Annotated in this window: 193 protein-coding genes, 3 tRNA genes, 1 other RNA gene and 1 riboswitch (1 of these 198 cut by a window edge); of the genes, 104 read left to right on the forward strand and 93 right to left on the reverse strand. The window is 61.3% G+C overall.

What is annotated here, in order from left to right:
• Positions 1 to 1,620, reverse strand: the 5' portion of a protein-coding gene (locus tag J4D99_RS07155; RefSeq protein ID WP_208131027.1) for a M13 family metallopeptidase. The gene continues 435 nt to the left of window position 1, outside the view; the window shows 1,620 of its 2,055 coding nt (coding positions 1-1,620); its start codon is at positions 1,618 to 1,620; the stop codon falls past the left edge of the window.
• A gap of 161 nt (positions 1,621 to 1,781) precedes the next feature.
• Between J4D99_RS07155 and xseA the strand changes: the two genes are divergently transcribed.
• On the forward strand, positions 1,782 to 3,158 hold the full coding sequence (gene xseA, locus J4D99_RS07160) for an exodeoxyribonuclease VII large subunit (protein WP_208131028.1): 1,377 nt from the start codon (positions 1,782 to 1,784) through the stop codon (positions 3,156 to 3,158).
• 47 nt (positions 3,159 to 3,205) lie between these two features.
• Entirely contained in the window at positions 3,206 to 3,514 is a 309-nt protein-coding gene (gene xseB, locus J4D99_RS07165) for an exodeoxyribonuclease VII small subunit (protein WP_309509556.1), read from the forward strand.
• Between the two features lie 139 nt (positions 3,515 to 3,653).
• On the opposite strand, the gene J4D99_RS07170 is transcribed toward xseB, so the two are convergent.
• From J4D99_RS07170 to J4D99_RS07180, 3 genes are all read right to left on the reverse strand, one after another.
• A complete protein-coding gene (locus J4D99_RS07170; RefSeq protein WP_208131029.1) occupies positions 3,654 to 4,193 on the reverse strand; it encodes a heme NO-binding domain-containing protein in 540 nt (179 codons plus the stop codon).
• Positions 4,194 to 4,325: 132 nt separating this feature from the next.
• Positions 4,326 to 5,219 carry an anti-sigma factor domain-containing protein gene (locus J4D99_RS07175; RefSeq protein ID WP_208131030.1) on the reverse strand — a complete coding sequence of 298 codons (894 nt, stop codon included), beginning with the start codon at positions 5,217 to 5,219 and terminating at the stop codon, positions 4,326 to 4,328.
• A gap of 14 nt (positions 5,220 to 5,233) precedes the next feature.
• Positions 5,234 to 5,794, reverse strand: coding sequence for an RNA polymerase sigma factor (locus J4D99_RS07180; RefSeq protein ID WP_309509555.1), 561 nt, complete (start codon positions 5,792 to 5,794; stop codon positions 5,234 to 5,236).
• Positions 5,795 to 6,006: 212 nt separating this feature from the next.
• Between J4D99_RS07180 and J4D99_RS07185 the strand changes: the two genes are divergently transcribed.
• Positions 6,007 to 7,404, forward strand: a complete 1,398-nt coding sequence (locus J4D99_RS07185) for an NAD-dependent succinate-semialdehyde dehydrogenase (RefSeq protein WP_208131031.1) — start codon at positions 6,007 to 6,009, stop codon at positions 7,402 to 7,404.
• An 8-nt stretch (positions 7,405 to 7,412) separates the two neighbouring features.
• Here J4D99_RS07185 and J4D99_RS07190 read toward each other — a convergent pair whose 3' ends face one another.
• From J4D99_RS07190 to J4D99_RS07200, 3 genes are all read right to left on the reverse strand, one after another.
• Positions 7,413 to 8,180: a YdcF family protein gene (locus J4D99_RS07190; RefSeq protein ID WP_208131032.1), complete on the reverse strand. Its 768-nt coding sequence runs from the start codon at positions 8,178 to 8,180 to the stop codon at positions 7,413 to 7,415.
• Positions 8,181 to 8,349: 169 nt separating this feature from the next.
• Positions 8,350 to 8,706, reverse strand: a complete 357-nt coding sequence (locus tag J4D99_RS07195; protein ID WP_208131033.1) for a thioredoxin family protein — start codon at positions 8,704 to 8,706, stop codon at positions 8,350 to 8,352.
• 77 nt (positions 8,707 to 8,783) lie between these two features.
• The gene (locus J4D99_RS07200; RefSeq protein ID WP_208131034.1) at positions 8,784 to 10,550 is read right to left on the reverse strand and encodes a DUF885 domain-containing protein; all 1,767 of its coding nucleotides are present in this window, start codon (positions 10,548 to 10,550) and stop codon (positions 8,784 to 8,786) included.
• A gap of 188 nt (positions 10,551 to 10,738) precedes the next feature.
• On the opposite strand from J4D99_RS07200, the gene J4D99_RS07205 reads away from it, so the two are divergent.
• The 3 genes from J4D99_RS07205 (at position 10,739) to J4D99_RS07215 (ending at position 14,869) form a co-directional block, all read left to right on the forward strand.
• Positions 10,739 to 12,049 (forward strand): hypothetical protein, encoded by a 1,311-nt coding sequence (locus J4D99_RS07205; RefSeq protein ID WP_208131035.1) that lies wholly within the window; start codon positions 10,739 to 10,741, stop codon positions 12,047 to 12,049.
• Between the two features lie 206 nt (positions 12,050 to 12,255).
• Positions 12,256 to 13,275, forward strand: a complete 1,020-nt coding sequence (locus tag J4D99_RS07210; RefSeq protein ID WP_208131036.1) for an aldo/keto reductase — start codon at positions 12,256 to 12,258, stop codon at positions 13,273 to 13,275.
• Between the two features lie 127 nt (positions 13,276 to 13,402).
• Positions 13,403 to 14,869 (forward strand): DNA/RNA non-specific endonuclease, encoded by a 1,467-nt coding sequence (locus J4D99_RS07215; RefSeq protein WP_236018561.1) that lies wholly within the window; start codon positions 13,403 to 13,405, stop codon positions 14,867 to 14,869.
• On the opposite strand, the gene J4D99_RS07220 is transcribed toward J4D99_RS07215, so the two are convergent.
• The 9 genes from J4D99_RS07220 to J4D99_RS07260 form a co-directional block, all read right to left on the reverse strand.
• Positions 14,866 to 15,708 carry an alpha/beta hydrolase gene (locus J4D99_RS07220; protein WP_208131037.1) on the reverse strand — a complete coding sequence of 281 codons (843 nt, stop codon included), beginning with the start codon at positions 15,706 to 15,708 and terminating at the stop codon, positions 14,866 to 14,868. The two genes, J4D99_RS07215 and J4D99_RS07220, sit on opposite strands and share 4 nt — an antisense overlap.
• Positions 15,709 to 15,809: 101 nt before the next feature.
• A complete protein-coding gene (locus J4D99_RS07225) occupies positions 15,810 to 17,453 on the reverse strand; it encodes a M28 family peptidase (protein WP_208131038.1) in 1,644 nt (547 codons plus the stop codon).
• Positions 17,454 to 17,595: 142 nt separating this feature from the next.
• A complete protein-coding gene (locus J4D99_RS22170; protein WP_208131039.1) occupies positions 17,596 to 18,444 on the reverse strand; it encodes a nuclease A inhibitor family protein in 849 nt (282 codons plus the stop codon).
• A 136-nt stretch (positions 18,445 to 18,580) separates the two neighbouring features.
• Complete coding sequence (greA, locus tag J4D99_RS07235) at positions 18,581 to 19,054, reverse strand: transcription elongation factor GreA (protein WP_208131040.1); 474 nt, start codon at positions 19,052 to 19,054, stop codon at positions 18,581 to 18,583.
• 182 nt (positions 19,055 to 19,236) lie between these two features.
• Positions 19,237 to 20,181 carry an NAD(P)-dependent oxidoreductase gene (locus J4D99_RS07240; RefSeq protein WP_208131041.1) on the reverse strand — a complete coding sequence of 315 codons (945 nt, stop codon included), beginning with the start codon at positions 20,179 to 20,181 and terminating at the stop codon, positions 19,237 to 19,239.
• Positions 20,182 to 20,193: 12 nt separating this feature from the next.
• Positions 20,194 to 20,799 carry a hypothetical protein gene (locus J4D99_RS07245; RefSeq protein ID WP_208131042.1) on the reverse strand — a complete coding sequence of 202 codons (606 nt, stop codon included), beginning with the start codon at positions 20,797 to 20,799 and terminating at the stop codon, positions 20,194 to 20,196.
• 26 nt (positions 20,800 to 20,825) lie between these two features.
• Positions 20,826 to 21,623, reverse strand: a complete 798-nt coding sequence (gene rsmA / locus J4D99_RS07250; RefSeq protein ID WP_208131043.1) for a 16S rRNA (adenine(1518)-N(6)/adenine(1519)-N(6))-dimethyltransferase RsmA — start codon at positions 21,621 to 21,623, stop codon at positions 20,826 to 20,828.
• 128 nt (positions 21,624 to 21,751) lie between these two features.
• Positions 21,752 to 22,348 carry a GNAT family N-acetyltransferase gene (locus tag J4D99_RS07255; RefSeq protein WP_208131044.1) on the reverse strand — a complete coding sequence of 199 codons (597 nt, stop codon included), beginning with the start codon at positions 22,346 to 22,348 and terminating at the stop codon, positions 21,752 to 21,754.
• A 45-nt stretch (positions 22,349 to 22,393) separates the two neighbouring features.
• Entirely contained in the window at positions 22,394 to 24,055 is a 1,662-nt protein-coding gene (locus tag J4D99_RS07260; protein WP_236018562.1) for a M1 family metallopeptidase, read from the reverse strand.
• Between the two features lie 121 nt (positions 24,056 to 24,176).
• Here J4D99_RS07260 and J4D99_RS07265 point away from each other — a divergent pair, with 121 nt between their 5' ends.
• The 12 genes from J4D99_RS07265 to J4D99_RS07315 all read left to right on the forward strand — a co-directional run bounded on the left by J4D99_RS07265 (position 24,177) and on the right by J4D99_RS07315 (position 34,650).
• Positions 24,177 to 25,640 carry a leucyl aminopeptidase family protein gene (locus tag J4D99_RS07265; protein WP_208131045.1) on the forward strand — a complete coding sequence of 488 codons (1,464 nt, stop codon included), beginning with the start codon at positions 24,177 to 24,179 and terminating at the stop codon, positions 25,638 to 25,640.
• A 2-nt stretch (positions 25,641 to 25,642) separates the two neighbouring features.
• Entirely contained in the window at positions 25,643 to 25,849 is a 207-nt protein-coding gene (locus J4D99_RS22310) for an Imm32 family immunity protein (protein WP_425556385.1), read from the forward strand.
• A 123-nt stretch (positions 25,850 to 25,972) separates the two neighbouring features.
• Positions 25,973 to 27,121 (forward strand): FAD-dependent monooxygenase, encoded by a 1,149-nt coding sequence (locus J4D99_RS07270; RefSeq protein WP_208131046.1) that lies wholly within the window; start codon positions 25,973 to 25,975, stop codon positions 27,119 to 27,121.
• Positions 27,122 to 27,353: 232 nt separating this feature from the next.
• A complete protein-coding gene (gene pdxA / locus J4D99_RS07275; protein WP_208131047.1) occupies positions 27,354 to 28,406 on the forward strand; it encodes a 4-hydroxythreonine-4-phosphate dehydrogenase PdxA in 1,053 nt (350 codons plus the stop codon).
• 107 nt (positions 28,407 to 28,513) lie between these two features.
• On the forward strand, positions 28,514 to 29,053 hold the full coding sequence (locus tag J4D99_RS07280) for a YceD family protein (RefSeq protein ID WP_208131048.1): 540 nt from the start codon (positions 28,514 to 28,516) through the stop codon (positions 29,051 to 29,053).
• A 59-nt stretch (positions 29,054 to 29,112) separates the two neighbouring features.
• Positions 29,113 to 29,346: a 50S ribosomal protein L32 gene (gene rpmF / locus J4D99_RS07285; protein WP_208131049.1), complete on the forward strand. Its 234-nt coding sequence runs from the start codon at positions 29,113 to 29,115 to the stop codon at positions 29,344 to 29,346.
• A 122-nt stretch (positions 29,347 to 29,468) separates the two neighbouring features.
• Complete coding sequence (gene plsX, locus J4D99_RS07290; RefSeq protein WP_208131050.1) at positions 29,469 to 30,410, forward strand: phosphate acyltransferase PlsX; 942 nt, start codon at positions 29,469 to 29,471, stop codon at positions 30,408 to 30,410.
• A 57-nt stretch (positions 30,411 to 30,467) separates the two neighbouring features.
• Entirely contained in the window at positions 30,468 to 31,460 is a 993-nt protein-coding gene (locus J4D99_RS07295) for a beta-ketoacyl-ACP synthase III (RefSeq protein WP_208131051.1), read from the forward strand.
• A gap of 104 nt (positions 31,461 to 31,564) precedes the next feature.
• Entirely contained in the window at positions 31,565 to 32,128 is a 564-nt protein-coding gene (efp, locus tag J4D99_RS07300; RefSeq protein ID WP_144850200.1) for an elongation factor P, read from the forward strand.
• A 140-nt stretch (positions 32,129 to 32,268) separates the two neighbouring features.
• Positions 32,269 to 32,757, forward strand: a complete 489-nt coding sequence (accB, locus tag J4D99_RS07305; RefSeq protein ID WP_208131212.1) for an acetyl-CoA carboxylase biotin carboxyl carrier protein — start codon at positions 32,269 to 32,271, stop codon at positions 32,755 to 32,757.
• A gap of 174 nt (positions 32,758 to 32,931) precedes the next feature.
• Entirely contained in the window at positions 32,932 to 34,275 is a 1,344-nt protein-coding gene (accC, locus tag J4D99_RS07310; protein ID WP_208131052.1) for an acetyl-CoA carboxylase biotin carboxylase subunit, read from the forward strand.
• A gap of 24 nt (positions 34,276 to 34,299) precedes the next feature.
• Entirely contained in the window at positions 34,300 to 34,650 is a 351-nt protein-coding gene (locus tag J4D99_RS07315; protein ID WP_208131053.1) for a hypothetical protein, read from the forward strand.
• Between the two features lie 63 nt (positions 34,651 to 34,713).
• Here the strand turns inward: J4D99_RS07315 and ffh are convergent, their stop codons facing one another.
• Positions 34,714 to 36,081, reverse strand: coding sequence for a signal recognition particle protein (gene ffh / locus J4D99_RS07320; protein ID WP_208131054.1), 1,368 nt, complete (start codon positions 36,079 to 36,081; stop codon positions 34,714 to 34,716).
• A 183-nt stretch (positions 36,082 to 36,264) separates the two neighbouring features.
• On the opposite strand from ffh, the gene J4D99_RS07325 reads away from it, so the two are divergent.
• Genes J4D99_RS07325 through J4D99_RS07350 form a run of 6 tightly spaced genes read left to right on the forward strand, consistent with a single transcriptional unit; the run spans position 36,265 to position 42,343 of the window.
• Entirely contained in the window at positions 36,265 to 37,602 is a 1,338-nt protein-coding gene (locus tag J4D99_RS07325) for a glycosyltransferase family 4 protein (RefSeq protein ID WP_309509553.1), read from the forward strand.
• Between the two features lie 54 nt (positions 37,603 to 37,656).
• Positions 37,657 to 38,679 (forward strand): UDP-N-acetylglucosamine 4,6-dehydratase (inverting), encoded by a 1,023-nt coding sequence (gene pseB, locus J4D99_RS07330; RefSeq protein WP_208131055.1) that lies wholly within the window; start codon positions 37,657 to 37,659, stop codon positions 38,677 to 38,679.
• A gap of 27 nt (positions 38,680 to 38,706) precedes the next feature.
• Positions 38,707 to 39,888 (forward strand): UDP-4-amino-4,6-dideoxy-N-acetyl-beta-L-altrosamine transaminase, encoded by a 1,182-nt coding sequence (gene pseC, locus J4D99_RS07335; protein WP_208131056.1) that lies wholly within the window; start codon positions 38,707 to 38,709, stop codon positions 39,886 to 39,888.
• Complete coding sequence (locus J4D99_RS07340) at positions 39,885 to 40,787, forward strand: aldo/keto reductase (RefSeq protein ID WP_208131057.1); 903 nt, start codon at positions 39,885 to 39,887, stop codon at positions 40,785 to 40,787. The genes pseC and J4D99_RS07340 overlap by 4 nt, the downstream gene beginning before the upstream one ends.
• Positions 40,769 to 41,575, forward strand: a complete 807-nt coding sequence (locus J4D99_RS07345; protein WP_236018563.1) for an SDR family oxidoreductase — start codon at positions 40,769 to 40,771, stop codon at positions 41,573 to 41,575. The genes J4D99_RS07340 and J4D99_RS07345 overlap by 19 nt, the downstream gene beginning before the upstream one ends.
• A 15-nt stretch (positions 41,576 to 41,590) precedes the next feature.
• Complete coding sequence (locus J4D99_RS07350; RefSeq protein WP_208131058.1) at positions 41,591 to 42,343, forward strand: cytidylyltransferase domain-containing protein; 753 nt, start codon at positions 41,591 to 41,593, stop codon at positions 42,341 to 42,343.
• Here the strand turns inward: J4D99_RS07350 and J4D99_RS07355 are convergent.
• Positions 42,340 to 43,962 (reverse strand): T9SS type B sorting domain-containing protein, encoded by a 1,623-nt coding sequence (locus J4D99_RS07355; RefSeq protein ID WP_208131059.1) that lies wholly within the window; start codon positions 43,960 to 43,962, stop codon positions 42,340 to 42,342. The two genes, J4D99_RS07350 and J4D99_RS07355, sit on opposite strands and share 4 nt — an antisense overlap.
• 874 nt (positions 43,963 to 44,836) lie before the next feature.
• Here J4D99_RS07355 and pseG point away from each other — a divergent pair.
• The 7 genes from pseG (at position 44,837) to J4D99_RS07390 (ending at position 53,317) form a co-directional block, all read left to right on the forward strand.
• On the forward strand, positions 44,837 to 46,345 hold the full coding sequence (gene pseG, locus J4D99_RS07360) for a UDP-2,4-diacetamido-2,4,6-trideoxy-beta-L-altropyranose hydrolase (RefSeq protein WP_208131060.1): 1,509 nt from the start codon (positions 44,837 to 44,839) through the stop codon (positions 46,343 to 46,345).
• A 9-nt stretch (positions 46,346 to 46,354) separates the two neighbouring features.
• Positions 46,355 to 47,404, forward strand: coding sequence for a pseudaminic acid synthase (gene pseI / locus J4D99_RS07365; RefSeq protein ID WP_208131061.1), 1,050 nt, complete (start codon positions 46,355 to 46,357; stop codon positions 47,402 to 47,404).
• Positions 47,405 to 47,445: 41 nt separating this feature from the next.
• Positions 47,446 to 48,384, forward strand: a complete 939-nt coding sequence (locus J4D99_RS07370; protein ID WP_208131062.1) for an acyltransferase — start codon at positions 47,446 to 47,448, stop codon at positions 48,382 to 48,384.
• Entirely contained in the window at positions 48,371 to 49,084 is a 714-nt protein-coding gene (locus tag J4D99_RS07375; protein WP_208131063.1) for a PIG-L deacetylase family protein, read from the forward strand. The genes J4D99_RS07370 and J4D99_RS07375 overlap by 14 nt, the downstream gene beginning before the upstream one ends.
• Before the next feature lie 67 nt (positions 49,085 to 49,151).
• Complete coding sequence (locus J4D99_RS07380; RefSeq protein ID WP_208131064.1) at positions 49,152 to 50,414, forward strand: glycosyltransferase family protein; 1,263 nt, start codon at positions 49,152 to 49,154, stop codon at positions 50,412 to 50,414.
• Between the two features lie 75 nt (positions 50,415 to 50,489).
• Entirely contained in the window at positions 50,490 to 51,812 is a 1,323-nt protein-coding gene (locus J4D99_RS07385) for a DUF7033 domain-containing protein (protein WP_208131065.1), read from the forward strand.
• Positions 51,813 to 51,841: 29 nt separating this feature from the next.
• Entirely contained in the window at positions 51,842 to 53,317 is a 1,476-nt protein-coding gene (locus J4D99_RS07390; RefSeq protein ID WP_208131066.1) for a polysaccharide biosynthesis C-terminal domain-containing protein, read from the forward strand.
• A 120-nt stretch (positions 53,318 to 53,437) separates the two neighbouring features.
• Here J4D99_RS07390 and J4D99_RS07395 read toward each other — a convergent pair whose 3' ends face one another.
• From J4D99_RS07395 to ffs, 11 genes are all read right to left on the reverse strand, one after another.
• Positions 53,438 to 54,898: an amino acid permease gene (locus J4D99_RS07395; RefSeq protein ID WP_208131067.1), complete on the reverse strand. Its 1,461-nt coding sequence runs from the start codon at positions 54,896 to 54,898 to the stop codon at positions 53,438 to 53,440.
• Between the two features lie 234 nt (positions 54,899 to 55,132).
• Positions 55,133 to 55,244, reverse strand: a riboswitch (SAM riboswitch).
• 64 nt (positions 55,245 to 55,308) lie between these two features.
• Positions 55,309 to 55,956, reverse strand: coding sequence for an HD domain-containing protein (locus tag J4D99_RS07400; protein ID WP_208131068.1), 648 nt, complete (start codon positions 55,954 to 55,956; stop codon positions 55,309 to 55,311).
• Positions 55,957 to 56,019: 63 nt separating this feature from the next.
• Positions 56,020 to 56,187: a hypothetical protein gene (locus tag J4D99_RS07405; RefSeq protein ID WP_208131069.1), complete on the reverse strand. Its 168-nt coding sequence runs from the start codon at positions 56,185 to 56,187 to the stop codon at positions 56,020 to 56,022.
• A gap of 7 nt (positions 56,188 to 56,194) precedes the next feature.
• Complete coding sequence (locus J4D99_RS07410; RefSeq protein ID WP_208131070.1) at positions 56,195 to 56,380, reverse strand: hypothetical protein; 186 nt, start codon at positions 56,378 to 56,380, stop codon at positions 56,195 to 56,197.
• A complete protein-coding gene (locus tag J4D99_RS07415; RefSeq protein WP_213019521.1) occupies positions 56,367 to 57,392 on the reverse strand; it encodes a Gfo/Idh/MocA family protein in 1,026 nt (341 codons plus the stop codon). The genes J4D99_RS07410 and J4D99_RS07415 overlap by 14 nt, the downstream gene beginning before the upstream one ends.
• A 9-nt stretch (positions 57,393 to 57,401) precedes the next feature.
• Positions 57,402 to 58,544: a DegT/DnrJ/EryC1/StrS family aminotransferase gene (locus J4D99_RS07420; protein WP_236018564.1), complete on the reverse strand. Its 1,143-nt coding sequence runs from the start codon at positions 58,542 to 58,544 to the stop codon at positions 57,402 to 57,404.
• Between the two features lie 52 nt (positions 58,545 to 58,596).
• On the reverse strand, positions 58,597 to 59,499 hold the full coding sequence (locus J4D99_RS07425; protein WP_208131071.1) for a glycosyltransferase family 2 protein: 903 nt from the start codon (positions 59,497 to 59,499) through the stop codon (positions 58,597 to 58,599).
• A 17-nt stretch (positions 59,500 to 59,516) separates the two neighbouring features.
• A complete protein-coding gene (locus J4D99_RS07430; RefSeq protein WP_208131072.1) occupies positions 59,517 to 60,194 on the reverse strand; it encodes a cell division ATP-binding protein FtsE in 678 nt (225 codons plus the stop codon).
• Between the two features lie 58 nt (positions 60,195 to 60,252).
• Complete coding sequence (locus J4D99_RS07435) at positions 60,253 to 60,456, reverse strand: fructose-6-phosphate aldolase (RefSeq protein WP_208131073.1); 204 nt, start codon at positions 60,454 to 60,456, stop codon at positions 60,253 to 60,255.
• A gap of 107 nt (positions 60,457 to 60,563) precedes the next feature.
• The gene (fsa, locus tag J4D99_RS07440) at positions 60,564 to 61,220 is read right to left on the reverse strand and encodes a fructose-6-phosphate aldolase (RefSeq protein ID WP_208131074.1); all 657 of its coding nucleotides are present in this window, start codon (positions 61,218 to 61,220) and stop codon (positions 60,564 to 60,566) included.
• 171 nt (positions 61,221 to 61,391) lie between these two features.
• Positions 61,392 to 61,488, reverse strand: an RNA gene (ffs, locus tag J4D99_RS07445) — signal recognition particle sRNA small type.
• Between the two features lie 186 nt (positions 61,489 to 61,674).
• Here ffs and guaA point away from each other — a divergent pair.
• The gene (guaA, locus tag J4D99_RS07450) at positions 61,675 to 63,222 is read left to right on the forward strand and encodes a glutamine-hydrolyzing GMP synthase (RefSeq protein WP_208131075.1); all 1,548 of its coding nucleotides are present in this window, start codon (positions 61,675 to 61,677) and stop codon (positions 63,220 to 63,222) included.
• A 187-nt stretch (positions 63,223 to 63,409) separates the two neighbouring features.
• On the forward strand, positions 63,410 to 64,135 hold the full coding sequence (locus J4D99_RS07455; RefSeq protein ID WP_208131076.1) for a type 1 glutamine amidotransferase: 726 nt from the start codon (positions 63,410 to 63,412) through the stop codon (positions 64,133 to 64,135).
• Between the two features lie 83 nt (positions 64,136 to 64,218).
• Here the strand turns inward: J4D99_RS07455 and dgt are convergent, their stop codons facing one another.
• On the reverse strand, positions 64,219 to 65,598 hold the full coding sequence (gene dgt / locus J4D99_RS07460; protein ID WP_236018565.1) for a dGTP triphosphohydrolase: 1,380 nt from the start codon (positions 65,596 to 65,598) through the stop codon (positions 64,219 to 64,221).
• A 168-nt stretch (positions 65,599 to 65,766) separates the two neighbouring features.
• On the opposite strand from dgt, the gene J4D99_RS07465 reads away from it, so the two are divergent.
• A complete protein-coding gene (locus tag J4D99_RS07465) occupies positions 65,767 to 67,308 on the forward strand; it encodes a glycosyltransferase family 39 protein (protein ID WP_208131078.1) in 1,542 nt (513 codons plus the stop codon).
• Positions 67,309 to 67,491: 183 nt separating this feature from the next.
• Here the strand turns inward: J4D99_RS07465 and J4D99_RS07470 are convergent, their stop codons facing one another.
• Positions 67,492 to 68,187 (reverse strand): DUF1361 domain-containing protein, encoded by a 696-nt coding sequence (locus J4D99_RS07470; protein WP_208131079.1) that lies wholly within the window; start codon positions 68,185 to 68,187, stop codon positions 67,492 to 67,494.
• Positions 68,188 to 68,321: 134 nt separating this feature from the next.
• On the opposite strand from J4D99_RS07470, the gene J4D99_RS07475 reads away from it, so the two are divergent.
• The 5 genes from J4D99_RS07475 (at position 68,322) to J4D99_RS07495 (ending at position 73,901) form a co-directional block, all read left to right on the forward strand.
• Positions 68,322 to 70,055, forward strand: coding sequence for an ABC transporter substrate-binding protein (locus tag J4D99_RS07475; protein WP_208131080.1), 1,734 nt, complete (start codon positions 68,322 to 68,324; stop codon positions 70,053 to 70,055).
• Between the two features lie 153 nt (positions 70,056 to 70,208).
• Positions 70,209 to 71,504 carry a glutamate-1-semialdehyde 2,1-aminomutase gene (gene hemL / locus J4D99_RS07480; protein WP_208131081.1) on the forward strand — a complete coding sequence of 432 codons (1,296 nt, stop codon included), beginning with the start codon at positions 70,209 to 70,211 and terminating at the stop codon, positions 71,502 to 71,504.
• A gap of 139 nt (positions 71,505 to 71,643) precedes the next feature.
• Positions 71,644 to 72,579, forward strand: coding sequence for a hypothetical protein (locus tag J4D99_RS07485; RefSeq protein WP_208131082.1), 936 nt, complete (start codon positions 71,644 to 71,646; stop codon positions 72,577 to 72,579).
• Between the two features lie 99 nt (positions 72,580 to 72,678).
• The gene (gene dcd / locus J4D99_RS07490; RefSeq protein WP_208131083.1) at positions 72,679 to 73,218 is read left to right on the forward strand and encodes a dCTP deaminase; all 540 of its coding nucleotides are present in this window, start codon (positions 72,679 to 72,681) and stop codon (positions 73,216 to 73,218) included.
• Positions 73,219 to 73,346: 128 nt separating this feature from the next.
• The gene (locus J4D99_RS07495) at positions 73,347 to 73,901 is read left to right on the forward strand and encodes a DUF4890 domain-containing protein (RefSeq protein WP_208131084.1); all 555 of its coding nucleotides are present in this window, start codon (positions 73,347 to 73,349) and stop codon (positions 73,899 to 73,901) included.
• A gap of 176 nt (positions 73,902 to 74,077) precedes the next feature.
• Here J4D99_RS07495 and J4D99_RS07500 read toward each other — a convergent pair whose 3' ends face one another.
• From J4D99_RS07500 to J4D99_RS07525, 6 genes are all read right to left on the reverse strand, one after another.
• Complete coding sequence (locus tag J4D99_RS07500) at positions 74,078 to 76,894, reverse strand: S9 family peptidase (RefSeq protein ID WP_208131085.1); 2,817 nt, start codon at positions 76,892 to 76,894, stop codon at positions 74,078 to 74,080.
• A gap of 168 nt (positions 76,895 to 77,062) precedes the next feature.
• A complete protein-coding gene (gene gldC, locus J4D99_RS07505) occupies positions 77,063 to 77,401 on the reverse strand; it encodes a gliding motility protein GldC (protein WP_208131086.1) in 339 nt (112 codons plus the stop codon).
• Between the two features lie 154 nt (positions 77,402 to 77,555).
• Positions 77,556 to 78,680, reverse strand: a complete 1,125-nt coding sequence (gene dnaN / locus J4D99_RS07510) for a DNA polymerase III subunit beta (RefSeq protein WP_208131087.1) — start codon at positions 78,678 to 78,680, stop codon at positions 77,556 to 77,558.
• Positions 78,681 to 78,804: 124 nt separating this feature from the next.
• Positions 78,805 to 79,353 carry a hypothetical protein gene (locus J4D99_RS07515; protein WP_208131088.1) on the reverse strand — a complete coding sequence of 183 codons (549 nt, stop codon included), beginning with the start codon at positions 79,351 to 79,353 and terminating at the stop codon, positions 78,805 to 78,807.
• A gap of 78 nt (positions 79,354 to 79,431) precedes the next feature.
• Positions 79,432 to 80,532, reverse strand: coding sequence for a redox-regulated ATPase YchF (gene ychF / locus J4D99_RS07520; protein WP_208131089.1), 1,101 nt, complete (start codon positions 80,530 to 80,532; stop codon positions 79,432 to 79,434).
• Between the two features lie 164 nt (positions 80,533 to 80,696).
• Positions 80,697 to 81,104, reverse strand: a complete 408-nt coding sequence (locus J4D99_RS07525; protein WP_208131090.1) for a DUF3276 family protein — start codon at positions 81,102 to 81,104, stop codon at positions 80,697 to 80,699.
• A 281-nt stretch (positions 81,105 to 81,385) separates the two neighbouring features.
• Here J4D99_RS07525 and J4D99_RS07530 point away from each other — a divergent pair, with 281 nt between their 5' ends.
• The 3 genes from J4D99_RS07530 (at position 81,386) to J4D99_RS07540 (ending at position 83,212) form a co-directional block, all read left to right on the forward strand.
• Entirely contained in the window at positions 81,386 to 82,324 is a 939-nt protein-coding gene (locus J4D99_RS07530; RefSeq protein ID WP_208131091.1) for a DUF58 domain-containing protein, read from the forward strand.
• A gap of 116 nt (positions 82,325 to 82,440) precedes the next feature.
• Positions 82,441 to 82,683, forward strand: coding sequence for a hypothetical protein (locus J4D99_RS07535; RefSeq protein WP_208131092.1), 243 nt, complete (start codon positions 82,441 to 82,443; stop codon positions 82,681 to 82,683).
• A gap of 70 nt (positions 82,684 to 82,753) precedes the next feature.
• Positions 82,754 to 83,212: a hypothetical protein gene (locus tag J4D99_RS07540; RefSeq protein ID WP_208131093.1), complete on the forward strand. Its 459-nt coding sequence runs from the start codon at positions 82,754 to 82,756 to the stop codon at positions 83,210 to 83,212.
• A gap of 142 nt (positions 83,213 to 83,354) precedes the next feature.
• Here J4D99_RS07540 and J4D99_RS07545 read toward each other — a convergent pair whose 3' ends face one another.
• Positions 83,355 to 84,116 (reverse strand): SDR family oxidoreductase, encoded by a 762-nt coding sequence (locus tag J4D99_RS07545; protein ID WP_208131094.1) that lies wholly within the window; start codon positions 84,114 to 84,116, stop codon positions 83,355 to 83,357.
• A gap of 77 nt (positions 84,117 to 84,193) precedes the next feature.
• Positions 84,194 to 84,613: a helix-turn-helix domain-containing protein gene (locus tag J4D99_RS07550; protein WP_208131095.1), complete on the reverse strand. Its 420-nt coding sequence runs from the start codon at positions 84,611 to 84,613 to the stop codon at positions 84,194 to 84,196.
• Between the two features lie 124 nt (positions 84,614 to 84,737).
• Here J4D99_RS07550 and J4D99_RS07555 point away from each other — a divergent pair, with 124 nt between their 5' ends.
• On the forward strand, positions 84,738 to 85,301 hold the full coding sequence (locus tag J4D99_RS07555) for a DUF1572 family protein (RefSeq protein WP_208131096.1): 564 nt from the start codon (positions 84,738 to 84,740) through the stop codon (positions 85,299 to 85,301).
• Positions 85,302 to 85,420: 119 nt separating this feature from the next.
• On the forward strand, positions 85,421 to 85,627 hold the full coding sequence (locus tag J4D99_RS07560) for a hypothetical protein (protein ID WP_208131097.1): 207 nt from the start codon (positions 85,421 to 85,423) through the stop codon (positions 85,625 to 85,627).
• A 91-nt stretch (positions 85,628 to 85,718) separates the two neighbouring features.
• On the opposite strand, the gene J4D99_RS07565 is transcribed toward J4D99_RS07560, so the two are convergent.
• The 4 genes from J4D99_RS07565 to J4D99_RS07580 all read right to left on the reverse strand — a co-directional run bounded on the left by J4D99_RS07565 (position 85,719) and on the right by J4D99_RS07580 (position 89,915).
• The gene (locus tag J4D99_RS07565) at positions 85,719 to 86,690 is read right to left on the reverse strand and encodes a deoxyhypusine synthase family protein (RefSeq protein WP_144844969.1); all 972 of its coding nucleotides are present in this window, start codon (positions 86,688 to 86,690) and stop codon (positions 85,719 to 85,721) included.
• 114 nt (positions 86,691 to 86,804) lie between these two features.
• Positions 86,805 to 87,344: an ATP-dependent protease subunit HslV gene (gene hslV / locus J4D99_RS07570; protein WP_208131098.1), complete on the reverse strand. Its 540-nt coding sequence runs from the start codon at positions 87,342 to 87,344 to the stop codon at positions 86,805 to 86,807.
• A gap of 130 nt (positions 87,345 to 87,474) precedes the next feature.
• On the reverse strand, positions 87,475 to 89,175 hold the full coding sequence (locus J4D99_RS07575; protein WP_208131099.1) for a pyruvate dehydrogenase complex dihydrolipoamide acetyltransferase: 1,701 nt from the start codon (positions 89,173 to 89,175) through the stop codon (positions 87,475 to 87,477).
• An 86-nt stretch (positions 89,176 to 89,261) separates the two neighbouring features.
• On the reverse strand, positions 89,262 to 89,915 hold the full coding sequence (locus tag J4D99_RS07580; protein WP_213019522.1) for a histidine phosphatase family protein: 654 nt from the start codon (positions 89,913 to 89,915) through the stop codon (positions 89,262 to 89,264).
• A gap of 167 nt (positions 89,916 to 90,082) precedes the next feature.
• Here J4D99_RS07580 and J4D99_RS07585 point away from each other — a divergent pair, with 167 nt between their 5' ends.
• The 6 genes from J4D99_RS07585 to J4D99_RS07610 all read left to right on the forward strand — a co-directional run bounded on the left by J4D99_RS07585 (position 90,083) and on the right by J4D99_RS07610 (position 97,275).
• Entirely contained in the window at positions 90,083 to 90,517 is a 435-nt protein-coding gene (locus tag J4D99_RS07585; protein ID WP_208131100.1) for a hotdog fold thioesterase, read from the forward strand.
• On the forward strand, positions 90,517 to 91,749 hold the full coding sequence (locus tag J4D99_RS07590; RefSeq protein ID WP_208131101.1) for a chorismate-binding protein: 1,233 nt from the start codon (positions 90,517 to 90,519) through the stop codon (positions 91,747 to 91,749). Before J4D99_RS07585 ends, J4D99_RS07590 begins: the two co-directional genes overlap by 1 nt.
• Positions 91,750 to 91,915: 166 nt before the next feature.
• Complete coding sequence (locus J4D99_RS07595) at positions 91,916 to 94,054, forward strand: M28 family peptidase (protein WP_208131102.1); 2,139 nt, start codon at positions 91,916 to 91,918, stop codon at positions 94,052 to 94,054.
• Between the two features lie 8 nt (positions 94,055 to 94,062).
• A complete protein-coding gene (gene menD, locus J4D99_RS07600; protein ID WP_208131103.1) occupies positions 94,063 to 95,880 on the forward strand; it encodes a 2-succinyl-5-enolpyruvyl-6-hydroxy-3-cyclohexene-1-carboxylic-acid synthase in 1,818 nt (605 codons plus the stop codon).
• Positions 95,881 to 95,909: 29 nt separating this feature from the next.
• A complete protein-coding gene (gene menB, locus J4D99_RS07605) occupies positions 95,910 to 96,734 on the forward strand; it encodes a 1,4-dihydroxy-2-naphthoyl-CoA synthase (RefSeq protein ID WP_208131104.1) in 825 nt (274 codons plus the stop codon).
• Between the two features lie 265 nt (positions 96,735 to 96,999).
• Entirely contained in the window at positions 97,000 to 97,275 is a 276-nt protein-coding gene (locus J4D99_RS07610; RefSeq protein ID WP_208131105.1) for a hypothetical protein, read from the forward strand.
• Between the two features lie 41 nt (positions 97,276 to 97,316).
• Here the strand turns inward: J4D99_RS07610 and J4D99_RS07615 are convergent, their stop codons facing one another.
• Complete coding sequence (locus tag J4D99_RS07615) at positions 97,317 to 97,508, reverse strand: hypothetical protein (RefSeq protein WP_208131106.1); 192 nt, start codon at positions 97,506 to 97,508, stop codon at positions 97,317 to 97,319.
• A 129-nt stretch (positions 97,509 to 97,637) separates the two neighbouring features.
• On the opposite strand from J4D99_RS07615, the gene J4D99_RS07620 reads away from it, so the two are divergent.
• From J4D99_RS07620 to J4D99_RS07630, 3 genes are all read left to right on the forward strand, one after another.
• Positions 97,638 to 98,987, forward strand: coding sequence for an alpha-amylase family glycosyl hydrolase (locus tag J4D99_RS07620; protein WP_208131107.1), 1,350 nt, complete (start codon positions 97,638 to 97,640; stop codon positions 98,985 to 98,987).
• 94 nt (positions 98,988 to 99,081) lie between these two features.
• Positions 99,082 to 100,197 carry an AMP-binding protein gene (locus tag J4D99_RS07625; protein ID WP_208131108.1) on the forward strand — a complete coding sequence of 372 codons (1,116 nt, stop codon included), beginning with the start codon at positions 99,082 to 99,084 and terminating at the stop codon, positions 100,195 to 100,197.
• 31 nt (positions 100,198 to 100,228) lie between these two features.
• Positions 100,229 to 101,092 (forward strand): DUF481 domain-containing protein, encoded by an 864-nt coding sequence (locus tag J4D99_RS07630; RefSeq protein ID WP_208131109.1) that lies wholly within the window; start codon positions 100,229 to 100,231, stop codon positions 101,090 to 101,092.
• Positions 101,093 to 101,096: 4 nt separating this feature from the next.
• Here J4D99_RS07630 and J4D99_RS07635 read toward each other — a convergent pair whose 3' ends face one another.
• The 3 genes from J4D99_RS07635 to J4D99_RS21790 all read right to left on the reverse strand — a co-directional run bounded on the left by J4D99_RS07635 (position 101,097) and on the right by J4D99_RS21790 (position 104,985).
• Entirely contained in the window at positions 101,097 to 101,801 is a 705-nt protein-coding gene (locus J4D99_RS07635) for a hypothetical protein (RefSeq protein ID WP_208131110.1), read from the reverse strand.
• A gap of 168 nt (positions 101,802 to 101,969) precedes the next feature.
• Positions 101,970 to 103,508: a TlpA family protein disulfide reductase gene (locus J4D99_RS07640; protein WP_208131111.1), complete on the reverse strand. Its 1,539-nt coding sequence runs from the start codon at positions 103,506 to 103,508 to the stop codon at positions 101,970 to 101,972.
• A 58-nt stretch (positions 103,509 to 103,566) separates the two neighbouring features.
• Entirely contained in the window at positions 103,567 to 104,985 is a 1,419-nt protein-coding gene (locus tag J4D99_RS21790) for a TlpA family protein disulfide reductase (protein ID WP_236018566.1), read from the reverse strand.
• Between the two features lie 186 nt (positions 104,986 to 105,171).
• On the opposite strand from J4D99_RS21790, the gene J4D99_RS07650 reads away from it, so the two are divergent.
• The 5 genes from J4D99_RS07650 to J4D99_RS07670 are packed head-to-tail and all read left to right on the forward strand — an operon-like array spanning position 105,172 to position 108,606.
• Positions 105,172 to 105,651, forward strand: a complete 480-nt coding sequence (locus tag J4D99_RS07650; protein ID WP_208131112.1) for an ABA4-like family protein — start codon at positions 105,172 to 105,174, stop codon at positions 105,649 to 105,651.
• Positions 105,629 to 106,492 (forward strand): hypothetical protein, encoded by an 864-nt coding sequence (locus J4D99_RS07655; protein WP_208131113.1) that lies wholly within the window; start codon positions 105,629 to 105,631, stop codon positions 106,490 to 106,492. Before J4D99_RS07650 ends, J4D99_RS07655 begins: the two co-directional genes overlap by 23 nt.
• Before the next feature lie 30 nt (positions 106,493 to 106,522).
• Positions 106,523 to 107,533 carry a sensor histidine kinase gene (locus tag J4D99_RS07660; protein WP_208131114.1) on the forward strand — a complete coding sequence of 337 codons (1,011 nt, stop codon included), beginning with the start codon at positions 106,523 to 106,525 and terminating at the stop codon, positions 107,531 to 107,533.
• Between the two features lie 15 nt (positions 107,534 to 107,548).
• Positions 107,549 to 108,379 carry a LytR/AlgR family response regulator transcription factor gene (locus tag J4D99_RS07665; protein WP_236018567.1) on the forward strand — a complete coding sequence of 277 codons (831 nt, stop codon included), beginning with the start codon at positions 107,549 to 107,551 and terminating at the stop codon, positions 108,377 to 108,379.
• Between the two features lie 56 nt (positions 108,380 to 108,435).
• The gene (locus J4D99_RS07670) at positions 108,436 to 108,606 is read left to right on the forward strand and encodes a hypothetical protein (RefSeq protein WP_208131115.1); all 171 of its coding nucleotides are present in this window, start codon (positions 108,436 to 108,438) and stop codon (positions 108,604 to 108,606) included.
• Between the two features lie 2 nt (positions 108,607 to 108,608).
• Here J4D99_RS07670 and J4D99_RS07675 read toward each other — a convergent pair whose 3' ends face one another.
• The 4 genes from J4D99_RS07675 to J4D99_RS07690 all read right to left on the reverse strand — a co-directional run bounded on the left by J4D99_RS07675 (position 108,609) and on the right by J4D99_RS07690 (position 111,931).
• Positions 108,609 to 109,463: a LytR/AlgR family response regulator transcription factor gene (locus J4D99_RS07675; RefSeq protein WP_208131116.1), complete on the reverse strand. Its 855-nt coding sequence runs from the start codon at positions 109,461 to 109,463 to the stop codon at positions 108,609 to 108,611.
• Positions 109,464 to 109,493: 30 nt separating this feature from the next.
• Positions 109,494 to 109,982, reverse strand: a complete 489-nt coding sequence (locus J4D99_RS07680) for a hypothetical protein (protein ID WP_208131117.1) — start codon at positions 109,980 to 109,982, stop codon at positions 109,494 to 109,496.
• A gap of 36 nt (positions 109,983 to 110,018) precedes the next feature.
• Entirely contained in the window at positions 110,019 to 111,155 is a 1,137-nt protein-coding gene (locus J4D99_RS07685; RefSeq protein WP_208131118.1) for a sensor histidine kinase, read from the reverse strand.
• Positions 111,156 to 111,238: 83 nt separating this feature from the next.
• Entirely contained in the window at positions 111,239 to 111,931 is a 693-nt protein-coding gene (locus J4D99_RS07690; protein ID WP_208131119.1) for a hypothetical protein, read from the reverse strand.
• Positions 111,932 to 112,011: 80 nt separating this feature from the next.
• Here J4D99_RS07690 and J4D99_RS07695 point away from each other — a divergent pair, with 80 nt between their 5' ends.
• On the forward strand, positions 112,012 to 112,362 hold the full coding sequence (locus J4D99_RS07695) for a hypothetical protein (protein WP_208131120.1): 351 nt from the start codon (positions 112,012 to 112,014) through the stop codon (positions 112,360 to 112,362).
• A gap of 154 nt (positions 112,363 to 112,516) precedes the next feature.
• On the opposite strand, the gene J4D99_RS07700 is transcribed toward J4D99_RS07695, so the two are convergent.
• Positions 112,517 to 114,754, reverse strand: coding sequence for a TonB-dependent receptor (locus tag J4D99_RS07700; RefSeq protein WP_208131121.1), 2,238 nt, complete (start codon positions 114,752 to 114,754; stop codon positions 112,517 to 112,519).
• 203 nt (positions 114,755 to 114,957) lie between these two features.
• Between J4D99_RS07700 and J4D99_RS07705 the strand changes: the two genes are divergently transcribed.
• The gene (locus tag J4D99_RS07705) at positions 114,958 to 116,244 is read left to right on the forward strand and encodes a PAS domain-containing protein (protein WP_208131122.1); all 1,287 of its coding nucleotides are present in this window, start codon (positions 114,958 to 114,960) and stop codon (positions 116,242 to 116,244) included.
• A gap of 208 nt (positions 116,245 to 116,452) precedes the next feature.
• Entirely contained in the window at positions 116,453 to 116,803 is a 351-nt protein-coding gene (locus J4D99_RS07710) for a hypothetical protein (RefSeq protein ID WP_208131123.1), read from the forward strand.
• An 80-nt stretch (positions 116,804 to 116,883) separates the two neighbouring features.
• On the opposite strand, the gene J4D99_RS07715 is transcribed toward J4D99_RS07710, so the two are convergent.
• Positions 116,884 to 117,132, reverse strand: coding sequence for a hypothetical protein (locus J4D99_RS07715; RefSeq protein WP_208131124.1), 249 nt, complete (start codon positions 117,130 to 117,132; stop codon positions 116,884 to 116,886).
• A gap of 83 nt (positions 117,133 to 117,215) precedes the next feature.
• Between J4D99_RS07715 and J4D99_RS07720 the strand changes: the two genes are divergently transcribed.
• The 3 genes from J4D99_RS07720 to J4D99_RS07730 all read left to right on the forward strand — a co-directional run bounded on the left by J4D99_RS07720 (position 117,216) and on the right by J4D99_RS07730 (position 121,705).
• Positions 117,216 to 118,559, forward strand: a complete 1,344-nt coding sequence (locus J4D99_RS07720) for a YfcC family protein (RefSeq protein WP_208131125.1) — start codon at positions 117,216 to 117,218, stop codon at positions 118,557 to 118,559.
• A 501-nt stretch (positions 118,560 to 119,060) separates the two neighbouring features.
• Positions 119,061 to 121,046, forward strand: coding sequence for a T9SS type A sorting domain-containing protein (locus tag J4D99_RS07725; RefSeq protein ID WP_208131126.1), 1,986 nt, complete (start codon positions 119,061 to 119,063; stop codon positions 121,044 to 121,046).
• A 125-nt stretch (positions 121,047 to 121,171) separates the two neighbouring features.
• Positions 121,172 to 121,705 carry a YfiT family bacillithiol transferase gene (locus J4D99_RS07730; protein ID WP_208131127.1) on the forward strand — a complete coding sequence of 178 codons (534 nt, stop codon included), beginning with the start codon at positions 121,172 to 121,174 and terminating at the stop codon, positions 121,703 to 121,705.
• Between the two features lie 73 nt (positions 121,706 to 121,778).
• On the opposite strand, the gene J4D99_RS07735 is transcribed toward J4D99_RS07730, so the two are convergent.
• Entirely contained in the window at positions 121,779 to 122,645 is an 867-nt protein-coding gene (locus tag J4D99_RS07735; protein WP_208131128.1) for a tetratricopeptide repeat protein, read from the reverse strand.
• Between the two features lie 203 nt (positions 122,646 to 122,848).
• Between J4D99_RS07735 and lpdA the strand changes: the two genes are divergently transcribed.
• Together lpdA and J4D99_RS07745 are read left to right on the forward strand one after the other, a co-directional pair.
• Entirely contained in the window at positions 122,849 to 124,243 is a 1,395-nt protein-coding gene (gene lpdA / locus J4D99_RS07740) for a dihydrolipoyl dehydrogenase (protein ID WP_208131129.1), read from the forward strand.
• A gap of 98 nt (positions 124,244 to 124,341) precedes the next feature.
• On the forward strand, positions 124,342 to 125,064 hold the full coding sequence (locus J4D99_RS07745; protein ID WP_208131130.1) for a hypothetical protein: 723 nt from the start codon (positions 124,342 to 124,344) through the stop codon (positions 125,062 to 125,064).
• A 95-nt stretch (positions 125,065 to 125,159) separates the two neighbouring features.
• Here the strand turns inward: J4D99_RS07745 and J4D99_RS07750 are convergent, their stop codons facing one another.
• Together J4D99_RS07750 and J4D99_RS07755 are read right to left on the reverse strand one after the other, a co-directional pair.
• On the reverse strand, positions 125,160 to 125,807 hold the full coding sequence (locus J4D99_RS07750) for a YceI family protein (protein WP_208131131.1): 648 nt from the start codon (positions 125,805 to 125,807) through the stop codon (positions 125,160 to 125,162).
• A 68-nt stretch (positions 125,808 to 125,875) separates the two neighbouring features.
• Positions 125,876 to 126,334 carry a MarR family transcriptional regulator gene (locus J4D99_RS07755; RefSeq protein WP_208131132.1) on the reverse strand — a complete coding sequence of 153 codons (459 nt, stop codon included), beginning with the start codon at positions 126,332 to 126,334 and terminating at the stop codon, positions 125,876 to 125,878.
• A 142-nt stretch (positions 126,335 to 126,476) separates the two neighbouring features.
• Between J4D99_RS07755 and J4D99_RS07760 the strand changes: the two genes are divergently transcribed.
• A complete protein-coding gene (locus tag J4D99_RS07760) occupies positions 126,477 to 127,046 on the forward strand; it encodes a DUF6799 domain-containing protein (protein WP_208131133.1) in 570 nt (189 codons plus the stop codon).
• A gap of 35 nt (positions 127,047 to 127,081) precedes the next feature.
• On the opposite strand, the gene J4D99_RS07765 is transcribed toward J4D99_RS07760, so the two are convergent.
• Complete coding sequence (locus tag J4D99_RS07765) at positions 127,082 to 128,107, reverse strand: enolase C-terminal domain-like protein (RefSeq protein ID WP_208131134.1); 1,026 nt, start codon at positions 128,105 to 128,107, stop codon at positions 127,082 to 127,084.
• A 157-nt stretch (positions 128,108 to 128,264) separates the two neighbouring features.
• Here J4D99_RS07765 and J4D99_RS07770 point away from each other — a divergent pair, with 157 nt between their 5' ends.
• The 5 genes from J4D99_RS07770 to J4D99_RS07790 all read left to right on the forward strand — a co-directional run bounded on the left by J4D99_RS07770 (position 128,265) and on the right by J4D99_RS07790 (position 137,228).
• Positions 128,265 to 129,728 carry a dicarboxylate/amino acid:cation symporter gene (locus J4D99_RS07770; protein ID WP_208131135.1) on the forward strand — a complete coding sequence of 488 codons (1,464 nt, stop codon included), beginning with the start codon at positions 128,265 to 128,267 and terminating at the stop codon, positions 129,726 to 129,728.
• Positions 129,729 to 129,929: 201 nt separating this feature from the next.
• Positions 129,930 to 130,586, forward strand: a complete 657-nt coding sequence (locus J4D99_RS07775; RefSeq protein WP_208131136.1) for a hypothetical protein — start codon at positions 129,930 to 129,932, stop codon at positions 130,584 to 130,586.
• A 95-nt stretch (positions 130,587 to 130,681) separates the two neighbouring features.
• On the forward strand, positions 130,682 to 131,347 hold the full coding sequence (locus J4D99_RS07780; protein WP_208131137.1) for a hypothetical protein: 666 nt from the start codon (positions 130,682 to 130,684) through the stop codon (positions 131,345 to 131,347).
• Positions 131,348 to 131,438: 91 nt separating this feature from the next.
• Positions 131,439 to 133,829: a GAF domain-containing protein gene (locus tag J4D99_RS07785; protein ID WP_208131138.1), complete on the forward strand. Its 2,391-nt coding sequence runs from the start codon at positions 131,439 to 131,441 to the stop codon at positions 133,827 to 133,829.
• A gap of 438 nt (positions 133,830 to 134,267) precedes the next feature.
• Positions 134,268 to 137,228 carry a heparinase II/III domain-containing protein gene (locus tag J4D99_RS07790; RefSeq protein ID WP_208131139.1) on the forward strand — a complete coding sequence of 987 codons (2,961 nt, stop codon included), beginning with the start codon at positions 134,268 to 134,270 and terminating at the stop codon, positions 137,226 to 137,228.
• 5 nt (positions 137,229 to 137,233) lie between these two features.
• Here the strand turns inward: J4D99_RS07790 and J4D99_RS07795 are convergent, their stop codons facing one another.
• Both J4D99_RS07795 and J4D99_RS07800 read right to left on the reverse strand, forming a co-directional pair.
• Positions 137,234 to 137,965: a phosphatase PAP2 family protein gene (locus J4D99_RS07795; protein WP_208131140.1), complete on the reverse strand. Its 732-nt coding sequence runs from the start codon at positions 137,963 to 137,965 to the stop codon at positions 137,234 to 137,236.
• Positions 137,966 to 138,103: 138 nt separating this feature from the next.
• A tRNA-Leu gene (locus J4D99_RS07800) sits at positions 138,104 to 138,185 on the reverse strand.
• 237 nt (positions 138,186 to 138,422) lie between these two features.
• On the opposite strand from J4D99_RS07800, the gene J4D99_RS07805 reads away from it, so the two are divergent.
• Positions 138,423 to 139,124 (forward strand): class I SAM-dependent methyltransferase, encoded by a 702-nt coding sequence (locus J4D99_RS07805; RefSeq protein ID WP_208131141.1) that lies wholly within the window; start codon positions 138,423 to 138,425, stop codon positions 139,122 to 139,124.
• Positions 139,125 to 139,224: 100 nt separating this feature from the next.
• A complete protein-coding gene (locus J4D99_RS07810; protein ID WP_208131142.1) occupies positions 139,225 to 141,495 on the forward strand; it encodes a M61 family metallopeptidase in 2,271 nt (756 codons plus the stop codon).
• Positions 141,496 to 141,575: 80 nt separating this feature from the next.
• Here the strand turns inward: J4D99_RS07810 and J4D99_RS22315 are convergent, their stop codons facing one another.
• Together J4D99_RS22315 and J4D99_RS22320 are read right to left on the reverse strand one after the other, a co-directional pair.
• Positions 141,576 to 142,043 carry a Bax inhibitor-1/YccA family protein gene (locus J4D99_RS22315; protein WP_503104893.1) on the reverse strand — a complete coding sequence of 156 codons (468 nt, stop codon included), beginning with the start codon at positions 142,041 to 142,043 and terminating at the stop codon, positions 141,576 to 141,578.
• Positions 141,986 to 142,309 (reverse strand): hypothetical protein, encoded by a 324-nt coding sequence (locus J4D99_RS22320; RefSeq protein ID WP_503104894.1) that lies wholly within the window; start codon positions 142,307 to 142,309, stop codon positions 141,986 to 141,988. The genes J4D99_RS22315 and J4D99_RS22320 overlap by 58 nt, the downstream gene beginning before the upstream one ends.
• A 120-nt stretch (positions 142,310 to 142,429) precedes the next feature.
• Between J4D99_RS22320 and J4D99_RS07820 the strand changes: the two genes are divergently transcribed.
• The 5 genes from J4D99_RS07820 to J4D99_RS07840 all read left to right on the forward strand — a co-directional run bounded on the left by J4D99_RS07820 (position 142,430) and on the right by J4D99_RS07840 (position 148,280).
• Positions 142,430 to 143,443, forward strand: a complete 1,014-nt coding sequence (locus J4D99_RS07820) for an MBL fold metallo-hydrolase (protein ID WP_208131143.1) — start codon at positions 142,430 to 142,432, stop codon at positions 143,441 to 143,443.
• Between the two features lie 110 nt (positions 143,444 to 143,553).
• Positions 143,554 to 145,056: a sodium:solute symporter gene (locus tag J4D99_RS07825; RefSeq protein ID WP_208131144.1), complete on the forward strand. Its 1,503-nt coding sequence runs from the start codon at positions 143,554 to 143,556 to the stop codon at positions 145,054 to 145,056.
• A 69-nt stretch (positions 145,057 to 145,125) separates the two neighbouring features.
• Positions 145,126 to 145,632, forward strand: a complete 507-nt coding sequence (locus tag J4D99_RS07830; RefSeq protein WP_208131145.1) for an energy transducer TonB — start codon at positions 145,126 to 145,128, stop codon at positions 145,630 to 145,632.
• 161 nt (positions 145,633 to 145,793) lie between these two features.
• Positions 145,794 to 147,638, forward strand: coding sequence for an ABC transporter ATP-binding protein (locus J4D99_RS07835; protein ID WP_208131146.1), 1,845 nt, complete (start codon positions 145,794 to 145,796; stop codon positions 147,636 to 147,638).
• 12 nt (positions 147,639 to 147,650) lie between these two features.
• Positions 147,651 to 148,280, forward strand: coding sequence for a hypothetical protein (locus J4D99_RS07840; RefSeq protein WP_208131147.1), 630 nt, complete (start codon positions 147,651 to 147,653; stop codon positions 148,278 to 148,280).
• A 19-nt stretch (positions 148,281 to 148,299) separates the two neighbouring features.
• Here J4D99_RS07840 and J4D99_RS07845 read toward each other — a convergent pair whose 3' ends face one another.
• The 3 genes from J4D99_RS07845 to J4D99_RS07855 all read right to left on the reverse strand — a co-directional run bounded on the left by J4D99_RS07845 (position 148,300) and on the right by J4D99_RS07855 (position 152,283).
• Positions 148,300 to 149,787: an NCS1 family nucleobase:cation symporter-1 gene (locus tag J4D99_RS07845; RefSeq protein ID WP_208131148.1), complete on the reverse strand. Its 1,488-nt coding sequence runs from the start codon at positions 149,785 to 149,787 to the stop codon at positions 148,300 to 148,302.
• Between the two features lie 162 nt (positions 149,788 to 149,949).
• Positions 149,950 to 150,588, reverse strand: a complete 639-nt coding sequence (locus tag J4D99_RS07850) for a zinc ribbon domain-containing protein (protein ID WP_208131149.1) — start codon at positions 150,586 to 150,588, stop codon at positions 149,950 to 149,952.
• Positions 150,589 to 150,777: 189 nt separating this feature from the next.
• A complete protein-coding gene (locus J4D99_RS07855; protein WP_208131150.1) occupies positions 150,778 to 152,283 on the reverse strand; it encodes a GH3 auxin-responsive promoter family protein in 1,506 nt (501 codons plus the stop codon).
• Positions 152,284 to 152,517: 234 nt separating this feature from the next.
• Between J4D99_RS07855 and J4D99_RS07860 the strand changes: the two genes are divergently transcribed.
• The 3 genes from J4D99_RS07860 to J4D99_RS07870 all read left to right on the forward strand — a co-directional run bounded on the left by J4D99_RS07860 (position 152,518) and on the right by J4D99_RS07870 (position 155,380).
• On the forward strand, positions 152,518 to 152,949 hold the full coding sequence (locus J4D99_RS07860; protein ID WP_208131151.1) for an OsmC family peroxiredoxin: 432 nt from the start codon (positions 152,518 to 152,520) through the stop codon (positions 152,947 to 152,949).
• 87 nt (positions 152,950 to 153,036) lie between these two features.
• Positions 153,037 to 153,525, forward strand: a complete 489-nt coding sequence (locus tag J4D99_RS07865) for a hypothetical protein (RefSeq protein ID WP_208131152.1) — start codon at positions 153,037 to 153,039, stop codon at positions 153,523 to 153,525.
• 118 nt (positions 153,526 to 153,643) lie between these two features.
• Complete coding sequence (locus J4D99_RS07870) at positions 153,644 to 155,380, forward strand: phospho-sugar mutase (RefSeq protein ID WP_208131153.1); 1,737 nt, start codon at positions 153,644 to 153,646, stop codon at positions 155,378 to 155,380.
• 96 nt (positions 155,381 to 155,476) lie between these two features.
• Here J4D99_RS07870 and J4D99_RS07875 read toward each other — a convergent pair whose 3' ends face one another.
• Positions 155,477 to 156,283 carry an XRE family transcriptional regulator gene (locus J4D99_RS07875; RefSeq protein ID WP_208131154.1) on the reverse strand — a complete coding sequence of 269 codons (807 nt, stop codon included), beginning with the start codon at positions 156,281 to 156,283 and terminating at the stop codon, positions 155,477 to 155,479.
• A gap of 410 nt (positions 156,284 to 156,693) precedes the next feature.
• On the reverse strand, positions 156,694 to 158,934 hold the full coding sequence (gene recQ, locus J4D99_RS07880) for a DNA helicase RecQ (protein ID WP_208131155.1): 2,241 nt from the start codon (positions 158,932 to 158,934) through the stop codon (positions 156,694 to 156,696).
• Between the two features lie 351 nt (positions 158,935 to 159,285).
• Here recQ and J4D99_RS07885 point away from each other — a divergent pair, with 351 nt between their 5' ends.
• Positions 159,286 to 160,791 carry an alpha-L-arabinofuranosidase family protein gene (locus J4D99_RS07885; protein ID WP_208131156.1) on the forward strand — a complete coding sequence of 502 codons (1,506 nt, stop codon included), beginning with the start codon at positions 159,286 to 159,288 and terminating at the stop codon, positions 160,789 to 160,791.
• 122 nt (positions 160,792 to 160,913) lie between these two features.
• Here J4D99_RS07885 and J4D99_RS07890 read toward each other — a convergent pair whose 3' ends face one another.
• Together J4D99_RS07890 and J4D99_RS07895 are read right to left on the reverse strand one after the other, a co-directional pair.
• Positions 160,914 to 162,074 carry an alpha/beta hydrolase gene (locus J4D99_RS07890; RefSeq protein ID WP_208131157.1) on the reverse strand — a complete coding sequence of 387 codons (1,161 nt, stop codon included), beginning with the start codon at positions 162,072 to 162,074 and terminating at the stop codon, positions 160,914 to 160,916.
• 162 nt (positions 162,075 to 162,236) lie between these two features.
• Positions 162,237 to 163,400 carry a THUMP domain-containing class I SAM-dependent RNA methyltransferase gene (locus tag J4D99_RS07895; protein WP_208131158.1) on the reverse strand — a complete coding sequence of 388 codons (1,164 nt, stop codon included), beginning with the start codon at positions 163,398 to 163,400 and terminating at the stop codon, positions 162,237 to 162,239.
• A 65-nt stretch (positions 163,401 to 163,465) separates the two neighbouring features.
• Here J4D99_RS07895 and J4D99_RS07900 point away from each other — a divergent pair, with 65 nt between their 5' ends.
• The 4 genes from J4D99_RS07900 (at position 163,466) to J4D99_RS07915 (ending at position 167,063) form a co-directional block, all read left to right on the forward strand.
• Entirely contained in the window at positions 163,466 to 164,266 is an 801-nt protein-coding gene (locus J4D99_RS07900; protein WP_208131159.1) for a hypothetical protein, read from the forward strand.
• Positions 164,267 to 164,439: 173 nt separating this feature from the next.
• The gene (locus tag J4D99_RS07905; RefSeq protein ID WP_208131160.1) at positions 164,440 to 164,937 is read left to right on the forward strand and encodes a hypothetical protein; all 498 of its coding nucleotides are present in this window, start codon (positions 164,440 to 164,442) and stop codon (positions 164,935 to 164,937) included.
• 62 nt (positions 164,938 to 164,999) lie between these two features.
• Positions 165,000 to 166,397: a sugar MFS transporter gene (locus J4D99_RS07910; RefSeq protein WP_208131161.1), complete on the forward strand. Its 1,398-nt coding sequence runs from the start codon at positions 165,000 to 165,002 to the stop codon at positions 166,395 to 166,397.
• Between the two features lie 123 nt (positions 166,398 to 166,520).
• Complete coding sequence (locus J4D99_RS07915; RefSeq protein ID WP_208131162.1) at positions 166,521 to 167,063, forward strand: hypothetical protein; 543 nt, start codon at positions 166,521 to 166,523, stop codon at positions 167,061 to 167,063.
• Between the two features lie 69 nt (positions 167,064 to 167,132).
• Here the strand turns inward: J4D99_RS07915 and J4D99_RS07920 are convergent, their stop codons facing one another.
• Positions 167,133 to 167,690 (reverse strand): dihydrofolate reductase family protein, encoded by a 558-nt coding sequence (locus tag J4D99_RS07920; RefSeq protein ID WP_208131163.1) that lies wholly within the window; start codon positions 167,688 to 167,690, stop codon positions 167,133 to 167,135.
• A 160-nt stretch (positions 167,691 to 167,850) separates the two neighbouring features.
• Positions 167,851 to 168,393: an RNA 2'-phosphotransferase gene (locus J4D99_RS07925; protein ID WP_208131164.1), complete on the reverse strand. Its 543-nt coding sequence runs from the start codon at positions 168,391 to 168,393 to the stop codon at positions 167,851 to 167,853.
• On the opposite strand from J4D99_RS07925, the gene murB reads away from it, so the two are divergent.
• From murB to J4D99_RS07950, 5 genes are all read left to right on the forward strand, one after another.
• Complete coding sequence (gene murB / locus J4D99_RS07930; RefSeq protein WP_309509636.1) at positions 168,379 to 169,536, forward strand: UDP-N-acetylmuramate dehydrogenase; 1,158 nt, start codon at positions 168,379 to 168,381, stop codon at positions 169,534 to 169,536. The two genes, J4D99_RS07925 and murB, sit on opposite strands and share 15 nt — an antisense overlap.
• A gap of 358 nt (positions 169,537 to 169,894) precedes the next feature.
• A complete protein-coding gene (locus tag J4D99_RS07935; protein ID WP_208131165.1) occupies positions 169,895 to 170,467 on the forward strand; it encodes a biliverdin-producing heme oxygenase in 573 nt (190 codons plus the stop codon).
• Complete coding sequence (locus J4D99_RS07940) at positions 170,464 to 172,773, forward strand: ATP-binding protein (RefSeq protein ID WP_208131166.1); 2,310 nt, start codon at positions 170,464 to 170,466, stop codon at positions 172,771 to 172,773. Before J4D99_RS07935 ends, J4D99_RS07940 begins: the two co-directional genes overlap by 4 nt.
• 13 nt (positions 172,774 to 172,786) lie before the next feature.
• Positions 172,787 to 173,233 carry a response regulator gene (locus tag J4D99_RS07945; protein ID WP_208131167.1) on the forward strand — a complete coding sequence of 149 codons (447 nt, stop codon included), beginning with the start codon at positions 172,787 to 172,789 and terminating at the stop codon, positions 173,231 to 173,233.
• 10 nt (positions 173,234 to 173,243) lie between these two features.
• Complete coding sequence (locus J4D99_RS07950; protein ID WP_208131168.1) at positions 173,244 to 174,449, forward strand: response regulator; 1,206 nt, start codon at positions 173,244 to 173,246, stop codon at positions 174,447 to 174,449.
• 65 nt (positions 174,450 to 174,514) lie between these two features.
• Here the strand turns inward: J4D99_RS07950 and J4D99_RS07955 are convergent, their stop codons facing one another.
• Complete coding sequence (locus tag J4D99_RS07955; RefSeq protein WP_208131169.1) at positions 174,515 to 175,771, reverse strand: hypothetical protein; 1,257 nt, start codon at positions 175,769 to 175,771, stop codon at positions 174,515 to 174,517.
• A 229-nt stretch (positions 175,772 to 176,000) separates the two neighbouring features.
• On the opposite strand from J4D99_RS07955, the gene J4D99_RS07960 reads away from it, so the two are divergent.
• Positions 176,001 to 177,146: a putative sensor domain DACNV-containing protein gene (locus tag J4D99_RS07960; RefSeq protein ID WP_208131170.1), complete on the forward strand. Its 1,146-nt coding sequence runs from the start codon at positions 176,001 to 176,003 to the stop codon at positions 177,144 to 177,146.
• 12 nt (positions 177,147 to 177,158) lie between these two features.
• On the opposite strand, the gene J4D99_RS07965 is transcribed toward J4D99_RS07960, so the two are convergent.
• The 6 genes from J4D99_RS07965 to J4D99_RS07990 form a co-directional block, all read right to left on the reverse strand.
• Entirely contained in the window at positions 177,159 to 177,578 is a 420-nt protein-coding gene (locus J4D99_RS07965) for a SpoIIAA family protein (protein ID WP_208131171.1), read from the reverse strand.
• A gap of 73 nt (positions 177,579 to 177,651) precedes the next feature.
• Positions 177,652 to 178,797: an alginate lyase family protein gene (locus J4D99_RS07970; protein WP_208131172.1), complete on the reverse strand. Its 1,146-nt coding sequence runs from the start codon at positions 178,795 to 178,797 to the stop codon at positions 177,652 to 177,654.
• 134 nt (positions 178,798 to 178,931) lie between these two features.
• The gene (locus tag J4D99_RS07975; RefSeq protein ID WP_208131173.1) at positions 178,932 to 181,370 is read right to left on the reverse strand and encodes an endonuclease MutS2; all 2,439 of its coding nucleotides are present in this window, start codon (positions 181,368 to 181,370) and stop codon (positions 178,932 to 178,934) included.
• 78 nt (positions 181,371 to 181,448) lie between these two features.
• A complete protein-coding gene (locus tag J4D99_RS07980; protein ID WP_208131174.1) occupies positions 181,449 to 182,102 on the reverse strand; it encodes a hypothetical protein in 654 nt (217 codons plus the stop codon).
• 75 nt (positions 182,103 to 182,177) lie between these two features.
• Complete coding sequence (locus J4D99_RS07985; RefSeq protein WP_208131175.1) at positions 182,178 to 182,933, reverse strand: TIGR02757 family protein; 756 nt, start codon at positions 182,931 to 182,933, stop codon at positions 182,178 to 182,180.
• 149 nt (positions 182,934 to 183,082) lie between these two features.
• Complete coding sequence (locus J4D99_RS07990; protein WP_208131176.1) at positions 183,083 to 184,030, reverse strand: LysM peptidoglycan-binding domain-containing protein; 948 nt, start codon at positions 184,028 to 184,030, stop codon at positions 183,083 to 183,085.
• Positions 184,031 to 184,229: 199 nt separating this feature from the next.
• On the opposite strand from J4D99_RS07990, the gene kdsB reads away from it, so the two are divergent.
• Complete coding sequence (gene kdsB, locus J4D99_RS07995) at positions 184,230 to 184,982, forward strand: 3-deoxy-manno-octulosonate cytidylyltransferase (RefSeq protein ID WP_208131177.1); 753 nt, start codon at positions 184,230 to 184,232, stop codon at positions 184,980 to 184,982.
• Between the two features lie 12 nt (positions 184,983 to 184,994).
• On the opposite strand, the gene J4D99_RS08000 is transcribed toward kdsB, so the two are convergent.
• The 3 genes from J4D99_RS08000 to J4D99_RS08010 form a co-directional block, all read right to left on the reverse strand.
• On the reverse strand, positions 184,995 to 185,714 hold the full coding sequence (locus tag J4D99_RS08000; RefSeq protein ID WP_208131178.1) for a TonB family protein: 720 nt from the start codon (positions 185,712 to 185,714) through the stop codon (positions 184,995 to 184,997).
• Positions 185,715 to 185,831: 117 nt separating this feature from the next.
• The gene (locus J4D99_RS08005; RefSeq protein WP_208131179.1) at positions 185,832 to 186,245 is read right to left on the reverse strand and encodes a DUF1622 domain-containing protein; all 414 of its coding nucleotides are present in this window, start codon (positions 186,243 to 186,245) and stop codon (positions 185,832 to 185,834) included.
• 10 nt (positions 186,246 to 186,255) lie between these two features.
• Positions 186,256 to 186,780, reverse strand: a complete 525-nt coding sequence (locus J4D99_RS08010; protein ID WP_208131180.1) for an HPP family protein — start codon at positions 186,778 to 186,780, stop codon at positions 186,256 to 186,258.
• A gap of 18 nt (positions 186,781 to 186,798) precedes the next feature.
• On the opposite strand from J4D99_RS08010, the gene J4D99_RS08015 reads away from it, so the two are divergent.
• Positions 186,799 to 187,125, forward strand: a complete 327-nt coding sequence (locus J4D99_RS08015; protein ID WP_208131181.1) for a hypothetical protein — start codon at positions 186,799 to 186,801, stop codon at positions 187,123 to 187,125.
• Here J4D99_RS08015 and J4D99_RS08020 read toward each other — a convergent pair whose 3' ends face one another.
• Positions 187,126 to 188,544 (reverse strand): CCA tRNA nucleotidyltransferase, encoded by a 1,419-nt coding sequence (locus J4D99_RS08020; RefSeq protein WP_208131182.1) that lies wholly within the window; start codon positions 188,542 to 188,544, stop codon positions 187,126 to 187,128. It abuts the gene before it with no gap.
• A gap of 226 nt (positions 188,545 to 188,770) precedes the next feature.
• Between J4D99_RS08020 and J4D99_RS08025 the strand changes: the two genes are divergently transcribed.
• On the forward strand, positions 188,771 to 190,027 hold the full coding sequence (locus J4D99_RS08025) for a glycoside hydrolase family 28 protein (protein WP_208131183.1): 1,257 nt from the start codon (positions 188,771 to 188,773) through the stop codon (positions 190,025 to 190,027).
• Positions 190,028 to 190,036: 9 nt separating this feature from the next.
• Here J4D99_RS08025 and J4D99_RS08030 read toward each other — a convergent pair whose 3' ends face one another.
• Together J4D99_RS08030 and mce are read right to left on the reverse strand one after the other, a co-directional pair.
• Positions 190,037 to 190,609, reverse strand: coding sequence for an L-threonylcarbamoyladenylate synthase (locus J4D99_RS08030; protein WP_208131184.1), 573 nt, complete (start codon positions 190,607 to 190,609; stop codon positions 190,037 to 190,039).
• Between the two features lie 265 nt (positions 190,610 to 190,874).
• Positions 190,875 to 191,288 carry a methylmalonyl-CoA epimerase gene (gene mce, locus J4D99_RS08035; RefSeq protein WP_208131185.1) on the reverse strand — a complete coding sequence of 138 codons (414 nt, stop codon included), beginning with the start codon at positions 191,286 to 191,288 and terminating at the stop codon, positions 190,875 to 190,877.
• A 191-nt stretch (positions 191,289 to 191,479) separates the two neighbouring features.
• Here mce and J4D99_RS08040 point away from each other — a divergent pair, with 191 nt between their 5' ends.
• From J4D99_RS08040 to J4D99_RS08055, 4 genes are all read left to right on the forward strand, one after another.
• Complete coding sequence (locus J4D99_RS08040) at positions 191,480 to 192,694, forward strand: IscS subfamily cysteine desulfurase (protein ID WP_208131186.1); 1,215 nt, start codon at positions 191,480 to 191,482, stop codon at positions 192,692 to 192,694.
• A gap of 102 nt (positions 192,695 to 192,796) precedes the next feature.
• Positions 192,797 to 193,213 carry a Fe-S cluster assembly scaffold IscU gene (gene iscU, locus J4D99_RS08045; protein WP_157565727.1) on the forward strand — a complete coding sequence of 139 codons (417 nt, stop codon included), beginning with the start codon at positions 192,797 to 192,799 and terminating at the stop codon, positions 193,211 to 193,213.
• A 159-nt stretch (positions 193,214 to 193,372) separates the two neighbouring features.
• Positions 193,373 to 193,699, forward strand: coding sequence for a HesB/IscA family protein (locus J4D99_RS08050; protein WP_068335803.1), 327 nt, complete (start codon positions 193,373 to 193,375; stop codon positions 193,697 to 193,699).
• Between the two features lie 131 nt (positions 193,700 to 193,830).
• Positions 193,831 to 196,827, forward strand: coding sequence for a PAS domain-containing protein (locus J4D99_RS08055; RefSeq protein WP_208131187.1), 2,997 nt, complete (start codon positions 193,831 to 193,833; stop codon positions 196,825 to 196,827).
• Between the two features lie 25 nt (positions 196,828 to 196,852).
• On the opposite strand, the gene murI is transcribed toward J4D99_RS08055, so the two are convergent.
• On the reverse strand, positions 196,853 to 197,683 hold the full coding sequence (murI, locus tag J4D99_RS08060) for a glutamate racemase (RefSeq protein ID WP_208131188.1): 831 nt from the start codon (positions 197,681 to 197,683) through the stop codon (positions 196,853 to 196,855).
• A 121-nt stretch (positions 197,684 to 197,804) separates the two neighbouring features.
• Here murI and J4D99_RS08065 point away from each other — a divergent pair, with 121 nt between their 5' ends.
• A complete protein-coding gene (locus tag J4D99_RS08065) occupies positions 197,805 to 198,038 on the forward strand; it encodes a hypothetical protein (RefSeq protein ID WP_208131189.1) in 234 nt (77 codons plus the stop codon).
• Between the two features lie 19 nt (positions 198,039 to 198,057).
• Here J4D99_RS08065 and J4D99_RS08070 read toward each other — a convergent pair whose 3' ends face one another.
• Positions 198,058 to 198,585 carry a GNAT family N-acetyltransferase gene (locus J4D99_RS08070; RefSeq protein ID WP_208131190.1) on the reverse strand — a complete coding sequence of 176 codons (528 nt, stop codon included), beginning with the start codon at positions 198,583 to 198,585 and terminating at the stop codon, positions 198,058 to 198,060.
• Complete coding sequence (locus J4D99_RS08075; RefSeq protein WP_208131191.1) at positions 198,585 to 199,262, reverse strand: arylesterase; 678 nt, start codon at positions 199,260 to 199,262, stop codon at positions 198,585 to 198,587. Before J4D99_RS08075 ends, J4D99_RS08070 begins: the two co-directional genes overlap by 1 nt.
• A 175-nt stretch (positions 199,263 to 199,437) precedes the next feature.
• On the opposite strand from J4D99_RS08075, the gene J4D99_RS08080 reads away from it, so the two are divergent.
• From J4D99_RS08080 to J4D99_RS08090, 3 genes are all read left to right on the forward strand, one after another.
• Positions 199,438 to 200,121, forward strand: coding sequence for an ABC transporter ATP-binding protein (locus J4D99_RS08080; RefSeq protein ID WP_208131192.1), 684 nt, complete (start codon positions 199,438 to 199,440; stop codon positions 200,119 to 200,121).
• 63 nt (positions 200,122 to 200,184) lie between these two features.
• A complete protein-coding gene (locus tag J4D99_RS08085) occupies positions 200,185 to 202,719 on the forward strand; it encodes an ABC transporter permease (RefSeq protein WP_208131193.1) in 2,535 nt (844 codons plus the stop codon).
• Positions 202,720 to 202,825: 106 nt separating this feature from the next.
• Positions 202,826 to 203,827, forward strand: coding sequence for a bifunctional heptose 7-phosphate kinase/heptose 1-phosphate adenyltransferase (locus J4D99_RS08090; protein ID WP_208131194.1), 1,002 nt, complete (start codon positions 202,826 to 202,828; stop codon positions 203,825 to 203,827).
• 21 nt (positions 203,828 to 203,848) lie between these two features.
• Here J4D99_RS08090 and J4D99_RS08095 read toward each other — a convergent pair whose 3' ends face one another.
• The 7 genes from J4D99_RS08095 to J4D99_RS08125 all read right to left on the reverse strand — a co-directional run bounded on the left by J4D99_RS08095 (position 203,849) and on the right by J4D99_RS08125 (position 207,604).
• Positions 203,849 to 204,403, reverse strand: a complete 555-nt coding sequence (locus J4D99_RS08095) for a sugar O-acetyltransferase (RefSeq protein ID WP_208131195.1) — start codon at positions 204,401 to 204,403, stop codon at positions 203,849 to 203,851.
• 17 nt (positions 204,404 to 204,420) lie between these two features.
• Complete coding sequence (locus tag J4D99_RS08100; protein ID WP_208131196.1) at positions 204,421 to 204,633, reverse strand: hypothetical protein; 213 nt, start codon at positions 204,631 to 204,633, stop codon at positions 204,421 to 204,423.
• A gap of 2 nt (positions 204,634 to 204,635) precedes the next feature.
• Positions 204,636 to 204,845 (reverse strand): zinc ribbon domain-containing protein YjdM, encoded by a 210-nt coding sequence (locus J4D99_RS08105; protein ID WP_208131197.1) that lies wholly within the window; start codon positions 204,843 to 204,845, stop codon positions 204,636 to 204,638.
• A 12-nt stretch (positions 204,846 to 204,857) separates the two neighbouring features.
• Positions 204,858 to 205,886, reverse strand: coding sequence for a uroporphyrinogen decarboxylase (hemE, locus tag J4D99_RS08110; protein ID WP_208131198.1), 1,029 nt, complete (start codon positions 205,884 to 205,886; stop codon positions 204,858 to 204,860).
• Positions 205,887 to 206,853: 967 nt separating this feature from the next.
• Positions 206,854 to 207,054, reverse strand: coding sequence for a hypothetical protein (locus J4D99_RS08115; protein ID WP_208131199.1), 201 nt, complete (start codon positions 207,052 to 207,054; stop codon positions 206,854 to 206,856).
• Positions 207,055 to 207,398: 344 nt separating this feature from the next.
• Positions 207,399 to 207,474 (reverse strand) — tRNA-Lys (locus J4D99_RS08120).
• Between the two features lie 54 nt (positions 207,475 to 207,528).
• Positions 207,529 to 207,604 (reverse strand) — tRNA-Lys (locus tag J4D99_RS08125).
• Positions 207,605 to 207,607: the final 3 nt, after the last annotated feature.

The raw sequence follows: 207,607 nt of genomic DNA on the forward strand, positions 1-207,607 counted from the left end.
CAGGTTGCCCTTGGCGTCGTACTGCCGGCCCTGGTCGTCGAAGCCGTGGGTCATTTCGTGGCCGATTACGGCCCCGATGCCGCCGTAGTTCACCGCGTCATCGGCTTTGGGGTCATAGAAGGGCGGCTGCAGGATACCAGCCGGGAACACAATCTCGTTCATCGGCGGGTTGTAGTAGGCGTTCACCGTGGGCGGCGTCATGCCCCACTCGGTGCGGTCAATCGGCTTGCCAAACTTGCTCAGGTTGTCTTGGTTGGCCCAGGTGCGGGCGGCCAGCACATCCTGCAAGTAGCTCTGGCGGTTAATGCTCAGCTTGGAATAGTCTTTCCACTTGTCGGGGTAGCCGATTTTCACCGCGAAAGCATTCAGCTTCTCAATGGCCTGCTTCTTGGTGGCCGCGCTCATCCAGTCGGTGGCCATGATGCGCTCGGCGTAGGCTTTGCGCAGGTTCTCAATCATTTCCTTGGCGCGGGCCTTGGCAGCGGGCGAGAAGGCCTTATCTACGTACAATTGGCCGAAAGCCTCCCCTAGCGCGCCGTCGGTGGCGCGCAGCATGCGCTTCCAGCGGGGCTGCTGCTGCTTGGCGCCGCTCAACACCTGCGAGAAACGGAAGGCATCATCGCCAAACGCCTTGGGCAGGGCGCTCGTCACGCTGTTTACCAGGTGAAAGCGCAGGTACTGCTGCTGGTCGGCAATGGGCTCGGCGGCCAGCATCGTGCTCACTTCCTTCAGGAAAGCGGGCTGGCCCACAATCACTTCCTTCGCCGCGCCGAGGCCGATTTCCTTCAGCATCAGCGGCAGGTTCAGGTTCGGAAACTCCTTGCTGGCCTGGGCCACGGTCATCTTGTTGTAGTTGGCCTGCGGGTCGCGCAGGTCTACGGGGCTCTTGCTAGCCTTGGCCAAGCGCGTTTCGATGCGCATCACCGTGGCGGCGTGGGCAGTGGCCTGCGCCTCCGTGTCGCCGAGGCGCTTGAAGGTGCTGACCAGGTAGGTATTGTAGGCAGCGCGGATGCTTTTCGAGCGCGCGTCGTCCTTCAGGTAATAGTCGCGGTTGGGCAGCGTAAGGCCCCCCTGGCCGAACTGCACCGCGTACTGGGTGCTGATTTTCTCGTCCTGGCCCACGTACGAGCCAAACCACACGTTGCCGGCCTGCGCCTTGGGGTCGGCCAGAAATTTCTGCATCTCGGGCAGCGTCTTGATGGCCGAGATGCGGTCGAGGTAGGGCTTGAGGTAAGTCAGACCCGCCTTTTCGATGGCCACGGTGTCCATGGCGGCGGCGTAGAAATCACCTACTTTCTGCGCATTCGAGCCCTTGGGCGCGGTGGCCGACTTGCGGGCCAGGTCTTCCAGAATAGCCTTTTGGGTGGCGTTGTTGTGGTCGGCCAGCTCGTTAAAGCTACCCCAACGGCTTTCGGCAGCCGGCACGGGGTTGTTCTTCAACCAGTTGCCCGAGGCGTAGCGGTAGAAGTCGTCACAGGGGCTCACCGTCTTGTCGATGTTGGCGGGGTTGATGCCCACGCCCTGCTGGGTGGTTTGTGCCAATGCCGGGCTAGCGGTGGCCAGGCCCAACGCGGCCACGGCCAAGGCCGCGCCCCGCTGGTAACGGGAAGTTTTAGACATGAAAAATGAAAAGTGGATGGGGTTGGCAGTTCAGGGTTAAGGTGCGCAAGTTAAGCGCCGGTTCCCAACGTGGCACCACTAGTAGCACTATCGCGGGCCAGGAAAGTACTTTTACAGTTCGCTTACTAGTCAGCCGGCTTATCCTGGCTGTTTTCGACCCTATGCCCCTTTACAACCGCCGTGCCGCTAGCCCCCCGGCCGAGCCCGCCGCCCCGCTTAGCCTGGGCGCGCTGCTGGCGCAGGTGCGCGCCGCGCTGCACCACCGCTTCCCAGACAGCTACTGGGTGGTAGCCGAGGTGGCCGAAATGACCCGCCCGCGCCACGTGGGCGGCCATTGCTACCTCACCCTCACCGAGCCCGCCACCGGCGCCGAGGCGTTGGGTTTCACGGCGCAGGCGCGGGCCACGCTCTGGGGCAGCCGCTACGCCCAGCTAGCCCCCGCTTTTGCCGAGGCCACCGGCCAGGAGCTGCGCCCCGGCCTGCGCCTGCTGCTGCGCGTGAAAGTAACGTTTCACGAGCAGTATGGCTTTTCGCTCGATGTACTGGCCCTCGACCCCAGCTATACCGTGGGCGAGCTGGCCCGCCAGCGGCTGGCCACCCTCCGGCGCTTGCAGGAAAAAGACCTGCTTGAGCGCCAGCAGGCGCTTGCGCTGCCACTAGGCCCCCAGCGACTGGCAGTTATCTCCTCCCCCACCGCCGCGGGCTTCCAAGACTTTGTGCGTCAGCTCGAAGAGGCGCCGTATGATTTTGCGCTTACGCTCTTTCCGGCCCTTATGCAGGGCGAAGACGCACCGGCCAGCATCCGGGAGGCGCTCGACCAGGTGCGGGCGCGCCGGGGCCAGTTTGAAGTTGTCATCCTTATCAGAGGTGGTGGCTCGAAAACCGACTTGCTTGCCTTTGATGAATATGGGCTGGCGGCGGCCGTGGCCTCGTTTCCGCTGCCCGTGCTCACCGGCATCGGCCACGAGCGCGACGAGGCGGTGGTAGACCTTGTAGCGTACCGCGCCCTCAAAACGCCCACCGCCGTGGCGGCTTTTCTGGTAGACCGGCTAGCCCGCCTCGAAAGCCTGCTGCTCGACTTGGCCGAGCGCGTGGCCGACCGCAGCCGCCAGCACCTGGCCAGCCACCACCAGCACCTACAGCGCCTGGCCGACCACTCGCGCGAGGCGGCCCGCCAGCAGCTACAGCTAGCCCAGGCGACCCTCGCTCAGCGCGGCCGCCAGGCCGTTCAGGCGCCGCGCCAGCACCTGCGCCAGCTAGGCCAGCACCTCGAAAGCTACCGCTACACGCTGCCGCAGGCGGCGCGGCGCGCCCTCGGCCACGAGGCGCAAGGCCTGCGCCACCGCTCGCGCACGGTGCTGCGCCGCTTCGTGCGCCACCACCAGCACAAGCGCGAGCAATTACTAAAATATCAATTTGTGGTGCAGCGAGGTTTTGACGTTAAAATTCAACATGCAGCATTGAGAATTGCTGCAACAGAAACTGCGCTACTACGCCGCGAAAATCAACAACTACGCCAGCTGTTATACTTAATTTAGTAGTACCACTAACAGAGAATTTACTCGCAATCTTTAATTTAAAAAACGTGACTTACAACGAAGCCATTCAGGAATTAGAAACTATTCTCCGAAGTCTCGAAACTGACCAAGTGGATGTGGATGACCTCACGGCCCGCGCCGAGCGCTCCGCCGAATTAATTCGGCTGTGCCGCCACAAATTGCGCCACGCCGAGGCCTCGCTCGACCGTGTATTTGACTCGCTTGATGAGGAAGAGGAAGAATTTGACGCAGAAGAGGATGAGGAAGTAAATGGGGAAGAAGACACGGACGAAGAAGAGCCTGACGAGTATCAATCAGGTGGGCCGGGCCGACCGATTCAACCACGCTTATTTTAATAAAAAGGGTCCGCTGCAATAATGCAGCGGACCCTTTTTATTAATGCTATTAAGAAAATTGGCTGGTTGTCGGTGAATACGCCAGAAAAGCCTGTTTAATGTATTCATCCGACTTTCTAAAAAGCTCCATTAATTATTTTTAATTGCGCCGCACATGAATTTGCACGCGCTCACCATCCTCACTGGTTGTGGGCAGCACGTCAATGAGGTCGGCTTCGTCATAGTAAACCGCTAGCCCTCGCACGATGCCTACGGCCAGCCCACCCATGCGGCGCGGCGACACGTAATTAATTACCACCTCATTTTCATTCAACCGCTTCACGTCCAACACGGGCGGCGAATTCTCGGGGTGCTCGCGGCGCACCTGCCCGTGCATGCTATGTTCGGTGTTTTCGAGCATTTCGAGAGTGCGCCAATCGGGGTTAATGTATTTCTGGTACATATACATCAGGTCGGGCACGAGGTATTCGCCAAATTTCTCGTGCAATTCGCCGGCCGGAATGCCCGTCATCTCCGCAGCATGGCCGACGAGGGCATAAATGTGCTCATCAGGATACACTTCCTTGTGGCTAAAATCGCCCGATTCGAGACCCGACAGCTGCACCAACTTCACCCACGTGCTGTGGTCATATTGCGTTTGAACGTAGCGCTTGAGGAGCGTAAAGATGGTGCCGTGCATAGAGTAAGCTAACGTGTATGGCGAGTAAAACGCCTGGGCTAGCCAAAAGTTAAGTTGCAGGGGCAAATAAAAAAGCGCCCACCGGCCACTAGGGCACGGCGGGCGCTTTGGCTTAAACACCTTGTCAACTACTTACATATTACCGATTACCGTCATGGTATCGAGGGTAGGGCCGGCGCTGCCGCCAGTGGGCTCCACGGTCATGGCAAAGGCCTGGGCGCTGGCAATATCCTTCATCTGCTGGATGCTGTCGCCGGCGGCCGTGTTAGCGGCCAGTACTCCGGCATCTACCGGCTTGCCTTTGTCGAGGGCCCAGAGCTGGTATTGCTTGCCGGCAGGCAGGGCAGGCAGCTGCTGCACATCGAGGTACACCCGGTGCTCTTTGGTGCTGTACATGACCCGGGCGCGGGCCGTGGGGTGGGCAGGCGTGCCGGCCAGGGCCACCATTTTGTACTCCTGGGGCGAGCGCAGCACGTGCAGCTGCTCCTGGGTTGAGTTGAGGCGGCGCTCCATCACCTGGGTGGTTTGGGCAAAGCGGGCCTGGCTGTTTTGGGCCGCCACGAGGTCGGAGCTGGCCTGCTGCCAGCGGCTGTAGAGCAAGGCATTCACTGCCAGGCTCAGCAGCAAGGCTACTGAGGCGGCAATGGCCCAGCCGCTGCGCGAGCTGGCCGCCGGGGCGGCAGCGTACGTCTCAGCGGGGCGCGGGTTGGAAGCCGATACGCGCATGGTGGGCGCGGGCGCGGCTAGGGGTGCATTTGAGATCGTAGCGGCGGGCGTGGCATTTTCAGCGCTGCCGATTTCGGCCAGCACGCGGCTCAGCACGCGGTCGCGCATGCCGGCGGGGGGCGCTACGGCGTGCGCTTCGGCATACACGCCGAGGCCGGCTTGCAGCTCGTCGAGCTCTTGGCGCACCTGCGGAAAGCGGGCGGCCCAGCTTTCTACTTCGGCCTGGCCGGCGGGGTCAAGGTCGCCGAGCACGTATTGCTCAAGGCGGCCCGATTCGATATATTCTTGGTAATCTTCCACGGACGTAACTGCTGTTAGCGAATAAGTTTGGCCAGTATTTTCAGAGCAGTGCGGGCGCGGGTTTTCACCGTGCCCAGCGGCAGGTTGAGTTCTTCGGCCGCCTCACTCTGGGTAAAGCCGCCGAAATAGAGCAGGTCGATAACTTGCCGCTGCTCGGGCACAAGCTTGCTGGTGATTTCCTGCAAGCCCACGTGCTCGGGGCGAAAAGTATCCGGGGCGGCCTGGCGCTGCGCGGCCAGGCTATCGTCGAGGCCTTGGGTACGAGAACCTACGCGGTGCTGACGCGAGCGGATTTTATCGATGGCTAAATTTCGGCTAATATTTACTACCCAGGTAAATAAGCGCCCTTTGGAGTTGTCGTAGCTAGCCATGGAGTGCCAGATTTTGACCAACGCTTCCTGCAGCACATCTTCGGCTTCTTCCTCATCCTTGACGATGCGGTTGATAACGCCGTAGAGCGCCGCCGAGTAGCGGTCGTAAAACTCGGTCATGGCCGACTGGTCGCGCGTTCGCAGGCGTTCGACCAGCGCCGCTTCGGCGGCGGGTGGGGTGGATATAAGGGGAGAGTCGGACACAGTAGTAACGAAAAGCAAAACCGACAGAGCCAGCCGAAACGTTCGGTAACTCAGGACGAATGTAGGGGTGTTTCAGATTTTTAAGCAGTGTGCCGCTGGCCACCGCAGCTGCGCCGACACAACCCGGCGACCGGCCCGATGGTTTGTACCCAGACCCGGCCCACTGCTGGCCCAACCCAAGCACCGCACTTACCCCCTTTCGTTTCCACGCTATGGCTTTTGCTTCCATCAACCCCTACACTGGCCGCACGCTGCGGCGCTTTGCCGAGTTTTCGTGGCCCAAAACCGAGCGCCTGCTAGCCCAGGCGCACCGCGCGGCCGGCGCCTGGCGCGCTACCTCCTTTGGCGAGCGCGCCCAGGTACTGCGCCGGGCCGCCGCGCTGCTGCGCGAGCGCGAGGAGCCGCTAGCCCACCTGATGGCTATCGAAATGGGCAAGCCCCTGCGCGACGGCCGCGCCGAGGCCCTGAAGTGCGCCACCTGCTGCGAGTATTACGCCGAGCACGCCGCAGCGTTTCTGGCCGATGAGGAAGTAAAAACCGACGCCGGGCGCAGCTTTATCAGCTACGCGCCGCTCGGGGTGGTGCTGGCCATCATGCCCTGGAATTTTCCGCTCTGGCAGGTGGTGCGCTTCGCGGCGCCGGCCCTCATGGCTGGCAACGTGGGCCTGCTCAAGCACGCGCCCAACGTGCCGCAGTGCGCCCTGGCTCTAGAGCAAATTTTTCACGACGCGGGCCTGCCGCCGGCCGCGTTTCGCACGCTGCTCATCGGCAATGAGCCGGTGGCCCAGCTGCTGGCCGACCCGCGCGTGGCGGCCGTCACGCTCACCGGCTCGGAGCGGGCGGGCGTGGCGGTGGGCGCCGAGGCTGGCCAGCACCTCAAGAAAGCGGTGCTGGAGCTCGGCGGCTCCGACCCCTTTATCGTGCTGGCCGATGCCGACCTGCCCCTAGCCGCTAAAACCGCCGCCCAGGCCCGCATGATTAACGCCGGCCAGAGCTGCATCGCGGCCAAGCGCTTTATCGTGGAGAAGCTGGTGCAGGCCGAGTTTGTGCGCCTCCTGAAAGGCCATCTGCAAGCCCTGCGCTACGGCGACCCGCTCGACGAGACTACTGACTACGGCCCGCTGGCCCGCCCCGACCTGGCCGACGAGCTGAGCCGCCAGGTAGCCGACTCAGTGGCCCAGGGTGCCAAAGTAGCCCTCATGGGCGGCCAGCCCCGGCCCGGCGCCACGCAGTTCGGCCCCATTATTCTGACTAATATAAAGAAAGGCCAGCGGGCCTATACCGAAGAATTATTCGGCCCGGTGGCGCTGGTGCTCACTGCCCGCGATGCCGACCACGCTCTGGCGCTGGCCAATGATTCGCCCTATGGCCTGGGCGCGGCCGTGTGGACCCGCGATGTGGCTAGGGCCGAGAAGATGGCCCGCCAGCTCGAAAGCGGCGCGGTCTTCATCAACGGCATGGTGAAATCGATGCCCGAACTGCCGTTTGGCGGCGTCAAGAAATCGGGACACGGGCGCGAGTTGTCGTACGTCGGCATCCGGGAGTTTGTGAACCAGAAGTCGGTCTGGATTGCCAAGCCAGCGCAGCCCGACGCGGCCAAGACAGAATAGCCCCACCCCTAGCAGTAACCGGCCACCTTATACACGAGCCAGCCCGCGAGCTCGTGCAGCAGCAGGCTCCAGCGTACCAGGGCCTCGGCGTCGGGCACGAGCCAGTAGTCGGGCGTCCAGCTGCGGTCGGTGGTGCGAAAATCGGCCGGGAAGGGTTGCGCCGCTAGCCCTACGCGGGCAAAGCACCCTACCGCCCGGCGCTCGTGAAAGGCCGACGTAACCAGCACCAGCGACTTTATATCGGGATGCTGAGCTAGCAACTCCTTGGTAAACTGCGCGTTTTCGCGGGTGTTGCGGCTGCGCTGTTCCAGCAAAATGGCCGAATCGGGCACGCCAGCCAGCAAAAACAGCGTGCGCAGGTTGCCGGCCTCGGTGCCCTGCGTGCGCAGCACCGCCCCCGACCCGCCCGAGATGATGAGGCGCCGCACCCGCCCGGCGCGGTACAGCCACAGGGCATTGGTGAGGCGGTCGGCGCCCTGGCTCAGGTACACGCGGTCGTGGGGCGACTTATTGCCGATGCCAATGCCGGTGAGGAGCACGGCGGCATCGGCCGGGGCCACGGCGGCCAGCGGCACGGCGGGCACTTCCCAGGCCAGCAGCGCCTCGTTCACGAGGGCGTTATTGGTGCCAATGAGGGCCACGAGCAGCGCCGCCCCTAGCCAGCGCCGCCGCGCCCGGCCGTCGGGCCGGGCCAGCCACGCGCCCAGCAGCAGCGCCACCAGCCACACGGCCGGCAACAGAATGAAATCGAGAAGTTTAGAGAGCAGAAAGAACAAGAGCCGAAAGCTGTTTTATGCTTGAGTACGTGTAGCTAAAAGCACGTCATGCTGAGCTTGTCGAAGCCTCTCTATTGCGCCGCTAGGGTCACTCACCTAACGGACGCGGTAGAGAGGCTTCGACAAGCTCAGCATGACGTGCTTAATCGTAACGAAATAATTGTAGGGGCTAGCCCACGGCCGGCACAAACTCGCGCAGGCGCTTGAGCTGGGCTACCACCTGGGCTTCTTCGGTGAGGGCATCGCACTCGAGCAGGCGGCCCTGGCAGTAGCTCACGAAGAAGGGCGCCACCTTTTCCTGCATCATCTTCTTAGCCACCGGGTTTTCGTCCGAGTTGAGGCGTACGAAGAGGATGCCCACGTTTTCGGGGTCGTCCACAAACTTGGCGAAAGGCGGAGCCAGCGTCTGGCACACGCCGCAGTTTTCGGAGGTGAATTTGGCAAACACCTTGAGGTGCTCATGGGTGAGGCGGCGCAGGTGCTCGTCGTCGGTATCTACGACGTGCTGGCGGGCTTCTTCAGTCATGGGTAATAAGGAAGCAAAAAGGGCGTGGCGGCTAAACCCGGGCTGCCGGGCAAAGGTTCGGGCCGCAAAGCTAGAGCCTAACGGCGCAGCATGAGCTCCCGAATGTACTTGACCGGGGCCGAGCCGAAGCTCAGGAATTGCTCGTTGAAATTCTTGAGGTTGAAGCTGCTGCCCTCACGCTGCTTCACCTCCTCGCGCAGGGCCACTATCTCAGTATAGCCGGTGAAATACGAGCTGAGCTGCACCTGGCTGAGCGTGGCGCGGTGCCACTTGTTGCGGGCCTCGGCTTCTTCCTGAAAGCCGGCGCCGGTGAGCAGCTTCACCACGTCGGCCTCGCTGGCGTTCTGGGTCTGAATGAGGTTATCGACCACCGCGTTGAGGGTCGAGCGCATATTCCATTTGTCCCAGAGCAGCCAGATTTCGTCTGAGTTGTTGCCGTAGCCGCTTTCCAGCATCATGCGTTCCGAGTACACGGCCCAGCCCTCAATCATGGCCCCGTTGCCGAAGATGCTCTTCACCAGCGAGGGCGAGCGGTTGGCGTACACGAGCTGCGTGTAGTGCCCCGGAATGGCCTCGTGGATGTTGAGAATCTGCAAGGTATAGTCGTTGTACTCGCGCAGGTAGCTCTCGGCCTGCTGGGCCGTCCAGGTGGGCGGCAGGGGCTCCACGTTGTAGTAGGTGTTGGCTTTTTTATCGTACGGGCCGGGCGCGCTCACGCTAGCCCCCGCCCCGCTGCCACGCATGTAGAGCGGGGTTTCGCGCACCACCAGCGGCTTGCTGGGGTCCTGGGTCAGCAGGTCGTGGTCGTTGACAAATTTGATGAGCGTCGGAATCTGGCGCTTCACGGCCTCCACGAAGCCCTCGCGCGGGGCGTGCTTGAGCGTAAGCTGGTCGATGACTTTGCGAATGAGCACCAGCGTATCCTTGGGCATCGTTTGCCCGGCGCAGTATTTGGGAAAGAGCCGCGCCGCCCGCCGGCCCATGTCGTGCAGCAGGTCGGCCTTGTGCTGCTGGGCTAGCTTAAACACTTCATCGGCCGAGTAGCGCGACTGGATATCGAGCGCAAACTTGCGGTCAAACAGCGCCTTGCCAATGCGGAACGAGCGAAACTCCTTCCCCGTGAGCACGTCCTTTTTCAGAAAATCGAGGTAGCCGCGCACGGCCGCCTGCGCCCCGGCAATGCGCTGGCTCAGCTGCTGCTTTTCGGCCGCGCTCAGGCCAGAGCGGCGCACCGAGTCGGCCAGGGCCGCGCCGAATACGGCCAGGCCCCCTTCGTTTTGCTGCACGGCCAGCTCGGCGTGCTCGCGGGTGGGGTTGTGCACGTTGGCCTTGGCGGCGGCGTAGTAGGCGCTGGCTTGGGCTATTTTGTCGGAAATATTGCGCAGGCGGCGGTCGAGCCGGTAGTGCCGGCCGTTGAGCAGGTCGCCCACGCTAGCCCCCAGGTTGTAGCTGGCGGGGTTCCACTGCCAGTTTTTGAGCGTGTCGGCGTACCAGCGCTCCGAGCGCAGCTCGTTGGTGAGCAGGTGCAGGTCAATCTGGTTGCTGGGCGAAAGGCTGTCGAGCGCAAAGCCCCCTAGCGCGCCCAGGTTTTGGGCGATGAACGCGGCATCGCTGCGGCGCTGGGCATCGCTGGGTATCACCAGCAGCGAGTCGTACTTATGAAAGCCCTGCGAGGACGCATAGTCGGGGTTCTGCTTCCAAAATTCCAGAATAAACCGGTTTTTGAAGCGGTCGAAGCGCGCATCGGCGGGCGTGGCGGCCGTTTTGTCGGCAGTAGTTTTGGTGGAGTTGCTGGTGCAGGCCGGCAGGGCCAGCGCCAGCAAAGGCAGGTAGCGGAGTTTCATGAAAAGAACGCTGTGGGCGACGAAGTTGACCCAAAGGAACGGTAAGCCGTGAGAAGTTGCGGCAACCTCGCTTTTAGGTGTTCGCCAGCCGTGGCGCTCTTTTTGTAAGCAGGGCCGCCAGCCGGGGCGCTTCACTAGCCCCCCACGCGGCTGTATTACTTTCGCCAACCTGCAAAACGTCTTTTAGAATGGCTATTTCTGCCGCGTGCCGGCCTTTACTAGCGAGCTTGGGCCTAGCCCTGGCGCTGCTGCCCGCCCACCTGCGTGCCCAAACCGCCGCCCCGGCCACCCCGGCGCCGGCCGCAGTGGCTGCCCCCCACCCCAGCCCCGAAGAAGTAACGGCCCAGGCGCAGGCCACCGTGGCGCTACTCACGCGGCGCGTCGATAGCCTGCGCGTGGCCTACCGCCAGCAGCAGCGCCTGTATTCGGACCTGGGGGGCAAGTTCACGAGCTTTCTGGCCGGGCAGCAGCTGAGCCGCAGCACGCGCTTTGCCCTGGCCAAAAACAACGTGCGCGCCACCGCCGACCTGCTGCTGGTGTGCCACAGCCGCCTTACGCAGCTGCGCGCCCTCACCCAGGCCCTGCGCAATGCCAACGAGCAAGCCGCCCTCAGCTCGCCCACCGAAAGCAACCCGCTGGGCATCTCGCTGGTCGACTACACCAAGACGCTGGTGACGAACAAGGTGGTGGATAAGAACCGGGGCCGCCGCCTCGTGGACCTGGCCGCCCACCTCACCCAAACCTCGTTTGTGTCGGCCATGCCCACCGTGGGGCCCATGCTCAACGCCGTGGGCCAGCTGCTCACCAGCGTGCGCGCCAACAGCCTCAGCAGCGATGGTTTCACGGCCGAGCAGGTGAAGCTGATTGAAAACGGCCTGCGCCCCACGCTCAACTTCTTCTCGGCGCTCGATGCCGCCCGGGCCGACAACCAGGCGTCGCTGCTCACCCTGGATAACGAGCTCATGGTGCTGCAGCACCAGCTCAGCCAGCTCTACCGGCCTTACGCCCAGCTCGTGGCGTATCAGGAAGATATTTCGGCCTACTACACGGCCCCGCCGCCTGGCCAGCCGGCTACCAATACGCTCGACGTGAGCAACATCAGCCGCATGAGCAACTACGTGGCCGCTAGCCTCAACCCGCGCTTTGCCTCGCTCGACCAGTCGTTTGCCCGCGCCCAGAACCAGGGCGACATCCTCGACCCCGACAGCTTCCTCACGCCCGCCAACAACTCGGCCGAGGCCGCCGTGCAGCTCGCCGCCCAGCTCCAGAGTCTCACCGACCGCCTGCCCGTCATCACGGGTCAATACAGCGCGGCTATCCGGGCGGCTATTGCGCAGGGCCAGCAAGACGGCCTTATCAAGGCCGACCGCGCTACCAAAGTCATCGCCGACGAAACTACCCGCGCCAAAGCCGCCGCCGAAACCTACCAGCAGGCTAGGGCGTCGGAGCGCTTCGGGGAGGTGCTGAGTAATGTGAAGCCGCTGTTCAAGCTGTATTAAAAAGCAGCTTGCAAGTGGGTAGTATGTACTACCTGGAACGTCATGCTGACGAAGGAAGCATCTTGCTCATGCCGCTAGGGGTACTCTTCCTCATTAGCCGCAAGCGAGAGGCATCCTTCGTCAGCATGACGTTCTTTATGTGATGCGTAAATCCCAAACATTCTGCCCCTAGCCCCGCTTATCACCCCGCACTATTTTCCTTTTCCATGAAATACAATCTGCTGGGCAATACCGGCCTTAAAGTATCGGAGCTGTGCCTGGGCACCATGACCTTTGGCACCAACGGCGGGCGCTTCGGCGCCATCAGCGGCGTCGACCAGGCCGGGGCCGATGCCCTCACCAAGCGCGCCGTGGAGGCGGGCATCAACTTCATCGACACGGCCAACGTGTACAGCGAGGGCCAGTCGGAGGAGATAACCGGCCAGGCCATCCGCAACCTGGGCTTGAAGCGCGACGACCTGGTGCTGGCCACCAAGGTGCGCGGCAAAATGGGCGAGGGCCCCAACGACGCCGGCCTCACGCGCAAGCACATTATGGCTCAGGCCGAGGCCAGCCTCAAGCGCCTCGGCACCGACTACATCGACCTCTACCAAACCCACAGCTTCGACCCGCTCACACCCTGGGAGGAGACCCTGCGCGCCCTCGACGACCTGGTGCGCCAGGGCAAGGTGCGCTACATCGGGGCTAGCAACGTGGCCGCCTGGCAGTTGCAGAAGGCGCTGGATGTGTCGCACTACCAGCACCTCGAAAAATACGTGTCGCTGCAAGCCTACTACACCCTGGCCGGCCGCGACCTGGAGCGCGAGCTGGTGCCGCTGCTGCTGGCCGAAAAAGTGGGCCTCATGGTGTGGAGCCCGCTGGCCGGCGGCTTCCTCTCGGGCAAGTACACCCGCGAGAATGAGAAGGGCGAAGGCCGCCGCAGCAACTTCGACTTCCCTCCCGTGAACAAGGACCGCGCCTTCGACATCCTCGATAAACTGAAGCCGATGGCCGAGGCCAAGGGCCACACCGTGGCGGCGCTGGCCCTAGCCTGGCTGCTGCATCAGCCGGTGGTGAGCACCGCCATCATCGGGGCCAAGAAAATGGACCAGCTCGACGATAACCTCACGGCGGTGGATGTGCAGTTTACCCCGGAGGAACTGAAGGAGCTGGACGAAGTGAGCAAGCTCGCGCCCGAGTATCCCGGCTGGATGCTGGACTTCACCAAGGGCGACCGGCAGGCGTAAAAACAACCAGCCTGTCATTGCCCGCGCCGCGAAGCAATTGTATTCTGGCCCAACTTATGAAAAGGGCCCGCGGCGCTGCTGCGGGCTCTTTTTCGTTTTCTTACCCTGCCGGCTGCTACTTTCGCCCATGCGTTTTTACACTTTACTGGTGCTGCCGGCCGTGCTGGCCTGCTCGCAGCCCTCGGCCGAAACCCAAGCCACCACCGCTAGCCCCGCCGCCAGCCGCCAGGCCCCGGCGGGCGCCTTCCCCGAAACTTTCGAGACCGGCAGCAAAGGCGCCTACGAAACCGCCGACGTGGCGCTGGCTACCGGGCCGTGGCTGTTTACCGAAGGCCTCATTGGCAGCACCGAGCAAGACCACAAGGACGGCGGGCACGCCGCCCGCCTGCGCACCGGCGGCAAGCTCACCATGCAGTTTGACGCGCCGGCCGGGGTGCGCAAAATCAGTATTCTATCAGCCACTTACGGTAACGACGGCCCCAGCACCTGGGAGCTGTGGGTGAGCCGCGACCACGGCCGCACCTGGCAGCGCAACGGCCAGCCCCAGACGGCCAGCGGCCCCAGCCTGCGCCCGTCAGTTTTTGCGGGGCTAGCCAACGAGCCGCTGCGCCTGGAGATTCGCAAGACCGACGCCACCAAAAACCGGCTGAACCTGGATGATATTAGCCTCGAAACGGCCAGCGGTACGGTAGCGGCGACGCCGGTGCCCAGCCGCCCGGCGGCCAGCCCCACCCCTAGCCCGGCCGATGATTACTTCAAAAATCGGAATAATCCCGCGCCCGCTAGCCCCCCGGCTGCTCCCCACCAGGTGCCCGGCGTGGCCGCCGCCAGCGACAACGACAACCTGCTGCTCGGCAACCCCAGCGGCGCCACTTCCGACCCCGGCAACCCAACCAACTACCTCTACATTCACCCGCAGTACGTGACGGGCTACAATGCCCAGCGCGGCATTCCGGTGTGGACGAGCTGGCACGTGGGCCGCCAGGATATTACTAAGAACTTTCCGCGCCAGAATGACTTCCGGGCCGACCCCGGCCTGCCCCGACAGTTTTACCAGGTGACGCCGCAGAGCTACGCCGGCTCGGGCTTCGACAAGGGCCACAACTGCCCCAGCGGCGACCGCACTGCCACGCTCGACGACAACTCGGCCACCTTCCTCATGAGCAACATGGTGCCCCAGGCGCCCCAAAACAACCAGCAAACCTGGGCTCACCTTGAAGAATACACCCGCGCCCAGGTCGAAAACGGCCAGGAGGCCTACGTTATCATGGGCAGCTACGGCCGCGGCGGCACCGGTAAAAACGGCCCCGCCCAAACCCTCGACCAGGGCCGCGTGAGCGTGCCCGCCCATATCTGGAAAGTGGTGGTGTTTCTGCCCGAGGGAAACAACGACTTGCAGCGCATCATCGCCGGCCAGGCCCGCGTGGTAGCCATCGACACGCCCAACGACAACAGCATCAGCCCGCAGTGGAACCAGTATTTGACTTCGGTCGATGCCATTGAGGCCGCCACGGGCCTCGATATTATGAGCGCGCTGCCCGCCGCCACCCAGGCGCAGCTGCAAAAGGTAGTGGATAGCGGCCGGGCCCGCTAGCCCTTGCTACCCGCGGCGGGGCTAGCCAGCAGCTGGCGCAGGGCCGCCAGGCAGCGCGGGGCGGTTTCATCCTCCACAAACGCGCCCATCGACTGCGGGTGGTTGCCGGGTATGGGCAGCACCACGCGGCGCTGGCGGCGCTTGGCGGCCTGGGCCACCACCAGCGTATCAGCCAGGGTGGTGGCCTGGTCCTCAGTACCGCCGATGAAGAGCCAGGGGCAGTTCACCTTGGGCGCCACCCGGCCGTAGGTGGCAGCATCGGCGGGCAAAATAGTGGGGCGCTCGGGGCGGACGCGCTGGTAATAGGTTACCACGTGCTGGATGCTAGCCACGTAGGCCACCGTCACGAAAAAGTCGCAGCGGGTGGTAGCTGCCGCTTCCGAACCCACCAGCGAGCCCATCGAAAAGCCCATTAGGCCCACGCGCTGGCCGGGGCTGCGGCGCCGGGCCTCGGCCAGCGCTGCGCGGGTATCGGTGGCAAACTCGGGGTAGTAGAGGTAGTCCTGATTGATAGCGAAGGCGTCGCTGTGGCCGAAGCCACGGTAGTCGAATAGCAGCACCCGGTAGCCCGCCCCCGCCAGCGTGGCCGCGGTGAAGATATTGCCGGACATGTTGCCCGCGTCGCCGCCGGCTACCACGATGGTGGTGTGTTGGCTAGGGGCGGCGGCCGTCGGCTCAATCAGCCAGGCGGCCAGGTGCATGCGGTCGGGCGTGGTGAGCGTCAGGCTTTGGTATTTCAGCCCCAGCGTGTCGGGTCGGGCCCAATACGTAGCCACCGGCTTAATGGCGAAGGCCGCAACACTTTGCAGCACTAGCAGGGCGAGGAGAACTAAGCGCATCAGTAAGCAGGGATAAAAGCGAAAAGCCAGCGCAGTAGGGGCTGGCTTTTTTATAGACTTCGGGCTGCTTCTGGCGTTGCACTAACCGCCTGAGTCAGGAATTATTTTCCAAAGCGCACCCCGAAAAAGTCGCCCTTGTTCCAGCTAGGCCGCTGGCTGGCCTGCGCCACCTGGTAGCCGATAAGGAAGTTGAGCCGCGCATACTGCGCGCCGGCCTGCCAGTCGAACGTGCCGCCCTCAAAGTTGTCCTGCTGCTTGTGGTAGGTCGCGGCGCGCCACTTCTGCACGGTTTCGCTGAGGTTGTTTTTGCCATCGACCGTGCGGTTGCCGTACTTGATGTGCAGCGCCGGCACGCCCTGCACCACAAAGCTGTACTGGTCGCTGCGGATAAAGCGGTTTTGCGTCGGCTCAGGGTCAGGCTCGATGCTGAGCTTGAGGTAATCGGCGGCCGCCCGCACCGGCTGCATCAAAGACGAGTGGTCGGCCCCTAGCGGCACCACAGCCAGCAGCGGCGCGATAATAGTGGGCATATCGGTGTTGATATCGGCCACCAGCGCGCTTTTCGGCACGGTCGGGTATTTGGCGAAATAGGACGAGCCAATCAGGCCCATTTCCTCACCCGTCATCAGCACAAACAGCACCGAGCGCCGGGGCTTCACTTTCAGTTTCGAGTAGAGCTTGCTGATTTCGAGCACGCTGGCCACGCCCGTGGCATTGTCGTGCGCACCGTTGAAAATCGAGTCGCCGTTGATAGCTGGGCCTACGCCCAGGTGGTCGAGGTGGGCACTGTGTACCACATATTCGTCTTTTAGCTTGGCATCGGAGCCCGTGATTTTGCCCACCACGTTGTAACTGTCCACATCCTGGTAGCGGCTGCGGTAGCGAGCACTGAGCTTGCCGGGCAGGGCTAGCGGGACCGCCTGGCCACCACGCAAGGCGCTCAGCACCTGCCCCGTATCGCGGCTGGCCCCGGCAAACAGCTGCTGCAACGTGGCCGGGCTGATGGTGCCCACCAGCTGCGCCGAGCCGGGCGCGTAGCTGCGCGACACGCCCACCCGGCCATCGGGCGCCAGCGCGCTCACCAGGCCCTTCGGATACTCGGGTAGCCTGGCAGCGGCGTGGGCAGCGGCCAACAGCACGCCCACCGCGCCGTGGCGGGCGGCGGTTTCGAGCACCGTGCGCAAGTCGGCGAAATACTGGCGCTCATTATCCGCAAACTGCTTCGGCGCCTGGCGGGTAATAACGACCACCTTGCCCTTCGCGTCGAGCCCGGCGTAGTCGTCGTATTTCAGCTCGGGCGCCGAAATGCCGTAGCCGGCAAATACGAGGGGCGCATTGGCTACGCTGGTTTCGGCCTGGCCCGGGTTGGGGTAAAACGTGACGGCCGCGCCCACGGCTAGGGGTTGCGCTGCGCCACTCGCCGGCTGCAAGCTCGCGCTAGCCCCCGGCTCCACAAAGGCGCGGCGCAGGCGCACGGTCTGGGTGTAAGTGCCCTTGTCGCCGGCCGGCTGCACGCCGTTTTGCTTGAGCTGGCCGATGACGTAGTCTACGGCCAGCTGGTAGCCGGGCGTGCCGGGCAGGCGGCCGCGCAGGCGGTCATCGGCCAGGTAGCGCACGTGAGCTTCGAGGGCGGCGGGCTGCACCGTGGGCAGCACGGCCAGGGCGGCGGGGTCGATAGATTGAGCAGGGGCACTTTGCGCGAAAAGCAAGCCCGCGGCTAGCCCTACTAAACTTGCGTATTTCATGTAACGCGTTGTCTTATTAACGATTGGCGGCGAATAGTTTAGCGCAAAGCTCCAGCTTCGTGCGCGAGCAGGCGTGGCCGGACGACCCTAGCGCGAGTTGCTAGCTGCGCTCGCGCACGAAGCTGGAGCTTCGCGCTACTACTTAGCTTTCGGTAAGCTCGGTTTTGAAGCCAGCTAGCCGGCCGGCTACGTCGCGGCCCAGCGCGTAGGCGTGAATTTTCGGGCCAGTGCCAATGCGGTATACCTGCGTGCCATCGAGCTCCTGCTTGAGGTACATCTGCAAGGCTTTGAAGCGGTTAGCCAGAATCACACTTCCGGTCACGCCACCATCGGCGGTATGGTTGCTGAGAAAGGAAATCAAGTCCACTTTCTCTACTTTGGCATCGGCGGGCTCGCCCAGCAGGTGCAGCAGCTGCTTGTCGGCAAGGTCGCCGGCCGGGGCGGCATAGCTCACGGCTTCCAGCGGGGCATCACTCTCACTGATGAAATTCAGGCCCTGAGTTAGCTTTTGCAGCTGGGCCAGCGTGGCGTCGTTGGGGTCGGCGGCCGGGGCGGGGCTAGCGGTGGTGTTTGCAGAGGTGGGCAGGCCGCTGCCGCCGGGCACCTGGGCCGCAATGGCGGCGGCCAGCTCCTGCATGCGCGCCTCGGGCACTTTAATTTTGGGATTGGCAAAATTCATATCCGCCACCTTGTTCATCGGGATGAGGTGAATGTGGGCGTGCGGCACTTCCAGCCCAATCACGGCCACCCCGATGCGCTTGCAGGGCACGGCCGCCTGCACGCCCTTGGCCACGCGCTGGGCAAACACGTGCAGCGCCGCCAGCGCCTGGGGCGTCATATCAAAAATGTAGTCGATTTCCTGCTTCGGAATTACCAGCGTGTGGCCTTCCACCAGCGGCGTGATATCGAGAAAAGCCAGGTGGTCGGCGTCTTCGGCGACCTTGTAGGCGGGCAGCTCGCCCGCAACGATGCGTGAGAAAATAGAAGGCATAAGCTGTAGGGTAAGCGTGGAATTGCCGGCCCACCGGCCGGGTGCGCAAAGAACGCAAAAAGAAAGGCAGACCCTAGCGGGCCTGCCTTTTTCACTTTCTAAACGGCAAGCCAAAGCCTACCCTATCGCATAGCCCCTAGCGGCCCACTTCAAGAATCTCGAACTGGAGCTTGCCGGCGGGCACCGTGATTTCGGCCGTGTCGCCGGCCGACTTGCCAAGCAAGCCTTTGCCGATGGGCGACTTTACCGAGATTTTGCCGGCGGCCAGGTTGGCTTCTTCCTCGGCCACGAGCACGTAGTTGAGAACCATGTTATTCTTGAGATTCTTCAGCTTCACCTTACTCATAATGAGCACCTTGCTGAAGTCCATATTGGTTTCGTCGATGAGGCGGGCGTTGCCCAGCACTTCTTCGAGCTTCGATATTTTGAGTTCGAGCAGGCCCTGGGCATCCTTGGCGGCGTCGTATTCGGCGTTCTCGCTCAGGTCACCTTTATCGCGGGCTTCGCGCAGGTCTTCGGCCGCCTTGGCGCGCCCCCGGACTTTGAGGTCCTGGAGTTCATCTTTCAGCTTTTGCAGGCCCTCGGCGGTATAATAATTGATGGTAGCCATAAAAATCAGGACTGTTTTCGCGTAGCGGGTGGGTCGGTAAAAAAGAAAGAGAACGGCTGGCACATCGGCCAGCCGTTCTCCCCTATCGGTAGGACAAAGATACACCAAAACCGTCTGGCATCAAGCAATCAGCCCTGAAGCAGTCTTCAGCCAGCCATTACGGCAGGCTAAGACGGCTGCCATCAGGCATCCAGCCCTAGCGCCTCAATCTTGGCCACGAGCACCTCGTTGATGCGCTGGTAGCTCTGGTGCGTCCAGCCGCCGATGTGGGGCGAAAGCAGCACGTTGGGGGCCGCGCGCAGGTAGTCGAAGGTGGCCTGCTGGGCGGGGGTGAGCGAGGACAGCTTCTCATTGTCGAGCACGTCGAGCACGGCGCCGCGCACGGCGCCGCTTTGCAGCCTGGCCACCAGCGCGGCCTGGTCAACTACCTCGCCCCTAGCGGTGTTCACGAAGTAGAGGCGGTAGGCAAAGCCGGCCAGAAACTCCTCGTTCACAAACTGATGATTGGCCGCCGAGTACGGAAAGTGCAGACTCAGCACTTCGGCGCGGGCTTGCAGCTCGGCCAAGGGCACCAGCTCGGCGTGGCCGTCGGTAGTCACGCTAGGGTCATTGTCATACGCCAGCACCGTGCAGCCAAAGCCGCTCAGGCGCCGGGCGAAGGCGCGGCCCATGTGCCCGTAGCCAATGATGCCCACGGTTTTGGTGCCCAGCTCCTCGCCGCGGTTGGCCTCGCGGTGCCACTCGGCGCGGCGCACCTCGGCATCGGCGCGCACGGTGTGGCGCAGCAGCGCCAGCAGCTGGCCGAGGGCAAACTCACCCACCGCGTCGCGGTTGCCCTCGGGGGCGTTCACGAGCACTACGCTAGCTGCCGCCAGGGCCGCTTCGTCGATGTTATCGACGCCGGCCCCGGCGCGGGCCACGTAGCGCAGCTGCGGGCCGTGGGCCAGCAGGCTGGCCGTGATGCGCATCTTGCTGCGCACCATCAGGCCCTGGTAGGGCCTAGCGGCGAGGGCAGCGGGCACGTCGGCCGGGGTGAGCTTGGGTTGGTAGTCGCCCTCGATGCCGATGCTCGTGAGCATGGGCAAAAGCGAGGGGTGCATATCGTCGATTATCAGGCAGAGGGACATAAGGCAAAAAAGCTACCGCGCTGGGGCGGTCGTGGTAAAGTTGGTGGCGGGCAGCACCATGGGCGTCACCGCGATGGCTTCGCTCGTGGCGGTCACGTCGTGCTGGGTATCGACGGTAATGGTGCGCAGCGGCAGCGCGCCATCAGTGGCTTGCAGCAACTGGTACCAGCCATACGATGGGCAGCGACTGAACGCCGCGACGCTTACGCGCAGCTCGGGCGCGTAAAAAACCAGGGTCGATACCCGACCCTCCGCCAGCCGCAGCAAGTGGCAGCGGTAGCCCAAGATGGTGGCCGTGGTGGGCAGGCAAGTGAGCACGGGCGGCGCCGGGCGGCGCGCAGTATCGGACAGCAGCCGGGGCTGCCCCTTGGCAAAAGTGTACAGCGCGTTAGCATCGCCGATATACAGCTCGTTCAACTGCTTGTTGCGGTCGTAGAGCTTGAAATTATTGCCCTGAATGTAGAACCAGCTCTTCGGCTTTACGGCGAAGTACAGTGTTTCGCCAGCTAGCGTTTGATATTCATTCTCATACAAGATGCAGCCGCTGAACTCCGCGCCCGGTCCGGCCGGGGTGCCGGCTAGCAAAAGCAGGGCGCAAAGCGACGGCAACTTGGTCATGCAACGAGGGAAGATGCCAACCGAAATCAGGCCGCTGACTGGCTGGCGACCACCAGGTTCGTCAGCAGTACAAAATCACTCACCCCTAGCTGCTCGGCGCGCTTGTCAAAAATCTCGGCGGCCATCGTTTCAGTCGACATGCCTAGCGGCTTCAAGGCATTGCGCAGCGTTTTGCGGCGGGTCGAAAATGCTTGTTTTACCACCCGGAAAAACAGCTTTTCGTCGCAATCCAGCTTCTCGGTAGCATTGCGGGTAAGGCGCACCACGGCCGACTCGACCTTGGGCGGCGGCACGAAGACGTGGGCCGGCACCGTAAACAGGTATTCGATGTCGTAGTACGCCTGCAAGAGCACGCTCAGGATGCCGTAGGTTTTGGAGCCGGGCGGCTCGGCCAGGCGCTCGGCCACTTCTTTTTGCAGCATGCCCACCACCTCGCGCACCTGTTGGCGGCTGCTCAGCACCTGAAAGAATATCTGAGTACTGATATTGTAGGGGAAATTGCCAATAATGGCCAGCGGCTGGCCCGGAAACAGCTTCTCCAGGTCTTGTCGCAAGAAGTCGGTGGCATGAATGCGGGGGGCTAGCGCCGGGTAGTGCTGGGTGAGGTAGGCCACCGACTCGGTGTCGATTTCGACCACGCTGGTCTGGTACTCGCTGTGTTCCAGCAAGTACTGCGTGAGCACGCCCATGCCGGGACCGATTTCGAGCACCTCGTGCACGGCATCAGGCAGGCGCAGGCTCTCTACGATGCGGCGGGCAATGTTGGGGTCGTCCAGAAAGTGCTGGCCGAGGTGTTTTTTGGGGCGAACGGCGGGATGGGCCACGAAACTGACTGGCTGCGGTGAAGAACCCTAGCCAGGCCCGCGACGACATCGCGGCGGGCGGCCGGCTCCTCACCTGAATGAGCAAACTACCCTAGCCAGGCGGCTACGGCGGCCCAAATATCGGCAGGCTAGCCCGAAGCGTGGGCCGGCAGTCCTTCGGCCCAGCCGCGCTCACCGACTGCAAAGGCTAAAATAAAATAGGTAGCGCCCCCACTTACCAACTCGCCCAACACCTCTAAGCCCAGCTTGTGGGTGTGCACGTGTAATGACGCAGCGTTTTCAGCCGCGATGAAGGCAATGCCGACTTCGTAGTGCCCGGCCAGCGCTTGCTGGCTAGCCTGGAAGAGCTGTTGGAGCAGACCCTGGCCCTGATAAGGAGGCGCCAGCAGCACCGGGCCGTAAAAAAACCACTGGTATTCGGCCAGCGGCCGCCCCCGAAAAAGCAGCACCGGCAGCAGCGCCCTAATTTGCTGCACCAGCGGCGGGTAGCGCTCGGGGGCTAGCCGCGAATTAATGACAAAGCCAACCAGCGCGCCTTCCTTATACGCCACCTGCCCGGGCACCGAGGCGAGCATGGCCGCCAGGGCCGGTACCGTGAAGGTGCCGGTGAGGAAGCCGCTTTGCCGCTCAGCCTTCGTTAGTTGCTGATAGGTGTACTGGCTGGCCAGCGCCGCAATGGCAGGCGCATCGGTGGCATCGGCTCTGCGAATTTCAACCTCACTCATAGAAGTGGCAGCTACACAAGGGCTAGCCAGGCTACAGCCAGCGCCCTAGTCCATCAGCACGCCGCAGTAGTAGTTAAATGTATCGACTTCCACGTTTTCGCGGGTGGCACCGGGCAGGTCGAGCGCCGCCCATTTGGTGGTGGGCGTCACGAATTTGTATTCGCCGCCCTTGGTGCGCAGGCGCACCGGCAGGTCGAAGCCGGGCACCGAGGCCACCCAGCGGCCTAGCAGCTGGCCTTTTTCAAGGCGCATTTCGAGCACCGGCAGCTCACCGTGTTGCAGGTATTGGGCGAAAACTTTGCTGAAATCGTGGCCCGACTCCCGATTGATGTAGTCGATAATCTGCTGGCCGGTTACGGTTTGGTGGTAGAAGGTTTTGCCCAGCCCGCGCAGGATGCCGCGCCATTTGGCGTCGTCATTAATGGCCGTGCGCACCATATTGAGCAGGCTAGCCCCCTTGTCGTACATGTCGCCCGAGCCCTCCTTGTTCACGCCGTAGGGACCGATGATGGGGCCATCGTTCGAGATGTTGCGGCGCTGGCCGTGCAGGTACTCCTGGCCCGCCTGCTTGCCGTAGTTATTCTCCACAAACAGCCCTTCGGAGTAGCAGGTGAAGCTTTCGTGCACCCACATGTCGGCAATGTCCTTGGTGGTGATGTTGTTGCCAAACCACTCGTGGCCGCTCTCGTGAATGATGATGAAGTCAAACTTATCGCCCCAGCCAGTGTTCGAGCGGTCGCGGCCCAGGTAGCCGTTCTGAAACTTGTTGCCGTAGGCCACGGCGCTCTGGTGCTCCATGCCCAGGTGCGGCGCCTGCACCAGCTTGTAGCCGTCTTTGTGCCACGGGTAGGGCCCAAACCAATACTCCATGCTCTTGAGCATGGGCTTCACGTTGGCGGCAAACTGCTTTTTAGCCTTGTCCAAGTCTTCGGGCAGCACCCAGTAGTCGAGGGTCAGCGGGCCGTTTTCGCCCTGGTACACGTCGGAGAAGTGCGCGTAGTTGGCCACGTTCAGGGCCACATCGTAGTTATTGATGGGATTGCTCACCGCCCAGTCGTAGCGGGTGTAGCCGCCGGCCAGTTTCTTGGTGCCGCGCAGGCGGCCGTTGCTCACATCCTTCAGGCCCTGGGGCACGGCAATGCTGATGAGCATCGAATCGACCTCATCGGCCTGCTGGTCTTTGCAGGGCCACCAGATGCTGGCGCCCACGCCCTGGCAGGCCGTGGCCACAAATGGCTGGCCCTTGGCATCCTGCGTAAAGACCATGCCGCCGTCCCAGGGCGCCTTTTTGGCGATGGTGGGCTGGCCCGAGTACGTGACCGTAAACTCATCGCGGGTGCCCTGCTTAATGGGCGCCGGGAAGGTGACGAACACCGCGTTGGCCTCGCGGGTGAAGGCTAGCGGCTGGCCGTGGTACGTAACCTTATCTACCTTAAGGTTGGCAAAAAGGTCGAATTGGAGCCGGGTAAAATCGCGCGTGGCCGTGAAGCGAAACAGGTTGGAGCCGCTAATCGACTTATTGGCCACGTCGAGCTTCACGTCGAGGTGGTAGTAGTTGATGTCGTAGCAGGTACGCTCGGCCGGCTGCCCGCCGCGCAGCGAGTCGGCGCGGGTAAAGGTGGTTTTGGGCTGCATGAGCTGGGCCGAGGCCAGCAGCGACGAGCCGAGGAGCGGCAGCAAGAGCCGCAAGGTTTTGGTCAGGTTCATACACCATGTAAAACGAAGTGGCACTTCGTTTCCGGTTGGGCGGCTTGTTCAAACATCAAAACGGAGTGCCACTCCGTTTTACATACCTTCACGCCAAAGTTACGCCCCTCCTATCTCGTCTATGGCACTCACACTAGCCCACGCCGCCACCGCGCCGGCCCGGTCAACCCAAGTATTTATCCTGCCACTCGGCACCACCACGCTGCCCAGCGCCGCTGCCACCGACCTACCCGAGGCCGCCCGCCACTACGTGGAGGCCGCCCTGGCCGCCGAGCAGAAATTCGTCAGCCTCAACCACTTTTCGCACCAGCACTACTTCGCGGTGCTCGAAAAAAAGGCTAGCCCCGACCTCCAGCTCGAAGCCTTGCGCAAGGCCGGCCACCAGCTGCAAGCCGCCCTCAAAAAAGAAAAAACCGCCGATGTTTTTATCGAAAACCTCAGCGATAATCCCGACGCCGGGCTAGCCCTGGCCGAAGGTCTGTTTCTGGCCGCCTACGAGTTCGAGGGCTACAAAACGGACGAAAAATCGCGTCAGGCGGCTTCACTGGCCACCATTACCCTAGTGGGCGACGCCACCCCCGCGGCGCGCGTAACCGAGCTGCAACACGTGCTCGACGGCGTGGCCTTCGCCCGCGACCTCGTCAACATGCCGCTCAATAAGCTCAATGCCCAGCAGCTGGCCGAGCGCTTGGCTGCGGCCGGCGACGAGGCCGGCTACACCACCGACATCCTCGACATGGCTCGCATCGAGAGCCTGCGCATGGGCGGCCTGCTGGCCGTGAACCTGGGCTCGCCCGAGCCGCCTACCTTCAGCATTCTGGAGTGGAAGCCCGAAAATGCGCAGAATGAGAAGCCCTACGTGCTCGTGGGCAAGGGTGTGGTGTACGATACCGGCGGCCTCAGCCTCAAGCCCACACCCAACAGCATGGACATGATGAAGTGCGACATGGCCGGCGGCGCGGCCGTGGGCGGCACTTTGTACGCCCTAGCCAAAAACAACGTGCCGCTGCACGTTATCGGCCTGGTGCCAGCCACCGACAACCGCCCCGGCGGCCTCGCCTACGTGCCTGGCGACGTCCTCACTATGCACTCAGGCCTCACGGTAGAAGTTAAGAACACCGACGCCGAAGGCCGCCTGCTGCTGGCCGATGCGCTCAGCTTCGCCAAAAAATACCACCCCGAGCTGGTAATCGACTTGGCCACGCTCACCGGCGCGGCCGTGCGCGCCATCGGCACCGAGGGCGCCGCCGTAATGGGCACCGCCGCCCCCGACACCACCGCCCAGCTGCTAGCCGCCGCCCACCGCGTGCACGAGCGCCTGGTCGAGTTTCCGCTCTGGGACGACTACGCCGACCACATGAAATCGGACATCGCCGACCTCTCCAACCTCGGCAAGGGCGACGCGGGCCACATCTCAGCCGCCAAATTCCTGGAGCGCTTCATCGAAGGCACGCCCTGGTTGCACCTCGACATTGCCGGCCCCGCCTACCTGACAGCACCGGACAGCTACCGCGGCAAAGGCGGCACCGGCACTGGCGTGCGCCTGCTGTATGAGTTCTTAACGAAGCAGCTTGACAAGGGCTAGCCATGAAGGTCACGTTGGAACTGCCCCATTATTCTCCCGAAACTGGCATCCGCACACAGTGGGAGGAAGGTTTTACCATTGCCACTTCGGGAACCGTTGACTGTTTCGTCTTAAAAGCTAATAAAGCAGGGCTTGTTTCGCTAGCCACTCATCTGCTGACTCTCGCCCAAGAAGAGGTACCAGCGGGTTGTCATAATTCATTACGATGAACTCAATTCTCTGGAAGACGAGTCAATTGAGTTAGTGATTGAGAAAACTGTCTAATTTGACCAACAGCGAGGCCGCCGACCAAAACCGGCGGCCTCGCTGTTGGTCCGGCATCCTACATTATTATGGCTGATTTCCTCGTCATCGGAGCCGGTATCGGTGGGCTAGCCACGGCCCAGGCGCTGCTGCGGCTGGGCCACCAAGTGCGCGTGTACGAGGCCGCCGCCGAACTGCGCGAAATCGGGGCCGGCGTGGTGCTGGGGGCCAATGCCATGCGGGCACTCGACGAGTTGGGCCTGCACGATGCCGTGCGGCCGATGGGCTCGCCGCTCACCACCGTAAGCCTCTATAACGAGCACGGCCGGGCGCTGAACCGGGCTGATACTTCGGGCTTTACCGCGCGGTTGGGCTACGACAACCTGGGCATTCTTCGGGCCGACTTGCAGCGCGAGCTACTGCAGGCGCTGCCGCCCGGCGTGGTGCAGCTCGGGCACCGGCTAGCCCGCTTTGAGCAGAGCACCACCCACGTCACGGCCTTCTTCGAAAACGGCACCCAGGCCACCGCCGACGCTCTGGTGGCGGCCGATGGCATCCGCTCGCCGGTGCGGCGGCAGCTACTGCCGGCCAGCCAGCCGCGCTACGCTGGCTACACCTGCTGGCGGGCCGTGGTGCAGCATGGTATTCTTGGGTTACCCACCACCGGCTCCAGCGAAACTTGGGGCCGCGCCGGGCGCTTCGGGCTGGTGCCAGTGGCCGATGGCCGGCTCTATTGGTTTGCCTGCGTCAACAGCTCCACGCCCGATAATCCCGCTTTCAAAGCCTACCGGGTGGCCGATTTGCAGCGCCGGTTCGCCGGCTTTCACGCGCCCATTCCGCAGGTGCTGGCCGCCACCGCCGATGCCGACCTGCTCTGGGGCGACCTCTACGACCTAGCCCCACTGGCTAGCCTGGCCTTCGGCCGCGTACTGCTGCTGGGCGATGCCGGCCACGCCACCACCCCAAACCTAGGCCAGGGCGCCGGCATGGCCGTGGAAGATGCCGCAGTGCTGGCCCGCTGCCTGCGCGCTGCACCCGCCGATGTGCCAGCTGCGTTTCGTGCGTTCGACCAGCAGCGCCGGCCCCGCACCCGCCGCATTGTGGAGCAGTCGCGGCTGCTAGGGCAGCTGGCGCAGTTCACCCCGGCCTGGCTAGCCCCGCTGCGCAACGCGGCCCTGGCCGCCGTGCCCGACTGGCTCACGGCCCGCCAAATGGCTTGGCTTTACCGGGAACTGTAGCTCCTGCAAGCAAGAAAAATACAGAAAAAGCCATGCTGCGCGCGGCGAAGCACCTGGCGTGTTGGCGCGAAGAGGAGGAATCTGCAGAAGCGAGCGAGAGGCTTCGCGGCACGCTGCATAACCCACGAAGCTGAAATAGTAAGCCGCCCGCCCGCACGGCGCTACTTTTGAGCCCCACTTAGCCGCCCATGTAGCTTTTCGCTAGCCCGGCGGCCCGGTGCTTTCTCTACTTATGAGTTCTTCCCCTTCCAAATCTTCTCTCCCTCGCCTCGGTTTTTCAGTAGGCGACCTGGCCGGCATCGGGCCCGAAGTCATTTATAAAACGCTGCGCGACGAGCGCCTGCTGCAGCAGTGCACGCCCGTGGTCTACGGTACGGCTACGGCGCTCTTCGACGATTTTCCGGTGGAAAAAGGCGCCGAGCCGCTTACGTTTCGCCAGCTGCGCGATGCGGCCGATATCGCCCCCGGCCGCCTCAACGCCGTGACGTGCTGGGAGGAAGACTTTCACCTCACGCCCGGCCAGCCCTCGCCTGCCAGCGGCCAGGCCGCCCGCGAAAGCCTGCTAGCCGCCGCCCGCGACCTCAAGGCCGGCCTGCTCGACGCCATCGTGACGGCGCCCATCAGCAAGGAAAATACCCAGGCCGACGACTTCCGCTTTCCCGGCCACACCGAGTTTCTGGCCAGCTACTTCGGCGCGGCCGATAACCTGATGTTTCTCGTCGATGAGGACCAGGCGCTACGGGTGGCCACCGCTACCGGCCATATTGCCCTTAAAGACGTTTCGACCAAGCTCACCAGCGACGTGCTACGCACCAAGATTCGCCTGCTGCTCAAATCCCTACAGCAGGATTTTGGTATTCTTAAACCCAAAGTAGCCGTGCTGGGCCTCAACCCCCACGCCGGCGAAAACGGCCTGCTCGGCCGCGAGGAAAACGACGTCGTGTCGCCCGTCATCCGGCAGTTTGAGCACGACGGGCACCTAGTTTTTGGCCCCTACCCCGCCGATGGCTACTTCGGCACCGGGCAGTTCCGGCAGTTCGACGCCACGCTCTCGCTCTACCATGACCAGGGGCTTATTCCCTTCAAGCTCATGGCTTTCGAGCGCGGCGTCAATTTCACGGCGGGCCTCTCGGTAGTGCGCACCTCGCCCGACCACGGCACGGCCTACGGCATTGCGGGCAAGTTCCAAGCCGACGCCTCGTCGTTTCGGGCGGCTGTGTACCTGGCCTGCGACGTAGTGCGCAGCCGCCGGCTAGGGGCTGCCGACCCACGCTCGGTGCGCTAGCCAGTGGCTCTTAAGCAAAAACTGACTGAGGCTGAACTGCTAGCCCTCGCGCGGCTTGATAAAGCCAACAAAAACCCGTACCTTTGCCCCCCGTTATTCGGCTAACTGTGAAAAAGGACTCGCAATTTGATTTGCCCATCGCTCGGCTTTCGCTCAAAACGCACCACTTTGCGTTTGAGCTGGGCCGCGCCTTTTTCGAGCAATTCGACCCGAAAGGAGAGTTTATTGCCGACGGCAACCTGCATGCCGACATAACGCTCGATAAAACCGAGCGCGTCATCACCATCGGCTCGCACATCACGGGCACGGTGCGCCTCACCTGCGACCGTAGCCTCGATGAGTTTGACCACCCGCTGGATATTGAAAATCAACTGCTCGTGCGCTACGGCGATGAGCCCAAGGAGCTCGACGACGACGTGCTGCAAGTCACGCCCGAGACGCTCACGCTCAACATTGCCCAGCATCTCTACGACTACATTGGGCTGGCCTTGCCCATGAAGAAGCTGCACCCGCGCTTCCAGAACGAGGCCGACGACGACCCTGAAGCTGAAACCAAACTCATCTTCTCGACCCGCCCCGAGGGCGGCAATCCGGATGATGACGAGCTGGACGACCCACGTTGGGCGGCCCTCAAAAACCTGAATTAGGACCCTGTGCTAATTCATCATTCCTAATTCCTAACTCTTAATTTCCCCTTACCAAGACCATGGCACATCCTAAGCGCCGGACCTCCTCCGCCACCCGCGACAAGCGTCGCAGCCACTACAAGCTGACCCCTAAGGCCGTGACCATCTGCCCCAACACGGGCGAGCTGCACCTGCGCCACAAAGCCTACGTAGTGGACGGCGATTTGTACCACAATGGCCAGCTAGCCATCAAAAATTATACCTCGGTAGCGGCCCCGGCAGCGGCCGGCGACACGGGCTCGGACGAAGAATAGCCGAAAGCGTTGTTATTTCGCGGTACCATCGGGCCGGACTGCTCTTTTGAGATTGGCAGTTCGGCCCGGTTTGGTTTCGCGCCCTGCGCTTTTATGGCTGACTCTCTACTTTATCCGCGTTCATGAAAATTGCCCTCGACGCTATGGGCGGCGACTTTGCCCCCCAGGCCGCCGTGGCCGGTGCCGTGCTGGCCGCCCAGCGCCTGGCCGGCAAAGCCCAGGTCGTCCTCATCGGTTCCGAAGCTGAAATCCGCTCCCTGCTGTTCGAGCACGGCCCTAGCGCTACCACGCTGGAGGTGGTGCCTGCCTCCCAGGTTATCGAAATGGGTGAGCACCCTACCAAGGCTTTTCAACAAAAGCAGGACAGCAGCATTGCCGTGGGCTACCGTCTGCTGCACAGCGGCGAAGTCGATGCATTTTGCTCGGCCGGCAACACCGGGGCCATGCTCGTGGGCGCCATGTTTACGGTGAAGGCGGTGCCCGGCGTGCTGCGCCCCGCCATCGCCAACTTTGTACCTAAAGTGGGCGGCGGCATGGGCATCATGGTCGATGTGGGCGCTAATGCCGATTGCAAGCCCGAAATGCTCGAGCAGTTTGGCGAGCTTGGCTCGCTCTACGCGCAGTACGTGCTAGGCATCGCACGCCCCAAGGTGGGCCTGATGAGCCTGGGCGAGGAAGAAGGCAAGGGCTCGGCCGTGACGCAGGCGGCGCATCAGCTGCTGAAAGTCAACCCGCACGTCCACTTCATCGGTAATATTGAAGGCCGCGACTTATTCAACGACAAGGCCGATGTTATTGTGTGCGACGGCTTTACGGGTAATGTTATCCTGAAAATGGCTGAGTCGATGTACGACATCATGGTGGCGCGCCAGCTCAATGATGCGTACTTTGAGAAGCTCAACTATGAAACCGTGGGCGGCTCGCCTATTTTGGGTATCAACGACAACGCCATTATTGGCCACGGGGTGAGCACCCCCCTAGCCATTTGTAACATGCTGATGCAGGGCTACCAAATGGCGCAGTCGGGCATCGTGGACCAAATCAAAGACACTTTCAAATCCTAGCGTTAGCAGCCGGGCCACTGGTCGGGCTGTTGCCGTTTGGGTCGCACCTTTGCGCTCATGAAGATTACCGCCGCCATTACCGGAGTCGGAGGCTACGTGCCCGACTACGTACTCACCAACCAGGAGCTGGAGAAGCTGGTCGATACCACCGATGAATGGATTACCACGCGCACCGGCATTAAGGAGCGCCGCATTCTGAAGGGAAAGGACCAAGGCTCATCGGTAATGGGCATTAAGGCGGTACAGCAGCTGCTGGAAAAAACCAACACCCGCCCCGAGGACGTCGACCTGCTCATCTGCGCCACCGTGACGCCCGATATGCTGTTTCCGGCCACGGCCAACATCATTTCGAACGGCTGCGGCATCACCAAAGCGTTCAGCTATGACATGAATGCGGCGTGCTCGAGCTTTTTGTATGCCCTAGCCACCGGGGCGCAGTTTATCCAGAGCGGGCTGCATAAGAAAGTGGTAGTAGTAGGAGCCGATAAAATGTCGGCTATCGTGGACTACACCGACCGCGCCAACTGCATTCTCTTTGGCGATGGCGCCGCAGCCGTGCTGCTCGAGCCCAACTACGAGGGCTACGGCGTGCTCGACCAGGTGCTGTGCACCGATGGCAGCGGCGAGGCCTACCTGCACCAGAAAGCCGGCGGCAGCCGCCGCCCACCCTCCACCGAAACCATTGCCAATCGCGAGCATTTCATTTACCAGGAGGGCGCTACGGTGTTCAAGTTTGCGGTGAAGAGTATGGCTGACGTGGCCGCCCAAGTAATGGCCCGCCAGCACCTCAGCCACGACGATATTGCCTGGCTGGTACCCCACCAGGCCAACAAGCGCATCATCGACGCCACAGCCAACCGCATGGGCGTGGGTCCCGACAAGGTGATGCTCAACATTCAGCGCTACGGCAACACCACCAGCGCCACCATTCCGCTCTGCCTCTGGGATTACGAAAAGCAGCTCCATAAGGGCGACAACCTCATCCTGGCGGCTTTTGGCGGCGGCTTTACCTGGGGCGCTATGCACGTTAAATGGGCGTACAACTCTTAGAATTATGAATTAAAAATCAGGAATTAACAATTGCTACTGTGGCAACGAGCAGATTCCTTTGATTCGATTCATAATTTTTAACCTATAATTTTTTATTCCATAAAATGGCATCCACCGCCGATTTCCGCAACGGCCTCGTTCTGAATTACAACAACGAGCTGCACGTAATCACTGACTTCCAGCACGTGAAGCCGGGCAAAGGCCCTGCTTTTGTGCGGACCAAGATGCGCAATATCAAAACTGGGCGCACCATCGATAACACCTTCAACGCTGGCGTGAAGGTCGAAACTGCCCGTGTGGAGCAGCGCCCGCACCAATTCCTGTTCAAGGATGACTACGGCTATACATTCATGAACAAGGACGACTTCGAGCAAGTGGTGCTGCCCGAGGCCATGGTGCCCTTCGCCGACCTGATGAAGGAAGGCCAGGACGTAACCATCCTGTTCCACGCCGAAACTGAGCAGCCCCTCACCGCCGAGCTGCCGACTACCGTTGACCTGGTGGTAACCTACACCGAGCCCGGCCTGCGCGGCGACACCGCCACGAATACCCTCAAGCCAGCAACGGTAGAAACCGGCGCCCGCATTCAGGTGCCGCTGTTTATCGACCAGGATACCAAGATTCGCATCAAAACCAGCGACTACAGCTACGTAGAGCGCGTTAAGTAGCCTGTTTTTAAGCTGTTAGCTGTCGGCCGTTAGCTTTTAGCTCTCGTCTCCTAAGAAGTTAACGGCTAGCAGCTTAAAGCTAACAGCTTCAGAATATGTCGAAAGAATCCCCCAAAAACCCGCCCAAAAAGGACGCCGCCATGAAAGCCAAAGAACTCCAGGAATTGCTCGACTTCATCGCTAAGTCGGGCCTCAATAAGGTAAATATTGAAACCGAAGAGTTTAAAATCTCGGTGCAGCGCGAGCCTTCCACTAAGCAGGTAGTGAGCATGAGTGCCGCTCCTATGGCCGCCCCCGCCCCGCAGCCGCTGGCTGCCCCGGCTGCTAGCCCCGCTCCGGCGCCCAGCGCCCCTGCGGCCTCGGCCAACGAAGCTGCCTCGGCCCCTAGCGCCAGCCACACGGCGCTGAAATCACCCATGATTGGCACGTTCTACCGCAGCAGCGGCCCCGACGCGCCGGTATTTGTGCAAGTAGGCGACATGGTGGAAAAAGGCCAGGTTATCTGCATCATCGAAGCCATGAAGCTCTTCAACGAGATTGAGGCTGAGCAGTCGGGCCGCATCGTGAAAGTGCTCGTGGAAAACGCCACTCCGGTGGAGTACGACCAGCCGCTGTTCCTGATTGAGTAGTTTTACACCTAGTTAATTTACTCATTTCCAGTCATCCTGAGCTTGCGAAGGACCTAATCACGGCTGCACCAGTAGGATTGCGTAATCCAACGGCTTGTTTTAGCGTGATTAGGTCCTTCGCAAGCTCAGGATGACCGGTTTTCAGAGTTCTTGCTTCTGCCCCCTTTCCCTCCCATGTTCAATAAAATTCTGATTGCCAACCGGGGCGAAATCGCCCTGCGCGTTATTCGTACCTGCCGCGAGATGGGCATCAAAACGGTGGCCGTGTACTCGACCGCCGACAAGGAAAGCCTGCACGTGCGCTTTGCCGACGAGGCTGTGTGCATTGGCCCCCCTAGCAGCCGCGACAGCTACCTTAACATCCCGACGCTCATCGCGGCGGCCGAGATTACCAACGCCGACGCCATTCACCCCGGCTATGGTTTCCTGAGCGAAAACGCAGAATTCTCACGCATCTGCGCCGAAAATGGCATCAAATTCATCGGTGCCTCGCCTGAGATGATAAACCAGATGGGCGACAAGGCCACGGCTAAGGCGACCATGATTAAGGCCGGCGTACCCGTAGTGCCCGGCTCGGTGGGCCTGCTCGAATCGGTGGAGCAGGGCAAGAAAATTGCCAACGAAATTAAGTACCCGGTTATCCTGAAAGCTACGGCTGGCGGCGGCGGCCGTGGCATGCGCATCATCAACTCGGACGACGAGTTTCAGAAAGCCTGGGACGATGCCCGCACCGAGTCGAAGGCTGCCTTCGGCAACGACGGTATGTACCTGGAAAAATTTGTGGTGGAGCCCCGCCACATCGAAATCCAGATTTGCGGCGACCAGTTTGGCCACGTCTGTCACCTTTCGGAGCGCGACTGCTCGATTCAGCGTCGCCACCAGAAGCTGGTGGAGGAGGCGCCTAGCCCCTTCATGACCGACGACCTGCGTGAGCGCATGGGGGAGGCGGCCATTGCGGGTGCTTCAGCTATCGGCTACGAAGGCGTCGGTACCATCGAATTCCTGGTGGATGCCAACCGCGACTTCTACTTCATGGAAATGAATACCCGCATCCAGGTGGAGCACCCGGTAACCGAGGAAATCATTAACTATGACCTCATTAAGGAGCAGATTAAGGTAGCGGCCGGCATTCCGATTTCGGGTAAGAACTATTACCCCAAGATGCACGCCATGGAGTGCCGCATCAACGCTGAGGACCCGCGCAATGGCTTCCGCCCGGCGCCCGGCCGTATCACTACGCTACACATCCCCGGCGGCCACGGCGTGCGCGTCGATACGCACGTGTATGCTGGCTACCAGATTCCGCCAAACTACGACTCGATGATTGCCAAGCTCATCACCGTGGCCCAAACCCGCGAGGAGTGCATCGTGAAAATGAAGCGCGCCCTAAGCGAATTTGTAGTAGAAGGCGTGAAAACGACCATCCCCTTCCATTTGGCTTTGATGGATAGCGAAGATTTTCAGGCTGGTAATTTCACGACCAAGTTTTTGGAGTCGTTCGACTTTTCGGTAGTGTAACTAGTTGCTTTCTCTGCTTAGGCTGTGCGTCAAAAAACTTCCTTGCTCCTACTAGGCCTAGCAGCTGCACTAGCCGGCTGCTCGGCACCGTGCAACGGCCATATCGAGGCTTCGGTGCTTTACTTCAAGCAAGCCCCTCAGGGTCAGCTAGCTTATGTGAACGTGCTAAACAATCCTAATTTAGGCAGCCAGCAAACCCTGACGCGTGATGATAAAGAATACGGCACGTTCCCGCACGTTATCATCATCAACGACCCGCAGATGAAATTTAAAGGGCAGCGCACTATCTGCTTCGATGAGTTCACCAAGCAGGCAGCACCGGCCGACATTGACCTGCGAGAGAAAGACATTCCCCGCATCCTGATTACAAAGTAAAAAAGAACCCCTAGCTGCAGCAGCGGCTAGGGGTTCTTTTTTGAAACAGGCTTGCCGAAGGGCCTAGCGGCGGCCCATCATGCCGCCCATGCCTTTCATGCCGCCCATCATTTTGGCCATCTGGGCCATCCCACCTTTCGTCTGGCTGAGCTTGTTCATTTGGCGCATCATTTTGCGCATGTCCTCAAACTGCTTCATGAGGGCATTTACCTGCTGAATGTCAGTGCCCGAGCCGGCGGCCAGGCGACGACGGCGCGAACCGTTGATGATATCTGGCTGGGCGCGCTCCTGCTTGGTCATTGATTTGATGATGCTCTCCACCGGCTTGAAGGCGTCGTCGTCAATTTCAACGTCTTTCATCATCTTGGACGCGCCGGGAATCATGCCCACCAGGTCCTTCAGGTTGCCCATCTTCTTGATTTGCTCGAGCTGGCCGAGGAAGTCGTTGAAGTCGAACTGGTTTTTGCGAATCTTGGCGTTGATGCGCTTGGCCTCGTCCTCGTCGAACTGCTGCTGGGCGCGCTCCACGAGCGAGATAACGTCGCCCATGCCCAGGATGCGCTGGGCCATGCGGTCGGGGTAGAAGAGGTCGAGCGCCTCCATCTTTTCACCCGTCGAGATGAACTTGATGGGCTTTTCGACCACCGCCCGAATGGAGAGCGCTGCCCCGCCGCGGCTGTCGCCGTCGAGCTTGGTGAGCACCACACCGTCGAAGTTGAGGCGGTCGTTGAAGGTTTTGGCGGTGTTTACGGCGTCCTGGCCGGTCATCGAGTCCACCACAAACAGCGTTTCGCTGGGGTTGATGGCGCGCTTCACCTGCTCGATTTCGCGCATCATTTGCTCATCCACAGCCAGGCGGCCGGCGGTGTCGATGATAACTACTTTCTTGTTGTTTTTGCGGGCGTAGACGATGGCATTCTGCGAAATCTCGACCGGATTCTTGTTCTCCGGCTCCGAATACACTTCCACACCTATCTGCTCGCCAAGCACCTTGAGCTGGTCGATGGCGGCGGGGCGGTATACGTCGCAGGCCACCAATAGCACGTTGCGGTTCTGCTTCTTGATGAAGCTGGCCAGCTTGCCGGCAAAGGTCGTTTTGCCCGAGCCTTGCAGGCCAGAGAGCAGCACTACAGCCGGTTCACCCTTGATAACAATGTCCTGCTTTTCGCCGCCCATGAGCTGGGTCAGCTCGTCGTAGACGATTTTGACCATGAGCTGGCCCGGCGACACGGCCGTGAGCACCTCGCGGCCCATGGCCTCGTCCTTAATCTTATCGGTTACCTCTTTGGCAACCTTATAGTTAACGTCAGCATCGACCAGCGCCCGCCGAATTTCCTTGACGGTGGCCGCCACGTTAATTTCGGAGATGCTGCCCTGGCCCTTCAGGGTTTTGATGGCCCGGTCGAGCTTGGTGGAGAGATTATCAAACATAAACCGCAGATTCAAACGGATTTAACAGATGTAACGGATACGCCCGCTAGCGCGGGCTGACTACGCGAGTTGGTTATGCCTTTGAGGCCTCCAACTGGCTAGAGGTATCCTAGCCTTCAAAGATACAACCGCGGCTGCCAAGGGCTTTATGTAGCTTTGCTAACAATACAGCTGCCGCATATCGTGCCCCAATCTGCTTCGCCACTTCGCCTGCTCATTATCACCTATTACTGGCCGCCCTCGGGCGGGCCGGGCGTGCAGCGCTGCCTGAAATGGGTGAAATACCTGCCGAGCTTAGGGGTTGAGCCCACCGTAATTACGGTCGATGCTGACCAGGCAACCTACCCGGTGCGCGACGAAAGCTTGCTGCGCGAGGTACCGCCGGGTGTGCGCGTCATTCGCACCGCCACGCTTGAGCCGTTTGGCTCCTACCAAAAGCTGACCGGGCGGGCCGTGCCGCACGGCGGCTTTGCCAATGAAGGCACCCCTAGCCTCACGCAAAAGGCCATGCGCTTTGTGCGAGGCAATTTGTTTATTCCAGACCCGCGCCGCGGTTGGAACGCCTACGCGCTGGCCGCCGTGGAGAAGCTGCTGGCCCAGGGCGAGCAATTTGACGCCGTGCTCACCTCGTCGCCACCGCACTCCACCCAGCTCATTGGCTTAGCGCTGCAAAAAAAGCACGGCCTGCATTGGCTGGCCGACCTGCGCGACCCCTGGACAGATATTTATTATACCAAAGACCTGCACCGCACGGCCATTGCTGCGCTACTCGATGCACACTACGAGCAGCAAGTGTTGCGCCGCGCCGATGCGGTGCTGGTGACCTCGCCCGAGACCGAGCGCCTATTTCGGCGCAAGCTGCCCGACCTGGCCAAGGGCAAAATCGTGGTGCTGCCCAATGGCTACGATGAGCCTGATTTTCTAGGCGAATCGATGCCCCCTAGCGACTGCCTGCGCATTACGCACACGGGTACTATTTCGGCCCGCTACCATATTGAGAATTTATTGCGGGCCGTGGCGGAATGCGGCCGACGGTACCCGGCCGTGCCGCTGCGCCTGCGCTTTGTGGGCCAGGTCGATGCGGGCATCCGCGAGCAGGTAGCGGCCGCCGGGCTGGCCGAGGCTACTGAGTTTATTGCGTTTGTGCCGCATCAGGAGTCAGTAGCTTATTTACTCAGCAGCAGCGCGTTGCTGATGGCCATTCCGGATGTTGCGCTCAATAAAGGCATTTTGCCTGGAAAGGTATTCGAGTACCTGGCCGCCCGCAAGCCGGTGCTATGCGTGGGCCCGGCGGGCTGCGATGCCGACGTGGTGCTGCGCGAAACCGGCGCCGGGCTAGCCCTCCCCTACGAGGGCTACGACTTGATGCTCAGCACCCTGGAGGACCTGGCACAACGCTGGCAGCGCAGCCCCAACCTCGACCTGCCGGCCAGCCCGGTGGTAGCGCGTTACTCGCGCCGCGGGCAGGCCGCACGCCTGGCCGAGTTGGTGCGGGCCGGCCGCGCCGCCAAGCGGGGCTAGCCCACGCCAAGACCGCAGAGCGTATTTTCGCGCTTTCAATTACAAGGTAGTTTCATGGCCCTCGACCTCAACGGCAAGTCTTTGCTCATCACCGGTGGCACCGGCTCGTTTGGTAAGCAGTTTGTGCGCACTGTATTTAAGCTGTACCCCGGCGTGCGGCGGCTCATTGTTTTTTCGCGCGATGAGCTGAAGCAGTACGAGATGAGCCAGGAGTTTCCGCACAGCCAGTATCCGGCCATCCGGTTTTTTATCGGCGATGTGCGCGACAGCGAGCGCATGCACCGCGCTTGTGAGGGCGTCGACATTATCATTCACGCCGCCGCCCTCAAGCAGGTGCCCGCCGCCGAGTACAACCCGATGGAGTGCATCAAAACCAACATTTTCGGGGCCGAAAACGTGATAAACGCGGCCTTCGATAGTGGTGTGAAAGACGTGGTGGCACTGAGCACCGACAAGGCGGCCGCCCCCATCAACCTCTACGGCGCCACCAAGCTGTGCTCGGACAAACTCTTTGTGGCCGCTAATAACATGAAAGGCGGCAGAGACTTACGCTTATCAGTGGTGCGCTACGGCAACGTAATTGGCTCGCGCGGCTCGGTAGTGCCGTTCTTTTTGCAGCAGCGCAAAACCGGCGTGCTGCCCATCACCCACCCCGATATGACGCGCTTTAACATCTCGCTCGAGGAAGGCGTAGACTTGGTGCTGTATGCGCTGGAGCACTCGTGGGGTGGGGAAATTTTCGTGCCTAAAATTCCTTCTTACAAGATTACAGAGGTGGCCCGCGCCATTGGGCCCGACTGCGAGCAAAAAATCGTGGGTATTCGGCCGGGCGAGAAGCTGCACGAGGAGATGATAACCCAGACCGATGCGCTGAGCACGGTGGAGCTCGACCGCTACTACGTTATCCTGCCCACCACTTCGCCTGGCTGGAAGGAAGAAGATTTTATCAAGAATTTTAACGGCCAGCGGGTACCGACCGATTTTCACTACGATTCGGCCAATAACAACGAGTGGCTGAGCGCCGAGCAGATTCGGGACGAAATCCGGCTGCACGTAGATGCCGACTTCAAGGTCTAGCGGCTGGGGTTTACCGTTTTTCTACTCATGGAAACATCTTTTACCCACCCGCTGCCCTACGGCCGCCAGCACATCACCGACGAGGATGTGGCCGCCGTGGTAGCCACGCTGCACTCCGACTTTCTGACTCAGGGGCCGCGCGTAGCCGAGTTTGAAGCGCAGTTTGCGGCCTATGTGGGGGCTAGCTACGCCGTGGCCGTGAGCAATGGCACGGCCGCCCTACACCTGTGCGCGCTCGCGCTGGGGGTGCAGCCGGGCCAGCGCGTCATTACTACGCCCATCACGTTTGCGGCCTCGGCCAACTGCGTGCGCTACTGCGGCGGCGAGGTGCACTTTGCCGACATCGACCCAGCCACCGGCTTGCTTGACCTAGCGAAGGTGCGAGCGCTGCTGGAAGCTCACCCCAACGGCCATTTTGCCGGGCTGATTCCGGTTGACTTTGCCGGCCTGGCCGTGAATCTGGAAGAAGCCCGGGCGCTGGCCGACGAGTTTGGCCTCTGGATAATCGAAGATGCCTGCCACGCGCCGGGCGGCTATTTTGTAGACAAGCAAGGCCAGAAGCGCTACTGCGGCAGCGGGCAGCTGGCCGAGCTGGCTATTTTCAGCTTCCACCCGGTCAAGCACATTGCCACCGGCGAAGGGGGCATGATAACCACCAACGACGAGGCGCTAGCCCGCCACCTGCGTCGCCTGCGCACCCACGGCATTGAGCGAGAGGCCACTGGCCTGTTGCGCCAGGACGAGGGCGGCTGGTATATGGAAATGCAGGAGCTGGGCTACAACTACCGCATTTCGGACATTTTGTGCGCGCTGGGCAGCAGCCAGCTGGCCCGCGCCGACGAGGGCCTGGCCCGACGCCGCCAACTAGCCAAGCAGTACGACGTGGCATTTGCCGCCACGCCGGGCGTGACGGTGCTAGCCCCCGGCCACGAGGGCCACGCCTATCACCTCTACGTGATACAGGTGGCGAATCGGCGCGGCCTGTACGAATTTTTGCGCACCAAAAACATTCTGGCTCAGGTGCATTACGTGCCCGTGCACCGCATGCCGTACTACGAGAAGCTTGGCTGGCAGGCCGGCGATTTTCCGGCCGCCGAGGCCTATTATGCCCGCTGCCTGAGCCTGCCCCTCTACCCCACCCTCACCGACGACGAACAGGCGTACGTGGTGGCCTGCGTGCGTGAGTTTCTAGCCCAGCCCGCCGCGTGAGTGCCCAATCCGACGCGGCTATGCCAGCCCTGACTCAACGCCTGGCACTTGGCACCGCGCAGTTTGGCCTGGCTTATGGGTTGAACAACCAAGCCGGCCAGCCAACTACCCTAGCCGTGGCCGAGGTGCTGGCCGCCGCCCAGGCCGCCGGCCTCACGCTGCTCGATACGGCCGCTGCCTACGGCAACAGCGAAGCCCGCCTGGGTGAGCTGGCAGGCGATAATGCAGCTTTTAGCCTGATAACCAAGCTACCCGCCGGCCCGCCCGCGCAGGTAGCCCAACACCTGGCTGAGTCGCTGGCCCGGCTGCGGCGGGGGAAGCTTTATGGCGTGCTATTTCACGCATTTGGGCCGCTGCAAGCTCAGCCCGCCGCCTGGCAGGCGCTGCAAGCCGCGCGGGCTGCGGGGCAGGTGGCACGCATTGGGGTGTCGCTCTACCACCCGCACGAGGCCGAGTGGCTGCTAGCCCAGGGCTGGGACCTGGACCTCGTGCAGGTGCCCTACAACGTGCTCGACCAGCGCTTTGCGGGGGTGCTGCCCCGGCTGGCGGCGCACGGCGTAGAGGTGCACGTGCGCTCGGCATTTTTGCAGGGCTTGCTGCTGCGCGAGCCCGCTAGCCTGCCGCCGTTCTTTCAGCCGCTAGCCCCCAAGCTGCACCAGCTACGAGCCCTGGCCCACGAGGCAGGCGTGCCGCTAGCCGCAGCATTGCTGCTGTTTGCGGCCTACGCGCCGGGCGTGGCGCGGGCAGTTATCGGCGTCGATTCAGTTGCCAATCTGCACGAAAACCTGCGTGCCGCCAGCTACCTGGCTGCGGCCGAAACCCTGCGCCCGGCCCTAGCCGAGCTGGCCGAACCTACCGACACGTTTATTCTTCCCTACGCATGGCCGCCGCGTCCCTGACTGATTCTTTTTACCGCAGCATGTTTGATTTAGCCGGCCAAACGGTGCTGCTTACCGGTGGCTACGGCCACCTGGGCCGCGCCATTGCGGCGGGCCTGCTAGCCCACGGCGCGCGGGTAGTAGTGCTGGGCCGCAGCGCCGAAAAGTTTGCCAGCGCTTTTGGTAATGACCGTGAAAATGTTCACTTTATTTTCTGCGATGTAGCCGAAACGGCCTCCGTGCAGGCCGCCTTCCGCCAGAGCTTCGACCTCTACGGGTCGCCGCGCGTGCTCATCAACAATGCTTTTTATAGCCGCGGCCAGCAGCCCGATGCGCTCCCCGATGCCGACTTCGCGCTAGGCCTCGACGGCTCGGTGGGCACTGCCTACCGCTGCCTGCGCGAGGTGCTGCCCTATTTGCGCGCCGTAGGGAGCGGTAAAATCATTAATGTGGCCTCTATGTATGGCGTGGTGGCGCCCGACTTTGGGGCTTATACTAACGCACCCCAGTTTCTCAACCCGCCCCACTACGGCGCAGGCAAGGCTGCGATGATTCAGCTAACCAAGTACTTCGCTTCGTACCTGGGCCCGGAGAATATTCAAGTAAACTGCGTATCGCCGGGCGCTTTTCCTTCCGATGCGGTGCGGCAAAATGCGGGCTTCGAGGGTGAGCTGCAGCGGCGTATTCCGCTAGGACGCGTGGGCGAGCCGCAGGACCTGGCGGGCGCGTTTGTGTTTCTTAGCTCGGCGGCTTCCAATTTCGTGACCGGCCACAACCTGGTGGTAGATGGCGGCTGGACCATCCGCTAGGCCCTTTTCCCACTTATGACTCTGCCAACTCCGCGCGTAGTGGCGCTTATTCAGGCCCGGCTAGGGTCGTCGCGCCTGCCGGGCAAGTCGCGGCTGCCGCTGCCGCTCGATGCGGCCGGCGATGCACATACCATCTTGGGCCACGTGGTGCGCCGGGCACGGCAGGCCGCCTCGATAAGCGAAGTGATAGTCGCGACTACCACCCAACCGCTTGACGATGAGCTGGCCGCGCTAGGCGAGCGGCTGAATATTGGCGTTTTTCGGGGCGATGAGCACGACGTGCTGGGTCGTTTTGCGGGCGCGCTAGCCCAGGCTGGCCCAGCCGAAGTAGTGGTACGCCTCACAGCCGACAACCCAGCCGTGGACCCGGCTTTTTTAGACGCGGCGGTGGCCCACCACCTCGCCACCGGCGCCGCCTACACGCACACCACCGGCCTGCCGCTGGGCACTAATATCGAAGTCATCAGCGCCACGGCATTGCACCGGGCTCACGCCGAGGCAACACAGCCCGACGAGCGCGAGCACGTGACTCCTTATCTGCGCCGCCACCCTGAGCTGTTTCAGCTCGAAACGCTGCCGCTGGCCGTGCTGCCGGCAGTAGCCGCCTTGCGCCTCACCGTAGACTACCCGAGCGACTACGCCTTGCTGAGCCTATTATTCAGCACGCTAGGCCCCGATTTTTCTCTAACCGACCCGGCAGGGCTGCCCGCGCTACTGACTCTTCACCCGTGGCTCTCCGCAATAAATGGGGCCAACGTGCAGCGCTAGCTTCCGCGCTGCACCTCGACCCAGCCGCGATAGCGCTGGCCGGTAGCCTCATTGCTGAGCATATAGTAGTAGATGCCGCCGGCCTGCCCGGCCGCATTCCAGCCATTGTCGTAGCGCGGGCGGTCGTACACCTGCTTGCCCCAGCGGTCGAAAATGACCAAGTGCCAGTCTGCCGGCACAAGCCCTTTGAGCGTAAAAAACTCGTTTTCGCGGTCCCCATTGGGTGTTATGATGTTGGGGATGACGATGGGGCAATCGACGGGGCTAGCCACCCGCGTGGCGCGGGCAGGGCAGCTGGCCGCCGTGGCACGCACTTCTACGGAGTATTGGCCGGGGCCATGCGCTACGTAGCTAGGCCCAGTAGAGCCGTCTTGCCAACGGTAGAGTGTGCCCGCTGGCTGGGGATTGGTGCGAATTACCCACACGGCATTGGGGCACACCGTGGTGTCAGCCCCCAAGCTAACGCTGGGCAGTACCCCTAGCCGCACCTGGCTAGTGGCCGTAGCGGTACAGCCCTGGGGGGTGGTCACAAGCACGGTATAGCTCCCACTCGTCTGGGCTAGGTAGGTGGCGCTGGTACTGCCATCTTGCCAGCGGTAAGTAGTGCCGGCGGGCTGCGCCCCAGGCCGCAGCAGCACTGAAGCAGCACATACCAACGTATCGGCTGGCAGATGAGGGCTGGGTACCGCATTGAGGGTGACGTTCACGGCAGCGGCACTGGCGCAGCCCGCTGGCGAGGTCACAGTTACGCTGTAGCGACCGCTAGCCTGAGCCAGGAAAGTAGCATTGGTGCTGCCATCCTGCCAGCGGTAGGTGCTGCCAGGTGGCTGCACGCCGGCAGCTAGCTGATACTGGGTACCGCACACCACGACATCATTACCCAGGCTAACCTGCGGCAATGGCGCTACTTCTACCGCTTGGGTAACGGTAACTGGCGTATCGATGCCCGGCACTGAAACCGACAGCGTTACTTGGTAGGTGCCCGCATTGCCATACGTATGCGTAGGAGTTAACCCGGTCGCCACATTCAACCCGCCCGAGGCCGGGTCGCCAAAGTTCCAGGTGGCTACTGCGCTGCTCACGGCAGGCTGCAAGGTGCCCACAAATGCTACAGCAGCGCCGGCACAGGTAGCATTGCTAGTGAAGTTGGCGGAATAGTTAATTATCGGATAGATGTTTGCAAAATTTGGCAAGCCGTTCAATCCTTGTTTACCCGCCAATGTTACCGCCTGCCGTTTGTAGTTACAGGCTGCCCCTGTAGCATTCGGATTTTGAATGGCGTTTAGGAAGGTGTTTCCATAAGAAGCTACATAAATTTTACCATCCGGTCCTAATACCAGGTTGCCCAAGCGCTCGGCACTTACAATTAAGGTGGCAGAATTTACAATTGCCGTGGGCGAGCCGGCGAGCAAATTATACTGCGTAATCTCGCCAGCCAGGGAGTAGGTTGTATATAACTTGCTATTATCGGGCGAAAACTCTACGCCGTAGGTGTAGTCGTGATAAGCGAGCAGTACATAGTTCGAAACCCCTCCCGTCGCATTATCAAAGTCATAAAGCTCACACTGCGAATCGCGCTGAGCCAATGCCAGGTGCCGCCCATCAGGCGAAGCCTTCATACAGCCAACCGCATTGGCTGCCCCATAAAAGCTAGACCCGCCTTGGTGGACGGCGCCTACATTACTGATAACAGGTGTTGAACTGATGCCAGTAGGCGAAAGCAAAAAGCTGTAGAACGCATTAGATTGCCAGCCGTGCACCACTATCCAGTAATCACGACCATTGGCGTGGCGCACAGCGGTTAGTTTTTCAGTTACTTTGCCGCCTATCGTAGGTGTTGGCAACACGACGCCCTTTATGCCGGTTATATCGCCTAGCCCCCCCCTCAGCGAAAAATCTACTATAGAATATCGCAGCCCGCCTACCAGGTTGTTTTCGATGGCATCGGCGCAGAAAAGGTATGCCTTGGTAGAGCTACCGGGCAGGGGTAACAGCAAGGCTCCCTGGGAAGTAGAATTGTTTCCGCCTAAGCCTGTGCCGCCATTGGGCATTACCTGATGCTGACTATCCCAGATAGCCTCCCCATTGCTGTAAGCTAGTAGCTGCCCATTAGCATCCGACAAGGATGTACAGCCTTCGTAAGTGAGCATTGCGCTGTTGGTAAGCGCCACAGGACCGCTGCTAGTGAACTTCACGCCAGCATGGTCGCCAAAGTACCAGTTTTGTATTTGTGCCCAGCTGGCTGACGACTTTAAAAGAAGCGACAGAAGCACACTCAAAACAAGCCTAATAGAGTAATTTTTCCTCATGTAGTATACTTTACTTCTAAGTAGAATTATTGACTTAGCAAAACTAAGTTGATTTCTTTGCTCAGAAACTATGATACTCAATACGGCTACAGTGATTCTTTGAAAAATGATGCTGCACTTGCATTTCTACTTTTGTGGTGTGTGCACTTTTACTATTACTGAATTAGTTATTCTGGTTTATTAAATGTCTGACAACTACTTATCAGCAGGGCCACTCTATTTTAGAGTCGATGGCTCCTCTACTATTGGCCTAGGGCACTTGGTGCGTTGCCAGGCGCTAGCACAGGCCCTGCAACCCATCTTCAAAGCTGTATTTATAGTGCGCGAAGCAGAAGATGCTATTAAACAGCAACTTGGTAGTGCAGGGATAGCATTGTGGGCCATACCGGCGGCTATAGCCACCGGCACAGCCGAAGCTGACTGGCTAGCTAATCAATTAACCCCAACAGATGTATTAATCCTGGATGGGTATCACTTCACGTCTGATTATCAGCAGACAGTAGCTGCCACTGGCGCTGCATTAGTTTGCCTCGACGACTTAATTACGCCGCCCCTATGGGCTGACCTCGTGCTTAATCAAGCTGGTGGCGTGCTGCCAGCGGCTTACGCTCAAGTGCCGCTGGCACAGCTCTGCTTAGGCCCAGTATATGCCCTGCTGCGGCCGGAGTTTTGGGCCTCTGCCACCAGCCCCTCAGAAAGGCGTGAGTGCCGGCTGTTTCTAAATATGGGCGGCGCTGACCCTACCAATCAAACGGCGCTCTTGCTGCCCTTAGTACGGCAGCATTTCCCTAGCTATACGCTAGTAGTAGTAACCGGGGCAGCCTATCCGCACCAGGCAGCCTTGCAGGCAGTTGCTCAGCCGCTAGGGGGCTCTATTCTTCTCTACCATGACTTGTCGGCGGGGGCCCTAGCGGCGCTGCTGCGCACCTGCGAGGTTTTTGTGTGCCCACCCAGCGGCGTGGCGTATGAGTGCTGTGCTACTGGTGGAGCTGTACTACTGCACCCCACTGCCGAAAACCAGCAGATGCTGTTTCAGTTCTTAGTGCAGCAACAACTTGCACTCCCCCTGGCCGAGGGCCTTACCCTACCAGAAAATGCCTTGCCATCTGTAGCAGCTCAGCAATTGATAAGACAACGGCAGTTATTCGATGGACTAGCTGCCCAACGGCTACAAACCATTTTTTATCAATTGGCCGAAGGACAGCGCTATAGCCTACGGCGAGCTACCAAGCAGGACTCACAACTCTATTTTACGTGGGCCAACGACCCAGCTGTTCGACGCAACGCTGTCCATTCAGCGCCTATCGCCTGGGAAACGCACATTGCCTGGTTTTCTCGACGGCTGCAAGACCCGGACTCCTACCTCTATCTCTTACTATCACCCACTGATGAACCCATTGGTCAGGTACGAATTGAGTTCGATGGCCCAGCATCTGTGGGCACTATTGACTACTCGCTAGCCCCCGCTTTTCGAGGCCAGGGGCTAGGGCAGTTACTATTGCGCCGGGCACTGCAGCGGCTGCGCCACGAGCGCTCTGGGCTAGCCCACCACGCAGTGCAAGGCTTAGTAAAAAGCAGCAACCGGGCATCGGCGCGGGTATTCGAGCAGTTGCGGTTTGTGCAGCAGGGGTCCGTTACTTTGCAGGGCGAAGAGTACGAGGCTTACCAACTCAACTTTCCGCCTTCTTGTTAATTCATTGCTATGCAGGATATTGTACTGGGTGGCCATCGCATTGGTGCTGGTCAACCACCTTTTATTATTGCCGAAATGTCGGGCAACCATGGCCAATCGCTGGAGCGAGCCCTAGCCATTGTGGATGCCGCTGCCGACGCTGGGTGTCAAGGCCTGAAAATTCAGACCAGCACCCCCGATATGCTCACGCTCGATAGCCGGGAGCCCGACTTTGTGGTGCGTGGCGCAAACCAGGACTGGGAAGGACAGTCACTTTACGAACTGTATACCACCAACTTCACGCCGTTTGAATGGCACGCGGCCATCTTTGCGCGTGCGCAGGAACGCGGCATGGTAGGCTTCAGCTCCCCATTTGGGATAGAGGCAATTGAGTTTTTGGAAAGCGTAGGCTGTCCAGCTTACAAGATTGCGTCGTTTGAGAATAACTGGCCGGAACTCATTCGCCGAGCGGCTCAAACGGGCAAGCCTATAATCATTTCGACGGGTATGGCCGACTTAGCCGACCTGGAGCGTATGGTAGCTATTGTGCGGGCCGAGGGCAATGAGCAGCTGGTACTGCTTAAATGCACGAGCACCTATCCGGCTGAGCCACACAACACTAACTTACGCACAATTCCGCACTTGCGCGAGCTGTTTAATTGCCAAGTAGGTCTTTCCGACCACACGCTCGGTACTGGGGTAGGCGTAGCCGCTACTGTGCTAGGGGCTACCGTTATCGAAAAGCACTTGACACTCGACCGGGCCGACGGTGGGCCCGACGCCTCTTTTTCGCTGGAACCGGCCGAGATGGCTCGCCTCGTGCAGGAGTGCCGCCAAGCTCAGCAGGCGCTGGGCAGCGTGTTTTACGGCCCTACACAGGCAGAGCAAAAGTCGCTGGCTTTCCGGCGCTCTATCTATGTAGTACAAGACGTAGCCGAGGGGGAAATACTTACCGCTGATAATGTACGCGTTATTCGGCCAGGCAATGGCCTGCCGCCGCATGTACTCCCGCAGGTGATAGGGCGCCCGGCCCGCCACTCAGTGCGCCGGGGCACAGCCCTGAACTGGGATATGGTGTAGCAGCGCGCAGCCTCATTCTACTACTTAACCGATACCAGTCAATGCAGATTCATCGCTTCGAAAATGGCAGCTATATCATCGCCGAACGCCTAAAGCTTGGGCACAATGTGCAGGTTGGCCCCCATACCAGCATACGAGCTACTGAGTGTGTTATCGGCGATGATGTCACAATCGGCGCTCATAATACTTTTCTTGTAGGTCAACGCCTTGAAATCGGAGCACTCACTACTATTGGCAACCATAATAGCTTGACCGCCCGCACCATAGCCTTAGGTGAGTATGTATTTTGGGACTCGCACGTCACGGTAGGGCACGGTGGCAAATTCAGCCCTGATGCACATCTCACGGTGGGCTCGTATTCAATGATTTGCGCGCGCATTACGCTAAATACCAACCACCGTATCGATATCGGAGAGTACGTTGGTATTGGCGAGGACGTAGCGGTTTGGACGCATGGCTCATTTTTGCCAATTCTGGAGGGCTTTCCGGCCGATTTTGGTCCCGTTAGTATTGGTCATCACGTTTGGCTGCCAGCACGCACCACCGTATTACCTAATCGTCGCATCGGTAATAACGTGGTAATTGGCACCAACTCTCTTATTAATAAAGACTTGCCTGATGGCTGCCTAGCGGGCGGCATTCCGGTCAAGATATTGCGGGAGAATGTGTACCCCAGTGAAGACCCCGCGCGCAACGCGAAGCTTGTTGGCCAAGTGCTGCACGATTATGCTGAGCTAGCTGCCTATAAAGACCTGCAGGCCAACCTTGCTTACGATGAAGCCAAGCAGACAATACGATGCAATGAAGTGGTATTCGACTTGGCTACCATGAGAGCGCAAGGCACTTTTACCCGCACAGAAGAAGATTTCCGAGACTATCTGCGTCGGCGGGGTATCAAGTTTTATACAGGCAAACCGTTTACGTCGGTGCTACCGGAAGAGTACCGTCACCTGCTTTACCCACCCAATGAGCTGCTTTAGCATTGACAATCAACGCATACTAGTAGTAGTAGCGCACCCTGATGACGAGCTTCTGGGATTAGGAGCCAGCATTCACCGGCTAGTACATCGGCACGGCTGCGAGGCCAGGGCAGTTATTTTAGGCGAAGGCCTGACCTCACGGTCAACTACCCGCGACACTGAGCGCTGGGCCACTGACCTGGCCCAGCACCGCAGCAATATTGCGCAGGCTGCGGCCGCCGTTGGATATGCTTCTACGGGCATCTATGATTTTGCTGACAACCGTTTCGATTCAGTCGACTTGCTCGACATTATCAAAGTTGTGGAGCAGGAAAAAGAAGCATTCCAGCCACATTTAATCTTTACCCATCATGGCGGCGATACAAACATCGACCATCGCCGCACATTCGAGGCTGTAATCACGGCCTGTCGCCCGTTGCCCGGCGAACCCGAGCGCACTATTTTAGCTTGTGAAACGCCCTCTTCAACCGAATGGCAGGCAGCGAGCTATCCGCAACCATTCCTTCCTAACTTCTTTCTAACAGTAACCGAGGAAGATGTCGCGGCAAAAATCGCGGGTATGGAAGCTTATGAGTTTGAGAAACGTCCCTACCCGCACCCCCGCTCGCCAGAAGCGCTGCGACTGCTAGCCCAGCGCTGGGGCGTAGTAACCGGACAACCATTGGCAGAGGCGTTTATGCTTGTTCGGCACATTGGATAAGGCCGTTACTCCTGCTCAACCAGCGACAATTTACGTTAGGGAACGTATAGCTAGGCTGCGTAATATTTTGTACGTTCGCTTCAGCGACCACTTCGCGAATTTCCCACCTGAACTACTCGCCAGCATCTCGCCAGCTAGCACCTGGCGGCGACTGATGCGGGTGGCGGCCTACGCCGGGCTGCGGCTGGTGGGCCACTTGTTTCAGCCCATCAAAAACCCCGACCGGCTGGCGGGCGCGGTGTGGCTCTACGTGGTGAGCGCCAATAACTACGAGGCGCTGAAGTTTATTCAGGAAGCGTGGCCCGACGCGGTACTGGTGGCAGGCCAGGGCAAGAATATCGGGCGCTACGGGAAGGCCGTGAATCGGCTGTCGCTGCGACGTAAGTTATTGTACTACTGGCAGTACCCGGGGGCACTACTAGGCCTTCACCAACTGGTGGGCGAGCGCGCCTTGCGCTTTTTCGACCTCGTTTTTTACGCCATTGGCTACTACGAGGTGTACCGGCTAGCCCTTCGCCACTACCGGCCCCGCGCGGTAGTATTTGCCAATGACCACAACGACGACGCCCGGGCCCTACTGCTGGCCTGCCGCGCCGAGGGTGTGCCCACGGCCTATGTGCAGCATGCCAGCGTGAGCACCAACTTTCCGCCGCTAGGCTTCGACTTGAGCCTGCTTGAAGGCCAGGACGCCCTCGACAAGTATCGCCAGTGCGGCCCCGTACACGGCCGCGTCGAGCTGGTGGGTATGCCAAAGGCCGATGCCTTTCTGGCCCAGCGCAACCAGGCGCCGCAGGTACAGCGGGTGGCCGTGGCCTGCAACCTGCTCGACGAGCTGCCCGCCGTGGCCGACACGCTGGCCCACCTGCTGCGCGAGCTGCCCGACCTCACGTTTACGCTGCGCCCCCACCCTAGCGACCAGCGCGACTTCAGTGAGCTGCGCCTGGCGCTGCCCGGCTTGCAGTGGAGCAACCCGCAGCAAGAGAACGTGTTCGAGTTTTTGCAAGGGCACGATGCGCTGGTAGCGGCCGATACCAGCACCCACCTCGAAGCCACGCTGCTCAACGTGGCGAGCCTCTACTACCGCTTCACGCCCACGGCCAGCCTGTCCGATTATTATGGCTACGCGGCCCACGGGCTTAGCGAATGGGCGCACTCGTCCACCGAGCTGGTGGCCGCCCTGCGCCGGCTAGCCCACCATAAGCCCCTCGACCTGTACCGCCGTGCGGCGTATTACAACGCCACCCTCGGCACGCCCGACGAAGGGCATAGCCGCGCACTAGCCCTGCGCCGACTGGGCGAATGGCTGGACACCCCAACCAGCGGGACGTAATTTCGCCCTATGCCTGCCCCTGCCCCAGCTCCCGCCGCTCCCGTCGCCGTTTCGGCCGAGGTGCGCCTAGCTTACGTGCTGCGGCACTTCCGGCTCGCCTACCCCGATGCGCCGGCGACGACTATCGGCTACGCGGGTACTCAGCCACAAGTTGAAGTAGCAGAGTTGAGTGCAGGCTTTTTTAATGGCAATAGCCCCCACCCGCTGGAACCCAATTGGCGCGAGTGGTTAGGCCGGCAAATCCCGTTTTTTTTTGATAATCCGGCTGCCGAAACGCTGCTTAATTTTCAGCCGGGCAAAGTGGTTATTTCGGCAGATATTATTTCGGCGGCATTTTTTTTATTGAGCGGCTGGCAGGAATACTTCTCGACTGAGCGCGACCAGCACGGGCGTTTTCCTTACGCAGCCAGCGTGCAGAAAATCTATAATTTCGTGACGCTGCCAGTTGTCAATTATTATTTCGACGTACTAAAAACGGCCGTAGAATACGTGAGCGGCCAGTCGCTGCAGCCGCGTCGCTGGGGCAGGCAACAGGCCAGCTTTGCCGCGTTTATCTCGCACGATATTGATAATTTATATAGCGCCTGGAAAGCACCGGCTAAGGCTGCGCTGCTAGCTCATGATTTTAAATTATTCGGGAAATTATTATGGCAGCATTTTACCCAACCCGATGCTTGGAACAACCTAGAAGCAGTGGCAGCAGCTACGGCGCAGTATGGTGCTAAATCTACTTTTTTTATTCTGCCTAACTCGGACAAAGCAGCCAGCGGCATAGCTAATGCCGATTATCAGTTACGTCCAAGCCTTTGGCAACGCTTGAGATTACTCGAAGCAGCTGATTGTGAGCTTGAATTGCATGGAAGCCTAGGCGCCTCCGTTGACGAAACCACACTTACCCGTGACTTAGATAATTTTCAATATGCAGGAACGGGGCTGCGCTTTCATTACCTAAGCTGGGACCCTCGGCAGACACCTGCTACAATAGATGCTGTAAATTTTAACTACGATTCTACGCTTGGCTTTGCAGAGCGCTTCGGTTTTCGCCACAGCTATTGCCAACCATTTTACCCATTCGATTTTCTTACTGGTAAGGAGACAGATTTTCTCGAAATTCCGCTTAATGTGATGGATGCGACACTCCATCATCCGAATTATTTGCAGCTAGCCCCTTCCGAAATTCTACCCGCGCTTCAACCCGTTTTTGCCGAAATAGCGCGCTTCGGCGGTGTGGCCTCAGTGCTGTGGCACAACGAGAATTTTGACCCGGCCAACACCCAAAATGGCCCGCAGCAATTTCACGAAATAATGCGCCACTTGCAGCAGCAAGGCGCCGCCTTTCTCACGGGCCGCGAAATATGGCAGGAAGTTACGACCGAGCCCACCGCCCCAAACGCATAATTTTTAATTCATACTTTTTAATTCCAAACTTGGGCATCGTTCAGCGGCAGAGTCTGCGCAACACGGTTATTTCTTACGTCGGGCTGGGTATTGGCTTCGTCAATACCACGCTGGTGCTGCCGCGGCTGCTGGCGCCAGCGCAGCTTGGGCTTACTTCCATTCTGGTATCGCTGGCTACGATGGGGGCACTGGTGTCGGCGCTGGGCTTTACGAATACTACGCTGCGGTATTTCCCCTATTTCCGCGACCGCGAAAATGGCCACTCTGGGTTTTTGGCGCTGCTGCTAGGGCTGCCGCTGACCCTGTTTGTAGTGGTGGCGGGGGCCTTGTGGCTGGGGCGGCCGCTGGTACTGCGCTGGTATGCCCACGATGCCGCCCTGCTAGGCCCGCACTACGGCGCCATGCTGGGGCTAGCGCTCTGCATCTTGCTTTACAACTTGCTGGAGGCCTATACCAAGTCGCTGTTTCACACGTCGTTCTCGTCGTTTCTCACCGATGTGTTGCAGCGCCTGCTTATTGTGGGCTCGGCGGCGCTCTATGGCGCGGGCGTGCTTTCCTTCGACGGCTTTGTGCTGGCCTACCTGGGTAGCTACGCGGCCATTGCGGCGCTGCTGCTCGGGTATTTGGCGGCTATCGGCGAACTGCACCTGCGGCCTACCCGTGCGGTGCTGCGGGTGCGACCGGTGGGCGAGCTGCTGCGCTTCGGCAGCTTTGCGCTGCTGGGCAATATCTCGGGCACGCTGCTGCTAACCATCGACTCGCTCATGCTGGGCTCGCATAGCTTTGCCGATGCAGGTATTTATACTATTGCCCTGAATATCAGCACAGCGCTGGCGGTGCCCTTTCGGGCGCTGTATAAGACGGCCTACCCGCTCATTGCCGAGTACTGGAAGGAAGGCGCTACCGATAAAATGCTTGATTTTTATCGCCGCAGCACGCGCCTGACAACCGCGCTGGGTGCCTACTTGGCGCTGGGCATCGGGCTCAATCTGTCGTTTATTTATTCGCTCATTCACCGGCCCGAATATGCGGCGGGCACCCTAGCGGTGCTGCTCTTGCTGGTCGGCCGGCTCACCGATGGCATCACGGGCGTCAATGGCATTATCGTGGTTACTTCGCCGCGCTACCGCTACGATTTACTGTTCAACGTGGGGCTTTCGGGGTGCATTATTGGGCTGAATGCGCTGCTCATTCCGCGCCTAGGCCTCACGGGTGCGGCGTTGTCGAATGCCCTGGCTCTAGTCAGCATCAACCTGTTGCGCACCTGGTTTGTGTGGCGCAGCTTCGGCTGGCAGCCATTTGATAGGCGCATTTTCTACATTCTGGGGCTAGCGGGCGCGGCAGGGCTAGTGGCGTGGGCATTGCCCGGATTTCAGAATAGTTGGCTGACACTGCTGCTGCGCGGGGGCGTGCTCACGGCGCTCTACGGAGCCGGGCTGCTACTCACGGGCTGGGTGCCGGAGGTATCAGCGCTGGCGCGGAAGGTGGGGTTGCCTATTCGCTAAAGGGTACGCAAGGATAACGGGAGCAGGCCTAGCTAGTGGCGATTGGGCTGTTGTCGCCGCTATTATCGACGAGAAGCTGGCCGGAGGAGAGTCTAGATTAGTGCAGTGGGAGAGATAATGCTACTGTGCTTCTCCCACTGCTGCCTGTTGCCCCAACTTGCTATTTTTCTTGCCGTAACCGAAGTAAATCGCTAGCCCCAGTGCCAGCCACACGGCCAGGCGCAGCCAGGTTTCCCAGGGCAGGCTCACCATCATCAGGACGCAAGTGGCAATGCCCAGGATGGGCACCACCGGCACCCACGGCGTGCGGAAGCTGCGCGGGGCTTCGGGGTTGGTGCGGCGCATGATGAGCACGCCCAGGCACACCATCACGAAGGCTAGTAGCGTGCCGATGCTCGTCATTTCGCCCACCACCGAGATGGGCACAAAACCCGCAAACAACGCAATAAAGGCCCCTAGCAGCAGGTTGGACTGCACCGGCGTGCGGAAGGTGGGGTGAACCTTGGCGAAAACCGGCGGTAGCAGGCCGTCCTTAGCCATCGAGAAAAACACCCGCGACTGGCCTAACAAATCGACGAGAATAACGGAGGTGTAGCCGATAAGAATAGCCAGAATAATGGCGCCGCTGAGCCAGGCGTAAGGCGTTTTTTCGATGGCAATGGCCACCGGCGCGGCGCTGTCCTTGAACTCTTTGTAGTTGGCTAGCCCGGTCATGACGTAGCCGAAGAGCACAAACAAGATGGTGCACACCACCAGCGAGCCTAGGATGCCAATGGGCATGTTGCGCTGCGGGTTTTTGGTTTCCTGGGCCATGGTGGCTACGATATCGAAGCCGATGAATACGAAGAAGACCACGCCCGCCCCGCGCAGCACGCCGCTCAGGCCAAACTCGCCAAACTTGCCGGTATTGTCGGGGATGTAGGGGTGGTAGTTAGCCGGGTCGATATACTTCCAGCCCAGCACGATAAACACCAGCACCACCGCCACCTTGAGGGCTACCACCAGCGCATTAAACCATGCCGAGCCCGACGTGCCCCGGATAATAATAGCCGTGATAACCAGCACAATGAGCATGGCCGGCAGATTCACGAGCCCGTGCACCACCGAGCCATCGGCTAGGGTGGCCGGGGCGTCGAAGGGCGACAGCACGAGCTGGGCGGGCAGGTGCAGGCCGTATTTACTCAAGAATTTGAGCAGGTATTGCGACCAGCTGATGGCCACCGTGGCGGCGCCCACCGAGTATTCGAGCACGAGGTCCCAGCCGATAATCCAGGCAAATAATTCGCCCATCGTGGCGTAGGCGTAGGTGTAGGCCGAGCCGGCCACCGGCACCAGGGCCGCAAACTCGGCGTAGCAGAGCGCCGAGAAGGCACAGCCCACGGCCGCCACTACGAAGGAGAGCGTCACGGCCGGGCCGGCATTATTAGCCGCCGCGATGCCGGTGAGCGAAAACAAGCCTGCCCCGATAATGACCCCGATGCCCAGCGCAATGAGGCTCACGCCGTTGAGTGTGCGCTTGAGGGTACCCGCGCCCGACTCGGACGCTTCCTGCCGCAGCAGGCCCAATGATTTTTTCAGCATAAAACGACACAACGCGAGCCTGGCGGCCCCCGTCAAAACGACCCGCTCCGCCGATGCGCATTCGCGCCCGGCTAGCCCTGGTCAACCCTCTAAAAGATAAAAAATGATGTAATCGCCGGACGGCGACTCACGCTAGGCTCCCCAACAACAGCGCACCACGCGGTGGCTGGCCCGCGCCGCAGCGCCGGAAACAGAGAAAGCAAACGAAGCAGAAAAAGCAGCACGCACCACGGGCTTTTATATGGCCGCCATAGTTTAGCGGCCGGTCGGTTGGCACCGTTCCAGCGAGTGGCTGGGGGTTGCCGGCGCGTCGCAGAGCCTATCTCTCAGCGCCTCTTTATAAAAACAAGCTGGGCTGGCGGGCCTGCTCGACTGAGGCAAAGATACGGCCGGATGTTGGTTTGGTGAGCCTAGCCTGGCAGCCCGCCCCGCTCCCAAGCTGCCAGCTCGGCCGCCAGGTTGCGGCGGGCGGGGCCGTCCAGCTCATCGCGTAGCGCAGGGGTGTGGAAGAGTACCGGCGCATCGAGCAGCCTAGCCAGCACCTGACGGCGGCCGGGGCGGTAGAGCAGTTCGGGCACTTGCTGGTACTCGCGGCGCACCTGGCGGGCGTAGTCCCAGTATGCGGCCTCGGGTGCGCCCAGGATGCTGAGGTCGGCATCCAAGAATAAGAGCAGGTCAGCGTCGTGGGGCGGCTGGGGCTGAGTATGGTCCTGGGTGCGGCGAATGAGGTCGACCACGCGCTCGCGCCGGGCTGGTTCGAGGGTAGTTTCGGCCAGGAAGGCCAGAGCCCAGTCGGCGCTTCGGGCTTCGTTGTCGTGCCGCAGGGCCTCGTACACAGCATCGTGAAACCAGATAGCCAGGTCCACCACCGCCGCATCTTGCCGGGCGAAAGCCGCCACCCTAGCCAGCAGGTTTTCGATATGCGCTAGGCTATGATAGTGCCGCTCGGGCGCCTCGTAAGCTGCGGCAAGGCGCTGAAGCTCCGCTTCACGGCGCTGGGCATCGGGCAGTAGCTGGGCCGTGAGGGCGTGCCAGCGGGCGGCAAGGGCGGTAGTCATGGGCAGCGATAGGAAAAGCAGGCGGCCAAGTTAGGTACTGCCGCACGCTAGCCCCGGTGAGGGCTAGTGCACGTGCACATCGGCCGGCGGCAGGCCCGGCCCGCTTAGGCGCAGCGAGTCGAGGCCGTAGTAAGCGGCGGCTGATTGGTTGTAGCGGGCGCTGGCCCGCTCGCTCAGCGGCTCGCCCAGAATGAGCACGTACTGCGGCGTGATGCCGACGAGCGGCGGCACGGCCACCTCACGCTGCCCGGATGGTGGCCTCGCGCGCGGCCAGCTGGTGCTGCCAGGCAGGCCCGTTGCCGAGCCACTCGCGCCAGGCGGCGCGCTCGGGGCCGCCGAGGGCCAGCAGCAGGGCTAGCCCCAGCCCGACAACCCAGCGGCGCCGGGCCAGCCAAAACCGGATGAGGGGGCTAGCGGAGGGCATAAATTCGCTCAATTATCTCCACCACTTTAAGTCCTTCCAGGGCGGTGGCGGTGGCCGTGCCGCGCTGCTGCACCGTGGCTACCACGTTGTCAAGCAGCTGGGCATGGTTGGCGGCCGAGCCCTGGTAGGGCCCGTAGCTGTTGGCGGGGCTAGTGGGTGGCAGGTTGGGCATTTCGTAGTCCTGCAGGTGGCAGTATTCAACCTTATCGAGATACTGGCCACCGATACGCAAAGAGCCGCGCGCGGCCACCACGGTCAGCGAACTTTCGAGGTTGCAGTCCCACACGGCGGTGCTGTAGCTGAGCGTGCCGCTGCCGCCGCGCACCAGGTCGAAGGCAACGAGGCCACTATCCTCAAACTCGGTGAGGCCCGCGTGATTGAAATCACGAAACCGGGCCGCGATATTCGTAATGTCGCCAAAGACCCAGTACAACAAATCGACGAAGTGGCTGAACTGCGTGAAGAGCGGGCCGCCATCGAGGGCCCGTGTGCCGCGCCAGCCGTCGGGCTGGTAGTAGCGCGCATCGCGGTTCCAGAAGCAAGTGAGCTGTACCAGAAACACCTCCCCTAGCCGGCCTTCGTCGTAAAGCTGCTTGAGCCAGGCGGCCGGCGGCGAGTAGCGGTTTTGCATCACGCCAAAGGCTAGCCGGCCGGTTTGGCGGGCCATCTGCACGATGCGCACAGCATCGGCCGTATGCAGGGCAACGGGCTTTTCAACAACCACGTGCAAGCCCGCGCGCAAGCCCGCCACGGCCTGCGGGGCGTGCAGGCCGTTGGGGGTGGCCACCGTGAGCACGTCGGCAGCAGGGCCACTTTGCAGGTATTCTTCCAAGGAAAGGAAAAACGGCACGCCTGGAAACTCGGCCGCCAGGCCGGCCCGCAATTCTTCGCGCACGTCGACAAGCGCTACCAGGCTAGCCCCGGCGTGGCGCGCCACTAGCGCCGCGTGCCGCCGGCCAATGTGGCCTACGCCACAAATGGCAAAGCGGATAAGCTCAGGTTGAGTAGACAAAGGCCGTAATTAAACCGCGAAGAAAGCGCATATGTGAGCAATAATGAACTCCTGTTGCCCTCCCGTCAGCCCTGGGTGCACCGGCAGCGACAGCACCTGCCCGCACAGCCGCTCGGCCACCGGAAACTGCCCTAGCGGGTATCCCAAATATGCATACGCCGGCTGCTGGTGCACCGGCAACGGATAGTAAATAGCACTCGGAATACCGTGCGCTTTGAGGTGCTGCTGCAATGCATCGCGCCGGCCCTCGCCCTCAACCTTAATAGTGTACTGATGAAACACGTGGCTGCTGCGCGCATCGCGGGCCGGCAGGTGCAGGCCAGGCACGCTAGCCAGCGCGGCGTCGTAGCGGGCGGCTAGGGCCTGGCGAGCGGATTGGGCGGCCGGCAGGTGGCGCAGCTTCACGCGTAGCAGGGCGGCTTGCAGGGTATCGAGGCGTGAGTTGAGGCCGATGCGCTGGTGCAGGTATTTCTGGCGCTGGCCGTGGTTGGCGAGCTGACGCAGCAAGTCGGCGCGGGCTGCGGTGCGAGTGAAGAGCGCGCCGCCATCGCCAAGGCAGCCCAGGTTTTTGCTGGGGAAAAACGAGGTGGTGCCCACCTCTCCTACCGTGCCGGCAAAGGCCGTTTCGCCGCTGGCGAAGGCAAAAGTGGCCCCTAGCGCCTGGGCATTGTCTTCAATAAGCGCTACCCCAGCCAGCTGGCAAATCTTTGTCAACTCCTCCATATCAGCACATTGCCCAAATAAGTGGACCGCCACCACGGCCCCGGTACGGGGCGTGAGCGCCGCCCGCACGGCCGCCGGGTCGACGTTGAAGGTATCTGGTAACACCTCAACGAGTACGGGCCGTAAACCCAACAGCGCAGCAGCCTCCAGGGTGGCCACGTAGGTGAAGGCTGGCACAATAACCTCGGTGCCGCGCGGCAGCCCCAGACTCAGCAAGGCTAGCGTGAGGGCGTCGGTACCATTGGCACAGGGCACCACGTTCGCGCCGCCCAGGTGCGCGCCCAGCTCGGCGGCAAACTCGTCCACATCCGGCCCCTGGATGAACGCCGCCTCCTGCACGGTGGCGCGCCAGGCGGCATCCAGCTCGGCTTGGTAGGGCGCGTGCTCAGCAGCGAGGTCGAGCAGCTGAATGGGAGGCAATGCAGGCAAGGGCAACGGGCAAAAACAGCGAGCGCCAAAGATACTGGCTGCCAAGCCACGCCTATGGCTCCTCTTGCAACAGCCACAGCAGCTTCAAGGCATCGAGGGCCCACAGGCTGGGGCGGGCCGAGAGCAGGTTTTGACGCAGCGTGGGGGCTAGCGCGGCCAGGGCTACGCGCGTGGCCCCGGCCAACCCCAGCAGGCGCAAGCGCCGCGCCGCACGGGCCAGCCGGCTATCGGCCCCTAGCCCATCGGCCCGCAGCACCCGGGCCAGGTTGCGCACCGCTTGCTGGCTCTTTTCGAGGAAGATAGCGGCTGGCTCCAGCCCATCGTGCAGCACTGGGTTATCGAGATGCCGCACCTCGACACCCGCCCGCGCCAGCTCCAGCCCGAAGCGGGTATCTTCGTGTCCGTAGCCGCTAAGATGCTCATCCAAGGGAAAATAGCGCAACAACCCTTCCCACAGCAGCGCATTGTTGATGCTAAGCTGGCCGCCGGGGTCGTGCTGCCGCACGGTGGCGGGGCGCATTTCGCGGGCGCGGCCGTAGTGCCAGCGCAGGCGCAGGGCCGGGTCGGTGGGCGGCGTGGCCTCGTAAGTGGTGCCGCCGATAAAGAGACTTGCCGGGGGCTTCGCGGCCACGGCCTGGGCGTAGCGGGCCAGAAACTGCTCGTCGGGCAGCCGGCTATCATTATCCAGCAAGAGCAGCCACGCATAGCTAGCCCGGGCCGCCAGCTGGTTGCGAATGGCTGCCCGGCCCACGTTGGCCGGTAGTTCCTCGTAGCGCACGCCCGGCAGGCTGGCCAGTGCCCGGTTTTTCAGCCGATATGCTGCTGCGGACCCATCATCGAGCAGGATGATTTCGGCCGGTCCCGGCCAGTCGGCGGCCTGCGCGCGTAGCGAATGCACCAGCACCGCTACGTCGCGGTTGAAAACCGGAATCAGAATCGACAGGCCCGCGTGCATATACCTAGCCCGGCGCGCTAGGCCCGGGCCGAGTCCAACAGCTGCCCCTCTTTGCAGGTGAGCACGCGGTGCGGGTACTTTTCGAGCAGCTGAAAATTGTGCGTGGCCATGAGAATGGCTGTGCCCGCGTGGTTGATTTCGCGAAACAGCTCCATGATGCCGTCGGCCACTTCGGGGTCGAGGTTGCCGGTGGGCTCGTCGGCGAGCAACAGCACGGGCTCATTGAGCAACGCCCGGGCTATCACCACGCGCTGCTGCTCGCCGCCCGAGAGGCGGTGCGGCATGCGGCCTGCCACGCCGCTCAGGCCTACTTGCGTCAGTACCTCCTGCACGCGCTGCTGCTTGCGGGCCTTGCCGCGCCAGCCGGTGGCATTGAGCACAAACAGCAGGTTTTCGCCCACCGAGCGGTCGCTCAGAAGCTGAAAGTCCTGAAACACAATGCCTAGCCGGCGCCGCAGGTAGGGCACCTTGCTGGCCGGCAGGCTAACCAAGTCGAAGCCCGCCACGGTGCCCGAGCCCACCAGCAGCGGCAGGTCGGCATACAGGGTTTTGAGCAACGACGACTTGCCCGCGCCGGTGCGCCCTACCAGGTAGGAGAACTCACTCTTTTCCAGCGCGAAAGACACGTTTTCGAGTACTGCCCGGCCTTCCTGGGTGATGGTGGCGCCGCGCAGCTCAGCAATTGGCTCGGACATAGTTAATGACGAATGACTAATTGCTAATGACCAATAATTAACGACCAGTAAGCAGTCATTACAACTCCAGCTTGCGCAGCTTGCCAAATTCCAGCTCCGCAATGACGGCGGCCAGCGGTATTTCCTGGCCTTCCAGCCCGTAGCGGTGCAGGTCTTTAAGCGGACGGTCGGCCCGGAAATAGGCAATCAGCACGAAATTCTCGTCGCGCAGCTGGATGTAATCCGGAATCTTGGCCTTGCCTTTTACTTTGATGATGTACACTTGGAGAGCGTTAGAAGTTAAAAGTTATGAGTTATGAGTTGGCAGTTACGAGCAGTGATGCAGTGGTGCATCAACTCATAACTCATAACTTTTAACTCCTAACTAAATCAAGCATTTACCTTCTTGTGGTCGGCCAGAAACGTGGCTAGGCCCTTGTCGGTGAGCGGGTGGTTGAGCAGGCCGGTGATGACGTTGAGCGGGCAGGTAACGACGTCGGCGCCCAGCTCGGCGCACTGAATGAGGTGCGGCACGTGGCGCACGCTGGCGGCCAGCACTTCGGTGGCGTAGCCGTAGTTGGCAAAAATTTCGATAATCTGGGCAATCAGCCCCAGACCGTCGGCGCCGATGTCGTCGAGGCGACCCACAAAGGGCGATACGTAGGTGGCGCCCGCCTTAGCGGCCAGCAGCGCCTGCCCTGCCGAGAAGATGAGCGTGCAGTTGGTGCGGATACCCTTGTCGCTGAAATACTTGATGGCTTTCACGCCCTCCTTAATCATGGGCACTTTCACCACGATATTGGGGTGCAGGTCGGCTAGGGCCTCGCCCTCGCGGATGATGCCGTCGAAGTCGGTGGCAATTACCTCGGCCGATACGTCGCCGTCCACGATGTCGCAGATAGCGCGGTAGTGAGCCATTACGGCATCGGTGCCCCGGATGCCTTCTTTGGCCATCAGTGAGGGGTTGGTAGTTACGCCATCGAGCACGCCGAGGTCTACGGCTTCCTGAATTTCGGCCAGGTTGGCCGTATCAATGAAAAACTTCATGTAGTTAGCTGTTAGCTAACAGCTGCTAGCCGTTAGCTATTAATTTTTATTCTCTGCTTTGAAAGCTAGCAGCTATTAGCTGACGGCTACTAAAAAAGCCGGCCCAAAGCTACGCGCTACCTGCCTAAAGTCGGCAGACGAACGCGGCTCGGGGCCGGCTGAAAAAGACAAAAAAAAGCGAGCCAAAATCGCACCGCTCAACCACCTACCCTTGCTGCCTTCCGGCCCTGGGGGAGTTCAGTAGGAGCTGGTCGTTCTGACTCGCCGGTGCAAAGGTACGCAGGCAGCGCACAGATTAAAGCATTACGTTAAAATTTCCGGCTTTTTGCGCCGCAGCGGATGCTAACGTGCAGACTATCCGAGGCAATAAAGTATAAATACCAGGTGGGCTTCTGCAGCCTATTGGCCAGGATAATACTGCGGGGCTTCGGGCTAGCCCTTAACTTTGTGCCCCATGCAGCAAATCCTGATTCTAGATTTCGGTTCGCAGTACACGCAGCTCATTGCCCGGCGCATTCGTGAGTTGCACGTTTTTTGCGAAATTCACCCCTACACCCACGCCCCCCAGCTGGCCGAGCGCATTAGTGCCGGCGACCTGCGGGGCGTCATTCTTTCGGGCTCGCCCTGCTCGGTGCGCGATGCCGACTCGCCCAACCCCGACCTGAGCGGGATTTTGGGCAAGGTACCAGTGCTGGGCATTTGCTACGGCGCGCAGTTGCTGGCCCAGCAGGGCGGCGGCGAAGTGCTGCCGGCCACCATCCGCGAATACGGCCGGGCGCGGCTGAGCAAGCTCGACGAGACGTCGCCCCTGCTTACCGGCCTGCACCTCGATACGCAGGTGTGGATGTCGCACGGCGATACCATTAAGACGCTGCCGGCTGAGTACAACATCATCGCCAGCACGCCCGAGGTGGCGGTGGCGGCCTATAAGTTGCCCAGCCAGGATACCTACGGCATCCAGTTTCACCCCGAGGTGACGCACTCGACGGAGGGCAAACAACTGCTCGAAAACTTCGTGGTCAACATCTGCGGCTGCGACCAGAGCTGGACGCCCGAGCACTTCGTCGACTCGATGGTGGCGGCGCTGCAAAACACCGTTGGCCCCGACGACCAGGTAATTCTGGGCCTCTCGGGCGGCGTGGATAGCTCGGTGGCGGCGCTGCTGCTGCACCGCGCCATCGGCCCGCGCCTACACGGCATTTTCGTCGACAATGGCCTGTTGCGGCAGGATGAGTTTGCCTCGGTGCTGAAGGCCTACGAGGGCCTGGGCCTGAACGTGACCGGCGTGCGCGCCGCGCCCGAGTTCTACAGTGCCCTAGCGGGCCTCTCCGACCCCGAGCAGAAGCGTAAGGCCATTGGCCGCACGTTTATTGAAGTATTCGACCGCGAGGCGCAGAAGGTGGAAGGCGCCCGCTGGCTAGCCCAGGGCACCATTTACCCCGACGTGATTGAGTCGGTATCGGTGCACGGCGGGCCGGCCGTGACTATCAAGAGCCACCACAACGTGGGCGGCCTACCCGAGAAGATGAACCTCAAAATCGTGGAGCCGCTACGCATGCTCTTCAAAGATGAGGTGCGCGAAGTAGGCGCCACACTAGGCCTGCCCGGCGAGATTCTCAACCGCCACCCCTTCCCTGGCCCCGGCCTGGGCATCCGCATCCTGGGCGACATCACGCCCGAGAAAGTGGACCTGCTGCAGCGCGCCGACGGCGTATTCATCAATCTTCTGAAAGAGCGCGGCCTCTACGAACAAGTATGGCAGGCCGGCGCCATGCTGCTGCCCGTGCAGAGCGTGGGCGTGATGGGCGACGAGCGTACCTACGAGCGCGTAGTGGCCCTGCGCGCCGTAACCAGCGTGGATGGCATGACCGCCGACTGGGCTCACCTGCCCTACGATTTTCTGGCCGACGTGAGCAACCGCATCATCAACCAGGTGCGCGGCATCAACCGGGTGGTGTACGATATTTCGAGCAAGCCGCCGGCTACGATTGAGTGGGAGTAATCTGAACCACGGATTCGAGCGGATTTTTCGGATTAGTCGGATTTTGTGAACGCCATTCAATATGGCTTCAATCGTCTGTCATGTTGAGTCTGCGAAGCATCTTATCACGCTGGGACAAGTCGTTCGGCGGTAATAGGATGCTTCGCAGGCTCAGCATGACAGACGTTTTTTATATTTTTTACTTTTTATGCGCTGGCACTGCCTCCAACACCTACCCGATGAAGGCCCCGGCCACGCCGGCGGCTGGCTAGCCGCGCACGGCCATACGCTCACTTTTACGCGGCTTTTTGAGCCTAATCCGGTTTTTCCGGCCCTAGCCGAATTTGACGGGCTGCTGATTTTGGGCGGCGCGATGAGCGTGTATGATGAGGCTGTATTTCCCTGGCTAGCCCCGGAAAAAGCCTTTTTACGGGAGGTACTGCGGGCCGGTAAAATTACCCTGGCCATTTGCCTGGGCGCGCAATTGGTAGCGCAGGCGTTGGGCGGCGAGGTGCGGCCAAATCCGGAACCGGAAATCGGCTTCTGGACGGTGCGCTTTTCGGCCAAAGCCCTGACGCACCCGCTCTTGCGCGGCTGGCCCGATAAAGCGACGGTGCTGCACTGGCACGTCGATACGTTTACGGTGCCGCCGGGTGCTATGCGGGTGGGCATGTCGGCGGGCTGCGCGGCACAGGGCTTTGTGTGGGGCGAGGGGATTATTTGCCTCCAATTTCACCCCGAAATGACGGAGGAAATGGTGGAGAAATTAATGGCTTTTGAAAACCACGAAACAGCTGAGGAAGCCGAATTTATTCAAACTGCCGCGCAAATTCGCAGCAAATTAAAATCGGTGTGGAAAGGTCGAAAATTAATTGAGCAGTTGTTGGAAAATATGGTGGCGCTGCACGAGCAGGAGACAACTATACTCAATTAAATCGCCTGTCATTGCTTCGCAGGCTCGCAATGACAGGCGATTTTCAGCTTATCCTTAACGTGTATTTATTGGTCAACACCTAATTAAAAGCCTTTCGGCAACTCGATACCTTTAATTGTTTTATACAAACTCAGCGCGTGCTGGTCGGTCATGCCGGCCACGTAGTCGGTGAGCAGCAGAATTTGCTCGTAAGCTGAGGCGCCGGCCTGGTGGCCGATGGCGCGGTACTGGGCGGGCAGCAGGTCGAGCAGCTTGCGCGAGCGGTGGTTGTTTTTAGAATCGAAAATGGCGCACAGAAAGGCGTCGAGCAGACCGCCGAGCACCTCGAATCCTGCCGCTTCGATTTCGAGTACCGGGCGCGAGCGGTAGAGTTTATCAATGCTCAACTGCTGAATTTCCTGGAGAAACTCGTAGCCGCTCAATTCTTTTACTAAAGAGGCATCGTAGGTGCCGGCCAGGATGGCGGGCACATGCTGGGCAAAGCGAGTGGCAGTTTCATCTACAAGCTGGCCGATGAGCGTGGCGCGCAGGTAGCCTAGCTCTTCCTGCCAGTCGCGCCAGTGCAGGCCGCTGCTGCCGGCGCCTTTGGGGCGGGCGTTGGGCGCGGCGGCGCGCAGGTTGCGCATGAGCTGCAAGCCGCGCTCATGGTCGATGAGGCCCAGCTTGAGGCCATCCTCAAAGTCGATGATACGGTAGCAAATGTCATCGGCGGCCTCGACCAGGAAGGCTAGCGGGTGGCGGTGGTAGAAGCCGGCCGGACCATCTTTGGGCAGCAGGCCCAGCTCTTCGGCCACCAGCTTGAAGCGGGCGTTTTCGGCCTGAAAGTGGCCGTATTTTTTCTCGCTAGCCCCGTTTTTCTTCTTTTCAGCGGCGATAACCGACGGGCGCGGGTATTTGGTAAACGCGCCCAGCGTGGCGTAGGTGAGCCCTAGCCCGGCCGAACCGCTGCTGAGCGCCGGGTAGGTGTGGGTGAGAATGCGGAAGCCCGCCGCGTTGCCCTCGAAGTGCTGCAAATTGGCCTGCTGGGCGGCGCTGAGGCCGGTGATGAAGCGCTCGGCGGCGCGGCTGGCAAAATAGGCCGAGATGGCATCCTCGCCGGAGTGGCCGAAGGGCGGGTTGCCGATGTCGTGGGCCAGGCAGGCAGCGGCCACGATGTCGCCGCAATCCTGGGCGAAGTCGGGTAGCTCTTTTTCAATGTCCGGGTCGTTTTCGAGCACGCGGCGGGCCGAAAGGCGGCCTAGCGAGCGGCCCACACAGGCAGTTTCGAGCGAGTGCGTGAGGCGGGTATGCACGAAGTCGGTTTCGGGCAGCGGCATCACCTGGGTTTTGCGCTGCAAGCGCCGGAAGGCCGACGAAAACACCACGCGGTCGTAGTCGGCCAGGTAGGGCGAGCGGCCGGGCATAGGCACCTCGGCAGGGCGGTCGGGGTAGCGGCGAGTAGAAAGCAGGCGAAACCAGGACATTTTTTCAGTGGGCAGTGAGCAGGAAGCCATAAACCCGCCTGTCATTGCGAGCTTGCGAAGCAATCTTTCCTTTCCGCCAGGGGTACTAATCTCGATGAAGAGGACGACAAGGAGGGATTGCTTCGCAAGCTCGCAATGACAGGCGGGTTTACCACGCTACCCTTCCTTATGAAACACCACTTACCCCTACTCTTCGCGCTCCTCAAGTTCATCTCTAGCCTGGCGCTGGCCGGCTACGGCACCTACGAGCTGCACCGCGATGAATACCTCTACCTCGACTACGGCCACCATCTGGCCTGGGGCTACATCGAAGTGCCACCCCTCACAGCCCTGCAAAGCTGGGTGACGCTGGCGCTGGGCGGCGGCTTTTTTTGGGTGAAATTCTGGCCGCTGCTCTGGGGGGCGCTCACGATATACGTGGTGGTACGGCTGGCCCAGCGGCTGGGCGGCGGGCCGTTGGCGCAGGCGCTGGCCGGCGTGTGCTACCTCACCACGGCCTACGGCCGGGTCAACCTGCTTTTCCAACCCAATGCGTTTGAAGTATTTAGCTTCACGCTAGGCCTCTACCTGCTGGTGCGGCACGCGCAGCCCGATGGCCAGCCGCGCCACCTCTACTGGCTAGGGCTGGTGCTGGGCCTGGGCATTTTGAATAAATACACCACGTTCTTTTTTGGGGCGGCCGTGCTGGTGGCGCTGCTACTCACGGCGCCGCGCACGTTTGGGCGGCGGCCCATTTGGCTAGCGGCGGGCCTGGCGCTGCTGGTAGCCGCGCCCACGCTGCTATGGCAGGTGGCGCACGGGCTGCCGTTTCGCCACCACATGGCGCTGTTGCACGAGCGGCAATTGGTGCACGTATCGGCCGGCGAGTTTTGGAAAGAGCAGGTACTGCTGTGCTTTTCGGCGGTGCTGGTGTGGCTGCCGGGGCTGTGGGCGGCGCTGCGGGGCCGGCCGGCCCCGGCGACTAGGGTGGTAGGCGCGGTGTACGTGGTGGGGATGCTCATTCTCAGTGTTTTGCACGGCAAAGGCTACTATGGCCTGGGCTATTACCCGGCGCTGTTTGCGGTGGGCGCGGTATGGTGGCAGGCGCAGCTGGCGCAGCGGCCGCGCCTGCGGGTAGCGCTGCTCGGGCTGCCGCTGCTGGTGTGGGCGCCCATCGTGCGCGATATTTTTCCGATACTCTCACCGCCCGCGATGGTGCGCCTGGGCCAGCGGCCGCTGCACCAGAAGCTAGGCCTCAACCGCTGGGAAGACGGCGAAATCCATCCGCTACCGCAGGACTTTGCCGATATGCTGGGCTGGCAGGAGCTGGCCGATAAAGCCTGGCTGGCCTACCAGGCGCTGCCCGATTCGACCCGGGCCAGCACCCTCATTAAGTGCGACAACTACGGCCAGGCCGGCGCCATCAATTATTACAACCGCCACCGCCCGCTGCCCGCTGCTACGAGCTTCAATGGTAGCTATTTATACTGGTTCCCGCAGTGGCCGGCGCGGCCCTACCGGCATCTGCTGCTCGTGGGCGAAGGCCACCCCGGGGAGCTGGCGCCCTACTTCCAGCACTTCGAAAAGGTGGGCGAAATCACCAATTCCTACGCGATGGAGCAGGGCACTACCATTTATCTGGGCACTGGCCCTAGCCCGGCGCTGCTGGCCCGCGCTGCCGCCGAGCACCGCGCCGAGCTGGCCGCCTGGGAGGGCAATCTGCAGCATTAGCACATAGTTAAATTTTACAAGAATCATTTTTAGAACGCCCTGCTCAGCTGGCGTACTTTTAAATTTCTAAACACGCGCTTAGCCTCCCTGGGCGCTGGCCGACTCCTACAACCACTACTTTCCTGGCGCACGCCAACTACCGGGCGCGCCACCGCTTGCCCTGGCCAGCAACTGAAGACTGATTTAGTGCTCGTCGGCATCGGGCTGGCGTGGGGAGCCTAGCAGGCGCACGGTGGCGTAGGCAATCAGCAAAAACGCCCAAAATACCACCGTGACGCCCCAGGCCTGCCAGTTGTGGAAAGGGTGTAGAATGCGCTGCACGATGTCGTAGAAGAGCTTGAATGGGTCGTTGAGAATATCCCAGGAATTGTAGCGCAGGTAACGGCCCAGGTACACCCCGAAGGCACTCAGGCCCAGCGCCACCGCCACAAACAGCCACCCTAACCAGAAGCCCAGGCGCCGGCGCACCAGCGCGTGCATGTCGAGCAGCGAGGCGAAGGCTAGCATCAGCCCGTTCCAGGCGCACGACATGATGAGCGCCAGGTCGTACCAGTAAGGCACCCGCGCATGCGGCACCAGGTGAAATAAGTCAGTAACGAGATAAGGCGCATTCGGGAAAAACAGCAGCCACACCGCCCCTACCGGCAGGAGCAGCCGCGCCTGTGGCGGCCGGGCGGCCAGGCTCAGCGCCGCGCTCAGGCCAAACGGGATGGCGGCCAGAAAGAGATTCCAGAGCAGAAACACGAACAGCGGCCGCCCCGTGATGAGCACGCGGGCCGCAATGAGCACAAAGCTTAGGGCCAGCGACAACCCAAGCACGAAGAACAGCGGCAGGCGGCGGCGCAGGGTGGGCAGCGACAAGGGCATGGCGAGCGACATTGGCGGGGAAAGGCAGGGGAAAGGTCCGCCCCAAGGCCTACTAAGGTAGGCAAAGCCCGCAAACGGGTTGCTTTTCGGCCCCTCCCCGGCCGGGCGTACCTTTGCGGGCGCCAACCCTGGCTTTCTTTCCCCGCATGACTAACTCGTACCGCGCCGCCACCCACCAACCGTGGCGGCTGCTTGTGCTACCCCTGCTGCTGCTGAGCCTGCTAGCCAGCGCCCAGGGCCAGCTTACCCGCTACCGCGCCGGCAAAGCCCAGCTCGACCAGGGCCACTTTGCCGTGGCTATGCAAGAGCTGGAGCCCCTGGCTCAGCCCATCAACCACTTTGCCCAGGCCCCCGACGCGGGCTACCTCTACGCCGTGGCCGCCACCCGGCTGGGGCAGTGGGCCGAGGCCGAGCAGATGCTCAATCTCATTCGTAACCAATACCCTACCTATGCCAGCATGGGCGAGGTGCTGTATTTGCAGGGCCAGGTGTCGTTTGAGCAGGGCGACTACGACACAGCGCTGCGCACCTTGGGCCAATTGCCGGCCGAGCAGTACGCCGCCCCGCGCGAGGCCATGCAAGCCAACTACCTGGCCAAGCTGAAGGACCACGCCACCTGGCAGCGTCTCCAAAAGCGCTACCCCCAGAGCAAGCTCATCGGCCGGCTGTATGCTGATTATCTGCTGAGTACTGGCACACTTACCGACGCCGACCGCCAGCAGCTCGACGCGCTCGTGGCGCAGTTTAAGCTCGACCGCAGCCGCTACGCCGCCGCGCTAGCCCCGGCTGCCGCGCCCGTGGCTCCCAAAGCCCTACCGCGCAAGGGCACCTACAACGTAGGCGTGCTGCTGCCCTTTGAGCTGCAAGACAATAGCTGGCAAACCCAGCGCAGGAATCAGTTTGTAACCGACCTCTACGCGGGCTTGCGCTTGGCCCAGGACTCGCTGCAGCGCGCCGGCCACCCGGTGCAGCTTTTTGCCTACGACACCGGCGCCGACACCCTCACGCTCAAGAGCGTGCTCGCCCTGCCCGAGCTGGCCGGCATGGATATGCTCATCGGGCCGGTGTATAAGTCGGGGGCCAAGCTGCTGGCCCGCTACGCCCGCGAGCACCAGATTGTGTGCATCAACCCGCTCTCGCAGGATGGCAGCTTGGTGCAGGACAATGCCTACCACTACCTCTATTCACCCAGCGCGGCCACCCAAGGGCGCGTGGCGGCGCAGTTTGCGGCCGTGTCGTTTGGCACCGGCCGGCCTGCCGTGCTGCTGCACGAAGACAGCAAGGATGAGAATGACTTTGCCACCGCCTACCAGGCGGCCTACGAAGCAGCAGGCGGCCACATCACGGCCAGCCATGCCTTTCGGCCCGAAGACCCGGCCAGCCTGGGCGCCGCCTTTTTGCCGGCCGAGCTCACCGGCGCCAGCCACGTGGTAGTAGCTTCCGATGCCCGCAAGGTGGGCCCGGCGGCTTTTCTGGCCCTGGGCACGGTGCCCGCTGCCAGCCGCCCGGCGCTGCTAGTGCCCGGCACCTGGCTCGATAACCCCAGCCTGGGCGTGGGCCAGCTCGGTAGTGCGGGCGTGTACTACTATCATCCCAAATACTTTGACAAAAATGGCCTGGGCTACCGGCGCTTCCGCCAGCTCTACCTGGCCAAGCAAAACCTGCCGCCCTCGGTGTTTGCCAGTCAGGGCTTCGAGCTGCTGCTGTTTTTTGGCAATGCGCTCGCGCAATACGGCCCGGCCTTCCAGGGGGGCCTAGCCAGCGCGCCGCCCCAGCCAGGCGCCATCTTCGAGGGCCTCTCCTACCCTAGCGGCGCCCACGACAGCCAAACCGTGCCGCTGCTCAAGCTCAGCAACCTGGAGCCGCAATTGCTACGGTAGGTGCTTTGACGCCCAAAACTTGTCATTGCGAGCCTGCGAAGCAATCTTTCCTTAACTGTTGGAATAGTACCCCTAGCGACAAGGAAAGATTGCTTCGCAGGCTCGCAATGACAGACGATTTCGAAAATATAAAGTATTAACAAACAGATTTTAATGACTTCTTCCGAATCTCTTTTTGCCCGCGCCCAGGAGCTTATTCCGGGCGGAGTCAACTCGCCGGTGCGGGCCTTCCGCTCGGTGGGCGGCGCGCCCGTGTTTATGCAGTCGGCCCAAGGCGCCTGGCTTACCGATGTCGATGGCAATACCTACGTTGACTTCATCAACTCGTGGGGCCCGATGATACTCGGCCACGCCTTCCCGCCGGTGCAGGAGGCCCTGGCCCAAGCATTGCCCAACTCGTTTTCCTTCGGTGCGCCTACCCGGCGCGAGGTCGAGATGGCCGAGCTGCTCATTGAAATGGTGCCCAGCCTGGAAAAAGTGCGCCTGGTAAACTCGGGCACCGAGGCCACTATGTCGGCCATCCGGGTGGCGCGCGGCTACACCGGCCGCCCGAAAATCCTCAAGTTTGAGGGCTGCTACCACGGCCACGGCGACTCCTTTCTGATTGCCGCCGGCTCGGGCGCGCTCACGCTAGGGGCCCCCGACTCGCCCGGCGTGACCCAGGGCGTAGCTCAGGATACGCTCACCGTACCCTACAACGACCTGGCGGCCGTACGGGCCGCCATCGACGCCAACCCCGAGCAGCTGGCCGCCATCATCATCGAGCCGGTAGTCGGCAATATGGGCCTCGTGGAGCCGGCCCACGGCTTCCTGGCCGGCCTGCGGGCGCTGTGCACGCAGCATGGCATTGTGCTGATTTTCGACGAGGTAATGACGGGTTTCCGCCTCGCCGCTGGTGGCGCGCAGGAGCGCTTCGGCGTGACGCCCGACCTCACCACCCTCGGCAAAATTATTGGCGGCGGCCTGCCCGTGGGCGCCTACGGCGGCCGCGCCGACATTATGAACCAGGTGGCGCCGGCCGGCAAAGTGTACCAGGCCGGCACACTCTCGGGCAACCCCCTGGCCACCGCCGCGGGGCTAGCCCAGCTGCGCTACCTGCACGAGCACCCCGAGGTGTACCAGCAGCTCGAAACCACCAGCACGCGCTTGGCTGACGGCACGCGCCAGATTGCCAAGGAGCTAGGCCTGAACTACACCGTCAATCAGGTGGGCTCGATGTTCAGCCTGTTCTTCACCTCCGAGCCGGTAACGAACCTGGAAGACGCCAAGAAAGCTGATTTGCCGGCTTTCGGGCGCTACTTCCACGCTATGCTGCAGCGCGGCATCTACCTGGCGCCGTCGCAGTTTGAGGCCCTGTTTATTTCGACCGCCATCACCGACGAGCTGGTGGAGAAGTACCTCACGGCCTGCCGCGAGTCGCTTATCGAGGCGCACGGCCTTTCGGCGTAATTTTGCTCGCAAGGTCTCGCAAAGTAAAAAGAGGTTTCGCAAGGTGCGGGATTGAATGCTTTTGTTGGCAATTCGCCCCAGGCCCTTGCGAAACCTCTTTTTACCTTGCGAGACCTTGCGCTCCTATTTCAATCTGCCTATGCGCCGTTTGCTCAGCCTGTTTCTGCTGCTTTTTTCGCTGGCCAGCTATGCCCAACCACAGGCTGGCGGCAGCCAGACGCCCGCCGCAGCCAATAAGCAGCTCTTCGACCGCACCATCGACGAGCTGAACTTCCGCACCTTCGAAACGGTGTACGACAAGCATTTTACGCGGCAGAAGTACCCTAGCAACTTGCGCACCGCCGCCGCCCGCCGGCAGTTCACCAACTTTGAAAACAACGCCGAGCTGCAAAAGCTCTTTCTGAATTACAACGGCGTGGCTGAGCGCTATAAGGCGCGCTTCGGCACCGGCCCGCTCACGCTGGCCGAGTTCGAGAAGCAGCTCAACGGCGTGCTGCGCGACCGCAACTTTGAGTTCTTCATTCGGGGCCTGCCGCACGATGAGAAGTCGGCGCTCGTCCGCACCGAGCAGCGCACCATCAAGCAGGCCCTAGCGCAGTTCAACGCCAGCGGCGCCCCGGCCGCCAAGCCCGCCCCCGAGCCCGAAGAGCCCCTGGCGGCCGCCGCGCCCCTCACCACCAACGGCCCCGCCCCCGGCGATGCCGAGCCCACCGCTGCCCCCGCACCCGAGCCCGAAGTGGGGCCGGCCACCCACTCTGCCCTTAGCGAGGCTGAGCCGGCTAGCGTCGGCCCCGGCTGGGTAGGCTACTTTACGCTGCTGCTGAGCCTGGGCTCGTTTGGCCTGCTGCTCTACACCGTGGCCAGCCTGCTGCCCGAGCTGCGTCGCCTGCGCCGCCGCGTGCGCGACCTCGAAGCCGAGCAGGCCTACTACGCCGCCCCCGAAGGCGACGAAGCGGCCGACGAGCCCGCCCCGCCCGCCGAGCGCGGCCCTGGTTTTTTCAGCCGCTTCCGCCCCCAGGCCACCGGCGAGCTGCCCGCCGACAGCTACGACGACCAAGACGACGAGCTTACCTGATTGTTGATTGCTGCTAATTGATTATCAGCTTAAAACATTGACAATCAACAAGCAGAAATCAACAAGCAGCAACTAACAATCAACCAAATTTCTGATTTCGTGATTCTGACCGACCAGCAAATTCGCGCCGAAATGGAGCGCGGTACCATCGTGGTGCAGCCCTATGACCCTAGCTGCCTGGGTACCAACTCCTACGACGTGCACCTGGGCCGCTACCTGGCTACCTACGACGACGCGGTGCTCGACGCCCGCCGCCACAATACGATTACCACCTTCGAAATGTCGGCCGAGGAAGGCTACGTGCTCCAGCCCGGCATCCTGTACCTGGGCGTGACGGAAGAATACACCGAAACCCACGCCCACGTGCCCTTCCTAGAAGGCAAGAGCAGCGTGGGTCGGCTCGGCATCGACATTCACGCCACGGCCGGCAAGGGCGACGTGGGCTTCTGCAACCACTGGACGCTCGAAATCAGCGTGTCGATGCCCGTGCGCGTGTACCCGGGCATGCCCATCGGCCAGCTCATTTATTTCGGCCTGCAAGGCGACGTACAAACGTTCTACAACCGCAAGCAGTCGGCCAAGTACAACGAGCGCACCGACCGCCCGGTAGAGAGCATGATGTGGAAAAATCGGTTTTAGCGGGCTAGCGGGCTCCGGCGCGGGCTAACCTGCACGGGGGCTTCTGCGTTAGGAAGGGCTAGCCCCGCGCCGACTAGTGTGGCGCGATAGTTGGCTAGCTTTCTTTCTACCTCACGTTTTGCCCGTCTATGAAATCCGCTTTTGCGCTGCTGCTGCTGGCCGCTACGTTTACGGCACGTGCCCAGCAAGTGGCTCCCGACCAAGGCCCGTCGGCCCCCATTCCGCAGGATAAAACGCAGCCTAGCCCGCGACTCAACCCCGCCGTGAGCGACCGCGCCGAGCACCTGAGCGACCAGATGACCCGCGACCTGCGCCTCAACGGCTACCAGTCGGCCCGGCTGCGCGCCATCAACACCGACAAGATAGGTAAGCTTGAAGCCGCTGAACGCCAGTATGCTAAGAACCCCGAGCAGCTCGATAAGCAGGCGAAGGCCATCTCGCACGAGCGCGACGCCGAGCTGCAAGCCGTGCTCTCGACCGACCAGTATACTGACTACTTCGACGCCCGCAAGCGCTACGCCCAGGCCGACCGCGACTATGCCCACAACGCCTCGGCCTCCATCCTGGTAAACTCGGTGCAAAACCCCGCCCCCGTGCGCGCCAACAACGCCACCATCGTGCCCACCAAAGCTAAGGAAACGCGCCGCGCCGGCGAGCCCTTCGGCCGCACGCTGCGCCAATAAGGGCCCTAGCCGCTGGCATTTCTTTTAAAAAAAGAGCCGCTTCCTTCAGCCTACGAGGCTACAGGAGGCGGCTCTTTTCTTGAATGGTGTAGAGACGCATCCTTGCGTCTCCTCGTTGAACGGTAACCACCCTAGCGGCGCGAGTGAGGAGACGCAAGGATGCGTCTCTACAGCAGCTACTTACTCGACACCTCCAGGCCCCAGTTGCGGCCTTTTTCAACGGCTGGCACACCTTTGTCGAGCCACACGGGGGCGGGCGCGCCCTTCAGGTAATGGTCGAAAAACTGCAGCTCGCGGATGGAGATATCCTTGCGGTTTTCGCGCTTCACGAGGTTGTGGGCTTCGCCGTTGTATTGCAGCAGCCACACCGGCTTGCCCAGGCGACGCAGGTCGGTAAACATCTCAATGCCCTGATACCACGGCACGGCGCCGTCGGCGTCGTTCGACATGATAACCACCGGCGTCTGCACCTTGGGCAGCGAGAACAACGGCGAGTTGCGGATATACAGCTCCGGCTTCTCCCACAGCGTGCCGCCGATGCGGCTCTGGGTGCGCTCGTACTGAAACTGCCGGCTCTGGCCCGATTCCCAGCGAATGCCGCCGTAGGCCGAGGTCATGTTCACGACCGGCGCGCCCGCCCAGGCGGCAGCGTACATGTTGGTTTGGGTGATGAGGTAGGCTACCTGGTAGCCGCCCCAGCTTTGGCCTTGGATACCAATGTGCGCGCCATCGACCCAGGCATTTTTCTTCAATTCTTCCACGCCCGAGTTCACGTATTCCACGGCCGAAGGGCCGGGCTCGCCCACCGTGTAGCTTATGTCGGGCGTGAAGACGAGATAACCATTGCTGGCAAACGTGGTGATATCCAGCCGCGAAGGCGTGGGCGCCGGCGCCTGGTAGCGGTAAATGCCGTCCGACAGCTTTTCGTAGAAATACGCCACCATCGGGTACTTCTTGCTAGGGTCGAAATTCTCGGGCTTGTAGAGCACACCGGTAGCGACGTGGCCCTTGGGCGTGGTCCAGTGCACCAGTTCGGCCGTGAGCCAGTTGTAGTCCTTCTGCTGCGGGTTAATGGCGCTGAGCCGGGTTTCGTGCAGCAAATCGGTGCTCACGTACAGGTCGGCCGACTGGCTCACGCTCGACTTCGTGTAGAGGTAGCGGCGCGCGTGCTTGGCCTGCTCCACGTTCGAGTAGGTCATCGGCGCCATGGCTAGCCGCACCGGCACCTTAGTGCTGGCAACGGGCTTGCGGTAGTAGCCCCAGGTTTTATCTACGTCGTTCTGGGTCAGCAGCAACACCTCTTCGCCGGGCTCAATAAACTTCTGCTTTTCCACCGGCAGGTGGTAGCGGAAGCGCAGCTTTTGCTGGCGGCCCAGACCGTTGGTAAAGTTGGTGGCTAGCCCCGTTTTGGGGTTGATTTTCCAGATATCGTACCGGTCGTAAAGCAGCACGGCCTCGTCGTTCTTGGTCCAGGCGGCCACGCCGTAGGGCTCCGGGTCGGTAGGCGAGTCGTTTTCCTCATCGGCAAAGGACACGCCTGTTTTCTGCGTCAGGTTAACAGTTTGATGGCTAGCTACCGAGTAGGCAAACCACGCCTTGGCCGCGTCGTCGTACCACACGGCGTAGCCGCCATTGGGCGAAATCTGGAATCTACTTTTCAGCGCCTGTGGGTTGATGGCCAGCCGCTTCCCCGTCAGCGTCGATACCAGGTAAGCCTGCTTACGGGTGTTGCCCTCCCACTGCATCGAAATGCGCTTGGCGGTATCGGTCACGGCCAGCACGTACTCGGCGTTGTTATTCTCGGCCAGGTACGAGTCGCGCAGGTATTCGTCTTCGAGTTGGAAGAACTTATTGCCCTGCTTGGGGTAAATGACGGCCAGGTAATTGCGCTGCAAATCCTTCTTCAGCGTCTTCAGCTGCATGGGCTGCAGGTAGTCGTCTTTGTAATTCCAGATGTCGAGCTTGGCATGTTCAAAATCGACCAAGGTCGTATCCTGCGGAATGGGGTCGGGCGCGGTGCCCAAAAACAGCTTCTCGCCATTGTCGCTAAACGTGAGCTTGCCAAACCCGCTCGGCGACCAGCCCGGCTTGAGCACACTAGCGCCAGGAGCCAGCAGCACGCGGGCGCTATCACGCCCAAAGTCGGAATAGTACAGGCTGAACGGCTTTATTAGGGCCTTCTCAGGGTGCTTTTCGGCGGTGAAGGCCAGCTGCTTGCCTGCGTCGTCAAAGGCCAGGTTCTTATACACGCCCTTGCCCCGGCTCAACTGGCGCAACTCACCGCTAGCCAGGTCATACACAAACAACCCTGACTTTAGGGTCTTGCTGCCTTTCGGCGCGGCCACCGCAAACGCCACCTTGTTGCCCGCCTTGCTGAGCTGGTAGTCGGTCACGGCCTCGAAGGTGCGGGGCTGGCCGGTGGCCAGGCTCAGCACGGTCAGCAGGGCGCCTTCCTTTTTGACTTCAAGTAGGCGGTCAGTGATTTTTTTGATGGTATCGACGGGCGCCTTTTTCAACGAGTCTTTCACCGCCGGCTTCACGCCTAAAAAGGCCAGAACCGGCGCCCGCTCGGCCACCTGAAACGACTTGACATCGGCGTACTTCGTGAGCTTGCCCGTGGCCAGGGCATACACGCCGAGCGAATCCTTCGGCATCTGCTCGGGCTTTTTCTTCTTTATGCGGGCTTGCCGCACGTCCTGAAAGCGCGGCTTAATGGCAAACACCGCATACTTCGAATCGGCCGTAAACAGCGCCGAGTCGCCGCGGCTGACCTGGCGCAGGAGCTTGTTATCTGCCGTTTTCAGGTACAGCACGGCGTCGCCTTGCTGCGGCCGCACCTGGTACAACACATACTTGCCATTGTCGCTAATGCGCTGCCGCGCAATGCTTTGCCACTGGTCGTATACCGAGTGGTCGATGGGCTTTTTGGGCGCTTGCTGGGCTAGCACCGGCGCGCTGGCCAGGCCGGCAAGTAAGAGTAAATACTTGTGCATTCGAGCGAAGATGAGCCACCTAGGCTCAGAAGTAGAAACCGAAGTTAAGGTTGAAGGCAGTCAGTTCTAAAGGCGTTGCTAGCCCCGCTCTGGCTGCGCAAATCTGAGAAAAGAAAAAGCCTTTCTACAAAAAGTAGAAAGGCTTTTATAGCAAAAGCAGAAATCGTTTTACTGGTTGGTGGCGCCCTGCTCGTCGATGTAGTCGCTGAGTTCTTTGCAGAGCTTGCGCATCATCTCGGCCATTTTTTTGTCGCCGGTGGCGGTCTGAATGGTTTCGGCCATTGAGCCGATATTATCGACCACGAAATACTTCATGGCATCGGTGGGCATGTCCTTGGTCCAGAGGTCGATTTTCATCGTCGCATCAGCGTTGCGGTCCCAGATGGCTACGTTGATAGCCTTGGCAAACTGAATATCGGGCCCCGCATCGGTGGCCTGCCAGCTGATGGCCTCGGGCACCTTCTGGTCGTCGAGGGCAATGCTGAAACGGATTTCTGATTTTTTCATCGGAGGGTCTTTTATTACAACAATCGTCTGTCATTGCGAGCTTGCGAAGCAATCTTTCCTCATCGTTCGCTTCGTTAGGTTAGTACCCCTAGCGTAAGGAAAGATTGCTTCGCAAGCTCGCAATGACAGACGATTTTATCTGATTATCAGATGCTTACACGTAGTTATTGAGCATCACTGGCATTACCAGCATCAGGATGCTTTCGTTTTCATCGGCCTGGGCGGGCATCAGCAGGCCGGCGCGGTTGGGCGTGCTCAGCTCCAGCGTGATTTCTTCCGAGTCGATGTTGCTCAGCATTTCGAGCAGGAAGCGGGCGTTGAAGCCGATTTCCATGTCCTCGCCGTCGTACTGGCAGGCTAGCGTTTCCTTGGCTTCGTTCGAGAAGTCGAGGTCTTCGGCCGAAATTACCAGTTCCGAGCCCGTGAGGCGCAGGCGCACCTGGTGCGTAGTCTTGTTGGAGTAGATGCTGATGCGGCGCACCGAGTTCAGCAGCTCGGCTCGGTTAATAGTCAGCTTATTGGGGTTGCTGACCGGGATAACGTTCTCGTAGTCGGGATAGCGCTCGTCGATGAGGCGGCACACCAGGCGCATCTGGTTGAACGAGAAGAAGGCGTTGCTCTGGTTGAACTCGACACGTACCGGCGCGGCCTCCGAGGGCAGCGAGCTTTTCAGCAGGTTGAACGCCTTGCGCGGGATGATGAGGTTGGCAGTTTGGCCGGCGCCTACGTCCTGGCGGCGGTAGCGCAGCAGGCGGTGGCCATCGGTAGCCACGAAGGTTACCTGGGCCTCGCCCAGCTGCACCAGGATGCCGGTCATGGCGGGGCGCAGCTCGTCGGTGCTTACCGCGAAAATGGTCTTGTTGATGGCCCTAGCCAGCGACGACGACGGAATCTCGACCGGAGCCGAGCCCTTCACCACCGGCACGCGGGGGAAGTCGGCCGCGTTTTCGCCAGCCAGCTTGTAGCGGCCGTTGGCCGAGCTGATTTCGATGGTGTAGGTTTCCTCGTCCAGGGTGAAGGTCACGGGCTGGTCGGGCAGGTTTTTGAGCGTGTCGAGCAGGATGCGGGCCGGCGCGGCAATGCGGCCCGATTCGCGGGCTTCGATGGGCAGCTCGGTTATCATGCTCGTCTCCAGGTCGGAGGCGGTGATGGTGAGCTTGCCGGGCTCAATCTCAAACAGGAAGTTCTCGAGGATGGGCACCACGGGGTTGTTCGTGACCACGCCGTTGATGCTCTGGAGCTGCTTGAGCAGGGCCGAGGACGAAACAATGAACTTCATAAAATTGGTGGGTTTAAGCTAGGTTTTGGCAGGGGGCAAAGATACGCTGAGGCCGCGGGGTTTTGGAAGACAATGGCTGGCAAATCTGGCTAGCCCCGCCGCTAGGGTATAGCTCCATTTATTACTACTTGCCCGACAAATTAATTGCCAATTGGCTGCCTTGTTCCGAGTAAAGCAAAATCTCTATAGACGGCGCGTGAACTAGCGATAGCGAGCCGCCATAGACAGTAGAGATTTCGGTGCGATATACACTTTTCGCTTCAATTGCCTTTGCAGAAGCGTCAGGCAAGAGTAATCCAGAAACCTGACCAAAACTCAGCCACTCTTTCAATCTTGCGTTGTTTATTAATATAGATTCGGCACTACCTATTACTCGGTAATCATTGTCATTTTCGCTGAATTCCTGAAATGAGCAGAAAACGTTCTGCAACTTAATAATCAAAAAAGGCCAATCTTCTAGATTATGACAAAATACTTTATTCCAAAAAGCATCTAGCTTAATTACCAAAATCCACGAGTTAGCGTCCTCAAAATAGGTATTATACCAATAGGAATCATGCAGCGTTATTACCGCCAATAGGTCGCACATTGAAGCTTTAGTGGCTTTTTTCCAATCAAAAGAAGTGGTCAACACTTTGCTAGCTAGCCAAACAGGGTATTTTTCCGCTTGCATTTTCAACGAATCGTTAACGTAAAAAGCCCCAGCCGTTACTGGCTGGGGCTTCCAAGATACTGCTAGCCACACCAGGCGCTACACGTTAAAGCGGAAGTGCATGATGTCGCCATCCTGCACCACGTAGTCTTTGCCTTCGACGGCCATTTTGCCGGCTTCCTTGATTTTTACCTCGGTTTTGTATTCCTGGTAATCGGCCAGCTTGATAACCTCGGCGCGAATGAAACCCTTCTCAAAATCAGAGTGGATGACGCCGGCGGCGGCGGGTGCTTTGTCGCCGCGGTGCACGGTCCAGGCACGTACTTCCTGCACGCCGGCCGTGAAGTAGGTGATGAGATTCAAGAGCTCGTAGCTGGCGCGGATGAGCTTGTTCAGACCCGACTCGGTGAGGCCGTACTCGCCCAAGAACATTGCCTTTTCCTCGGGGTCTTCCATCTCGGCAATCTGGGCCTCGATGGCGGCCGATACGAGGACTACCTGCGCGCCTTCGGCGGCTACGTGCTGGCGCAAGGCCTCCACGTGCTTGTTGCCGTTGGTAGCAATGCTGGCCTCGTCCACATTAGCCACGTAGATAACGGGCTTGATGGTGAGCAGCTGCAAATCGGCCACCGCGGCGAGGTCGTCGTCGCTGGCCTGCACGGCGCGGGCGTTCTGGCCGGCTTCGAGGGCAGCCTTGAATTTTTGAAGGCTAGCCACTTCTTTCTTAGCTACGGCATCGCCGGCTTTGGCGCTGCGCTCGCTCTTCACCAGCTTTTTATCGACGCTTTCGAGGTCTTTGAGCTGCAGCTCGGTGTCAATCACGTCTTTGTCAAACACGGGGTCAACGCCGCCGGCTACGTGCACGATGTTGGGGTCGTCGAAGCAGCGCACCACGTGAATGATGGCATCGACCTCGCGGATGTTGGCCAGAAATTTATTGCCGAGGCCCTCGCCCTTGCTAGCCCCCTTCACGAGGCCGGCAATGTCGACAAACTCGATAATGGTAGGCAGCACGCGCTTGGGGTTCACCAACGCTTCCAGAATCTGGAGGCGCTCGTCGGGCACGGTAATCACGCCCACGTTGGGCTCGATGGTGCAGAAAGGATAGTTGGCCGATTCGGCCTTGGCGTTGGATAACGCGTTGAAAAGCGTGGATTTGCCGACGTTCGGCAGGCCGACAATACCGCAGCGGAGGCCCATTATCTTGAGTGTTGAATTATGAGTGATGAATTATGAGTTCGCATAATTCAGCTACAAAGGTACGGCGCCGGGCGGCGCTAGGGTACCAACGCGAAGCGCCGCTGCTCTTACCCAGAACAGCGGCGCGCTACTACTTTTCTTCCCCTCTAGTTCAGTGCGTGTGGTTAGTAGGTGCTCTCGCCCAGGTCAGAAGCCGGGCGGCTGGCCTGCCCGTCGGGCTGCTGGCCATCGGCCGGGTAGCCACCGGGGCGCGGCTCGCCGTCGTAGGCGGGGCGCGGGCGGTCGAGCTCGGCCACTTCTTCCTCGGTTAGCAGCTCGTCGCGCACAAAGTCCACAGCATCGTGCAGGGCGTCGATAAACTTATTGAAGTCTTCCTTGTAGAGAAAAATCTTATGTTTCTCGTAGCTGGCCGGGCCATCGGGGTCGGCGCCGGGGCGGCGCTTGCTTTCCGTAATGGTGAGGTAATAATCCTGCCCGCGAGTGGCTTTTACGTCGAAGAAATACGTACGCTTGCCCGCCTTCATGCGGTGCGAATAGATTTCTTCCTGGTCCTTCGAATAACGGTCTTCCACAGGCTGAGGGAGAGGGAAAATAGGTGGGTTTTTACTTAGTAGCGCACTAAACTTGTGGCAGCTTAGGCAAAGATAAAGCTGGAAGTGCTTACCTAAATAAGCCGTTGCTACCCACGAAACTCACCTGGTGGCTTGCTTGTTTATCAGCACGTAAGATTATTTCAGCACGCACTCAAGGCAGGGCTAGCTACGCACTGCCTATAAACGCCGCCCTAGATTACAGTAGTATTCTGATTGCTAATCCTGTAGTCCTTCTACCCTATTTCGTTAGCTTAAATATCATGCCCACCGCCGCTCTCGACCTTGCCGCCATTCGCTCGTTTGAAAATTTGGAGCTGCTAGCCCGGCAATTGGTCGATGGCTTTATTACGGGGCTGCACCAGTCGCCTTACCACGGCTTTTCGGTCGAGTTTAGCGAGCACCGCCTCTACAATCCCGGCGATAGTACCCGCCACGTCGACTGGAAAGTATTTGCCCGCACCGACAAGCTCTTTGTGAAGCGCTACGAGGAGGAAACCAACCTGCGCGCCCATCTGCTGCTCGACGTGAGCCCGAGCATGTATTACCCTGAGCCGGGCCACGACAAGCTCAAATTTGCGGTGCTGGCCGCCGCCGCGCTCACCACACTTTTGCAGCGCCAGCGCGACGCCGTGGGCCTGGTAACGTTTGCCGAAACCGTGGAGCTGCAAACGCCCGTGCGCTCGACCAGCAGCCACCGCCACACGCTGCTGCTAGCCCTGCAGCAGCTGCTGGAGCGGCCCGCGCCGGCCGCCGCCTCTCGCACTGCTACCGCCCATACCGACGTGGCAGGCGTGCTGCACACCATCGCGCAGCAGATTCCCAAGCGCTCGCTCGTCATTGTCTTCAGCGACATGCTGGGGCGCGGGGCCCAGGAGCAGGAGGCCGCGCTGGCCGCCTTGCAGCACCTGCGCCACCAGCACCACGAGGTGCTGCTGTTTCACGTGCTCGACCGGGCCACCGAGTCGAACTTTGACTTTCAGGACCGACCCTACATCTTCGAGGATGTCGAAACGGGCCAGGAAATCAGGCTGCAGCCAGCGCAGGTGCGGGCGCAGTACCGGGCCGCTATGCAGCAGTTTGAAGAAGAACTGGCGCTACGCTGCGGCCAACTGAAAATTGATTTTGTGCCCGTCGACGTGCGCGAGCCGTTTGACAAAGTGCTGCACGCCTACCTGGTGAAGCGCGGCAAGGCGCGGTAGGGTACGGGGCCAGCCCCGCCCATCATCCGCGCCCGTTTGTGCCTCTATCCAAGCGCGCCGCCTCGTCGCTCATTTCTTTCCCCTAGCACCAGGCGGGGGCAAGCCCCGTCCCTATTATGTTATATCGTATTCTTCCCTACCTGCTTCTTTACGCGCTCAATGTGCCGCTAGCCTTGCTCACTGGCTACATTGCCTACTCGCACGGGCAGCGTTTTTTGCGCTGGCTGCTTATTGGGCTGGCGCTGCCATTTGTATCCGTTTTTTTGGCCATTGCGGTGGCTATTCGGCACAAGCAGCGCCTGGCGGCGGCTAGGGGTGGCGCGCCGGCCCCGGTGCCCGCGCCCGGCGAGTTTGAGTGAAACGCGGCCGTGCCCGTAGCTTCGCGGCAGTTTTTCACTGGCCGGCCAGCCCGGCGCATTCGCTTTCTGTATGTACCAAACCCTCCTACTTCTTCACTCCTGGCTGCGCTGGTTTGTGCTGGGCGCGGGCCTGCTGGCCGTGCTGCGCGCCTACCTGGGCTGGACCGGCCGCCGCCCGTTCACCAAAGGCGACAACGGCATCTCGGCCGCTTTCTCCGGCTTTATGTGGCTGCAGGTCATCATCGGGCTAGGGCTGTATTTCGGCCTGAGCCCCTGGGGCCTGAATGCCATGAAGCAGCCCGGCGCCATGAAAGACCCCACCGCCCGCTTCTTCGGCATGGAACACATTGCCGTGATGGTACTGGCCGCTATTCTGGCCCAGGTGGGCCGCATTGCGCTCAAGCGCGCCCCTAGCGATACCATGAAGCACAAGAAGGCGTTTACTTATTTCGCTATCGCGCTGGTATTAGTACTGCTCATGATTCCGTGGGGCATCTGGAACCCCGCCCGCCCGCTATTTCGCTTTTAGACCACGGATTCGGACGAATCTTTCGGATTACTCCGATTTCGTGGACGTAAAAAAGGCCGCCTAAATGGGCGGCCTTTTTATTTCCTTTAAAAGAAGGGCTAGCAAAGAGCAATAATCCGAAAAATCCGGCCGAATCCGTGGTTTAGATACCCTGCCCCCCGCTCACTTCAATACGCTGCGCGTCAATCCAATTAGCTTCTGGCGTGCAGAGGAAGGCGACGACCGGGCCCACGTCGGTGGGCAGGCCCACGCGGCCCATAGCGGTGAGGCCGGCGATGTGGGCGTTTATCTCCTTGTTATCGCGGGTGCGGCCACCGCCGAAGTCAGTTTCGATGGCGCCGGGAGCCACAATATTGGCCCGGATGCGGCGGCTGGCCAGTTCCTTGGCTTGGTACTTGGTGAGCGTCTCAACCGCCGTTTTCAGGCTGGCGTAGGCCGAGGAGCCGGGGAAGGTGATGCGCGTGAGGCCCGACGAGATATTGATGATGCCGCCCCCGTCGTTGAGCAACGGCAAGGCCTGCTGCGTCAGGAAGAACGGGCCTTTCAGGTGAATATTCACCAGCTCATCGAATTGCTGCTCAGCGGTTTCGGCAAAGGGCGCATAGTAGCCCGTGCCCGCGTTGTTGATAAGAAAATCGAACCGCTCAACGCCAAACGTGGTGCGCAGGGTAGTGCCCAACTGCTCGAAGAAAGCGCCGAACGTGCTGACCTGCGAGGCATCGAGCTGCAGCGCTACAGCCCGCTGGCCTAGCGCTGCGATTTCGGCCACCACGGCGTCGGCCGCCGCCTGCTGGGTGTGGTAGGTCAGGATAACGTCGAGGCCCTTTTTGGCGAGGTTAAGGGCCATGTCTTTGCCGAGGCCGCGGCTGCCGCCGGTTACGAGGGCGATTTTAGGGGTGCTCATCGGGGGTTAGAAGTAAGGTGAATGAACAAGGCAAAGGTCCGGCTCGTGGCTAGCCCCTTTCTGGTGAGTAGCCCAGTTTAAATGGTGACTAGTTCCGACTTTTCGACCCGCTGCGCAGCCCACTCCTGCTCGCGGTACTGCTTGGGCGTGAGTCCGGTAAAGCGCTTAAAGAACTTCGTAAAGTTCGACGGGTCGTAGGTGAGGCTGGTGGCAATGTCGGCTACCGGGCGGGTACTGTTGCGCAGCAGCGCCTGGGCCACGGCCAGAATCTCGGCCTCGAAAAAGAAGCACGGCGGCTGCCCCGTGGTCAGCTTAATGGTGTTGCTGAGGTGCGTAGGATGAATGCAGAGCTGGCTGGCAAAATCGCGGATTTCAAGCATCTCAGTGGCGCGGCCGGCCACGATGTCGGCCACGTGGCCAGCCACCAGGCGCCGGTAGTCGGCCGTTATCTCATGCTGGCGAGCCAGAATTTTCTTAGGAATGGAAGTCGAAGCCATGGGGACGTAACAGGCGGAGCACAGAATAGTCTTTAAAGGGCTACGCACTAAGCCAGACGATGCCGCACGCGTTTTACTTTTAGGCCTCTGCTACCACGCCTCACCTTTCCTCCCTCTTACTGCCATGCTTACTGATTTTCTTTCCAGCGCCCGCAAGCAGTTTGCCTATTATAAATTGCTCGGCGAGCAGGCTATGAGCCAGGTCACCGATGAGCAGCTGCACTGGCAGCCTTCGGCCGAGAGCAACAGCCTGGCCACCATTGTGAAGCACATGGCCGGCAATATGCTATCGCGCTGGACCGATTTTCTGACCACCGACGGCGAAAAGCCCTGGCGCGAGCGCGAAGCCGAGTTTGACGAGGACCAGGCTAGCCGGGCCGAAGTGCTGGCCCGCTGGGAAGCGGGCTGGCAGTGCCTGTTTGGAGCGCTCGATGGGCTGACGGAGGCCGACCTGGCCCGCACTATCTACATCCGCAACCAGGGCCACAGCGTGACGGAGGCTATCAACCGGCAGCTGGCGCACTACCCCTACCACGTGGGGCAACTGGTATTTATAGCCCGGCTGGCGGCGGGTGAGGCGTGGCAGTCGCTCTCCATTCCGCGCGGTAATTCGGCCGCTTACAACGCGGAAAAATTTGCGCAGCCACCGCACCGGGCGCACTTCACCGACGAAAAGCTGAGCCGCTAGCCCCCTCTCACGCACTAAGCCAGGTATTAAATCGACATTAATAAGCCGCGGCCGCTACAATATATTCCGCCGGAGTACGTCTTTACGGGTAGTTATCCTTTTCCTTAACACCCGTTGCTATGCTCTACCTGTTTGGCCGCCTCGCCCTGAGCGACTCGCTCGATTACCACGAAAATTATCATGACGATGATTTTCGGCCCGCCACTCACAACGAGCGTAGCAGCCCGCCCGAGCCCGACGCCCGGACCGCCGCTGACCGCCAGCTTCGCCGTGCCTCCCACCTTTCGCAAGCCGACCGGGCTAGCGCGGGCTGCCCCAATAATTAATCTTGACTAGCCCCTCGCCGTGGGGTTTTATAGTAAAAAGCCCGTCCCCGACTTAACAGGGGCGGGCTTTTTAGTGCCTGGTGGAAGCTGCCTATTGGCCGAGCACGATAGCAAAAATCAGCGGGGCCACGATGGTGGCATCGCTTTCGATGATGAATTTCGGGGTTTTCTCGCCGAGCTTGCCCCAGGTGATTTTCTCGTTGGGCACGGCACCCGAGTAGCTGCCGTAACTGGTGGTCGAGTCCGAAATCTGGGCAAAATAGCCCCACAGCGGCACGTCGTGGCGCTGCAAGTCCTGGTGCAGCATGGGCACCACGCAGATGGGGAAGTCACCAGCAATGCCACCACCAATCTGGAAGAAGCCGATTTTGCTTTCCTCGGTGGCGGTTTTGGTATACCAGTCAGCCAGGTACATCATGTACTGGATGCCGGTTTTCATAGTGTGCACGTTCTTGATGTCGCCCGAAATCACGTGGCCGGCGTAGATGTTGCCGAGCGTCGAGTCTTCCCAGCCGGGGCAGATGATGGGCAGGTTTTTCTCAGCGGCGGCCAGCATCCACGAGTCTTTGGGGTCAATCTGGTAGTACTGCTCCAGGTCGCCCGACTTCAGAATCTGGTAGAAGAATTCGTGCGGGAAGTACGATTCGCCAGCTTGGTCGGCCTTTTCCCAGTGCTTGAGCACGGTGTGCTCGATGCGACGCATGGCCTCTTCCTCGGGGATACAGGTATCGGTCACGCGGTTCATGTGGCGCTTCAGCAACTCGTGCTCGTCGGCGGCGGTGAGGTCGCGGTAGTGCGGCACGCGCTCGTAGAAGTCGTGGGCCACGAGGTTGAAGATGTCTTCTTCGAGGTTGGCGCCGGTGCAGCTGATAATCTGCACCTTATCCTGGCGAATAAGCTCAGCCAGCTGAATACCCATCTCGGCGGTGCTCATGGCGCCGGCCAGGGTAATCATCATTTTGCCGCCATCGGCGAGGTGCTTATTGTAGCCATCGGCCGCGTCGATGAGGGCAGCGGCGTTAAAATGGCGGAAATGATGCTTGAGGAAATTGGTGATTTGCATGGGATGGGTTCGTTGTCATGCTGACGAAGGAAGCATCTTGTCAGACACGGCTTTACGTGGTTCATCCTGACAAGATGCTTCCTTCGTCAGCATGACACCACTTAAAAATGGAGATTACGCCGGCTCGGCGATAATCAAATTGTGGTTGGTGTAAATGCAGATATCGGCCGCGATGTGCAGCGATTCTTCCACCATTTGGCGGGCGGTGAGGTGCGGGGCGTGCTTTTTGAGGGCTAGCGCGGCCGACTGCGCATACATGGCGCCGCTGCCGATGGCAGCTACGTCCATGTCGGGCTCCAGCACGTCGCCAGTGCCGCTTACTATCAGCAGTTCGTCTTTGTCGGCCACTACCATCATGGCTTCGAGCTTGCGTAGGTACTGGTCTTTGCGCCAGTCTTTAGCCAGCTCAATGGCAGCGCGCTTGAGGTTGTTGCCGTAGGCGGCAAGCTTCTCCTCAAAGCGGTCGAGCAGCATAAAGGCATCGGCGGTAGAGCCGGCGAAGCCGGTTACGACTTTGCCGTCGTTGAGCTGGCGCACCTTGCGCACGTTGTTTTTGGCCACATGCTTGTCCATGGTGGCCTGGCCGTCGGCCCCGAGGGCAATCTGGCCGTTGTGGCGCACCCCAAGCACGGTGGTGGAGCGGATTCTGGTCATGGGTATCTACTAAAAAACTGTCATCCTGAGCTTGCGAAGAACCTTGTTTCCGTTGAACTGCCCCTTAAGGTTTCGTTCAACTGGCATAAGGTCCTTCGCAAGCTCAGGATGACAGTCGGTGGTCAATTTATCAAATCAGCATCCGCATCGGGTCTTCCAGCAGGGCCTTGAGCGTCTGCAGGAAGGCGGCACCGGTGGCGCCGTCTACCACGCGGTGGTCGCAGCTTAGCGTCACCTTCATGATGTTGCCGATGGCTAGGGCACCATCCTTCACTACAGCGGTTTGCTTGATGCCACCCACGGCCAGGATGCAGGCATCGGGCGGGTTGATGATGGCGGTAAACTCGTCGATGCCGAACATGCCGAGGTTCGAGATGGTGAAGGTGCTACCCTCCCATTCGGCGGGTTGCAGCTTCTTGCTCTTGGCTTTGCCGGCCAGCTCTTTCACCTCGGTGGCAATCTGCGACATGCCTTTGCCATCGGCGTTGCGGATAACGGGTACCAACAGGCCTTCGTCCACGGCCACGGCCACGCCGATGTTCACCACCTTGTTCTGGCGAATGCGGTCGCCGAGCCACGACGAGTTGATGGCGGGATGCTGCTTCAGGGCCACGGCCGAAGCCTTGATAACCATGTCGTTGAACGACAGCTTCACCGGCGACAGCTCGTTGAGCTTCACGCGGGTTTCCATGGCCTTGTCCATCAGGATTTCCATCGTGAGATAGAAATGCGGGGCCGTAAACAGGCTCTCCGACAGGCGCTTGGCAATCACCTTGCGCATCTGCGACACCGGCGTATCGGTGTAAGTGCCTTCGGCTGCAGCCGGGGCGGGCGCAGCGGCTGGCTTAGCAGCCTGCTGCTCGGGCAGGGCTGCCTGGATGTACTCGCTGGGGGCCGAAGCGGGAGCGGCGGGGGCAGCCGCCGGAGCTGGGCTAGCGCCGGGCTGGGCATTTTCGAGGTCGCGGGCCACGATGCGGCCGTTTTCGCCGCTGCCTTTAATCTGGCGCAGGTCTACGCCTTTGTCTTTGGCAATGCTCTTGGCCAGCGGGGAGGCTAGCAGGCGGCCGGTGCTTTCAGCCTGGGGGGCAGCGGCCGGGGCCGCAGCGGCTGATGCGGACGGCGCGGCCGTTTCGGCGGGCGCGGCAGCCGCCGGGGCACCGCCGCTTTGGCCACCTAGCAGGGCCTGAATATCAGCGCCTTCTTCGCCAATGATGGCTAACACGCCATCTACGGCTACTGCTTCGCCTTCCTTGGGGCCGGTGTAGAGCAGGGTGCCATCCTCGTAGTTTTCCAGCTCCATCGTGGCTTTGTCGGTCTCGACTTCGGCCAGCACGTCGCCCGACTTCACCTTGTCGCCTACCTTTTTCAGCCAGGCGGCGATGGTGCCTTCGGTCATGGTATCGCTCATCTTGGGCATGCGCACCACGGTAGCTTTCTTGCCATTGGCGGGCGCGGCCGGGGCAGCGGGGGCCGGGGCGGGTGCAGCAGCCTGAGGAGCCGGGGCGGGCGCGGGGGAAGCAGGCGCTGGCGCGGCGGCCGCCTGGGGAGCGCTAGCCCCACCCTGGCCGTTGAGCAGGACCGAAATGTCTTCGCCTTCCTTACCCACGATGGCCAGTACGCCATCTACCGGCACCGAGTCTTTCTCCTTGGGGCCGATGTAGAGCAGGGTGCCATCCTCGTAGTTTTCCAGCTCCATCGTGGCCTTATCGGTTTCGACTTCAGCCAGGATGTCGCCCGACTTCACTTTATCGCCTACTTTTTTGAGCCAGGCCGCGATAACCCCTTCGGTCATCGTGTCGCTCATTTTCGGCATTTTTATAATTTCGGCCATCGGAGTTGCAGGTTGGGATTGGGGGCCAAAATTAGCCGCCAAAACGTGGGGAAACAATCGGCCGCAAGGCCGCTAGGGGAGTGAAGTTAGCGCGGAGGCGCCAAGTGGCTAACGTCTAAGAAATTGCGGATGGTGTAGTGCCCGCCCGTGCGGTGCAGCTTGTAGAGGCAGAGGTTCTGGTGCTCAAAGCCATCCATGTAGCGCAGCGGGTAGCCGAGCAGCTGGCACAGCAGCACGCGCAGGGCGCGGCCGTGCAGGCACACCAGCACGATTTCGTCCTGGGACCGGCTTTCGAGCAGGTCGATAAACGGGCGCTGGCGGGCCGCTACCTCGGCCGGGCTTCCGCCGCCGGGCAGGCGCGCGTGGTCATCGCCGGCCTTCCAGGCGTCCAATACGCGGGCATATTCGGCGTCTTCCTCGGGCGTGATGCGGGTGCCCTCGCGGGTGCCCCAGCTTATCTCGTTGAGGCCGGCGTGCTCTTCGTGCGGCAGGCCGGCGTCGATAAACTGCTGCACCGACTGCCGGGTGCGCTTGAGCCTGGAGGTGTACACGCGGGCAAAGGGCATATGCTGATAAGCGGCCCAAAACTGCGCGGCCTGCTCGCGGCCCCGCGCATTAAGGTCCGAGTCGACCCCACTGCCCTGCACAATGCCTTGCACGTTGAAGTCGGTCTGGCCGTGGCGAAGAAGATAAAGCTGCTGAACTGGCACGAGGGTAGGCGGAGTAGTTTTGCCGAACAATGCCGTAAAGTACGGGTTGGCTACTGCGTTGTTCGTTTTCCCTGGCCGGTTAAAAATCGGTTGTCGTGGCGAGCCTGCGAAGCAGTTGCCCCCGCACGACACCCGCACAACTCGCCCTGGGGCAATGGCTTCGCAAGCTTGTCCTGACAACCGATTTTAGCCCTACAATGACTCTCGACGACGTAAAAACCTGGGTTTCGCACCGCCCTACCCTAGCCGACACGCTCGGCATTGAGCTCACGGCCCTCACCGAAACGTACCTTGAAGGCCGCATGCCCGTCGATGGCCGCACCCACCAGCCGATGGGCCTGCTGCACGGCGGCGCGTCGGTGGCCCTGGCCGAAACGCTGGGCAGCATCGGGGCCGCCACGCGCATCGACGTGACGCGCCAAGCCTGCGTGGGCCTCGAAATCAACGCCAACCATATTAAGGGTGTGCGCGAGGGCTGGGTGCGGGGCCAGGCCACGGCCCTGCACGTAGGCCGCACCACTCAGGTGTGGGAAATCCGCATCACGCACGAAGAAACCGGGGCCCTGGTGTGCATTAGCCGCATCACGATGGCAGTGATAGACCTGCCCGCTGCCAAAGAAAAACAAGCCTGATGCGCACCGCTGAACCCCGGCTTCTTTCGTGGCCCACCGCCGCTAGCCCCGATGCGTGGGCCCGGCTGCGCCACTTGGTGGCGGGTGCCTTGCGCACGGGCCGGCCGCTGGCGCTCTGGCGCGAGCCGGAGGCTAGCCAGCCGCGCCTATTGGTGGCGCGCGCGCTCGAAGCTTCCTATACGGGCCTGCCGCCCGCGCTCGATGCCCAGGCGCCGGCGGGCTTCGCATTTTTCCCGTTTCGCGATTCTGACCACAACCCGGCGCTTTTCCTGCCCGCCGATGTGCAGTACGACCTGGCCGAACCCGCAGTGGTGCGCATTGCCCCCGCCGCCCGCGAGCTGGTGCCCAACCTCACGGCCTGGCTAGCCCTGCCCACACCGCCCGCGCTGGCCTGGCACTACAGCACCCAGCCCGCGCCGCCCGCCGCCACCGAGGCTGAGTACACGCAGCTGGTGCGCACTGGTGTAGCGGCGATTGAGGCCAAAGAAGTGGTGAAAGTGGTCACCTCGCGGGTGGCGCATCAGCCGCTGCCGGTGGGCTTCGACCCGCTAGCGGCCTTTCGGGAGCTGAGCCAGCAGTATCCGCGCGCTTTTGTGTCGCTGGTGAGCGTGCCGGGCGTGGGCACCTGGCTAGGGGTGTCGCCCGAGGTGCTGGCCGAAGTAACGGCCGATGGCTTTTTTCACACCATGGCCCTGGCCGGCACCCAGCCGCTGGTGCCGGGCCGCTCGCCGCAAGATGCCATCTGGCGGCAGAAGGAAATCGAGGAGCAGGCCTTGGTAGCGCGCTACATCGTGAGCTGCTTCAAGCAGTTGCGCCTGCGCGAATACCACGAGGCCGGCCCGCGCACGGCGGTGGCGGGCCAGCTGTTGCACCTGCGCACCGACTTTGAGGTCGATTTGAAAAACGTGCCCGCGGCTGCTTCGCTCGGCACCGACATGCTGCGACTGCTGCACCCTACCTCGGCCGTGGGTGGCATGCCCAAAGTAGCCGCGCTGGAGTTTTTGCAGCGCCACGAGGGCTACGACCGCGCCTATTACAGCGGCTTTTTGGGGCCGGTAAACGTGGCTAGCCCCGGCGTATCGCGCCTCTACGTGAACCTGCGCTGCCTGCAGCTACGGCCCACCGAGGCGGTGCTTTACGCTGGCACCGGCCTCACCGCCGAGTCGGACCCTAGCCGCGAGTGGCAGGAAACGGAGCTGAAGCTGCAAACCGTAGCCGCAGTGCTGGGGTAAGGCAAGGTGGTAAGCCGCGCGGGAACAAGTGCCGCGTTGCTTTCTTTGGCACTCCCAGTTTTCCTTCTCCTTACTGAAAAGAAGGTCAGACAAACCGGACGTTCTTTTAATGTTGCGGATGTTTTCGCCGTACTGTCAACCCTCCTCCCATCCTTAGCCTCTGCCTATGCGCCTGCTTCCATTACTCTTATTGTTGAGCAGCTGGGCGGCCCCGGCCCAGGCACAATTACCGGCTTTGCTGCAGGCGTATGCGCGCACCAGCGCCGTGCCGGGGCGCGAGGAAGAAGCTAGCCGCTTTATAACCGAATTGTTTAAGGCCGGCACCCTGCGCACGGACCGCCTTGGCAACCTGGTGCTGGTGGTGGGCAGTGGCAGCCCGCGCCGGCTGCTGGTGGCGCCGCTCGACGAGCCGGGCTACGTGGTGAGCCAGATTCAGGCCAATGGCTACCTGCGGGTAGCGCCGGTGGGTGGGGGCGCCACGGGCGCGCTGTACCATCAGTTTTTGGAAGGGCACGACGTGCGCATTGGCACGGCCAGCGGGCCGCGCAATGGTATTTCGGGCGTGCCCTCGTCGCACTACGACAACCTGCGGGCTACGCCCGAGCGCACCCTGGCCCCCTTTTCGTGGCAGGCAGCTTATTTGGATGCAGGCGCGGGCTCGGCGGCAGCCGTGGCACAGCAGGGCATTCGGCTGCTAGACCCCGTAACGCTCGAAAAAAAGCCCGTGCTGGTGGGCCAGCAGTGGGTAGCCGCGCCGGCCATGCGCGAAAAGGCCGCCGCCGTGGCGCTGGCTACCGCCGCCCAGTCCCTGCTGGCTGCGCCGCCCGCCGGCACCACGGTCATCGCCTGGACAACCCTCGACCTGCTCAATGGCAAGGGCTTTGAGGCCGTAGCCAATCAATATGGCCCCTTCAAAGAGGTGTACCGATTCGACCGCAATCTGGAAGCCGAGCCCTCTGGCACCGGCCAGTTTTTAGCTGACCAGGAGTTCTCCTCCTTACCCGGCCAAATTCTGGCCACGCCCACCCGGGCAGCCCGCAAGCCAGTACTGCCCAATGCCCAACTTGCTGCTGCCCACACCTACCTGCTAGGCCTGCCCGCCCGCTACGCCCACACGCCCGTCGAGGCTGTGGCCGTGGCCGATGTGCAGCAGCTCATCAGGGCGTGGCTGGCGGCAGCGGGCGCACCGGGCGCCACGGTAGCCACCGTGGCTAGCCCCCCTGCCGTGCCAAAACCGCCTGCGCCCGCCCCCACGCCCGAAGCCCAGCTCTTGGCCGGCCTGGTGGGCCAGTACGGCGTGAGCACGGCCGAGACACCAGTTCGCGAGTTCATCGCCAAGCAGCTACCAGCCTGGGCCAAGCCCACTATAGACCAGGCCGGTAACCTTATTTTGAACTTCGGCCAGGGCAAGAAGCACCTCGTCTTCGTGGCTCACATGGACGAGGTAGGCTTCGTAGTCGATTCTATTCGGCCCGATGGGCGGCTGGTGCTCAGCCTGAAGGGCGGCGCGTTTCCGTGGCTGTGGGAGGCGCAGCCGGCCCTGCTGCACCGCCCGGGCCAAGCCGATGTGCCAGCCGTGTTTGAGCCCCGCCCGCAGTATCTGAGCGCTACTAAGCGGGCTGCGGCCGCTATGCCCACCGTGTTTGCGGGCTACGCCTCGGCGCAGCAGGCGCGGGCGGCGGGCATCGAGCCGGGCCGCACCACCGTGACCATGCCCAAGGCGCTGCGCCCGCTAGGCCCCACCCGGGCCGCCGCCCGCGGCCTCGACGACCGCGTGGGCTGCGCGGCCCTGCTGCTGAGCCTGCGCCACCTCGACCCCGCCAAGCTGCCCTGCCGCGTCACCTATGTGTGGTCGACGGGCGAGGAAATCGGCCTGCTGGGTTCAGCCTTTGCCGCCCAGAGCCTGCGCGACGCCAACGTGGTGTACCCGATTGACACCTTCGTGTCGTCGGACGCGCCGCAGGAGTCGCCTGCCTTTGGCTACTGCCCGCTCGGGCAGGGCGCGGTCATTCGGGTAGTCGAGAGCATCAATTTTGCGCGGCGCGACCTGGTGCAGGGCGTGCACGCGCTGGCCGACCGCCAGCATATTGCTATTCAAGAGGGTATGACGGTGGGCGGCACCGACGGGCTGGAGTTTATGAACTACGGTATTCCGTCGGTACCGCTGTCGTGGCCCGGCCGCTACTCCCACTCGCCCGTAGAAGTGCTCGACTACCGCGACATGGCCAGCCTGGTGCGCCTGCTCGGCGCGCTGCAAGCCGAGGCCCCGGCCACCAAGCCCGGCCGCCCCACCCACCGCCCCTAACCGACTTCATGAACCCACTCCAAGCCGTTTTCAACATCGCCGAAATCTGCGCCCGGCACGGTATTACTGACGTTATTCTGTCGCCGGGCTCGCGCTCGGCGCCACTCACGCTGGCGTTTGCGCGCCACCCGGCCTACCAGGGCCTGCTGCGCGTGGTGCCCGACGAGCGCGCGGCCGCTTTCATCGGGCTGGGCATTGCGCAGGCCACGCGGCGGCCGGTGGTGCTGGTGTGCACCAGCGGCACAGCCGGCCTCAACTATGCGCCAGCCGTGGCGGAGGCCTTTTTTCAGCAAATTCCGCTGTTAATTCTCACCGCCGACCGCCCGCCCGAATGGATAGACCAGCTCGACGGCCAGACCATCCGGCAGCGCAATCTCTACGGCGCACACGCCAAGGGCACCTTCGACTTCCCGGCCGATACCTCGCACGCCGACGCCAAGTGGCACGCCGAGCGGATTATCAATGAAGCTATTAACCTGACCCTAGCGGGCCCCGCCGGCCCGGTGCACGTGAATGTGCCACTGCGCGAGCCTTTTTACCCCAAGGCCGGCGAAGAAGTAGCATATGAGGCCAGCGTCAAGATTATCCGCGACGAGCACGCCACTACCACCCTGCCTCCCGGCGAGATTCTGGACTTGCGCCGGCGGCTGCGCGATGCCGGGCAGGTGCTGGTAGTAGCAGGCCAGCAGGCCGGGCAGGCCAGCCTCACGGCCGCGCTTTACGAGTTTGCCGCCGTGCGCCAGCTGCCCGTGGTGGCCGACAGCATCGCCAATCTGCAAGACGTGCCGGCCGTGCGTAGGCAGGATATTTTTCTGGCGGGCTTGTCTAAAGAGCAGAAGGAGTCCCTCAAGCCCGACTTGCTCATCACCTTTGGCCAGTCGCTGATTTCTAAGGCGTTAAAGCTGTTTTTGCGCGAAGCTTCCCCGGCCCAGCACTGGCATTTGCAGGCTAGCGGCGAGGCTGCCGATACCTTTCGCAGCCTCACCCGGGTTATTCGGGTGGCGCCGACGGTGTTTTTTCAGCAGCTTACCGCTTCCGAAACCAAAGACTACAACCGGGCCGAAAGCCTTGGCCCTGGCTACTTTCTCAGCCTGCGCGAAGCCCAAAAGGTGACGGAGGACACCGCGCTGGCCGAAAGCCCGGATGCCCCGGCCGCCCCTAGCCTGACGTGGCAACAGGCCGACAGCCTGGCGGCTAACTTCCTGGCTCGCTTTTTTGCCGCCGAAGGCCAGCCGTTCAACGAGTTTTCGGCCATGCAGCGGGCGTTGGCCAGCCTGCCCGAGGGCACCGCCCTGCACCTGGCCAACAGCATGGCCGTGCGCTACGCCAACATTATCGGCCTGCCCGAGGGCAAGCAAGTAGCGGTGTTTGCCAACCGTGGCACCAGCGGCATCGACGGCTGCACCAGCACGGCCGTGGGGGCGGCCCTGGCCCAGCCCGAGCGGCCGGTGGTGCTACTGACCGGTGACGTGGCGTTTTTCTACGACCGCAACGCCTTCTGGCACAACTACCCCGCGCCCAACCTGCGGGTGGTGCTCTTCAACAACCACGGTGGCGGCATTTTCCGGCTCATCGACGGACCGCGCCAGCAGCCCGAGCTCGACGAGTTTTTTGAAACTCATCAGGCACTTACGGCCGAAAACCTGTGCCGCGATTTTAAGCTGCGCTATTTGCCCGTTTCATCTTTTGCTGAACTTGAAGCCGCGCTACCGGTTTTCTTTGCGGCCGAAAGCGGCGCGGCAGTGCTGGAAATCTTTACCGATTCCAAAACCAACGCGGCGTTTTTTGAAGAATACCGTACCGCTGTTAAGCAAGCTTTTTCTTAACTATTTCAGCGCACCTTATTTCATTTTTTATGCCCGAACCCATTCAGTGGACGCCCATTAAGGAGTTCCAGGAAATCCTTTTCTCCCAGCACGGAGGCATCGCTAAAATCAGCATCAACCGGCCGCAGGTGCACAATGCCTTCACGCCGCTCACGGTGCAGGAAATGATTGAGGCGATGGATATTTGCCGCAATCGCTCCGATATCGGCGTCATCATCTTCACCGGCGAGGGCGGCCAGGCGTTCTGCTCGGGCGGCGACCAGAGCGTGCGCGGGCACGGCGGCTACGTAGGCGAGGACACTGTGCCGCGCCTCAACGTGCTCGACTTGCAGAAGATGATTCGCAGCATTCCGAAGCCCGTGATTGCCATGGTAGCGGGCTGGGCTATTGGCGGCGGCCACGTGTTGCACGTGGTCTGCGACCTGACCATCGCGGCCGATAACGCCCGCTTCGGCCAGACCGGCCCCAAGGTGGGCTCGTTCGACGGCGGCTTTGGGGCTAGCTACCTGGCGCGCATCGTGGGCCAGAAGAAAGCCCGCGAAATCTGGTTTCTCTGCGACCAGTACAACGCCCAGGAAGCCCTCGATATGGGCCTGGTGAACAAAGTAGTACCGCTCGACAAGCTCGAAGAAACCACCCTGCAATGGTGCGACAAAATCTTGCAAAAGAGCCCGCTAGCCCTGCGTATGCTCAAATCGAGCTTCAACGCTGAGCTCGATGGCCAGGCTGGTATTCAGGAGCTGGCCGGCAACGCCACGCTGCTCTACTACCTCTCCGACGAGGCTAAGGAGGGCAAAAATGCCTTCCTCGAAAAGCGTAAGCCCGATTTTGATAAGTTTCCGAAGTTTCCGTAGGCCAGAGCTACTCTTTGAAAAAGTGCGCCACCCCGGCTAGGCCGGGGTGGCGCACTTTTTTTAGCCAAGCCAACCAAAGATTACCCAGCAGATAACCGCCTGGGCGGCCCCGCAGTATAAGCCTTCAAAACACCTCTTTCTACGTTTTTTACTAAAAAATGAGCGCACGATGAAGGAAATGCACAAAGTAAAATGGCTAAAAGAACCTGAAAAGCACGACTATGCAGCAGCTTATTCGTATCTGAGCCTGATATATAAACCAGGAATGTCCAAAAAGCTCGTGAAGGAGCTACAGGATGCTGACCTGGAGAGCTTTAAGGCTAAGGATATTTTTCGTGCCTCTGCGCTGCCGCTGCTCGGCATCAGCAATTACCACGTCGAGCAATACTATGCCAAGCTGACGCATAGCGAGAAAATATCACCGATACTGCTGGTGCGCGACACCGCGCACGGGCGCGTTGTCATTGCCGATGGCTACCACCGCCTATGCGCCGTGTATGCCATAGATGAGGACGCGAACATCCCGTGCAAAATTGTGTAGTACTCAACAAGATACGGCTCTCAGAAGTGTACTAAGGGCTACTAGAAGCTAAAGCCCAGCGCGTGCAGGCAGGCGCACCAGCTGAAGAAGTAGCGGCGCGATTCGTGCTTGCGCCATTTCTTTATGGCTTTGGCACGGGCCTTTACTTCGTCGCGCGTGAAGCAGGGGGCGGCTGGGGCAACAGGAGCAGCAACTGGAGCTACGGCAGCAAACGGAAGCGATAACGTAGTCATGGCAGTAGGCGCTTGGTGATGTGTAAGTATACGATGCCCGAACGAAAAAAGCAAGTACTCACTCACTATACTTTCCAATTAAGGGCGTTAAGCTGCCGTAATTTGTTCCTACTACGTCTCCTTACTCCGATGAGAAAGTATCTGCTACTGGTGCTGTTGAGCGCCTGTGCGCTTTCGCAGGCGTTTGGGCAGGCTACTGCCGTGCCCGCCCGGCCCCTCACCCACCCTGCCTGGATTGAGCAAGGCAATATCTACGAGGTGAATGTGCGCCAGTACACGCCCGAGGGCACGCTCAACGCCTTCGCCAAGCACCTCGACCGCCTAAAGGCGATGGGCGTAGAAACGCTGTGGTTTATGCCCCTCAATCCTATCAGCAAGGTGGGCCGCAAGGGTAGCCTGGGCAGCTATTACGCCGTAGCCGACTACACCAAACTTAACCCCGAGTTTGGCACCATGGCCGACTGGCAGCGCCTGGTGAAAGCCGCGCATGCCAAAGGCCTGAAGGTGATTATCGACTGGGTGCCCAACCACACCGGCGCCGACAATCGCTGGCTAGCCCAGCACCCTGGCTTTTTTGTGAAGAACAAGGAGGGCCAGCCCGCCGTGGCCTTCGACTGGGACGATACCAAACAGCTCGACTATAAAAACCCGGAGATGCAGGACAGCATGATTGCGGCCATGCGCTACTGGGTGAAAAGCAGCGACATCGACGGCTTTCGCTGCGACGTAGCCTGGAACGTACCGGCTAGCTTCTGGCGGCGCGCCATCCCGACGCTACGCCAAGGCAAAAACCTGTTTATGCTGGCCGAGGGCGACAGTGCCTACCTGCCCCAGAGTGGCTTCGATGCGGTGTACCCCTGGCACATGTTTCATGCTATGGAAAAGGTGGCCGCTGGCAAGCGCCCCGCCACGGCGCTCGACAGCATCTGGCGCGAGCAGCAGGCCAAGTATCCCAAGGGCACCATTCAGCTGTACTTTACCAGCAACCACGATGAAAATAGCTGGAATAAAGCCGATTATGGCTCTTTTCCGGGCCGGGTGCACGCGCCCTTCGCCGTGTTTACCCAGACCATGGGCAATGGGGTACCGCTCATTTACAGCGGGCAGGAAGAGCCGGTACTGCGCCCGCTCAAGTTTTTCGATAAGGACCCGATGGCCTTCGGCAAATACCAGCGGGCCAAGCTCTACAAGACCCTGCTCGACCTGCGCAAGCGCAACCCGGCCCTAGCGGCCGATGCCTCCTTCCGCAAGGTGCACGTGGGCGACGACCGCACCGTGTACGCCTACGTGCGCGAGAAGGCCGGCAAGAAGGTGCTGGTTATCCTGAACTTATCAAATAAAGAGCAGACTATCAGCGTGAAGGAAAAGGCGCTTCAGGGCAAGCCCTACAACCTGTTTATGTATACCAATGAGCCGCTCACGAGCAAGCCGTGGAAGGTGGAACCCTGGGGCTACGTGGTGTACGAGTATGGGCGGTGATATGCTAGGCGGCTGGCGCATCTATCTAAGTAGAAGCAGGTGGCTTGCTGACCACGTAGCCGGGTCTAGCGCCGCGGCAGCCTAATTTTGCCCCATGCCCAGCCCCAATCTCCCCACCTCGCTCCTGCTAAATGGCCGCGAGTTCAGCTACGACAGCATTCAGCAAACGCCTAACCCGCACCTTGACCTCAACGGCTACGAGGCCAAAGTGCTGGAGCTGCTGCGCCAGTGGCTCACGGGCGCCCACGAGTTTGGGCTGCGCACCTCGGGCAGCACGGGCCAGCCGCAGCTCATCACCCTGAAGCGGCGGCAGCTGGTGGCCTCGGCCCGGCGCACCGGCGACTACTTCGACCTAGGGCCCGGCGACCGCGCGCTGGTGTGCCTGAACTGCGACTTTATCGGCGGCAAGATGATGCTGGTGCGCGGCCTGGAGCGCGACATGCGCCTGACCGTGGTGGAGCCCCACGCCGACCCGTTTGACTTCGTGCCCGCCGAGGCTGAGTTTGACTTCGCGGCCTTTGTGCCGCTGCAGATGCGGGCCGTGCTGGCCGCCGGGCGGGTTAGCCGGCTCAATAAAATGCGGGCCATCTTGGTGGGTGGCGCGCCCGTGGAGCCCAGCCTGCTGGCCGAGATTCAGAAGCTGAAAGTGCCGGTGTTTTTGACGTATGGCATGACCGAAACGGCCTCGCACATGGCCTTGCGCCGCCTCAATGGCCCGCACGCTAGCCCCTATTACCACGTGCTGCCGGGCCTGCATCTGGGCCAGGACGAGCGCGGCTGCCTCACGGTGCGCGGCGACGTGACCGACGACAAGCTCGTGGTGACCAACGACCGCATCGAGCTCATCGACAAGCACACCTTCGACTGGCTGGGCCGGGTTGATTTTGTGATAAACTCGGGCGGCGTGAAGGTGCAGGCCGAGAAAGTAGAGCTGGTGCTCGATGTGGCCCTGGCCGAGCTGGGCCAGAATCGCCGCACCTTTGTGGCGGGCCGCCCCGACGAGCGCCTCGGCCAGGCCGTAACGGCCTACGTGGAAGGCGAGCCCCTGGCTAGCCCCCTCGAAAAGCGCCTGCTGGGCTTGCTCACCGCCCGCCTGGGCAAGTATGAGCTGCCCAAGGCCGTGGTGTACGTGCCCACCTTCAAGGCTACGGCCTCGGGCAAGCTGGACCGGGCGGCCACGCTGCGCGGCACCGAGGCCCCACGCCGCTAGCCTTATTCACTTGCGCATCAACGATTTGCTTATGCCACCCCTGGCGCGGAAGCGCTACATATTGGGCGGCTTGCTGCTGGCTGGCCTGGCCCGGCCGGGCCACGTGCTGGCCCAGGTACCCGACTCGACCAGCGCCCCGGTGGCCGCCGATACGGCGGCCGCGCCGGTGGTGGCCCCTAGCAGCAGCGGCGCTAGCGGCCTGCCGTCGTCGGAGTTTGAAACCTACAATGTGAGCGGGCAGGGCATCCGCTACACGGCGGCGCTTACGGGCATCTACAGCACGGGCACCGTCGAGCGCATCTACTTCACTACCAGTCACACGGCCAACCTGGCGCTGGGCCAGCACTGGCTGCTGCCGGCAGCCTTCAACTTCAGCTATGGCAAGCAGGACCGCGTGCTGCGCGAGCGTGAGGTGCTCGGCCTGTTTACGCCGGCTTACCAAGTGGGCAGGCTGAAATACTACGCCCTGGCCGAGGGCGAGCAAAGCAACCTGCGCGCTATCGCGCGGCGCCTGGTGGGCGGCGCGGGGGTGGGCTACCAGTTTTACCTCGACTCGCTGCGCAACGAGGTTAGCCTCAGTCAGTTTTTTCTCTACGAGCACACGCAGTACCTCGAAGAGCTGCTGCGCAGGGTGCCGCGCAGCTCAACGCGCCTCAAGCTGCGCCTCAAAAAGGGGCCGGTGGTATTCACGGCGCTGGCTTTTTACCAGCCCTCGCTGCAAGACGTTACGGGCGACTTTCGGGTGAACTCGACTAGCAGCCTGAACTTTACGGTGAGCCGGCACTTGGCGCTCACGGCTACCTACGCCTATTCGTACGAGAGTGTGGCCGTCGAAGGGCGCAGCCCGCTCAACACCAATCTGACGGTGGGCTTTACGTATTCAACTGGCAAATAAGCGCTTATTCGCCGTAGGTGCGCCGCCGAGTGCGGTCATTCATACTATGAATGCGCAGGTCTTTCTGCGAAAAAAGCGGCTCGTGGTTGCGCAGGATGCGCAGCAGCGGCACAAGGAGAATCTTGGCCCGCAGGTAGAAAATGGGGCCGCTGATTTCGCGGCGCACCACCTCATCCACAAACAGCGGCTGGCGCCAGCCGGCCCCGGCCCCGAGGCTAGCCCAGGAAAATACGCGCATCTGCGCGGCTACCGAGGGCTCGATGAGGGCAATGAAATCGCGCGGGGTGCTTGAGCGGGTGCCGGGCCGGTCTTCGTTGTTGTACTCGACGCGCACCGCGCCCATGCCACCCTGTAGGTTGGCGCCGAGCTCCCAGCGCGGGTTTTCGAGCACGATGTATTCGCCGTAGAGCGCCACGTTGTAGAAGCGCAGAGTGGCGTCGGGGTCGTCGGTGGCATTGTCGGGCGGTTCGAGGCGGGTGGGAATGCGGCTACTCAGGAAATAGAACGCTAGGCCCGTACGCACCCGGCCCCGCCACTCAAGGCCGAGCTTGAGGCCGTTGATAATGGAGAAGTGGCTATTAATGATGGAATACCGCGAGTCGATTTGCAGCACGGGCCGGCGGCGGGCAAACACTGGAGCTGGCTTTGACGAGTCGGGCGGCGCCGGCGCGGCACTGGCAGGCCCAGCTAGGCTCAGTGCGAGCAGCACCGCCCACCAACAGCCGCAGCTCGACCAAGCCCGACGCCAAACCACTTGAATACTAAACACAACCAAATAAAAATAACACCTGCACGGGCAAGGTACGCGGTGCGTCCTTAACCCGTTTTAATGAAGTAAATATGTAGAAACACGGAGGCTCTCAACCAGCGCTTTCCCTTAAAGTTTCAGCGCCTGCTCCAAGGCATTGTCGATGGCCGGGCTGGTGGAGGGCCGGGGCGGGTTGTTGGCAATGATGCGGCCATCGCGCCCAATGAGCCAGTAGCTCGGAATGGACTGCACATTGAAGGCGCGGGGGGCAGCCCCGTCGAAGGCGCCGCCATCGTGCAACTGCACGGCGTTGGGGCTAGCCACCTGCTTGGTCGCCAAGTACTTCTGCCAGTCGGCGGCCTGGCTATCGAGCGATACGTAGAGGAACACTATGTCGCGGCCCGCAAACTTGCGGCGCAATTCAAGGCTAGCCGGCATTTCGGCCAGGCAGGGCGCGCACCAGGTGGCCCAGAAGTCGAGGTATACCACCTTGCCGCGCAAGCTGCTGAGCGATACCTTCTTGCCGCTGGCATCGAGCAGCGTAAAATCGGGCGCGGGCTGGCCACTGGCTAGGGCCAAGTGGGTGCGTACAGCCTGCCGCACCTCCCGGGCAATGGTCGAATCGTGGTTGTGGGCCCGGAAGTCGGGCAGCAGCGGGCGTATGTCGGTATGTTCGCTCTCTACCTTGCCCAGCAGGTACTGGCCCACAGCTACGTCGCGCACGCGGCCCTCGCCCAGGGCCTCGGTGGCACGCTGGTAGAGGCGGCGCCCGGCGGCGGGACCGGTAGGCAGGTTACCGTCCTCGTCGTTGAGCTGGGTGAAGCCATAGGTCATGAGCAGACCCTGGAAAGCACTCTGCGTCAGGGCCGAATCCTGGCTAGCCAGCTGCATTTCGCTTAAAAAATCGTAGTAGCTCACCGGCAGCGTGGCGTAGCCGGCCTGGCGCCGCTCGGCCGACTGGCGCGAGGTGTAGCTGAGCAGCGAGCTGGCCCACTCGTCGGCAATGGCCTGGCGCTGCTGGTGCACAAAAGCGGCGGGCATGGGCTTGGCCACGGCGAAGGCGGCGAGCGCGGCCAGCCGCTGCTGGCGGTAGGTATCGGCGGCGCGGCGCAGCTCGGCGGCGCTGAGGCGGCCGGCGCGGGCGTCGGGCGTACGGCCGGCCTCGTCGTCCTGGCTAGCCAGCAGGCTGCTTTGGGTCAGGTAGTTATTGGCATTCGCACCGCGCCCGGCAAAGGCCAGGGTACGCTCAAAGCGGCTGGCATCGAAGGTCAGGCGCAGGGCGTCGCCGGGCGAGAGGTAGAGCGTGGCGTAGGTGTTCTCATACCCTAGCCGGGCCTCGGTGGGCGCGGCCAGTCGGGGCACCGTCAGCCGGAAGTCGCCGGCCGGGCTCAGCCGGGCCTCCACCGTTTGGGTAAGATGGCCGCGCCAGTCGGGCCCGTAGCTGAGGCTGATGGTGCGGGCCGTGGGCGCATCCACATGGCCGCTGACAGTGGTGCCACCCGCCGCCAGGGCGGGGCTAGCCTGCCGAAACGCCGGCGCTTTAAATGGCGGCGGGGCCGGGCGCTGGGCGGCGGCCAGCAGCGGCAGCCCGACCCAACCCAGGCAGGCCAGCGCCTTTATAATTAAACGGTTAGCTGCAACGGTGCGGCAACTGGACGGAGCACCCATAACAAAATCGGCAATAGCCAGACAAAGATACTTGGGCCCTGCCCCGCCGCCCGGTGGGCTAGCGCTTCAGCGCCTGCTCGATGGCGGCCACGGTTTCGGGCCCGTCAGAGGGGCGCGAAGCATACACGGTGACAAAACGACCATCGCGCCCGATGAGGTAGTACGTGGGGTAGCCATTTACCAGGTAGGTGGCCGCCAGGCTACTGTCAGGCGCGCGCAGGTGTACGCTGCTAGGGCCAGTGAAGTGCTTATCGGCCAGTGCTTGCTGCCACTTGGCTTCGGCATCGCCCACCGAGATATAGAGAAATACAACATCACGGCCTTCAAACTGCTTTTTGAGGGTGGGAGCAAATTCAGTCATCTCCCGCATGCACGGGCCGCACCACGTGCCCCAGAAGTCGAGGTACACCACCTTGCCCTTCAGGTCGGCCAGCGACACCTGTTTGCCGGTATTATCAGTGAGGGTAAACGCAGGGGCTAGCTGCCCGGCACTGAGCTGCTGGCGCTGGGCAAAGGCCTGCCGCACTGAGCGAGCTACGGCCGAGTCGCGGTTGTGCTGCCGAAAGGTGGCATAAAATACTTTCGCGCCGGCCGGATTATTGCGAATAGAATTGAATAACACTGCTTCCATCGTCCAGTTACGCGCCTTGGTATCGCCCAACTCGGCGGTAGCTAGCTGGTAGAGGCGCGGGCCTTGCGCAGGGTCGGTACTGAGCCGACCAGAGGGCACTAAGCGGCTCTGATAGCCCATCACAAAATTGGCCACCAGCGAGTTATCAATCAGGCTTCGGCCCCAGTGCCGGCTCACCTGCTTCACAAAAGGCTCCTTCAAAAAGCTGTAGTAGGCTTCGGGAAGGGGCTCGCCTGCTGCCGAGGTCGGGTTCATGGTGGCGTACATGAGCAGTGTGGTGGCCCAGTTGGTATTGATGGCTAACTGCTCATCCTGAATAAACTCGGCCGGTAGTGAGTGAGCCTTGGCGTAGCTGGCCAGGTTAGCCAGCCGGCGCTCGCGGTAGGCATCGCTGAGACGGCGAATTTCAACAGGCGTGGTCGTGCGCAGGTTGTTCTGCGGCCGGGGCAGGTCGGGGGCAGCAGGGCCATATTGATAGGTATAGAGCGAGTGAGCCAGGTAATTATTGACCTCACTGCCTTTGCCGGTATATCCCAGGGTCCGGTCGAAATCCTTGAAGTCGAGTAGCATTACCAACTGGTCGCCCGGCTGCAGATACAGTTGCGTACGCTGGCCAGCGCAGCTGAATTCCGTAGGGGTGCTTTGCGTCAGGTCTTTTAGCTGAATCTGAAAGTCGCCGCTGGCGCTGAGGGGCGCTTTTACGCGCCGCTCGCCTATAAAGAGTAGCACGGTGTCGCCGGCCGGCGCGTGCGCGAGGTGGCCGTGCAGGCGCGTAACGGGCGGCGCCGGGCTAGCCAGCAAATGAAGCGTGGTGCTCAGCGCGAGAGTCAGTAGCAGGGGCAACATAAGGGGGCGATGGGTAGCGTGGAAATTAGATAACGCAATATAATGACCTGAATGCAACCAGACAGCTGCTTCACCCCGTCGCTCGGCGGCTTGGCCCCGGGCGCGGGCGGCTTCACCCGTTTTGGGCTAGCCGGGTCATGAGCAAGTCCGTAGTTTTGAAGCAGTTACTAGCCCCTTCCTCAGCCCATGCTCACGCCCGACTTCCTATTTTCCCTGGCCAACCCGCTCGCTATGCTGGGCTGGGCGCTCCTGGTGCTAGCCCCGCGCTGGCGCGTTACCAACGCCTTGGTACTCAGTGGGGCGTGGTCGCTAGGGCTGGCCCTGGCCTACGCTGCCCTCATCACCACGCACTACTTGGGCGGGCACGGCGCCGAGGGCGGCTTTGGCTCGCTGGCACAGGTGGCGGCGCTCTTTCAAGACCCCTGGGCGCTGCTGGCGGGGTGGGTGCACTACCTGTGCTTCGACCTCTTCACTGGCGCCTGGGAGGTGCGCGATGCCCAGCGCCGGGGCGTGCCGCACGTAGCGCTGGTACCGGCGCTAGGGCTCACGTTCCTGTTTGGGCCGGTGGGGCTGCTGGTGTATTTCGGCGTGCGCCGGGCTTTCGGGCAAAAAAGCATCTCGCAACCTACTAACAACCAACATTATGAAAACGCTCTCGCTCGCTGATTTCGCACAGGATGCCCCTAGCACGGCTGCTACCAACAACTTGGGCAACCGCTTTATTGAGGCGATGCGCATACTGCGCTGCGCCAACGCGCCGCTCGCCTACGCCGGCTGGCTCAATGTAGGGCTAGCTGGGCTAGCCCTGGTGCTGCTGCCCCTCGACCACCGCCACGTCACGGGGCTGCTGGTGTGGCTGAAGCCGCTGAAATTCTCGTTGTCCATTGTGGCCTATGCCTGGACGCTGGGCTGGCTGCTGGCTAGCCTGCCGGCCGCCGCGCAGCCTGCCGTGCGCCGCCTGAGCTGGGGCGTAGCCGCCAGTATGGTGGTCGAAATCGCGGTTATTTTCGTTCAGGCGGCGCGCGGCACCAGCTCGCACTACAACGCGAGCAGTCCGCTCAACGGCGCCCTATTTGGGCTGATGGGCCTATTTATTGTGGTGAATACGGCTATGACTGTCTGGGCTTTATACCTGGCGTGGCGCCACCGGCCGGCCGGGTCGGCGGGCTACGTATGGGGCCTGCGGCTCGGGCTACTGGTGTTTCTCATCGGCTCAGTGCTGGGCGGGTTTATGATTCATAATCAGCAGCACACGGTGGGCGCCCCCGACGGCGGCCCCGGCCTGCCCGGCCTGGGCTGGAGCACCGTGGCCGGCGACCTGCGCGCGGCGCATTTTCTGGGCATGCACGCCTTGCAGGCGCTGCCGCTGCTGGGCTGGGCGCTGGGCCGCTGGGTGCCGCGCCGGGCGGTGGTGCTCACCTGGCTGGGCACGGCGCTGTATGCGGCGGCGGTGGCGGGGCTGCTGCTGGGGGCACTGGCCGGGCGCCCGCTGGTGGCTATGCACTAGGCCTACTTATTTGCCCCGACCTTCGCCTGCATGAACGACCGGCGCTTTCTGCTCTTTGGCATACCCCTGCTGGCCGCGCTAGAGCTGGTGCCCCGCGGCAGCTACAGCCAGCCGCTAGGGTGGCACTGGCTGGTAGACTACGGGGTGGCCCTGCTGTTTACCATCACGCTCTGGCTCGGCAACCGCGCGCTGTGGCAATGGCTGCTGCGCCGCTGGCCACAGCAGGCCGCCACGGCACGCCGCCTGTGGTGCCTGGCCGCCGCCGGCGTGGCCTATACGGCGGCCGCTTCGCTGACGCTGGCCGGGCTGCTGGCCATGCTGCAAGGCTACCACCTGCACCTGGCCGACGAGCTGCGCGAAATCAGCCTGAACCTGGTTTCGACGTTTATCGTGCTTTTACTCTACGAAAGCCGGCACCTGTTTGTGCAGTGGGAAGCCAATCTGCGCCGCGCCGACCACCTGGCTCAGGCTAGCACCCAGGCCCAGCTCGATACCCTGGCCCAGCAGCTCGACCCGCATTTTCTCTTCAACTCGCTCAATACCCTGGCCGCGCTCATCGAGCCCCAGAACGAGCCCGCCCAGCACTACGTGGAGGGCCTGGCTGATGTCTACCGCTACGTGCTGCTGAGCCGCGAGCGCCCTACCGTGCCGCTGGCCGAGGAGCTGGCTTTTGTGCAGACCTACGTGGCGCTGCAAAAGGTACGCTTTCGCGATAATGTGCTGGTAAGCTACGACGTGCCCACCGCCGCGCTGGCCCGGCGCGTGGCCCCGCTCAGCGTGCAGGGGCTGGTCGAGAATGCGCTTAAGCACAACGAGGCCTCGCGGGCCCGCCCGCTGCATCTGCGCCTGGCAGCCGATGTGGCCAGCCTGCGCGTCGAAAATACCTGGCAGCCCCGCGCCGCCGGGCTAGCCCCCGGCACCGGCACGGGCCTGGCCAACGTGCGCCAGCGCTACGCGCTGCTCGGGGCTAGCCAGCCGGTGCAGGTGCAGCAGGCGGGAGACATCTTTGCCGTCACGCTGCCACTGCTGCCCCCTGCCTAGCCCGCCATTTTCGCCATGCTGCCCCTGCGCATTTTAGTTTTTGAGGACGAGTACCCGGCCGCCGAGCGCCTGCGGCGCCTGCTGGCCCAGGCCGCGCCCACGGCCGAGGTCCTGGCCGTGCTCGACACGGTAGCCGGCGCGCTGGCCTGGCTAGCCACCCACCCCGCGCCCGACCTCATTCTCAGCGACATTCAGCTGGCCGACGGGCTCAGCCTCGACGTATTTGCCCAAGCTGTAGTGGCGTGCCCAGTCATTTTCACCACCGCCTACGACCAGTATGCGCTGCAAGCCTTCCGGGCCAATGGCATCGACTACCTCCTGAAGCCCCTCAAGCTGCCCGAATTGCAGGCGGCGCTGGGCAAGCTGGCAGCGCTGCAAGCCGGGAGCCGCGAAGCCCAAAAGAAGCTAGCTGCTGCGCACAGCTCCACTCCGCATTTAGTATCCACCTCCCCTACTATTTCCATCGAGCGCCTGCTCGATGCGCTGCCCCGGCCCCAGCGGCCCTATAAAACGCGGTTTTTGGTGCGGCAGGGCGAGCACCTGCTGCCACTGCCCGCCACCGAAGCAGCCTGGTTCCAGAGCCGCCACGACACCACTACCCTCGCTACGCTCGATGGCCGCCGCTTCGTGGTAGAGTACACCCTGGAGCAGCTCGAAGGCCTGCTCGACCCTGGTCAGTTTTTCCGCCTCAACCGCCAGCTCATCGCCCAGCTACCGGCCGTGCGCCGGCTCGCGGCCCACTTTGGCGGCAAGCTGCTGGTAGAGCTAGCCCCTGCCCCCACCGACGAAATACTGGTGAGCAAGGAAAAAGCCGGCGCCGTGAAAAGCTGGCTGGAGGGCGGCTAGCCCCCGCTACCTAGCCCGCCTTTCCGCGTATCCCGTCGCTTGAATGGCAATTCGCTATGAACGCGGTTAAATTGAAAATCAGCCCATTGCGCCACCTTACCGACGCCATGCGCAAGATAGAGCACTGGCTGGAAGCCGGCGCCCGCCTGGGCGAGTTTCTCGTGCCGGCTACCGAGTCGGCCCACATGTTCGCGGCGGGCCAGCCCGTGCGCCCCGTCGTGGGCTAGGGCTAGCGGTCGAGCCAGTTTTTGAATACGCTCACTTTTTCGCGGCTCACCAGCACCGGGCCTTCGCTCTCGGGCGGGGCGGGCTTCAGAATGGTTTGCAGCCGCGAGTTGGTGTAATGAATAATATCGGCGATGGCGGCCTGCCGGGCCAGAAAGGCCCGATTCAGGCGGAAAAATTGGCTCGGGTCGAGCAGACCTTCAAGCTGTTCCATGGTGTAGTCCACCACATACTTGCGGCCGTCGGTGCTTTGCAGCAGAGTTGTTTTTTCGAGGCTGAAAAAGTAGGCCACCTGCTCGACGGGCACCACCTTGAGGTGCTCGCCCACGCGCACCACAAACTGACTTTTGTAGCTGGCCACGGGCGCCGGCTGGCGCAGCTGCTGCAAAAGAGCCGCCAGCGTTGCCGCATCCAAGCCGGGCACTGATGAGCCGTTTTCCGCCGCTGGTTTTGTGCTGGAAACCGAACTTTTTGTACTAAAGTCCCCACGGGAAGCAATAGGTAAACGCTGCTGCAATTTTACCACTGCCTGCCTAATCTCCTCTTCGTCAATGGGTTTAAGCAGGTAATCGACGCTATTGACTTTAAACGCCCGCACAGCATACTGGTCGTAGGCTGTAGTAAAAACGACCGGGCACGTCACGGTTACCTGCTCAAACAGCTCAAAGCTGAGGCCATCGGCCAGGTGAATATCCAGAAACAGTACGTCGGGCGCGGGGCCGGCTTGCAGAAGGGCCACGGCCTGCGCCACCGACTCGGCGGGGCCCAGAATCTCAAATGGCACGGCTTGTTTTTGGAGCAGGCTCGCCAGGCGGCGGGCCGCTAGGGGCTCATCTTCGACAAGTAAGGCGCGGAGCATAGCAAGAAATCAAAAAGAACGACGGATAGCTTAGCGGTGCACGGCCAGGCTATCGCGCAACTGCCAGATGCGCTGGCCCAGGGCCGCCGCGTGGTAGAAGTAGTTGGTTTGGGCCAGCTGCGCCACCTCGCCATCGGCCGAGGTAGACAGGCGCAACATAATAGTGCGGCTGTGCAGATGCTGGGCCGCCGCCAGCTCGGGCCGCAGGCGCACCTCCAGCGTGGCCTCTAGCAGCGGCTCGAAGGCTGGGGTAACGACCACGGGGCGCAGCTGCTGCAGGGTGAGCAGCAAGGTGCGCAGCAGGGCCGGCGCACGCACCTGAAACGGACGGGTTTGCCCCGCCAGCAGCGGGTACACGGTAATGCTTTCCACGTCGCTGAGTTGGGCCCGGTGCAGGGCCTGCTCTACGGCCACGTGCCCGTTTGGGGTAGCACCCTTGCGCACCAGCAGCCACCCAATACCCGTGGCAATGACGGCGCACAGCACCCATAGTAGTTCGGAATAGCTTCGCTTTATCACTTCTCAAAAAGCCGAGCCTGGCTAGTGGCGGCCCATCTACAAGGCTAGCAGCGGCAAAGTAACCACGAAGTCCTCGCCCACCGGGCCGGCTTCTACCGAGCGGGGCGTGAGAAAGCCGTAACGGGCGCGCAGGTTAGCCAGGCCCCGGCCACTGGTTTCATCGGCAGCAAGGCGGCGGGGGCGCAGGGTGTTGCGCACGGTGAGCGTGGCGCTGGGCACATCTACCGCCACGCGCAGGTGCAGGGGGCTGGCCTGGTAGGCAGTATTGTGCTTGAGGGCATTTTCGAGCAGCAATTGCAGGGCCAGCGGCGGCAGGTAGAGGCTAGCCAGCGCGGCCGCGGGCGGGCGCTCGAACTCAACCTGCAGGGCTTCGTCGAGGCGGGTTTTTTGCAGAAAAACGTAGGATTCAGCAAAGGCCAGCTCTTCGCTCAAGGGCACGAGCTCCTGGCTCTGGCTGTCGAGCACGTAGCGATACACGCTGCTGAGCTGACGAATGAAGCGCACGGCGCGCTGCGGCTCTTCCTCCACGAGGCTGGTGAGGGCATTAAGCGAGTTGAAGAGAAAATGCGGGTCTACCTGCCGGCGCAAGGAGTCGAGCCGGGCCACGGCCGACTCTTTTTCGAGGCGCTCGGCCCGCACGGTAGCCTCGCGCCAGGAAAGCAGAAATGAGCGCGAGTGCATAAACAGCGACACCACCACCGTAGTGGCCAGCGGAAAAGCCGAGCGCTCCCAGAAGCCGTGCCGCAGGGTGTAGCCCAGCGGCTTGTGGTAGAGCACCAGCACCGTGAACTCGCCCATCACCACCAGCACCAGCAGGGAGGCCAGCAGCGACACCCCCACCGTGAGCAGCAGCCGCCGGATGGGCTGCTCGCTCCAGCCGGTGCGCAGGTTGAGGGCGTCGGCGGTGAAGGCATTGGCAAACCAAAGCCCCGCCGAGTAGCAAAACGAGATGCCCAGCGAAATGGCGTAGCCGACGGGGTCGCGCCAGGGCGGCGGCGAGAACAGCAGCGCCGTGCCCATGCACACCAGCAGTATCCAGCCCAGCACCCGGCCGAAGGCGCGCACGTTGGAGCGCTCGACGGTGGTAACCCAGGGCGTGCCGCGGGACACCGCATCGGCGTAGGGCGGGGTGGCGGGCGCAGGAGGCAGCAAGGCAGGCATGGCGGGCAGCATAAAAGAGCAGGCTTAAAAGTAGAGCCCGCCGGCCCAACGCCGCCAGGGGCGGGAAGCCGGCCGGGTTGCCAAAGGCAGTGGGTTTATTTGGCGGCCGTGGGGGCTTCGTACTGCTTGAGGCGGCCCAGCAGCTGCTCCTGGCCCCAGGTGGGGGCTAGCGGGCTAGCCGGCCGGAAGGCGGCAAACCGGGCCTTGGCCTGCTCATACAAGGGGCGGGCGGTGGCCGCCCCGCCGCCAAACGCGACGGGGGTATAATACACGTTGTTGGCCTCAACGAGGTAGGGCCGCGGATTGGCCGGGTTGAGGGCTTCGGCGCGGTCGACGGCTTCGGTCACTTTGGCTGAGTATTCCTGGGCGCGCACGGCGGGCTCGATACTGAGCCGGGCCTGGTAGAGGTAGGCTTGCAGAGTCAGCAGCTCCGACTCGTCGCCCTTCAGGCGCAGGGCCTGGGCTAGGGCTGCCTCGGCGCGGTCAAGAGCCTTGTCTTTTACGGGCGCGGCTTCTTTGCCCGTAAACGTGCTGATGACCAATGCGTAGGCTTGGTAGTAGCGGGGCAGCCAGTCGGCCGGGGCCACGGCGGCGGCACGCTCCAGCTTGGCTGCCAGGGCTTGCAGTTCGGCGGCATCGCCGGTGTGCATTACCTGCCCGATGGTGGCGCCGAGCTGCTCGGTGTAGCCGGGGGGCGTAGCAGCAGCCGGCGCGGCTGCGGGGGCGGTTTGAGCGGTGGCGCCGAGGCTGGCAGTAGCGAGAGCGAGGGTGAACAACAGCTTTTTCATGACTCAGAAAGGGGGTAAGGGGTGGCGTCCGGGTTAATGATTCAAAGGTGGTGGCAGGCCCGGCCGGCCCAAAATGCCCGTTGCCGAAGCGCCCAAAGCCGCCCCCGAAACCGCCGAAACACTGGAAGGAGCGTTGGTCGCCAGCCAGGGCAGCAGAAGCCAGCGGCCTGCGTGGCGGCGCGGCCTACTTCTGCTGGCCAGGGCGTTTACTGTCGGCTCCCCCTATCTCGTACCCGCTCTACATCACGCACTACCGGCTGGTGTACGTCTACACTGGCTGGGTGAGTCGGCACAAGGTGCCGCTGGCGCCGGGACTGCCCTGGACGGCGCTCACGTTTGCAGTGGCCGCGGCGCTGGCCTACGCCTGCCTCAACTTTTACGACGAGCCCGTGCGCCGCTGGCTGCGCCAGCGCGTGCTGGCCCGCAGCTAGCCCCACAATAAAGATGGCGCCGGGCAAAGCCCGACGCCATCCCGGCATCCTTTCCGCACAGTGCTTTCCCTTTACCGGCTTACTGATGCCAACGACGCGCCTTTTTACCACGCGGCAGCTGGTTTTATTTCTTAGCAACGGCTAGCCGACCTCCTCAATCGGGCGCCACCGAGGTGTCGCCGGGGCTTTTCTTATTGATGGAGATGAGCAGCGCGGCCACCACCATCTGGGGGGCTAGCTGGCGCACGGGCACGGCGGCATACCGGCCGCTGGCCGCATCGGGCGTGGTGGCGTAGCGGTAGCCGAACACGTTGTCGCGGCCCAGCACGTTGGTCATGCTCAGGTGCACGATGGTGAACTGCCCGGCCAGGTGCGTGAGGTAGCTCAGGCTGAGGTCGAGGCTTTGGAAGCTGGGGGTGCGGCCTTGGTTGAAGCCCGGCTGGTTGGGGTCGAAGTAGGCGCGCGGGCTGCCGTAGCTGTAGGTGCCGCTGAGCTGGGTGTGCAGGCTAGCCAGCCAGTACTTGCCTACCACGCTCAGGTTGTGGGTGGCGGCGAAGGTGGGCACGGCCGCGGCGAGGTCGGCGCGGGCCTGGCGGCGGGTGTCGAGCAGGCCATAGCTCACCCAGAAGTCAATTTTCTTGAACGTCTGGTAGCGGTCGCGGAAGAACAGGTCGAGCCCGCGGGCGTAGCCCTGGCCGCTATTGCCGTAGCGGCTGGCATCGAGCACGTTGTAGCCGTCGAAGCGCGTCAGCTTCTGGTAGTCCTTATAATAGAGCTCCGCCCGCAGGGTGCGGCTGGCCGTGCTGCGCTGGTAGCTCAGGATATAGTGCGCAGCTTGCTCGAAGCCCAGCGCAGGCTGCACGCGCAGCAGGTCGTTGGTAGGCGTTTGGTAAAACAGCCCGCCTGCCGCCGAGAGCTGGCTGCCGGCCCCCAGCTGCCAGGCCAGCGCCAGGCGCGGCGCCAAGTTGGCGTGGTTCAGCAGGGCCGAATATTCGCTCCGTACCCCTAGCCGCCCGCTGAGGCGTGGCGCCAGGCTCAGGTCGCTTTCGCCAAACACGGCGGTGCGCTGCTCGCTAAAGCCGGGGGTGTACACCGGAGCATCAGGCGTGGCCTGGTAGCGCAGGGCGTAGCGCTGGGCCGTAGTTTCGGCGCCCAGCTTGAGATTAAACCACGTGCTGGCCGAGTCGTTGGTGAGCACGAGGCGGGCAGTGGCGGTCTGCTCGGTTTCGTCGATAACCTGGGGCTCAGGGCGCAGGGTGTTGTGCTCGCGGCTCAGGGCCAGGCCGGTGTTCAGGCTCCAGCCGCGGCGCAGGGCGCTGCGATAAGTGGCGTTGAGGTAGTAGTTGTCGTTGCGCAGGGCAGTGAGGCGGCCGTTTTGGGCAAATGCAGCTTCGGGGTCGGGCTGGCGGGTGGCTACCTGCTGGCTGGCATAGGTGGCGTAGATTTTCAGCAGGCCGGTTTCGCCGGTGCGGTGGGCTAGCCGCAGGCTGCCACCCAGCCGCTGCGGGGCCTGCTGCCAGCGCTGGTCGGGCGCGGTGAGGCCGTAGTAGGGCGTGAGGTTGGTGTAGTCGAGGCTAGCTGAGGCCGAAGTCCGCTCCCAGCGCCGGGTGCGGCTCAGGGAGCCGCCCACGCTTAGCAGCGAAATGCCGGTCTGGGTTTCGGGGTCAAGGTCTATCGAGCTCAGGTTTACCACCGCGCTCAGCGCCTGCCCATACTCGGCCGAGTAGCCGCCGGTGCTAAACAGCGTGCCTTTGAACAATGTAGGTGAAAAGCGCCCCCTAGCGGGCACGCCGCTCACGGCGCCGCCGTAGGGGCTGGCCACGGGCAGGCCGTCGAGGTAGGTACGGGTTTCGGAAGCGGCCCCGCCGCGCACAAAGAGCTTGCCCTCCTCGCCCACCCGGGTGGTGCCGGGCAAGGTATTCAGCGCGGTGGCGATGTCGGCATTGGCCCCGGCGGTAGTCAGAATATCGAGCGGCTTGAGCACGGCGGCGCGGCGGGCATCGCTGGCCTCGAAGGCGCCGGCCATTACCACCACATCGCTCAGGGCGGCGCGGCTTTCGCGCAGGTGGTGAGTGGGCAGGGCTAGGGGGCCACCCACGGCCGGCAGGGCCAGCGGCGTTTCCTGCAGTTCGTAGCCGACGAGCGTAACGACCAGCGGCAGCGTGCCCGTGGCCGAGGTGGCGAAGGTGAACTGGCCCAGCGAGTCGGTGGTAGCGCCGTCGAAAGTGGTTTTGAGGAATACGTTGGCGCCCGGCAGGGGGCGGCCGGCTGCGTCGAGCACTAGGCCGCTGAGGCGCGTGGTGGCGTGGGTGGCGGGGCTAGCGGCGGGGCTTTGCGCGAGGGCGACGGGGGCAGCGGCGGCAAGCAGGGCGGCGAGGAAGGCAGTTTTCATGGGGCCGGCGGTTGAGGCGGATAACTGTCCCAAAGGTGCCCGGCCCGCCCCGCGGCAATCAAGTAAAAGCTACCGAGCCAGCAAAAGCGAGCGCCCAACCGTAGGCCGGCGCGGCTGAGCCTGAGCGCAGCAACACAAAAGGCGGCCAGCCGTTCAAGCCAGGGCAGCGCTTACCTTCGCCTTGCCCTAAGCTTTTTTGCCCCATGCCCGCCCCCACGCTTCCCGTCGATTATCAGAACGTTTTTCGCTCGCTGCCCGAGAATTTTCTGCTCATCGCGCCCAACCCGGAAGCCACTATCCTCGACAACACCGACAGCCACGTGGCGGTGTCGCTTAAGCGCCGGGAGGAAGTAATAGGCAAGCCTTTTTTCGAGGCTTACCCCGCCAGCGACGAAAGCGGGGCGGCCCAGATTCGCGAATCGCACGAGCACGTGCGGCGCCACCTCGAGCCGCACACCATGCCGCTCATTCGCTACGACCTGGAGCGCCCCACCGAGCAGGGCGGTGGCCTCGAAGAGTTTTATTGGGAAGCCACCCATTACCCTGTTCTCGACGCGCAGGGGCAGCTGCAGTACATTTTGCAGCGCACCCAAAACGTAACCGAGCAGCTGCGCGCCGCGCGCCTTGCCGCCGAAACCCAGCAAAAGCTGGCCGAAGAGCAGGAGCGCACCCGCTTTATTCTGGAAAACCTGCCGGTGCTTATCTGGACGGCCACGCCCGACGGCCAGCGCGATTACTTTAACCCGCGCTGGCTAGGCTACACGGGCCGCGAAATGGCCGACGAGCTGGGTGAAAAGTGGCTTGCCGACCTGCACCCCGACGACCGCGAGCGCGTGCGCACGCAGTGGGGCCAGGCGGTGGCGGCCGGCAACCCCTACCAGGTAGAATACCGCCTGCGCCGCTACGACGGCCAGTACCGCTGGATACTGAGCCGCGCCCAGCCCCGCCGCGATGCCGAGGGCCGCATCAACTTGTGGGTGGGCGGCGCTACCGACATCCACGACCAGAAAATGATGGTGCAGGAAATTTTGGAGGCCAATGAGCAGCAGGCCGTGCTCTCGGAGCAGGCTTACCAGAACTACCAGCTGGCCGAAAGCCAGCGCGCCATGTACCAGGGGCTTTTTATGCAGGCGCCGGCGCTCATCTGCATCCTGCGCGGCCCCGAGCACCGCTACGACTTCGTCAACACGGCCTACCAGTCGCTCTTCCCCGGGCGCCAGCTGCTGGGTTGCACTGTAGCTCAGGCGCTGCCCGAAGTAGTCGACCAAGGCATCGCGTCCCTGCTCGACGGGGTGTATCAAACCGGCGAAACCTTTACCGGCAATGAGCTGCTCGTGGAGCTCCAGGCCCGGCCCGACTCGCCCGCCATGCGCCCGGCGTACTTCAATTTTACTTACCAGCGCTTCAGCGAACAGGGCCAAGTGGCAGGTATTACGGTCTTTGCCTTCGAAGTAACGGAATTGGTGAACGCCCGTAAAGCCCTGGAATAGCGGTAATACGCTGGGTTACCGCCAACTCTACCCTCCCTAACCCCCGGCTGTATGGGCCAGGCTAACGGCGATTTGGCCGTTAATTTGCTTGGCCGCCCCCACGCGTCCGAAATTAACCTCGACAGGTAGCCGGCCTTCTTGCGAGTAAGTGCCCCGCCCCAGCCAGCGGGCGCCATCCTCGGCTAGCCCTTTTCTCCCCGCACCTTTTATGGAGCTTTCCGCCCTCGACTTTCAGCAAGCCCGCGTCAAGCAGGTGTTGTTTAAGTCGCGCCTGCGCTCGGTGCTCTACGGGGTGCGCGAGCCCGAGCCCAGCTTGTTTACGCTGCAAGAAAACCCGCTGGGCCAGTGGCTGAATACGGTGCTTAAGCCGCAGTATGGCCAGCGCCCTGAGATAGCCGGCATCGAGCGCCTGCTGCGCCAAACCCTCGACACGGGCCAAGCCCTAGTGCGCCAGCACCAGCGCGGCGAGATGGAGCAGGCCCGCGCCGGCCTGGAACATATTGAGCGCCTGGCCAGCGAAATCGACCAACTGCTTACGGCCGTGGAGCACAGCAGCTAGCGCCAGCCCTTTGCCGTTGAGCTGCCGCGTTTCCGCGCCCGCAAACCCGGGCAGGCACGACATTTCGCTACCGGGCCGGCCTAGCGGCTTATTTCGCCCAGCGAAATCAGTGGCAGGTAATCGCTCAGGCCGCTAGGCCGGTCGAAGACGTGGATGAACAGGATGGCCTCGTCGCCGCGGCTGTGCCATACCTCGGCATAGAAGTTTTCGACGGCAAACAGGCGCAGGTCGAAGCTGTCTTCGGTGCGCTCGGCCAGGGGCCGGCCGTGCCGGGCCAGGTGCGCCGCCTGGTGGCGCTGGTGCAGGTTTTTAAAAGCGGCAATCGTCATAGGGCTATCCCGAAGATACGCCCGCCGGGCGGCGCAGCCAGCGGCTAGCCCAGCTTAGGGGCTGCGCGGCGCACCTTTGCGGCATGAAATCGTTTCGCTTTCCGCACCCGCTGGTGCTGCTCACGCTGTTTATCATCCTGGCCGCTGCCCTGAGTTATGTGCTGCCCGCTGGCCAGTTTGCCCGCCGCCCCAATGCCGCCACCGGCCGCGAAGTGGTAGTACCCGGCTCCTACGAGCGCGTCCCTAGCACGCCCGTGAGCCCGCTGCAAGTAGCTGTGGCCGTGCCCAAGGGCTTGGCCGATGCGGGCGCGGTCGTATTCCTGATTTTTCTGGCGGGCGGCGCCTTTACGGTAGTCGACCAGACGGGCGCGCTGCGCCATGGCGTCGACTGGCTGCTGCGCCACGCGCAGGGGCGCGAGGTAGCCGTTATTCCGCTCGTATCATTATTATTTGCCACTATGGGCGCCCTCGAAAACATGGGCGAAGAGATAATTGCCCTCGTGCCCGTGCTGCTGGTGCTGATGCGCCGGCTAGGCTACCCTGTGCTTACGGCCGTGGCGGCCAGCCTGGGGGCGGCCGTGGTGGGTGCGGCGTTCAGCCCCATCAATCCTTTCCAGGTGGGCATTGCCCAGAAGCTGGCGCAGCTACCGCTGCTGTCGGCGGCGGGCTACCGGCTGGTGTTTCTGGCCATCGCGCTGGTTATCTGGATAAGTGGCACCCTGCGCCACGCCTCCCGCCACCGCACCACCCCCGACACTGCGGCCCAAGATGTCGCCGCCGCCGGGGCCAGCCGCCACGGCTTAGTATTGCTGTTATTGCTAGCGGCATTCAGCACGTTTGCCTACGGCGTGGTACGGCTCGAATGGGATTTTGACCAAATGGCGGCGCTGTTTCTGGTGCTGGGCATTGGGGCGGGGCTAGTGGGCGGGCTAGGCCTCACGGGCACGGCCGAAGGCTTCGTGGCCGGCTTTCGCGACATTGCCTTTTCGGCCATCCTCATCGGCTTTGCGCGAGCCATTTTTGTGGTGCTTGAGCAGGGGCACATTGTCGATACCCTTGTGCAGGGCCTGGCCACGCCGCTAGCCCACCTGCCCGTGGCGCTGGCCGCCCTGGGCATGATGGGCGTGCAAGGTGCCTTGCACCTTCCGGTGCCCAGCGTGAGCGGCCAGGCCGTGCTCACCATGCCGCTGCTGGTGCCCCTCTCCGACCTCATCGGCCTGCCCCGGCAAGTGACGGTGCTAGCCTACCAATACGGCGCCGGCCTCACCGAGCTGCTTACCCCCACCAATGGCGCGCTCATGGCCATGCTGGCCGCCTGCGGCGTGCGCTTCGACCAGTGGCTGCGCTTCGCGGCGCCGCTCTATGGCCTGCTGCTGGCGCTGGGCGCGGCCGGGGTGCTACTGGGTATTTGGCTAGGCCTGGCCTGAACGGCACATGGCGCCTAAACACCGCCTCTTGCCACTTAAAGTTGCTTACCAACCAGTAAGCCAACCGGTATTGGCTCCGTTCACTATGCTTAAACTCTGGGCTCCTTGTGTAACAATTGGTGATGCTTACGATAGGCAACACCCGCTGCATTAAAGCTCAACAATTACGAGTAAGCGTGCTAAACTCATTGTGCTTTAAACAATCAAAGCCAATTTGCATATTTTCTAGAAAATTCTTTTCTTTGGACTCCTTGCTGAAAAATTTCTTACAATAACTGTAAATAGGCTCCATAAATGTTGACATTTCAACACCATAAGTTAAGCTTAACTTTGTGCATCATCCTTAACTAATGTATAATGGTCAGAAAACTGGTACTTATATTATTTCTTATCTTATACCTCACTTCGCTTGCTCACGCAGTTACCTACTACGTGAGTTCGCAGGGTGATGACGCGCAGGCTGGCACTTCGGTAGCTACAGCCTGGCGTTCTATCACGAAAGTGAATGCTGTTACATTCCAACCCGGCGACCGGGTGCTGTTTGAAGGTGGGCAAACATTTGCTGGCAGCATTACCCTAAAAGGCGCGGGTACCCGTGCCCAGCCCTTGGTAGTAAGCTCTTACGGCACTGGGCCGGCTACTATTGCCAGCGGTACCTCTAGCGGTTTTTACAGCTACAACGCGGCCGGCATTGAATTGCGGCGTCTCACCTTCGTGGGCGATGGCCTACTTACTAACACCGGCTCGGGCGTGACCTTTTACCTTGATTCACCCAGCACTACGCTCAGCTACCTGCGCCTCGATAGTCTCGATGTCAGTGGCTATCGCGAATCAGGCATCTTGATTAGTAGCTGGAACGGCAGCAGCGGCTATGATGATGTGCGTATCACGGCTAGCCTGGTTCATGCCAATGGGGCGGCTGGCCTGCAATCTTACTCGCAGGACCTAGCAGCGCATCACAATTGGTATGTTGGTAATTGCCAAGCATTTGACAACTCAGGGCGCAGTGATGCCTATTACAACAATACGGGTAATGGCATTGTGCTGGGCGGCATCGATGGCGCACTAATCGAATACTGCAAAGCCTACCATAACGGCTGGCTCAACGCTTACGTAAGCGGCGGCCCCGTTGGCATCTGGGGCTACTGCTGCAACAACCTGACTATCCAGAAGTGCGAGGCGCACCACAATATGACCGGCACCGCACACGATGGCGGCGGCTTCGACTTGGACGGTGGCTGCACCAATTCGGTGCTTCAATATAACTACTCGCATGACAACCAAGGCGCGGGCTACCTGCTGGCTCAGTACTATTATGCACCGCCAATGCACGACATTATTATTCGATACAATGTAAGCAAAGATGATGCGCGCCGCAACAACCAAGGCGCTATTGAAATATGGTCGTCGGGCGCCAGCGGCGGCATCCAAAGAACTGATATTTATAATAATACGGTGCTATTAAGCCCGCCCGACGATGGCTCACACCCTATGGCTGTATATATTGCAAGCTGCGACTATACCGACTTAACCATCCGCAACAACGTGTTTCAGACCACGGGAGGGCTGGAGGCATTGCACACCATATGCACTACCAATCTGAGCTTGCAAGGCAACTGCTACTGGAACCCTAGCCAACTAACGCTGAACTGGAACGGCACTATTTATGGCGACCTGGCTACGTGGCGCACTGCTACCAACCAGGAGCAGCTTGCTAGTGGCCGCGCCACTGGCCTGAGCGTCGACCCCCAGTTGCCCAGCCCTGACCCGACCATGGCTCTGCCGGCTACCTCGCCGCTGCGCGGGGCTGGCATCAACTTAGAATATGAATTTAATATTAACCCCGGCCCGCAGGACTTTGCCGGCAACCCTACGCCAGTGGCCCCTACTCCGGGCAATATTGGTGCCCTCGAAAATGTAAGCGGCATGGCTGCCACGCCGCTGCCCGTCGTACTCACCGACTTTGCGGTGACGCGCGTGGGCACGGCGGCCAAGCTCAGCTGGCGCACGGCCACGGAAGTAAGCAACGCCTATTTCACGCCCGAGGTTAGCTTCAATGGCACCACCTTTACCAGCCTAAGCCGAGTTCCGGGCCAAGGCAGCAGCATCCAGCCGCATAGCTACACCTATACCGACGCTGGCTTGGCGCAATACCCCGCCGGCCCGGTATACTACCGCCTGCGCCAGGTAGATACCAATGGCACGGGCACCTTTTCGCCCGTGCGTACGCTCACCGGTGCTACGCCACCGGCGGCCAGCCTGCTCAGCTTCAAGGTATATCCTAACCCAGCTCCCGCCACGGCACAAGTGCTCGTAAAGGCCGAAGCCGGCGCCCAGGTGCAGTTGCTCAATATTCAAGGGCAACTCATTGCAAATGCCACAGTGGCCGGCGACGGCACCGTTATCCTGCCCACCAGTGGCCTAGCGGCAGGCCTCTACATTGTGCGCTGCGGTACCCAGAATACCAAGCTGCTGCTCACCAATTAGTGCTGCCTACTAGGGCGACCTAAGATGCCTCCGCCAGCCCAGCAGTTGTTTAAGGAAGCTTCCTTAAACAACTGCTGGGCTGGCGACTTTAACAGGCGCCCGTTTTTGTTGACTGCCTATCACTCATGTTTACTCCCGACCTCGACCCACTGCGCTATCCCATTGGCCAGCCGCAGTTGCCCACCGCGCCGCTCACAGCCGCCGAGCGGGCGCCTTACCTTCAGCAGCTCGCCGAGCTGCCTGCCCAGCTTACGGCCGCCGCCCGCCGCGTGGGCGGCGAGCGCTTGCAGCTGCCCTACCGCCCCGGGGGCTGGACCGGCCGCCAGGTAATTCACCACGTGGCCGACTCGCACCTGAATGCCTACACACGCTTCCGGCTAGCCCTCACGGAGGATAACCCGACCATTCGCCCCTACGACGAAGCGGCATGGGCCGAGCTGCCCGATGTGGCCGCCACGCCCATCACGGTGTCGCTAGCCCTGCTTGAGAGCTTGCACAGCCGCTGGGGTACGCTGCTGCACCACCTCGACGAGGCGCAGTGGCAGCGCACCTTTTACCACCCTGGCTCCCAGAAAACGGCTACCCTGGCCCAGACGCTGGTGCTCTATGCCTGGCACGGCCGGCACCATCTGGCACACCTGGAATTGCTAGCCCAATAGGGCAAGCTTAAAAATAAAAACCCGCCCGGCTACTGCTAGCTGGGCGGGTTTTTGCGTTAGTCAATACACAAAGCTACTTCTTGATGGGCCGCACCATGCTGCTACCCTTGCCGTAGCGGCGCAGGCTTTTTTCGGCTTCTGGGTTGAGTTTGGCGGCTTTTTCCAGGTCTTTGCGGGCCTCCTTCATGCGGTCGAAGCTGGCATAGCTGATGCCCCGGTACTCGATGGCATCGGCGTAGAGCGAGTCGAGGGCAATGGCGCGCGTAAAGTCGGCCACGGCCGGCTTGTACTGATACATCTGCATTTTGGCTACGCCCCGGCCGAAGTAGGCCTCCTTGTCATCGGGCCGCAACTTCACGGCGCCACTAAAGTCGTTGGCGGCCGCCTTGTACTCTTTCAGCATCAACTCATTGACAGCCTTATTGTAGTACACATCGGGGTTGCCACGCATGGTGCGCAGGGCGGCTACGTAGTCTGGCTTGGCCTCTTTATAGTTTTTAAGATTGGAGTAAGCCTTGGCCCGCTCAAGGTGGGCGCGGGCATCCTTGGGCCGGGTTTGCAGCACGAGGTTGGCCCTAGCCAGCTGGTAGCGGTAGTCGGCAGTACTCATCTTGCGCTCGGCTGCGCGCTCGGCCGAGGCCGCGGCCGCCGATAGGGCCGTGGGGTCGACTACCGCCGAAGCGGCTTCGGCCGATGGGGTATCCAAGGTTTCGGCCGGTATTTCGGGGACCGTGGGTGCGGCGGTGGCGGCGGGGTCGGGCGTGGGCAGGGCCGTTACGTCGGTAGCCGGGGCGGTGGTCTCAGTAGTAGTGGGGGTGCTGCGCGTCGTGGCGGCCGTGCTGGCCGTGGGCCGGTCGGTTTCTGTGGCGGTGGCGCAGCCGCTGGCGAAGGCTAGCAGTGCGAGCGCGACAGGCGCATAAATAGTAGAGAGCGACTTCATTGAAAAGATGACTGAGCAGGCTAGCCGGCCAGGGTGCCGGCACTTTTTCCCTTCTACGGAAAAGTGCGGCTAGGGTAACGCCCCAATGCAAGCCCTACTCTAAAAAGTCGCTCGAACCGCTAGCCCGGCGCCGGGGTTATCTTTGCCCGCCCCGGCCTGGCTGGCGGCTTTTCCTATTTCATTCCTCCGTTTAAGTTAACCTCATGGCATTGCAATTTGACCTGGTAGTAATTGGCTCAGGGCCCGGTGGGTACGTGGCCGCCATCCGCGCCGCACAGCTAGGGCTGAAAGTAGGCGTGGTAGAGCGCGAAAGCCTCGGCGGCATCTGCCTCAACTGGGGCTGCATCCCCACCAAGGCCCTGCTCAAAACCGCCCAGGTATACGAGTACCTCCAGCACGCCCAAGACTATGGCCTCACGGTGCAGGGCGCGGGCTTCGACTTCAACGCCGTTATCAAGCGCAGCCGGGGCGTGGCCGACGGCATGAGCAAGGGCATCAACTTTCTATTTAAGAAAAACAAAATCGAGGTTGTAAACGGCACCGGCAAGCTGCTAGCCCCTGGTAAGGTAGAAGTGACCAAGGCTGACGGCACCAAGGAAACCGTAGAGGCCAAGAGCATTATTCTGGCCACCGGCGCCCGCGCCCGCCAGCTGCCCAACCTGCCCATCGACGACAAGAAAATCATCGGCTACCGCAAGGCCATGACTCCCGACAGCCTGCCCAAGCGTATGGTAGTGGTGGGCTCGGGCGCCATCGGTGTCGAGTTTGCCTACTTCTACCGCTCGCTCGGCACTGAGGTAACCATTGTGGAGTACCTGCCGCGCATCGTGCCCGTAGAGGACGAAGAGGTGTCGCGCCAGATGGAGAAATCGTACAAGAAGCTGGGCATCAACATCCTCACCAGCGCCGAGGTAACCAAAGTAGACACCAGCGGCGCAGGCTGCAACGTGTTTATCAAAACGGCCAAGGGCGAACAGCAGATTGCCTGCGACGTGGTGCTGAGCGCCGTGGGCGTGCAAACCAACCTCGAAAACATCGGCCTCGAAGAGCTCGGCATCAAGACCGAGAAGGGCCGCGTGCTGGTCGATAATTTCTACCAGACCAACGTACCCGGCATCTACGCCATTGGCGACATCATTCCGGGCCCGGCGCTAGCCCACGTGGCTTCGGCCGAGGGCATCATCTGCGTCGAGAAAATCACGGGTCATAACCCCGAGCCGCTCAACTACCAGAACATTCCCGGCTGCACCTACGCCCAGCCCGAAATTGCCAGCGTGGGCCTCACCGAGGCCGAAGCCAAGGCCAAGGGCTACGACATTCGAGTGGGTAAATTCCCGTTCTCGGCCTCGGGCAAAGCCTCGGCCGCCGGTGCCAAAGACGGCTTTGTGAAAGTGATTTTCGACAAGAAGTACGGCGAGTGGCTGGGCGCCCACATGATTGGCGCTAATGTGACCGAGATGATTGCCGAAGTGGTAGTGGCGCGTAAGCTCGAAACCACCGGCCACGAAATCATCAAGGCGGTGCACCCCCACCCCACCATGAGCGAGGCTATTATGGAAGCTGCCGCTGCTGCTTACGATGAGGTAATTCACTTATAAAAAATTGTAATGTTCGCTGAAAAGCCGGCCTAGCAGATAGGCCGGCTTTTTTTACATCTATATTTGAAAGCTATTTTTCATCTTCATTCTTTTTCCATATGCAAAAAGTATTTACCCATTCACTAGCTCTCGGTTTGCTGGCGAGTACACTGCTGGGCAGCGGCTGCGCGGCGTCGTACACGCCCATGCACCCCGAGCATGTGGCTACCTACCAATCATCCCCGGCTGGCTCGCCCCTGCAGTTTGGCTATCAATACGATGCGTTGCGCCTGCGTGGCCGCAATAAGAAGTACGCCAAGAAAGAGCAGAAGCATGGCTACCACGTAGTAGCCGTGCGCGTCACGAACAACACGGCGGCGGAAATCAACTTCTCGCGCGATGCCGTGCTGTATTGCGGCGACCGCCCCGTGCAGCCCGTTGCGCCCCAGATTGCTGCGCAGGATATGAAGCAGGGAGTTTGGATTTATTTGCTCTACCTCCCGCTCAACTTCACTATCGGCGGCACCACGACCAGCAATGGCTACGGCCAAACCACGACCACGGGCGGTACTTACTTACCCACCGGCCCGTTCATTGCGGGCGGCAATATCCTGGGTGCCTCCCTGGCTAATGCCAACTTTCGGCGCGACCTCGAAGCTAATGACCTCATCAACCGCAACATACGCCCCGGCGAAACGGTGTATGGCCTCATCAGCCTGCGCGAGCCTAGCGTGGCGCCGCTACGCCTCGAACTGCGCACGGTAGCCAGCGCCGCGCCACTGAGCGCACCAGCCCCGGCACTGCCGCCCGCCAGCTCACCCACGCCCGGGGGCGGCAACTAAGTGGCTTGCGCCAGCACATGGCTAGCCCCATTGGGCACAAAAAAGGCCCCGCAGCGTGCGGGGCCTTTTTTGTGCCCAATGGGGCTAGCGAGCAATTAGGCTTGCTTAGCTACCACGTTGAAGGTCAGGTCGAACGTGTCGTAGATGGCCTTATCGCCGATGCTGTCGAAGAAAGTCTTCGAGCCATACTTCAGGCCAAACTTGGTGCGGTCGATGGTTACCTTACCGGTGGCGGCAGCTACGCCGTTTTTAACGCCTACTTTGGCGGGGAAGCTGATTTGCTGCGTCACCCCTTTGATAGTGAGGTCGCCAGTGATGGTGGCGTTGTCGGCGTCGGCCTTGGCACCAGCAATCGGCTTCACACTAGTGATTTTGAACGTCGAAGTAGGATACTTCTCTACGCCAAAGAAGTCGTCGCTGCTCATGTGACCCACAAATTTGGCGTGGTTGGCGGCGTCGGTGATGTCGGTGGCTTTCATCGACTTCATGTCGACGGTCACGGTGCCGCCTACTACCTGGTTGCCATTCACTTGCAGCTCGCCGCTAGTGAACTGCATGGTGCCGTTGTGGCCGTGGGTTACGGCTTTGCCTTCCCAGCCCAGGGTGCTCAACTGCGGCTGTACTTTGTAAATTACCACCTTGGCGGCTACGCTGGCCGGAGCTTTAGGAGCTTTGTGAGCAAACGCAGCGGGAGCAGCCAGCAGGGCAGCGCCGAGCAGAACGGGCATTAAAAACTTTTTCATGAGTTGGGGTAAAAGAAAAAAGGAGTTAGTTGAAAATGACAGGTAGCGGGCACACAGGCCCTAGCCAATTAGTGTGCCCGAAGCTTGTCGAGCAGGTCGTTGAGTTGCTTTAGCTCGTCTTCACTCAGGGCATCAGGGCCATGCTGGCGAAACTCGGTGAGGCCGCTTTCGTCAATCTGGCGCAGCAGGGCCAGCCCCGCCTCGGTGATGCGAATGTCTACGGCGCGGCGGTTGGCGGGGCACACGGTGCGCGTCACGAGCTTTTTTTCCTCCAGCTTGTCCACGATGCGCGAGGCGTTGCTGGTCTTGTCCAGCATACGCTCGATGAGCATGGCCACGGTGGCCGGCTTGGGGTGCTGGCCGCGCAAGATGCGCAGCACGTTAAATTGCGGCAGCGTGAGGCCGTAGGGGCGGAAAGCGGCTGCCTGCCGCAGCGACAGCCAGCCCGACGTGAACAGAATGTTCAGGTAGGCTTTTTGGCCTTCACTTTGGAAGGAAGTTTGCTTTATTTCGTCTTCGAGGCGCACGGTGTTTTTGAATTACAGCTGCAAATTTAATGTACATACATCAAATGTACCAACACCGTTCCCGCATTTTACTATTTTTTTTTTGCTGCGTAGAAGGGGCTGCCCGCTAGGCAGTCCTCACTCTTTCTTTTTCTAACACCTTATGCGCTTCTCTTCTTATTTCGCTGCTACTTTGCTAGGGACTTCCCTTTCGCTGACTGCCCTCACCAGCCAGGCGCAGTCGGGCGGCACGCCTATTCGCCCCAACCGCAACGCCCAGTTTGTATTTCGCAATGGCGAGGTAGTGCAGCGGCTGGGCACCCAGATTACCCCCCTAGCCCAGAACGTGCGCCTGCCCAATGGCACGAAAATCAACGTAAAGAGCGGCATTGTCGAGTTTCCGGGCGGTAAGATTACCAGTCTGCACGAAAATGACTACATCAATGCCGAAGGTGGCATTGTATTCAGCACGCCGCAGAGTGCGGCGGCGGCGCGCGGCGACAACTCGGTGGACGCCAATGCCAAATACGACAAATACGTGCAGGTGGGCACCGCCCCTACTACCATCACAGCCGATGCGCCCAACGAGCGCGAGCAGCTGCTGATGCAGAAGATAGAGCTACTCAACCGCAAGGTGACGCTGCTGCAGCAAACCCACCCCAATGCGCCCAGCACCGATGCTGTAGACCGCCAGCTGCAAGACCTGGATGCCCGCATTAAAGCCATGAAATAAGCTGAGCGTCCGCTTTCAGCCGTGCGGCAGCTGCCTTATGCAAGGCGGCTGCCGTTTTCGTTTTCAAGTAGCTCGCCATTCTCTTCCTGCACCAGCCCAAAGGGCTCGTCGCGCACTACCAAAATACCGTCGAGGTCGTGCACCTCGGCCAGGGCGCTCACTTGCAGCGCCGACCAGATACCGAGTGAGGTTTCGACCATGCAACCCAGCATAGGCAGCAGGCCGTGGGCGCGGGTCTGGCGCAGCAGTTCGATGCCGCGCTGGTAGCCGCCGGCCTTCATCAGCTTCACGTTCACGCCGTGAAACTGCCGGGCGATGGCCTCAAAATCTGCCTCGTCAGTTACCGACTCATCGGCCAGCAGTGGCAGGCCCACGCGCGAGCGCAGGTAGCGGTAGTCGTCGGCACAGGCGGCGGGCAGCGGTTGCTCCAGCAGCCGCATCTGCAGGCCAGGCACCCTAGCGGCTTGCTCCAGAAAGCGCAGCAGGCTATCGGCATCGGGCCAGGCCTCGTTGCCATCTACGAGCACGGCGCGGCCGGGTAGGGCCGCCGCCACGGCGCGCAGCAGGTCGAGGCCGCCGCCCTGGTCTACCTTCACTTTCAGCAGCTGAAAGCGCCCGGCGCGCTGCGCAGCCACGAAGCCAGCTACCTCGCCGGGCGCCATAATGGGCAGGGTAAAGGCCGTGGCCACCCGGGTGGCGGGCCGGGGCACACCTAGCCACTGCCACACGGGCTGCCCGGCGCGGGCCGCTAGGCAGTGCGTGAGTGCCGACTCTAGGGCAAAGCGCAGGGCATGGGCCACCGGCCGGGCCGCCAGCAGCGCCGTAAGCTCGGGCAGGGTACCGGCCTGGGACAGGCCGTGGGCTAGCAGGTCGTCAAACTGGGCTTGCAGCAAGGCCGGCGACTCGCCATAGCGCACATTGGGCGCAGCCTCGCCCCAGCCGCTGGTGCCGGCCTGGGTGGCGCGCAGCACCAGGTTGGTCTTAGTGGTAGAGGCGTTGCGCGAGATTTTCCACACGTAGTTGAGCGGCAGCTCGAGGGTGGTCAGGGTCCAGGTAGTCATGAAGGCGGCAGGGGCTAGCGCCCGCAAAGGTGGCGCCCACGCTTACATAAAGCCTACGTGCGCAGCGGCTACCCGGCTACTGGCTCGGCCCGCCGCCCGGGTTTCGGCCGGCAATGCCGTACTTTGATGCCTATTTCAGTTTGCTTTCATTTAGTGCATGAAGTTTTCTCGCTCGGCCCTGTTGGCCGGTTTGCTTATTCTTGTAGCCGCCGCGCTCACGTATTGGGGGCTCGAGCACACGCCGGCCCTAGCGGGCATATCTGCTACAAACGAGCCAATTAATGACCACCCAGGTGGGGGTATCGGCACCCTGGCCACCGTGGCCCGCTGGCTAGCCCTTGGGGCACTGGCTTTGGCCGTGGCCCCCCGCCGCTCGCTCACGGGCTGGATAGTGCTGGCGATGCTGGCCGGTATAGAGCTCGGGCACGATGCCCCGGCCGTGGCCCTGAACCTGAAGGTGCTGAGCGACGCTTTTTTGCGGCTCGTCAAAACGATTATCGCCCCGCTGGTTTTTGCCACGCTGGTGGTCGGCATTGCGGGCCACGCCAACCTCAAGCAGGTGGGGCGCATGGGCCTCAAGGCGCTGGTTTACTTTGAGGTTGTCACCACGTTTGCCCTGCTTATCGGGCTAGCAGCCATCAATATTACCAAGGCCGGTGTGGGCATTAAACACACGGCCATCGCCGAAAAAGCCGATGCGCTGGCAGCGGCGGCCCCGCAAACCGCGTCCGAAATCATCCTGCACATCTTCCCCGAAAACATTGCCAAGTCGGTGGCCGAAGGGCAGGTGCTGCAAGTGGTAGTATTTGCCATCATTTTCGCTATTGGCCTGGCCCTCACGCCCGAAAAGCCGCGCCACACCATGCTGGCCTTCTGCGAAAGCCTCTCCGAAGTCATGTTTAAGTTCACTAATGTGGTGATGTACTTCGCGCCGCTAGGGGTGGGTGGGGCCATGGCCTACACCGTGGCCAAGATGGGCTTCGGGCCGCTTCTCAATGCCTTTCAGCTGCTGCTCACGCTGTACGGCGCGCTCATCGGCTTTGTGCTGCTAGTGCTGCTGCCGGTGGCGCTGCTCATGCGCATTCCGCTGCGGCGCTTTGTGGCGGCCGTGGCCGAGCCGGTAAGCATTGCCTTTGCCACTACCAGCAGCGAGGCGGCGCTGCCCCGCGCCATGGAAGCCATGGAAAGCATCGGGGTGCCGCGCCGCATTGTGGCCTTCGTGATGCCCACGGGCTATTCGTTTAACCTCGATGGCACCACGCTTTATTTGTCGCTGGCAGCTGTATTTGTGGCGCAGGCCGCGGGCGTGCCCCTCTCGTTTGGCGACCAAGCACTGCTCGTTTTCACCCTTATGCTCACTAGCAAGGGCGTGGCGGGTGTGCCGCGCGCCTCCCTCGTTATACTGCTAGCCACCCTGCCGTCGTTCAATTTGCCCGCCTGGCCGGTGTTCATCATCCTGGGTATCGACGCGCTCATGGACATGGCCCGCACCTCCGTGAATGTGCTCGGCAACTGCCTGGCCTCGGCCGTGGTGGCGCGCTGGGAGGGCGAGTTTATCGACAACTACGAGGCCCCGGCCGAGCTGCTAGCCCCCGAGCCGGCCGTGCCCGCCGGGCACTAAGCAGCCCAGTAAAATAGCACTTTCTCGGACTATTGAAACAAACTACCTCCGCTGCTTTTTACCAGGAAAAAGGCAGCAGCACCTAGCGGTAATTGCGTCCGCCTCTTTAACTTAGCCTTCAAATTTCTCCTTTCCATCGATTCTCTGTCTGATATCTAATAGCGTCTTGGCATATTTCAACTGCCCCATGCTTGCCTCCTCATGAACTATTTTTTTTCCGCCAGCCGCGCTCTTTTACTTACGACTTTCGCGCTAGCCGGCCTCGGAGCCTGTAAGTCGGTGAAAGGCACCTTTACACACGTGCCCACGGCTACTATCTCGAAGCGCCTGCCCCCGCTCGAAATCACTGCCGACCCGGGCCCGCTAGCCATGAACGACGGCGCCCTACCCGAAGACCCGCTGCGCATGTTTAAGGCCGAGATGCAGCGCAACGTGGTTGAGCCCACCGACACGGCTACCTTCGGCTACGCCCGCCTGGTAGTGACCAAGGTAAAGACCGTGCGCACCGGCCGCAGCCTGCAAGCCGCTCAGGTAATCACCTTTTTGATACCCAGCATCTTCGGCGCGCCACTCGAATGGTATAAAACGGACATCCAGGCCGAAGTGCAGATGATGAACGCCAGCGGCGAGCTGCTGGGCACCTACACCGGCAAGGGCACTTCCAACGTGAAAGTGGCCATGTACAGCGGCTACTCCCAAACCGAGGCCCCGCGCTTGGCCGACGTGCTGGCTCTGCGCGAAGCCCTGGCCCAGATTCGGCCGCAGCTCGACACCGCCTCGACGCGCCTGCGCCCGCTAATGCTCACCGGCGGCTCGGTAAATAACCCCACGCTGCCCGGCGGCAGCACCAAGCAGTAATTTTAGCGGGCGGCCCGACCGCCCTTCGTATGGCCCGGCTTCGGCAAGGTGCTCCCCGAGGGCACTGCTGGGGCCGGGTTTTACGTTATCTAGCCATGACTCTCCTTCTTCGCGGCGCGTTCTGCGCCTCCCTGCTAGCCCTGGTAGCCGGCTGCTGCGCCAATAGCACGAATACCTGCGACGACTTGTACGCTGACTCGCTGTATTTTAAGCTGAAAGCTAAACCTGACAACTCAACCGATAAGTCATACTTCTCAGCCGCTGAGCTCGATACGGTGTACTTGCAGCGCTACACACCGGCCCACCCCGCCACGCAGCCCAACGGGATTACCCCGGGCACGCCCGCCGCCCCGGCCACGTATTCTGACCCGGTCAGCATTATCCGGGCCAAGCAAAACATCAGCCTCAACAGTGGCTTGCGCGCCCACCTGCGGCAAGCCGGATTTTCCGATGCCGATACCCTACTGATTATCAGCAATAATTCGCCCTTTTCGCCCAGCACCACGGGTGGCAAGCTCAGCGCTTATCACTACTTGCTAACAGTGCAAAACAAGCCCGTGCGGCCCGGCCAGACTTATCAATTCGACCTGGACTCCATTCAGCTAAAAGGCCAGTATAATGCAAACAGCTGCACCACCTGCTACCAGAATACGTTCAAGTATTTTGACATAAACAAGGGCAAGGCAAAGGGCGAGGTCACAGAAAAAGACGGTAAGCCTATTGCGACTCTATTAAGCAAAAACGAGGCGAATAGTAAATAGCCCGCTACGCGGCAACTCCGTTTTAGCTTCTAAGCTGAAGTTTCTCGTTACCGCACCAGCCCGCGCTCTATTCACTCCCGTTTTTATCCCCATGCCTGCCTCTGCCCCTATTGTTTCGTCGGCCGCCACCGAGGCCCTAGCCACGCCGCCCGGCACGGAGCCCACGATGGTCGATGTGGCATCGGTTGGCTTTCCTTTTGCCACGCACCTGAGCCTGGAGCCACTCATTGCGTACTGGCAGCATCGCGAGCAGGATGCCAACCCCGGCGTGGCACACCTGGCCCGCGCCGTGATGGCGCAGGTGCAGAATATGCCCTGCGGCCGGGGCGGGCTAGCCGATATTGAAGACCTGGCGGGCTGCACCGAGGCCGTCGATACGCTGATGACAGCCGTGTTTCCGCCCGCCACCAGGGCCACGGCCATCAGCGGGGCGGTGCCGCCGTTTCAGCGCCAGAGCTTTTACTATACCCCGCGCTTTGCCGAGGTGCTGCTGGGGCGCGACCACATTATCAAGCAGCCGCTCAACGTGGACCTGGCCACCATGGAAATGCACATGGTGCGCATGGCCTACCTGCTCATTCTGGTGCGCGAGTACGGGGCTGAAGTGCCCGACCAGGGCGCCTTTATTTTTACGGTGCCTGACTATCAAATTGGTCTTTACCGGCACTACGGGCTGAGCTTCGACTCGACGTTTGTGCAGGTGCAGGTAGTGGGCGAAAAACCCGAGCTAACGCCCGAGCAGGTGCTGGAGCTGGTGCGCAACCGCCACCGCCTCGACTTGTGGCGGAAACTGCTACCGGCCGAACACTTTGTATTTGAAGGTTTTCACGTGTTGCAGCTCGTCGACGTGACCACCCAGGAAATCTTGTCGGAGCTGAAATACGACCTGCTGGAGCGCGACGTGCTGCAAGCGCCCGACCGCCTCGAGCAGATTCAGGAAAAGCTACGGGTACTTTTCGCCCGGCCTTCGCTGCAAGTGGGCATCGCGGCCTACGACGAGCGCAAGCACGCCTTCGTGGACTTTGGCCGCAAAATCAACCATAGCTTCCTCACCAAGCAGTTGCAGGGCCAGCAGCTCGAAGCCGAGTTTCGGCAGCTCTACGAGCGGCTGCTACGCGAGCGCCGCCCGCTGGTGCTCGAAGATGTGGCTACCGAGCCCGATATTCCCGAAGGTCTGCGCCAGCAGATTCTACGCATGGGCATTCACTCAGCTATCCTGGCGCTACTGCCCTACGGCCCCGACACGGTGGGCCTGCTCGAGCTAGGCTCGCCGGAGGCCAATAGTCTCGATGAGTTTGATTTAGAATTAGTTAACCAATTTGTACCGCTGTTTGCGGTGGCGGTGAAGCGCAACGCCGAAGACCTCGAAACCCGCATTCAGGCGGTTATTAAGGAGAAGTTTACGGCCATTCACCCTACCATGGAATGGCGCTTCAACGACGCGGCCCGGCGCCTACTGGCCAAGCAGGAAGACGGCAACCGCACCGCCGAGATGGAGGCAATCGTGTTTGAGGAAGTGTACCCGCTGCACGGCTCCTGCGATATCAGGGGCAGCAGCGTGGCCCGCAACGAGGCCGTGCAGGGCGACCTCATCGAGCACCTGACCCTAGCCAACCGGGTGCTCAAAAAGGCGTCCGATTTTCAGCAGCTGCCTATTCTGGACGAGCTTAAGTTCTACGTTACCAAGAACCTGCGCCGTCTGCGGCAGGGCATCATCAGTGGCGACGAGGTGAGCATTTATGACTCGCTACGCACCGAGGTCGAGCCGCTGTTTGAATATCTGGCTCAGAACAACGTGGAGCTGCGCCCGGCCATTGCGGCCTACTGGCAGCAGATAGACCCGCGCCTGGGCATCCTGTATCACCGCCGCCGCGACTTTGAGGAGAGTGTGACGCGCATCAATGACACCATCAGCGACTACCTCGACGAGGAGGAGGAAAAGGCGCAGCAAATGTTTCCGCACTACTTCCAGCGGCTGAAAACCGACGGCGTGGAGCACAACATTTACGTAGGCGGTAGCCTGGTGCAAGACAAGCCTTTCGACCTGGTTTTCCTGAAAAACCTGCGGCTGTGGCAGCTGCTGGTGATGGTCGAGATTACGCGCCGCACCCACGCCATCAAGGCCGAGCTGCCCGTGCAGCTCGATACCACCCAGCTTATCCTCATCCATTCGCAGCCGCTGAGCATCCGCTTCCGGCAAGATGAGCGCCAGTTCGACGTCGACGGGGCGTATAACATTCGCTACGAGATAATCAAGAAGCGCATCGACAAAGCCACGGTCCTCGGCACCGGCGAGCGCCTTACGCAGCCGGGCCAGCTAGCCCTCGTGTATGCCCAGCCCCGCGAGGCCACCGAATACCTCGAATACATCGACTACCTGCAAGACCGCAACTTGCTGCTGCCAGAGGTGGAGGAACTGGAGTTGGAAGAGTTGCAAGGCGTGAAGGGCTTGCTAGCCCTGCGCGTACGGGTAAAGCTGTAGCGCCAGCGCTGACACGTAAGCCGGAATAAGAAATTGTTACTTAAGTACAATTTCTTATTCCGGCTTTTTTAGCTAGAAAACATAATTATTTGGGCTATTTATTCACTAATAAGCTATAATTTTGTGACTTTTCAAGTATTTAACCTTTTTTTATTTTTTATCAAAAAGTGTTGATTAGCTTTGACAGTACAATTTAGCCACCCACTCTATCCGAGTGTTTTATCATTACGCAGTTAGGCAATAGAGTTATCCAGCTAGTTAGTAAAGTGAGCCCGCCGGCGGCCGTAATGGCCGCCGGTTACGGGCAGCTGAAAGTAGTGTTTAGGTTATGAGTGAATATCTACAGTCTGTTACCGGAGCTGCCTTAGCAGCTACTATACCCTTCGCTAGCAAGTACTTCTGCGCTCCGCGCACGCTCACTAGCTCCCTGGCCATCTGATGAGATGGCCATTCTTTTGGGGGCTGCTCTGCTGCTGGCTGGCAGCGGGCAGCCTGCGGGCACAGTCGGGCAGCTGGGCACCGGCGGGTGCTGACCCCACTTACCCCCGCACGCTTTTGAAAAACAGCTCCTTGGAGCAGGTGCGTGAAGGCTTGGCCATTCCCAGCAGCCAGGCGCTGTACGCCGGGCTATATGCCGACGTGCAGGGCGCCCCGACTACGGATAACACCTCGGCTACCGGGCGGCGGGCGCGGGCCACATTTGCCAAGAATGCCGCTTTTGTGGTGCTGCTGGGCCGGCAGCCGGTGGGTGTCGGGCTAGCCCCTCTGCCCCCTGCCCAGCGCGCGGCACTCGTTGCCACGACCCAGGCACTGCTGGAAAGTATTAATACCAACGTGGAGGTCTTTGCGACCTGGACGGGCACCACCCCCTACACCGAGTGGCAGTGGCGCTCGAAGGAGCTGATTGACTACCTGATAGCCTACGACCTGCTGCGCGGCGCCGGCGAAACGACGGCTACGCTAGGGGCTAGCCAGGCGCGCTTGCAGGAGTTTGCCGGCAACCTTTATCAGCAGGCGACCACGCCGTTTATGGGCTTCACCTTTTTCGGCACCATCAAAAACAATCATGCCCTGATGACGGCGGCTGCGCTGGGCACGGCGGCCGTGGTACTGAGCGAGGCTGGTAGCCCCGACCGCACCCGGCAGCCCGCCGCCTGGGCCGGCGCAGGCCTTTACCAAATCGATAATGTGCTGTGGCGCGATGCCCAGCGGCAGTCGGACTCGACCCAGGTGGCGGGCTACGCCGAAGGCCCGTATTACTGCAAGTACGCGCTGCTCAACTGCCTGCCGTTTTTTCGGGCGCTGGGCAACTTTTTGCCGGATGCCCGCCAGGCGTACACCTTCGGGGCTAGCACCCGCTCCATCCAAAACCCCTACTTCGACCCCAAGTATACGCGGCTGTATGACTGGCTGACGGCTATTATGCTGCCCGATGGCCGCCTGCCAGCGCTCGAAGACTCGTACGTGGACATGGCCATGCCCGAGCTGGCCCTCACTGGCCAAGGTCGGTACGTGCAACCCCTAGCGCTGAGCAGCCTCACCGGCAGCCCCATGAACTCGCTGACGGCCCAGCTGCGCGATGCTACCGTGGATATGCGCGCCGCTTACCTGGCCGCGGCGCTAGGCCCTGCCGCCCTCCCCTACCCGGCTCTCACGGTGCTGCCAGCCAGTGGCAACCTTATTTTCCGGACGCGGAGCGACTCGGCCGCCACTTACCTGCACCTCTACGGCCGGGGCGGGCTAGCCCAGGCCAACGCTGGCGGCCATAGCCAGGGCGATGCGGGCAGCTTTCTGCTGTATGCCCACGGCCAGCTGTTGGCCCTCGACCCCGGCTACCTCAGCTACGCCCGGCGGGCCGAGGTAGGCCAGGCTACCAATCACAACCTGGTGCTGGTAGATGGCGCCGGGCCCGCCATAGGCACGCCCGGTGCCGCCAGCCCGGTCCAGAGTACCATTCAGCACGCGCTGCAAACTTCGCAGCTTACTTACGGCGAGGTGCAGACAGCCTACCAGGGGGCTAGCGTGGTGCGGAGGGCGTTGTTTGTGCGCAATAGCTATTTTTTGCTGGCCGACGAGGTGCGCGCCGCTGCGCCGCATACCTACACGTGGCAGCTGCACGGCGCGGGCCTGGCGGGCGGCTCGGCCAGCACCGGCACCTTTGCCGACAGCCTGGCGCAGCACGAGGGCACCTGGCAAAAAAACGGGGCTAGCCTGCTGGCCCACGTCACGGCCACGGGTGGTGCTACGGCCTACAGCACCGCCACCAACGTACACGAAACCACTTACAACACCGCCGAAAACCACACTACGCTGCTGGTGCAGCAAAGCGGCCGCGCCCAAACGCAGTTTCTGGCGGCGCTGTATCCTTATGCCAATGGTGCCCGCCCGCGCTTTCGCACCACCAGCACGGCGGGGACTGCCGCACTGGCCCGCACCGGCGGCGCCTACACTGATGTAGCTTTTACCCAGGCCGATACGCTGCTGCAAGCCGATGCCAGCGGGCTGCTGCCCCAGGTGGTACGTGCCGATGGGCAGCTGAATTTTTATTCGGCTGACAGCACCGGCGGGTTTGCCCAGCTTTTTATGGTGCAGGGCACCAGTCTTTATCTTGATACGACCACTGTAGCACGAGCCACCAACCGGGCCACCATCAGCTGGCAAAAAAGCAGCCCCACCGGCTATGCAGGCTCGGTGAGCCGGGCCACCAGCCTGGTGCTGGCCCTAGCGAGTGCGCCGGCCAGCGCTACGGGCCCGGGCCTGACCAGCAGCTACTACGATGCCGCCCGCCACCAGCTGCAGCTTAGCTTTAGCCAGGCTTCGGCGTTTGTGGTGCAGCTAGCCACCCCAGCGCCGCTGCCGGTGGTGCTAACGGCCTTCACGGCCCGGCGCCAGGCAGCCGGCCGCGTGGCGCTGGCTTGGCAAACGGCTAGTGAGCTGGCAAGCCAGGGCTTTGCCGTGCAGCGCCAGCTTCAGCCAGGCGCGGCCTTCGAAACGCTGGGGTTTGTGCCGAGCCAGGGCCACGCTCAGCAGCCCGCCCGCTATGCCTACGTAGATGGTTTTGCCCCGCACGCTACGGTCTATTATCGCCTGCAGCAGGTAGAGAATAATGGCGCCACCACGTATTCGCCAGTAGTGGCCGTGGCCGCTGCGCCCGCGGCGGCTGCGCTGCTCGCCTGGCCCCAGCCCGCGCAGCACACACTGTGGGTGCAGTACACTGACCCACTGACTGTTGTCAGCCTGCGTCTGCTCGACGCTACCGGGCGCGTAGTGTACCAGGCGTGCTTCCAGCAGCAAACACAGCTCGACGTGAGCGCACTGGGAGCAGGCCTTTATTACCTGCAAGCGCAGGATGCGACCGGCCAGCCCCTAGCCAGCCAAAAAATACTTCTGACACGCTAGGCCAGCTAGCGTGGGACTGTCATGTCGCCGGCCTGGTTGTCCAGCTTCTGTTCTTCTCTCCAAAATAAGAGAACGCCCGTGCGCAGCAGCACCAGCCACGCCATGCCGCCCGCAAAGCCCGCTACTACGTCGGTGGGGTAATGCACGTGCAAATACATGCGCGAGCAGCCGATGAGCAAGGCCCAGACTACCAAGAGCGTAGCCCACCCCCAGCGCCGGCTATGCTGCACCGCCAGCCAGGCCAGGCAGCCGTAAAAAGCCATGCTCATCATGGCATGGCCGCTCGGAAAGCTGAGGCCATATTGGTAGATGAGTGCCGTGGTGGGCCGGTCGCGGTGAAACCAGGCTTTGAGCAACTCATTCAGTATCACGGCCCCTCCCATGGCCAGCAGCAGTTCGATGGCGTAGCGCCGGTAGCCGCGCCGATAGAGCACCAGTGGCGCAAGTAGGCTAGCCGGCACGAAAAACAGCACGGAGCCGAAAAAGGTGAGCCGGAATACCCACCACGTCAGCCACGGGTGGGTGGCTCGAAGCGCATCCATCTGAGCAAAGCCCCAGTCGTCGAAAACCTGCGAGTGCTCACGAAAGACCACCCGCGTAAGGTAGAAAAACAACCCAAACGCCGCCAGAAACAGCGCGCTGCCTACCAGCACCTCGGCCGTGAGCAACCCGGCTAGCCCGGCCGCGCGCGCAGCAGGACGAACGGGAGGGTCGGGAGGCGCAACGGGAGCGGACATGGCAGGCTCAGCGGAAAAAAGTTGGTTGAACGAAATTCCCCGGCCTTTGGCCAATTCCAGGCTGTGCATCTGGTAGAGCGACGCTGCAGGTCAACAAAAAAGCCAGCCCTTTGCGGGGCTGGCTTTTCATAAAACTCGTGCGCTCGGAGAGACTCGAACTCTCACACCTTGCGGAACTGCCGCCTGAAGACAGCGCGTCTACCAATTTCGCCACAAGCGCAAACGAAGCTCAGCAGCGGGGCCACCCGGTCGGTGGTTGCTGTTGGTGGTGCAAAGATAGCAGGCTGCCTCGGCTTCACGCAAGCGTAACGCAGAATTTTGGGGGCGGCCACGGCGGGACAAATGGCCGGAAAATTGTTTTTCAGCGACTTGCGCCGTCATTTTTTCTCACAAAAAAATGCGCAGGCTACTTATTGGCTGCGCTAAGCCGTCATTTACCGGGCTTTTTCTCTTTACCATGCCTTCTGATTCTTCGATTCCAACTTCAACCACCCACGCCGCCGACTTTGGGCCTGCCGCCTGGTTTTACGATACGCTGGCAGGGCTAATATTTGGCGGGGCGCTTCGGCGGTCGCAGCGCGCCACTTTGGCGGCCGGGCTACCGCCCAACCCGGCGCTCCGCGTATTGGTGCTGGGGGGCGGCGCAGGCTGGGTGCTGAGCGAGCTATGGCGGCTGCGCCCCCAGGCCCAGGTGCTCTACGTCGAAGTATCAGAGGCTATGCTGGCCCGCACCCGCGCCCGGCTGCGGCGGCACCCCATGCCAGCCGGCGCCGCCCTGGAACTGCGCCAGGGTAGCGAGGCCAGCGTGCGGCCCGACGAGCGCTTTGATGTTATTATCACCTTTTTCGTGCTCGACTGCTTTACGCAAGCGGCCCTGCCTGGCGCGCTAGCCCGGCTGCACGCCGCCCGCCACCCCGGCGCGCCCTGGCTGGTGACGGATTTTTGGCCGGCCCGGCGTGGCTGGCGGCGCTGGCTGCTGCGGGCCATGTACTGGTTCTTTGGTTTCACAGTGGGTTTGCGAGCCTGGCAAATGCCTCCGTGGCCAGCCGAGCTAGCCGCGCTAGGCTTACGCTCTAGGTGGGAGCAGCACTTCTTTGGCAGGGCTATAGCCGGGATAATCCTAAATGAAGCACCAGCAGAAGCAAACGAAATATCCTAAAAAAACCGCTTGGCAGTACTTATTTCCTATTTACTTTGCATCGGCTAAAACTAGGCCAGTCCCACTATCAATACAATTTAGCATTATTCAACTGGTTTTTATGAAAAAACTTCTTCGCACGAAAGGTCTGGCTGGCATGGCACTGGTAAGCTTGCCCAGCCTGGCTTTGGCCCAGGCTCCGGGCGCCAAGCTGCTCGCCGCGATAACGGTGCCGGCCCCTGCTCGGAAAACGGCCCCTAGCGTCTCTACTAAACCCAAACTGGCCGCTCCGGCTAAACCCACCGCGGCACCTGCCAAGCCTGCTACCGGCCCGGCCGCCAAACCACTACCCCTGGCAGCACGGCCAGCCGCGCCCCCGGTGGCCCGCCCGGCAGCCAAGCCCGTAATTGCCCCAAACGCTAAAGCGGTGGCTATGCCAGCGGTGAAGCCGGCTGCGGCGCCCCTCGCCAAAGCAGCCCCGGCACCGGCCTCCCAGCCAGCGCCCAGCGCACCAGCGGCCCAGCCAACCGCGCTCCCGGCTGCTATGCCGGCCCCTAGCGCCGCTCCCAAGCATGTAGCATCCGTCAAAGCCGATGGCCCAGCCGTGCGCTACGCCGTTTCTTTTCCGAATGCCGTGCACCACGAGGCACGCGTAGCGGCCACTTTTGCGGGGCTACCTGCCGGCCAGAAGCTGGTGGTACGTATGGCACGCTCCTCGCCAGGACGCTATGCCCTACACGAGTTCGTGAAGAACGTCTACTACACCATTGCTACCGATGGCGCGGGCAAATTATTGACTATCAATCGCCCTGACCCCTACTCCTGGGAAGTAACGCCGGGTGCCGATGGCACCGTGCAGTTCAACTACACGGTGTATGGCGACCGCTCGGACGGCACGTTTGCGGGCATCGACCAGCAGCATGCGCACCTGAATATGCCAGCGGTGTTTTGCTACGCCCAGGGCCTGGAAAACCGTCCGGCCGAGGTAAAATTTGAATTGCCGGCCAACTGGAAAGTAGCTACGCAGCTGCGCGCGGCCGGCGACGACAAAACGACGTTTACGGCTCCCAACCTCCAGTATTTTATGGACAGCCCCACGGTGCTGGGGTCGCCGCAGTTCCTGCACACCTGGCAGGATGGCGGGCGCAACTTCGAGATGGCGACCTACTACAGCGGCCCCGCCGGCGAGGTCGACGCCTTCGTGAAGAAAACCCAGAAGGTGGTGCGCGAGGCGGCCGGCGTGTACGGCGGCGAGTATCCGCAGTTCGACTTTGGCCGCTACACGTTCCTGGCCGACTACCTGCCCCAGGCCACTGGCGACGGTATGGAGCACCGCAACTCGACCTCGCTCACGTCGTCGCAGCCGCTGCGCGAGGAAGGCGCCCTGCACAACCTGGGCACCGTATCGCACGAGTTTTTTCACTCCTACAACACCGAGCGCATCCGCTCGCAGGGCCTGGAGCCGTTTGACTTTCAGCGCACTAACATGAGCGACGCGCTCTGGTTTGGCGAAGGCTTCACGCAGTACTACGGCGAGCTCATTCTGCGCCGTGCCGGCTTCTACGACGACGAGCAGTTTTTTGAGCGCGTGAGCTCGTGGGTAAATGCGCGCCTCAACTCGCCGGGCGCCCGGTATGCCTCGCCCATCGACATGAGCCGGCAGGCGGCCTTCACCGACGCGGCCGTGTCGCTCGACCCCACCAACCGTGGCAACACCTACCTGTCGTACTACATTCAGGGTGCGGGGCTAGCCCTCTGCCTCGACCTGCAGCTGCGCCAGCGCTACCACACCTCGCTCGATAAGTATATGCAAGCCATGTGGCAGGAGTTTGGCAAGCCCCAAACGGCCTCGCTAGCCCCTGCTAAGGCCTACACGGTAAAAGACTTGCAGCGCGTGCTAGGCACCGTGGCCAAAGACACGGCCTTTGCAGGCACGTTTTTTCGGCGCTACATCTACGGGCACGAAGCGCCGCGCTTCAGCGAAAACCTGGCGACGATGGGCCTGGCAGTGGTGCCCGTGAAGGCGCTCGCCGCCGCCCTGCCCCGCCAGGTGGAGTTTGATGAGGAAGGCCGCTGCATTCTGAACCGCAACACCACCATCGGCTCGGGCTTGTACAAGGCCGGCATCGACCGGGGCGACCAGATTGTGACCCTCGACGGCGAGAAAATAGACAACATGGCTACCCTCGAAAGCATTATGCGCCGCCACACTCCTGCCGACCTCGTGCCGGTGCGCGTGCGCAACCGCGCCGGCGTGGAGCGCAGCGTGCAGGTAGTGCTCACCGAAGACACTAACGTGCAGGTGCAAGCCATGGAAAGCGTGGAGAAAATGACCGCCACCGCCGCTCAAAAAGAGCAGCGCGCCGCTTGGCTCGCCAGCGCTGCCAAGTAGGCCGCACCCATTTTTTACGCAACAAAAAGCCCCGGCCGAATGTATCGGCCGGGGCTTTTCTATTACCTGAAAACCTAGCCCTAGCGGCGACGGCCGAAGAAGCGCAGCAAAAACAGGAATAGGTTAATAAAGTCCAGATACAAGGTGAGGGCCCCGAGAATGGATGCTTTGTCGTGCGTTTCTTCCCCCTCCGTCACGCCCAAGAAGGCTAGCTGCTTGAGTTTCTGCGTGTCGTAGGCAGCCAGGGCGGTAAAGAGAATTACGCCCACGAAGGAGGTTACCAGATTCAGAGTTGAGTTACCCCAAAACACATTGACTACCATTGCGATGACCAAGCCGATGAGCAGCATGCTCAGCATTTTGCCCCAGCCCGACAGGTCAGACTTGGTGAAATAGCCAAAGGCGCTCATCACCCCAAACATGCTGGCGGTGGTGAAGAAGGTAGACGCAATGGACCCGGCCGTGTACGCCAGAAATATAACGCTCAGCGTTAGGCCGTTGAGCAGCGCGTAGCCAATGAAGGCGGCCTGTGCCTGCCCCGGCTCCACTGAAAAATGCGCGCCGATAAGAAACCTACCAGCACCAGTTCCGCAATGATGAGGCCAATAAAGACGAAGCGGGTACCGAAAATAAATTCGAGCACGGCTGGTGTGCCGGCGGCAAACAACGCCACGCCGCCAGTGAGCGCCAGGCCGGCGGCCATCCAGCCGTATACCTGGGCAAAAAACTGCGCCTGAATGCGAGCGGCTTCTTCGGCCGAGAGCTGGTGGGCGACGGACCGGTTGCGGTCCGGCAAGAACTGATTATCGCTCATGAAAAAAGGTGATAAAGGAGGTAAACTAGGTTGCGCCTGTCAACTTACGAACTTTGGCCGCTACTGTTGGTAGTATAACAATTTTGCGGCCGTTTCGTGCGGCTGCTTTTGCCTGTCTTTATGTCTGCTCCCGTCCACTATCGCCGCAACGAGGCGCTGCGCACCATCCGCCCCGGCTACGCGGGCAACAAGCTGATTAGCCGTGAATTTTGCAACGGCGAAGCGCTTTTCGAGCCATCTTTTAGCACGGCGCTGCGCTGGCAGCTCACGGCCAACCCACAGAAGGAAGAGAAGAAGCGTGATACCTGGACGCCCGCCGTAGTGCCCTGCGCCGAGGCATTCTTCTCGACCGAAGATATGCTGGTGTGGCTAGGGCACGCCTGCTTCCTGCTGCGCATTAAGGGCGTGAGTTTGCTGTTTGACCCAGTGCTGTTTTCCTCGCTAGGGCTGCATCACCGCCATCCGCTGCCTTGCCGGCCCGAAGATGTGCGCAATATTGACTACCTGCTGCTCTCACACGGCCACCGCGACCATTTGGATGGAAAATCCATCCAGTTGCTAGCCCGCCAAAATCCGCAGATGCGCGCGCTTTCTTCGCTGGGCATGGCGGGGCTGCTGCGCGGGATGGCCCCTAGCCTAGCGGTGCAGGAGGCCGGCTGGTGGCAGCAGTACGACCTGGGGCCCGAGGCGCCGGTTGAAATCTATTACCTGCCCGCCAGCCACTGGCACCGGCGTGGCCTTACGGATTTAAATAAAGTGCTGTGGGGCAGCTTTTTGATTAAGACCGACGACCGGCTCATCTACTTTGCCGGCGACACGAGCTATGCCGACCACTTCGAGCAGATAGAACAAACGTTCGGCCCCATCGACATCGTGCTCATGCCCATCGGCGCCTACAAGCCGCCTTTTATGATGCACCTGAGCCACGTGAACCCCCACGAGGCCGCCAAGGCCGCCAACGTGCTGCGCGCCGGCCACGTGGTGCCCATGCACCACGGCACTTTTGACCTCAGCGACGAGCCGGCCTCCGAGCCGCTGCGCCTGCTCACCGAGGTGGCGGCCGGCGGACTGCTGCGCGGCGCCTTGCACGCCCCGGCGGTGGGCGAAATCATGCGCTGGCCCGACTGGGAATAATCCTTCGTTTGTCTTGCCGATGCAGGACGCAGAGTAGGCTAGCTAAAGCCGCTCACCGGTGAGCACATGCTTCATAAGCTCAGCATAACACCGCCGTACCTTTGCCGCCTATGTCGCCGACTCTTATTTTAAGTCTGATTGCAGGCTACTTCGCCGTCTTGATTATCATCGCGGTGCTCACCTCGCGCAAGGCCACAAGCGAAAGCTTTTTCATTGCCAACCGCAACGCGCCCTGGTACATGGTGGCCTTCGCCATGATTGGGACTTCGCTTTCGGGCGTCACGTTCATTTCGGTGCCGGGCAATGTGTACGGCAAAAGCTGGAGCTATCTGGCGGTCGCGCTGGGTTTTGTGGCCGGCTACCTGGTCATTGGCACGGTGCTGCTGCCGCTCTACTACCGCTTGCAGCTGGTCAGCATCTACTCCTACCTGGAGCAGCGCTTTGGCTACTGGAGCTACAAAACGGGGGCGCTGTTTTTTCTCATTTCGCGCTCGCTAGGGTCGGCTTTGCGGCTGTACCTGGTGGCAGGCGTGCTCCAGCTGGCGGTATTCGACTCGATGGGTGTGCCGTTCTCTATCACCGTAGTAGTCAGCATTTTCTTCATCTACCTCTACACGTTTAAGGGTGGGCTCAAGACCATTCTCTGGACGGACACCTTTCAGACGATGGCCATGCTGAGCTGCGTGGCCCTGAGCATCTACTTTATGTCGGATGCGCTCAATTATTCGTTCAAGCAGCTTATTCATACGGTGCGCGAGAGCCCGATGTCGCAGGTGTATTTCGCTGATTTTCGCGACGATAAATTCTTCTGGAAGCAGTTTGCCTCGGGCATGTTTATCACCATCGTGATGACGGGCCTCGACCAGGATTTGATGCAGAAAAACCTGAGCTGCCGCAGCCTCGGCGAGGCCCAGAAAAACCTGTTTTGGTTTACGCCCGTCATCGTGAGCGTCAACGTGCTGTTTCTCACGCTAGGGGTGCTGCTCTATAAATACGCCGCCGCGCAGGGCCTCGACCTGGCCCACATGCCGCAGCTGCTCAATGTGAAGGGCACGCTCGATACGGATAAGGTTTTCCCCTACCTGGCCACCACGCAGTTTTCACTGGCAGCGGGCATCATCTTCATTTTGGGCATTATTGCCGTTACCTACGCCTCGGCCGACTCGGCGCTGACGTCGCTCACCACCTCCTTTTGCATTGACTTTTTGAATATCAAGCAATATCCTGAGGCCCAGCAAACGCGCTTGCGGCAGTTCACGCACCTGGGCTGGTCGGTGGTGCTGATTGTGATTATTCTCATCTTCCGCGCCCTCAATGAGCAAAGCCTCATTGATGCCGTGTACAAGGCGGCCGGCTTCACGTATGGGCCGCTGCTAGGGCTGTTTGCGTTCGGCATTTTCACCAAGCGCCAGCTGCGCGACGGGCTGGTGCTGCCTACCTGCGTGGCGGGCGTGGCGCTTACGCTACTCATTGTATCGCACTCAGTAGAGTGGCTGAACGGCTACAAATTTGGTTTTGAAATATTGCTGCTCAACGGCGCGCTGATTTACCTGGGCCTACTGTTGATTTCGCGCCCCGCCGACCGAACCGAAGCTGCCGCGCTATTGTCCTAATTCGTGACCCTAGCGGCAGGTATCTTTACTACGTTATTCGCTAGCCTACCCGGCCCATTTTTTCGTTTTATGCGCTCGTATCTTTTCGCTATTCTGCTGGCCGCCCCCCTAGCCGCGCTGGCCCAAACCAAACCCGCCCCGGCCAAGGCACCCGTGGTGCTCACGCCCGGCAACATGCAGCTGCAAGCCGGTGGTGGCGCCGAAAACCGCCCCGACCACCCGCCCACCTTCCCCGGTGGCGAGGAGGCCATGGGCGAGTTTTTCAGCCAGAACGTGCAGATTCCGATGAAAGCCAAGCAGGCCCGCGTGACCGGCGACGTTATCGTGTCGGCTACCGTGGACGTGAACGGGAAGCTCATAAACCCTAAAATCGCCAAGGGCCTCACGCCCGAGTGCAATGCTGAGGCCTTGCGCGTGGTGCAGGCGCTGCCGGCCTGGCAGCCCGCCACCCGCCGCGGCGTGCCGGTGCCGGTGCTGGTGCAAGTGCCCGTGCCGTTCGACAACGCAGGCGTGACCCAGTTTGAAATCAACCGCAAGGTGCCCCGCTCGGCCAAGGACGCGCCGGGGCTGAATTAACAAAAGTCACTCGAATTGATAACCGTGCTCATAGTCTTTTTCGGCACGAATCGCTCTCTTTGAGCAGTAATTATCGCTAATTAAACCGCGCCGCTAAAGCACCATTCGCTTTGGTGCGTCTCTTGATAAGTGGGCCGGCCCCTAACCGGCCCGATTGAATTATGGCTCGTAGTGGATTTAATACCAGCGGCAGCGACGCAACCGCTGACCTGCCCAAACCGAAAGTAAATAAAGAGTCGCTCAAGCGCAGCCTGCGGATATTCCGCTACGTGCTGCCCTACCGGGGCAAGTTTGTCGTGGGCCTGCTAATGCTGGTACTCAGCAGCAGCACGTTCATGGCTTTTCCGTGGCTGGCCGGCAAGCTCATCAGCGCAGCTAACCACCAGCGCGTGGTGCTCCCCAACGGCTTTGAGCTGGGTATCAACGGCATCGCGCTGCTGCTGTTTGGCATCATCGTGTTCCAGGGGTTTTTCTCGTTTGGGCGCATCTGGTTTTTCACGCAAGTGAGCGAGTTCACCGTGCGCGACATTCGACAGGCGCTCTACGCCAAATTTGTGCAGCTCCCCATTCCGTTTTTTGAGCAAAACCGCATTGGCGCCATCACCTCGCGCATCACCAGCGACGTGGCCCAGATTCAGGACACCTTTTCGCTCACCATCGCCGAGCTGTTTCGGCAGGTGTTCACGCTGCTCATCGGCATCACGGCCATCATGATAGTGTCGGTGAAGCTCTCGCTGTTTATGCTGCTCACGTTTCCGCCCATCATCCTGGCGGCTGGGCTGTTTGGGCGCAAAATCCGAGGGTTGGCCCGCACTACCCAACAAGAGCTGGCTAACACGAACACCATTGTGGAGGAAACGCTTCAGGCCATCAACTCCGTGAAAGCTTTCACCAATGAACGGTTTGAAACTCAGCGCTACGGTACCTCGCTAAACCGGGTGGTGCGAGCGGCCCTGCGCAGCAACCTGTATCGGGGCGGCTTCGTGTCGTTCATCATTATCGGTCTCACGGGCGGCATCATCCTTATTTTGTGGCGGGCCGCCACGCTGGTATACTCGCCTGGCCCCGACCACCTCGAAGTGAGCCAGCTGCTCACCTTTTTGCTCTACACCGCGTTCATCGGCGGGTCCATTGCTGGCCTTGGCGAGATGTACGGCAAAGTGCAGAGCACGCTAGGGGCTAGCGAGCGCATCCTCGAAATTCTGGATGAGACGCCCGAACCTACGCACATAGAGCCAGCCGTCGGCCTCGTACCTGCCAAAATACAAGGCGACATCTGCTACGAGCATGTGGCGTTCCGCTACCCTACCCGGCCCGACATTGTGGTGCTCCAAGACATTGACTTCCATATCGCGGCAGGCGAAAAAATTGCGCTCGTGGGCCCTAGCGGCGCGGGCAAGAGTACCATTGCGGGCTTGCTTATGCAATTTTACCCGCTCAGCGGCGGCCGCATCCTGGTCGATGGGCACGATATCAAAGACTACGACCTCACCGGCCTGCGCCGCCACATCGGCATTGTGCCGCAGGAAACGCTGCTTTTCGGTGGCTCCATTCGTGAGAACATCGCCTATGGCAAGCCCGACGCCACCGATGCCGAGATTATCGAGGCCGCTCGCCGCGCCAATGCCTGGCAGTTCATCAGCGCCTTCCCCGAAAGCCTCGATACGGTGGTCGGTGACCGCGGCATCAAGCTTTCGGGTGGGCAGCGGCAGCGCGTGGCCATCGCCCGCGCCATTCTCAAAAACCCGGCGGTGCTTATCCTCGACGAGGCTACCTCATCGCTCGATAGCGAGAGTGAAAAGCTCGTGCAGAGCGCGCTCGATGAGCTGATGCAGAACCGCACCAGCCTCATCATCGCGCACCGCCTCAGCACCATCCGTAAGGTGGATAAGATTCTGGTCATCGACGGCGGCCGCATCGTGGAGGCCGGCACCCACGATGAGCTGAGCGAGCGCGAGGGCGGGCTGTATGCCAATTTATTGAGGTTGCAGTTTGAGTTAGCGTAATCTACTGAAGGTATGATAAATAGCGTGCTAGTCGCCATAGCTATTTTATTTGCGTTATCGCAGCCAGCTGCGGGCCAAACGCCTGGCATCACATGTAGTCTATCTAGCGACCGAACCGCCTATAAACTAGGCGAAATTCCACAGTTTACCATTCGCATTCATAACGGAAGCGATAGCACGGTGCAATTCGTCAAAACGCTGGATGCCTCGGATATACAATGGCGCTATCCCTACTCATATTATGAGGTAAACAGGGTACCTAGCGGGCCGCTGGGAAAGACTAAGGATAGAATGGTGCGTTGCGGCAATATGGATGGCATCAGCCTAACTGATTTTGTGGTTGTAGCGCCAGGTCAAGCATTTAACCCTTACGAAAACCAGTCGGCTGTCTATACCCTTTCGTCGGTACCAAGTGCGGCGGAATTTAGCAAAGAGGGCCGCTACCGAATTATTTACCACTACGCTACCAATGAGCCCGACTTTCGGAAATGGTTAGGCGACATAGCTTGGGCTTGGTTCGACCCACAAACTAATCAGATTTATCCTAGTCATCAAGCACAATATCAACAGCTAATTGCGCTCTTTGCTAAGGTGCCTAAGGTCAACTTGGTGAGTAATGAACTTACTATAGACTTTAATTAGCGCGCTCTACTGTGACCTTTTAAGCACTACTCCCTTGTGTTCGCCCGCGCATCAGCAGCCAATACACCGCGCCAGCCACGAAGAAACCCACGAACCACGCGTAATTATACACTTCTAGCAGCCAGGGCCACACGCTAGCCTTACCAAACACGCCAATGGCGGCCAGAAAGCCGGGCACGCAGGGCAAAATGCCGAGTACCAGCGCTACCAGAGCAACCGGATTGAAGCCGCGGCTATAGGTATAGCGCCCGGCTGGCTGGTATAAGTCATTCAGCGCCAGCTCTTGGTGCCGCAGCAGGTAGTAGTCGGTGATGAGGATGCCGCCGATGGGGCCTAGCAGGGCCGAGTAGCCCACCAGCCAGGTAAAAATGAAGCCGCTAGGGTCGGCAATTAGCTTCCAGGGGAAGATGAGCAGCCCCACCAAGCCAGTAAGGTACCCGCCCATGCGGAAGCTGATGCGTTGGGGCGCAAGGTTGGCAAAGTCGTTGGCGGGGCTCACGATATTGGCGGCGATGTTGGTGGCAAGGGTGCTCAGGGCCACGGCCAGCATGGCGCCCGTCACCAGCCAGCGGCCTTCGAAGCGACCGGCCAGTACTACCGGGTCCCAGATGGTAGTGCCGTAGATGAGGAGCGTAGCCGACGTAACTGCCACGCCCACAAACGAAAACAACGTCATCGGGATAGGCAGCCCCAGCGCTTGGCCCACCTGCTGCGCCCGCTGGCTGGTAGCGTAGCGGGTAAAATCGGGGATGTTGAGCGAGAGCGTTGCCCAGAAGCCGACCATGCCCGTGAGCGAGGGAAAGAAGAATTTCCAGAACCCGCCGGGAGTGTTGAAGTGTGAAGGCTGCGCCAAAATCGGCCCTAGCCCGTGGCCCGCAGAAATAGCCCACAATAGCAGCGCCAGCGCTGCTGTCGGCAGGAAAAAGGCCTTGAAAACAAGTAGTTTACGAATGCTCTCAACGCCTAGGTACACCACGTACATATTCAGCAGCCAGAAGAGGAAGAACGTGAGCGCCTGCCCCGTGGCTAGCCCCCAGCTGGCCGGAAACACGGCAGGCAGCGTGCCCAGCGCCGGCCACCAGCGCACCGCCGCCTGGTAGCAGGCGTAGCCGCCAATCCAGGTTTGGATGCCAAACCAGCCGCAGGCAATAACGGCCCGCAGCAGCGCCGGCACATTGGCCCCTAGTACCCCAAAGCTGGCCCTGGCAAACACCGGAAACGGTATGCCGTAGCGCGTGCCGGCCCGGCCATTCAAAATCATGGGAATGAGCACGATAGCATTACCCAGGAAGATAGTGAGCAGCGCCTGCCACCAGTTCATGCCGCCCTGAATAAGCGAACTCGCCAGCATGTAGGTCGGAATGCACAGGCTCATGCTAATCCAGAGCGCGGCATAATTCCAAGTGCCCCAGGTGCGGGCGGCGGGGGCTACCGGGGCCAGGTCTTCGCTGGTGAGGCTAGCGGCGGGCGCGGCCTCTTCGGCCAGGGCTGGGTACGGGATTTCCATGCGCTAAGCAGGGCGCCGGGAAAAGCCTGCGCCGGGGCCGCAGACGCAAGCTACTCACTTTGCGGTACTTAGACAAATATTGTAGCGCGGACTTTATAGCCAACTTTTGCACGCGTCTTCAGGAGGTGAAGACGCGAACTACAAAGCCCACGCTACAGTAACCTAGTTTTTCGTGCCGCACTCAGCGCAGAACTTCTGCTCGGGCTTGAGGGCCGTGCCGCAGCCGGTGCAGTGCCGCGCCTGGGTTTTGGCGGCGGGGTTGGGGGTGCCGCAGCTCGGGCAGAATTTCTGGTCGGCGGCTACCTTACCCTGGCAGTTGGGGCATTGCAGCAAGGCGTCTTTGCTGTAAAAATCAAGGTGCTGCGTGTAGTCGGTGGCGCGCGTTTTGGTGCGAATTTGCTCGCGGGTGGCCTGGGCCTGGAGCGACCGCAGCGACTCCTGCTCATCGGGGGCACAGGCTTCGCAGAGGCCGGCGCTGGCATTCCAGCACACGTCGGGGCACACCCAATGGCCGCAGTGCGTGCACTGCTTAAAGCTTTGCTTGCCCTCTTGCACGGCTTTTTCGAGCGCCTCGTCGTGCGCCTTGCCGCCCACGGCCCGCTGAATCTGGTAAGTCGCGTTTTCTACGCCACTCAGGCCACCCAGAAAATTGCTGGCCGCGCTCAGCAGGCTGCCCGCAATACCGAGCGCATTGGGCTGAAAACGCGACATGTAGCCATTGTGGCATTGGTCGCAGTGAAACTTAAACTGAAAGCCTTTGTCGGTGGACAGGTCGTCGTAGTTAGCGACGAATTGAATCATGTTGCTCATGGCACAGGCTGAATAATTTGGCGGGGCAAATGTAGGACAGCGTGCTATTAACAGAACATTATCTTAGCTAATTGCACGACAGCCAACGCTCTTATCGCATGGCCAGCCTCATCATTACAGCCGCCTGCCAGACAGCCGTATCCACCTGGTCAGGCGCGGCGCTGCGAGCCCGCTGAATGCTTAGCAGCTAGCGCTGCCCCCTAATAGCCCTTCGGCTAGCCCTCTATCGTTGCCCAGGCGCGGCACCTTGTTCTGGCCACCTAGCTTGCCCACGCTTTTCATGTAGCGCTGAAACGCGCCCGCTGGCAGCGGCGTGAGCAGGAGAGGCACCAGGATGTTGCCCTGTCGCAGGTCGTCGTAATAGGTATTGCGCTGGCGCAGAGCCGTATCCAACGCAGCGGCGAAGCTAGCGGCATCGTGCGGGGGCTGGGCAAACTCGACCAGCCACTCGTGCCGCGAGGGCTGGCTGGGGTCGTCGCTCACCAAAGGGGCCACCGTAAATTCGGTAACCTCCGTTTCGGGGTGCTGGCGCACGGCCTCGCGCAGGGCGGCTTCCACTTCTTCCCCGATAACGTGCTCGCCAAAAGCCGACAAAAAGTGCTTGATGCGGCCCGTGACCACCACCCGGTGCGGGTGCAGGTCTACAAAGCGCACGGTGTCGCCGAGCGAGTAGGCCCACAGGCCGGCATTGGAGGTGAGCACCACGGCGTACTGCTTATCCAGCTCGACTTCGCCGATGGTGAGGCGGGGCGGGTTTTCCTCAAAAAAACGCTCGGCTGGCACAAATTCAAAGAAGATGCCGCTAGCGAGGCGCAGCAGCAGGCCGGGGTTGCCGGGCTGGTCCTGGAAGGCCAGGAAACCTTCGGAGGCCGGAAACAACTCGATGCTATCGACCTGCCGGCCAATACTTTCGAGCAGGCGAGCGCGGTAGGGCTCCATGCTCACACCGCCCGATACGAAGAGGTCGAACGCCGGAAACGCCTCCCCCACCGGCCGCCCGGTGCGCGCCGTGAGGCGGTCGAAATACATTTGCACCCAGGGCGGGATGCCCGAGATGAGCGTCATCGGCTGCCCGAGCGTTTCGGCCACGATGGCGTCGAGCTTGGTTTCCCAGTCTTCGATGCAATTGGTGGCGTAGCTAGGCAGCTGGTTACGACGCAAATAGGCTGGCACGTGGTGATTGACGATGCCCGATAGCCGCCCCGTAGGGATGCCACCTACGCGCTCCAGCTCGGGTGAGCCCGACAGGAAAATCAGCTTGCCATCGAGGAAGCGGCTGCGGCCGGTGGCAGCCACGTAGTGCAGCAGCGCATCCTTGGCGCCGTTGATGTGGTTTGAGATGCTGGCCCGCGTAATGGGGATGTACTTTGCTCCGCTCGTGGTGCCGCTGGTTTTGGCCAGGTACAGCGGCCGGCCGGGCCACAGCACCGCAGGCTCGCCAGTTCTTACCCGGTCGAAATACGGCTTGAGGGCCTCGTAGTCGCGGATGGGTACCCTAGCCGCAAAGTCGGCGGGCGTTTGAATAGCACTAAAATCGTGCGCCCGGCCGAAGGCCGTGCCCGCGCCCGCGCGCACCAGCTGGCGCAATAGCCGCAGCTGCGTGGCAGCAGGCGCCCGCTGCCACTGCCGGTACTGCTGCACCGTATAGGCTGCCAGCGGGCGGCTCAAAACAGCTTTTATTCCCATCACTGGCAAAAATAGGGAGCGCACCAGCGCCCAGCCCGTCCCGCGCCTCGGGCAGCAGCCTAGCGGGCTGTTTTGCTACTTATTCTTAGCCAAAGAATCAGCCAGCTTTACTTATTGTGTTTAGCTTTGCAAGCATCGTTTTTAAACAAACCTTTCTAGCGGCTAGGCTGTAAACCGGCGGCCAGCGTAGTGCTAGCAAACTATTCTCTTTATCTCCCATTTTTAACACTTCCCATGATTAATCAATTTGGCAAAGCCCAGTGGACGGGCGACGCGAAGGGCCACGGCTCTATCAGCACCAAAAGCGGCGTAGTAAATGCCCCTTATTCAGTGGGCTCGCGCTTTGAAGGGCAAAAAGGTACCAACCCGGAGGAGTTGATTGGCGCGGCGCACGCCGGCTGCTACACCATGTTTCTGGCCATTGTGCTGTCGCAGCACGGCCACACCGTCGAGGACCTCAACGCTACTTCGACCGTGTCGCTCGACCCTAGCCAGCAGCCGCCCGTCATCACAAAAATTCAGCTGAGCGTGGAGGGGAAAGTTACCGGCGGCAACATCACGCCCGAAGACTTTCAGAAGCACGCCGAGTTTGCCAAGGCCAACTGCCCGGTATCGAAGGCGCTGAGCGCCGTGCACGATATGACGCTGGAAGCGAAGCTGGTATAAGCTGCCTTATAGTCAGAGAACGTCCGGCTGCGCTAGTAGATGCTAGCGCAGCCGGACGTTCTTTTGGTTACTGCTTACTTTTGCGCCATGCCCACTGGTACTACCCGCATTCGCTTACGTCCGGCTAACTCGTCGCGCCTCTCCTTTGGGGTGCAGGTTTCGCTGGCGATTTTCGCCATTGTTTACGCCGTGCTAATGCTGCGCAACTCGCCCAGCACGCAAGACTTTTACTGGTTGAGTTATGTGTTTCTGGCGGGCTGCGTCGTGTATCTGGGCTTTATACTCGTGCATAATGCGCCGGTGTTTGGCACCCAGAGCTACTTTGAGTTTGCGCCGGGCTACCTGGTGCATAAGGCGGGCTTGTTTCGGGCCAAGCAGGTATTTGCGGCCGAAAATATGAGCCTGCTCGAACTGCTACCCCGCCAGCTGCGCGTGCGCCTCAAGGATGGCGACATCCACGTGCTGAACATGCGCGAGGTGCGCGGCACCCGCCGCCGCGCCGTGCTGCGCGGTCAGCTCGAAGGCTTTGCCCGCCGCTACGGCGTAGAGCTGCGCGAAGACACGGCTGCCAGCTAAGCACCCCACGCCCTGGCGCCCCAACCTCGGCGCTCCGCTACCGTAGAGCAATACCCTGTAAAGACGCCCGCCGGCGTCTTTACTTTTGTGCGACCACGCCTCTCATCTCTTCTTTCCTATGCCCCTTTCCCCCGACGTTCAGCAGCGCATCAATACCTGGCTTACGCCCGCCTACGATGCTGAAACCCAGGCCGCTATCAAGCAACTCGTTGATACGCACCAAGACGACCAGCTTAATGATGCCTTCTACCGCACCCTGGAGTTTGGCACCGGCGGCCTGCGCGGCGTCATGGGTCCTGGCTCGAACCGTATGAACCGCTACACGCTGGGCATGGCGACGCAGGGCTTGTGCAACTACCTGAAGCTGAGCTTTCCGAACCAGGAAATCAAAGTAGCCATCGCCCACGACTCGCGCAACAACTCGCGTTTTTTTGCCGAAACGGTAGCCGGCATTTTTGCGGGCAATGGCATCACGGCTTATCTATTTGAAAGCCTGCGGCCTACGCCCGAGCTGTCGTTTGCCATCCGGCACCTGGGCTGCCAAAGCGGCTGCGTTATCACGGCCTCGCACAACCCCAAGGAGTACAACGGCTACAAAGTGTATTGGAACGACGGCTCGCAGGTAGTGGCCCCGCACGATGCCAACATCATCACGGAGGTTAACCGTATCACGAGCCCCGAGGAAGTGAAATTTGATGGTGACCCTAGCCGCATTCATAGCATTGGGCAGGAAGTAGATGCGGCCTACCTGGCCGAGGTAAAAAAGCTGAGCATTAACCCCGCCGCTATTCAGCAGCAGCACGATTTGGGTATCGTGTACACGCCGATTCACGGCTCGGGTATCAAGCTGGTGCCGCCGGCGCTGGCCGAGTTTGGCTTTACCAACGTGAGCGTGGTGCAGGCCCAGGCCACGCCCGATGGCAACTTCCCAACGGTGCAGTCGCCCAACCCGGAAGAAAAATCGGCTATGCAGCTAGCCCTCGACCAGGCTAAGGCGCAGAATGCCGACATTGTACTAGCCACTGACCCCGACGCCGACCGGGTGGGCGTTGGCGTAAAGAATGAAAAAGGCGAATGGGTGCTGCTGAACGGCAACCAAACGGCCGCGCTGCTGACGCACTACATTTTGTCGGCCCGCCAAAAGGCCGGTAAGGCGCAGCCCAACGACTTCATTGTGTACACTATCGTGACGAGCGAAATCCTGGGTGATATCGCGCATCACTATGGGGTGAAGTATTACCGCACGCTCACGGGCTTCAAGTACATCGCGGGCCTCATTCGGGAGCTAGCGGGCCAGGAAAAATACATCTGCGGCGGCGAGGAAAGCTATGGCTTCCTCATCGGCGACTTTGTGCGCGACAAAGATGCGGTAACGGCTTGCGCGCTCGTGGCCGAGATGGCTGCCGTAGCCAAAGGCGAGGGCCGCACCCTGTACGAGGAAATGCAGCGGATGTACGCCCAGTATGGCCTCTACGTCGAAGACCTTATCTCGCTGACCAAGAAAGGCCAGCGCGGCGCCGAAGAAATTCAGGAAATGATGGTGGAGCTGCGCAAGAACCCGCCCAAGACCCTGGCAGGCTCGCCGGTGGTAGAAATCCGCGATTACCAGACCGGCAAAATTCACCACCTCACCTCGGGCCAGGAAGCAAGCACCGGTGTGGAAAGCTCCAACGTGCTGCAATTCATCACCGCCGCCGGCGATAAAATATCGGCCCGCCCCAGCGGCACCGAGCCCAAAATCAAGTTCTATTTCAGCGTAAAAGAGCCGCTAGCCTCAATTGCGGACTACGAAACGACGCACAAAAAGGCAGAAGCTAAGATTCAGCGCATCATCGAGGAAATGCGGCTGAAGTAAGGCTAGCGCCAGAGACAACAAAAACCGTGTGTCGGGCTGAGCAAGTTCAGCCCGACACACGGTTTTTGTTGTCTCTGGCGCTACTCGGGCAATAGCTTACGCGCGCTGCAATTGCAGCTGCTTTACCTGCTGCGTGAGGTCGAGCACCATGCTAGCCAGGTGCTCCAGCGAAACGCCGCCGATGGGGAAGGCGCTGCTGATATAGCTCTTGGCTTCCCAGATTTCGAGCACATCCTCGGCTTTTACGTCGTAGGGAGAATAGAGCGGGTTATCCGATTGCAGGGCAAACATAGCACTCTGCTTCAGCTTATTATACACGCGCTTGAAGACAATACCTTCTTTCTGGCTCACCACAATGCAGGGCGTGCCGTCTTTTATGCTAGCCCAGTCGTCGACGTAGCGGCCCACGATGGTGGTACCGCTGGCTAGGGGCAGCATCGAGTCGCCGGCAATCTCGAAGGCGCGGTAGGTGCCCGTGCTTGCCAGCATCGGCAAGCGAAAGCGGGGCAGCTCTTCAATAAACTCGCGGTCGGCGTAGCCGTTGAGGTAGCCGGCAGCCGCTTTGAGTGGCACCAGCTCAATATTTTCCTTATCGTCGGGGCCTACCGTAAAGGCTAGCACGCGCAGTGGCTTTTCCTCGGGCAGAGTTTCGGTAAGGGGGCCGGCTTCGCGCAGGGCGGCGGCGGTTTTGGCGTTCTTGCGTTTCGTAAAGTCGGTGGTAGCCAGCGAGTCGAGCGGAATATTGAAGAGCCGGGCCATGTTTACGAGCGTGGCGAGGCGCGGCTCGGCGCGACCTTCTTCGTAAGCGCCCACCAATGAGCGCTTGATATTCAGTTTATCAGCCAGTTGGGCTTGGGTAAGACCTAGCTCGCGGCGCCAGAACTTGAGGTTGGTATTAATCATAACGGTTAGGAAAGACAGGGGAGAAAAACCCAACGCGGAGGGCGCGCGACGCACAAAACCAGCAACACAGGGCGCAAGTTACTAATTCCATTAGACTTGCCAACGCTAACTAGGTGGGAATTGTTGGGCGAAGTAATTTTTTAGCTACCCGGATGCAAAAACAGCTGCCTAGCGAGGCAGCTGTTTTGCTAATTAACTGATGTTAAGCCTACAGATTTAAGACCGGTTTAGCCGAGTCGGCCAACGAAAGCCAAGCTACAGGCAAGCAGGGTTTCGTAGCTTTTAATTGCGAGAAAGAGAATATGTTTCTCGAACGTGCGGTGGGGCAGCGTTTTAGTAAGCATCAGGCCCGCGAAGGGGGCAGTGAGCAGACTGTTGAGAGCAAGTACTGCATTGCGCCATATAGCTACTTACCGCCCGCGCTGCGCCCGAATGCCCGCCAACCGCAGCTGAAAGTAGTCGTACTTCTCGCGCAGGTGGTCAAAGAGGTCGCGTAGACCGGCGCCGGGGCCTAGCTGCGCACGCGCGGCGGCGATAGCAGCCAGGTCCGAATCGCTCAGGAACTCGTGCAGGCGCAGGTCGATGCCTTTGGCGTAGGCCCGCTCCAGGTGGCCCTGCACGGTGCTCAGGGCCAGGCCGCGCTGCTGGGTTATTTGCGCCAGACTCAAGCCTTGGCGGTGGAGCTCAATAGTAGCTTCTTCGGTTGCGCCTTTTATGGCGGCACCTTTTTTAGAGGCGCTTTCGTCGATGAAGGGTGGCACGCTGGGCAGGTCGTCGGCCTCATCCTCGGCGGGCACGGCGCGCGGTGGGCCGTGCTGCATAATGGCCTCGATAAATGCCTCGCCGTAGGTTTCAAACTTCTTCATGCCCACGCCCGAGATGCTGAGCATAGCCACCCGGCTGGTAGGCTGCTCGCGCGCCATCTCCTGGAGCGTGGTATCGGTAAATACCACGTAAGGCGGCACGCCCTGCTCGTCGGCAATGCGCTTGCGCAGCTGGCGCAGGCGCTCAAACAGCCGGGCCTCGGGCGAACCGGCAGCGGTAGCGGCAGCCTCGGCAGCGGCTTTTTTGCCGGCGCGGGTGGGCTTTTCGGCCTTCTCGGCCACCTGAAATTTTTTGAGCGACACCGGCAGCTGCCCTTTCAATACCTGCTGGCCGCGCTCGGTGATTTTCAGGGCGTAGCCTTCTTCGTAGGCGATGTAGAACAGGCCGTCATTCAGCATCTGGTGGACGTAGCTATACCAATCGAGGTAGGGCAAGTCTTGGCCGGCGCCGTAGGTTTTGAGCTGGTCGTAGCCGTGTTGCAGCACGGCCTGGTTGCGCATACCGCGCAGAATATCAATGAGTAGGTTGATAGCTACGCGCTGCTGGGCGCGGGCGCTGGCCGAGAGCGCCTTCTGCGCCAGCAGGGTGCCGTCGAAGGTGGTAGGCGGGTTGCGGCAGATGTCGCAGTTGCCACAGTCGCAGCCCAGGTCTTCGGAGAAGTAGTGCAGCAAGATGCGGCGGCGGCAGCTGGCCGCCTCGGCAAACTGCTGCATGCGTTCGAGCTTGGCCGTGTTGAGCTGGGCCTGGCGCTGGGGCACGTCCTTGGTCACCATTTCGCGCATCGACATCACGTCGGCGAAGCTGTAGAACAGGATAGCCGTGGCGGGGCCACCGTCGCGGCCGGCGCGGCCGATTTCCTGGTAGTAGCCCTCGATATTCTTGGGCAGGTTGTAGTGCATCACCCAGCGTACGTTGCTCTTGTCGATGCCCATCCCGAAGGCGATGGTGGCCACAATCACCTGCGTGTCGTCTTGCAGGAATTTCTCCTGGGCCTCGGCGCGCTGGTTGGGCGTCATGCCGGCGTGGTAGTAGCCGGCCTTGATGCCTTTTTGCTGCAGCTTTTGGGCCACCGTTTCGCAGGTTTTGCGCGAGAGGCAGTAGATGATGCCCGCATCGCCGGGGTGGCGGGCAATGAAGTCGAGCATCTGCCCTAGCCGGTCCTGGCCGGGGCGCACCACGAGGTTGATGTTGGGCCGGTCGAAGCTCGACAGGAACACCTGCGGCTCGTGCAGGTTGAGCTGGGTCTTGATGTCGCGCTGCGTGAGGCGGTCGGCCGTAGCCGTGAGCGCGATAATGGGTGTGCTCGGAAAATGCTGCCGCAGGGCCCCTAGCTGGGTGTACTCGGGCCGGAAATCGTGGCCCCAGCTTGAGATACAGTGCGCCTCGTCAATGGCAAACATGCTGACATTGACCCTGGTAAGAAACTGCATAAAGCCGTCGCTCAGCAGCTTTTCGGGGCTCACGTAGAGCAGCTTGAGGTGGCCGCTGACGGCGGCGCGGGCAATGTCGTTGGACTCGCTCTGGCCCACGCTGCTGTTGATGTAGGCCGCCACTATCCCGTTGGCCTTCAGCGCTTCTACCTGGTCTTTCATGAGGGCGATGAGCGGCGACACGACTACGCACACGCCTTCGCTCACTACGGCTGGAATCTGAAAGCAGACCGACTTGCCGCCGCCGGTGGGCATGAGCACCACCGTATCCTGCCCCCCCAGAATGCTCTGGATAATATCGCCCTGCATGGGCCGAAAATTATCGTAGCCGTAGTATCGCTTGAGCGCCTGGCGGGCGGCGGTGAGGGAAACGGCGGGGGCAGTAGCAGCAGACATAAGGCACTTCGGTCGAAAGATTGAAATAACAATCGGCCCCACGAAGTTCCAAAGAATTTAGCCAACTCGGCGGCCAGCGAAGCAAGGGGCGCGGCCACTGGCCTGTGGGCTAGCGTAATGTAGATTTTTGACCTAGCGGCCAGGGGGCAGGGCACCCCGGATGACGCCGGCCCTAGCGCAGCTGCGCAAGCAAGAAGCTGCCCCCAAGGTGCTGGGCGCGGCCGTGTAGCGCCGCATCTTGTGTTTCCTCGCTGAACGACATCACCCTAGCGGCGCATACGCCCAGAAGCCAGGATGCGGCGCTCCACGGAGGCCGCGCGGCTTAGTTTTGCGCGCACAGTAGTAGTTGGCATGGAAAAACAGTCGAGACGGGCGTTTGTGAAGCTGAGCGCCGGGGCCGTTATCGGGGCGGCGGTACCAAGTTCGGCCGCTGGGCTATTGGCGCCCAACGTGGCGGAGATAACGGTTTATCCCGACCAGGTTTTGGGGGATATTTCGCCCAATATTTACGGCCAGTTTATCGAGCACCTGGGCCGGGCCATCTATGGGGGCATCTACGACGACGCGCAGCGCCGCTTCCGGCCCGACGTGCTCGAAAAAGTGCAGCAGCTGCACCCGCCCCTGCTGCGCTACCCCGGCGGCACGGTCACCAAGATTTATCACTGGAAGGACGGCGTGGGCCCCGCCCGGCCGGTGCGCAAAAACCTGATTTGGGGTGGCAACGACAACAACCACGTCGGCACCGACGAGTTTATGCGCTATGCCGAGCTGGTGGGGGCGGCGCCGTTTCTGACCGTCAACATGTCGACCGGCACGGCCGAGGAAGCGGCCGATTGGGTGGACTATTGCAACGGCACCGGCACCAGCTATGCCAGCCAGCGCCAGGCCAACGGCCACGCCGCGCCCTACGGGGTAAAATACTGGGGCCTAGGCAATGAGGAAGCCGCTCGCGAAGACGTCGGCACGCTCCAGAACGTGCAGGACTACGTCAAAAAAGCGTGGTACTACGCCAAGCTGATGAAGCTGCAAGACCCCTCCATTCAGCTCATTATGGCCGGCGACCAGGCGGCGTGGAACGAGGAGGTATTGCGCGAGCTGCACCCGATATGCGACTACATTTCGCTGCATCTCTATGCCAGCTCCAAGCCCGGCGAGCCGGCGTCGCTCTTCGCCTCCATCGCCACGATGGAGGCTAGCATTCAGAAGCTGGCGGCCCAGATTAAGGCGCTCACGCCGGCCAAGGTCGAAAACTTTAGTAAGTGGTACCGCTTCCCGAGCCGGCAGCAGCCCGTTAAAATCGCGCTCGACGAGTGGGGCATCTGGGAGGCCGGCGGCCAGGGCGCCTACGGCCTGGAGCAGCGCTACACCTGGAACCACGCGCTGGGCGTGGCCACGTTTCTCAATATTTTTCAGCGCAATGCGGCCGTGATTGGGCTAGCCACTTGGGCGCAGACGGTGAACGTGCTGGCGCCCATCATGACCAACGAAACGACGTCCATCTGCCAGACGATTTATTACCCAATGGCGCTCTACCGCCGGCTGTGCGGCCCCCGCAGCGTGGCCGTGGCACCCACCGGCGTGGCCACGCTGGACGTGTCGGCCTCGACCGATGGCAAAACGCTTACCCTGGCCCTCGTCAACCGCGACCCTGCGGCGGCCATCCGGCTGAAGCTCAACCCCAAAATCACCGGCCACTGGACGGCCCACGAGCTAACCGCCCCCTCCCTAGACGCCATGAACACCCTAACCGCCCCCGATACGAACGTGGTCAGCTACCAGCAGCGGACACTGCCCGCCGGCACCACTGCCTATACCCTAGCGGCCCGCAGCATCGTGCTAGTGCAGGCGCCCATTTAGCAGCTACTCGCGCTGAAGCCTGGCTTTTGCTGGCGGGGCCGCCGATTATTCCCGAGTGGCCACATAAAAAAGGGCACCCTAGCGGGCGCCCTTTTTTCTTCGCCATTAAGTGGCTAACTGTTTTATTTCAGCGCGTTCTTCAGCTCGCCGCTAGCCAGGGCCTGGGCCTGTTTGGCCTCGGGCACCACGGCAGCCATACCGAAAAACTCGTGCGTTACGCCGTCGTAGTTCTGGTATTTAACGGGAACGCCGGCCTTCTGGAGGTTGTCGGCCAGCATCTTGCCTTCGCTCATCAACGGGTCGTACTGGTCGGTGATGACCGTGGTGGGGGGCAGGCCCTTCAGGTTGGCGTGCACGAGGTCGATGAGCGGGTTTTTGCCATCGGCGGGAGTACGCAAGTAGTACTTAAAGAACCACGCCATCAAGTCTTTATTGAGCGGCTTGGTTTCGGTGTTGGCCAAATACGAAGGCGTATTTAGGTCGTAGCCCGCAATGGGATACACGAGCAGCTGATGCTTGGGCAGCTGCACCTTTTTGTCGCGGGCCATCATGCTCACGGCGCAGGCCAGGTTGCCCCCAGCGCTTTCGCCGGCCACGGCTACTTTGGTCGGGTCGCCTTTGAAGCTAGCGGCGTTTTTCAATACCCACTGGTAGGCGGCAAAGCTGTCGTCGTGGGCAGTCGGGAATTTATGCTCCGGGCCTTGGCGGTAAGCCACTGATACGATGATAGCACCCGTCTGCTCGGTGAGGGCGCGCACGGAGGGGTCGTAGGTATTCAGGTTGGCAATAACCCAGCCGCCACCGTGATAATAGACGATAACCGGCAGCGTACCCGTAGCGCCCTTGGGCGTGTAGATGCGCACTTTCACGCCCGGCATTACCTCACGGCTCATCGTATCGGCTGTTACGGGTGGCGTGGGGATGTTGAATTTCTGCATCGTGGCCATCGTAGCGTCGGTAGCGCTCGGAGCTTTGCGAGCCTCGGCCGGCGTCAGCTTGGCCATTGGCGTGGGGCCGCTCATGGCGGTGAGCTGCTCGATAATGGCTTGCATCTCGGGGTGCAGGCCGGGGCCCCAGGCGGGCTTCGGGCCGCTGGGCTTCACGGCCATGGCCCGGCCGGCGGCCGAGCTATCGGTGGCGGGCTTGGTAGCCCTCGCGGTAGAGTCGCTGGCAGTAGTTGAGGTAGTGGTTTCGGTGGTCTGGCTGCTGCAGGAGGCTAGCAGAGCCAGCGCAGCAACTGGGGCGGCCCAGCGGGCGGCAGTGCTTGTCCAGGTAAGGCGCATGGGAAGTAGATGTAAAACAGATGAGTTTCCTCTTACGCTAAGCCGGTGACATAAGATGCAAAAACAGTCTGAAAGCAAGCAAATTACTCACTCACTTTCAGAACCTATTTTCTCAACTATGCGCTAGCTTACCCTCACCTACTCAATACTTAAGCTGACGCTTTACGACGCGGCCGGGGTAGCCCGGCGCGAGCCGCGGTACAGCTCATATTTCAGCAAGCGGCAGTCAATCGGTCCATTAAACAGCGGAATGCGTCGCGATACTTTCAACCCAATGCGCTTAGCGGCTTCCAGGTTGCCGGTGAAAATGAAGGCGTCGTAGCCCTGGAAATTCGTTTTCAGCGCGTCGCCGATGGTCTTGTAGAGCGCATCCATTTGGGCCTCCTCCCCTATCCGCTCGCCGTAGGGCGGGTTCGTGATAACGAGGCCGGGCGCCTGGCCCTGGGGCGGCTGGGCATCGCGCACATCGCGCACACTCAGGCGGATGCACTCGTCGAGGCCGGCGGCTTCGATGTTGGCCGCCGCGTCGCGAATCACTTTGGGGTCGAGGTCGGAGCCGGCCAGGTAGGCCTGCGGTTCCTCGATGCGCTGGGCCTCGGCCTCCTGGCGCAGCTGCTGCCAAAGGCTAGCGTCGAAGTCAGGCCAGTTTTCGAAGCCGAACTTGTCCTGGTGAAACAGCCCCGGCGCAATGCGCTGGGCCAGCAGGCCCGCCTCGGTGAGGATGGTGGCCGAGCCGCACATGGGGTCGATGAGCGGGCTTTTCTTATCCCAGCCGCTGAGCAGGATGAGGCCGGCCGCCAGCACCTCGTTCAGCGGGGCCTCGTTGGTGCCCTGGCGGTAGCCGCGGCGGTGCAGCGAGTCGCCGGCCGCGTCGAGGCTCAGAATCACCTCGTTTTCAAGCATCCGCAGGTGAATGCGGATGTCGGGGTTGCGGGTGTCGATGCTTGGCCGCTCGCCGGTGCGCTCGCGAAACTGGTCCACGATGGCATCCTTGGTGAGTTGGGCCACATACAAGGAGTGCTCGAAGCTCGACTTGTTGACGACGGCCGTGATGGCAAACGTCTGGCCGGGGCGGATAAAGCGGCTCCAGTCGATACGATACACCTCGTCGTAGAGGCCGCGCTCGTCGGGGACGTAGAAATCGGCGAAGGGGCGCAGCAGGCGCATGGCCGTGCGGCTCCAGAGAATGGTGTTGTAGAGCAGTTTTTTGTCGCCGCTAAACTCAACGGCGCGGCTGCCTACGTAGTCGATGGTGGCGCCGAGCTGGCGCAGCTCGTCGGCCAGTACGTCTTCGAGGCCAAACTGGGTGGTGGCGGTAAGGTGCATGGCGTAAAGGTCGGGGCTAGCGGGCGGTAAGACTAACTTGCGACCGCCGCCATTTACTTCATTTCATGCCCGCCCCACGCCCTATCGACTTCGCCACTCTCTGGACTCTTATCAAGGAGCGAGGCAAATTCACGTTCATGGGGCTAGCCTTTATACTAGGGCCTATCCTGCTTCTACTTCCCATGCTATTCGTAATGCCGACTACGCAACGGCCTTCCGAAAAGTATGATTATGAAGAAATTGTGCGCAGCGGCACCCCAGCCACGGCCCGCATTACGGATATTTCCCTGGTTACCAATATCAACGTAAATGGGCAGTCTCCCCGACTTATCACCTACCAATATAGCAGCAACGGGCAGCCACGCACCGACCAATTCGAAACCTTCGATACCGAGCGGGCCAGTGCACTACGCCCCAACGACACTCTAGCCATCAAGGTATTAGCTGGCGAAAGCGTCATTCCATCACTGAAGCCTTATTCGTTTCCACGCATCGCTCTACTAGCGGCTATCCCGAGTCTATTTGCACTCATCGGGTTGCCTTTCTTGCTTATCGGCGCATTGCCAACCCTCAGGAAATACCGTCTTTACCGCTACGGCTTGGCACGCACAGGCACCGTGCAAGGCATCACTGCTCAGCCCACAAGAAACTTTTCGGGTGGCAGCACCCCTAGCTACGTAGTCAGCTACCACTACGCCGGCTCGGCAAATCCTCAACTCTTCGGTGAGTCCTCAACCAGTGACCTGCTATTCGTGCAGGAAAAGAAATTTGGCGACCCGGTTGACATCTTTGTTTCCGAAACCGACGAAACCAAGTCGTGTCTCGTGCCCCGGCTAGCGGCGCTGAAGAATAATTGGCAGCTTTGATTCCTCTCGCTACCATGCATTTAGAAGAACAGCTTGAGCGCCAAGAGAAAATTATAGCCGGCTTAATAATAGCCTACAAACGGATGCTTAAATTTAAGCGTCAGAAAATAGCGAAGTCGTGATGATGCACGACGGGAAGATTATACAAATTGAATCCTAGCTCTCAGTTGGTCATGCATTACCAAGCATTGATAATCGCCTTATTGTGGCTAACCTGCTCAACTGCCCCCATACAAAAGGCTGACTGGCTGATAGCTAAAATAAATGCTGCCGATACCGTAATTCTGGCAAGTCATAAGGGAACAGCCGGAGATGTTGAAGTAGACGCTCACGACAACGAATTACCTTTTCCAAAACTCATAATTGCCGGTAAACCCAACTATAAAATTCTCATCGAGCACCAAACTATTACTGGTGCGCAACGGACTGTATTAGGTCAAATTTTAGCTAGGCCTTTTCAAGATGCCGCAAGCGTGACAGCACATTGTTTTTCGCCTCACCATGCCGTATTTATTATTAAAAACGGCAGAACGTCCTATCTCGACATTTGCTTTGACTGCCACGGCTACACTAGCTCCAAAGACTTAGCGAGACTTGGCGATTTTGATACTCGAAAGTGGATTGAGCTCAAACAGTACTTTAAAAAGCTAGGCTTCCGGTACGAGTTGTAGCAACCCGTCTATTCCTAGCTAGCCGGCCCCGCAGCCGGCTTTTTTTGTACCTTCCGCCCCGTATGGCTACTCCCGTTACTTCTCCTACCCTTTCCAATTCGGACACCGTTACGCGCTCCTACGCGGGGCCGATGGTGCTCATGACGCTGCTGTTTCTGCTCTTCGGGGCGGTTACCAATTTCAACGACGTGCTCATGCCCTACCTCAAGGACGTGTGCCAACTCACTGATTTGCAGTCGTCGGCGGTGCAGTCGGCGTTTTTTGGGGCGTATTTTCTCATGTCACTGCCGGCGGGCAAGCTTCTCGAAAAGCTGGGCTACCAGCGCGGCATCGTGGTGGGGCTGCTTGTGATGGCGGGCGGCGCGCTGCTGTTCGTGCCGGCGGCCAATACGCGGGCGTTTCCGCTGTTTCTGACGGCGCTGGCGGTGCTGGGGGCGGGCATTACGCTGCTGCAAGTGGCGGCTAACCCCTACGTGAGCGTGCTGGGGCCGGCGCGGCGGGCGGCCTCGCGGGTGAGCATCGTGGGCGTGGCCAACAACTTCGGCGGGGCCATTTCGCCGCTGGTGGGCGGGCTGCTGCTCTTCGGCGGCTCGGTGGCGCTGAAGGCGCAACTGGCAGCGCTGCCCCTGGCCCAGCGCCTCACCCAGGAGGCCCAACTCGTGAAAGCACCCTACCTGGGGCTAGCCGGCTTTCTGGCGGTGCTGGCAGGCATCTTCTTTCTGCTGCGGCTGCCGGACATCGACGCCCTGCCCGAGGAAGAAGTACTGGAACACCAATCTGTAGCTCAGGGCCGCACGTCGGCCCTGAGCTACCACCACCTGGTGCTGGGCATCGTGGCCATTTTCGTGTACGTAGGCGTGGAAGTGGGGCTAGGGTCCTTTCTCATCCGCTACGGCGAAAGCCAGGGTATTCAGTCCTTGTCGCCCTTCACCCAGAGCCTGGTGCGGGGGCTAAACGTAGCCACCAACTTCGCGGGCGAGCTATTCGGGCAAAGCCCGGCGCCGATTGACACTACGGCGGGCTTCACCAAGGCGGTGGGTGCGGTGCTGGTGTCGTCTTACTGGTTTGGCTCGCTGGTGGGGCGGGTGGTGGGCATTCCGATGCTGCTCAAGCTCAACAACCGGCTGATGCTGGTGGCGGTGTGCGCAGCGGGCATGGTGTTGGTCGGCGCCTCCATCCTCAGCCAGGGCGAAACGGCACTGTGGCTCATCGTGCTGTGCGGGCTGATGAACTCGATTATGTGGCCCGTCATCTTTCCGCTGGCCATCACCGGGCTAGGGCCATTTACCAAGCAGGGGTCGTCGTTTTTGATTATGGCCATCGTGGGCGGGGCCATCATTCCGCCGCTCATGGGCTTTCTGGCCACCCACGGCGGCGGCATGCGGGTGGCTATTGCGGTGCCCGCGCTGTGCTACGCCTACTTGCTGTTTTATGCCCTGAGCGGCTACCGGGTGCGCTAAATCTGCCGCAGCCGCGCACGTAAATGCGAGCCTCCGCCGTTAGCAGGGCTAGCGGACTAACCTCTTTCGCCGTCACTCCTCAACGCGCTAAGCGCAACTTCTTTCTTCTGCATGAAAAGCTTTTTGCCTAAACCTCTCGCCCTGTTCTTGTTGCTTCCTGCCTTGCTGCTGGCGGCCAGCAGCTGCCAGAAAATAGCCGACCTGCTGTCTTTCAAAGTCAGTGACTCAACCAACTTCACCATACCGGCTACGGGGCTGCTAGCGGGTACGGCGCTCAACCTGCCAGGTATCGCGGTCAGCTCAACTTCCTCAAGCACTTATGCGGGCAATAATACCACGGCCGACTACGTGCAGGATGTGACCCTCGACAAGCTGACGCTCACCACTACCGACCCGTCCACCCAGACGTTTGATTTCCTGAAAAGCATCAGCATTTACATTGCGACCGACGCTGCCGGCAGTAATAAGGTGTTGCTAGCCTCCCTTAACCCCGTACCTACCGGCCAAACTACTATCAGCCTCACGCCCAGTGGCAATAAGCTCGATATGTATCTACGGAGCGGCAACTACACGCTGTTTACGTCGGCCGAGTTGGCCAAGGCTCTGCCGCAGGATACGAAGGTGCGGGCCGACTCGCAGTTCAACGTGAAGGCAAACCTGAAATAGTAGCGTTGGCTAGCCGGCCGCTTTGCTGACCGGCTAGCCAACGCCATTTCGTTTTTTCCGATACTTGCCCTAAGACCGTAGCGCGCCTACGTGCCGATACGTATTGAGCAGCACGCCGGTAGAGGTAGCCTGTGAGCTGACGAACGCAAGCTCGCGCGCGTCGGCCTCATCCGAAAAAAAGCGCTTGCCCCGGCCCAGCAGCACCGGGTAAACCAGCAGTACCACTTCGTCGGCCAAGCCCTGCTCAAGCAATAGCGTCGTGAGCGTGGAACTGCCGCAGACAATCAGGTCGGGCCCATCCGTGGCCTTGATGCCTTGGATACCCGCCACGATGTCGCCCGTCAGGCCCTCGGCGGGGCCCCAGGCCAGGCTCTCGGGCCGGTGGGTCACCACATACTTGGTTGCCGCATTCAGCCCGTTGGCCATGGGGCTAGCCCCGGCCGCGGGCCAGAAGGTGGCCCAGGCATCGTAGGTGCGGCGGCCCAGCAGCAAATCGAAACGACTACCGTAGGCTTCGACTACAGCAGCCAGCCCGGCCGGCGTACGGTAAGGTGTCGTCCAGTTGGCATGGGCAAAGCCGTCCCCATTTTCATGCTGAATCACCCCATCCAGGGAAACGTGTTCCATTATTCTGATTTTTCTCATGTCGGAAGCGCAGTGATTAATTGGTGCGTAATAATTTGTATTCCAAGTCATTCATGGGCCGAAGTAGCAGCTTTTCCTCAGCTTCAATGCCCTTTTTCCGCCTGACTTTGCTGCCTGTTTGCCCTTCTAAACGCCCTGCTCCTTACGCCCTGATGTACTGCGGCGGCACGGCCTCAATGAGCCACACACCGTTGCCGGAGCGGTAAAAGATGCCGCCCGCCGTGTGCAGCGCGGCGGCCTCGATGGCCAGCAGCACGGGGCGGCCCCGGCGCTGGCCCACGCGCCGGGCGGAGGCCTCGTCGGCGGTGAGGTGCACGTGGTGGCGGCTCATTTTCTGCAAGCCCTCGCGCCGGATGGTGGCCAGCGCGGCCGGCGCCGTGCCGTGGTAGAGCACCGCCGGCGGCTCGGCGGGGGCTAGCTGCAAGTCGACGGCCACGCTGTGACCCTGCTGGGCGCGAATGCGCTGGCCCGCCTCATCGAAGGCAAAGCGCTGCTTGTCATTGTCTTCCACGATATCCTCCAGCTCGTCGCGGGTGAGGGGGTGGCCGTGAGCGGCGCAGGCGGCCAGCAGGTCGGCCACCGGCACCCAACCGCTAGGGTCGAGGTGCAGGCCGATGGCGGCGGGCGCGTGGCGCAGGTGCCTGCTGAGAAACTTGCTGAGGCGGGTGGTGTGCTGGGCGTCCATGAGGTCGAATGTAGCGCCAACGTTGTAGTTGGCGTGGGCTACCGGCCCACTACCGGCGCCGACGGCAAAGTCCGCGCTACCTGCCCGACCTTTGCGGCCATGCAGCTTGAAGAATACGTTTCGCTCCGCCCCTACAACACCTTCGGCCTCGATGTGCAGGCCCGCTATTTTGCCCGCTTCGCCTCGGTAGATGAGCTGCGCCAGCTGCTGGCCAGCCCCCCGGTGCAGGCCGGGCCGCTGCTCATCCTGGGCGGGGGCTCCAACCTGCTGCTAACCCAGGATTTTGGCGGCGTGGTGTTGAAAAATGAAATTAAAGGCCTCGAAATCATCTCTGAAGAGGCCGACACGCATACGGCGCTGCTGCGCGCCGGGGCCGGCGAAAGCTGGCACGGTCTGGTAGAATACGCCCTCGACCAGGCCCTGAGCGGCGTCGAAAACTTATCGCTCATCCCGGGCACGGTGGGCGCCGCGCCCCTCCAGAATATCGGCGCCTACGGCGCCGAGCTGCAAGACACTTTCGAGCGCTTGGAGGCCCTAGCCATCGGCACCGGCGAGCTGCGCGTGTTTTCAAAGGAAGAATGCGGCTTTGGCTACCGCGAGAGCGTGTTTAAAGGCCCGCTCAAAAACCAGTACGTGGTTACGGCAGTGGTGCTGCGCCTGCACCGCGCCGAGGCCCAGCGCCCCACCAACAGCAGCTACGGCGCCATTCAGGAGACGCTGGCCGAGCTGGGCATCGAGGCCGAGCCAACCCCGCGCGATGTAAGCCAGGCCGTGGTGCACATCCGGCGCTCGAAGCTGCCCGACCCGGCCGAAATCGGCAATGCGGGCTCATTCTTCAAAAACCCCGAGGTATCACAAAGCAAGTTTGACGAGCTCAAAAGCCGCTACCCCACCCTGCCGGGTTACCCGGTGCCGGGCGGCGTGAAGGTGCCCGCCGGCTGGCTTATCGAGCAGGCGGGCTTTAAAGGATTGCGGCGCGGCGCCGGCGCGGGCACCCACGGCGTGCACGACCGCCAGGCGCTGGTGCTGGTAAACCACGGCGGCGCCACCGGCCAGGAACTGCGCGAGCTGGCCGAGGAAATTATCCGGGCGGTGGGCACACAGTTCGGCATCGAATTGCACCCCGAGGTTAACATCTTGTAGGCTATGAAAAAGGGGCGGCCCTGCGCGTCACCACTGCCAGCACCGGCACCACCAGCTGCTGCCGCGCCTGGGCGGCGACCCAGCACCGCATCCCGGTTGATGGCTTGGAGCCCGGCACCATATACAATGTGCAGGTACCCTCCGCCCATCATCACGGGCGGCAAGAAAAAGCGCTTGTAGCGCCGCCCGGCCCGCAGCAGGGCGCGTAGGCTAAGCTGCACCGTGCCCTAGGCCGCGTAGCTGTTGATGAGTGGGCTAGCTGTTTTTGTGGCCTTAGCAGCTGGCTTCTTCACCTCCCAGTTGGTCATTTCGCAATTAATTTGCAGTTTCTGCCTTTCGTTTAGCTGCTTCTGCTGTCTTGATTACCCCGCCTGCCCCCGCGCCCATTCTGGCCCGCCTGCGCACCGAAACCCGCCCCTACCACGATGCCGTGGAGCAGAACGAGTTCAACCAGGCGCTGGCCGCTGGCACCCCTAGCGAGGCAGCCACGGCCCGGTTTCTGGCCAAGATGTACGGCTTTCTGGCCCCCTACGAAGCCGCGCTGCTGGGCCACGCCGCCGCGCTAGGGCCGGCCTGGGAAATACCCGAGCGCCTGCGCGCCCACCTCATTCTGGAAGACCTGCACGCTACGCCCGGGCAGCTGCCGCTGTGCCCGTCCATGCCGCCGCTGGCCACCGTGCCGCAGCTGCTAGGGGCCATGTACGTGCTGGAGGGCTCGACGCTGGGCGGCCAAGTGCTGGCCCGGCAGCTGGCCAAGGCCGGCAGCGACTTGCACCGCTACTTTATTGGCTATGGTGAGCGAACCGGCCCGCGCTGGAAAGCGTTTTGCCAACTCTTAGCCCAAACCACCACCGACGCCAACGAAAACGACATTGTGCAGTCGGCCATTCATACGTTTCAACACTTAGCCGCCTGGCTAGCCCGCCCGTGAGCTTACCCGACGAAAGCCTGCTCGACCAGCCGATTACGCTCAGTAATTGTGACCGCGAGCCCATCCATATACCGGGGTCTATTCAGCCCTACGGCTTTATGCTGTGCCTCGATGAGGTATCGCATCAGGTGGTGTATGCCAGCGAGAATATCCAGGCGCTGCTCGGCTTTGACCCTGCCGAGCTGACGGGTGCCGAGGGCCTGAGCCGCCTGCTAGCCCCCGAGCGGGTAGCCGAGCTGGCAAAAGCCTTTCCGACCCTCACCGAGGCCCACTTGCTGCTGGGCGTGCGCCTGGAGCCGGTGGCGGGCCAGCCGTTTTACAAGCTCATCATGCACCGCTACGATGGGTTGTTGTGGCTGGAGTTTGAGCCGGTAGCGGAGCAGGGGCCGGCCAGCCTCGACCTGCCGTTTCTGAACGCTGCCCTGAGCCAGATGCTGAGTGCCGGCTCAGTCGTCGATTTTTGCCAGTATGCCGTGGAGCAGGTGCGCGGCATCACGGGCTTCGACCGGGTAGCCATCTACCGCTTTGCGCCCGACGAGAGCGGCGAAATCATTGCTGAGGCTTGCCGGCCCGACCTGGCGCCCTGGCTGGGGCTGCACTACCCGGCTTCCGACATTCCGCAGCAGGCGCGGGCCATGTACCTCAAAAACTGGCTGCGCTTTATTCCGGATGCCAGCTACGTGCCGGCCCGGCTGGTGCCGCTGCGCCCGCCCCGCGCCAGCCGTCCGCCCGACATGACCTACGCCGTGCTGCGCAGCGTGTCGCCCATTCACATCCAGTACTTGCACAACATGGGCTCGGCCGCCACGATGACGATTTCGCTCATCCAGGACGACAAGCTCTGGGGCATGATAACCTGCCACCACCTCACGCCGCGCCTCGTGAGCTACGAGCTGCGCGACTTGTGCCAGTTTATTGCCAAAACGTTTTCGGCCCTGCTCACCTCCAAGGAAAAGCAGGACGAGCAGGCCTACCAGCTGCAGGTGCGCGAGCGCCAGGCCCGGCTGTTTGAGCACGTTTCGACCACCTCCAATTTTGTGGAGGGCCTCTACCGGAAGACGCCCACGCTGATGGACGTATTCGATTGCAGCGGAGCAGCTATTTGCTTTGATGAGGAGATAATTATCCTGGGCACCACGCCCAGCCAGCCGCAGATAGAAGAGCTACTGGCCTGGCTGCAAGCCAATGTGCCGCAGGATATTTTTTACACCGACTCGTATGCTTCCCTTAACCCGGCGGGGCTAGCCCTGCGCGGCTCGGCCAGCGGCTTTATTGCGGCCTCTTTGGCCGAGGCGCCGGGCAGCTACCTGCTGTGGTTTCGGCCCGAAGTGGTACAAACCGTGACCTGGGCCGGCCAAAACGAAAAGCCCCAGCACCTGGAAGATGGCCAGATTTTTCTGTCGCCGCGCCAGTCGTTCGAGGCCTGGAAGCAGTTTGTCGAAAATACCTCGGCGCCCTGGAAGCCCCTCGAAATCAAGGCTGCCCAGGAAATCAGGCTGCACATTTCCGATGTGCGCCTCAAGGTATTCAATGAGCTGCACGCCCGTGCCCAGGCCCTGAGCCGCCTCAACGCCGAGCTGGAACGCAGCAACGACGAGCTCGACTCGTTTGCCTACGTGGCCTCGCACGATTTGAAGGAGCCCCTGCGGGGTATTCACAACTACTCGCTTTTCCTGCTCGAAGACTACGCCGGCCAGCTCGACGCCGACGGGGTAAGCAAGCTCCAGACCCTGGTGCGCCTGAGCCAGCGCATGGAAAGCCTTATTGAGGGCCTGCTGCAGCTGTCGCGGGTGGGCCGCCAGGACCTTACCCCGAGCGAAGTTGACCTCAACGAGCTGGTGGCCGAAGTGCTCGACCTGCTGCAGCCGCGCCTCGAGCAAACCCATACCTCCGTGGAGGTGGAGGGACCGCTGCCTACCATTCAGGCCGACCGGGTGCGCCTGTACGAGGTGTTCAACAACCTGCTTACTAACGCCATCAAATACAGCGACCAACCCATTAAAACGGTTGTGGTAGGCCAGGCCCCCGCCGGCCTGGCCGTGCCGGGCGTGGCCAATTCATCCGCCTATCATATTTTCTACGTACAAGACTTTGGCATTGGGATTGACCCCAGGCACCACGAAAGTATATTTAAGCTCTTTAAGCGTCTGCATGCCCAGGAGAAGTATGGCGGCGGCACCGGCGCGGGGCTAGCCATCGTCAAAAAGATGGTAGAGAAACATGGCGGGCGCCTGTGGGTTGATTCGGCACTCGGCCAAGGCGCTACGTTTTATTTTGCGTTACCAAAAGAATTAGCTACTCTATAAATTTATCAGAACCGTGCTTAACAATCCTTTAAAACCTGTACTAGTCGTTGAGGACAGCGCCGAGGACTTTACGGCGCTGGGGCGGGCTTTTCGCAAGCACGCCCTCCAAAACCCCGTGCTGCGCTGTGAAGACGGCGACCAGGCCCTGAGCTACCTGCAAGGCTATGGCAAGGCCGTAGGCTGGCCGGCCACGCTGCCCGCCATTGTGCTGCTCGACCTGAACCTGCCGGGCACCGATGGCCGCGCTGTGCTCAAAGAGCTTAAGAACGACCCGCTGCTCAATGCTATTCCGGTCATTATTTTCAGCACCTCTTCGAGCATACGCGACATTGAGGACTGCTACCGGCTAGGGGCCAACAGCTACCTCACCAAGCCCATTGACTACGCGGCGCTGGAAGAAAAAATCCGACTAACTATTACGTACTGGCTGGGCACTTCGGAGCTGCCCCCGCTGAACTGAGCCGCACCGCGTGAAGAAGATTCTTCTGATTGACGATAATGAACAAGACCGGCAGCTATACCGGCGTTTTTTGGGAAAACAACTAGGGTATGAGAGTGTAACGCTGGAAGAAGCTGCCTCGGGCGAGGAGGCGGTAGCGCAGTTTGCACGCGTGCAGCCCGACTGCGTGCTGCTCGACTACAACCTGCCCGATACCGACGGGCTCGACCTGCTGCTGAAGCTGAAGGAGCTAGCCCCGCCCAACAGCTTGTGCGTGATAATGATAACGGGTGGCGGCAATGAGGCGCTAGCCGTGCGGGCCCTCAACATGGGGGCCCTCGACTACTTGGTAAAGCAGCAGTTCGACCCCGAGCTGCTGGGCAAAACCGTGCGCCACGCCATCGAAAAAAACGAGTGGCGGCAGTACGAGTCGCGCTACCACCAGGAGGTGCAGGCCATGAACCAGCAGCTGCGCGAATCGCTTGAGATGGTGGAAGAAACCAAGCGGGCCCTCAGCGCCAAAAACGAGGAGCTGACCCACGCCAACCAGCAGCTGGCCCGCACCAATGCCGACCTCGACAACTTCGTGTACGCGGCCAGCCACGACCTCAAGCAGCCCGTCAATAACCTGCGCGGCCTGTTTGAGGAACTGCGCACGTCGGCCACGTTTGAGGACCCGGCCGCCCCACACATGTGGCGCCTGGCCGACGATTCGCTGCGCGTGCTGGCCACCACCATCACCGACCTGGCCACTGTGGTGCAGGAAGAGCGCCGCCCCGTGCGCGAGCTGGTGGAGGACGTGCCCCTAGCCACTGCCACGGCCGAGGCCCTGCAAAACCTGCACGCGCAGATACTGGCCACGGACGCCGCTATCACTACCGACTTTGCGGCGGCGCCCACCGTGCGCAGCGTGCCTAGCAACCTGCGCACCATTTTGGTCAACCTGCTGGCCAACGCCCTGAAGTACCGGCACCCCGACCGGCCGCCGCAGGTGCAGCTGCGCACCCGGCTAGCCGCCGGCCGCCCTGTGCTTGATGTGGCGGACAATGGCCTGGGCATCGACCTGGAGCGGCACGGCGCCGAGCTGTTTCAGCTGTTTCGGCGCTTCCACCCCGAAGCCGCTGCTGGCACAGGCGTCGGCCTGTTTCTGGTAAACCGGCTGGTGCAGGCCCAGGGCGGCCACATAGAGGTGGCTAGCCAGCCTGGCCAGGGCACTACCTTCAGCGTGTTTTTGTAACTGGCTGGTTAGTGAGTAGTGGTTGCTAGGCAGTTGACCGAGCACGACTTACGCCATCAGCCATGCTACGAAAACGGGCCGTAGCTGAGCAGCACGTATGTGTGCCAGCTGGCTGCTACGGCCAGCACTAGGGGGCGCACGTAGCGCCCGGGCCAGTAGGGCAGCAGGGCCGCCAACAGGCACAGCACCAGCGGCAGCAGGGTGTAGGCCAGCCGCTCGGGGTAATAGCCTAGCAGCGCAAAAAACAAGACAAACCACCCGCCTACCCAGCCTAGCGCCGGCCCGGCAGGCCGGGGCAGCAGCGCGGCTTGGCGCCGCCACCAGGTAGCCGCGAGCAGGGTAGCCCCCAGCAGCAGCCAGCCACCCACGAGCTGCAAGCTTCTGACGTAGCTTTTTAATTGGCCTAGCACCACCCCTGCAAAGCCAGGCTGCCCCCATGCTGCGGGCAGCCACACCAGCTGGTGGTAGCGCACGGCTTCGTGGTTGTAGTAGCTAACACCCTGGCTACGCAACCCGGCCACCCACAGCACCGTGGGTAGCCCAAATAAGCATGCGCTAGCCGCTAGCCGAGTTGCTAGCCAGCGCGGGGCCGGGCGGTGCCGCTGGCGCCCCAACCCATAGACCAGCGCAGGCCAGACCAGTAGAAAGCTTCCGTATGCGAGTGGCAGCAAGCCTAGCGCCAGCGACAAGCCCTCTAGCTGCGGCCAGCTAAGCACCCGCCGCTCAACCCAGAGCGCCAGCCACAGGCAAAACAAGGGCGCCAGAAAAGCTAGCATCTGCTGGTGGGCCGTCCAGAAAAAAGCCTTCGTAATGGGGTTAGCTACCAGTACCCAGGCTAGGGCATAGAACTGCCAGGCCCGCCCCCGACCGGCCGTAAGCTGGCCAAACAGGCTTCTGAACAGCAGCAGGCTAGCTAGCAGCGTCAGCCCATTGAGCACCACGTACCCGCTGTAGAAACCGTAGAAGCGCAGGTCTGCGGGGCTCCAGCGGGGGGCTAGCCCCAGATGCCCGGCCAAGGCAAGCACCGCGGTGAGGGGATAGCCCACGGCCGCCCCCAGCAACGCGTAGAGTGGGCGCGACTGCCGCACTTCCTGCGGCCGCAGCAGCCGCTGGGGCCGCTGCGCTACTTCCAGGTAGCCATAGCTGTCGTGGTTGACGACGAAGCCTAGCCCCGGCCCTACCTGGGCGTAGTGGCCCCAATACTCGACATCGGGCTGCCCCTGCGGGGCCGGCGCAAGCCAGAACGATAGGCAGGCTGCCAGCAGCAAAGCCAGCAGGGGCCCTGTGCGCCGAAGCTGGCGGCCACCCGGGCGCTTCTTCATTGGGTAGGTAGTTAGGGACGATTTAATTGTAAGCAACCCCGCTAGCTGGCAAACATACGCGCCATACTTGGCGGCCTGCTAACGGGCGGGCCACAAGGGCGCGCAGAGTTGGTGCAGCACCGAACTCCTGCTGCTAGTCCCCATTTTTGCCTGCGGCCAAGCAATTCTGGCTTCTTGCTGTTCTATAACTCTACCGGTCCAGCTGCTGCTCCCGGCCGCTCTCAGCCTCATGCTTTCTGAACCTTCCTATCTGGCTGCCCGCATGGTGGCACCTGCCCTCGCCACCCATTTTGCCCAGCACCTCGCCGGCGCGGCCTACCTGGGCCGCACGCTGCTACCCCCGCCCCCACCCGCCCCGCTGCTCGAAGCCATTATCGACGTAGCCTTCTGGGCTAGCCTGCGCCGGGAGGAGGGGCGGCCGCCGCGTATCTCGCTAGCCCTGCTCGAACCCGAAGCGGCCGGGCAGCCGCTGCTGTTTGGGCACCGGCTGCGCCTCACGCCGCAGGTCCTCATTAAGCTGGCGCCGGCCGTCGAGCACCCGGGCATTCACCTGGGCGTGGGGTTTGATGAGGAGGGACTTTATGTGTGGGGTACGGCCAGCCAGGTGCCGCCGGTGTGCTTTGTGCTGGAAGTGGTAGAACCGGGCCTGCTGGTGGCCAAGCACCGCCGGGCCGACGGCTTTGGCAAGTTTGTGAACGTGGCCGTGCTGCGCGGCGACCAGATACGGGTGGTAGATGAGCAAACTCAGGGCCTCGGCGACTATCCTGAGCTGCAGCTTTCGCTGCCGCCCATCCCCTGCCCCGGACCACCCGACCCTAGCACGACCAAGGTAGACGTGCTGCTCGAGCTGGCCCGCGCGATGCGGGCGCACGGGCGCGGCGGCTTGCTGCTGCTCGTGCCCTCCGGCTCCGACGCCTGGCAAGGCTCGGTGGTGCAGCCGCTGAGCTATCCGGTAGCGCCGGCCTTCGGCAGCATTGCGGCACTGCTTGACTCGGCCGACCGCAGCCACCGCGACTGGCAGGAGAACATCCTGGATGCCATTGAGATAGTGGGCGGCTTCACGGCTGTTGATGGGGCCACCCTGCTCACCAGCCAGTATGAGCTGCTGACCTTCGGAGCCAAGGTGACGCGCCGCGCCCACAGCACGCCCGTGCCCGAGCTGGTGCTCACCGAGCCCGTGGTGGGCAGCAGTGCTACCCGCCTGCACCCGGCCAAGCTGGGCGGCACCCGCCACCTGGCCGCCGCCCAGTTTGTGCACGACCAGCACGACGCCGTGGCCCTGGTAGCTTCGCAGGATGGCAATTTTACCGTTTTCTCGTGGTCGGAAGCCTTACAGCTGGTGCACGCCCATCGCATTGATGTGCTGCTACTTTGAGGGCTAGCCAGGTTATGCCGGCTGTTGCAGCAGCCAGGCCAGCGCCTCTTCTTCGGTGCTAAACGAGCGGTAGCGCAAGGGCAGCTCGGGCGTACTGGTAACGAAGGCCGTAGCCAGGCGCGTGAGCACGTTGTCGGCCACTACTACGGCCCCATGGCGGTAGCCGCTCTCGCGCACGGCCGCCGGCAGCCACTGCTGGCTTATCCACAGCTGCTCCTGTGGGGAAAAAGGCGGCATTTCTACCTGATTGACTAGGATGCGCCCCCAGCCGTATTGGCGCAGGGCGTGGGCCGCGGTCGTAAACATGGCGCACGTGTCGGCAAAGACGCGCGGCTGGACGCTCCAATGCAGGCGCAGGTACCTCGCCGGCTCGGCAATTACCCGGCCGGCGGCGGTGTGTAAAAGAACAGTAGAATCGGAAGGAGCCAGCATAAGCCGTCAAAAATACGCTGCTAGCCGCCTTTCCCTGGTGAAAGCCGTTAAGCGACGACCTGCTGGCCAGGCCCTAACGCGCCCCGGCCGGCTGCATGAGCGACGTAAAGCCGGCAAACGTGTCGTCGCCGGGCACGCCGTAGGGAGCCCCGCGCTCGCGCAGGGCCGCTAGCCGCGGCGTGCGGTAATAGGCATAGGCCGTTTCGATGCCAGGCCACACGGCCGGATGCGCCGAGCAGTCGGTGCAGCTGCCGGGCGCGTGCTCCAGGGCATCGAGCAGCTTCTCCCACCCTACCCGCAACTGCTGATTATGAAGCGCATACAGCGCCGTATCGCCCGTTTGCAGCCGTGCTATCTCGGCGGCATTGGTAAGGCCCGTGAGCGTGTACTGCGGGTGATGGCAGTCGCGGTCGCACAGCTCCTTCACATTGCCATTGGCGTAAAATACCTGCGGCTGCACGGCCAGCGCATAGCGGTAGCCCTTCTCGTATTCGGCCCGGTCATCAAACCACACCCCGAGCGCGAGCTGGGCATAGGCGCACGACACCTGCCAGTTATTGACCCAGCTTGTGCCGGCCGGCAGTGGGTCTACGTAGTCGGTCTGTAGTTTTTTCAGGAAGGTGCTGAAGGCGGCCACGTCGGCCGCGGGCCAGCCAGCACCCGTTTTGCCCCCTAGCCGATAGTAGCGGATAATCTCGGCCGCCGCCACGAAAGTGGGCGCCACCCAAGCCGCCTCCAAGTAGGTTTGCCGAAACTCGGTGGGCGAGCCGTCGGGCTTAGGCGAAGTGCTGTAGCGCTGAAAGTTGCGGGCGTAGCCATCGAGTATCTGCCGGGCCTGCCGGGCATAGGCGGCCTCGCCGGTAGCGGCCCAGCGCAGGGCGCAGGCGTAGGCCAGCTCCGCATCGCGCCGTATCTGGTCTTCGGTGGGGCTGCCGGCTCCCGCCACCGCATACACCACGCTGGGAAAGGAAGTGGGGATAGGATGCTTGGCTAAATAAGCTACCACCTGCTGCAAGCCGGCCACCCGCGCCTTATCGCCGGCCTTTAGCTGCGCCGCCACCTGGTCGAGGCTAGCCTGGGTAGTGAGCACCCCAGGGTGGCGAAAGGTTGTGGGTGACGAACTACCCACATAAGGCAGTGGACTTGCCTTACCCGACCCAGCGGCCTGGCCTGCCAGCATGAGGCCTGCCAGCCACCACAAAGAAAGATATGTGCTCATCTGGCAAACTTAGCTACTGCTCAACAGCCAGCGCCTGCCAGGCGGCGCCAGCCAGTGCCAACGCAAACTGCCCACCGGAAAACAGGCTTCCGATGGGCAGTTTGGCAAAAGCGAGGGGCTAGCGGGCAGCCAGCTTATTTCAGCACGGCAAGGGTTACGCCGTCGCCGCCGCGGTCGGCGTGCTCATCGCCCACGCTAGCTACGGCGCGGGTCTGGCGCAGGTAGTCGCGCACTACCTGGCGCAGTACACCGTTGCCGCGGCCGTGCAAAATCTTCATTTCCGGTACGCCAAACATCACCGCGTCATCGACATACGCCATGAGCTTGGTGAGTGCATCTTCGGCCCGCTCGCCGCGCAGGTCGAGCGTGGGGTTGAAGCCCGCCATGCGGCCAGTGAGGTCGAGGCTTTGGCCCCCGGTATTGGCAGCGGCTGTTTTGCGGGCGGCGGCTTCGCGCTCGCGCACCTCGGCGCGGCTCAGCTTTTCGAGCTGGCCGACCTTCACCAGAGTTTTCATGCCGCCGAAGAGGACCTCGGCGGTTTTACCCTTAACGCTTACCACCTCGCCGTGGCCCTCCTGACCTAGGATGGCCACACGGTCGCCGGCCGCTAGGGTGCTAGCTTCGGCCAACTCGCGGGTGGGTCGCGCCTTGGGCGGCTCTACCTGCAGCTCCTTGCGCACGAAGGTGTCGAGCTTCTCGCGGGCCTGCTTGGTGGTTTCCTTGTCGGCCTGCGAGCGGCGAATTTCGCCGATGGTGGCTTCGATTTGCTGGTTGGTGTCCTTGAGCAGCTTCTGGGCCTGCTGCTTGGCATCGCGCAGGCGTTCGAGGCGGGTGTCTTCGAGGTGCTGCTTCAGCTCCTGGTATTCCTGGGCGGCGCGCTTGAGGCGGCTTTGCTGCTTTTCTACGTCGCGCAGCTTGGCTTCGAGGTCAGTCTTGTCTTTTTCGAGGCCTTCGAGCAGGCGGTCGTACCGGATTTTGTCCTTGCCCACGAGCTGCGAGGCGCGCTCTACGAGCTGCCGGGGCAGGCCGATTTTGCGGGCAATCTCGATGGCGAACGACGAGCCCGGCTTGCCTATTTCGAGGCGATACAGCGGCTGTAGGCGCTCGGGGTCGTAGCGCATGGCGCCGTTCACTAGGCCCTCCGTTTTCTCCGCGAAGTTCTTGAGGTTCGTGTAGTGCGTGGTTATCACCCCAAAGGCGCGCTCCCTGTTCAGCTGCTCCAACACGGCTTCGGCAATGGCGCCCCCTAGCGTGGGCTCGGTGCCGGTGCCAAATTCGTCGATGAGGACCAGGCTTTTTTTATTAGCCACCGTCACGAATTGCTTCATGGCCAGCAGGTGCGACGAGTAGGTCGAAAGGTCGTTTTCAAGACTCTGCTCGTCGCCGATGTCGAGGAGAATGTCCTCAAACATACCGGCCTCCGAGTAGTCGTCGCACGGAATCAGCAGGCCGCATTGCAGCATGTACTGCACTAGCCCCACCGTTTTGAGCGACACCGACTTACCGCCCGCATTCGGTCCCGAAATAACGAGGATGCGCTTTTCGGGCGTCAACTCAATATCGAGGGGTACTACTTCGCGCTTCTCAGCATCGGGGCCGGCGGCCTTGTTGTGCTCCTTGAAGGTGAGGGCCAGCACCGGGTGGCGCACGCCGCGCCAGCGCAGCAGCGGCCGGGCGCTGAGCTCGGGCAGCTGCGCGTCGAGCTCGCGGGCTAGCCGGGCCTTGGCCCGAATGAAGTCGAGCAGGCCCAGGTAGTTATAAGCCTTGCGCAGGTCGGGCAGGTGCGGGCGTAGCTGGTCGGTGAGGGCCGTGAGAATGCGAATCAGCTCGCGCTGGTAGGCGTTTTCGAGGTCCTTGATGTCGTTGTTCAGCTCAAACACCTCAGCCGGCTCGATGTACACCGTCTGGCCCGAGGCGCTTTCGTCGTGGATAAGGCCGCGCACGCGGCGCTTGTGCTCGGCCACCACGGGCAGCACCAAGCGGCCACCGCGGATGGTGGGCTCGGCGTCGCCGGGTATCCAGCCCTCGCTTTTGGCGTGGCGCAGGATACCGGCCAGCTGCTTGCGCAGCAGCCCCTGGCGCTGAATGAGTTCCTGCCGAATCTGGCGTAGCAGCGGCGAGGCATCGTCGCGCACGTGGCCTTCGTCGTCCACCACTTTATCGAGGCTAGCCAGCAGGTTGCGGTCGGCCTGAATGCCGATGCCCAGCAGGCGCAGCGTGGGGTACAAGCCTTCGGGCGCCTGCGTAAAAAAAGTGAGCGCCGCCCGAATGGTGCGCAGGCTCATCTTGATTTCGTAGAAGGCGGCCACGTCGAGGTAGGCGCCGGGCAGCGAGGCGCGCTTGAGGTGCACGCGCACGTCGTGGTAGTGGGCGCCGGGAAAATCGCTGCCGCCGTTCAGCAGCTGGGCAAACTCGTCGGTCTGGGCCAGCAGCTTGCTGAGCTGCTCGTGGTCAGTAATGAACTGCATCTTGGCCACGTACTGCCGGCCGAGCGCCGAGAGGCAAAGCTGCTCCAGCAGGTCGCGGAGGGTAGAAAAGCCAATCTTGGCTTCAAAATTCTGGGGTACTAACAAATCGAATACAGGCGGGGATATGAACTAACTGGCCGCGAAGGTAAAACAGCAATCGGGGCGGGAAGATTCGCACGGAGGCTAGCGGCGCTGGTAATAAAAATTGGCCCAAATGAGCAAGTAGGGCAGCAGCAATAGTAAGGTAGGTACGATGTACACGGCCGGGTGCCGCCCGCGTGCCACGCCCCAGCCCACCCAAAGCGCCAGCACCATTAGCAGTCCGAACAACACGTTGGTAGAAGCCGGGCTTTTGAAGAACCTCACCATCGGTTCTTCTACTACCGTCACCTGCGCGCTCGGATTAAGTTGATTGTAAGCCTTTATCGCTTGGATAAAGGCTTGTTGAAAAGAAGCAAATTCCACTGAGTAGCGGCACCGAATCTTGTCTTCGTCACTAGCTACTGGCCACAGCAGTATATCCGTAACACTTTTGCCGACTCTGAACCGATAAGCCCGCAATTCAGCGAATAAATATTTTTCCGGCTGGCCGGCTCCCGGCTTCAACCATGCCACCCCATCGGAGGATAGCCACACCGACATCGGCTGCCAGAACAGCCACTCGCTGAACCTGGGGAAAAAGCTGGCCACCAGGGCCACCACGGGGCCGCTAATCAGCACCGCAAACCCTAGCGGCGGCGCGAAGCTAAACAGCAGTATCACTCCCATGAAGGCCGCTACTATAAACCACGGCAACTGCTTAAGCCGGTGGTTTGGCACCAAGAGTTGAAATTCCATACAGCCGCTTTATCGCGCATCGTTAGTTGGGCATTACGACAGATTATCGTCTAAGCCGAATAAACCGCAACACCGCTACCCCACACCCTCCCCAAACAGCGCAAAGTCGTACTTCACTGGGTCGTTCGGGTCAAGTAGGCGCAGGTTGGCGGTGAGTTCCTCAGCGGCTTGCCAGTCTACCTTTTCACGTCGCAAGAGGCCTAGCAGGCGAGCTTGGCGCTCGACGTGCACGTCGATGGGGCAGATGAGCTCGCTAGGGTCGATGCGGCGCCAGAGGCCAAAATCGACGCCGGAGTTGTCGCGGCGCACCAGCCAGCGCAGATACATGTTGAGGCGCTTGCAGGCCGAGCCGCGGGCGGGCGTGGCCACGTGCTTGCGGGTGCGGGCGGGCGCGTCGGGCAGGCTGAAGAACAGGTCGTGGAAGTTGATGAGCCGCTCGCGCATGGGGGTACCGTGCAAGAAGGCGTCTTCGAGCGAGGTGTGGCTTTCGTAGAACCAGCGCAGCCAGTGCACGAAGTAAAGCAGGTCGGTATCGCAGAAGGTGCGGTGGCAGAAGCCGAGCAGCTTTTTGAGGTCCTCGTCGTGGTGCTGGGTGATGAACTGGTAGGGCGCATCGTCCATGCGCTGCATCAGCTCGGCGGTTTTCTTGAGGATGGTGGGGCGCTGGCCCCAGGCCAGCAGCGCGGCAAACAGGCCGCTGATTTCAATATCTTGCAAGCGCGTGAAGCGGTGCGGGATGCTGACGGGGTCTTTGGTGAGGAAGGCGGGCTGGTTGTGGCGGGCTACACGCTCATCGAGCAGGGCGCGCAGCTGGGAGAGTGTCTGAACCACGGATTCGGCAGATTTTCGGATTACTCGGATGTTGTGAACGTTAAAAAAGCCACCCGTGCGGATGGCTTTTTTAGCGAACGCAGTAAAAAGCTTAATCGTCCACAAAACCCGGCCAATCCGAAAATCCGCCGAATCCGTGGTTCAGACAATTACGGCACGTAGCTCGTTTCGACCCGAAACTTGGCGTCGCTGGTGCCGAGCTTTTGCACAGCACGGGGCGAGAGGCGCACCAAGATGTTCTCGTTCTCGCCGGTGTCGGGCAAGGCGCCAATCACGCGCACGTACACCGACTGGCCGTTCATCTGGTTTTTGACCTGCATAATGGTGCCCACGGGGGCCGTTTTGTGCAGGGCCAGGTATTTGTCGGTGCCATTGTTGGGGATGGCCGCCGCAATACCCACGTCAGTTTTACGCGATACCAGCTCGCTGGCGTGGGTGGGGCTTTTGCTTTCGGCCGCTTCCTCGCGGCGCTCGGCGGGGGTGGCCGGCGTCACGGTGGCTACCTGGGCGGGGGCAGCGGGGTTGATTTTGGGGGCGGGGGGCTCGGGCGCAGCGGGGCGCGGGGCAGCGGCCGGCGCGGCAGGGCTAGCTGCTACGGCAGGGGCGCCACCATCGGCAGCGCGCAGCACCAGCTCCTGGCCCACGCGCACCGAGCCACCGGCGGGTAGGTGATTAAGCAAAATCAGCTCGGCGGGCGCCACGCCAAAGCGCCGGGCAATGCCAAACAAGGTTTCGCCCTTGGCCACGGTGTAGCGCTCGGGCACGGCGGCTGAGGTAGCCGCGGGGGTTTTGGCGGGGCCAGCGGCAGCGGTGGCCGGGCGGGCACCTGCGCCAGGCCGCGGAATGAGCACGACCTCCCCGATACCCAGGCCGGCTTTCAGCTGGGGGTTGGCGGCCGTAATCTGGTCGACCGACACATGGTAGCGGCGGCTGAGGGCAAACATGGTTTCGCCCTGGGCCACGCGGTGGCGCACAAAGCGCTGGCCGCCGCGTATTTCCTGGCCGATAGAATCGGTGGGCAGCCGGTGGCTGGCGGGCGCCGCAGCCAGGGGGCCGTGCAGCGAATTCAATATCAACAACGAAGCAAGCAAACTCATGCGCAGAAGCAAGGCTAAAAATGTACCAAAACCGGCCGGCGGCCGGCCCCGGCCCAAGGCCAGCGGCCGGCAAAGTAAATACCTAGCGGCCGGGCGGCCTTAGCTTAGGGGCTGAAAAGCGAGCCGGAGGCCAGCTTGCGGCGGGCGCTTAACGCTGGCCGACCTGTGTTCATTGTTATTTATTACCTGTTCGTTGCTTATGGCTGCTATTGGCATCATTCCGGCCCGCTACGCCTCCACCCGCCTACCCGGCAAGCCCCTCGTGGACCTGGACGGCCAGTCGATGATTCAGCGCGTGGTAGCGCAGGCCCGGCAGGCAAACCTGGCCCGCGTGGTAGTGGCCACCGACGACCAGCGCATTCTGGACCATGTGCGCGACTTTGGGGGTGAGGCCGTGCTGACGCGCCCCGACCACCCCAGCGGCACCGACCGCGTGTGGGAAGCCTTCGAGCAACTAGGCCAGCCTGGCGACACGCACTGCATTGTCAATATCCAGGGTGATGAGCCGTTTATTCAGCCAGCTCAGATAAATGCGCTCGTCGATTTATTCTCGCCAGCCGCACCGCCACCTATTGCCACCCTCATTAAGCCGGTGCTTACGGACGAAGAATTATTTAGCCCGCACCTGCCTAAGGTGGTAACCAACCAGCACGGTCAGGCGCTGTATTTCAGCCGGCACCCCCTGCCTTACCAGCGCCAGCACCCTAGCCACGACTGGCTGGCTCACCACCAGTATTATCGGCACCTGGGGCTCTATGCCTACCAGCCGCAGGTGCTACGCCAGCTCACCCTGCTGCCCCCCTCGCCGCTCGAATTGGCCGAAAGCCTGGAACAGCTGCGCTGGCTCGAAGCCGGTTTTGCCATCCAAACGGCTATTACCGAGCTCGATGCCTTCGGCATCGACACGCCCGAAGACGTGGCGCGGGCGGGCCAGCGGCTGGCCAGGGGCTAGCCCCCGGCCCGGCTACGGTGCGGGCTGCATGCCAAAGCGAATGCGCAGGGTGGCAGGCACCCGCACGGGCTTACCGTTGAGCCGGGCGGGCGTCCACCAGGGCATGAGGCGCACCAGACGCAGGGCCTCTTCGTCGAGGCCGTAGCCCATACCTTTTATCACCTCGGCATCGAGTAGGCGGCCCATCTCATCAACCACGAAGCTGACGAACACGTCGCCCGATATCTCTTTGTCTTTAGCCGCCTGGGGGTAATGCACATTCTGCTGCAGAAAGTTGCGATAGGCCGTGGCGCCGCCCGGAAAAGTCGGCTGCTCGTCGGCTACCAGTAGCGGCTTGTTTACCGCTTCGAGCCCAGCCGCCTGGGCTACCGGCACGGTGCCAATCTCATTCATCACCACGGCTACCGGCCCGGCGGCTTTTAGCAGAAAAGTCTGGGTCTGGTAGCCGGCGCACTTAAACGTGAGCACGGGATTGGGCTGCTCATGGGTTAGCAAAAAACTGCCGACGGCGTTGGTCGTTGCCAAGGCCACCGCCCCCTGCACGGTGATAAATACTCCGGCCAGCGGCGCCCCAGTGGGCGTTGTTACGCGGCCCGTGATAGCGCTGCCTAAGGGCCGCGCAACGACGCCCAGCCGCGCGCTGCCGGCAGGACTAGCCGCTACGGCGGAGGCAATTAGCGCCAGCAGCGCAACCAGCGAGCAAATGAAGAGGCAACGTACAAATTGCATCATAAGAAGAAGAGCGAAGGTGAGAACCGGGCACAAGTATAGGAACTTACGCGCTATTACACCAAGCTTTTTCTGCTCGTATGTGAGTTATAATACCCTATTAGTCAGCGTAGAAGCCTTTTATTGTTTCAGCGAGTGCTCTACCACTTCCTGCTCGGTACCGCCCTGCTTGCGTTCTTCCTCCATTTCTTTGGACAAAAAGAAGTTGAGCGCTGTGCGGATGACGGCAATGGCCCCGAGCTTGCCAATCTGCTCCCAGCTTGGGGCAATGGCCGTACTCAGAATATCGGCCCCTAGCTGAAACTCCAGGGCCAGGGCCAGGTAGCGTGCCAGCGTGAGGCGAATGGCCGTAAAATCGGCCGTGCGGCGGGCTAGCAGCGCCTGCACCAGCAGGCCGCCAGCCACCAGAATACCCAGCGCAATGATGAGCGCCCCCACTACCTCTACGCCTAACTTAAGCCATTGCACACCAGCCACTACCCCCTCTTCGGTGCGGCTGAACAAGGTAACCGGGGTTTCAATTGAAGAAAGCATACCGTACAAACTAATTAAGTAGAGGCCGTGAGCCGCCGCACCAGATACGCCGAGCCGAGCCGCGCTGCACGGCCAGCAGCACCAGCACCAAGCCCATGGCCAGCCCAAACAGCACAAGGCTGCCCTCGCCCGCTCCAGCCCGAAACGCAAAATTGAGCGCCGTGGCTACGGCCGGCGGGTGCATGGTATTAGTCAGTATCATCACCCCGATAATACCGACCAGCGCCAGCGCCGCGCTGCCGTAGCCCGGCCCCAGCCACGCATGAAAGCCGGCCCCCAGCATCGCCCCAGCCAACTGGCTGATAACGAGCGTGCGGGCGCTGTTGGCCGGGTGGCCAGGGTCTAGGTAAATCAGGAAGCAGCTGCTAGCCAGCGAGGCGAACAGCTGCTGTTGGTTGCTGAGCAGCTTGAGCAGCCACAGCAACCCAAGCACCGTGAGGGTGGGCAGCAGGGCTAGCAGCACCTCGCGCGGCCAGCTCAGGCGCGGGCGGCCGAGCGGCGAGCCGGGGGTAGTGGCAGTATCTTCCTCGCTCAATGCCCAGGAGAATAAACTATGAATTTCTTACAACTCGTTGAAGCAGTGCAGCAAGGTGCCTCTGTGGAAGCAGTTGCAGCTAGCCACACTACGGAGCCAACTGCTGAATTGCTGTACGTGTACATGACACCCAGTGTCAGCCTGACCAACGAGCTGGCTTTTTTCAATTGGGAGCGCGTTCCATCTACCATCTTCTTTACAGTTGACGGGGTAGAATACGAGAGTTTCTTCTCCGCGTCTGAGCTGGCAGACTTAATCTCCGAATATGCAGCTTACCTAGGCGCCGCAGCCAGTCCGCTTGCCATTGCGAAAGCAGTTCTGGACTACCATAAATACGACGCCTAATTACTTGGCCACCGCTAGCCCCAGCGCCGCGCCGCGGCGCAGCAGCAGCGCGTAGGCGGGCTCCCATTCGTTGGGTACTTCGCCTTCCAAGATGGCTTCGAGCACGGCCTCCTTCAGCTCGCCTACCTGGCGCGAGGGCTTGAGGCCGAAGGTTTCCATGATGACCTCGCCGGTGATAACGGGCTTGAAGTTGCGCAGGTGGTCTTTGGCTTCAATTTCGCGCAGCTTCTCCTCTACCACATCGAAATTCTTGAGGTAGCGCGCCTTACGCTGGTGGTCCTTGCTGGTAATGTCGGCCCGGCACAGCACCATGAGGCGGTCAATGTCATCGCCAGCTTCGAACAGCAGCCGGCGTACTGCCGAGTCGGTCACGATGTCCTTGCTCAGCACAATGGGCCGCAGGTGCAGGCGCACCAGCTTCTGCACCATGCGCATCTCCTCCCCTAGCGGCAGCTTGAGGTCGGTAAAAATCTGGGGCACCCAGCGCGCGCCCTTGTCTTCGTGGCCGTGGAAGGTCCAACCGACTTTGGGGTCGTAGCGCTTGGTAGCGGGCTTGGCAATGTCGTGCAGGATGGCGGCCCAGCGCAGCCACAGGTCACCCCCGGCGGCGGCCACGTTATCAAGCACTTGCAGGGTGTGGTAAAAATTATCCTTGTGCGCGTGCTGGCCTACTTTGTCTACGCCGTGCAGCAGCGCCATTTTGGGGAAAATGAGCTGCAAAAGGCCGGTCTGAAACAGTAGCTTGAAACCGTAGCTCGGCACCGGCGACTCGACTATCTTATTGAGCTCAATCGTGATACGCTCCTGCGATACAATCTTAATCCGCTCTTTATTGCGGCTGATAGCGTCGTAGGTATCGGGCTCGATATCAAAGTTGAGCTGCGAGGCGAAACGAATGGCGCGCAGCATCCGCAGCGGGTCGTCGCTGAACGTAATATCGGGCCCTAGCGGCGTGCGGATGGTCTTGGCTGCCAGGTCTTTCATGCCATTATATCGGTCCACCAGGGTCCCAAAATCCTCCGCGTTCAGGCTCAGTCCTAGCGCATTGATGGTAAAGTCACGGCGGGCCAGGTCGTCTTCCAGCGTGCCGGCCTCTACCTCAGGCTTGCGGCTTTCGGCGCGGTAGCTTTCCTTGCGGGCGCCCACAAACTCGATTTCGCCGGCCTCTTCGGTGGGCAGCATGGCGGTGCCAAAGTTCTTAAACACCGTGACGCGGCCGCGGCCCGGCAGCTTGCGCCCCACCGCCTGGGCCAGCCGAATGCCATCACCCACCGTCACCACGTCGATGTCCTTGCTGCCGCGCTGCAGGGCCAGGTCGCGCACGTAGCCGCCAATCACGTAGGCTGGCTGGCCCAGCTCGTGGGCGGCCTCAGCAATGGCACGGAAGATGGGCAGGTCGGGCAGCGTGGGCGTGGTCATAGCGGCAAAGTTCGGGCGCGGCGGCGGTTAGTGCCGCTACGCGGAGCCAACTCTTCTGCCCAGGCAGGTACAGTGCCGGCCGGCCGGGCGACGGGCACTACTGCCGGAGCAGCACGGTCCCCACCGTGCGCTAACCGCCGTGGGGCCTAGTAGAGAAGCAGTTGCCTGCCATGCAAACTGGTGCTTCTTCATGCAAAATCCCGTGTACCCCCGCTTACTTTCCAGCATGAATTACTTCTTCGCTCGCCTGCTGGCGCTGGCGCTGGTTGGGCTGCTTAGCCTGGGGGGCTGCGCCAAAAACGATGCTACGCCTTCGGCCACCCCCACCACGGGCACCCCGCCCGACCTGCACACAACTTACCTCAAGCTGCTGGCCGATGGCACCAACCAGGCCCTGCCGTTGCAAAAGGCCATCGACTCGTGCTCGGCGGCCGGCGGCGGCACGCTGGTGCTGCGCAAAGGCACGTACACGACCGGGCCGATTTACATGAAAAGCTCGGTTACGCTACGGCTCGATACCCTGGCGACCCTGCTGGCTAGCCCCCATATGGCCGATTTTACGGTGGGTGGCAAGGTGGTGAACCTCATCAACGGGCCGAGCACCCCCATTCACGATGTAACCCTCAGTGGAGCAGGCACTATCGACGGCAATGGCGCGCCGTGGTGGGCGGCGTTTCAGGCAAACAGCGCCTTGGTGCGCCCCCGGCTCATCTACATTTCCGCGTGCCAGAACCTGACCGTGACGGGCCTGACGCTTACCAACTCGCCGTCCTTTCACTTGGTGCCTAGCCAGTGCCAGAACGTGGTTATCAACCGGGTGAAAATTATCGCGCCCGCTACTTCGCCCAATACCGACGGCATTGACCCAGCCAACTGCAACCTGGTTTCCATCACCAATTGCACCATTGATACCGGCGACGACTGCATTGCCATCAAGAGCGGCCGCGTCAATAATGCCTTGGTTGATGCCTGCCAGAACCTGACCGTGACGGGCTGCACCTTCCTGCACGGCCACGGCCTCTCAATTGGTAGCGAAACATCTTCGGGAGTTAAAAACCTGACGGTTAGCAACTGTACCTTCACCAATACCGACAACGGCATCCGCATCAAGTCGGAGCCCGGCCTGGGCGGCCTGGTACAAAACGTCAGCTACAGTCACATTACCATGACGAACGTTAAGAATCCGCTCGTGATAAATATGGCGTATGCGCTCAACCCAAACAATACTTACCCGACGGACATCCCGAGCGTGGTGGGCATGACCGTTGACCACCTCACCGTGACCGGCGCCAAAAACGCCGGTAGCCTGGTGGGGCTAACCACGCTGCCTATCCAAAACCTGACGCTATCTAACCTCACTATTTCGGCCGAGACCGGACTGGTTATCCAGAACGCTACCGGGGTCGTGCTGAGCAATTGGGTTATCAACGTGGCGAGCGGCAAGCCTGTTAGCACGCAGAACGTGCAGGGCACGGGCTTTTAACCGCCGCACTTAGTCGCGCACTACCTCAAGGGCGCCGCCGGCCCCTAGCCGCACTATGCGCGAAGGCGCGGTGCGGGTTTCATCGTCTTGCCGCCAGCTCACCACGTAGTCTACCCCACGCACAATGGCCGGGTCTACCTCTTTGAAAATGGCGGGCGTGGGCTGGCCGGTTTTATTGGCGGAGGTGCTCACCAAGCCGTGACCCAGGCGGCGCACCAGCTTATGGCAAAACTCATCTTGCGGCACGCGCAGGCCCACCGTGCCATCGGGCGCCACGAGGCCTGGGGCCACGGCGCGGCTAGCAGGCAGGATGTAGGTAGTGGGCCGCGTTTGGGCCGCTAGGGCCGCTTCGAGCTCGGCGGGCACCTCGGCGGCGTAGCGGCGCAGCATTTCCAGGTCGGCCACCAGCACAATGCTGGGCGTACCCTCGGCGCGGCCTTTCAATTTGTAGAGCTTCTCGACGGCGCGGGGCACTTCGGCATCGCAGCCCAGGCCCCACACGGTGTCGGTGGGGTATAGAATGACCTGCTGGGCAATGAGCACATCAATGGCACTATCAACTTCCTGGCGAAAAAAATTCATCGCAGATTCAAACGGACTTAACGGATAAAACGGATACGCCCGCTAACGCGGGCTGGCTACGCAGCTATGCGGTGTCGTATTCCTGAACTGCTTAGCGCATATGGCTTCTTGCAAAAACCGCAGTGAAGCAAAAGTAGAGCCTGCGCCCCTCTAGCTAAACCTGCCCACCCTAGTGGGAATAAACTGCATGCCGAGGGCTGAGTAGCGCTGATGCTACTTAGCCAGTATTCGGCAGCGTCAGCCCGCGTTAGCGAGCGTATCCGTTTTATCCGTTTGAATCTGCGGTCTGGCAAAGCTCTACCAGCACGCCGCCGGCGCTCTTGGGGTGCACAAAGCACACCAGCTTGTTATCGGCGCCGCGCTTAGGTTTTTCATTTAATAAAGTAAAACCTTCGGCGCGGAGCCGCGCCATTTCGGCCTCAATGTCATCAACTTCGAAGGCGACGTGGTGAATGCCCTCGGGCTTTTTCTCCAGGAATTTGGTGATAGCGCTCTCGGGGCTAGTGCCGGCCAGCAGCTCAATTTTGGAGCCGCCCACCTGAAAAAAAACGGTGTCCACGGCCTCGCTGGGCACATGCTCAGTTTTGTAGGGCGGCTGCCCTAGCAGGCGGGTATAGAGGTCGGTGGCGGCTGCCAGGTCGCGCACGGCCAGGCCCAGGTGTTCGAGGTTGGTAAGCATAACAGGATGCCGGTGGCTAGCCCGGCGGCACAAAGCTACCGGCCCCGCTGCCACCTAACCAGGCAGTGCGGGTTTTTAGACAGATTCCAGCTATTTTTGTGGATTCCAAAAAACTGTTTAGGCCAAAATTCTGTTTCATCGACAGTCAACTGCCTCGTATTAGCATTTACCAGAAAAATCAGCCCAGCGCCATGCTTAAGCTACCTATCTACCTGGACAACAACGCCACCACGCCGCTCGACCCGCGCGTGCTGGAGGCCATGATGCCCTACCTGACCGACGTGTTCGGCAACGCGGCCTCGCGCAACCACCCCTTCGGCTGGGCCGCTGAGGAAGGCGTGGACTACGCCCGCGAGCAAATCAGCCAGCTCATCAACTGCGACCCCAAGGAGATTATCTTCACCAGCGGCGCCACCGAGAGCGACAACCTGGGTATAAAAGGCGTGTATGAGATGTATGCCCAGCGCGGCAACCATATCATCACGACTACAACCGAGCACAAAGCCGTGCTCGATACCTGCAAGCACATCGAGAAGCTCGGCGGCAAAGTGACCTACCTGCCCGTAAATGAGCAGGGCCTCATCAGCCTCGAAGAGCTAGAAGCCGCCATGACGCCCCAGACCATTCTGGTGACCATCATGTACGGCAACAACGAGACGGGCACCGTGCAGCCCATCCGCGAAATTGCCGCCATCGCCCACAAGCACGGCGCGCTGTTTATGAGCGACGGCACCCAGGCCGTAGGCAAGATTCCGGTGGATGTGCAAGCCGACGGCATCGACCTGATGGCTTTCACCGCCCACAAAATGTATGGCCCCAAAGGCGTTGGTGCGCTCTACGTGCGTCGCAAAAACCCGCGCGTAAAAGTGACTGCCCAAATGGACGGCGGCGGCCACGAGCGCGGCATGCGTTCGGGTACGCTCAACGTGCCTGGCATCGTGGGTTTCGGTAAGGCGTGTGAGCTAGCCCGCCTCGAAATGGCTGCCGACGCCGAACGCCTCAGCAAGCTGCGCGATAAGCTCGAAGCCGAGTTGCTGACCCTCGAGGAAAGCTACGTGAACGGCTCGCGCGAGCACCGCCTGCCGCACGTCACGAACATCAGCTTCAAATATGTAGAAGGCGAAGGCCTGATGATGGGCGTGAAAGACCTGGCCGTATCGAGCGGCTCGGCCTGCACCTCGGCCTCGCTGGAGCCTAGCTACGTGCTCAAGGCCCTGGGCCTGAGCGACGACCTGGCACACAGCAGCCTGCGCTTCGGCCTCTCGCGCTTCACCACCGACGAGCAAATCGACTACGCCATCAACCACGTAAAAGAAGCGGTGACCAAGCTGCGCGAGATGTCGCCGCTGTGGGAGATGCACAAAGAAGGTATCGACCTCAACACCATCGAGTGGGCTGAGCACTAAGAAATGTTGACTGCTCAGGGTTGAATGTTGAGTTAATATTCGCCCTCGGCTTCGCTCTTCTGGCTGCATTCAAAATTCAACATTTAAAACTTAACATTTCCAATGGCTTACTCCGATAAGGTAATCGACCACTACAGCAACCCCCGCAACGTGGGCACGCTGGATAAAAGCAAAAAAACGGTGGGCACCGGCCTGGTAGGCGCTCCTGAGTGCGGCGACGTAATGCGCCTGCAAATCGAGGTAGATGAAGCCACCAATACCATCACCGATGCCAAGTTCAAGACCTTCGGCTGTGGCTCGGCCATCGCTTCGTCGAGCCTGGCTACCGAATGGCTGAAAGGCAAAACTGTAGACGAGGCCCTAGCCATCGACAACATGGAGATTGTGGAAGAGCTGGCCCTGCCGCCCGTTAAAATCCACTGCTCGGTGCTAGCCGAAGATGCCATCAAGATGGCTATCAACGACTATCGCGTAAAGAATGGCCTGCCGGCCCTGGAGCTCGAAAAGTCGCACCACTAGGCTAGCCCTGCTAATTGGAAAAGACGACCTTGAAAAAGGGTCGTCTTTTTTTGTTATTTAGAATCATTCTTGGCGGTATCTTTGTTATAGAAGCGCCGCTGGCCTGCCGGGCGTAGTGGCCGCTATTCTTTCTATGCACCCCCTAGCTACTTGCTTGTTATGATTACCGTTTCGGATAAAGCCAAGGAAAAAGTAGAGCATCTGATGCGCGACTCGCAGCTCGATGCCACTTATCGCCTGCGCGCCTCGGTGGCGGGCGGCGGCTGCTCGGGCCTGAGCTACAAGCTGGATTTCGATAACGAAACCCGGCCGATGGACCAGGAATTTGAGGATAAAGGCGTGCGCGTGGTAGTAGATATGAAAAGCTTTTTGTATCTGGCTGGCACCGAGCTCGACTTTTCGGATGGCCTGAATGGCAAAGGCTTTCAATTTCACAACCCTAATGCCTCGCGCTCTTGCGGTTGCGGCGAGAGCTTCTCAGTATAGCGAAGTTATAAAACTCTTTGGCGAAGGCTCCTGTGCGTAGTGTACAGGAGCCTTTTCAGTTAACTTGCACCCTAGCTGAGGCTGCCGGCGCAAGGCTTGCAGTGGCAGCCTTGCTCTTGTTATCTGCTTCGATGGCTACTGCCGCTACTGCGCTTCCTTTTCCCCTGGCCGACGACCTGCTGCAAACAACGCTAGCCGTATCGCTAACGGCCATTAACCTGCTGCGCCCGGTGCTGGGGCCAGCGGAGGACCTGCTCGACTTTACGCTGGAATACATTAACCCAGCCGGGCAGCGCATGACCGGGCTGCCCGAGCGCCCGGCGGGCACACTCGGCACATTGTTTCCGCATGCCTACTCTACGGGCCTGCTGGATTTTTACCGGCGCGTATTCGCTACCAGCCAGCCCGGCACGTTCGACTTCACTTACGAGAGCGACGAGGCTGATTCTTTTTACCTGGTGGCAGCGCAACGTAGCGGCGACCTCCTGGTGGTGAGCCTGACCAACAGCGCCCAGCAGGAGCGCCCGGCTGTGGAGCAGGCCCTGCGTGCCAGCCAGACACGCGAGCAAGCTGCCCGCCAGGCTGCCGAGCGCGAGCGCAATTTATTAGAGTCGATACTAGAGCAGGCGCCGGTGGCTATCGGCCTCTTTCGGGGCCCGGAGCAAGAAGTCGCTACGGCTAATACCCAGCTCTGCGCCATGTGGGGCCACGAGCCCGCCGAGGTGCTAGGCCGCCCCCTGCTGGAGGGCGTGCCCGAGCTACAGGGCCAGGGCTTTGCGGAGCTTATTGGCGAGGTGGCCCGCACCCAAGTGCCCTACGTGGGGCGCGAAGTGCCAGCGCAGCTGGCCCAGCAGGGGCGCTTGCAAACCTGCTATTTCAACTTTGTTTATCAGCCCCTGTATGGGCCTGGCGGCGAGCTGCTAGGGGTGCTCGACATTGCTATCGACGTGACGGAGCAGGTGCTGGCCCGCCAGCAGGTGCAACACCTGAACGAGGAGCTGGCCGCCACCAATGAGGAGCTGCAAGCGGCCAATGAGGAGTTCTTAGCTAATAATGAAGAGCTTACGCGCACGCAGCTGCAACTGCAGCAGCTCAACGAAGAGTTAGAGCGGCGCGTGACCGAACGCACCCGGGCGCTAGCCCAGGCGCAGGCCGAGGCCGAGCACCAACGCCAGCGCCTGACGCGCTTCTTCAACCAGGCACCGGCAGCTATTTGCATGCTTGATGGACCTGACTTTGTCTTTGAACTCGTTAATCCTACTTATCAGCAGCTATTTCCGGGGCGCCAGCTGCTGGGCCGGCCTCTGCTGGCGGCCCTGCCCGAAATCAGCGGCCAGCCCGTATGGCACACGCTACAGCACGTGTACGAAACCGGGCAAACGCACGAGGAAGTTGGCATACGAACGCCGATTGCTACTTATGAGGGCGGGCCGCTGAAAGATTTTTACCTGCACTACATTCAGCAGGCGCGCTACGATGAGCACGGCCGCATCGACGGTGTGTTAGTATTTGCGCTCGACATGACCGAGCAGGTGCTCGCCCAGCAGCGGGCCGATGCCCTGCAAGCCGAGATGCTGGCTACCGCCCAGCGGCGAGCCCAGGAGCGCGAAGACTTATTTAACGTGTACGAGCGCACGCCGGCCGTGATTGCCTTTTTGCGTGGCCCCGAGCACCGGCTCGCCTACTTCAACCCCGCCTACGAGCAGCTGTTTCCGGGCCGCCAGATGCGGGGCCGCCCCATTGCCGACATTCAGCCCGAAGCGGTTGAGCAGGGGTTTGTGCAGCTGCTCGACCATGTGTACCAAACGGGTGAAACCTATTACGGCAATGAGCTGCCGCTCAAGGTAGTGCAGCCCGACAGTGACCAGGCCAAAACCACCTACTTCAATTTCACCTACCAGGCCTACCAGGAAGACGGGCAGCCGGCCGGCATCTCCGTTTTTGCCTACGATGTGACCGAGCAGGTGCTCGCTCGCCAGCAGCGCGCTGCCCAGCAGCAGCAGCTGCGCGAGCTGTTTGAGCAGGCCCCGGTGGCCATTGCCGTTTTTCGGGGGCCGCAGTACATTATCGAGCTTGCCAACCCAGCAATGGGCCGCTTGTGGGGCCGCACGCCCGAGCAGTCGCTGCAGGTACCCTTATTTGAGCTGCTACCCGAGGCTAGCGGGCAGGGCTTTGAGGAGCTGCTTAATACTGTGCTGGCCACGGGCGAGCCTCACGTGGCGCACGAGCTTCCGTCGCTTATTGACCGCGCGGGCCGGCGCGAAACTATGTACATGAATTTTGTGTACCAGCCCTTGCGCAACGCCGATGGCCAGACTACCGGCGTTACGGTGGTGGCTACCGAGGTGAGCGAGCAGGTGGCCGCCCGCCACCAGGTGCAGGCTTTGAATGAAGAGCTGCGGGCTGCTAACCAGGAATTGCAGGCTACCAACAGCCAGCTTCTGCGCACCAATGCCGACCTCGACAACTTTATTTATACCGCCTCACACGACCTCAAGGCGCCCATTACCAACATCGAAGGGCTGCTTACGGCCTTGCAAGAGCAGCTACCCGACCAATTGCGGGAGCATGAGCAGGTGCACCCCTTGCTCGATATGATGCACGGAGCCATCGAGCGTTTTCAAAAGACAATTGCGCACCTCACCGACATCTCCAAGCTGCAGCAGGCCCACGAGCAAGCAGAAGAGCTAGTAGACCTAGCAGGGCTGCTGCGAGATGTGCAGCTCGACCTTGCTCCGGAGCTAGCGGTAGCCCACGCCCAGCTGCTGGTAGATGTGTCGGCCCACCCTACCCTCTCCTTTTCGCCCAAAAACCTGCGCAGCATCTTCTACAACCTGCTCAGCAATGCCATTAAGTACCGCGCCCCGGGCCGGGCGCCCCGCATTGAGCTGCGCTGTATGCCCGGGCCGGGCCAGGTAGTCCTTGAAGTGCAGGACAACGGCCTGGGCCTCGATGCCGCCCAGCAGAGTCAGCTATTTGGCATGTTTCAGCGCTTGCACTCGCACGTTGAGGGCTCGGGCATTGGGCTGTATATGGTAAAGAAAATAGTGGAGAATGCGGGCGGCACTATCACGGTGCGTAGCGAGCCCAATGTGGGCTCCACCTTTCGCATTGTGCTGCCCGTTTAGCAGCCCTAGCGGCGCAGCGGCGCCTCTATTCCCACAGCGGATAGTGCTCCAGCTGCACTTCCTGGCCAAAAAACAGACGTGTGCTTTCCTCAAACGAGCGCGTAAAATCGCTCACGTAGAAGTGGTGCGCCGGAGGCGCTTCGGCGGGGCTAGCCAGCAGCTGGCGGGCGGCCAGTGCCTCGGCTACGGTAGTTGCCACTACATCGGAGGGGTCTAGCACCGCTACCCGTCCTTGGTAGTATGCCTCCATCTGGGGCTTGATAAGCGGAAAGTGTGTGCAGGCCAGCAACAGCGCATCGATGCCCTGCAAGGTGGCATGGTCGAGGTAGGCGCGGATAATCTCTTCGGACACGCGCCCCGCGAAAAAGCCCTCTTCTATCATGGGCACGAGCAGCGGGGTGGCTAGCGCGTGCAGGTCAACGCCGAGGTCAAGCTGGTCTATTTTTTTGCGATAAATATTAGAGCCCACCGTTTGCTTGGTGCCGATGAGGCCTACCGGCCGGCCGGCGTAGTGCTGGCCTACGTGCGCCACCACGGGGTCTATCATGCCCACTACTACGGCTTTGGAGCCCACGTACTCGCGCACCAGCTCATAGGCGGCGGCACTGGCCGAGTTGCAGGCAATTAGGATAAGCTTGCAGTGCTGGCGCAGCAGCACATCGCAGATTTTGATGGAGTAAGCCTGGATAGCGGCGGTACTTTTCTCGCCATAGGGCAGGTGGGCCGTATCGCCGAAATACACCAGCCGCTCGTGGGGCAGGCGCTGGGCCACGGCCCGGGCCACGGTGAGCCCGCCGATGCCGGAATCGAAAATACCAATGGGCCGGGCGGCCAGGTCGGGGGCAGAAGTCTTCATAAGCAGCGGCAAAGGTCGGGCAGCGGGGCAAATAGTGCGGCTAGCCAGCCTGGCCTGGTTTGCATAAGTCTGGGTTAGTTCCTATTTTTCGCGCCCGTTTATCCTTCGTACTTACTATCTTATGAGCGCAGTTTTACAGGAAATTGACCAAGCGCTGGCCGGTTACCAGGCCCGGCACCAGGGCCGCCCGGTGGCCGTGTACCTGGGTGAGCGCAAGTTTACCCAGCTTATTCTGGATGTGGCGCAGCTAGGCGCGCCGCCCACGCTCAGCACCGACGCTGGCCGCCCCCGCACCTACCGCAACCTGGAACTACTGCGCGACGAAGTGAACGTGGATGCGCTGCGCGTGATATAGCCAAGGTCTACCGGCCTAGCTAGCCCGGCGCAAACCGCTCTAGCAGTACCACGGGCGTACTACCCAATTCCGTACGGGCATATTCTTTATAGCCCAGCTTGTTGGCCAAGCGTAGCGAGGGCTCGTTGGCCACATCAATGAGGCACACGGTGCGCGGCCGCGGGAAGTTCTTGTCGCCCCAGGCCAGGGCTGCGCCCACGGCTTCGCTGGCATAGCCCCGGCCGTGGCAATGCGGGGCCAGTACCCAGCCCGCCTCGGGCCAGTCGCCGAGCGCCGGACTAATGGCGCGCCGAAAATCGGCGAAGCCCACCGCCCCGATAAACTCGCCGGTGGCTTTTTCCTCCACGGCCCAGTAGCCGAAGCCGCACAGCGGCCACAAGCCGGTGCTGCGCAGCAGGCGCGTCCACACCTCGTTTTCGGGCAGCGGCTGGCCGCCGAGGTACCTGCAAAACGGCGGCTGCTGCCACATGGCTAGCATAGGTGCGAGGTCGCTGGCTTGGTGGCCGCGCAGGCGCAGGCGCTCAGTTTCGAGAAGGGGGGCAGTCATCAGAGCAAAGGTTGTACGGTGCGCCACACGGTGCGCGCCACCAATTTATGGCCTTCGGGCGTGGGGTGAATGCCGTCGCGCTGATTAAGCTTGGCGATGCCGCCCACGCCTTCGAGCAGGAAAGGAATGAGGGTGAGGTGGTTTTTAGTGGCCGTTTCGGCGTAAAGCTTCTTGAAATCGGCGGCGTAAGCGGGGCCCATATTGGGCGGAATCTGCATGCCGGCGAGCACAATTTTGGCCTGCGGGGCCTTCTGGCGCACAGTGTCGATGATGGCTTGCAGGTTTTTGCGCGTGTCGGCGAGGGGCAGACCGCGCAGGCCGTCGTTACCGCCCAGCTCCAGCACAAACACGCTCACCGGCTGGCGGCTCAGCACCCAGTTGATGCGCGAGCGGCCCCCGGCGGTGGTTTCGCCGCTAAGGCCGGCGTTGACGACGGTGTAGGGCAGGTGCAGCGAATCGACGCGCTGCTCGATGAGTGCCGGGTACGCTTGGTCGGGCTCCACGCCCAGGCCCGCAGTAATGCTGTCGCCAAAAAATAAAATGGCGGGCTGGGTCTTGGGCGCCGGGACTTCGGCAGCGGGGTTAGCGGCCGCCGTGGTCTTGGTGGCGCTGGTATCGGACTGGCAGCCAGCGGCTAGCAAAGCCAGTAGCAAGGCACTTCCGGGTATGTACTTCATGACGAAACTAAAATCAGGCAAAAGTATAGGCCGACGATGTGCGTCCTACGTAGCCAATAACCACTGGGATGACGTTTTTCTTTCCAAAAGATTGTTACCCACCTACAACCTACGCTAGCCCCTTCCATCGCCGCGCGCTTTGCCAGCAGCACCTCTCTCCGAAAATTGCCCCTAGATGACCAGCCTTCAAGTCGAAAACCTCACCAAAACATACTCTAGCGCCGGGCGCCAGCTCACGGTGCTGCACGAAGTAAGCTTTAGCCTGCAGCCCGCCGATACGTTTGCCATTGTGGGCCCGAGCGGCAGTGGCAAAACCACCCTGCTAGGCCTGTGTGCGGGCCTCGACCGCGCCACCAGCGGCAGCGTGTGGCTGCAAGGTATTCAGCTCGATAAGCTGAGCGAGGACCAACGCGCGGCGGTGCGCAACCAGCACGTAGGCTTCATTTTTCAGAATTTTCAGCTGCTGCCTACCCTCACGGCCCTCGAAAACGTGCAGGTCCCGCTGGAACTGCGCGGCGAGCGCAACGTGGCCAAGCAGGCCCAAACGCTACTGGAACGCGTGGGGCTAGGGGCCCGCGGCCACCACTACCCTGCCCAGCTATCGGGCGGTGAGCAGCAGCGCGTGAGCTTGGCCCGGGCCTTCGCCAACCGCCCCCAGATTCTCTTCGCCGATGAGCCCACCGGCAACCTCGACCCCGACACGAGCGCCACAGTCGTCGATTTATTATTTGACCTCAATAAGGAAGCCGGCACCACGCTCGTGCTCGTGACCCACGACCTGGAGCTAGCCGCCAAAACCCAGCGCATCATGCGCATGCGGGGCGGCAAAGTGGTGGAGGAAACTGTAGCGCGGGCTTAGTCCGCGCCCGCATTATTTGGTATATCGTTCAGGCGCGGACTACAAAGTCCGCGCTACAGTTTTATGAATTTCAGTTGGCTAGTAACCATGGCGTGGCGCGATTCGCGCCGCAGCCGCTCGCGCCTGGCGCTGTTTATGTCGAGCATCGTGCTGGGCATTGCGGCGCTGGTGGGCATCAATTCGTTTGGCGACAACCTGGCGCGCAGCATCAACGCCCAGGCCCGCGAGCTGGTGGGCGCCGACTTGGTGCTCTCGTCGAGCCAGCCGTTTGACTCGACCTTGCGGCCGGCGCTGCGGCGGCTAGGTCGCACTCGCACCGATGAAGTGTCGTTTGCCTCGCTGGTGTCGTTTCCGCGCACGCAGGGCGTGCGGCTGGCGCAGGTGCGGGCGCTGGGCGCGGGCTTCCCGTATTACGGCGCCTGGGAAACGCAGCCGGCGCAGGCCAGCGCGCAGTTTCGGGCCGGGCAGGCTGGCGGCGCGCTCGTGGACGATGTGCTGCTCGACCAGTTCAGCGCCCGCGTGGGCGACTCGGTGAAGGTGGGCACGCTCACGGTGCCTATTGTGGGGCGCGTGCTGAAGACGCCGGGGCAGAGTGGCTTCAGCGCTGCGGTGGCGCCCAAGGTATTCATTCCCATTAGCTTGCTGACTAAGACCGGCCTGGTGCAGCGCGGCAGCCGGGTGCAGTACCGCACCTACTACCAGTTTGCGCCCACCGTCGATGTGGCGGCTGCCATCAAGCCGCTGCAGGCGCGCTTCGACCAGACCGGCATCGACACCGATACCGTGGCTAGCCGGCAGCAAGCCACCGGCCGCTCCTTCCGCGACCTCACCCGGTTTCTGAGCCTCGTGGCCTTTGTGGCGCTGCTGCTGGGCAGCGTGGGCGTGGCCAGCGCGGTGAGCCTGTATGTGAAAGAAAAGCTGGCCAGCGTGGCCGTGCTGCGCTGCCTGGGGGCTAGTGGGCGGCAGGCGCTGCTCATCTACCTCATCCAAACCTCGGGCCTGGGACTGCTGGGTGCGGCTATCGGGGCCGGGCTGGGCGCGGTGGTGCAGCTGCTATTGCCCAAGGTGCTGGGCAGCTTTTTGCCGGTCGATGTAGCCGTGGCCGTATCGCCGGCTTCGGTTGGCCTGGGCTTGCTGACGGGCCTAGCCATGGCGGTATTATTCGCGCTACTGCCGCTGCTGAGCATTCGGCGGGTGTCGCCGCTACGCGTGCTGCGCGCCTCGCTCGACGAAGACACTGCCACGCCCGACCCGCTGCGCGGGCTGGTGCTGGCCGGCATTGGGGCATTTGTGCTGGGCTTTTCGTATTACCAGACCCGCGACTGGAAGCTGGCGCTGGGCTTTGCGGCCGGGCTGCTGGCCGCACTGGCGGCGCTGGCGGCGCTGGGCCTGGGGCTGCGCTGGGCCTTGCGGCGCTTCTTCCCCACCGGCTGGAGCTACGTGGCCCGGCAGGGCCTAGCCAATTTGTTTCGGCCGCAAAACCAAACTGTTACGCTCATTCTCTCGCTCGGACTAGGCACATTCTTGCTGGCTACGCTTTATCTCACGCAGTCGGTGTTGCTGGGGCGGGTGCAGCTTTCGGCCGCTGGCAACCAGCCCAACCTGGTGCTGTTCGACATTCAGACTGAACAGGAAAAAGGCGTTGAAAGCCTGCTGATGGCCCAAAAGCTGCCCATTATTCAGCGGGTGCCTATTGTGACGATGCGCCTGGCCGCCATCAATGGCAAAACCGTGACGCAGCTTAAAAAGGATACCGCCAACGGCATTCCGCCCTGGGCGCTCACACGCGAATACCGCGTGACCTACCGCGACACGCTCAGCAAAACCGAGAAGCTGATTGCCGGCACTGCGCCCCAGCCCGCTAAGGCCGGCGGCCTGCCCCGCGTGTCGGTCGATGCCAGTTATTTCGAGCGCGTCAAGCTCAAGCTCGGCGACACCCTGAGCTTCAACGTGCAGGGCGCCCCCCTCGACGTGGTAGTAGGCGGCACCCGCGAAGTCGATTGGGGCCGGGTGCAAACCAACTTCCTGGTGGTTTTCCCCACTGGCGTGCTCGAAGCCGCGCCGCAGTTCCACGTCATCCTCACGCGCACCCCTAGCAATGCCGTGTTGGCGGCAGCCCAGCGCGCGCTGGTGCGCGACTTTCCCAACGTTTCGGCCATCGACCTGGGCCTGATTCTGCAAACGGTGGACGAGATTCTGAGCAAAATTTCCTTCGTCATTCGCTTCATGGCCGGCTTCAGCATTCTCACTGGCCTGTTGGTGCTGGCCTCGTCGGTGCTTATCAGCCGCTACCAGCGCACCCGCGAAAGCGTGCTGCTGCGCACGCTAGGGGCTAGCCGCAATCAGATTCTGCGCATCACCCTGCTGGAGTATGCCCTGCTAGGGTCGTTGGCAGCATTGGCAGGCGTGGTGCTGGCTAGCCTAGCCGCCTGGGCGCTGGCCGTGTGGGTCTTCGAAACGCCGTTTGCGCTCAGCGCTTTGTGGCCGCTGCCGGTGCTGGTGGCGCTGGTGGCGGGCCTCACGGCGCTCATCGGCGGCCTCAATAGCCGCTCGGTGCTGAGCCAGCCGCCCCTGGCCGTGCTGCGGGCAGAAGGGTAGTAAGTAGTTGACAGTGAGCAGTGGGCAGTGAACAAAGGGCATATAGGGCAAGTACTCACTGCTCACTATTCACTGCTCACTGTTCTTTAGGTCTAATTTTGCGCCTATGTCTGCCCCTACCCCGCTCGCCCAGCTCTTCGCCGATTTCAATAAGTTACAAGTCCTGATAGTCGGCGATGTGATGGTCGATGCCTACGTGTGGGGCCGCGCCAGCCGCCTCTCGCCCGAGGCGCCGGTGCCGGTGGTAAACGTGGACCGCACCGAGAACCGCCTCGGCGGCGCCGCCAACGTGGCCCTCAACGTGCAGGCGCTGGGCGCCACACCGCTGCTGTGCTCGGTGGTGGGCGCCGACCAGGGCGGCGACCAGCTGCTCCAATTACTGCACGAGCGTCACCTCCCCGCCGATGGCATCATCCGCAGCGCGCACCGGCCCACTACCTTCAAGCAGCGCATTTTAGCCCACGGCCAGCAGCTCGTGCGCATCGATTCGGAGGTTGAAACTAACCTCAATGCCGAAGAAGCCAGTCAGCTCCTCGCTGCCTACGACGACCTATTGCCCCGCGCCGACGTGGTCATCTTCGAGGACTACGACAAAGGTGTTCTTTCCGAAGCCATTATTGCCCAGTGCATTGCCCGCGCCCGCGAGCGTGGCGTACCTACCGTAGTTGACCCCAAAAAGAAGAACTTCCTGGCGTATCGCCACTGCACGCTCTTTAAGCCCAACCTGAAGGAGCTGCGCGAGGGCCTGAAGCTGGAGTTTGGCGCCCCCGACGCCGACCGGCCCGGCTTCGAAGCCGCAGTGGCCCGTCTGCGCGACGTACTAGCCCCCGAAATGGTGCTCGTCACGCTCTCCGAGCACGGCGTGTTTGCCCAGCAAAACGACGAAAAAACCTACCTACCAGCCCACTTGCGCACTATTTCCGACGTATCGGGCGCCGGCGATACAGTTATCAGCATCGCCGCTTGCTGCGTAGCGCTAGGCCAGCCGGCTGCCTTCACCGCGGCCCTAGCCAACCTCGGCGGCGGCCTGGTGTGCGAGCAGGTGGGCGTGGTACCCATCGAGAAAGCGCAGCTATTAGAAGAAGCTCAGCAAGCCGGCCTGCAGTAGGCACTCGCCTGCGCGTCTGGGCTAAGCCAGGCTTCTTACTACCCTAGCGGGGTTGCCCACGGCCAGCGAATAGGCCGGAATGTCTTTGGTAACCACCGCCCCCGCTCCGATAACACAGCCTGCCCCAATCGTGACGCCAGGGCATACAATGGCCCCGCCCCCGAGCCAGCAGTCGTCGCCGATGTTGATGGGCCGCGCTAGCTCCAGTGTCTGGCGCACCACGGCATCGATCGGGTGCGTGGCGGCGTAGAGCTGTACGCCGGGGCCAAAGAGCACATTGGAGCCGATAGTGACCCTAGCCGCGTCGAGCACCACGCAGTTCACGTTGAAATACACGTTGTTGCCGCAGTAGATATTGGCGCCGTAGTCGCAGTGAAAGGGTGGCTCGATGTACAGGTTTTCGCCGGCGTGCGGCAGTAGCTCGGTTAAAATGGAGCGAGCCGTATCAGTGAGCAGGTATTCCGTCACGTTGAGCCGATGCAGCAGGCGCTTGGCACGAGTGCGAGCCGCCAGCAGCGCGGGGTCGAAGGCAGCGTAGCGCTCGCCGGCCAGCATTTTTTCTTCCTCGCTAGGCATTGCGTAGGAGCTCTACGTCAAGAGGTAGTGAACGAGTGCAGCAGCCACAGCAGCGCCAGCAGCACCACCGGCGTGGTAATGATAGCGGCTATCGAAGTAGCAATAACCACCACCGCCTCTGAGCGAAACACGCGCCGCCACAGCCGCCGCCACGCAAAAAACAGCAAACCCGACACCAGTATTGACACCACGTAGAAACCGATGCCGAAATCCGCTTTTACAATTTCCATCGCTAGGCTTTCTTCAAAAACTCCGTCCTAAGCACCATCGTGCTGCCGCCAGCCCGGCCCTCAATTTCGGCGGAAGAGTTGGTTAGGCGGATGTTCTTGACCAGCGTGCCGCGCTTAAGCGTTTGCGACGAGCCTTTCACTTTGAGGTCTTTGATGAGGGTGACCGAGTCGCCTTCGGCGAGTAGGGTGCCATTGCTGTCTTTTACGTCCATTTCGCTTCCGATTTAGTTGCCTTGCCACGCCTTCACCGTTTCCACGAACACTTTCACGTTGTCAGGATTAGTATCCGGGTACACGCCGTGGCCGAGGTTGGCGATGTGCGGGCCGCCGGCAAACTCGGCCAGCATGGCCTCAGTGGCCGCTTTTACCTGGCTAGGGGTGCCGTAGAGCGCGCAGGGGTCGAGGTTGCCTTGCAGGGTTTTACCGGGGGCTAGCTGGCGGGCCTGCTGCGGCGACTGGTTCCAGTCGAGGCCGATGGTGCGGCAGGGCGACTTGGCAAAATCTTCTACCGCCCACCACGCGCCCTTGGCAAACACCGTGACTGGCACCAGCGGTGCCAGCGCCGCGCTGATGCGGTTGATATAGGCAGTCGAAAACTCGGCGTAGTGCGCGGGCGGCAGAATGCCGGCCCACGAGTCGAAAACCTGCACGATATCGGCTCCGGCGGCCACTTGCGCTTGCAGGTAACCAATGGTCGTTACCGTAATTTTTTCGAGCAGCTGATGGGCTAGCGCGGGCTCCTGGTATAGCATTCGACGGGCCTTGCTGAAGGTTTTGGAGCCGTGGCCTTCTACCATGTAGGCCAGAATGGTCCAGGGCGCTCCCGCGAAGCCGATAAGCGGCACCCGGCCGGCTAGCGCGCGCTTGGTGATGCGCAGGGCTTCGAGCACGTAGCCCAAGTGTTCCTCGGGGTCGGCCACGCGCAGCTTTTCCACATCGGCCGCACTTTTTACTACCTCCGGAAAGAGTGGGCCACGCGCCTCCACCATCTCGTAGGTGAGGCCCATGGCCTCGGGCACTACCAGGATGTCGGAGAAGATGATAGCCGCATCGACATCAAGGGCATCGACGGGCTGAATGGTGACCTCGGCAGCCAAAGCCGGGGTTTCAACCAGCTCTTTGAAACCAGAAAGCCGGCCGCGCAGGGCGCGGTACTCGGGTAGGATACGGCCAGCCTGGCGCATAAGCCAGACGGGGGTGCGCTCGGTGGTTTCGCCTTGGGCGGCGCGCAGGAGGAGGTCGTTTTTCAGCATAAGGAGGTGCGAGGCGGGGCCGCAATCTGCCGGCAAAGGTAGCGCCTAGCAAAGTCAGCCTCTCACCAGGTTTCACCTTAGCCAATAGGCCTGGCAGCGTGGCTGCGCTACCCACCTTACGCTACAGGGCCTAATCCTTTAGGCGGCAGCCTCCATGACTTATGCCAACCTGCACTTACCCAATCAGTTTTATTCCGCCTCATTCCACCAGGCAACGGCCTCAGGAAACCTGCTGTGATACTATAACGTGCGAGAAATCAGCCCCTAGCCACTTGCGGTCGGCTACAGGACGGGCAAGGGGTGAGCTCGGGGTAATAATCCGTTTAGGAACCATCCCAAGGTCTTGCACAAAAATCAAGTCTACCGGTGCTGGCTCACTGGCAGGGCGCGCCTCGGCAGCGCGCAGCGAAGAATACGTCGGACCCAGTAGTTTTTGCTCCATAGCCTATTTTACGTAAGGTGCCCGCGTATTGGTTACAGTAGATTTTGGCGCACGGCCGGAGGTGTTTGATAAGTTCTGCACCCCCAGGTTAGTCGCCTCATCTTAAAAATTCCAGGCAGTCTTACTGCTAAAAGTCACATTGCTTTAAGTCTGCCTTATAGCGGCAAATTGGGTTAATGTGCTGTTGGATAATCGCTATTCGTGAACGACAAGCAGGAAGTCAATTCAAATTGCACTTAACCCATTTTAGTTATTGCTTATTAAACTACTTATCCTCATATCCTGTGTCACAATTCTGCTCACTCTGTCCTTTCAGTAGCATTCTCGGGCGTCTTTCTTTGTACTACTCCCACCTAGCTGGGTGCCACCCTTTCCAACATTTTCCTTTTCCAAACCAGAGCTATAAAGCCTCGCCGATGACACGGCGAGGCTTTTTTAGGTTTTAACCCTGTCTGTTTTATGCGTGGGTAACGGGGCAGAGGTCATATTGACCAAGTAGCCAGTCGGCACCTGGCTTCGCCCCACTTAGCGCTTCATGGCTGCATCTAGTGCCTGCCGTACCTGTAGCCAGCTCAGCTCGCCAGCCACGTAGCGCGCGTAGAGTTGACTGGCTACGGCAGAAGCCTTGGTGCGCAGCTTAGGAAAGGTTGCCTGCATTTGTTGTAGAACCCGGGCACGTTGCTCACAGGTTTGGGCGGCGGGGCCGTAAACAGGATTGTAAGTCATAGCAGTTGGCAGAAAAGAGGTATGGTATACAAATTTGCTGCTCGTACGGCACACTAGCTAATGGAAAATACTGATTTTCCCTCCCGATAAATACGTAATCGCCAATGCGTTCATTACCGCGCCGCCTTCTTGTGCGGCACTCAACCCAGGCCGGTAGCTGCTTATCCTCAGGCCGCCAATTCGGAGCCATAGCGCGCTAGGCGGCCGCCCGGCTCTGCGGTGAGTAGCGCACCCGTTAGATAGCAGTAGCCCCCTTGGCAAGCGCCGCGCGGCAAGCTCCGGCTTACGTCTTCTACGCCCAGGCTAACAACAAAAAACCCCCGCCTTGTGGGCGAGGGTGTTAGTGGTGGCTCCGCTGGGATTCGAACCCAGGACCCGTACATTAAAAGTGTACTGCTCTACCAGCTGAGCTACAGAACCAATGCCTGGTATTTCCGATAAAAAAACCTCCTTAGCCGTTAGCTAGGGAGGATGTGGTGGCTCCGCTGGGATTCGAACCCAGGACCCGTACATTAAAAGTGTACTGCTCTACCAGCTGAGCTACAGAACCAAT

The organism is Hymenobacter sp. BT559 (assembly GCF_017571525.1).
In the GTDB taxonomy this organism is placed as follows: Bacteria; Bacteroidota; Bacteroidia; order Cytophagales; family Hymenobacteraceae; genus Hymenobacter; species Hymenobacter ginsengisoli.

Excerpts from the sequence above, each read along its gene's own strand:
- greA (WP_208131040.1), bottom strand. The coding sequence starts at position 19,054 with ATGGCTACCATCAATTATTATACCGCCGAGGGCCTGCAAAAGCTGAAA.
- J4D99_RS07990 (WP_208131176.1), bottom strand. The coding sequence starts at position 184,030 with ATGAGTTTGCTTGCTTCGTTGTTGATATTGAATTCGCTGCACGGCCCC.
- J4D99_RS07555 (WP_208131096.1), top strand. The coding sequence starts at position 84,738 with ATGCTTACTGATTTTCTTTCCAGCGCCCGCAAGCAGTTTGCCTATTAT.
- J4D99_RS07790 (WP_208131139.1), top strand. The coding sequence starts at position 134,268 with ATGAGATGGCCATTCTTTTGGGGGCTGCTCTGCTGCTGGCTGGCAGCG.
- J4D99_RS07765 (WP_208131134.1), bottom strand. The coding sequence starts at position 128,107 with ATGACTACCTGGACCCTGACCACCCTCGAGCTGCCGCTCAACTACGTG.
- J4D99_RS07585 (WP_208131100.1), top strand. The coding sequence starts at position 90,083 with ATGACTCTCGACGACGTAAAAACCTGGGTTTCGCACCGCCCTACCCTA.
- hemL (WP_208131081.1), top strand. The coding sequence starts at position 70,209 with ATGACTTCTTCCGAATCTCTTTTTGCCCGCGCCCAGGAGCTTATTCCG.
- J4D99_RS07855 (WP_208131150.1), bottom strand. The coding sequence starts at position 152,283 with ATGGGAATAAAAGCTGTTTTGAGCCGCCCGCTGGCAGCCTATACGGTG.
- J4D99_RS07395 (WP_208131067.1), bottom strand. The coding sequence starts at position 54,898 with ATGCTGAAAAAATCATTGGGCCTGCTGCGGCAGGAAGCGTCCGAGTCG.
- J4D99_RS07970 (WP_208131172.1), bottom strand. The coding sequence starts at position 178,797 with ATGAGCACATATCTTTCTTTGTGGTGGCTGGCAGGCCTCATGCTGGCA.
- J4D99_RS07225 (WP_208131038.1), bottom strand. The coding sequence starts at position 17,453 with ATGAAATACGCAAGTTTAGTAGGGCTAGCCGCGGGCTTGCTTTTCGCG.
- J4D99_RS08080 (WP_208131192.1), top strand. The coding sequence starts at position 199,438 with ATGACCAGCCTTCAAGTCGAAAACCTCACCAAAACATACTCTAGCGCC.
- J4D99_RS07565 (WP_144844969.1), bottom strand. The coding sequence starts at position 86,690 with ATGCAAATCACCAATTTCCTCAAGCATCATTTCCGCCATTTTAACGCC.
- J4D99_RS07910 (WP_208131161.1), top strand. The coding sequence starts at position 165,000 with ATGGCTACTCCCGTTACTTCTCCTACCCTTTCCAATTCGGACACCGTT.
- J4D99_RS07865 (WP_208131152.1), top strand. The coding sequence starts at position 153,037 with ATGCCCACTGGTACTACCCGCATTCGCTTACGTCCGGCTAACTCGTCG.
- J4D99_RS08055 (WP_208131187.1), top strand. The coding sequence starts at position 193,831 with ATGGCTACTGCCGCTACTGCGCTTCCTTTTCCCCTGGCCGACGACCTG.
- J4D99_RS07630 (WP_208131109.1), top strand. The coding sequence starts at position 100,229 with ATGCCACCCCTGGCGCGGAAGCGCTACATATTGGGCGGCTTGCTGCTG.
- J4D99_RS07205 (WP_208131035.1), top strand. The coding sequence starts at position 10,739 with ATGGCTATTTCTGCCGCGTGCCGGCCTTTACTAGCGAGCTTGGGCCTA.
- J4D99_RS07670 (WP_208131115.1), top strand. The coding sequence starts at position 108,436 with ATGAACGCGGTTAAATTGAAAATCAGCCCATTGCGCCACCTTACCGAC.
- J4D99_RS07545 (WP_208131094.1), bottom strand. The coding sequence starts at position 84,116 with ATGAGCACCCCTAAAATCGCCCTCGTAACCGGCGGCAGCCGCGGCCTC.
- pdxA (WP_208131047.1), top strand. The coding sequence starts at position 27,354 with ATGAGTTCTTCCCCTTCCAAATCTTCTCTCCCTCGCCTCGGTTTTTCA.
- J4D99_RS07700 (WP_208131121.1), bottom strand. The coding sequence starts at position 114,754 with ATGAAAACTGCCTTCCTCGCCGCCCTGCTTGCCGCCGCTGCCCCCGTC.
- J4D99_RS08075 (WP_208131191.1), bottom strand. The coding sequence starts at position 199,262 with ATGAAGTACATACCCGGAAGTGCCTTGCTACTGGCTTTGCTAGCCGCT.
- J4D99_RS07690 (WP_208131119.1), bottom strand. The coding sequence starts at position 111,931 with ATGAAAAAGCTGTTGTTCACCCTCGCTCTCGCTACTGCCAGCCTCGGC.
- J4D99_RS07200 (WP_208131034.1), bottom strand. The coding sequence starts at position 10,550 with ATGAAACTCCGCTACCTGCCTTTGCTGGCGCTGGCCCTGCCGGCCTGC.
- ffh (WP_208131054.1), bottom strand. The coding sequence starts at position 36,081 with ATGTTTGATAATCTCTCCACCAAGCTCGACCGGGCCATCAAAACCCTG.
- J4D99_RS07530 (WP_208131091.1), top strand. The coding sequence starts at position 81,386 with ATGCCCACCGCCGCTCTCGACCTTGCCGCCATTCGCTCGTTTGAAAAT.
- hemE (WP_208131198.1), bottom strand. The coding sequence starts at position 205,886 with ATGCTGAAAAACGACCTCCTCCTGCGCGCCGCCCAAGGCGAAACCACC.
- J4D99_RS07805 (WP_208131141.1), top strand. The coding sequence starts at position 138,423 with ATGCCTTCTGATTCTTCGATTCCAACTTCAACCACCCACGCCGCCGAC.
- J4D99_RS07245 (WP_208131042.1), bottom strand. The coding sequence starts at position 20,799 with ATGACCAAGTTGCCGTCGCTTTGCGCCCTGCTTTTGCTAGCCGGCACC.
- J4D99_RS07710 (WP_208131123.1), top strand. The coding sequence starts at position 116,453 with ATGGAGCTTTCCGCCCTCGACTTTCAGCAAGCCCGCGTCAAGCAGGTG.
- J4D99_RS07825 (WP_208131144.1), top strand. The coding sequence starts at position 143,554 with ATGTCGCCGACTCTTATTTTAAGTCTGATTGCAGGCTACTTCGCCGTC.
- J4D99_RS07260 (WP_236018562.1), bottom strand. The coding sequence starts at position 24,055 with ATGAACCTGACCAAAACCTTGCGGCTCTTGCTGCCGCTCCTCGGCTCG.
- J4D99_RS07610 (WP_208131105.1), top strand. The coding sequence starts at position 97,000 with ATGTCCAAAAAGCTCGTGAAGGAGCTACAGGATGCTGACCTGGAGAGC.
- J4D99_RS07735 (WP_208131128.1), bottom strand. The coding sequence starts at position 122,645 with ATGAAGTCGCTCTCTACTATTTATGCGCCTGTCGCGCTCGCACTGCTA.
- J4D99_RS07295 (WP_208131051.1), top strand. The coding sequence starts at position 30,468 with ATGAAGATTACCGCCGCCATTACCGGAGTCGGAGGCTACGTGCCCGAC.
- J4D99_RS07900 (WP_208131159.1), top strand. The coding sequence starts at position 163,466 with ATGCCCGCCCCACGCCCTATCGACTTCGCCACTCTCTGGACTCTTATC.
- plsX (WP_208131050.1), top strand. The coding sequence starts at position 29,469 with ATGAAAATTGCCCTCGACGCTATGGGCGGCGACTTTGCCCCCCAGGCC.
- J4D99_RS07240 (WP_208131041.1), bottom strand. The coding sequence starts at position 20,181 with ATGTCCCTCTGCCTGATAATCGACGATATGCACCCCTCGCTTTTGCCC.
- J4D99_RS07685 (WP_208131118.1), bottom strand. The coding sequence starts at position 111,155 with ATGCTGCCCGCCATGCCTGCCTTGCTGCCTCCTGCGCCCGCCACCCCG.
- J4D99_RS08000 (WP_208131178.1), bottom strand. The coding sequence starts at position 185,714 with ATGATGCAATTTGTACGTTGCCTCTTCATTTGCTCGCTGGTTGCGCTG.
- J4D99_RS07625 (WP_208131108.1), top strand. The coding sequence starts at position 99,082 with ATGCCCAGCCCCAATCTCCCCACCTCGCTCCTGCTAAATGGCCGCGAG.
- J4D99_RS07500 (WP_208131085.1), bottom strand. The coding sequence starts at position 76,894 with ATGCACAAGTATTTACTCTTACTTGCCGGCCTGGCCAGCGCGCCGGTG.
- J4D99_RS07870 (WP_208131153.1), top strand. The coding sequence starts at position 153,644 with ATGCCCCTTTCCCCCGACGTTCAGCAGCGCATCAATACCTGGCTTACG.
- J4D99_RS08085 (WP_208131193.1), top strand. The coding sequence starts at position 200,185 with ATGAATTTCAGTTGGCTAGTAACCATGGCGTGGCGCGATTCGCGCCGC.
- J4D99_RS07960 (WP_208131170.1), top strand. The coding sequence starts at position 176,001 with ATGCTTTCTGAACCTTCCTATCTGGCTGCCCGCATGGTGGCACCTGCC.
- J4D99_RS07595 (WP_208131102.1), top strand. The coding sequence starts at position 91,916 with ATGCGCCTGCTTCCATTACTCTTATTGTTGAGCAGCTGGGCGGCCCCG.
- J4D99_RS07170 (WP_208131029.1), bottom strand. The coding sequence starts at position 4,193 with ATGCACGGCACCATCTTTACGCTCCTCAAGCGCTACGTTCAAACGCAA.
- J4D99_RS07780 (WP_208131137.1), top strand. The coding sequence starts at position 130,682 with ATGACTCTCCTTCTTCGCGGCGCGTTCTGCGCCTCCCTGCTAGCCCTG.
- J4D99_RS07620 (WP_208131107.1), top strand. The coding sequence starts at position 97,638 with ATGAGAAAGTATCTGCTACTGGTGCTGTTGAGCGCCTGTGCGCTTTCG.
- J4D99_RS08025 (WP_208131183.1), top strand. The coding sequence starts at position 188,771 with ATGAATTACTTCTTCGCTCGCCTGCTGGCGCTGGCGCTGGTTGGGCTG.
- J4D99_RS07345 (WP_236018563.1), top strand. The coding sequence starts at position 40,769 with ATGGCCGCCGCGTCCCTGACTGATTCTTTTTACCGCAGCATGTTTGAT.
- J4D99_RS07795 (WP_208131140.1), bottom strand. The coding sequence starts at position 137,965 with ATGTCCGCTCCCGTTGCGCCTCCCGACCCTCCCGTTCGTCCTGCTGCG.
- hslV (WP_208131098.1), bottom strand. The coding sequence starts at position 87,344 with ATGACCAGAATCCGCTCCACCACCGTGCTTGGGGTGCGCCACAACGGC.
- guaA (WP_208131075.1), top strand. The coding sequence starts at position 61,675 with ATGCAGCAAATCCTGATTCTAGATTTCGGTTCGCAGTACACGCAGCTC.
- dnaN (WP_208131087.1), bottom strand. The coding sequence starts at position 78,680 with ATGAAGTTCATTGTTTCGTCCTCGGCCCTGCTCAAGCAGCTCCAGAGC.
- ychF (WP_208131089.1), bottom strand. The coding sequence starts at position 80,532 with ATGGGCCTCCGCTGCGGTATTGTCGGCCTGCCGAACGTCGGCAAATCC.
- J4D99_RS07840 (WP_208131147.1), top strand. The coding sequence starts at position 147,651 with ATGATAAATAGCGTGCTAGTCGCCATAGCTATTTTATTTGCGTTATCG.
- J4D99_RS07475 (WP_208131080.1), top strand. The coding sequence starts at position 68,322 with ATGACTAACTCGTACCGCGCCGCCACCCACCAACCGTGGCGGCTGCTT.
- J4D99_RS07785 (WP_208131138.1), top strand. The coding sequence starts at position 131,439 with ATGCCTGCCTCTGCCCCTATTGTTTCGTCGGCCGCCACCGAGGCCCTA.
- J4D99_RS22320 (WP_503104894.1), bottom strand. The coding sequence starts at position 142,309 with ATGAGCGATAATCAGTTCTTGCCGGACCGCAACCGGTCCGTCGCCCAC.
- J4D99_RS07350 (WP_208131058.1), top strand. The coding sequence starts at position 41,591 with ATGACTCTGCCAACTCCGCGCGTAGTGGCGCTTATTCAGGCCCGGCTA.
- accB (WP_208131212.1), top strand. The coding sequence starts at position 32,269 with ATGAAAGCCAAAGAACTCCAGGAATTGCTCGACTTCATCGCTAAGTCG.
- J4D99_RS07980 (WP_208131174.1), bottom strand. The coding sequence starts at position 182,102 with ATGGAATTTCAACTCTTGGTGCCAAACCACCGGCTTAAGCAGTTGCCG.
- J4D99_RS07425 (WP_208131071.1), bottom strand. The coding sequence starts at position 59,499 with ATGCACGCGGGCCTGTCGATTCTGATTCCGGTTTTCAACCGCGACGTA.
- pseI (WP_208131061.1), top strand. The coding sequence starts at position 46,355 with ATGCAGGATATTGTACTGGGTGGCCATCGCATTGGTGCTGGTCAACCA.
- rpmF (WP_208131049.1), top strand. The coding sequence starts at position 29,113 with ATGGCACATCCTAAGCGCCGGACCTCCTCCGCCACCCGCGACAAGCGT.
- J4D99_RS07355 (WP_208131059.1), bottom strand. The coding sequence starts at position 43,962 with ATGAAGGCTTCGCCTGATGGGCGGCACCTGGCATTGGCTCAGCGCGAT.
- J4D99_RS07410 (WP_208131070.1), bottom strand. The coding sequence starts at position 56,380 with ATGCCCTCCGCTAGCCCCCTCATCCGGTTTTGGCTGGCCCGGCGCCGC.
- J4D99_RS08040 (WP_208131186.1), top strand. The coding sequence starts at position 191,480 with ATGCTTAAGCTACCTATCTACCTGGACAACAACGCCACCACGCCGCTC.
- J4D99_RS07830 (WP_208131145.1), top strand. The coding sequence starts at position 145,126 with ATGCGCTCGTATCTTTTCGCTATTCTGCTGGCCGCCCCCCTAGCCGCG.
- J4D99_RS07860 (WP_208131151.1), top strand. The coding sequence starts at position 152,518 with ATGATTAATCAATTTGGCAAAGCCCAGTGGACGGGCGACGCGAAGGGC.
- J4D99_RS07810 (WP_208131142.1), top strand. The coding sequence starts at position 139,225 with ATGAAAAAACTTCTTCGCACGAAAGGTCTGGCTGGCATGGCACTGGTA.
- J4D99_RS07195 (WP_208131033.1), bottom strand. The coding sequence starts at position 8,706 with ATGACTGAAGAAGCCCGCCAGCACGTCGTAGATACCGACGACGAGCAC.
- J4D99_RS07730 (WP_208131127.1), top strand. The coding sequence starts at position 121,172 with ATGTTTACTCCCGACCTCGACCCACTGCGCTATCCCATTGGCCAGCCG.
- xseA (WP_208131028.1), top strand. The coding sequence starts at position 1,782 with ATGCCCCTTTACAACCGCCGTGCCGCTAGCCCCCCGGCCGAGCCCGCC.
- J4D99_RS08005 (WP_208131179.1), bottom strand. The coding sequence starts at position 186,245 with ATGCTTTCTTCAATTGAAACCCCGGTTACCTTGTTCAGCCGCACCGAA.
- J4D99_RS07835 (WP_208131146.1), top strand. The coding sequence starts at position 145,794 with ATGGCTCGTAGTGGATTTAATACCAGCGGCAGCGACGCAACCGCTGAC.
- J4D99_RS07770 (WP_208131135.1), top strand. The coding sequence starts at position 128,265 with ATGAAGTTTTCTCGCTCGGCCCTGTTGGCCGGTTTGCTTATTCTTGTA.
- J4D99_RS07535 (WP_208131092.1), top strand. The coding sequence starts at position 82,441 with ATGTTATATCGTATTCTTCCCTACCTGCTTCTTTACGCGCTCAATGTG.
- J4D99_RS07375 (WP_208131063.1), top strand. The coding sequence starts at position 48,371 with ATGAGCTGCTTTAGCATTGACAATCAACGCATACTAGTAGTAGTAGCG.
- J4D99_RS08105 (WP_208131197.1), bottom strand. The coding sequence starts at position 204,845 with ATGGACGTAAAAGACAGCAATGGCACCCTACTCGCCGAAGGCGACTCG.
- lpdA (WP_208131129.1), top strand. The coding sequence starts at position 122,849 with ATGGCATTGCAATTTGACCTGGTAGTAATTGGCTCAGGGCCCGGTGGG.
- J4D99_RS07270 (WP_208131046.1), top strand. The coding sequence starts at position 25,973 with ATGGCTGATTTCCTCGTCATCGGAGCCGGTATCGGTGGGCTAGCCACG.
- J4D99_RS07485 (WP_208131082.1), top strand. The coding sequence starts at position 71,644 with ATGCGCCGTTTGCTCAGCCTGTTTCTGCTGCTTTTTTCGCTGGCCAGC.
- pseB (WP_208131055.1), top strand. The coding sequence starts at position 37,657 with ATGGCCCTCGACCTCAACGGCAAGTCTTTGCTCATCACCGGTGGCACC.
- J4D99_RS07590 (WP_208131101.1), top strand. The coding sequence starts at position 90,517 with ATGCGCACCGCTGAACCCCGGCTTCTTTCGTGGCCCACCGCCGCTAGC.
- J4D99_RS07905 (WP_208131160.1), top strand. The coding sequence starts at position 164,440 with ATGCATTACCAAGCATTGATAATCGCCTTATTGTGGCTAACCTGCTCA.
- J4D99_RS07760 (WP_208131133.1), top strand. The coding sequence starts at position 126,477 with ATGCGCTTCTCTTCTTATTTCGCTGCTACTTTGCTAGGGACTTCCCTT.
- J4D99_RS07750 (WP_208131131.1), bottom strand. The coding sequence starts at position 125,807 with ATGAAAAAGTTTTTAATGCCCGTTCTGCTCGGCGCTGCCCTGCTGGCT.
- J4D99_RS07890 (WP_208131157.1), bottom strand. The coding sequence starts at position 162,074 with ATGCGCCTTACCTGGACAAGCACTGCCGCCCGCTGGGCCGCCCCAGTT.
- J4D99_RS07655 (WP_208131113.1), top strand. The coding sequence starts at position 105,629 with ATGAAAACGCTCTCGCTCGCTGATTTCGCACAGGATGCCCCTAGCACG.
- J4D99_RS07820 (WP_208131143.1), top strand. The coding sequence starts at position 142,430 with ATGTCTGCTCCCGTCCACTATCGCCGCAACGAGGCGCTGCGCACCATC.
- J4D99_RS07920 (WP_208131163.1), bottom strand. The coding sequence starts at position 167,690 with ATGGAACACGTTTCCCTGGATGGGGTGATTCAGCATGAAAATGGGGAC.
- J4D99_RS08090 (WP_208131194.1), top strand. The coding sequence starts at position 202,826 with ATGTCTGCCCCTACCCCGCTCGCCCAGCTCTTCGCCGATTTCAATAAG.
- J4D99_RS07465 (WP_208131078.1), top strand. The coding sequence starts at position 65,767 with ATGAAACACCACTTACCCCTACTCTTCGCGCTCCTCAAGTTCATCTCT.
- J4D99_RS07470 (WP_208131079.1), bottom strand. The coding sequence starts at position 68,187 with ATGTCGCTCGCCATGCCCTTGTCGCTGCCCACCCTGCGCCGCCGCCTG.
- J4D99_RS08115 (WP_208131199.1), bottom strand. The coding sequence starts at position 207,054 with ATGACTTACAATCCTGTTTACGGCCCCGCCGCCCAAACCTGTGAGCAA.
- recQ (WP_208131155.1), bottom strand. The coding sequence starts at position 158,934 with ATGTCTGCTGCTACTGCCCCCGCCGTTTCCCTCACCGCCGCCCGCCAG.
- J4D99_RS21790 (WP_236018566.1), bottom strand. The coding sequence starts at position 104,985 with ATGTTGCCCCTGCTACTGACTCTCGCGCTGAGCACCACGCTTCATTTG.
- pseC (WP_208131056.1), top strand. The coding sequence starts at position 38,707 with ATGGAAACATCTTTTACCCACCCGCTGCCCTACGGCCGCCAGCACATC.
- J4D99_RS07720 (WP_208131125.1), top strand. The coding sequence starts at position 117,216 with ATGAAATCGTTTCGCTTTCCGCACCCGCTGGTGCTGCTCACGCTGTTT.
- J4D99_RS08095 (WP_208131195.1), bottom strand. The coding sequence starts at position 204,403 with ATGCCTAGCGAGGAAGAAAAAATGCTGGCCGGCGAGCGCTACGCTGCC.
- J4D99_RS08100 (WP_208131196.1), bottom strand. The coding sequence starts at position 204,633 with ATGGAAATTGTAAAAGCGGATTTCGGCATCGGTTTCTACGTGGTGTCA.
- J4D99_RS08015 (WP_208131181.1), top strand. The coding sequence starts at position 186,799 with ATGAATTTCTTACAACTCGTTGAAGCAGTGCAGCAAGGTGCCTCTGTG.
- iscU (WP_157565727.1), top strand. The coding sequence starts at position 192,797 with ATGGCTTACTCCGATAAGGTAATCGACCACTACAGCAACCCCCGCAAC.
- J4D99_RS07615 (WP_208131106.1), bottom strand. The coding sequence starts at position 97,508 with ATGACTACGTTATCGCTTCCGTTTGCTGCCGTAGCTCCAGTTGCTGCT.
- J4D99_RS07515 (WP_208131088.1), bottom strand. The coding sequence starts at position 79,353 with ATGCAAGCGGAAAAATACCCTGTTTGGCTAGCTAGCAAAGTGTTGACC.
- J4D99_RS07370 (WP_208131062.1), top strand. The coding sequence starts at position 47,446 with ATGCAGATTCATCGCTTCGAAAATGGCAGCTATATCATCGCCGAACGC.
- J4D99_RS07430 (WP_208131072.1), bottom strand. The coding sequence starts at position 60,194 with ATGTCCGAGCCAATTGCTGAGCTGCGCGGCGCCACCATCACCCAGGAA.
- mce (WP_208131185.1), bottom strand. The coding sequence starts at position 191,288 with ATGCTTACCAACCTCGAACACCTGGGCCTGGCCGTGCGCGACCTGGCA.
- J4D99_RS07220 (WP_208131037.1), bottom strand. The coding sequence starts at position 15,708 with ATGCGCTTAGTTCTCCTCGCCCTGCTAGTGCTGCAAAGTGTTGCGGCC.
- J4D99_RS07965 (WP_208131171.1), bottom strand. The coding sequence starts at position 177,578 with ATGCTGGCTCCTTCCGATTCTACTGTTCTTTTACACACCGCCGCCGGC.
- efp (WP_144850200.1), top strand. The coding sequence starts at position 31,565 with ATGGCATCCACCGCCGATTTCCGCAACGGCCTCGTTCTGAATTACAAC.
- J4D99_RS07745 (WP_208131130.1), top strand. The coding sequence starts at position 124,342 with ATGCAAAAAGTATTTACCCATTCACTAGCTCTCGGTTTGCTGGCGAGT.
- J4D99_RS07650 (WP_208131112.1), top strand. The coding sequence starts at position 105,172 with ATGCTCACGCCCGACTTCCTATTTTCCCTGGCCAACCCGCTCGCTATG.
- J4D99_RS07775 (WP_208131136.1), top strand. The coding sequence starts at position 129,930 with ATGAACTATTTTTTTTCCGCCAGCCGCGCTCTTTTACTTACGACTTTC.
- J4D99_RS08030 (WP_208131184.1), bottom strand. The coding sequence starts at position 190,609 with ATGAATTTTTTTCGCCAGGAAGTTGATAGTGCCATTGATGTGCTCATT.
- J4D99_RS07665 (WP_236018567.1), top strand. The coding sequence starts at position 107,549 with ATGCTGCCCCTGCGCATTTTAGTTTTTGAGGACGAGTACCCGGCCGCC.
- J4D99_RS22310 (WP_425556385.1), top strand. The coding sequence starts at position 25,643 with ATGAAGGTCACGTTGGAACTGCCCCATTATTCTCCCGAAACTGGCATC.
- J4D99_RS07560 (WP_208131097.1), top strand. The coding sequence starts at position 85,421 with ATGCTCTACCTGTTTGGCCGCCTCGCCCTGAGCGACTCGCTCGATTAC.
- J4D99_RS07845 (WP_208131148.1), bottom strand. The coding sequence starts at position 149,787 with ATGGAAATCCCGTACCCAGCCCTGGCCGAAGAGGCCGCGCCCGCCGCT.
- pseG (WP_208131060.1), top strand. The coding sequence starts at position 44,837 with ATGTCTGACAACTACTTATCAGCAGGGCCACTCTATTTTAGAGTCGAT.
- J4D99_RS07400 (WP_208131068.1), bottom strand. The coding sequence starts at position 55,956 with ATGACTACCGCCCTTGCCGCCCGCTGGCACGCCCTCACGGCCCAGCTA.
- J4D99_RS08070 (WP_208131190.1), bottom strand. The coding sequence starts at position 198,585 with ATGACTGCCCCCCTTCTCGAAACTGAGCGCCTGCGCCTGCGCGGCCAC.
- J4D99_RS07925 (WP_208131164.1), bottom strand. The coding sequence starts at position 168,393 with ATGGACGCCCAGCACACCACCCGCCTCAGCAAGTTTCTCAGCAGGCAC.
- J4D99_RS07540 (WP_208131093.1), top strand. The coding sequence starts at position 82,754 with ATGTACCAAACCCTCCTACTTCTTCACTCCTGGCTGCGCTGGTTTGTG.
- J4D99_RS08050 (WP_068335803.1), top strand. The coding sequence starts at position 193,373 with ATGATTACCGTTTCGGATAAAGCCAAGGAAAAAGTAGAGCATCTGATG.
- J4D99_RS07955 (WP_208131169.1), bottom strand. The coding sequence starts at position 175,771 with ATGAAGAAGCGCCCGGGTGGCCGCCAGCTTCGGCGCACAGGGCCCCTG.
- J4D99_RS07210 (WP_208131036.1), top strand. The coding sequence starts at position 12,256 with ATGAAATACAATCTGCTGGGCAATACCGGCCTTAAAGTATCGGAGCTG.
- J4D99_RS07875 (WP_208131154.1), bottom strand. The coding sequence starts at position 156,283 with ATGATTAATACCAACCTCAAGTTCTGGCGCCGCGAGCTAGGTCTTACC.
- murI (WP_208131188.1), bottom strand. The coding sequence starts at position 197,683 with ATGAAGACTTCTGCCCCCGACCTGGCCGCCCGGCCCATTGGTATTTTC.
- dgt (WP_236018565.1), bottom strand. The coding sequence starts at position 65,598 with ATGTCCTGGTTTCGCCTGCTTTCTACTCGCCGCTACCCCGACCGCCCT.
- J4D99_RS07255 (WP_208131044.1), bottom strand. The coding sequence starts at position 22,348 with ATGAGTGAGGTTGAAATTCGCAGAGCCGATGCCACCGATGCGCCTGCC.
- J4D99_RS07550 (WP_208131095.1), bottom strand. The coding sequence starts at position 84,613 with ATGGCTTCGACTTCCATTCCTAAGAAAATTCTGGCTCGCCAGCATGAG.
- menD (WP_208131103.1), top strand. The coding sequence starts at position 94,063 with ATGAACCCACTCCAAGCCGTTTTCAACATCGCCGAAATCTGCGCCCGG.
- fsa (WP_208131074.1), bottom strand. The coding sequence starts at position 61,220 with ATGAAGTTTTTCATTGATACGGCCAACCTGGCCGAAATTCAGGAAGCC.
- J4D99_RS07640 (WP_208131111.1), bottom strand. The coding sequence starts at position 103,508 with ATGGGTGCTCCGTCCAGTTGCCGCACCGTTGCAGCTAACCGTTTAATT.
- J4D99_RS07265 (WP_208131045.1), top strand. The coding sequence starts at position 24,177 with ATGGCACTCACACTAGCCCACGCCGCCACCGCGCCGGCCCGGTCAACC.
- J4D99_RS07495 (WP_208131084.1), top strand. The coding sequence starts at position 73,347 with ATGAAATCCGCTTTTGCGCTGCTGCTGCTGGCCGCTACGTTTACGGCA.
- J4D99_RS07715 (WP_208131124.1), bottom strand. The coding sequence starts at position 117,132 with ATGACGATTGCCGCTTTTAAAAACCTGCACCAGCGCCACCAGGCGGCG.
- J4D99_RS07885 (WP_208131156.1), top strand. The coding sequence starts at position 159,286 with ATGGAAAAACAGTCGAGACGGGCGTTTGTGAAGCTGAGCGCCGGGGCC.
- J4D99_RS07705 (WP_208131122.1), top strand. The coding sequence starts at position 114,958 with ATGCCCGCCCCCACGCTTCCCGTCGATTATCAGAACGTTTTTCGCTCG.
- J4D99_RS07895 (WP_208131158.1), bottom strand. The coding sequence starts at position 163,400 with ATGCACCTTACCGCCACCACCCAGTTTGGCCTCGAAGACGTACTGGCC.
- J4D99_RS08065 (WP_208131189.1), top strand. The coding sequence starts at position 197,805 with ATGAGCGCAGTTTTACAGGAAATTGACCAAGCGCTGGCCGGTTACCAG.
- J4D99_RS07850 (WP_208131149.1), bottom strand. The coding sequence starts at position 150,588 with ATGATTCAATTCGTCGCTAACTACGACGACCTGTCCACCGACAAAGGC.
- accC (WP_208131052.1), top strand. The coding sequence starts at position 32,932 with ATGTTCAATAAAATTCTGATTGCCAACCGGGGCGAAATCGCCCTGCGC.
- J4D99_RS08020 (WP_208131182.1), bottom strand. The coding sequence starts at position 188,544 with ATGACCACGCCCACGCTGCCCGACCTGCCCATCTTCCGTGCCATTGCT.
- J4D99_RS07455 (WP_208131076.1), top strand. The coding sequence starts at position 63,410 with ATGCGCTGGCACTGCCTCCAACACCTACCCGATGAAGGCCCCGGCCAC.
- kdsB (WP_208131177.1), top strand. The coding sequence starts at position 184,230 with ATGGCTGCTATTGGCATCATTCCGGCCCGCTACGCCTCCACCCGCCTA.
- J4D99_RS07215 (WP_236018561.1), top strand. The coding sequence starts at position 13,403 with ATGCGTTTTTACACTTTACTGGTGCTGCCGGCCGTGCTGGCCTGCTCG.
- menB (WP_208131104.1), top strand. The coding sequence starts at position 95,910 with ATGCCCGAACCCATTCAGTGGACGCCCATTAAGGAGTTCCAGGAAATC.
- J4D99_RS07675 (WP_208131116.1), bottom strand. The coding sequence starts at position 109,463 with ATGCTCCGCGCCTTACTTGTCGAAGATGAGCCCCTAGCGGCCCGCCGC.
- J4D99_RS07185 (WP_208131031.1), top strand. The coding sequence starts at position 6,007 with ATGGCTTTTGCTTCCATCAACCCCTACACTGGCCGCACGCTGCGGCGC.
- J4D99_RS07575 (WP_208131099.1), bottom strand. The coding sequence starts at position 89,175 with ATGGCCGAAATTATAAAAATGCCGAAAATGAGCGACACGATGACCGAA.
- gldC (WP_208131086.1), bottom strand. The coding sequence starts at position 77,401 with ATGAAAAAATCAGAAATCCGTTTCAGCATTGCCCTCGACGACCAGAAG.
- J4D99_RS07660 (WP_208131114.1), top strand. The coding sequence starts at position 106,523 with ATGAACGACCGGCGCTTTCTGCTCTTTGGCATACCCCTGCTGGCCGCG.
- J4D99_RS22170 (WP_208131039.1), bottom strand. The coding sequence starts at position 18,444 with ATGCCTTCTATTTTCTCACGCATCGTTGCGGGCGAGCTGCCCGCCTAC.